Source organism: Cupriavidus sp. OTU4054 (genome assembly GCF_038440175.1).
Taxonomy (GTDB): domain Bacteria; phylum Pseudomonadota; class Gammaproteobacteria; order Burkholderiales; family Burkholderiaceae; genus Cupriavidus; species Cupriavidus pauculus_D.
On record NZ_JASATF010000002.1, the window covers coordinates 281,495 to 443,849 of the forward strand.

Here is a 162,355-nt window from a genome sequence, read left to right on the forward strand (position 1 = left end):
TCGCGGTCAATCTCGGCACGCCGCTGATGACGCGCCAGCAGTTGCGCTCCGCGCTGAGCGTGACCATGCAGATGCTCAATATCCTGACCGAGCAAAACGTACGGTCCTCGCTCGCCGCGATCGGGCCGAACGATATCCTGATCGAGCCCCTGCTCGGCGATTTCTCGGCCGCCGATTTCGATCACCTCGCGCGCACCATCCCTATCGGCGAGGCCGCGGCGCGCAAGGAGGCGGCGAAGCTCGAGGCGCTGTCGCTGCCGCCGGAGATGTACGCGGCGCTGCGCGCGCGCCAGCAGGCCGTGCCGCCGCCCGACCGGCGCGAAATCGACGAGATCCGCATCGCGCCGATGCAACGCGTGAACCCGGACTACATCGCCTCCAGCATCCAGACCAGGCCGGGCGCGCCGCTCGACGAGGCGCGCCTCAACGAGGACCTGAACCGCGTCTTCGGCACCAGCGACTTCGAGCACGTCGATTACCGGGTGCTCGAGGAACCGGGCAAGCGCATCCTCTCGGTGGACGCGGTCGAGAAATCGTACGGCCCCAACTATGTTCGCTTCGGCCTGGGCCTGAGCACCGATTTCCGCGGCGATTCGTTCTTCAGCGTGCTGGGCAGCTACCGGCGCACCTGGATCAACTCGCTGGGGGCGGAGTGGCGTACCGACGCGCAGGCCGGCCAGACCAGCCGGCTCATCAGCGAGTTCTATCAGCCGGTCAATCTTTCGCAGACGCTGTTTGTGGCACCGCGCATCCAGCTGGAACGGCGCCCGCTCTACGTCTTTCAGGACACGAGCCGCATTGCCACCTACGACTTGCGCAGCTACGACGCGGGATTCGATGTCGGCGCCCAGTTCACGCGCTATGCGGAGGCGCGGGCCGGCGTCCTGTTCGGCGAGCAGAAGATCTCGCTCAGCACGGGGCCCCAGGCGTTTGCGCCGCCGGTCACCAGCGCGCGCCGCGGGGCGTTCACCGCGCGGCTGCTCGTGGATCAGATCGACAGCACGGCGTTCCCGCGCAGCGGCTATGCCGGCACCCTGAATCTGTTCGCCTCGCGGCCCGAACTGGGCGCGGACCAGTCGTATACGAAGGGCGAGGCAACGGGCCTCTATGCGATGTCCACCGGTCCCCATACCGTGAATCTCGGGTTCCGTGCCGGCAGCAATCTCGGCGGCAACACACTGCCGACCTACGATCTCTTCCAGTGGGGCGGCTTCCTGCAGCAATCGGGCTACAGCACCGGCCAGTTGCTGGGCAGCAACCTGCAGTTCGTGCGCGCCGTCTACTACAACCGGCTGGCGCGCCAGTCGCTGCTGGAGGGCGTGTATGGCGGCTTCTCGCTGGAGCTGGGCCGCGTGGGCGCCCCGCTCGTCCCGGGCAACCCCACGGGCTGGCTCAAGTCCGGCTCGGTCTTCGTGGCGCTGGACACGCCGATCGGTCCGTTCTATCTGGCATATGGCCGGGCCTCCGCGGGCCATTACAGCTTCTACCTGTTCCTGGGCAAGCCGTGATCGCGGCGCGGCGGCATCAATCCTTGAGCATCGCCTTCTTCCAGCTGCCATCCGCCTGCTGGCAATACCAGCCCTTCCACCGTTCCGGCTGCCGTCCGCTCTGCCGGAATTCCGTGCGCACCTGGCGGCAGCGCTGGCCGCCCTCGGTACGGGTCTGGAGCGGGGTGATCGACCCTTCCGTGACCTTGCCGGCATTGTTGGGCGGCAGCTTGATCGGCTCGGTGGTGCCGTCCGCCGACTCGCTCATGACGCGATTGAAGGTAGTGGTCAGCTGCTCGGTGCCTGCCTTGCCGAGCGTGCCGACGATGGTGGCGTTCAGGAAATGATCGAAATATGCATGGACGGGCGCTGGGATCGCCATCGCTATCGCCATCGCCACCGTGGTGGCGGCCACGGCCCGTCCGTTCAGGGACGGCCTCATGTCGGACCTCATGTCGCACTCCTCGTTCATCTGGCCCGTCATTTCGCTGCGCCCGGTTCCACGGAGATGGCGATCGCCTCCGTATACACGGCCTGCACCCGGTCGCCGCGCTTGACGTCCTGCATCTGCGCGGGGTCGGACACATGCAGGTCCATGACCTGCCCGCGCGGGCCCTTCACCGTCACGATCTGCGCATCCTTGTTGACGGCCACCACCTGCGCCACCACTGTGACCTCGCGGCCCATGGTCCCGCCCGGCTTGGCGCCCGGCTGCGACCGCTCGGCGATCTCGCGCTCCTGCACGGTCGCTTCGCCCGCCCCCTTCTTCAGGCTGACGGTCAGCGCTTCCTGATAGGACACGGTCACCTTGTCGCCCACGCGCAGCTGCTCGAAGTTGCGGGCTTCCGGTCCGACGGTCATGTCCATGACACGCCCCTGCGGCGTCTTCAGCGTGATCCTCCGGTTCCGCGCATCGATCGCCGTGATGGTGGCCACGGCCGTCGCCGTCGCCGAGGCGGTCGCCTGTCCGGGCGTGCGCGTGACGCTGCTCTTGATATCGGGCTGCGCCACGGCCGCGGACCAGACCGCAGCCGCCAGCAGCGGCACCAGGAAGCGCAAGACGCTTCCGGATTCATGTTGTGTCGGCATGGGAACCTCCTTCTCGAAGACCTCAGACATCGCGGGCCGGCCGGCGTCGCCGGTCAGCGTATGGAATACCCGCGCCCTTCCATGCACGCGGAATAGGCCCGGTAATACGTATCCAGCGCCCCGGTGGACTGCGCCTGCGCGTTCGCCTCGGCATTGCGCTTGTTCTGGCGCGCCCGCGCGCCGCCCGCCATGGTGCCGACGGCCGCGCCGGCCGCCGCGCCCTTGCCCGCATCGCCAGCAATGCCGCCGATCACGGCGCCGCCCAGCGCACCGCGCGCCGCGCCACCGACGCGCTCGCCCCCGCCCACCGCCGGCCCCCCTTGCGGCGGCGGCGCGGTGTTGACCGCCGCGGGATCGATCCCCGTGTTCGACTTGGCCCACGCGTAGCACGCCCCGTCGTCCTTCTGTTGCTGCTGCGCACTCTGGCCCTTGGCCGGATACGCGATGGGACGCGACTGCGCCATGGCGGCGCCCCAGATGCCGGCCGTCACGCAAACGGCCAGCGCTCCTGCCATCGATCTGTCCATGATTCACTCCTTGACGGATACCGTGGTGGCCTCGAGTCCGGTCTGCGCGCCCGTGCCGGCAGGCCAGCCACCGCCGAGCGCCTTGTATAGCTGGATCAGTTGCCCGAACTCCGCGCCGCGCAGGCTCGACTGGTCGAGTTGCGCGGCAAACAGCGCGCGCTCGGAATCGAGCACCTCCAGATAGCTGGTGTAGCCGCCTTCATACCGATCGCGCGCCAGCAACGCGTAGCGGGACAACGCGTCCACCTGCTCGGTCTTCGCATCGAGTTGCCCCTGCGTGCGCTGCACGCTGACCAGCGCGTCGGCCACCTCGCGGAACGCGACCTGGATGGCCTGCCGATACCCGTGCAGCGCCTGCGCCTGCCTGGCCTCCGCCTGCTTTACGTCGCCCGCGATGGCGCCGCCTGTGAAGATTGGCACGCTGATCAGCCCGCCGTACGACCACATCTGCGCGGAACCGAGCCAGAGCCCCGACAGCGCGGTGCTCGCGGCACCGAACAGACCGGTCAGGGAGATGCTGGGGAAATACTGCGCGCGCGCCGCGCCGATGCGCGCATTGGCGGCCACGAGGTTCTGCTCGGCCTGCACGAGGTCGGGCCGCTGCGTGAGCAATGTCGAGGGCAGGCCCATCGGCACCGTCGGCAACTGCAACTCGCCGATCTCCTTGCCGCGCGGGATGTCGCGCGGATTGTCGCCGAGGAGCAAGGCCAGCAGGTTCTCCTGCAGCGATACCTGCTGCCGGAACTGTTCCACCGAGACCAGCGCGGACGCATATTCCGAGCGCGATTGCGAGAACTCGACCTCCGACACCACGCCACCCTGAAAGCGGTCGCGAAACACGTTGAGCGCGCCTTCTCGGCTGACCACCGTCTCCCGCGCGATGCGCAGCCGGTTGTCGAGATCGCGCAGCGTGATATACGCGCTGGCCACGGCCGCCACGACGCTGACCTCGGTCGCGCGCCGCCCCTGCTCGCTGGCCGCCCATTCCGCGCGGGCCGCTTCCGTCTGCCGGCGAATGCGCCCGAACAGATCGATCTCCCATGACGCGAACACGTCCGCCCGCACCTGATTGAACGGATTGTCGACGGGCACCACATTGCCGCCGCTGTTGCTGATGCGCTGCCGGCCGCCGCCGAACTCGGCCCCCACCTGCGGAAACAGCCCGGCACGCGCGGCCATCACGCGACCGTAGTATTCCTCCACCCGCGCCGTGGCGATCAACAGGTCCTGATTGCGGGCCAACGCGACGAGGATCAGTTCATCGAGCGTCGGATCGCCGATCTGCGACCACCAGTACTCGTCCGAGGCAACCGTCACGGGCGCCGCCGCCGGCGCGTCGGCAAAGCGGTAGGCCGCCGGCACGTCCACGGGCGGGCGTTCGTAATCGGGCCCAACCGCGCATCCGCCGAGGGCGATCACCGCGCCACAGCCCCATGCGATACCGTGCGGACGCGTGGTCATGCATTGCCTCCCGTGGGCGCCGCGGAATCGGTGCCCGCGGCTTCGGGCGGCCGTGCCGCCATCTTCTTGGCGGACGCCCGCTCGAGCCCCCAGAAGAACATCGGGATAAAGAACACGGCGATCACCGTGGCACCGAGCATGCCGCCAATCACGCCCGTCCCGAGCGACTGCCGGCTCGCCGCCGACGCCCCGCTTGCTATCGCGAGCGGAATACAGCCGAGAATGAATGCGAGCGAGGTCATGATGATCGGGCGCAGCCGCAGCTTGGCGGCCTTGACCGCGGCGTCGTACGGGCTCAATCCCTCCTTGACGCGCATCTCCACCGCGAACTCGAAGATCAGGATGGCGTTCTTCGCCGCGAGCGCGATCAGCACCGTCAGCCCGATCTGGAAGTAAACGTCGTTTTCCATGCCGCGCATCAGAATACCCAGCAGCGCGCCGAACAGCGCGAACGGCACGGCCATCAGCACGCCGAACGGCAACGACCACTTTTCGTACTGCGCGGCAAGAATCAGGAACACCATCAGCAACGCGAAGGCAAACACCAGCGCCGCCGTGGAACCGGCCTTCTTCTCCTCGTACGCTTGCCCGCTCCATGCATACGCATAGCCGGGCCCCAGCACCTGCGCCGCCACCTCCTCCATGGCCTGCAGCGCCTGCCCGGAGCTGTAGCCCTGCGCCGCATCCCCCGTGATCTTGGCCGCGGGAAAGTTGTTGAACCGCGTCACAAGGTCCGCGCCCGCGACGTAGCGCGCATTGGTCACTGCCTTGATCGGCACCATCTCGCCGCGCGCGTTGCGCACGTAGACGCGGTCGAGGTCTTCGGGCCGCGAGCGGTACTCGGGTTCCGCCTGCAGGATGACCTGGAACAGCCGGCTGTTCTTCGGGAACTGGCTGACGTACAGCGAGCCGAACATCGTTTGCAATGCCGAGTACACCTGCTCCACGGGCACGCCCTGCGTCTCCGCGCGCTCGCGGTCGAGGTCCACGAGCAGCTGCCGCGATTTCGTGTTGATGGTGGTGCTGATGCCGCGCAGTTCGGGCCGCTGCCGCGCCGCCGCGATGAATGCCCGCGTGCGTTCCTCCAGCTGCTGATAGGTGCCGTCGCCCGTGCTCTGCAGCCAGAACTCGAACCCGCCCGTGGTGCCCAGGCCCGGAATCGACGGCGGATTGACCGGTATCACGAGTCCTTCGCGGTAGGTGGAGAACTCCCGATTGGCGCGCGCGATCAGGTTGGCCGCGCTTTCTTCGGGCCCGCGTTCATGAAAGCCCTTGAGCGTGACGAACAGCGTGCCGGCATTGGCCTTGTTCTGCGAATCGATGAGGCTGTAGCCGTCGGGCGAGGCGACGGACTTCACGCCGGGCTGCTTCGCGAACCACTCTTCCGCGCGCTTCGACAGATCGCCCGTCCGGTCGAGACTGGCCGCGTCGGGCAGGATCACCGCGCCAAGCAGATAGCCCTGGTCCTCCACGGGCAGGAACGACGACGGAATGCGCGCGAACATCAGCACGCTCACCGCGACGAGCGCCGCCACGAGCGCCAGCGAGATGACCGCGCGCCGGATCAGCAGCTGCACCGCGCTGCCATAGCCTTCCACGATGCGGTCGAAGCTGCGGTTGAACCAGCGGAAGAAGCGATTCTTCTCGTGGCTGCCGGGCTTGAGCAGAATGGCCGCGAGCGCCGGCGACAGCGTCAGCGCCACCACGCCGGAGAGCAGGACCGACACCGCAAGCGTGATGGCGAACTGCTTGTAGAGCTGCCCGGTGATGCCGGACAGGAACGCCACGGGGATAAACACCGCCAGCAGCACCAGCACGATGGCGATCACGGGCCCGCCCACTTCGTCCATGGCCGCCTTGGCCGCCTCGCGCGGCGGCATATGAAACTCCATCATGTTGCGTTCGACGTTCTCGATCACGACGATGGCATCGTCCACGACGATCCCGATCGCCAGCACCATGCCGAACAACGTCAGCATATTCACCGAGAAGCCGAACGCCGACATCGCCATGAACGTGCCGATGATCGAGACCGGCACGGCAAGAATCGGCACGAGCGTGGCGCGGAAGCTCTGGAGGAACAGATACACCACGAGAATCACAAGGATGACCGCGTCGCGCAGCGTGTGCACCACCTCGTTGATCGACTCGTGCACGAACTCGGTCGTGTCGAGCGCGACCTCGTATTCCATGCCCGGCGGAAAGCTCTTGCGCGCCTCCGCCAGCGTGTTCCGCACCTGCTCGGCCACGGCCAGCGCGTTGGCGCCGGGTTGCTGGTACACGGCCAGCAGCGTGGCGGTCTTGCCCTTGAAGCGGCTGCGCAGCGAATAGTCCTTCGAGCCCAGTTCCGCGCGGCCGATGTCCTTGAGCCGGACCAGCGCGGCGTCGCCGGAAGCGGCGCGCAGGATGATGTTCTCGAACTCCTTGGGCTCCGTCATGCGGCCCTTGGTCGTGACCGGAAACGTCTGCTTGACCGGGCCCGCGGTCGGCGACTGCCCGATGCGCCCGGCGGAGAACTGCTCGTTCTGGTTCGAGACCGCGTTCTTGACGTCCTCGGCCGTGATACCGAGTTGTGCCATGCGGTCGGGCCGCAGCCAGAGGCGCATCGCATAGTCGGGCGTGCCGAAGATCGCCGACTGGTTCGCGCCCGGAATGCGCTTGAGCGCATCGAGGATGTAGATGCTCGTGTAGTTGTCGACGAACGTCTGCGGATAGCTGTTATCGGGCGAATAGACGGCAATGACCATCATGAAGGCCTGCGACCGCTTCTCCACGGTCACCCCCTGCCGCGTCACCGCATCGGGCAATGTCGGCAGCGCGAGGTTGACGCGGTTCTGCACATCGACCTGCGCCAGCGACGGATCCGTCCCGATCTCGAAGTACACCGTCAGCGTCATGTTGCCGGTGGAGGAACTCGTGGAGGACATGTACAGCATGTTGTCCGCGCCATTGACTTCCTGCTCGATTGGCGCGGCCACGTTCTGCGCGACCACTTCGGAGCTCGCGCCCGGATAGGTCGTCGAGACCGTGATGCTCGGCGGCGTGATATCGGGGAACTGCGCGATGGGCAGGTTGAAGACCGCCACGAGGCCGCCCACCACGATGATGATCGACAGCACCGACGCAAAGATCGGCCGGTCGATAAAGAAGTGCGACAGCTTCATGATGGTGGCCCTTTCCCGGCCACCGCGGCGGGAGCGGATGCGGGCGTCCCCGCGCCGTCGGCCGCGGTTGCGGCAGCGCGCGCATCCACGGGCTTGACCTTTGCGCCCGGTGCCAGCCGCACCGAACCGTCGACCACCACGGTGTCCCCCTCGCGCAGTCCGGCCCGCACGACCCAGTTGCCCTGTGTCCATTCCCCGACGTCGATGACGCGCGACTCGACCTTGTCGTCCTTGCCCACCGTCCACACGGACTGCCCGCGCGCGCCCTGCACCACGGCCTCCTGCGGCACCGTGATGGCGCGTGTGCGCGTGGCACCGAACACGTAGACGCGCACGAACTGCCCCGGCCGCAGCGTGCCCTCGGGGTTCGGCAGTTCGGCGCGAATCAGATAGGTGCCCGTTTCGGAACTGAACGAGGCATCGGCGAACGCGATATGGCCGCGCCGCTTGTACTTGGTGCCATCGGCCAGCACGATCTCCACCTCCATGCTGCCGCGATCGGGCATCTTCAGTTCGCCGGAAGCCTGCTGCGCCTGGTTCTTCAGCACCTCGTTCTCCGACAGGCTGAAGTTGACCCAGATCGGATCCAGCCTGGCCACGTACGTGAGCAGGCTGTTGCTCGCGTCGATATACGAGCCGACCTGCTTCTTGGCATAGCTCGACAGCCCCGCCACGGGCGAGGCTATGGTCGTATAGCCGAGGTTCAGCTTTGCATTCGTGACGTTCGCCCTGGCCTGCTCGACGGCCGCGGCGGCGGCCTGCTCGTTGCCGGTCGCGTCGTCGAGGTCCTTCTGGCTCAGGGCGTTGCGTGCCGCCAGGGGCCGCACCCGGGCGAGGTTGGCGCGCGCCGTGGTCAGCCGCGCCTGCTGCTGCGCGAGCTCGGCCTGCGCGGCATCCAGCGCGGCCTTGAACGGCTTCTGGTCCATCCGGAACAGCACCTGCCCGGCCTTGACCAGCGCCCCTTCGGTGTAGAGCCGCTCTTCGAGGAAGCCATTGACCCGCGCCCGGATCTCCACCTGCTGCGAACTCTGCGTTTCGCCTACGAATTCGTAGGTCAATGGCACGTCTTTCAGCGCGACACGGATCACGCCGACCTCGGTGACCGGCGCGGCCGGCGGCGCCTTGGCCTCCTGCTTCTGGCATGCCGCCAGCAGCATGGCGGCGCACACCATGACGGCCCACCCCATGCCGATGCGCGCACGGCCCGCCAGTCGGGAACCCGGTCGATTGTCCATCGTCTGCCCTTCGTTACTGGAACCGCTCCCGCAGGATCAGCGCGTTGATCTTGTGTCCATTCCAGAACACGCCGTGGATGCGCGGCTGCAGTTGATGCAAGGTGGCCAGCCGCATCGAAGCGTACGTCAGCATGACGGCCGGCCGGGTGCCGTCGCCCTCGTGCCGCTCGATCTCGTCATACGCGGGAAAGCCATAGCGCTGCAGGAACGCAAGCACGTCTTCGTCCGTGGTATCGGGATGAAGATTCGAAAGCATCATCAGCGGCATGGTCTGCTCCTTCCGTGCTGATATGAGTGTGCGCCCTGCCATCCATTTCGCAATTGGACCAAGGACCAAACCATGACGGCACGCGCTAGGCCAGCGCCTCGCGGACGAGTTCGATCAGCTGGCGGCCGTCGAACGGTTTGCGCAGGTAGCCGATGGCGCCCGAGGAGAGCGCCTTGTCGCGTGCTTCCGGCAGATCGTGGGCAGTGATGAAGATGACCGCGGGTGCGCGGTCCGAGAGGCGCTGCTGCACCTCCAGCCCGTCCATCTCGGGCATGCAGACGTCCAGGATCACGCACGCAGGCCGGTAGGCGGGCTGCGCCGCCATGCGTGCCAGCAGCGCGGTACCCGTCGTGAAGATGTCGACAGTGATGCTTGCGGAACGCAACAGGCGCGCGGTGGCCCGCGCGACCGATGCGTCATCGTCCACCACTACCGCGAAGCGACCGATTGGCCGACCGTCTGGCCCTAACATTCACAGGACGCCCATTAATCCAGTCAGATAACCTACAGGCTAAGTAACCGTGGCGCGCTGCGATATTGGCCCATGGTCCATCGATCAGCCGGAGCGCGATCGCTCCGTCTCCCGGTGCGACGCGCACAACCCCATCCTGTCCGCGATGCGCACCAGCGCCGGCAACGAGTCGACTTCGAGCTTCTGCATGACGTGCGCGCGATGGACCTTGATGGTCTTCTCCACTGTGCCCAGCTCGCTGGCGACCTGCTTGTTGCGGATGCCCGTCACGACCCACGTCAGCACCTCGCGCTCGCGGGGCGTAAGGCGCTGGATCTTCTGGCGCAGCGACTGCAACTCGCGCTGCAGCGCAAAGTGCTCGGCCGCACATGCGCAGCCCTTCTCCACGGCCGCCAGCAGATCGGTGTCCGACACGGGCTTCTCCAGAAACTCGATGGCGCCGGCCTGCATGGCCTGGACCGCGCGGGTCACATCGCCGTGGCCACTCAGGAAGATGACGGGTACCCTGCCCTGAAGGCCCTGCTGGAGCATCAGGCCATCCATGTCGGGCATCAGAAGGTCCAGCAATACGCAGGCCGGGCCGGCATCGAGATCGGCTTCATCGAGAAAGGCCTCCGCCGACGGGAACATCGCCACGGCGTAGCCATGCGCGGTCAGTACGCGCCCCAACGCACGCCGCACGCTGTCGTCGTCATCCACGATATGAACTGTAGCCCTCGCATGCATACTGTCACCTCCAGCGAAACACCGCGGCGCCGGTCGAACCCTGGCGAAGCGCCTCCGCTTCCCGCGGCAGGACACATTCGAACGTCATGCCGCCACCGCTGTTGCGAATAGCCTCGATATGGCCGCCGTTGCGCTCCATGAGCGCGCGGCTGAGCGACAGGCCGAGACCCATGCCCTTAGGCTTCGAGGAATAGAAAGGTCGAAAGATCTTTTCGAGGTCGTCGGCCGCGACGCCGGCGCCATTGTCCTGCACGGCAATACGGAGCGCGCGATCCGCCGCGCGCACCCGGACCGTGATGAAGCGGTCGTGGCTCGACCGCCCCGATGCCACGGCATCCAGCGCGTTGACCAGCAGGTTCAGCAGCACGAGGCGGATCTCCACCGGATCGCCCACCGCGCGCGGGAGCCCGTCCTCGATATCTCGCTTGACGACCACGCTGCGCGCGCTCGCATTGGCCCGCGCCAGGTCCAACGCCTGATCGACCACGTCCGCGACGCTGAATGGCACCATGCGCGGCGCTTCTCCCAGTATCAGCGCGCGCACGCCACGCACGATGTCGCTCGCGCGCGAGGCATCATCGACCATGTCGTCGACGATCTCCTTCAGCATTTCCTTGTTGAACGTGCTGGAAGCGAGAAACTCGCGCGCGGCATGCGCGTTGCTCGTGATTGCCGTCAGCGGCTGGTTGAGTTCGTGCGCGAGGGAGCCGGCAAGCTCCGCGATGCCGGATTGCGGCAAGGCGTGCGCCAGCGGGCCCCTCAGCGTCAGCCGCATGGGCTCCCGCGCGCCGCGAGGCGCGGCGCGCAGCCGTTGCATCGCGACCGCACAGCCGACACCCATGGCCGCCGCGATGCAGAGCACCCACGCCAGTGACCGTCGCATGGCCGAGTCCGGGTCAGATGTCCAGCTTCCCGATCTTGGTACCCTCTAGCGACAGGTTTGCCATCAGACCGGCGTTGGTGAGGACGAAGGCGATGATGGGCGCCTTTGCGGTATTCGTATCGAGTTGCCCGTTGGCGCCGATACCGATGACGGCGACCGAGCCGTCCACGCCGGCCGTCCACCCCTTGCTTTGCTGGAAGCTACGCAGGGAGTCTTCCGTCATGAACATCATGATGAGCGCCTTGGACTGCGCACCTGCAAGGAAGCCGAAGGAGGCCGTGGTCGTACGGTAGTACGCGGTGGTCGCATTGGCGACCCGCAAGGCGCCCTCGCCGTACTCGGCGCCGACGACGAAGCCGCCGGCAAGGATGCGCGGGAATACGAGTACGCCCCGGGCGTCGTTCGCCAGCGATCTGGATGCGGCCGCGGTGTTGAAGAGCCTGGTCAGCGTGCCATCCACCGCCGCGTCGATCTCCCGGCGCTTCGCGGCCGCGTCACTCGGCGTGGCCGGCGTGCCAGTGCATGCCGTCAGCGTGGGGCCGAGTGCCAGGGAAGAAGAGAGCAAGAACAGCCGTCGATCCATGATGCCTCCCGTGTGCAGTGATACTGCCTTTTTCGACAATAGCGGGGCTCATCCGCACGGGGGCGTCGACGACATCGGTACGGCACTACCCCTGAATGGCGACCAAGCCTACCTTCGTCTGTTTTCAATTGTTCTGATGTTTGTGACATACAAACTAGGTCGACCATTTAATCATTGCAATCTTTACTTTTTCTGACGCGCATTGCATTTCACGACGCTCATAAAAATTTCAATGCGCGCGATTCAGTACTTATTTTTTGTATTGAATCATTTAAACCAAGGCTTAAAAATAATTCTCAATCATTTTTTTCGTAATCCTGAAAGACTATGGCCGGGGGGCCGATGCCTGGGCGGATACCTCGCTCCATCGGCTATCGGGATCGAACGAATCGATCGCCGCGGCGCGTGCAGCCGTCTCTGGCCCCAGATCGCGCTCGTAGACCGTGCCGGCATGGCTGATCATGAAACTCTTGATGCCGGTTTCCCCATAACGCGCGGGCCACGCGAGGACGGCAAAGCCGCCGAAGAGCTGGCCATTGACGAGGTATGTGTACGCGCCGCCGGGCGCGGCCGAACCTTGCGAGGTCAACAGTTTGTAGCGGTAGCCGTGATAGCCGTCGTTACCCTTGTTTTGCGTCACGGCGTCGATAAAGGCGGGGCCGAGGGGGCTTTCCGCCTCGCCGGGGCGCGTCGGCCAGTAAAGGCCGTCCATCTTTCCGGGCGAGCTCACGAGCTTGCGCGCGTACACCGACATCCCGTTGGTGCCGTGGTTGGCATCGGCATACTCGCGCTGGGCGTCGCCGATCGCGAGCATCGTCTGTATCGTGTTCAGCTCGTTGCGGCCGATTCGCCTGAGGCGCATTTCCTCGAGGCCTGCACGGGTGTCGAAGTGCCATTTGCCGTGGGATTGCACCAGGGGGATCGGGAGGGTCCAGCCGTCATTGCCCACGGATATGCGTGCGCGGCCGGTGTTGTCCCTGACGATGCCATGCGCCTGGTTCCATGCGGCAAGAAATCGATATCGTAAATCCGCGCCTAGCGGTGGAATAACGTTGCGAGATATCGGACCTAGCAGACTCTGCACAGCAGAATCGTCGCTGGTAGCGATCGCATCGCCGAACGCGGTCATCGCGGATTCGGGTGTGTCGAAATTGCGTTGCGCATGGGCCGGTGAATCCGCCATGCATAGCATCGCGAATGCGAACCATGCGCAGGCAGCCCACCGCGTCGCGATGGGCTTGAGCGCGGTCAGTGCTGTCACCGGATGTTTTGGATGGTCCATGTCCGCGAACCATGCGCAGGCAGCCCACCGCGTCGCGATGGGCTTGAGCGCGGTCATTGCTGTCATCGGGTCTTTTGGATGGTCCATGGTGACGAGCCATGCACGGGCAGCCCGCCGCGTCTCGGTGGTCTTGAGCGCGGTCCTTGCTGTCACCGGATGTTTCAGATGGTCCATGGCGGCGAGCCATGCGCAGGCAGCCCGCCGCGTCGCGATGGGCTTGAGCGCGGTCCTTGCTGTCACCGGATGTTTCAGATGGTCCATGGCGGCGAGCCATGCGCGGGCGGCCCACCGCGTCGCGATAGCCTTGAGCGCGGTCATTGCTGTCGTCGGATGATTTGGATGGTCCATGGCGAGCCATGCGCGGGCGGTCCGCCGCGTGGCGATGGGCTTGAGCGCCTTCATTGCTGTCATCGGATGTCTTGGATGGTCCATGGCGAGCCATGCGCGGGCGGCCCGCCGCGTGGCGATGGGCTTGAGCGCGGTCATTGGGGTTGTCGGATGATTTGCATGGTCCATGGTGGTCGGGGGCTTGCGGTCAACGGCGACCGCCTCTTCCGCCACCGCCTCCGCCGCGGCCGCCTGCAAAGCCGCCGCCACCGCCACCGCGGCCGCCGGAGAAATTGCCGCCTCCGCCTCCGCCTCCGCCCGCGAAGCCGCCGCCTCCTCCGCCTCCGCCCCCGCCCGCGAAGCCGCCGCCTCCTCCGCCGCCGGCGCGCTGCGAGGCGTGCGCACTGCCGCCCGCGTTGCGCGTCGACGCCGTCGAGCTCGCCCTGCCGCGATCGAAATCGCGTTGCGCCGCATTGCCGCCGCCGACACCCTGAAACGCGTTGTTGCCGCGGTCGGCCTGACGATTGCCGGCGCGATCCGCACCGGCTGCCGTGCCGTCCCGTGCGTTGCGGCCATCGCGTGCGTCGCGACTAGCCTGGTCATCACGGCCACTCCGTGCGTCGCGACTGTCCTGGCCATCACGGCCATTCCGTGCGTCGCGACTGTCGCGGCCGTCACGAGCGGCGTCACGACTGTCGCGGCCATCACGCGCGGCGTCACGACTGTCGCGGCCATCACGCGCGGCATCACGACTGTTGCGGCCGTCACGCGCCTCACGACTGTCACGTCCGTCCCGCCCCCGAAACTCGCTCCTCCTGTCCGCCCCGCTGGCATTGCCGCCAAACTTCTCCCGCGTGGCCCCGTCGCGATACGCGACCCCCTTCCTGTGACTCGCATCATGCTTCCATCGATTGCCCCCTTCGACCTTGGTCCTGTCGAAGTTACGATCGATATTGGTCGCGCGATTCACGTCGATATTCACGTCGCCGCCGCCCCAGTTGCAGTCCGAAAATATGGCCCCGGCCGCCGCGAGCCCGACGCCCCAGGCAAAGCCCGTCATCAGCGCGCCGCCAGGGTAATAGGCGGGATATGGCGGCCAGTAGTACGGCGGATACGCGGGCGCGCTCCATCCCCCGTAGACGACCGTCGGGTTGTACGCGGGCACATAGATGACCTGCGGATTCGTCGGTTCGACCTTGATGATGGTCTGCGTCGCCGCGGCTTGCGTGCCACTGGCGGGCGGCGCGCTCTCGACGGTCACCTTCTGCTGCTCGTTCGACTTGAGGTTGCCGGCATCCTTCGCCTTCGCGCGCAGGCGCTGCACGGCCGCCAGTACATCCTTCTCTTGCGCGAGGAACGCGTCGCCGAGCTTCTGCGTCCAGTCCAGCTTGTCGTTCATCGGCTCCAGGACCTGCGGAAACGCGACCAGCGACTTGACGCTGACGTCCCACGGCTGATCCTGCACCGCCTTCACGGCGGCATCGCCCTTCATGTTGGGATTGGCCTTGAGCCAGCGGGCCGCCTGCACCACCTCGAGCGGATAGGTCGATGCCATCAGCGCCTGCGACAGAACGGAGTCCGGGTACAGGGCAATCGGCGCGACCAGCGCCTCCAGCTCCTCGGGCTTGAACGGGCGCGACGTGGTGTCGGCGCCCTGCGCATGCACGGTGCCGATGGCGGCGAGAAAACAGCCCAGCAGCCACTTCCCGAGCCACCGCACCACGCACGATGACCGAGTCGGCCGCGCGATGTGGAGCGTCATGGCGCCCGTTCCTCCGGAATATTGTTGAAGTTACATATAGGTGGCCCGCGCGCATTGGACAATGGAACCTTGGTCCAATGCGACAACGTCGCGCGTTTGTCTGCTTCCGCACAGAGGCATGGACGGCATGCCACTAACCTGACTCGCCAACGATTCCTGCCTTGGGGGCAAAGCCGATGCGCGACAAGCCACGCCGAATCACGCGTGATGAAGGAGTGTTCAACCGGCCGGAGGCGATGCCCATGCATCCGTGCCCCATCGAACCGGGTTGGATCCACAGCGGGACACCCGTGACCCGCAGCGGCGACCACTCGAGCGCGCGCGACGACTTCGCGTGGACCTCCGTATGGGACTGCACGCGCGGCACGTTCGAGTGGCACTTCGACATGGACGAAACCGTCTATATCCTCGAAGGCCAGGTCAGAGTCACCGACGCCAACGGCGACACCCATCTGCTGACCGCGGGGTCGATCGGCTATTTCCCCGCACACTCCACGTGGCGATGGGAAGTCGATCGCTACGTCCGCAAGATCGCGTTCCTGCGCCGGGAAGTCCCGCTCGGCCTGCGCCTGGCGACGCGCGTCCTGTCCAGACTCAACCTGGACGCGCGCCTGCGCGCCCCCCGAGATCCGGACGCCCCACGCATGCGCCGTTCGACGGCGGCACTGGTGCTGATGTCGCTCGCGCTGTAACTGGCCGGCCCCGACGCGTATCAGAGTTTCGAGCCGCCATCCACGTGCAGCGTTTCGCCCGTGACCCATCGCGCGCGGTCGGATGCCAGGAATTCGATCGCGGCGGCGATATCGTCGGGCTCCGCCAGGCGCTTGAGCGCCTGCATGCCGAGCGTGTAGGCCCTGCCCTCCTCGCTCTTCGCAAAGCTGGACATCTCGGTGGGCACGACACCCGGGGCTACCGCATTGACGCGGATGCCGCGCTCGCCCAGCGCCGACGCGAAGTGCTTCACCAGCGTGTCGATGGCGCCCTTGGTGGCCGAGTATGCCGACAGCGTTCCAACGGCCGCGCGCGCGGCGAGCGAAGACAGCAGAATCACACTGCTGCCCTTGCACATGACCGGCAGCAGCTGCTGGACGAGAAAGAACGGCGCACGCACGTTCACCGCGAACAGATCATCGAATTCCTCGACCGTGGTGTCCTCGATGTTTGCCGCCCGCGCGATCCCGGCGTTGGCCACGAGGATATCGAGCCGCCCGCCGATAATGGCGCGCGCCTGCCTTGCGAGCGCGTGCGGGCCATCGGCCGTGCGCAGATCGGCGGCGATTTTCTCCGCCTTGCCGCCGAGCGCGTGGATCTCCGCGACAACGGCGTCCGCGTCGCTCGCGCTGCTCCCGTAATGGACGAGTACCTGTGCGCCCGCGCGTGCCAGTGCCAGCGCACTTGCACGCCCGATGCCCCGCGATGCGCCCGTTACGAGCGCGGTCTTGCCGGTGAGTAGGGTCATGATCGTTGACTCCCTGATATCAGCCCGCGGTCTTTCCGCCATCGACGGTAAGAATCTGGCCCGTCACGAACGTCGCGCCGGCCGACGCGAGATAGACGACGGCCGCGGCGATGTCTTCGGGATTGCCGAGCCGCGCGAGCGGTACGCCGCTCGCCAGTGCCGCCTTCCGCTCCGGCGTGCCCGTAAAGCGATCGAGCATGCCGGTCTGCGTCGGCCCGGGTGCGACCGCATTGACACGAACGCCGAGCCCGGCCACCTCGAGCGCCGCGGACTTCGTGATGCCCTCCACCGCATGCTTGCTGCCCGCATAGACCGTGGCATACGCAGCGCCCTCGTGGCCGTAGGTCGATGAGATATTGATGACCACGCCGGCGCGTTGGGCCGTCATGACGCGAAGCTCGTGCTTGAGGCTCAACAGCGTGCCCAGCACGTTGGTGTCGAACGTCGCCGCGTAGCTCTCGGGCGTCTGCTCCGTGATCGGACCCGGCTGGCCCTCCGTCCCCGCATTGTTGACGGCAACGTCGAGCCTGCCGAAGCGGGACACCGTGCGCTCCACGAGCTCGCCGACCTCGCGGTCGCGGCGCACATCGGCCTGTACGAAGATGGCCTCGGCACCGAGGCCGCGCAGTTCGGCCTCGAGGGCCGTCCCTTCCGTGGCGCGGCGGCCGGAGACGACGAGCCTTGCGCCGGTGCGCGCAAAAGCGATGGCGGTGGCGCGGCCGATGCCGGTCAGCGCGCCAGTGATCAGAACGACGGGACTAGACATGGAAAACTCCTGTAAGGTATCGCTGTCACGCATGGGTCTCGATCTGAGGCTTGGCGGACGCGGTGGGTACAGGACGTAATCTAGGGGCCCTGGAAGCCGTTGAAAAAGACTTTGTAAGCCTGTGGGCATGCCTCGCAGGCATGAGATGGGCGGAGAACGGGCATGGAACTCAGACACCTCCGGTACTTCATCGCCGTGGCGGAAGCCGGCAGCCTCACGGACGCCGCCGCGAACCGGCTTCACACCTCCCAGCCGTCGCTGAGCCGGCAGATCCGCGACCTCGAGGAACGCGTGGGCGTGGCGCTTCTGACGCGCGGTGCGCACGGCGTGGCGTTGACGGACGCGGGCCGCGCCTTCCTCGACCATGCGCGCCTGGCCATGGCGCAGGTAGACGCCGGCGTGGAAGCCGCCCGCCGCGCGGCGCAGCCGTTGAAGCCGCGCTTCGCGCTGGGGTTTCTCACCGGCCAGGAGATCACCTGGCTGACGGACGCCATGCGCCTGCTGCGCGCGGAGTTGCCGAATATCGAGGTCAGCGTCTCGAGCGACTACTCGACGGAACTGGCCGCGGCAGTGGCGCACGGCAAGCTCGATGTCGCCTTTATGCGCGCCGAGCCCGGATACGGCCTCGAGTACCGCGTGGTGGCGCAGGAGCCCCTCGTGGTCCTGATGCCCAGCGATCACCCTCTGACCTCGCGCGACACGGTCAGCGCCGAGGACTTGCGTCATGCGCCGTTTATCGCCATGGGCGAGAAGGCCCGGGTGCTGCGGCAGGTCGTCGATGGCTATCTCGCGAGTGCGGGCATCGAGGTGGACATTGCGCAAAGCGTCGACAACCCGGCCATGGTGATGTCGCTGATCGCCTCGACGCGCGGCATGACGCTGATCCCCGCATATGTCGAGAACCTGATGCCGTGGTCCGTGGTCAGCCGCCCGCTCGCGGGCCAGGCGCCGACAATCGATCTCGCCGTCGGCTATCGCCCCGACAATACGGCGCCGACGCTTCAGCTGTTTCTGTCGCGCATTGAGGCACTGCGGTCGAGCATCGACGGCCCCGCCGTCCGCTAACCGGTCAGCGCCGCTTGCCCGCCGCGGGCTTTCCCAGCCCGAGCTTCTCCATCGACTCGTGCGCGTCGAGCACCATCATCGCCACTTCGGCCACGGTGATACGCAACTGCGTCGCGCGTTCGCGCATATATTCATAGGCCTGCGTCTCCGCCATCTGCTGGTGGTCGCCGAGGATGCGGATGGCCTTCTCGATCTGACGGCGCGAGCGGATCGTGGATTCGAGCTTGTCGATCTTGCCCTGCAAGCGGTGATAGAAGCTCTGGGACGAGCGCGCCAGCACCAGCGTGCTCAGAATGCCGGCGGAGCGGAACGGTTTCGTGATGACGCCGTGCGCGCGCGTGTCCAGCAGCAGCTTCAGCGTCGTGGGACTCTCGTAGTCGGACAACGCGACCAGCGCCGCGTCCACCGCGCCCGCATTCCATTCCGGGTTGCCTTCGAGGTCCTGCGAGACCTGGAAGAAGATCACATCCGAACCCGTGGGCGGGTCGGCCGGGTGCGGCCAGACGATCTTCAGCCGACAGCCGATCCTCTGGATCTGCTGGACGATGATGTCGCGATCTTCGCCCGGCGGGTACACGATCGTCACGCAGATGCTGCGCAGATCCTCATAGAGGCGACGAAGACTCGTACTCATGGGTTCACCTCAACCAGAATTCGGAGAACCCGAACGTAGACAGATAGGGGTCGGGCCGGATCGGTTCCTTTGCCTCCCAGACGATATCGAACTGCCCGTCGCTGCGGCACACGCCGATGCGCGGCGTGAGGCAGCAGTGGTTGTTGTCCGCATCGAGCACGACGCGCCCTTCCGGCGAGTCGAACTCCACCGCATGCGCGGCCTCCACGAGCTTGCGCCGGTCCATGCTGCCGCAGCGCTGCAACGCGCGCGCGAACAGATGCACCTGCGTATAGGCCATCTCCGACCACGTGCTCGTCGGCCGGTCTCCGAACCGCCGGCGCCACAGGTCGATAAAGCGCTGGTTGCTCGCGTTCGGCAGCGACCCGAAGTACGTCGCGGACGTGATATGCCCCGCGCAGAGTTCGGGCCCGATCAGCCGGATCTCCTCTTCGGCCATCGAGAGGCTCGCAATCGGAATACGCTTCGGATCGAGCCCAAAATCGCGATAACGCTGATAGAACTGCCGCGCGGACTCGCCGACGAGCGTGGAGAACACGACGTCCGGCTGCAACGCCTTGATATCCGCGAGCACCTCGTCGAGGTCGCCCTGTTCCGCCTCGATCGGCAGGTAAACCTCGTCCAGCACCTCGCCGCCCTGCTGCTCCACCATATCGCGCATGATCCGGTTGGACTCGCGCGGATAGATATAGTCGGCACCGACCAGAAAGAACCGCGTGGCCTTGTTCTGCATCAGGTACGCGGCAAGCTGGACGCTGTTCTGATTCGGCACGGCACCGGTGTAGATGACGTTCGGCGAGTATTCGAAGCCTTCGTAGAACGAGCAGTACCAGAGCAGCGCGTTGTTGCGCTCGATCACGGGCAGCACGGCCTTGCGGCTCGACGACCGCGAGCAGCCGAAGATCACGGTGACCTCGTCCTCGACGAGCAGCCGCGTGGCGAGCTTGCGGTACTCGGTGGCGTCGCCCTTCGGGTCGTAGGCCACGGGAATCAGCGGACGATCGAGGACGCCGCCGATCCCGTTGATCTCCTCGATGGCCAGCGCGGTGCCGTAGAAGTGCTCGGACTCCGTGACGCCCGTCGCCCCGGAGCGCGAGAACAATACGCCAACGCGCCAGCCATCGTCCTGCGCGGTGTCATCAGCCATGGTGCCTTCCTATCGGTCAAAGATCGCCTGCAATGCCGCCGCGTCGCGGGTTTCCTGCAGGGCGAGCATCAGCAGGATCCGCGCCTTCTGCGGGCTGAGGTTGTCCGCGAACACGGCGCCCGCGGCCTTCAGCGTCTGCCCGCCGCCCACGAACCCATAGGACGGCTGCACGCGCCCGTTGGGCACGCGCGTGGAGATCACCACGGGCACGCCGCCGGCAATCGCCTCGCGAATCGCTTCGTACATGGGTTCGTTCACATTGCCGAAGCCGAGCGCCTGAATGACGAGCCCCTTCGCACCGAGCCCCACGGCGGCACGAATCAGATCGCCCGTGGCCCCGCCGAACATCGGCAGGATCTCGACGCGCGGCAGCGGCAGGGAGCCGATCGCCAGCGTCTGCCGCCGCGTCGTTGCCCGCGAGATCACGATGCGGTCCGGGTCGATCACGCCAAGCAGGCCGAAATCCCCGGACTTGAACGTCTCGACGTCGGCCGTATGCGTCTTGGTGACCTCCCGCGCGGCATTGATCTGATTGTTCATCGCAATGACCGCGCCCAGCCCCCGCGTATTCGGCGCCGCGCAGATCCGCGCCGCGTTGAGCAGGTTGCGCGGCCCGTCGAAATCGGGCGAGGACGCATTGCGCTGGGCGCCGATCAGCACCAGCGGCTTGTCGCCGCGAATCGTCAGGTCGAGGAACCAGGCCGTCTCCTCGAGCGTATCGGTGCCATGCGATACGATCACGCCGGCCACTTCCGGCCGCGCGAGGGCGGCCTCGACGGCGCGTTGCAGCGACACCCAGCGTTCCGCATCCATATAGTCGGACGGCACGTTCGAGAGGTTGTTCACCTCGAGCCGCACGATCTCCGAGATGCCGGGCACGATCGCCACCAGATCGTCGCCCGACAGCGCCGGCACCGGCGCGTTCCGGACGGGATCGATCTTCATGGCGATAGTGCCGCCGGTGGAGATCAGTTGGCACAGCGGCAGGCTTGCGGAAGCTGGGGTCATGACGAATACCGGTAAGAAAGAGTGGAGGTCCGCCGCTATTCTGACGGTCAGACGCGCAGATGTGCAAATACCGCATCGACGGCACCGGCCGCCCGCGCTTCGCCCTGATCGACCACTTCCCCCTGCTTGAGAATCACGTACCGGTCCGCGACCCTGAGCGCAAACGGCACGTTCTGCTCGACGATCAGCAGCGTCGTCCCACGTTGCGCGCGCTCCTGGATCAGCGCATTGGCCAGCCGGTCGATCACCGATGGCTGCAGCCCTTCGGTAATCTCGTCCAGCACGATGACCGAGGGCCGCATCATCAGCGCGCGGGCCAGCAGCAGCATCTTCTGTTCGCCGCCCGAGAGCGTGCCCGCCGGCTGCGGCAGCCGGGTCTTGAACACCGGAAACAGCGGCTCGATTGCCTCAAACCGCTCCTGGAACAGCGACTCCCTCGGCAGCCCCAGCCGCAGGTTGTCGCGGATGCTCAGGTCGGCGAACAGCGCATGCTCCTGCGCCGCGTAGGCAATGCCCTGCCGCGCGATGCGATGCGGCGGCATGCGCGTGATGTCTTCGCCGTGCAGGTAGACGGCGCCGGCCTTCTTGGGCAGAAAGCCCATGATCGACTTGAGCAGCGTGCTCTTTCCCATGCCGTTCTTGCCCAGCAGGGCCACCGCTTCCCCGGGGTTCCCGTGCAGCGACAGATCGCGGAGGATCACCGCGCTGCGGTATCCGCTCGTGACGCCTTCCAGCTTCAATGCGGCGGCACTCATGTCGTCTCCTTCTGCACGGCGGCGCTACCCGAATAGATGGTCCTGACCAGCGGGGAATTGACCACCTCCTGAAAGCTCCCCTCCATCGCGATGGTGCCCTGATGCAACACGACGATGCGTGTCGCGATCTGCTCGACGAAGTCGAGATCGTGCTCGACCAGCAGGCAGCACAGCCCGTAACGATGGGCCAGCGACGACAGCACCTCGCCGATATGCGTGCGCTCCGTCTTCGTGAGGCCGGCCGTCGGCTCGTCCAGCAGCACCACGCGCGGTGCCAGCGCGAGGACCATCGCCAGCTCGAGCGCCTGCTGCTCGCCATGCGACAGATCGCGCGCCACACTGCCCAGCTTCTGGTCGAGCCCCGTCACGCGGACCACATGCAGTGCATAGGCGGGCAACCGCAGCGAACGATCCTGCCCCGTGAGCGACGGCCGCTCCAGCCGCGTGCCCGCGATGCGCAGGCATTCGGCCACCGTCAGCGACTCGAAGATATTGGCGTTCTGAAACTTGCGGCCAAGCCCGAAGTGGACGCAGGTTTCAGGCGGGAACTGCCGGATATCGTGCCCGCACAGCTCGACCGTGCCGCCGCTGCGCGCGGCGCCATCGCTCATGCAGCGCATGAGCGTGGTCTTGCCCGCGCCGTTGGGGCCGATCAACCCGACGAGCTCGCCCGGCCGCGCTTCGAAGTCGATACCCTGCAGCACCTTGAGCGCCCCAAAATGCTTCTCCACGCCCGTCATGCGGATCGCGGGGCCGGCGCCCACCTCGGCCACCTCGGCTGCCTCGGTCGCCTCGCTCGCCACCCCGGCGGTTCGCTCCTCGAGCACGGGCAGGCTCGCCGTCGGCCTGCCCAGCCCGAACGGCTTCAGCAACAGCGGCATCAGCCCCTGCGGCATCAGCACGATGACCACCACGAATGCGGCGCCCAGAATCAGCTGCCACGCAAACGGCATGCTCCCGCTGAGATAGGCGGTGGCGACGTTGATCAGCACCGCGCCCGTCAACGGGCCCCAGAGCGTGCCGCGCCCGCCGAGCGCCGCCCAGATGATGAACTCGGTGCCGAGCGCAAACCCCGCGAGTTCGGGCGCCACGACCCCGCTGAACGATCCGTACCCAAACCCGGCGATGCCGGCGACGGCACCCATGGCGACGAGCAGCACGATCTTCACCAGCGACGTATCGATGCCCAGATAGGTGCAGCGGGACTCGTTGTCGCGAATGGCAGCCAGAATGCGCCCCGCATCGCTGCGCACGAGCATCCAGCCCAGCAGGCCCGCCAGCAGCAGCGCGCCGCCCGCGATCCAGTACCAGGTCTCGATCGAGAAATCGAAGGTCTCGTAACCCGTGAGTCCGGAACTCGATCCGGTCCAGTCGCCGCCCGACAGCAGCAACTGCGTGAGGACGATCGGCAGCACCAGCGAGATCACGGTCGCAAAGAATGGCGAGGCGCCGCGGTAGAACGAGAGCCAGCCCACCAGCGCCGCCACGGCCGCGCTCACGGCGATGGTCAATCCCACACCGAGCAATACCATGCCCATGCTGAAACCGCCGTGCGTGAACACGAGCCCCGAGACATACGCTCCGATGCCGAAGAACGCGGACTGCCCGAACGTCAGGTAACCGGTGTAGCCCCAGAGGATATCCACCGTGATCACGACGATCGCAAAGAAGAACGCCTTGATCAGGATGTTCTGCAGGTACGTATCGAAGAGCCACGGGCCCGCCGCGAGCACGATCAATGCTATCGCGCCCAGGCCCGCCAGCCGCGACGCCGAGGGCCGCGACCGCGCCGCGCCCGCTTCCCGCCCCGAACCGGGCAACGTCATATCTCGGTCAGCCATGAGAGAACCCCTTCGGACGAATCCGCAACGTCACCGCGGCCAGCACCGCGATGGTCAGCCCGCCGAGCACGGGGTTGGCATAGGTGCTGACCAGCACCTGCGCGGCGCCGAAGACCACGCAGGTCAGCAGCAGGCTCGCCATGGAATGGCCGGACACCATCACCAGCATGAACGCGCTGATCAGCCACGGCAGGCCCATGTTCGGATCGACGCTCGAGAGCGGCGTGATCATGGCCCCGGCCAGCGTCCCCAACCCCGCACCCAGACAGAACGTGACAAAGCGCACGCGTCCCGAGTGGATGCCCAGGCTGCTGGCCAGATCCTCGTTCATGATCACGGCGCGCGTGTTGACGCCGAACCGCGTGCCCGTCAGCAGCGCCGTCAGCAACAGGCACAGCACCACGGCCACGGGCACCAGCACGAGCCGGTACGCGGAGTACTCGACGCCGAAGACCGACCACGTCCCCGCGAGCGGCGCATCCGCGAACTGGACCTCGCGGCCGAATGCCATCACGATGAGCTGCCCGATGACGATGCTGAGCCCCCACGTCGCGAGGATGGCATCCAGCGGGCGCTTGTAGAGGGGCCGGACGATCAGCCATTCCACGAGCATGCCCACCAGCACCCCCGCGACCATCGCGAGCGGCCAGCCGAGCCACGGGTCGATATGGAGGCGCGTCACCACGTAGCTGGCGTAGCCGCCCAGCGTCAGCAGCGCCCCATGCGCGAAGTTCACGATCTTCATGACCCCGAAGATCATCATGAGGCCTGCCGTCACGACGAACAGCATGCTCGCCGTGGTCAGCAGATCCAGCAATAGCACCATGGTGCCTCCTTACTTGATGTTCGGGCATTGCGCGCCCGGATCCACGTTCGCAAAGGTCTCGAGGATCTTGATCGTACCGTTCGCCTGCACCTGGCCCAGCCGCATCGAGAGCGGCGTATGCCGGCTCTTGTTCATCTGCACCGTGCCGCGCGGCCCCGTATACGACACCTCGCCGAGCGCCTTCGTGACCTTGGCCGGATCGATCGAACCCGCCTTCTCCGCCGCGGCCTTGTACAGATAGAACGCCTCGTACTGCGGTTCGGACAACTCGTTCGGCGTCTTCAGGTCCGCGCCGAACTTCTTCTGCATCGCGGCCATGAACTTCTTGTTCTCCGGCGTATCGATGCTCGTCAGGTACGACGCCGACATATACAGGCCGTCCGCCACATCGCCCATCGTCTTCGCCGTGCCCTCGTCGATCGCCAGGTTGCCATACGGCAGCGTCAGGCCCGCGCCCTTGATCTGCTTGGCCAGCGACACGTTCGGCGCGCCTCCCGCCGTGGCGCTGATCAGCGCGTCGGGCTTGGCCGCGCGGATCTTGGAGACGACGGTCGTCCAGTCGCTGCCGTCGATCGGAAGGTACTCCTCGCCGATCACCTTGCCACCCTGGCGCTCGATGTATTTCTTCGTGAAATCGAGCATGCCGCGGCCGAACGCATAGTCATTGCCGACCAGGAAGAACGTCTTGGCGTTCTTGTTCTTGCTGAAGTAGTCCACCACCGGCGCGACCTGCTGCTCGGGCACCCAGCCGTTCACGTACATCCAGTTGTTGCACGATCGCCCCTCGTAGAAGGACGTATAGATATAGGGCACCTTGCCCTTGCTGATCACCGGGAGTGCCGCATTGCGGGCCGCGCTTGTCTCCATGGCGATGACCGCATTGACCTTCTTCTGGAACACCAGCGTGTCGAACGCTTTCTGCGCGCCGACGGCGCCCGAGGCGTCGTCCACGATCTCCAGTTCGATCTTGCGGCCCAGAATGCCGCCGGCGGCGTTGATCTCCTCGACCGCCAGTTGCGACGACTGCACGACGGCGGGCGCCACCACGCTATTGGCGCCCGACAGGCCGACGGCGACCCCGATCCGGATGGGATCGGCCGCGTAAACGTGGGAGGCCACCAGTGCGGCAGCGGCGACGATGCCAGCGCGAACGGTAAACGGAAAGGCTTTCATAAGAGCTCCTGTGTCGATGGGGGGAACGGAAGGTCGGGTCAGTAAGGCGGCAACGGCGCGCCCGTACCTAGCATGGCGTCGTAAAGGTCCCGGCGCCGGTCGCGCAGGACATGATTGAAGGCGCTGATCTGCCGCGCGCGGCGCGCGACGTTCAGGTCCACGCGCGCATAAAGGATTTCTTCGCGATCGCGCGAGGCCGGGCCCGCCATGGGCCACCCATCGGCGCCCACGATCAGGCTCTGCCCGATAAACGGCTGGCCGCGCTCGACGCCCACCCGGTTCGCGCAGACGATGGTGAGCCCGTTGCTGTGCGCGCCGGCCATGGCCAGCGTATTGGCCATCGCGGGACGGTCCGCGGGCTGGTTGGGCATCGGCACCCAGTTCGTGGGCATGGCCACGATATCGGCGCCCTGCATCGCCAGCAGCCGGAACGTCTCCGGAAACCAGCCGTCGTAGCACACCACGATGCCGAGCCGTCCGAACTCGGTATGGAACACGGGCAGGCCCTTGTCGCCGGGCTCGAAGAACAGGTTTTCCTCGCCCCAGAGATGGAGCTTGCGATAGGTGCCGAGATGCCCCTCCGGGCTGACCAGCACCGCCGAGTTGTAGAGCCGGCCGCCCTCGCGTTCGGCAATGCCGGCGGCGATATGGATGCCGTGCCGGCGCGCGGCGTCGATCCACGCCTGCGTGGTGGGGCCGTCCGGCACCGGTTCGGCCAGCGCGAACGCTTCCGCGCGGCTGCTGAAGACGTAGCCCGAGTTGGCAAGTTCGGGCAGCACCACGAGCGTGGCCCCATGGGCGGCCGCTTCCCCGATCAACGCCAGGGACCGCGCCACGTTCTCTTCCTTGCTCCCCACGTGCGGCGCCATCTGGATGCTGGCGACGGTGATGCACGGAAATGGGGACGATTCGTTCTGCTCGGACATGCACGCTCCAAAAAGCAAAAAGCCCCTGACTGCGCACGACGCGCATGTCAGGGGCTTTCATAGCCGGTATGTGGTCAGCAATGTTGCTGAGGGTTGCCGAAGGGGCCTTGCCCGATCGACCGTCGCATTCTCGGCGCTCGGGAAATCGACCGTCAACTAGGTAGATACCCTAGCTCGCACCGCATTGCCCTAGAGCTCGATCTGCACATCGCCCTCGGGTGTCGCGCAGCACAGCAGCACGGTGCCATCGGGCGGTGGCGAGAGCGGCTGCGGGGAATACCGGACCTTGCCGTCGAGCAGGTTGGCCCGGCAGTTATGGCACACGCCCGTCCGGCACGACCATCTGACCGGTACCGCGCAGGCTTCGGCAAGGTCCAGCAGGCCCTTGTAGCGGTCGCTCCAGTTGACCCGGAGGCCGCTGCGGACGAAGGCGACGACCGGGCCGTCCCCGGCGGGCCCGTCGGGCAGATGCGGCGCGATGGCGGGAGTGCCGGACCCGGTGCCGAGCTCGACGCCGAAGACCTCTTCGTGGATCTGGCTGCCGGCCACGCCCCACGCGGTCAGCTGCGCGCGCATCTCGCGCAGGAACGGCTGCGGGCCGCACAGGTAGAAATCGGCGGTCGCCGGCACGCCGTCGGCCTGCATATGCGCGACCGACAGATGGCCTTCCAGATCGAACGCGCGCGCGGCCCGGTCCGCATCGCTCGGCCGGCTATAGGCGACGTGCATCGTCGTGCGGGGGCTGCGGGCGGCCAGCGCCTGCAACTCGTCGCGAAAGGCATGGTGCCGGCCATCGCGCGCGCCGTGGAACCACCAGACGTCGCGCGGAGCGTCCTTCTCTTCCGCGAGCGCGTACAGCATCGCGAGCATGGGCGTCACGCCGATGCCTGCGCTGACGAGCACGACGGGCGCGTCGCCGGGGGTCAGCCGGAACGTCCCGCGCGGGGCGCTCGCCTCGATCGTCGTGCCCGCTTCCGCATGGGCATGCAGATAGCGGCTGACCACGCCGTGGTCCTCCAGCTTGACGCTGATGCGGAACACGCCGAGCGACGGGTCGCCCGACAGCGAATACATGCGAATCTCGTCGGCGCCGCCTTCCATGCCAACCGCGCCCGCCCCGATCTTGACCGCGATATGCTGCCCGGCCAGCGAACGCGGCAGCGTCGCGCCATCCGCAGCCTTGAGCCAGAACGACTTCACGCCCTCGCATTCGGGTACCACGCGCGCGATGCGCATGTCGCGAAACCCCGCCCACGCCAGCGCGGGCTCGCTCGGATCGAGCCCCGCATTGCCGCCGGCACCCGTGCCCTGCGCGGCCAGCATGGACTCGAACGATTGCCGCCAGCCGGGGCTCAGCGCGCCGATCCGCAGCACCTTGCGCAGCGCGTCCTCGGGATGCCGCTCCGTATAGAGCAACTGATCGACCTCCGTCACGGACATCTGCCCGGGCCCCTTCGACAGGAGCACGATCTCGTCGCCCGCGCCGATCTCGCCCTCCTGGATCACGCGCATATAGAAACCGGGCCGTCCATGCGTGACTACGAGCGCGGGCAATTCGGGATGCGCCATGCGGATCCCGAGCCGATAGCAGGTCACGCGCGGCTGCGAGACCTCGAACTCGGCCGTGCCGATGCGATAGCGATCGCCGATGCAGACCTCGGCGTCTTCGAGCCCGTCCACCGTGAGGTTCTCGCCAAACTGCCCGTACTCGTACCGGTCACGCCCCAGAAACGCGTTCCAGAACCGGTACGACGACATCTGGTAGACCATGACCGCGCGCTGCTCCCCGCCGTGGCCCTGCAGATCCGTCTGCGCATCGCCATCGATATTCAGCCGTCGCACCATCAAGCGTCCGGCGACCGGCGATTTCCAGATCGACGTACGAACGGTCCGGCCCTGCCATGCGACCTCGCGGGTCTTGCCGACATTCACGGATAACAGCATGGCCATGGTGGACTCCGAAGATCAATCCTTGTGCCGCAGGGGCGGAATGGCAGGCACCACCGGCATATGCGGAATGTCCTGCGCGGACAGCCTGAACACGGCCGGATAGCGGTCGCGGTCGGTATTCTCCGCGGGCTCCGTCGAGCGCCATGTATACCGGCACGTGTTGCACCCGAATATCGTCCAGACGTCCGCCACCGCCGACTTGGCATGGGTCTCGATCGTGGACGCGCCGCAGCGCGGGCAGACTGCCGAGTCATCGTCTTGCATGACCATCCTCACTTGCGCAGCGCGTGGATCAGGGGCAGCAGCTTCTCGCGCCAGGCGTCGGTCTGCTGGGGCGTATCGAGGACCTCGCCATAGTCGCCGCGCCGGTCGGGCGCCTTCGGCGTGGTCGCATCGATGATCATCTTGTGCGCCATGCCATTGGGCTCGCCGGCCGGGTCGAGCAGGTTCTCCGCGAGGTTCGGGATGATCACCACATCCCCCGCCGGATTCGTGCGGACGGACATCGCCCACATGACCTGGTTCAGATTGAACGGATCGATGTCCTCATCGACCACGATCACGATCTTGGCGTAGCCGAGGCCATGCGGGGTCGTCAACACGCCCATGCCGACCGACTTGGCAAAGCCGCCGTACCGCACGCGCGTGGAGACGATCACGACCAGACCGTGCGTGTACAGCGCGTTGACGGCTACCACCTCGGGGAACATGCGGTTGAGCTGGATAAAGATCGGCGCGCTGGTCGTCATCGCCTGCAGAAAATCGATCTCGGTCCAGGGGCGGCCCACATACACGGATTCGAAGATCGGATCCTTGCGATGCGATACCCGGTCGATCTCGATAACGGGGTAAAGATGCCCGCCCGAGTAGTAGCCGGGAAACTCGCCGAACGGACCTTCGATCTCGCGCTGCCGCGCCACGATCCGGCCTTCGAGCACGTACTCCGAGCCCCACGGTACATCGAGCCCCTTCTCCGTCCGCACGACCTTGTACGGCTCGCCCTGCATCACCGCGGCCATCTTGTACTCGAGCTGGTCGTAGCGCAGCGGCGTGGCGCCCATCAACAGGATGATGGGCTCGTTGCCGATGCAGATGGCGATCGGCAGATCCTCGCCACGCGCCTCGGCATGCGAGAGATGGATCGCGATATCGTGCTGCGGCACGGGCTGGATGCCGATGCGGTTGGGGCCCTTCACCATGAGCCGGTAGACGCCCACGTTCTCCACGTCGTCGTTGTCCCAGTCGTCGGGGTCGCGCGACACGATGCAGGCCTTGTCGATATAGAACCCGCCGTCGCCGCGATTGAGCCGGAACAGTGGCAGCAGGTCGAACAGGTTGATATCGTGCGCGACGCTCACCTCCTGCCACGGCGCGCTATCGACACGCTGCATCTCCCCCGGAAACAGCTCGAAGCGGCGCACGAACTCGAAGAACTGCGCCTTCAGCGAGGCCGTCTTGTCCATGCCGAGCGCCAGCGCATGATTGGGCCACGAGCCGTGCGTGTTCAGCACGACCTGCGCGCCGGGACTGCCGGCGATATTGTCGAACAGGATGGCCGGCACCTCGTCGCCGATCTGGGCCAGCGCGCAGGCGGCCGCGGCCAGGTCGGGTTCGAATTGCACCGGATCTTTCATCCGGAGCAGTTGCCCCTGCTGTTCGAGCACGGTGAGAAACGCGCGAAAATCGGGATAGGCTTGCATGCGGACACTCCCGGTCACATCGTCAACGCCTGGAAAACGGCTCAGAATGCCGCGCGCAGGGCCTCGATCTGCCGCGTCCAGCGCGCCACGACCGGTTCTTGTTCGTACAGGAAAAAGGTGATGCCGCTGCTCACGCTCGCATACGGTGCGCGATGAAACCGCACGGACACCGGATCGGCCTCGAACAGCGCAAGCCCGGTCATTGCGGGCATATCGCCGAGCCGCCGGCTCGTCAGCCGGACTTCGCACATGCCACCCTCGCGCGAATACGTGACCGTGACGCGGGGGTCGCGATGGAGATTGGCGGCGGTGGTGGAGGCGGCGAAGACGGCGAACCGCAGCGCGCCCGCCGGCGTCGCCACCATATCGCCGGCGCTGAGCAGCGCGGCGTGGGGCCAGCCTTCTTCATCGACGGTCGAGATGCGCAGGGCCTGCATCTTCGACGGCAGGTCGCGCCCATCCAGATACGCGACAAGGTCCGCAGGCAGCGCGCTCGACGCTTCCGCCCGCGGGGGCGTGTAGGAGTGATCTGTTCTGTTCACGACGCCTCCGATCGGCCATTGGCGTCGACCAGTATATGTACTGCGCCAGCTTCCCGCGCACGCAAAATTGCGCGCATCGTCGATGCTGCCGGTGATCGGCATCAGCGCCTCGTCTTTACGAAAGATTGACACCCGCCGCCCGCATAAGCTCGAAGCAAACCACTATCGAGACCGCCATGGGCGCCACCGTCCTCTGGTACCGACTCCTGCTGGCCGGCATCGCCGTCGTCTGGCTGATCGTCCTGTTCCTGCTCCAATACCGCCTGACGGACGCCCTCGGCCGCCGGGAAAACGAAGCCCTCGCCCATCCCGACGAAGTCCGGGACCAGGATCTCAGCCGCCAGCGGGCTCGAAGTTCTGCACTGGAATGTCGCCATCGGGAAACGGCGCGACGAGCTTGAGTTCGCCGCCGAGGGCGCGGATGTACTGTCGCACTGTGCTGACTCTGGCCATCGCGTTGATCGAAGTCATGGGATAGCAACGGCCACATCGCCTTCTGGCGCCTAACATGGAACATGGTGGATGCCCTCTCGCTCGCGCGGGGCGTCCGGATGATCGATGGCCACAGGTGGCGCCAACTCAGGGCAGATGCATGGAACAACAGACTCCCGTAGCAGATTCGCAAACGCATACCCGGCTCGTTATCGGTGCCGTGACACTCTGGGCCGTGTCCATGGTGCTGGTGGCCACGTTCCTGTTCGATACGTGGCCGCACGAGTGGCTCGACGACGAGCAGCGGGAGCCGTGGTTTCATGCGATCGTCGTGGTCGTGCTGACCTTGCTGGCGTTCTTTTGCAGCAATCTGCATCACCATGTCGTGCACGAGCGCGAGCGGCGCGAGCATGCGCGGGAGGCTGGCGACGGCGGCGAGCCTGACGAGGGGTCGGCCGAGAAGGCAAACGACAGCGAAGGCTTTCTCTTCAGGATCTTTGGCTCCTGGTGGGGCATCGCCATCGTGTTCGTGATCCCGACCGCCGCCTATTTCGGCGCGCATACCCTGCATTCCCCGCTGCCCGAGCCCGCGATCTTCGTGATGGCCGTCGTGGCCATCTACGTCGCGGCCGAGCACTATGCCTCGCTGGACAAGCAGCGCGAGGACCTGCGATGGGTGACCGACGAGCTCGGCAAGCAGGTCACGAGCATGCAGAACGCGCTCGGTGCGCGCGACGGGCGCACGCGGATCTACGCGGCCTATTGCCAACCGCCCGCACCCGGCAGACATGGCGCCCCCATCCACGCGATCTACCGGTCGTTCGATATCGACGAGGCCTGGCTCGGCACCGGTGACTGGGCTGCCTATATGGCCTCGACGCAGACCACATCGCTCGTCGGCGCCCTGCAAAGCGGCGACCGCCGCATGGTGCGGATCGTCACGCCGCCCCCGGCGTCGGCCGTCCGCGACGCCATCGAGACCGCGGACCGGTTCCACAACCTCATCGGCCTGCTCTGGCACTGGCTGGCCCTCCATCGGTACCAGGCCGGAGGCGCGGGGTTCGACTTCCGCATCGCCATCGCCGACACCCCGCACTGGGTTCACGAAGTCGATGGCAAGGTCCTGCAGATCGCGGGCGAATATCCGCACGAACTGCGCGTCCGCGACATGACCTTCGATATGGGCGACATGGCTCCGCGATTCGCCGCATGGGTGCGCGAGGACATCGAGGCGCTGTGCGCGCGGGGCCAGAGCGCCGAATCGTTTCTCGGCGAAGCGCTGCAGCCGGGAGCATCCGACTCCGCCGCGCTGATGGACCGGCTGGGCTGGCCGCAATGGGCCATGCACGCGGGCACCCGCTACGGCATCCGGCAGCATCCGGACGCGCTCCGCCCACGATTCCAGCAACTGATCGAGCAGTTTCGCGCGGCCGGCGCTCAGCCCCGCGTCTGAAAGACCTTGCTGATCGTCCGCGCAAGGTCCTCGATGGAATACGGCTTGCTCAGCAGCACGACGCCTTCGTCGAGCCGCCCGTCATGGAAGATCTCGTCGCGTGTATAGCCCGACGTGAAGATGACGCGCGCATCATGGGGCGGCCCGGCCGCAATCCGGGCCAGTTCGCTGCTGCGCACCGTTCCCGGCATCACCACGTCGGTAAACAGCAGATCGACCCCATCGGCCTGCTGCAACAAGGCCAGCGCCGCATCGCCATCCTTGGCGGAGAGCACGCGATGCCCGAGCTGGGACAGCATGTCGATGGCCGAAAGCCTGACATCCGCGTTGTCCTCGACGACCAGCACCGTGAGTTCGCCCGCGGCATCGCATACGGCTGTGCCCTCGTCGTCCGGCGACAGGTCCTTGTGTGTCCGCGGAAAATAGAGCGACACCGTCGTGCCCTGCCCGGGCACGGTATGCAGGTCGATATGCCCCTGGCTCTGCTTCACAAACCCGAACACCATGCTCAGGCCGAGCCCGGTTCCATGCCCCTCGGGCTTGGTCGAAAAGAACGGCTCGAATGCGCGAGCCCGGATCTCTTCCGACATCCCGGTCCCTTCGTCGATCACCGCCACCCGCACATACTCGCCAGCCGGAAGATCGGGACCGCCCTCCGGCGGCGCATCATCCGGCCTGACGACGTTGCCCACCTCGATGCGAATCGTGCCCCCATCCCCCTGCGCATCGCGCGCGTTGTTGACGAGGTTCAGCAGCGCGCCCTCGAGCTGGATCGGATCCGCATAAAGATTCCAGGCATCGCCGGGGATCTCGACGACCAGTCGAAAGCGCTCCGGCACCGCGCGGCGGAGCAGCTCGGAAAGCGTTTCCGCCATCCGCGGCGGACTGACGACGGAAGGACTCAGTGGCTGCCGCCGCGCGAACGCGAGCAGTTGCTGCGCGAGCCTGGCCCCGCGCGCCACCGCCGCATTGGCCGCCAGGATCCTCGCCTGCAGGCGCTCATCGTCGCCAACCGCAAGCCGCAGCAATTGCAGATTCGACGAAATCACCTGCAGCACGTTGTTGAAATCGTGCGCCACGCCACCGGTCAACCCGCCCACGGCCTCGAGCTTCTGCACCTGCCGCAGGCGGTCTTCCGCGGCCGCCCGCGCCTTGACTTCGTGCCCGACGCGCGCCTCCAGGGTCTGGTTGAGCAGAGACAGCGCCTGCTCGGCCTCGCCGTGCGCCTTCTCGGCAAGCATCCGGGCAGTGGTTTCGAACACGATGGCGATGACGCCGGCGGGCACGCCCGCATCATCGACGACGGGGCTGTAGTGGAGGTCCATCCAGACGTCCTCGGGCCTGCCACTGCGATGGAGGACGAGCGACTTGTCGCGATACGACAGTACGGCCCCTGCGAGCACGGTGTCCACCACATGCCGGTTGAACGCCGCGATCTCGGGCCATCCTTCCTCGACCGGCTTGCCGAGCAGGGACGGATGTCGCCCGCCGGCGAACACCGCATAGGCGTCGTTGTAGATCATCGTGCCGGCCTGCCCCCAGAGCATGACGAGCGGAACCGGACATGCCAGCAACATCTGGATATTGGCATTGAGACTGCCGGACCAGCCATCCCTTCGGCCCAGTCCGGTGTCCTGCCAGTCGTACGCGGCAATGCGCCGGGCCATCTCTCCGTCCCAGCCCGGGGACGGATTATGGGATGACGGCCAGGCTGCGGTTACGGTCATGGTTTGGCGTCAGTGCATGGATCGTTGCACTATACCCACTCCACGCCTCGCAGCCTGTAGGCCAACCTCCGACATGGAGGGGGTCTCCGTCAACCGTTGCCGACCTTCTTGTCGAGATCGCGCGCCATCTGGAGATGCTGTTCCAGGGCCGGCAGTTGCTTGGTGGCGAACGCCTTCACGTCGGCGTCCTTCGCGTTCTGCGAGGCTTCGCGGAACATCTTGACCGTGTTTTCGTGCGCCGCCACGCCAATCCGGCTGCTGTACATCTTGTCGAACTTGCTCCCGTCGAGCACGCCGAGCGCCTTCAGCTCGCCCTTTTGCACGAGCGACGGTTCGGTCGGCGGGGTGTAGCCCTTCGACCTGGCCAGCGAGGTCAGCTCGTCGCCCACCTTCGTGTGGTCCTGAATCATGCGGGACGCAAACGCCTTGACGTCCGCGTTGGCGGACTTCTGATTCGCAAGCTTGCTGCCCTCTATCTCGGCATGGCCGCCCTGCGCGGCATTTTCGAGGAACGTGCGGTCGCCACGCGCGAGTTCGCTCCCCTGCGTCGCGCCAGCGGTCGGCATGGCGTTGGGGGACGCGGTCTTCGGCGCGGTGGTATTGGTGCCCTGCGCGCCTGCGGCCGCGGCGAACAGGAGGGCACTGGCGGCGACAGCCGCCCTGACGGTGTGGAGCGTTGCCATGAGGGGTCTCCTTCGGTCGATAGGACTTCGATATCCAGTCCTATGCAAAGGCTGTTCCCGCACCGGCGCGCGCCATTTACCGGCGCATCGACGCGACAAGGCGGCCCTGGGGCCAGTAAATATTGCACGGGCCCCGATGCGATCTACACGCCGGTGCCCAGCCGGGCGAGCACCTGCCGCACATCGTCGGGAATCGGCACGGACCGGCCCGAGTCCCGATCGACGTACACATGCACGAAGTGGCCCGCCGCGCAGACCGCTTCGTCACCCTCCCTGAACACGGCCACCTCGTAGCGCACGCTCGCATTCCCGAGCTTTGCCACGCGCACGCCGATCTCCAGCCGATCCGGAAACGCGATCGACCGGAAGTACGAGCAGCCCGTATCGACGACCAGGCCGACTACGCGCCCGGCATGGATGTCCAGCACGCCCTGTTCGATCAGGTATTGATTGACCGCCGTGTCGAAGTAGCTGTAGTAGGTCACGTTGTTCACGTGACCGTATACGTCGTTATCCATCCAGCGCGTCTGCACGCGGGCCAGATGCGGATAGTCGGCACGCCGGTCGTCGCCGCGCCCCTCACGCATACTGCGCGCCTCCCGCGGCATCGACGACCACGCCGCTCAGGTACGAAGCCCGTGCAGACGCCAGGTACACCACGAGGTCGGCCATCTCCGACGCCCTGGCCGCCCGTCCGAACGGCAGATGCTCGAGCATCTCCTGCCAGCGCGACTCGTCGCCGAACTTCTCTTTCGCGCGCGCCTTGTAGAGGGTCAGCAGGCGGTCCGTTTCGGTCGGGCCCGGATGCACGCCCACCACGCGCACCCCGCGCGTCGTCGAACGCGCGCCCACGGCCTTCGTAAACGTGGTCAGCGCGGCATTGCCCGTGGCCCCACACAGATAGTCGTAGCGCGGCATTTCGGCCGCGATGCCGATCACGTTGACGATCACGCCCGATCCGCGGTCCATCATCTTCGGCAGCGCCATGCGCGTCGTCTCGATATAACCGAAGACCTTCAGCTCCCACGCCTCGCGCCACTGCGCATCGCTCATCGCGGTCAGCCCGCCGCCGGGAATCGCGCCCGCATTGTTGACCAGCACGTCGAGCGTGCCGAAGCGCGCATCGAGCGAATGGCGGACATCGGGGGACGACAGGTCGCCGACGAAGGTATCGACCTTCGCCCCATGCTTGTCCGAGAGTTCACGCTGGGCGCGCGCCGTGGATTCCGCCGACGTGCCGGCAATCGTGACATCGGCGCCCTCCGCGGCGAACAGCGCCGCGCAGGCAAAGCCGATACCACGGCTGCCACCGGTGATCAGAACGGACTTTCCTTGCAGTTGCAGATCCATCGCGACGTCTCCTCATGCCGTGTTGTGAGCCGACATGATGCCTCGATCGTCCTCAAGCTGCTTGGCGCCCGTTCCGATGGCCGGTCAGGCCGGTTCCCGGACCGACGGCCGCGCGTCCACGCGCGCTTTCCACGCCAGCAGATGAACGCAGTCCTCGGGCACGGGAATCTGCGCGAAGCCCGCGAACAGCAGGCCCGCCCACACCGTGATATCGGCCATCGAGAACGCCTCGCCAGCGACATACGGCTGGCTGCTCAGGACGCCGTCGAAATAACGCATGCCGGCCTCCGCCCGCACGCGCTCACGGCGGCCCCATTCCTCGCGATCGGTCCATTCGGGACTCTTGTACGCGCGCAGCGCGTCCCCGAGGCCCGGCGTCGCGTGGTGGAAATAGATGCCCACGGCATCGATCAGTTGCGACTCCGCGCGCTTCTGCATCATGTGGATCACGCCCTTGTCGCGCGCGGTGCGGCCGGTCAGCACGGGGTTGCCGTCGAGGTTATCGAGGTATTCGGTGATGGCCGTGCATTCGGAGAGATAGGTGCCATCCTCGAGCTCGAGCACCGGCACCGTGCCCGTCGGATTGATGGCAAGGAAGTGCGGCTGCTTGTGTTCCGCCGCCGGCAGATCGACCTTGACGAACTCGACCTGCGCGGCCAGGCCTTTCTCGGCCAGGACGATCCGGATGCGGAGCGGGTTGGGAAAACCGGGGATATCGTAGAGCTTCATTCTGTTTTGCGCCTTATTCTTTACTTTCGGTGTGAAACTTACCTATCGATAAGTCGGTAAACAGCGTAAGAGAAAATTTGAGCGCAAGTCAAGCTTACTTAGCGCTAAGTCATTCGCTACAATGCCGCATGGCTACTAGCGATACGAAGCAACGCATCCTCTCGATCGCCCGCGGCATGGTCCAGGCGCACGGATACAACGCGCTCAGTTTTCGGGACATCGCGCAGGAAATCGGGATCAAGGGACCGGCGGTCCACCACCATTACCCGACCAAGGGCGACCTCGGCGCGGCGTTGGCACGCGCCTATACCGACGACGCCGTGGTGCTGCTGGAGGAGCTGCTGCTGACCTCGCATTCGCAGCGCGAGGTATTCGACCGCTATGTCGCGGTATTCCGCGCGGCGCTCGAGAATGACAACCGGATGTGCCTCTGCGGCATCATGTCGGCCGAGCTCGCGGACCTGCCCGAGGCGGTGCAGGTGGAGGTGAACCGGTTTACGGACGTCAATATCGCGTGGCTCACGCGACTGCTGGCGCTTGGCGGGGAACCCGCGCCGGAGAAGGCCCCCGAGGATGCCCGCCGGCGCCGCGCGCTGGCCATCTTCACGGCGATAGAAGGCGCACAGCTCGTGGCGCGCGGACACCGGGACGTTGCGATGTTCGACCGTGTGATCGCCGCCTACCGCGAGGCGGGGCTATGCCCGTGATGGTCCGAACCGTCAGACCGGGAATGCGAGGTCGGCCAGCGACTCGCTGACGGTCCACCACGCGCGCGCCGTGGCCGGATCGACCGCATGCGGCAGCACGCCGTGCAGCGAGTCCGACGTGGGGGGAATGAGCGGCGCGACATCGCAATCCTCGCAATACAGCCCGCCCAGCCCGTCGAGCCGCGCGCTGGTCGCACACCAGACCGTGGTGGACGCCCCCTGCTCCGCGGTCTTGTAGAGCGCCGCGAATCTGGGCGTCAGTTCGCCGTCCGGCGTCAGCGCGCCAATCTCGACGAGATCCTGCCGCGTCAGATGCACGCCGAGCCCGGTCTCGATCGCCCCGGGATGCACGGAGAACGCCCGCACGCCATGGGGCGCGCCCCGGCGGTCCAGTTCAAGCGCGAACAGCGACGCCGCCGACTTCGACTGCCCGTACGCCTGCCACTTGTCGTAGGGGCGCCCGCGGTAGTCCGGATCTTCCAGATCGACGCCGGCGAAGCGGTGCCCGCCCGAGCTCAATGCCACCACACGCGCGCCGCGCGCGGCCACGAGCGCCGGCCAGAGCCGCGCCGCAAGCCGAAAATGTCCAATGTGGTTGGTCGACAACTGCAATTCGTGCCCGCGCGCATCGCGCTGCAGCAGCGGCACGGCCATGATCGCGGCGTTGTTGATCAAGCCATGGAGTGGAACATCGCCGGCCAGCACATGCGACGCAAAGCCATCGACCGACGCCGCGTCGGTCAATTCCAGCGCGGCCACCTGGACGCGCGGCAGGCCGGCCACGGCCCGCGCCGCGCGTTCGGGGTCGCGGGCGCCGACCCATACCGTGGCGCCCGCGCCCGTCAGCGCGCGCGTGACTTCGAGGCCAAGGCCCGCATGGCCGCCGGTCACGACATAATGCCTGCCGTGCAAGTCCATGCCGGCGACGGCCTGCACGGCCGTGGTGCACCGATCGAACCCGCTGCCGAGCGGTTGCTGGAGATTTTTTTGCATTTGCATGGATGTATCGGCTTGGCGCCTTGACTTGAGTCACGAGAGGCGCCCAGTCTAGGCAGCATGCGGATCCGCGACCATAATCGCTCGTCCACGAACCTTACTCGATCGTCCACGGATGCTCGCCGACCCGCTCTCCCAATGGCTGCTGATGCTGGCCGCCCGCTGCACGCTCAGCGGATCGCTGCACGCGAGCGGCGAATGGGCGGTGGCTTTCGAGACCCATACGACCAAGATCAACGTCGTCACCGAGGGCGAGGCGTGGCTCGTCCATGACGCCCTCGAGGCGCCTATTCGCCTGCGCACGGGCGACGGTTTCATGCTCACGCGCGCGGGCACCTACGAGACTTGCAGCGATCCGTCATTGACGCCGCTGCCTGCCGCCGAAGTGTTCATCGACCATCGCGGCAGGATCGACGGCGTGAGCGGCACGACGCGCGGCTCGCAGTGCCATATCGTGGGCTGCGCGCTGATGCTCGATGCGCTCGATATCGAATTCCTGATGTCCACGCTGCCCACCGTGGTCGTCGTGCATGGGGCCGATCCGAGCGCGGCGTCCATGCGCTGGCTGATCATGCGGCTGCGCGACGAGCTCGCGGCACCGACGCCCGGTGCCGACGCGAGCCAGGCCTTGCTCGCGCAGATGCTGTGCGTGGAAATCATTCGCTACTGGTGCCGGCATGGCGCGGAGACGGGCCTGCTCGGCGCCTTGCGCGACGATCGCATCGCGGCCGCGCTGCGGGCCATGCATGGCGATGTCACACGGTCCTGGCGCGTCGAGGAACTCGCCTCGCAGGTGGCGATGTCGCGCTCCGCGTTTGCGGCACGGTTCAAGCAGCTGACGGGCGTCGCCCCGCTCGATTACCTGCTGCGCTGGCGCATGCGCGTGGCCGCCCACGCGCTGCACGGCCGCGAGGAGCCGATGCAGCGCATCGCGGCATCCGTCGGCTACCAGTCCGACAGTGCGTTCAGCCTGGCCTTCAAGCGCGTCTACGGCGTGCCCCCATCGGCCTACCGCCTTGCCGGCGGCAGTGCCGTTGCCCCCAACCCCGATCTCTCCCCGGAACTTTGACGGAGCCCCCCTGCATGACCGCATACCAGCTCGACCGCGCCACCCCCGCGGACGCCGACGCCATCGTCCGCATCGTCAACGGCGCCTATCGCGGACAGGACGGCCAGGCCGGATGGACCTCCGAGGCGGGCCTGATCGCCGGCCAGCGCATCGATGCCGCACAGGTGGCACGGCTCATCGGCGCGGACAACCCGACCGTACTCGTCATGCGAGCGACCGGCGGCCCCGTGGTCGCGACCGTCTGCGCGGACCGGCTGGACGCCGGGCGGACCGAGCTCGGCATGCTGTCCGTGGATGTGGCATTGCAGGGCGGCGGCGCGGGCAAGCGGCTGATCGCGCTGACCGAGGACTGGCTGCGTGCCCGTGGCGTGGCCGTGGCATGCATGACCGTCGTGCACGCGCGGACCGAGCTGATCGCATGGTACGGGCGGCAAGGGTATCTGCCCAATGGCGAGACCGTGCCGTTTCCGTACGACGATCCGAGCGTGGGCCTGCCGCTGCGCGACGACCTGCACTTCGTCGTACTGGAAAAGCCGCTGCGCTGATCGCCCGCATCCAGCTATTGTTCAGTTAGCTTAACAATGTGTGAAGCGTTCATGCATTGAATGCCCCTCGGCGCGCTCATACACTTGGCCCCATCCATAGAGAGGAGCCCAGTCATGAGCGTCACCGCCTTCACCGATAACCGCCAGGTCGGCCACTTCATCAACAACGAGCACGTGGCCGCGATGAGCGACCGATCGCAGCCGGTATTCAATCCGGCCACCGGCGAGGCCGCGCGTACCGTGGCGCTCGGTGGTAGCGCGGAAGTGGAAGCCGCCGTGGCAGCCGCGGCCGCCGCGTTCCCGGCCTGGGCCGATACCCCGCCGCTGCGCCGCGCCCGCGTGATGCAGCGCTTTCTGCAACTGATGAACGAGAACCGCGACCAGCTCGCCGCGATCATCACCGCCGAGCATGGCAAGGTGTTCTCGGACGCGCAGGGCGAAGTCACGCGCGGCATCGAGGTCGTCGAGTTTGCCTGCGGCATTCCGCAATTGCTCAAGGGCGACTACACCGATCAGGTCAGCACCGGCATCGACAACTGGACCATGCGCCAGCCGCTGGGCGTGGTGGCCGGCATCACCCCGTTCAATTTCCCCTGCATGGTGCCCTGCTGGATGTTCCCGGTGGCGATCGCCACGGGCAACACGTTCGTGCTGAAGCCCAGCGAGCGCGACCCGAGCGCCAGCCTCTTCATGGCGGACCTGCTCGCGCAGGCCGGCCTGCCCAAGGGCGTGTTCAACGTCGTGCAGGGCGACAAGCAGGCGGTCGATGCGCTGATCGATCATGACGACGTGCGCGCGGTGAGCTTCGTCGGTTCGACGCCGATCGCACAGTACATCAGCGAGCGTTCGGCCGCGCGCGGCAAGCGCGTGCAGGCGCTGGGCGGCGCGAAGAACCACCTCGTGGTCATGCCCGATGCCGACGTCGAGCGGACCGTCGATGCACTGATCGGCGCCGCCTACGGTTCGGCGGGCGAACGCTGCATGGCCGTGTCCGTGGCGGTACTGGTCGGCGATATCGCCGATCGCATCATGCCGGTGCTGGCGGAACGCACGCGCGGTCTCGTCATCGGCAACGGCATGGACGACAAGTCCGAGATGGGCCCGGTGGTCACGCAACAGGCGAAGGAACGCATCGAGGGCTATATCGGGCTGGGCGTGGAGGAAGGCGCGCAGCTGCTCGTCGATGGCCGCAACCTGCAAATTCCCGGCCATGCGGGCGGCTTCTTCGTGGGCGGCACGCTGTTCGACCACGTCACGCCGTCGATGCGCATCTACAACGAGGAAATCTTCGGGCCGGTGCTGGGCTGCGTCCGCGTGAAGGACCTCGGCGCGGCCATCGACCTGATCAACGCGCACGAGTTCGGTAACGGCGTGTCCTGCTACACGAGCGACGGCGGCGTGGCGCGCGAGTTCTCGCGCCGCATCCAGGTCGGGATGGTCGGGATCAACGTGCCCATTCCGGTGCCGATGGCATGGCATGGCTTCGGCGGCTGGAAGCGCAGCCTGTTCGGCGACATGCACGCCTATGGCGAGGAAGGCGTGCGGTTCTACACCAAGCAGAAGTCGATCATGCAGCGGTGGCCGCAGAGCATCGACAAGGGCGCCGAATTCGCGATGCCGACCTCGAAGTAATGCGTTGACGCACTGTTCGATGAAGCGAACAATGTGCGGATGGAAAACGATAACAAAGAGACGCGCTGGTCCAACGTCTATTCACTGGTGGTGCTCGGCGAGCTCGGCAGCTATACGGCTGCCGCGGCGCGCCTCGGGCTCAGCAAGAGCGCGCTGAGCCAGCGGATTGCCGAACTCGAACGGGCGGCCGGTGTGGCGCTCGTCCGGCGGACCACGCGCAGCATGCGATTGACGGAGGCGGGCCAGCAGCTCGCCGACGCCACGCGCGAGTCGTTCGACGAGATCGAGCGGAGCTTTGCCGGGGTGCGGGATCTCGTCGGCGAGCCGCGGGGGCTGGTGCGGGTGACCGCACCGGTCGCGCTGGGCCGCCAGCAGATCGTGCCGCGCATTCCGGCATTCCTGAAGACGCATCCAGACGTGCGGATCGAACTGGAGTTGTCGGACCGGCTGTCTTCGCTCGTGCAGGAAGGCTTCGATCTGGCGATTCGTCACACCGCGGCGGCGCCGGACACCCACGTGGCCTGGACGCTATGCCGCACGCACGCGGTGCTGGTCGCCTCCCGCGCGTATCTGGACCGCCATGGCACGCCGGCCACGCCGGAGGCGCTGGCGGATCACGTCTGCCTGCCCTACTTCCGGCGCGGCGAGTCCCCGGCATGGAGCTTCGAGCCCGTGCGCGGCAACGGCGCCCGGCGCAATGTCGCGATTCGCGGAAGCTTTGCGGCGAACAATAGCGAGGTGTTGCGCGAGGCGGCCTTGCAGGGGCTCGGCATTGCGCTGCTCCCCGATTTCTCGGCGCAGGACGAACTGCGCGCGGGCAGGCTCGTGCAGGTCCTGCCCAACTGGCGCTCGGCCGGCGCGTTCGGCAACCACCTGTTCGCCATCCGGCCCTATAGCCCGTATGTGCCGCTCGCGGTACGGGCATTCGTCGAGTATCTGCGGCAGGCGCTCAAGGACGGTTTCAAGACCTGAAAAATTTTTCCCACCGTCGATGGAATAGCCCGGCGCCACCGTTCGTCCTACTGGCAGACAGCGCATGACACGACTGTTTTCCCACACTCGAAAGGACTGAACATGAAACTCCAACGCTCGCTGGTGGCCGCGGTGGCCGCGATTTCCGCTTTTGGTGTTCTCGGCTTCTCGCAAGCCGCACACGCGCAGGAGAAGCCCGCGCCCGTCAAGAACGTGGTGCTCGTGCACGGCCTGTACGCCGACGGCTCCAGCTGGGAGAAGGTCATTCCAATCCTGCAGGCAAAGGGCCTGCACGTGACCGCCGTGCAGAACCCGACCACCTCGCTCGATGCCGACGTGGACGCCGTCAAGCGCGCCCTCGCGCTGCAGGACGGCCCGACCGTGCTGGTCGCGCATTCCTATGGCGGCATGGTCATCAGCGAGGCCGGCGTCGATCCCAAGGTGTCGTCGCTCGTCTATATCGCCGCCCGCGCGCCGGACGCCGGCGAAGACTACCCTGCCCTGACGAAGAAATTCCCGTCCGCCCCGGCCGGCGCCGGCCTGCAATGGTCGGGCGACTACGCCAAGCTGTCCGAACAGGCGTTCGTGAAGGACTTCGCCGGCGACCTGCCCGTCGAGCAGGCGCGCGCGTATTATGCGGTGCAGCAGCCGATGGGCCGCCCGCTCACGATGGCCAGGACCACGGTCGCCGCATGGCGCCAGAAGCCGTCGTACTACGCCGTATCCACCGAGGACCGCACGATCAACCCCGATCTGGAGCGCTTTATGGCCAAGCGCATGGGTGCCCATACGATCGAACTGCCGTCGAGCCATGTCTCGCTGCTCTCGCACCCGCAGGAAGTCGCGAACCTGATCCTCCAGGCCGCCGGCCAGTCGGGAAACTGATCGCCGATTGTGAAATGCCGTTGCTAAGTCTTTGAACCGGCTAACCACTTCCCAGCGGCGAAGCAGTCTCGTAGGATGCCGGGGGGCCGATTGTGGCCCCTCCCATCCCTGCACGAGACACGATGACCACCACACTAAAAATCAACGGTCAGGTCCATGAGGTGGACCTTTCACCGGATACGCCCCTGCTGTGGACGCTGCGCGATTCGCTCGGCTTCACGGGTACGAAGTTCGGCTGCGGCATGGCGCTCTGCGGTGCCTGCACCGTCCACGTCGATGGCCAGCCCACGCGTTCGTGCGTGACGCCGATCTCGACGGTCGCCAGCAAGTCGGTCAATACCATCGAGTCCGTCGAAAACGATCGCGTCGGCAAGGCCGTCCAGGACGCCTGGGTCGAGCTTGGCGTGGCGCAGTGCGGCTACTGCCAGGCCGGTCAGATCATGACCGCGACCGCGTTTCTGAAGTCCAACCCCCGTCCCACCGATGCCCAGATCGTGTCCGCGATGAGCGGCAATATCTGCCGCTGTGGCACCTATACGCGCATCAACGCAGCCGTGAAGCGCGCCGCCGCCACGCTGAATGGGAGGACCGCATGAGCTCGGTGACCGAACACAACCCGGCCGCCGACGCGTCCGCCCTCCCTTCGCGTCCTTCCCGCCGGCGCTTTCTGCAAGGCGGCGCCGCGCTCACGCTGGCGGTGCAGATGGGCGGCGTCGTGACGCTGGCCCAGGCGGCCGAGCCCAAGAAGTATGGCGGTGACGCGATGCCGGGCGGCGTGGTCGACAATCCGCTCGTCTTCGTGTCGATCGCCACCGACGGCACCGTGACCATCGTCGCGCACCGCGTGGAAATGGGCACCGGCGTACGCACCAGCCTCCCGATGGTCGTGGCCGACGAAATGGAAGCCGACTGGACCCGCGTGAAGATCGTGCAGGCCGACGCCAACGAAGCACGCTACGGCAGCCAGAACGTCGACGGCTCCCGCAGCATGCGCCATTTCCTCACGCCGATGCGCCGCGTGGGCGCCTCCGCGCGGCAGATGCTCGAAGCCGCCGCGGCCGCCCAGTGGGGCGTGCCCGTCAGCGAGGTGCAGGCACGCAACCACGAGGTCCTGCACACGGCCAGCGGCCGACGCCTCGGTTTCGGCGAACTCGCGGAAGCCGCGGCAAAGCAGCCCGTGCCGGCCGCGAACACGCTCGTGCTCAAGAAGCCCGAAGCGTTCCGCTATATCGGCAAGGGCAAGATCCTGCCGACCGACAGCCGCGATATCGCGCGCGGCCGGGCCACGTACGGCATCGACGTCCGCCTGCCGGGCATGGTGTACGCCGTGATCGCGCGCCCGCCGGTCTACGGCGGCAAGGTGAAAAGCTACGATGCCACCGAGGCGCTGAAGGTCCCGGGCGTGCAGCGCGTGGTCGAGATCAAGCCCTATGACGGCCCGCCGCTGTTCAACCCGGTGGGCGGCATCGCCGTGGTCGCGTCCAATACGTGGGCCGCGATGCAGGGCCGCGCCGCGCTGAAGATCGACTGGGATAACGCGGGGACGACGAACGCGGCGTACGATTCCGTCGCGTTCCGCGGCGCGCTGCAGACCGCCTCGAAGCAACCGGGCAAGGCCATGCGCAACGACGGCGACGCACTGTCGACGTTGTCCGCCGCGCCGGCCGCGCGCAAGATCTCGGCCGAGTACTACATTCCCCACCTCGCGCACGCGTCGATGGAATCGCCGGTGGCCACCGCGCGCTTCGTCGATGGCAAGTGCGAGATCTGGGCGCCGTCGCAGGCCCCGCAGGGCGCGCTGGAAAGCGTGGCCAAGCATGTCGGGCTCGACCCGAAGGACGTCACGGTCCATCTGACGCTGCTCGGCGGCGGCTTTGGCCGCAAGTCCATGGCCGACTTCATCTCCGAGGCCGCGCTGGTTTCCAAGGCCCTCGGCGGCACGCCGGTCAAGCTCCAGTGGACGCGCGACGACGATATTCGCCACGACTACTACCACACGGTGTCCGTGGAACGGCTCGAGGCCTCGCTCGACAATGGCGGCAAGCCGACCGCATGGCTGCATCGCTCGGCCGCGCCGACCATCGCCTCCACCTTCAAGGTGGGTGCCGAAGGCAAGGCCGACTTCGAAGCCGCGATGACCGCGATCAATATCCCTTACGGGATTCCCGCCATCCGGCTCGAGTCGGCGGACGTGCCCGCGCACGTACGCATCGGCTGGTTCCGCTCGGTCTCGAATATTCCGCATGCATTCGCGGTGCAGAGCTTCGTCAGCGAACTCGCCCACAAGGCGGGCCGCGACCCGAAGGACTATCTGCTGGACCTGATCGGCCCGCCGCGCCGCATCGACCCGACCACGCTGTCGGACAAGTGGAACTACAACGAGTCCCCCGAGGTATATCCGCTCGACACCGGCCGCATGCGCCGCGTCGTCGAAGAAGCCGCGCGCCGCGCGAACTGGGGCCGCAAGCTGCCGAAGGGCCACGGCCTCGGCATTGCCATGGCATACAGCTTCGTCACGTACGTGGCCACGGTGGTGGAAGTGGCCGTCGATGCCAAGGGCGAGATCACGATCCCGCGTGTCGATATGGCGATCGACTGCGGGCCGCAGGTCAATCCCGAGCGTATCCGTTCGCAGGTCGAAGGCGGTTGCGTGATGGGCGTGGGCCTGGCCATGCTCGGCGAGATCACGTTCAAGGATGGCAGCGTGCAGCAGAGCAACTTCCACGACTTCGAGGTGCTGCGCTCGCATATGGCTCCGCGCGCGATCCATACGTGGCTGGTCGGCGGGGACTTCGACGTGCCCGCCGGCGGTGTCGGCGAGCCGCCGGTGCCGCCCGTCGCGCCCGCGCTGTGCAACGCAATCTTCGCGGCAACGGGCAAGCGTATCCGCTCGCTGCCGATCCGCGATCAGCTCACGCGCGCCTGACGTTCCGCGCTCCGCGATCGACGCCGCAGCTCGCGCTGCGGCGTTTTTTTTTGCCTTTTTTGCAAAGTTGCGTGTCGTTCGGCCCGGCAGATACAAAGCGACACAGCCCGTGCGGCAACGCTGTCCATAATCGCCTCAACCCTGTCATCCATGAGGCAAACCATGAAGCGAACCCTGATTCTCGCCAGCATGATCCTGTCGGCCTTCACCGGCGAGCTGCGCGCCACCGCTGCCTGCCGCTGGGTGCCCGCCAAACCGGCAACGGTGCAACCACGCCGCGCAACCGGCAAGGAGTCCCATCATGCGTAACGCCATCCGCGTCGCCCTCGCCGCCGGCGTGGCCGCCCTCTATATCGTTGGCGCGGGCGCCAGCATCGGCACGCCCACCGTCGGCGACCAGGGCAAGGCGCCCGAGTTCGCCGGCATCGACAAGTGGCTCAACTCGCCCCCGCTGAAGATGGAACAGCTGCGCGGCAAGGTCGTGCTCGTCGATTTCTGGACGTACTCGTGCATCAACTGCGTGAACACGCTGCCCTACGTCAAGCAGTGGTACGAGAAGTACAAGGACAAGGGCCTCGTGGTCGTCGGTGTGCACACGCCCGAGTTTCCGTTCGAGAAATCGACGTCGAACGTGGAGGCCGCGATCAAGCGTTTCGGCATCACGTACCCGGTGGCGCAGGACAACAACTATGCGACGTGGTCCGCGTACAGCAACCAGTACTGGCCCGCGACGTACCTGATCGACGCCGACGGCAAGATCGTCTACAAGCACTATGGCGAAGGCGCCTACGCCGAGACCGAGTCCGTCATCCAGAAGCTGCTTGCCGAGCGCAAGCCCTGAGGGTTGAGGGTTACTCCCCGAGCGCGCCACCGGGCCGCATGGTGGCGCTCTCGAGCAGCTTCTCGTGGATAAACGCGTGGAGCAGGATGGCCTCGCGTTCGCCGCAGCCGTCGAACGCCACGCCCACGCCGTGGAACGGCGCCTCGACGGTGCCGTCGCCATCGTCGCGCGTAAAGCCCGTAATCGAGAACTTCGACTTGATGCCAGCCGCGCGCAGCGTGAACTCCAGCCGGACCTCGCGGCCCGGTTCGGACAGCGCATCGCTGGCCGTGTTGATCGATGCCCCGCCCAGGCTCAGGTCCGTCAGCAAGACCGTCTGGGGCGGCATGCTGCCATCGACGACCGTCAGCTTGGCGACCACGCGCACGGGCACGCGCACGCTGCCGCGCATCTCGCGGGTCTCCACGTTCTGGATATCGGCCAGCATCCAATAGGGAAACGGCGTGCGGGACGATGCATGGACGCGCGCGGAGAAGCTCAGGATGCTGGTGCCGGTAAAGCCGCGGAACAGGACCGTTTCGCCCTCGACGACATCGACCGCCTTGCCGGTCAGGTTCGGCCACGCGATAAAGGCCGCGCCTTCGGCAAAGCCGATCAGCCGGCTGACGGCCGCGCGACTCGCATCGCCGGGCCGCTTGACGTGCAGCAGCGTGCCCACCGGCAGGCCGTAGCGGTCGTGCCAGGGCGATCCGGGCTCGTCCGCGCCGAGCGGCGCCATGTCGTCCGCCCAGAAGCAGCGGCCGGCCTGAAGCACCATCCGGCGTTCCTCGTCGGTCTGGAAGACGGTGCCCTCGTCCGCTACCGGAAACCCGAGCTCGTCGACCAGCGCCGATTTCAGGGGCCTGCCCAGTTCGATGTCGTCCGCCTGAACCTCTTTTCGCATAAAAGGAATCCAATTGCGCCGCGAGCGCCTCATCCATAACTCTAGCAAACTCGGGCGGCAGTTTGGGCGCGTTCGAGTGGGGTGCGGGTCACCGCGCGGACATGCCGTCGAGCACTTTGGATGCCGCCAGGTGCTGCGGAATCGACAAGCCCTGCCTCGCGTTCTCGGGCGCGATCTGCACGCCCTGCGCGCTGCCGCGCGCGGCCAGGTCGTTGCCCTTGCCATAGACATCGCGCGTCACGCTGCCCACCTCGGTATCGGACAGGTCGGCACCGGCCAGCAGCACGGCGGCCGTGGCAACGGTGGGCACCGGCTGGTCCTGCTCCGAGTAGGCGCCCTTGACGATCGTGTACGGGAAGTATCCGCGTTGCGTGGCCACGAGCGCGTCGATTCCGGCCTTGTTCAGCGGCAGCAGCCGGATCTGGTCGTCGGCGAGCATGTCGCGCACGCTGTCCGCCGGCACCCCGATGATCTGCACCACCGCGTCGACCTCGTTCGCGCGCAGCGCGACGAGCGCATCGCCGATGGCCAACTCTTTCGCCACGACGTCCGATAGCGCCAGACCATGCGCCTGCAGGACCCGCACCGCCGTGGTGCGCGAGGCCGAACCGGGCGTGCCGATCGCCACGCGCCTGCCGCGCAGGTCGGCCATCGACCTGACGGGCCCACGCGCGCTCACCAGCACGTGCACGGCCTCCGGATACAGGCTGCCGATCGCGCGCAGCGCGCTATAGGGTCCGCTCTCCGCGAATGCACCCTTGCCTTCGTAGGCATCGAGCGCGGCATCGCCCTGCGCGAGCGCGAGCGACACGCGGCCATCGCGCAGCAGGCGCAGGTTTTCCTCGCCCCCATGCGTGACGAGCGGGACCGCGCGCACCTTCGAGGTCGCGGCCATGGCCTGCGCCAGCCGCAGATACTGGCCGTGCTCGGCGCCCGCCGCGATCGCATAGCCCGCGTCGAGACGCGCGCGCCGCGCCTGGATCGTCGCGTAGGCCGCCTGCAGTTCCTGCTGGACCACGGCCTGTTCCGCCGGAGAGGCCGACTGCTGCGCGGCATCGACGACCTTGCGCATGGCGTCGAGGATCGCGGTGGGTCCCTGCGTGGCGTTGGTCGCATAGGCCGGTGCCTCGGCGGGCCGGTAGCCGCCCGCGGACACGGCGACCCAGTCGTTGCCTTCGCGGCGATACAGCGCGGTGCCGTGCGCGCGAATGATGTCGCCGGCCTTGTTGCCGCCCGAGGTAATGCCGCTGATGCCCTTGGGTCCGGCACCGAGCGCCGAGACCAGCCCGGCCACACCGGGCGCATCCCACGCGCCGAAATCGAAGTCCCGCTTGAGCCGCAGTTCGGTATCGAAATAGACGACGCGCCGCGTCTCGCCGGACGGCGCCTTGATGTCGGCCTGCGAGCCGCGGCGCGCGAAGTCCGCCACCTCGATCGTGCCGGCGGGCAGTGCCTGCGCAAGACGCGCATCCACGCCATTGCGCAACGCGGCCACATCGGGGCCGCCGCCACAGGCGGAGAGCCACAGCGCGGCGGTGGCGACGATCAGGCTGCGAAACGCGGGCGCGCCCATGATCAGCCCCCCATGAACGGCAACGCGAGCATCACCGTGAGCACGAACGCGTTCATCAGATCGACGAAAAACGCGCCGGCCAGTGGCGCGATCAGGTAGCTGCTCGGCGCCGGCCCGTGGCGCGCGGTAATCGCGGCCATATTGGCCATGGCGGTCGCCGTCGAGCCCATGTTGAAGCCAATGAATGCGGCCGACGTGACGGCGGCTTCGTAATCGCGCCCCATGAAGCGGAAGCACACGAAGATTACGTACAGCACGATGAATACCACCTGCATGGCGATGATCAGCAGGAACGGCCCCGCCGAGCGCGCCACGTCGACGACGTCGAGCGCCATCATCGTCATGACGAGGAACAGCGACAGGCACGTGCTGGAGATCAGGTCGGCCGCGCGGTCGTCCCACTTCACGCCGACGAACGGCAGCAGGTTCCGCAGCGCGATGCCGGCCATCATGCACCAGAGGAACGACGGTATCGTGATGGCGCCGCCCGAGAGCCGTTCCGCGAGCCAGCGGCTGGCCACCACGGCCGCGAGAATGCCGGCCAGCGAACCGATGACGGCCACGGTGGAGATGGGCGAGGCGGCCTCGCGCTCGCTGGCCACCGCGGCGTCGTCGGCCGCCGAGCGCAGGTTGTACTTGCCGATCAGGTACTGCGCCACGGGGCCCGCGATGATGCCGCCGACGATCAGGCCGATGGTCGCCACCGTCATCGACAGTTCCATCACCTGCTGCAGGTTGTTGATCTCGGCGAAGCGTTCGGCGTAGGCGGCGCCCGTGCCATGCCCGCCGACTAGCGTGATGGAGCCGCCGACGAGCCCGAAGATCGGATGGAGGTCGAGCGCCTTCGCCATCGACACGCCGACGAGGTTCTGCACGAGGATGTACGGGAACAGGATGATCAGGAAGATCACCAGCGCGCGGCCGCCGCGTCGCAGCATGCGCAGGTCCGCGGTCAGGCCGACGCCGCCGAAGAACATCAGCAGCAGTGTCGGCTTGATGCTCTGCTCCATCGTGACCTGGAACCCGCTCGTGGCATAGGCCAGCGAGGCGAGCACCGCGAACAGCAGTCCGCCCGTGATCGGGTCGGGGATGTTGTAGCGGGATAGCACACCGACGCGCCGATTGATCAGCGCGCCGATGAGCAGCATGACAAGCGCAGCCAGCAGACTGGCGACGGGTTCGAGTTTCATTCGGGAAATCTCCCTTGTTCTTCGCTCTCGAACGACTCCCTATTGATGACCATAGGGCGCACCCGCCGTCATTGCAACCCGACTTTTCCTGACTGCGTCAGCTATCTCCGGCTCAGGCGAGCATCGGCACGCCGCGGGACACGGGCAACTGGAACGATGCCACGGTGCCGCGCAGCACGTCGGCCTGCTCCTCGAGCGCCTGCGCGGCGGCCGCGGCCTCTTCCACGAGCGCGGCGTTCTGCTGCGTCACCTGGTCCATCTGGTTGACGGCGTGGCTCACCTGCTCGATACCGGCCGATTGCTCGACGGACGCCGCGCTGATCTCGCCCATGATGTCCGTCACGCGGCGCACCGCCTGCACGACCTCGCCCATCGTGGTGCCGGCCTGATCGACCTGCCGCGTCCCCGCTTCCACGCGGCTCACGGTGTCGTGGATCAGCGTGACGATCTCTTTCGCCGCCGTGGCCGAACGCTGCGCGAGCGCGCGCACTTCGCCCGCGACCACCGCGAAACCGCGGCCCTGCTCGCCGGCACGCGCGGCTTCCACCGCGGCATTGAGCGCGAGGATATTGGTCTGGAACGCGATGCCCTCGATGACGCTCGTGATGTCGCCGATCTTCTTCGATGCGGCATCGATCTCGCTCATCGTGTCCACGACGCGGCGTACGGCCTCGCCACCGCGCGCCGCCGTGTCGGACGCATCGACGGCAAGCTGGTTGGCCTGCTTCGCGTTGTCCGCGTTCTGGCGCACGATCGACGTCAGTTCTTCCATGCTCGACGCGGTCTGCTGCAGCGCGCTGGCCTGCTCCTCGGTGCGTTGCGACAGGTCCTGGTTGCCCGCCGAGATCTGCCCGGTGGCGCTGGCAATCGCCTCGCTGCCGCCGCGCATGGTCTGGATCGTCGTGATCAACCCCTGCTGCATCTGATGCAGGCCGCGCATCAGACGGCCCATTTCGCAGTGCGTGGTCGCCTGGATGGGTTGCGTCAGGTTGCCGCGCGCGATTTCGTCGAAGCTGTCGAGCATGCGCACGAGCGGGACCGAGATCGCGCGCTGCAGGCCGATGGCGCAGCCGAGCGCGGCCAGCACGCCCACGGCAATGGCGCCGATCACGAGCCACAGGAAATGCTGGGTCCGATCGGTGGCCTGCGCGTAGAGCGCCTCCGCCTGCTTGCGCTGTTCGCGCTCGAGGTCTTCCATCGCGGCGGAGAGCCCCGCATTGCGCGGCGGCAGCATGGCCATGATGATGTTGTCGGCCGTGGCGGTATCGCGCGCGCGCAGCGCCGCGAACAGCGGATCGAGCCCGTCCTTGAAATACGCGGCGCGAATGCCGTCGACCTTCTCCGCGAGCGCCTCTTCCTGCGGCGACATCGGCAGCGCGAGGTAGGCCTTCCACGCTTCGTCGGCCTTGGCGCGGTAAGCCTGCGCCTTGTCCACGGTCGCCATCGCGTCGGGGGCCTCCGGATGCAGCATCACGCGGTCGAGCGTGGTGCGCACCACGGTCAGGTTCAGCTGGGAGCGCGCGACATGCGCCATCGCGGCCATCTCCTTGCCGTAGATTTCCTTGATATCGCGGTCGGCGGATTGCATTCCCACCGCGCCGATGACGCCGACAGCCGCGAGCAGCACGGCAAGCAGGACCAGTGCCGCATTGAGACGCAGCCGGATGGACAACCTGTTGAACATGATGGGCACCTGTTACGTGGACTTGCCTACGTAACGGCGTAAAACGGCAGCACTTTAGACCCAACGTCTGTAATGTATGGTCTCCGAGGCGAAAACATGCGCCTCGGAGTACGATGGCATCCATTTTCAGACCGCCCCCCGGATCATGAAGCGCCAATTCGACGATCTCCAGCTCGGCAGCATCGAACTGTTCAACCTCGCCGCGGAGCTCAGCAGCTTCTCCGCGGCGGCCGTCGCCGCCGGCGTGACGCCCGCGGCGGTCAGCCGCAGCGTGTCGCGGCTCGAGGAGCGGCTCGGCGTCCGGCTGTTCGTGCGGACCACGCGCCAGATCCGGCTGACCGAGGAAGGCCGCGCCTACTACGAGCAGGCGCGCGTCGCGCTGGCCCAGCTCGTCGATGCCGAGCGCATGGTCAGCGGCCAGCACGCCGCGCCGTCGGGCCGGCTGCGCATCAGCCTGCCGACGCCGTACGCGCACTACCGCGTGCTGCCGGCGCTGCCGGAATTCCGCAAGCGCTATCCCGACGTCGAGATGGACGTCCATATCAGCAACCGGAACGTGGACTTTGCCGACGACACGTTCGACCTGTCGGTCCGCGGCCGCGCGCCCGACGACTCGACGCTGATCGCGCGCAAGCTCGAGGATGCGGAGATGGTCGTGGTGGGCACCCCCGCCTATCTGAAGCACGCCGCGCCGCTCGAGACGCTCGACGATCTGCACGCCCACGAATGCATCGGCTTCGACATGCCCAGCAGCGGCCGGCGCCTGCCGTGGATCTTCCAGGTGGAGGGAGAAACCGTCGAGATCGCCACCACGGGCACCTATCGGACCGCCGAGGACGCGCTGGGCGGTGCCACGCTCGCGCGCGCCGGTGCCGGCCTGTTCCAGACCTACCGGTTCGTGGTCGAGCAGGACCTGCGCGACGGCACGCTGGTCGAGGTGCTCAAGGACTTCGGCGGCAGTTCGCGGCCGTTCGTGCTGCTCTATCCCCATGCGCGCCATCTGTCGAGCCGCGTGCGTGCGCTGGTCGATTTCCTCGTCGAGAAATTCTCGGACTGAACATCAGTTGATACATCGTGGAACAGGTTTCGGCCCGGTTCCGCCTTGACTTGTTCATCTCAATATACGAACATGATTTCGACATCGATCTGTTTTTAGGATCATCCGAACATCATGGATCTGGCCGAACTCGAGATATTCCGCACCGTCGCGCAGGAGCAGAGCGTGACGCGGGCCGCCGCGGCGCTCGACCGCGCGCAGTCCAACGTGACCACGCGCGTCAAGCAACTCGAGGAGTCGCTCGGCGTGTCGCTGTTCCGCCGCGACAGCAAGCGCATGGTGCTCACGCCCGAGGGCCAGCGGTTTCTCGGGTACGCCAACCGCCTGCTCGCGCTGGCCGAGGAGGCGCGGCAGTCGATGCAGCAGGCCGTGCCCACGGGGCGCCTGCGTGTCGGCTCGATGGAAGCGGCGGCCGCCAGCCGGCTCACGCATCCGCTCGCCCGGTTTCATCAGCAGTGGCCCGATGTCGAGCTCGAGCTCCAGACCGGCACGACGCAGTTCCTGACCGATGCCGTGGCGGGCCATCGGCTCGACTGCGCGCTCGTCGCGCATGCCGCGCCCGATACACGTTCCGACCTGCCGCCTGACTTCGGTCCCGGCATCGCGGGCAGCTATCTGTTCACCGAAGACCTCGTCCTCGTGGCACCGGCCAGTCACAAGCGCGTGCGCCGCCCGTCGGACCTCGCGCTCCGGACGCTGGCCGCCTTCGCGCGCGGCTGCACGTACCGGCAATGCGCGCTCGACTGGCTGGCCAGCGAAGGCGAAGGCGCGCCCGACATCAAGGTGCTCGAGATGTCCTCCTATCACGCGATGCTGGCCAGCGTCAGCGCCGGCGCCGCAGTAGCGATCGTACCGAAGTCGCTACTCGATCAACATCGGTATACGCTCGACGTACAGACCATCAGCCTGCGCAAGGTACCGACGTACCTGATTCGCCGCGAGGGCTACGACACGGTTGCGTACACGGCATTCCTCGAGGAGTTGCAACGTGTCTAGCCTCCACTCCACTGCCGCGCGCGCGGCACCGGCCGCCGCATCCCAGCTGGGCGCCACCATCGCGGCCATGCTCGCGTTGTCGGTCGCCATGGGCTTCGGGCGCTTTGCGTTCACGGGCATGTATCCGCTGATGGTGCGCGACCATCTGCTCTCCGTCGATGGGGGGTCGTGGGCGGCTTCCGGCAACTATGCGGGCTATCTGATCGGCGCGCTGCTGGCTTCGCGCCTGCCCACCGCGCGCGCTGCCGCGATCACGCGCGCGGCCCTCGTCGGGACCGTGCTCGCGCTGCTGGCGCTGGCCCTGCCCGTACCCGCAGGCGTGGTCATTGCGATCCGTTTCGTGGCGGGGGTGCTCAGCGCGTTCGGCCTCGTTGCCGCGGCGGTCTGGCTGTTTTCGCATGTCGGCAATCATCGCGGCGCGCCGCTGCTGTTCGCGGGCGTCGGGGTCGGTATCCTCGTTTCGGCAGAGATCATCGCGGGCGGCAACCTCGCGGGGTGGTCGAGCCCTGCCGTGTGGATTGCGCTGTCGGTCGCGGCCGCGGCATTCGTGCTGGTCGCGTGGCCCGCACTGGGCCGCGAGTATCGCAATACCGCGGATGCCGCCGCCCACGGCGCGCTGCCCGGGCTCGTCGGTCCCTGGCCGCTGATCGCCGCTTATGGGCTGGCCGGGTATGGCTATATCGTGACCGCGACCTATCTGCCGCTGTTTATCCACGATGCGCTCGGTCATGTGGATCCGATCCACGTCTGGGCGGCGTTCGGCCTTGGCGCGGCACCGTCGTGCTTCGTCTGGCATGCCGCGCACGAGCGCTTTGGCACGCGCCGTGCGCTGTCGGTCAACCTCATCCTGCAGGCGATCGGCGTATTGCTGCCCGTGCTCGTGCCGTCGGCCGCGGGCTATCTCGGCAGCGCGGTGCTGGTCGGCGCGACATTCGTCGGCACCACGACCATCGCGTTGTCCGCGGCGCGGCATGTCGCGCATCGCGTGAACTTCAATATCGTCGCGGTCCTGACCGCCGCCTACGGCATTGGCCAGATCGCCGGGCCACTGGCTTCCAGCGCGCTGATGGGCCATTCGCACAGCTTCACGCTGCCGCTGGTCAGTGCCGCTGGCGCGCTGGTGACCGCCACCGTGTTCTGCTTTCTCTGAGAGTTCATCATGACTAGTTCCCTGCTCGATCGTCTCGGCATCACGCTGCCCATCATCCAGGCGCCCATGGCGGGCGTCAGTACGCCGGCCATGGCGGCGGCGGTTTCCAATGCGGGCGGCCTCGGCTCGCTGGGCGTGGGCGCGACCAATGCGGCCGGCGCGCGCAAGGTCATTCGCGAGACGCGCGCGCTCACGGACAAGCCGTTCAATATCAATCTGTTCTGCCACCCGCCGGCGGTCGCGGACGCGGCGGTCGAGCGCGCATGGCTGGACTACCTGGCGCCCGAATTCGCCAAGTGGGGCGCGGAGCCGCCGACGCGGCTGGCCGAGATCTACAAGAGTTTTGTCGCGGACGAGGAAATGCTCGAGATGCTGCTCGAGGAGAAGCCTGCCGTGGTGAGCCTGCATTTCGGGCTGCCGCGCCGCGAATGGCTCGACCGCTTGCGCGCGGCGGGCATCTATCTGATGGCGAGCGCGACCAACCTTGCGGAAGCGCGACTGATCGAGGCGGCGGGCGTCGATGCGATCGTGGCGCAGGGGGTCGAGGCCGGTGGCCATCGCGGGATGTTCGACCTGAACGCGGTCGATGAAGGTCTCGGCACGATGGCGCTCGTGCGTGTGCTCGTGAAGAACACGAAGCTGCCGGTCGTGGCCGCGGGCGGGATCATGGACGGCGCCGGCATCGCGGCGGCGCTGGCGCTTGGCGCGCAGGCCGCGCAACTGGGTACGGCATTCGTGACGACCACCGAGTCGGCCGCGGATGCGGCGTATCGCAATGCGCTGCTATCGGGTGCGCCGTTCCGCACGGCGCTCACGCGCTCGATCTCCGGGCGCGCGGCGCGTGGCATCCATAACCGCCTGATGGCGCTGGGCGAGGCGCCCGGGCATCCGCGCGTGCCCGATTATCCGATTACCTATGACGCGGGCAAGTCGCTGCATGCGGCGGCCAAGGCGAAGGGGTCGGCCGACTATGCGGCGCAGTGGTCGGGCCAGGCGGGCTCGCTTGCACGGGCGATGTCGTCGGCCGAACTCGTTGCCACGCTGGCGAAGGAGTTGAACGAGACCGTCGCCGCCCTGCGCGGGTGATCTCCCGCACCGCTCAGCTACCGTGCATCACGGGCAGCACGTCCCGTGCAAGCTCCTCCATGACCTCCCGCGGCGGGCGTGGCGAGTCGGTGAGGTTGAAGGCGACATGGTGCGTGCCCGCGTCGCGCATTGCCTCCAGCAGGTCCACCAGCGCGCGGGCGCCCGTGCGGTAGCCAAGATGGATCGGCACCGGCGGTTCGTCACGCCGGTCGCAGAGTTCGAGCCGCGTCGCCACGCCAAACGCGCGAAACCGCCCGCCCGACCAGCGCTCGGCCGCATTGCGCCACATGCGATACCGATCGCGCTGCGCATCGGGGTCGCGGTGATACGTCATCCAGCCAATGGCATGCCGCGCGATCCAGTCCACGCTCTGCCCCCCCGAGCCGACCGCCATCATCGGCACCGGCCCCGGCAGCCGCGGCAACAGATAGAACTCGGGCGCGTCGTCCGCGCGCACATCGGGCACCACGCGCGACGGATGATCGAGCGCCGCCGCCACGGTTTCCCAGTGCGAACGGAACAGATCGCGCCGCGCCTCCGTGTCCTGTCCGAACGCCGCATACTCGGGCGGCCGGTCGCCCGACCCGAGCCCGAGGATAAAGCGGCCGCCCGACAGGTCGCTCACCGAGATCGCCCCCTTGGCAATATGCAGCGGATGCCGCAGCGTCAGCACCACGGCACCGCTGACCAGCGCAATGCGCCGCGTGCGCGCGGCCAGCGCGCCCAGCAGCACCCACGGATCGAGATGGCCGACCGGATCCGGATACGCATCGCTGTTCAGCGGCACGTCGCGGACCCACAGCGCACGGAAACCCAGCGCGTCCGCGTGTTCGGCCAGCGCCAGCTGCTGCCCGAAATCCGCGACGATCTCGCCCTTTCCCAGCAGCGGCAACACGAGCCCGACCGACAATCGGTCCGGCTCGAAGACACGTGCCTCGATGGGTACCGCATCGCGTTCGGCGTTCGACGACATGGCGCTTTCTCCTGACGGTGACTCATGGAAGCCTATACCACGAGATTGGCGCCGAGGTATTCCCATTCCGCGTTGCTGGCCGCATCGACGGGCGGCTCCGACAAGGCTCCCGGCACATCGGCCTTCAGCCGGAAGTACTCGATGGAGCCGGCCGTGGGATGCACGCGCACGAAGACCTCGCCCTTCTTCGCTTCACGCGTGTCGGCCTGCCACGCGCGAATCCGCGCGGTGGCCTCCGCGGCGGTCGGGAGTTCGCTCCCCAGATGCTCCCAGTACGCGTTGTCCCGCCCGCCGTTGGGGAAGTAGCCATACCGTCCCTGCTTGTCGAGCCCAATCAGCCGGAAGAACTCGACCCTGCGTGTGTATGGGTTCTCGTACACGTAGATGTCGCCCACCGTCCCCTGCCGGTCGTTGTCGCCCCAGCGCCCGGTACCGAGCACCTGCCGCGCGAGTTGCAACGCTTCCGCCCGCATGCCGTAACGCTGCAGCGTCGCATAGAGCCACGGCCAGTATTCGCTCTGGCGCGCGTGCAGCTGCGCGCCCAGCACCGTCCCCACGAGCCACTCGCGCTGCTCGCCATCCACCGCGAACAGGCCGCCGCCGCGATCGTGGTGACGTAGCGGCGAGGCAATGCCCGCCGCCGCATCGCTCGCCCGCCCCGCGGTCAGCAGGACCATCTCGTCGAGCTCGCGGTCTCCGCGCTGATGGGAGACGGCATCGCCCGAGCGCCGCTTCCGGTTCGGGTAGAACGCGCGCATGACCAGCGAGCCGAACAGTTGCTGCGGGCTGCTGCCATCGATGCGCTGCGGCTCGGCCAGCCGGTAGCCGGCCACCGACCGGTAAATCAGCGGGCGCCCCACGGCCGTGCTGTCGCCCGCGCGGGCATCGCGCAACAGATAGGCTGTCGCGCGGCGAGGCATCCTGAGGCCTTGATACGGCGCCCTTGCCGCCCTCGGCGCCCGCATCGCCGCCGCGCTGCCATACGCGACAAGCCGTGTGCCGTCGCTCATGTCGGCCGCGCCATCGACGAGCGCTATCCGCTCCTGCGCATAGCTTGGCACGGCGGCCATCCCTTTGACCGCCTTTCCCGCGAGCGGCTTGTCCAGCAGCATCACGGCAATGTCGCCGATCGGGCCGATGCGTCCCTGGTATCGCACGAGCCGGCCGCGCGCCGCGCCGCCATCGGTCAGGGCATAGGTGCGGCCGCGCGTCTGCCGGCCCGCGCAACTGCCTGCCGTGAGCATGACGCGCGGCGCGACAAGCGTGCCGGCGCAGTGCGGATGGTCCAGCGACCAGTGCACCATCTGCGCCGCCAGCCCCTGCCCTTGCGCGGGCCCTTGCCCCGCGCCGGGCGCGAGGCCCACATCGAGGGCCTGCGCGAATGCCGTGGTCGATGCGGCGAGGCCTGCCACGGCCATCAGCCATGCCAGGGAGGCGGGAATGGCAGGAAAGGGAATGCTGGGAAAGGCGATGCTGGGAAAGGGAATGCTGGGGAGGGAAACAGGGGAAAAAACAGAAGCGGAACGGATTCGAGGAACTACCATCGCAATATTCTCCCGGTTGGTTGAAGAAGTCGTTACCGTGGGGAATTGCGCTGTTCTCGTTCTGCCTGCGGAGCACAGTCTGGCACCTCGACGTTCGCGCGCGGATGACGCCGATCAAATCGGGCCGGTTACGCGCGCCCGACTTTCGTGGGGTATGCAGCTTATGCATGCAAATTCTGCGACGTGCAATGCGAGTGGTGCCGTGCATCCGTCAAACGGTCCGGTTACCGGGCCACGCTACAATACGGGCCCCTCATATCGATTCCCATACGCGATGCCGCTGTCGAATCCGGAGAGCTGGCGCGGCAAGGCGCTGCTCGGGGGCTACCACGATCAGCCAGAAAAGGAGCAGGCGGCGCTGCGAATCGCGCTCGGCGCGGTTGCGCTCGTGCTCTATATCGGCTACACGCTGATGCACCCGACTGCCGCCAATATCGCCACCGTCGCGATGGTCGCGCTCTACGTCCTGTTCGGCGTGCTCAGCTATATCGTGCTGCTGCTCCAGCCGCGGCGTTCCAAATGGCGGCTGGCGGTCACCACCTGCGTCGATCAGGGCATGGTCATCGCCGCACTGCTGATCGGCGGGCGCTCGGCGCTGCCGCTGCTGTTCGTGGTGTTCTGGTTCCTCGTCGGCGCCGGCTGCCGCTATGGCAAGGGTCCGCTGGCCCTCTCCTGCGCGGTCACGGTCTTCGGCATGTCCGCGCTGATGGGCGTGGAGCCGTGGTGGGTCGCCAACCGCCCCGCCGGCATCGGCCTCGTGCTCGGCGTGGCCGCGACCTCGCTCTATCTTTATGTGCTCGTGGACCGGCTCGAACGGCGCGCGGCAACCGATGCGCTGACGGGCCTGCAGAATCGCACCAGCCTCGACCGCGCGATCGAACGCGCGCAGGCCACGCTCAGGATGCAGGGCGGCCATGCGGCGCTGCTGCTGATCGACCTCGACGGCTTCAAGGAGGTCAACGACTCGTTCGGCCACGCGGTCGGCGACGAACTGCTGCTGCAATTCGCGCGCATGCTCGCGCGGGGCGCGCCGCGCGGCGACACCATCGCGCGCCTCGGCGGCGACGAGTTCGTCGTGCTCTCGACGACCGCGCAGACCCGCGGCCAGGCACGCGCGCTGGCCGGCACGATCCACGCCAGCCTCGACGGGATGCGGCAGGTGAGCGGCAATGCGGTGACGATCTCGGCGAGCATCGGTATCTGCATGCTCGACGGCGCCAACACGCGGGACGACAACGACGTCCGCAGCGTGATGAAGCAGGCCGATCGCGCGATGTACCTGGCCAAGGAACTCGGCAAGAAGCGCACGGCGTTCGCGGACGAGCTCGCCCAGAACGACGCGAATATGAACCAGCCCCCGCGCGCGCGCTCCGCCGTGCTCCGGCATCGCGGCTGACATGCCACGGGACGTCGCACCCGACGCCTTCGATGCCTCGCACGCCCTGTGCGCCGGGCCCGAAGGCGATATTCGCGAAGAGCGCGACCGCCTGCGCCGCGCGCTGGCCAACCAGTGCCAGCGCATTCGCCAGACGCTGCAGGCCATCGGCGAAGGCGTGATCGTCATCGATGCCGATGGCCGCATCGAATACCTCAATCCGATCGCCGAGCAGTTGACCGACTGGACGCTCGAGGACGCGCGCGGCCGCCCGAGCGAGGTCGTCTGCCGCCTCGTGGACGAACACAGCCGGCTCAGCCTGCGCCATGCGGTACGTGGCGCGCTGGCCGCGGGCACCGGCCGCAGTCCGCTGGGCCGCGCGATCCTGCAGAGCCGCCATTGCCTCGAGCACCGCGTGGAGGCGGCCGCGGCCGCCATCCAGGATATCGACGGCACGCGGGTCGGCGGCGTCCTGACCCTCCGCGACGTCTCCGAGCAATACCGGCTGGGCCGCGAGATGGAATATCGCGCCACGCACGACACGCTGACGGGCATCATCAACCGCGACGAGTTCGACCGGCGGCTCAATGCCACGCTCGCGGAGGCCCGCGCCTCGCACCTCCAGCATGCGCTGATGTTCATCGACCTCGACCAGTTCAAGCTGGTCAACGATGCCGTGGGCCATGCGGCCGGCGACGAACTGCTACGGCAGATCGTGCGCGTGATCAAGCGCTCGGTGCGCGCCACCGACGTGATCGCGCGCCTCGGGGGCGACGAATTCGGCGTGGTGTTCAGCCAGTGCTCGATCGAATCCGCGCAGGCCATCGCCAACAAGATCTGCCGCGATATCGACCAGTTCCGCTTCCAGTTCGCGGGCCAGCGCTTCCATGTCGGCGCCAGCGCCGGACTCGTGCCCGTCGACGAGCGCTGGACCACCTCGGCCGCCCTGCTGCAGGCGGCCGACAGCGCCTGCTACGCGGCCAAGGCCGAGGGGCGCAACCGCGTCCATACCTACCTGCCGGCCGACGAGGTCATCGAGGCGCACCGCGAGGAGATGCAGTGGGCGCGCCGGCTCGAGGCCGCGCTCGACCGCAACCAGTTCGTGCTGTACTGGCAGCGCGTCATGCCGCTGCAGATCGACAACTGCCTCGTCCATGCGGAGCTGCTGCTGCGCATGGTCGATGACAACGGCAACCTCGTGAATCCGGGCGCGTTCCTCGGCGTGGCCGAGCGCTTCCATCTGGCCACGCGGATCGACCGCTGGGTCGTGCGCACGGTATTTGCGTGGATGCATGCCCATCGCGCGCAACTCGAGCACGTCGGCACGGTAGCCATCAATCTCTCGGGGCTGTCGATCGGCGACCGCGACTTTCACCGCTTCGTCAACGCGCTGCTGGAAACGACGGCATTCGACCATCACAAGATCTGCTTCGAGATCACGGAAACCGCGGCGATCCTGAACCTGCCCGAGGCGTCGTCGTTCATCGAAGGCATGCGCGTGCACGGCGTGCGCTTCGCGCTCGACGACTTCGGCGCGGGCGCGGCGTCGTTCGGTTATCTGCGCAACCTCGATGTGGACTATCTGAAGATCGACGGCCAGTTCATCCGCGGCCTGTCGAGCGATCGCGTCAATCAGGCGACCGTCCGCTGCATCCGGGACGTCGCCAATATCACGGGACAGTTCACGGTGGCGGAATTCGTGGAGACCGAAGCCGTCGAATCGCTGCTGCGCGAGATCGGCATCGACTATGCACAGGGCTACCTGCGGCACCGCCCCGCGCCGCTGGCCGAGATCTTCTCGGTCAAGGCCTGACCGCGCCCAGCAGCCACGCGCGGAACAGCGCGAACGGCGCATACGCTTCCCGGTTGTTCGATACCACGAGGTAGTAGCCGTTGCCGCTCAGGTCCCCCTGTGCCGCGGGCATGGTGATCAGCGTCCCCGCCCGCAGTTCGTCCTCGACGAGCACCTTCGGCACGAGCCCGATGCCCATGCCCGCGGAGACCGCCTGGATCAGGTGCGAGGTCACGTCGAACTGGGGACCCAGCTTGAGCGCGTCGCCCGTGTAGCCATGCTTGGCGAACCAGTCCCGCCATGCCGTGGGTCGCGTCACGACCTGCAATAACGGATACCGCAGCAGGTCGTCCACGGTCCGGATCGGCTCCTGCCGCGCCACGCGCGGACCGATCACGGGCACCATTTCCTCGTCCACCAGATGATGGGCGCGCACGCCGGGCCATTTGCCGTCCCCGACGACGATCGCCGCATCCATGCCCGATTCCTCGAGGTCGAGGTAGGTGCGCGAGTGCACGTGCACGAGGACTTCGGGATGGCGCGCGTTGAATTCGGGGAGCCGGGGCATCAGCCACTTGCTGCCGAACGTGGGCAGCACGGCCAGATGCAGGGTCCCGCCGCCGGCCTGGAACGCGATGGCCTGGAGCGTGGCGCTGCGAATCCGTTCGAGTGGCCCCGCAAGCTCCCGCCGGTACATGCGGCCGACGTCGGTCAGCACCACGCGCCGGCCGATCCGCTGGAACAGCGGCACGCCAAGCAGGTCTTCAAGCGCCTGTACCTGGCGGCTGACCGCGCTCTGGGTCAGGGACAGCTGCTGCGCCGCCCGCGTGAAGCTCTCGGTGCGGGCCGAGGCCTCGAACGCCAGCAGCGAGGACATGGAGGGGGTGAGCCGTCGTGGATTCATTTCCGTGCGTTCATTCCAAAAACTCATCAACAGGCCAACAATTTGTCGCTTGTTGCGGGTCCTGCCCGACTCGCAAAATGCTTGCACAGTATAAGGCGCGCCTGTCGAGGTGCCCGGTAACGACCGAGACAATCCGATCTACCCCCGCTGTCCCATCCCCCGCCAAGAGGATCCCCCAGATGAATGCACCGCATGAAGCCTCCCTGTCGAGCGCCCTGGGCGCGTCGCGCCCGCCGTCCGACTTCGACCCCGTGGAGTGGCAGACCCGCGTCGATCTTGCCGCCTGCTACCGGCTGGTCGCGCTGTACGGCATGACGGACCTGCTCTACAACCACATCACCGCGCGCATTCCGGGCACGCCCGACCATATCCTGATCAATCCGTATGGCCTGATGTACGAGGAGATCACCGCCTCGAGCCTGCTGAAGATCGACCTCGAGGGCAATATCCTCGACGGTGGCAACGGCGCCTTTGGCGTCAATCAGGCCGGTTACGTGATCCACAGCGCCGTGCACGCGGCGCGCCACGATGTGCAGTGCGTCATCCACACCCATACGCGCGCCGGCTGCGCGGTGTCCGCGATGCAGTGCGGCCTGCTGCCGCTGACGCAGACGTCGATGCGCTTTGCCCATATCGCCTACCACGACTACGAAGGGGTGGCGCTGGACCTCGACGAGCGCGCGCGGATCGTGCAGGACCTTGGGCAGCTCGATGCCATGATCCTGCGCAACCATGGCCTGCTGACCGTGGGCGCGAGCGTGGCGCGGGCGTTCAATGCCATGTACTGGCTCGAGATGGCCTGCAAGATCCAGCTCGATGCGATGCATGGCACGAAGGACCTGATCATCCCGAGCGAGGCCGTGGTCGAGAAGACCTACAACCTCTATCAGCCGCATGTCCGGCGGCCGTTCGGCGAGTTCGAGTGGCCGGCGATGCTGCGGCAGCTCGATCGGCGCGACCCGTCTTACCGCACCTGAGGGCCGCGCGCATGACAAAAGCCTATCCCGAAACCGCCGACGCCCCGCGCTGCCTCGCGCCGCTGGGCAACGTCGCCCCACCGGCGTTCGAGATTCCGCCGTATGCGTGCGACACGCATGCGCATGTCGTCTCGGACGATCCCGATGCCTATCCCGTGGTGCCGTCGCGCAGCTATACGCCCGTGCCGAGCCCCGAGTCCGCCTACCTCGGCATGCTCGACGCCACGGGCATGACGCGCGGCGTGCTCGTGCAGATCAGCGTCTACGGCACCGATAACCGCTACATGCTCGAAGTCCTGGGCCGCCATCGGGACCGGCTTCGCGGCATTGCGGTCGCCGCGCCCGACGTGTCCGAGCGCGAGCTCGCGGCGATGCACGACGCCGGCGTGCGTGGGCTGCGGCTCAACGTGCTGTTCGGCGGCGGCGTGAGCCTCGATGCGATGGAGACGCTCGCGGCCAAGGTCGGCCCGATGGGCTGGCACCTGCAGTTGCTGCTGGACGCGCGCCAGTTGCCCGAACTGATGCCGCGCGTGCGCAAGCTGACGCTGCCCGTGGTCGTCGATCACATGGGCCATATGCCCGTCGCGCTCGGCATGTCGCACCCGGGGTTCCAGGCGCTGCGCCATCTGATGGCGGACCACGGCTGGTGGACCAAGCTTTCTGGCGCCTATCGCATCAGCGAGCAGCGCCCCGATTTCGACGATGTCACGCCGTGGGCACAGGCGCTGATCGAGGCCGCCCCCGATCGCGTGGTGTGGGGCAGCGACTGGCCGCACGTCGCCATTGCGCACATGCCGGACACCGGGCATCTGCGCAACCTGCTTGCACGGTGGGCGCCGGACGCGGCGATGCGGCATCGCATTCTCGTGACCAACCCGCAGCGGTTGTATGACTTTCCGGAGACGTAACACACGACACCTGCCGTACCCGTAGCGCACCCATAACGATAAGGAGCAGCACGTGGAGACAACCAAGCATGTGGAAACGACCGGCGCCGCGGCACCCGCGGCACCACCTTCGCAGTGGAACCTCGCCTGGTATCGCGGCCTGAACCTCGAAGGCAGGCGCGCATTCAACGCCGCGTTTGGCGGCTGGGCCATCGATGCCTTCGATTTCATGGTGTTCAGCTTCGTGATCTCGTCGCTGATCACGGTCTGGGGCATCGATCGCGGCACCGCCGGTCTGCTGGGCACCGTCACGCTGCTGTTCTCGTCGATCGGTGGCTGGATTGCCGGCATCCTGGCCGACCGTTACGGCCGCACACGCGTCCTGCAGGGGACCATCCTGTGGTTTTCCGCCTGCACGGTGGCCATCGGCTTTGCGCAAAGCTTCGAGCAGGTGTTCGTGCTACGCGCGCTGCAGGGCCTCGGCTTCGGCGGCGAGTGGGCCGTGGGCGCGGTGCTGATCGGCGAGATCATCTCGCCCAAGGATCGCGGCAAGGCCGTCGGCGTGGTGCAGAGCGGATGGGCAGTGGGCTGGGGCCTCGCGGCCATCGCCTATAGCATCGCATTCTCGCTGCTGCCGGAGCACCTCGCCTGGCGCTGCCTGTTCTGGGTCGGCGTGCTGCCCGCCTTCCTCGTGCTGTACGTGCGGCGCCATGTGAAGGAGCCCGAGATCTTCCTGCGCACCAAGGCCGCCGAGCGGACCGCCAACGCGGTCGGCGACGAGACGAAACGTTCGTCGGCATGGGCGATCTTCTCGCCATCGCTGCTGCGCACGACCATCGTGGCGTCGATCCTCTGCACCGGCATGCAGGGCGGCTACTACGCGATGTCGACATGGCTGCCGACCTACCTCAAGGTCGAGCGCCATCTGTCGGTGCTGAACACCAGCGGCTACCTGCTCGTCATCATTCTCGGCTCGTTCTGCGGCTATGTCGGCGGGGCCTATCTCACGGACTTCTGGGGCCGGCGCAAGAACTTCATCGTGTTCTCGGCGCTGTCGGTGGTCAGCATCTACCTGTACCTGCGGCTGCCCCTGACCAATACCCAGATGCTGTTCCTCGGCTTTCCGCTCGGCTTTTCGGCCTGCGGCGTGTTCAGCGGCGTCGGTGCGTACCTGACCGAGCTCTATCCGTCGGCCAACCGCGCGAACGGACAGAGCTTCACGTACAACTTCGGCCGTGGCATCGGCGCGCTGTTTCCGAGCCTCGTCGGCATGCTGAGCCAGACCACGAGCCTGGCCACGGCGATCGCGATCTTCGCGGGCACCGCCTATGGCGCGGTGCTGCTGATGACGCTGCTGCTGCCGGAGACGAAGGGACAGGCGCTCGAGTAGCGGGGCCCGTGACCCGGCTACAGCGCGCGCCGCAAGCGCGGGTCGGGTTCACGCGGCGAGCGCTTCCTCGCCCGCCTGCTCGCGAATGCGGGCCGCGAGGTATTCGGCGTCGCGGGCGATACCCGAGAAGCGGCCGGAGCCCCAGGTGTGAAGCCACGGCAGGCCCAGGAAGTACAGGCCCGGCACGGGCGTCACGCCGCGTTTGTGGCCCGGGTACCCCTTGCCGTTGAATACCGGCGCGTCGAGCCAGCCGAAGTCCGGGCGGAAGCCGATGCACCAGACGATCGCGCCGATATTCGCGCGCGACAGGTCCAGCGCCGTGCGCTCCTCGGCCGGCGTCCATACCGGCTCGTACACCGACGCGGGCGGCGCCTCGATATCGTGCCGGGCGATATGCTTGTCGATGCTGGCATTGATGCGGTTGTACGTGGCATCGGCGTCGTCGAGGTTCTCGCGCAGGTTCGGCGCGAACCGCAGCATCCCGTACTGGTAGTCTTCGAGCGCGCCGAACAGCTCCATGCCCTCGCTCGCGAACCGGCGCAGGTCGATATCGCGGCCGCCGTCGCGACCGGTCACATAATGGTTGGTGTTGTCGCGCACGCCTTCGCGCAGCGGATGTTCCTCAACGGCCATGTCGTAGTACTGCATGTCCGCGAGCCAGTCCACCACATCGCGCCCACGATAAAAGCGCGCGCAGCGCGGTGCCTGGCCGACGGCGAGATAGACCTTGCGCCCCGCCAGATGCAGGTCTTCCGCGATCTGCGCGCCGGACTGTCCCGAGCCCACCACCATCACCGCGCCTTCCGGCAGCGCCTGCGGGTTGCGGTAGTCGGCCGACTGGATCTGCTTGATGCTCGACGGCAGCCGCTCGGCCATGCGCGGCACGATGGGCGTGTGGTAGCCGCCCGATGCCACCACGACCTGGTCGGCCGTGAAGTCGCCACCGCTCGTGCTCACATGGAATCCGCCGCCCTCGCGGCGTGTCACGCGCTGCACGGCCGTATGTTCGCGCACGGGCGCGTTCACCATCCGCACGAAGCCGTCCAGGTACTCGACGATCTCGTCGCGCTTCATGAAGCCGTGCGGATCGTTTCCCGAGTACGGATGACCGGGCAGCGTGCACTGCCAGTTCGGCGTGACGAGGCAGAACGCATCCCAGCGCTGCTCGCGCCACGTATGCGTGACGGTCTTGGCCTCGATGACCAGATGGTCGATGCCGGCGCGTTGCAGGCAGTAGCTCATCGACAGACCGGCTTGCCCGCCGCCGACGATGATGACGCTGTAGTGATCGCTATCCTGACTCGGATTCGTTGCGGACATGTCTCGTCCTCCCATTGATTGTGTGTTAGCGGCCGAAGCCAAGGAATCGAACCCTTGCATCGGGCTGCGTGGCATACCGTTCGGCGGTCGCCTCGATCTGCGCAAGCTGGTCCATGGCCGACGAACATGCATAGCCATAGCGCTGGCGCACGCGCTCGGAGGCGGCGACCAGCGCGGCACGCGCGCGCGCCAGGAAATCGTCGAGCGGGTACTCGGCACCGGCTTCGAAATGCGACTCGACGACGGTCGAGGGCGAATAGCACGTGGCCTCGGTCTGGTCGGGCCACGCAATACGGAAATAGGTCACTGGCATAAGAGAATTCCTCAGGAAGCGGCCGGCGGCACGATGAATGCGTCGTCGGCAAAGTCCCATAGCAGCGAGCGATCGTCGCCCGCGTCGTGCACGGTCACGCGCGTGCCGTCGTCGATGGTCCCGATGTCCTCGCAGGCCAGTCCGCGCGCGCGGAAGCGTGCCGTCACGGCCTCGACATGCGAAGGCGAGACGGCCAGCAGAAAGCCGTAGCTCGGGAAGGCGGCCAGCCAGCGCGCCATGTCCACGCCGTCCGGCCGCGGGATGCGGGACAGATCGATGTCCGCGCCCACGCGCGAACATTCGAGCAGCATCAGCGCGGTGCCGAGCGTGCCGGCCATGCTGATGTCCTTGGCCGCCGCGCACAGACCCGCCTCGGCGATCTCGGGCAATAGCTCCAGATCGTCGCGCAGGCGCTCGGCCGGCGCGGTCGTGGACGCATTCCAGTACGGGTACGGCTCCTGGAACGCGCCGCGCAGGTCCACCGTCATCAGCAGCCGGTCGCCCGGGCGCGCGGCGAAGCTCGACAGCAGCCGCTGCGCGCGGCCGAGGATCGCCACGGCGAGCTGGCCCTGATCGCTGCGCGCATTGCTGTGGCCGCCGACGATCGGCACGCCGTACGCGGCCGACGCCGCCGCCATGCCGGCCAGCACATCCTTCGCGCCGTCGATGGTTTCGCTCCAGATCGCATCGACGACGGCGAGCGGACGCCCGCCCATCGCATAGACATCGCTGATATTGACCATGACCGCGCTGTAGCCCGCGAACCATGGCATCGTGCGAATGAAATCACTGACCATGCCTTCGATCGCGAACAGCAGGTATCCGCCGGCACCGTCGTCGATGGCCGCGCAATCGTCGCCGACCGCAACGGCCTGATCGAGATCCGTCACGCCACCGGGCAGTGCGCGGCCGAGCGACGAGAGCATGCCCGCGATATCGGCCTTGTGGCCGAATCCGCGGCTCGCGCGCAGCGTGGACACGATCTCGGGCACGTTCATGCCGCGCTCCGCCCCGGCGCGGTAAAGCCGACATGCGGCGTGGTGCACGGCGGATAATGGCCGAGGTCGGCTTCCATCCGATGATGCGGGCGGCCGAGCAGCGTCTCTTCCCCGAGCGATTGCCAGTGCAGGCGGCGGAACAGCGGTTCGTTCTGGCTCTGCACGTGGGCGAGGAAGCGGCGGCAGCCCAGCGCATGGGCACTGCTGACGGCAAGCCGGATCAGTGTCGCGCCGATCTTGCCGTGATTGCGGTGCGCGGCATCCACGGCAAGGCGCGAGCCCCACCAGACGCCCGGTTCGCTTTCGTGGATGCGCACGGTGCCCACCACCACGTCATCCTTGCCCGTCTCGCACTTCACCGCGACCAGCAGTTGCGCCATCTCGTCGATGTCGTCGCGATCGTCGCTGTCGAAGATGCCCTGCTCCGCGCAGAACACCGCGCGGCGCAGACGCATCGCCTCGTCCGCCTCCCACGCCGACGTGGCCCAGCGGATGCGGAAGACGGTTTCCACCGCGGCGACCGGAACCTCCACGCAAAGATCTTCCATCATGCTGCCATCTCCTCGTACGACGAAAGCGACGAGCAGGCGCCGCACTTGCCACAACCGGCCTTGATATCGGCCGCGCGCATGCCGCCACCGCGCACCATCGCGCCGAGCGGCTCCAGAATCGATCGCATGAACTCGGGCGTCGGTGCCGGATGATCTTCCAGCGGCGTGCCGCTGATGGGCACGAACGGCACCACGAACGGGTACACGCCGATCTCGACCAGTTCGCGCGAGATATCGAGAATTGCCTCGGCCGTGTCGCCGAGACCGGCGAGGATGTATGTGCTGACCTGACCGCGGCCGAACACCTTCACCGCCGCGCGAAACGCCTCCATATAGCGGCTGATGGGCACCGCGGCCTTGCCGGGCATGATGCGTTCGCGTACAGCGGGCGTGACCACCTCCAGATGCATGCCGAGCGTATCGACGCCGGCCGCCTTCATGCGGTCGAACCACACGTCGTCGTCGGGCGGCTCGCACTGGGCCTGGATCGGCAGATCCACGGCCGCCTTGATCGCGAATGCGCTCTCGCAGAGGATCGCGGCGCCGCGATCGGGCGTGGGCGGCGTGCCCGTGGTCAGCACCATATGCTTGACGCCATCGAGCAGCACCGCGGCGCGCGCCACTTCGGCCAGCTGCTGCGGCGTCTTGCGCGCGATGGTCCGGCCCGCGGCCAGCGACTGGCCGATCGCGCAGAACTTGCAAGTCTTGCGGCGGCTTTCGTAGCGGATGCAGGTCTGCAGCACCGTGGTTGCCAGCACGTCGGCGCCGTGCAGCGTCGCGATATGCGAGTACGGCACGCCATCGAGCGTCTGCAGGCGCGAGAACCGCGGCGCCTTCGGAAAACTGATATTGGCGATGGGAATCGTGCCGCGCATCAGCGCGGTCTTGCCGTCGGCATCGGGTGCCGCGGCGAGATACGGCGAGTTCCATGCGGTGCTCGTGTGCACGGGCACCATGATGGTCACGCCGTCGATCGTCACCGCCTTGTGGTCGGACGGCCCCGCCCCGCCGCGCCGGCTCGATGCACCGGCAGTCGGGTCCACGAGGCGCAGTCCCGACGACTGCAGTTCAGTCATCAACTGCCGGCTCGAGGCAGGCGTCATCTCGCTGATACTCATGTTGGGCGCTCCCGTGGAAGTTGGAGAATGCGGCGGACATCGGTGAAGCCGTGGTGGCGGGCCGGTCGTTGATCGCAAGGCTCAGCAGTTCCGGCCGCGCGTAGTGCCCGACCGAATCCATCATTCGCTTGCGCTTGGTGATCAGCGACATGTCGAGGTCGGCGATCACCATGCCCTCGCCTTCCTTGAGCGGCGCGGCAAGATGCTGCCCCTCGGGCGAGATGATCGCGGTGTTGCAGCCGCCGCGCAGCGCCTTCTGCAGCGCGGGATCCGTGGTCACCGAGGCGATCTGCGCATCGGTGAGCCAGCCCGTGGCGTTCACGACGAAGCAACCCGACTCCAGCGCGTGATGGCGGATGGTCACCTCGATCTGTTCCGCGAAGATCGGGCCGACCAGCGAGCCGGGGAACTGGCTGCAATGAATCTCTTCGTGCTGCGTCATCAGCGCGTAGCGGGCGAGCGGGTTGTAGTGCTCCCAGCACGCGAGCGCGCCGACGCGGCCGATCGCGGTCTCCGCGACCTTGAGGCCCGCGGCATCGCCCTGGCCCCAGATCATGCGTTCGTGGAACGTCGGCGTGATCTTGCGGCGCTTGAGCACCAGACGGCCGTCGGTGTCGAACATCAACTGCGTGTTGTACAGACTGCCGTGATCGCGCTCGTTGACGCCGAGCACGATCACCATGCCATGCCGGCGCGCGCGCTCGGCCATGGCATGGGTCACGGGACCGGGCACCACCACGGCCTGCTCGTACAGCCGCATGTGGTCCGCGCCGGACTGCACCGGCGGGCGGACGAACGAGAAATACGGGTAGTACGGCACGAACGTCTCCGGAAAGACGATCAGCTGCACCCCCTCGAGCGCCGCGCGGTCGATGGCCTCGCAGACCTTCGCCAGCGTGTTCTCGCCATTCTCGAGATCGGGCGAGATCTGCACCGCGGCCGCGCGCACTATGCGTTGTCGTGACATGGTGGTTCCTAGTCGTGCGATCGGATCGGTATCAAACGGTCCAGGTGTCGATGATCACGGCGTTGTCGCGCACGTGCAGCAGCTTCAGGTCCAGCACGTCGAGCGGATTGATCGCACGGATGCCTTCGATCAGCGACGGTTCGCCGTGGCCATACAGCGCCTGCAGTGCAAAGCGGCATGCGTACACCTTGCCGCCCTCGGCCATGAACTTGGTCAGCTGGTTGTTGAAGTTCAGATGGCCCGGAAACGCTTCGTCGCCGAGCGTCGGAAAGCCGCGCTGCACGCCGAGCGTGACGCCCGGGCCATACAGCAGGATGGAGGTCTCGAAACCCTTGCGTTGCAGGCGCGTCGCCTGAAGCATGTTCACGAAGCCGATCGAGCCTTCGAACGCGACCGTGTGGAACGTGACGAGCGCCTTCTGGCCCGGCTCTGCCTTCACGTCCTCGAAGACCTTCTCTTCGTAATCGACAAAGTAGTCGCCTTTCTTGTGAAGCGGGGCGCTGACTGCGGGCATGGTGCTCTCCTCTGATGGGTGGCGGATTAGGTCGGATAACGATCGGCTAGCGGTGCCGACGCCATGCCATTTCGCAACGCGCGTGCCATCTTCGAGTCCCGGACATGCGATCAAGAGCCGATCTTCCGCATCGCGCGGGATTGATCGCATCGGTGATTTTTCATGTGGCGGAATGGTGCCGACATGGTCCATACATCCCGGCACAAAACGGCCCGAAACCCGCGCGCACCAACGTGGACGCGGTGCGCAGGGACAGGGCATGCCGGACGCCGCGCGCAGCACGCGCGCACCATCATCGAGCCGATAAAGATGCGATCAATCGGCTTTGATCGGCCGATCGCTTGCGATAAATGCAGGCACGAAACCTGCACGCCCCGATCGCATTCATCCTGTTGCGGAGTGCATCGTGTCGAGTCTTGCCAATCACTGGCTCAAGCGTCTGGCGGAGAGCGAAAAGCCCGCCTATCTGATGATCCCGGACATGATCGAAGAGGATCTGGCCAGCGGTCGTCTGCGCGCGCGGGACCGGCTGCCCGCGCTGCGTGACCTGGCCGACGCGCTGCGGCTCAACTACACGACGGTGGCGCGCGGGTATGCCGAAGCGCGCAAGCGCGGGCTGATCGATGCCAAGGCCGGCAGCGGTACCTTCGTGCGCGGACGCGCGCCCGCGCTGCCGTTGCAGGCCGGCACGGGCGCGGAGATGAGCATGAACATGCCGCCCGAGCCGGCCAGCATGACCGCGCGCCTGCGCGAGGCGGCGGCGCGCATTCTCGGCGACGCCGATCCGTACACATTGCTCCGCTATCAGGACTTTGGCGGCACGCCCGCCGATCGGTCGATCGCGACGGCATGGCTGCGGCAGCGGCTGCCCGACTGCCGGCCGGACACGGTGCTGATCTGCCCGGGCATCCACAGCGCGCTGGTGGCGCTGGTTTCGCAACTGGCGCGTCCGGGACAGACCATCTGCCTCGATACGCTGGCCTATCCGGGCATCAAGGCCATTGCCGCGCAACTGGGCGTGCAGTTGCAGGCGCTGCCCTCGGACGAGGAAGGCCCGCTCGGCCCCGCATTCGAGGCACTGTGCCGCACGCAGCTGCCCAGCGCGTTCTATATCAATCCGACGCTGCAGAACCCGAGCACGCGCACGATGCCGCAGGGGCGGCGCGAGATCCTCGCCGATATCGCGCTGCGCTACAACGTGCCGATCATCGAGGACGATGCCTACGGCATGCTGCCGCGCGAGGCGCCGGACCCGATGGCGCGGCTCGCGCCCGAACTCACGTACTACGTCACGGGGATGTCGAAGACGTTCGGCGCAGGGCTGCGTATCGCGTTCCTGTCGGCGCCCACGCCGCGGCAGGCACAGCGGCTCGCGGGCACGCTGCGCGCGACGACGGTCATGGCCAGCCCGTTCAATACGCTGCTGACCACCTCATGGATTCAGGACGGAACGGCTTCGGACATGATCGCGGCGATTCGCGCGGAAAGCGTCGCGCGCCAGGCCGTGGCGCGCGATGTCCTGACGGCCGGGGCCGGGCATGCCTACGATGCGGACCCCGAAGGCTTCCACCTGTGGCTGCCGATTCCGGCGGCATCGGGCTGGCGCCCGTCGGAACTCGCCCTGCACCTGCGCTCGCGCGGCATCGGCGTGGTGTCGAGCGCGGCATTTTCCACGGACGGCAATCCGCCCGATGCGGTGCGTATCTGCCTGGGCGGTCCGAACGATCTCGAGGAAATGGAGGAGTGTCTGCAGATCGTCGTCGATACGCTCGACGATCCGCATCATCTCCATACGGCGATGCTGTAAAACCGCTCAGGCCACGATCGTCCGCGTGCGGATGACCGTGGGATCCTCCATCAGCGACTTTACCCATCCCGTCGGCGGCACGATATTGATATCGGTGATCGCATAGCCGATATCGCCTTCGGTCTGCAACTGCTGCGCGACGATATTGGCGCCGATATCGGCCACCGCCTGGTTGAAGTGCGATAGCGCGCCCGGGCGGTTGTAATGGATGTTCAGGATGCGCGCCGGCGCCTGCAACGGCGCGGGCTGGATCTGCGGCAGGTTCACCGCGCCGACCGTGGCACCCGTCTGCAGGAAACCGATGAGCTTGGTCGCCACCTCCACGCCGATATTCTCCTGCGCCTCTTCCGTGCTGCCGCCGACGTGCGGCGTCAGGATGACGTTCGGCTTGTCCTGCAGCGGCGACACGAACGCATCGGCATTGCTGCGCGGCTCTTCCGGAAACACGTCGATGGCCGCGCCGCCGATATGGCCTTCGTCCAGCGCGGCGGCCAGCGCCTCGATATCGACCACCGAACCGCGCGACGCATTGATCAGGATGCTGCCGCGGCGCATGCCCACGATGGCCGCGCGGTCGATCAGCAGCTTCGTCTGCGGCGTGGCCGGGACGTGCAGCGTCACGACGTCCGCCTGCGCGAGCGCGTCGGCCAGCGACGGCGCGGGCACGGCCGAGCCCAGCGACAAACGCGGACGGATGTCGTAGAACACGACGCGCATACCCATGGCTTCCGCCAGAATGCCCACCTGGGCGCCGATATTGCCGTAACCGATCACCGCGAGCGTCTTGCCGCGGATCTCGAACGAGCCCTTGGCGCTCTTCTGCCATTCGCCACGGTGGGCGGCACGGCTCTTCTCGGGAATCCGGCGCATCAGCATGATGGTCTGGCCGATCACGAGTTCCGCCACCGAGCGCGTGTTCGAGAACGGCGCGTTGAACACGGGGATGCCCGCATGCGCGGCGGCCGGCAGATCGACCTGCGACGTGCCGATGCAGAAACAGCCGACCGACAGCAGATGGCGCGCATGGGCGAACGTATCGGCGGTCAGGTGCGTCGCCGAGCGGATGCCCAGCAGCTCGTGCCGCTGCAGGGCGTCATGGAGCGCGTCGCCGGCCAGCGCCTTGGGCTGGGTGGCAACGGTGAGCTGGGCTTGTGCCAGCGCTTGTTGCGCGCTGGCATGGATGTTTTCGAGAAGCAGGGCGCTGGTCATGGTATTCCGGGAATCTATGTATCAGGAGAGGGGCGCCTGACAGAACATACCACCGACCGGTATCCGTGCTGGTGACAGGGGCATGGCAAACCCTTGTTTCACTGCCCCGCCCCCACATGCGCTCCGGGCCCCTCCGCGGCCATGATGTCCTGCGGATTCCGCAGCGGACACGCGCGCAGCGACAGGCATCCGCAGCCGATGCATCCGTCCAGTTGATCGCGCAGCATGGTCAGCGTCCGAATTCGCGCATCGAGGTCGTCCCGCCACGCGGCCGACAGCCGCCGCCAGTCCGCGACCGTCGGCGCCTTGTCCTTGGGCAACTGGTCAAGCGCCTGCGCGATGACGGCCAGCGGGACGCCCATGCGTTGGGCGACACGAATCACGGCCAGCCGGCGCAGTATCCCGCGCGCATACCGGCGCTGATTTCCGGCACTGCGCGTGCTGGCGATCAACCCCTTCGATTCGTAGAAATGCAGCGCGGACACGGCAATGCCGCTGCGCGTGGCGACCTCGCCCACGGTCAGCGGGTCGCGTGCGCGAAGCTTGCGCTCGGCAGTCTGGGTTTTCGGCTTTGGCGCCATGGCTATCCGCCCTCACGAAGACAAGGTCACGAAGACAAGGCCACTATCCTAGGCCATCACGCCGCTTGACCTCAAGTGCACTCGAGGTTCGATACTGCGGCGTCATCGTCAACGTCCGGTCGCTCCCGGAACCCGTCATGAACGCATTCACGCCGCTGCCCCCGGCCTTCATCGACTTTATCAATCCGCCCGAGCTGTACGATCCGCGCCCCAATGGCTACACGCACGTCGTGGTTACCCACACGCCCGCCCGCATCGTGCAGGTGGCGGGCCAGGGTGGCGAGGATACCGATGGCACCCTGTCGCTGGACTTCGCCACGCAGGTCGATCGGGCCCTCCGCAACCTGCGCCACGCGCTGCAAGCCGCGGACGCCGATATCGCCGACGTGACCAAGATCACGGTGCTGATCGTCGACCATTCGATGGCGCGCCTGCAGATCTTCAGCGCCGCCTGGCAGGCACTGCTCGGGGACTGGCCGGCGCCCGCCTGCACGCTGATACCGGTGCCGCGACTGGCACTCGACGGCATGCTTTTCGAGATCGAAGCCACCGCCGTGCTGCCAGTTTGAGGTTTTCCGGCACGATATGCTGGAAACAGGTAACGTCCCAGACTAAAGCGGCAGTTTCTGCCGGCCATGCTTGCCTAGAATCGTCTGCACGACCAATGCATTCGAAAACAGGAGACAGGCATGGGCCATGCCGACCAGTTCGGGCTGCTGAAGCTTGACGATATCGATCCGCAGGAAACCCGCGAGTGGACCGACGCGCTCAGCGGCGTCGTGGATCATGCCGGTCCGCAACGCGCGGACTATCTGCTGGAAAAGCTCGGCGAGCATGCGAGCCACCTCGGGCTCGGCAAGCGCCCGCACCCCTACTCCGCGTACCAGAACACCATCGCCGCCCACGCGCAGCCCCCGTATCCCGGCAACCGCGCGATCGAGGAGCGCCTGACCGCGATCCTGCGCTGGAACGCGCTGGCCATGGTCGTGCGCGCGAACAAGGCGTACGGCGAGCTCGGTGGCCATCTGGCCAGCTATGCGTCGGCGGCGGAGATCTTCGAAGTCGGCTTTCACCATTTCTTCCGCGCGGATAGCGCCGACCGCAAAGGCGACCTCGTGTTCTTCCAGCCGCATTCGGCGCCCGGCGTCTATGCGCGCGCGTTTCTCGAAGGCCGCCTGACCGAGGACCAGCTCGGCCGCTACCGGCAGGAGGTCGATGGCGGTGGCCTGTGCTCCTATCCGCATCCCTGGCTGATGCCGGAGTTCTGGCAGTTTCCGACGGGCTCGATGGGCATCGGCCCGATCAGCGCGATCTACCAGGCGCGCTTCCTGCGCTACCTCGAGCATCGCGGCCTCGCGCAGACCGCGGGCCGGCGCGTCTGGGGCGTGTTCGGCGACGGCGAGATGGACGAACCCGAGTCGCTGGCCGCGCTGTCGCTGGCCGCGCGCGAAAAGCTCGACAACCTCACGTTCGTCATCAACTGCAACCTGCAACGGCTCGATGGCCCCGTGCGCGGCAATGGCCAGGTCATCAACGAACTGGAGGCGTTCTTCTCGGGCGCCGGATGGAACGTCGTCAAGGTCATCTGGGGTTCCGAGTGGGACGCGCTGTTCGCGCGTGACAAGCATCACGCGTTGCTCAAGCGGTTCGCGGCGATGGTCGATGGCGAGTATCAGACGCTCGGTGCGAAGGATGGCGACTACAACCTGTCGCGCTTCTTCCATCAGGATCCCGAGCTCAAGGCCCTTGTCGCGGGCATGAGCGCGGCCGATATCGACGGCCTGCGCCGTGGCGGCCACGACTTCCGCAAGCTGCATGCCGCATTCCAGGCGGCCGCCGAGCATCCGGACCGGCCCACGGTCATCCTTGCCAAGACCAAGAAGGGGTATGGCATGGGCGATGCGGGCGAGTCCCGCATGACCGCGCACCAGCAGAAGAAGCTCGATATCGACGCGCTGCGCGCGTTCCGCCAGCGTTTCTCGCTGCCGATCGACGATGCCGCGCTGGAATCGATGTCGTTCTACAAGCCGGCCGAAGACAGCCCCGAGATGATCTATCTGCGCGAGCGCCGCGCCGCGCTGGGCGGGTATCTGCCGCGCCGCGCAACCACGGCGCCGAAGCTCGCGGTGCCGCCGCTCGAGCAGTATGGGCGCTTTGCGCTCGAACCCGACGATCGCGAGGTCTCGACGACGACCGGTGTGGTGCGGCTGTTCACGAACCTGATCAAGGACCGCACGGTGGGCCCGCGCGTGGTGCCGATCGTCGCCGACGAGGCGCGTACGTTCGGGATGGCCAACCTGTTCCGCCAGATCGGTATCTATTCGCCGCTGGGCCAGCTTTACGAGCCCGAGGACGCGGGTTCGATGCTGTATTACAAGGAATGCCGCGACGGCCAGTTGCTCGAGGAAGGCATTACCGAAGCCGGTGCCATGGCGTCATGGACCGCGGCTGCCACGTCCTATAGCGTGAACGGCGAGCCGATGCTGCCGTTCTACATCTATTACTCGATGTTCGGCTTCCAGCGCGTGGGCGACATGATCTGGGCGGCTGCCGACCAGCGCGCGCGCGGGTTCCTGATCGGCGCGACCGCGGGCCGGACCACGCTCTCCGGCGAGGGGCTCCAGCATCAGGATGGCACGAGCCAGCTGGTGGCGGCCACGGTGCCGAACTGCCGTGCCTACGATCCGGCCTTTATCAGCGAGGCGGCCGTGATCATCGATCATGGCGCACGGGCGATGCTCGACGAACAGCGCGACGAGTTCTACTACATCACGGTCAACAACGAAAACTATGCGCAGGCGCCGCTGCCCGCTTCGGCGCACGGCGACGTGATTCGCGGCATGTATCGCTTTGGCGAGCGCGGTACCGATACGGGCGACCGCGCGCGCGTGCGGCTGCTTGGGTCGGGCCCGATCCTGCGCGAGGTCATCGCCGCGGCGGAGTTGCTGGCCAGGGACTGGAACGTGCGCAGCGAGATCTGGAGTGTGACGAGCTTTCCCGAGCTTGCGCGCGATGCGCGCGAATGTGAGCGGCAGCAGCTGTTTGGGGGCAAGGCCGATGCGCGCAGCCATGTGGCGCAATGCCTCGACGGCGATGCACCGGTCGTGGCGGCCACGGACTATGTGCGGGCCTACGCGCAACTGATCGCGCCGTATGTGTCCGCGCGCTATATCGCGCTCGGCACGGACGGCTTTGGGCGCAGCGACACGCGCGGCGCGCTGCGGCGATTCTTCGGGATCGATCGCCACCATATCGTGGCGAGCGCATTGCAGTCGATCGACCCGGCACTGCATGCGCGCGCGCTCGAGCAATACGGGCTGCGCGCCGACATGGCCGCGGCATGGGAGCGCTGAGCGGGATCGGTCAAAACCGATCGAGCGCGTCGCGGATGACGGTCTTGCGCAGCTCCGCGGCCACGTCGAGATTCCGTGGCTGCAGCGACGCCATCAGGTCGGCATAGACCAGCACAGGCGGCGCAAGCCCCGGCCGTGCGGGATCCTCGATCGATGGATCCCAGAACGCTTCGAGGATCTCGATGGGCCCGTTCGGTTGCGGCTTGAGCCGATACCGCGACGCGAGCGTCTGGATCCCCTGCCCCATGCGCGCGGGCGCCATATAGATCGTCTGCGGCGCTCCGGCCAGATCGGCCGCGGCCCCCATGGCCAGCGCGGCCACCTCCCCGCCCCAGCACGCGTCCAGCGCCGCGAGCTCCTCCGGCCGCAGTGCCCGCCACCAGTCGTCCCCAGGCGCCGCAAAACGCCGCGGCTGCAGCCTCGGACGCAGGATGGTCGGATAATTGGCCACCCATTCGTCCAGCAGCCGGTCCGGCGCCGTCAGCCGGCGTTTCTCCTCGGTATGCGCCTCCGTACGCGCCTCCGTACGCGCCTCCGGGCGGGCCTCGGCCCCCTCCGGGTTCGCTTCCGTGCGCGTCTCTAGCAGCCACCCGCGCGCGGCCAGCCCGTTGAACACGGCCCCGACGGAACCGAGCGCAATCCCGCTCAGATGTGCAATCTCGCGATACGTCGCCTGCAGCAGCGCCGGCCGGCACAGCAACGCGAAGACCATGCGCTGGGAACTGGGATTCCCCGTGGTCCGTATCGGCGGGCGCACCAGACTGCCCGGCGGCGTCTGCCCGCAGACGAACACGAACATCCCGGCGGCATCGAGATACGCATTGCCAGCCGTATCGATGAACTGAAGCCCCATTTCCCGGCATTGCCCGGCGAGTGCCGGCGTCAGATAGGTGGTGATGAGCAGGCCGGCATCGTGGCCGGTGCCCGTACCCCGATGGCCCACGAGTTGCGCGTGCACGACCGACAGATCGGCCGACGTGCGCACTGCGCGCCGGCACACGACGGCCAGTCGAAGCGACACGTCGCCGTGCCGCAGCCCCACCGCGGCGGCCGAAGCAACCGACTCCGCACCCTCGCCGCGGCTCGCACGGCGAATCCGCCGGACACGGCCCTGGATGCCCGTCATCCGGTACAGCGCGGCCAGCGCCGCCTCCACCCAATCGATGTCGCCTGTGTTCTGCTCCATGGTTGCTCCAGCAGACTCTGTCGCCTGCCGGAAATCATGGCTCAAACCGTCTCAGTGTTCAACATTTACGCGTGTTCATGTTTCATGAACAACGAAAATTCCTGAACGAGTCGAGGCTGGGAGACATTTCCGGACCCGCCAGACCGGCGCTTACTCGTCGATTTCCGACGTACGCGGAATAATCACGGCCTGACCATGGACCTGACCGTCGGCATCGACCAATTGCCAGAGCGTGGCCTCCTCGATCATAAAGCGCTTGCCCGCCTTGGTAATCCGCACCCCCTTGTAGCCGGCCTCATACCCGAGCGCCTGCACGCGTTCGAGAAACCGCTGCCGCTCCTCGCGATTGGGCGCTTCGGCCGACAGCCGCGACGGCAGCCGGGTAAGCTCGTCCCAGTCGTAGCCGAAACGTTCCTGCGCGGCACGGTTGCCGTACAGGAAGACCGGATCGGGCGCCGTGTTGTGGGCCAGAATGCCAAACGGCGCCTCGGCATAGAGCCACGCCGCGGCTTCGGCCGCGTTCAGATGGACCGGCACCAGGGGCTTGCCCAGCAGGCGCGCGTAGCTTTCGGTCAGCAGACGGTGGAAATCGAGGTTCTGGTAAAGCGGAAGGGACGACGAAGACATGGGATAAGGCTCGCAACGGAAGCCCATACCATAACAAATCCGCGCAAGCGCGCCACACTGACGCCACTGTCAGACAAACGCCGATCCCAAGACCACCGTGCCTTGCCTAAAAATCCGTTATGGCCCCCAATGAGGCGGCCCCCAGAAGAAAGGAGCGGAACTATGGCCAGGAACTATCAGGTCGTCTTCAATGACGGCTACTGGGATTTGCGCGTGGACGGCGTGCCCCGGGCAATCAGCCGTCACAAATCGCGCGAGGAGGCCATTCGCGTCGGAACCGCCGCCGCCGAGCGCCTCAAGGTGGAACTCACCGTCGAAGCCGACGACGACGGCGCGGTGCCGGACCCGACGCTCGCGGCCGCATGACGAAACCGGGCGCACGCGCTCGCGTGATCGCCCCTGTTCCCCTTACGAATTGTTCTCCACCGGCGGCGCATCGGGATCCCGGCTTCCCGGATCCCGCAGGTCGCGCTCGCCGACACCGGGCGTTATCTCGCCCTTCGAACGGTTCTCCTTGATTTCGCCGTGCCCCTCCCGCTGCCGCTCGCTGGCCGCGCTCGAAGCGTTTGGCGATCCCTCCGCCGATCCGTTCTGAAGGTCATCGTGCGCGCGCCGTCGATCGCGATTGCGGCGCCTGCGGGTACCTGCGTATGCGAAAGGCATGACGTCTCCCTGATGGTTGGTGTTGTATCGATGGAGAAAGCACGACCCCATCCCGTGCCGAAGCCGGGAGGGATCGCAAGGCTCAGGTAGCCACTCGGGTCGCCACTCGGGTCGCCACTCAGGTCGCCGACTTTGTCGGGGTCGTCGTGCCCTGGTGGGGATCGGTACCGGCCGCAGGCTTGCCGCTGCTCGTGCCAGCCTCGACCCCGCCGCCATAGCTGCTGGCCGTCGTGCCCGTCGCGCTGCCCGAACTGCTGACACCGCTGACGCGGCTCTGGCCCTGCGGCTGCACCTGCCCGCGCTGACCGCCCTCTTCGCGCTGCACGCGCAACAGGTTCTGCACGTCCTTGACGCCGAACACATCGTCGGCGATATCCTCGATGCGGTACTTCTGGTTGCGGTCCGGCACGGTGCCCGTCAGCGTCACGACACCGCTCGAAACATTGACCTCCACGTCGTGGACGTCGAGGCGGCTGCTATGCGTGAGCCGTTCGCAGAGATCCTCGCGCACGCGTTCGTCGGAGCGTTGATAGCCCTTCGGTGGCACGCGCTGCGCACGCGCCACGGCCGAGCCACCAGCGCCTCCATAACCGCGATTCATTCCGCTGCGTTCGTTGGCGCCCGTGAACTGCTCGTAGGCGCGATCGTCGTCGCGGCCGTAATCGCCGCGGTAGCCGCCACTGTAGCCACCGCTGGTGCCGCCGCCCGAGCCACGGCCATAGGCGCTGCGCCGGCTTTCGCTGCCGTAGCCCTGCCCGTAGCCGCGTCCGTACCCCTGACCCGTGCGCTGCTGGCCGCGCTGTCCGCCCGTGCCCCACGTGCGGTCCTGCTCGAAACTGCTGCCATAGTCGCTACCATAGTCGCTACCGTAATCGCTGACACCGTACCCGCCACGATAGTGGGTGCGCATATCGGGCGACTCGCCACGGTTACGCTCCGGCCACTGACCCCCTTGCCCGCTTTCCCATCCGCCTTGCCGGCCTCGCTGGCCTTCCATGCCACGGCCACTCGTGCGCTGGCCGCCCTCATTCCACGCTTCGCGACCCTGACCCCATTCGTCCCGCAGGCTGCCGCGCTGGCTGCTCCATTCGCTGCCCTGGCCGCCGCTATGGCCCGACGAGCTCGCATAGCGCTGGCGCTGGTCTTCGCCCTGATGCCACTCGCCCCAACGCTGGCGCCCGTCTTCCCCACGCTCGCCGCGCTCACCGCGGCCCTGCGCTTCGTCGTACTGGCCGTAGCGGCCTTCGCCATAACCCTGCGTGCCGCGGCGATTCTGCTCCATGCGGCGCGCATCGCCGCCGTAGCCCGTGCGCTCGCCGTATGCATGTTCGAGCTCGTTGCCGTAACGTGCACCGGTATCCTCGCGCTGGCCCGTGTCCCAGTCAGACCCCGAGCCCTGCTGACGCGAACCGCCCTGCCAGTCGCTGCCGCTACCGGGCTGGCTCTGCGATAGCCATCCGCCGCTATCCTGCTGTTGCTGCCGTTGCCACGCGCTGCTGCCGCCTTGTTGGGGCGACTGTTGTTGGCGGCCCTCGCGCGACGATTCGTTGGTGTTGCGATCGTCATCGCGATCGCTGCCGTATCCACTACCGCGGTTGTTACCTTGGTTCATAAGAGTCTCCGGTGGTGACGTCGGTCGGAACATCCGTCCCGGTAGCGAACGCAAGTTCCATACCCCACGCCTCGGCGTTCCCCACGCGTCGTAGCGTCCTCAAACGCGCCCCCTTTTCCCTCCGCTGCCCCCCGCGTTTTTACATCTCCATATAAAACCTGCATGCCTTGCACGCCGCGCGCACACCTGTAGTCAGCGTCCTACATGCGTTTCAGGCATCGCCCTCGTGATCGCTCATGGGTGTGGCGCATATCGTGGAATCACTGCCAGCACGCATGTTCAACGAAATGAGGAGATCACCATGAAACGTACGCTCGCCACCACGGCTCTGGCCGTCAGCGCCCTGTTCTGCCTGCCGGCTCTTGCACAGCAGCAGCCCCCCTCGCGGACTTCCCCGATGCCGAGCAACCCGCCGGTGGAAGGGCCGGCCGCCAACCGCGGCACCAACGCCGGCATTCCGGGCAACCAGAACGACTCGACGAACATGACCATGCAGCAGCAACAGCGCGATACCCAAGGCAAGTCCAAAAATACGGGCGATCGCGCCAAGAAGCCTCGTCAGCAGGACGCACCGGCCTATTCCACCGCCGATGCGCCGTCGGGTCCCAAGGGCGATTCGCCCGATCCGGCACCGAAGAACAAGTAAGGACGAGCAAGCGACACCATCACCCCCGTAGCGTCGGCATCTTCATGTGCCGCTCCCTGGCCCGCCCCGCGCGGGCTTTTTTTCGTCTGGCATGTCTCGCCGCGGGCACACGGCACACGAATTGCTCCACACACATCGATGCCCACCCCATGGAGACGATATGAAGACAACCTGGGTCCTCGTCGCAGACGAGGCCATCGCACGCATCCTCGCGTACGGAAAGTCCAGAACGCTCGAACCGGTGGAAGAACTGACCGATCCCGATGCCCACGCCGATGGCGCCGAAATGCGCCGCGATGCGGTGGGACGACGTGCCGCGGGCGGGGGACAAGGCAGCGCGCCCGCCGGCGCCACGGCCTCCGCGAGCGACGACCAGATGCATCAGCACGCCGAAGTGTTCGCGCGGCGTGTGGCCGATGTTCTGGGCAAGGCACGGCAACAGGGACGCATGGATGCGCTGGTCATCGTCGCGCCGCCCCGCTTTCTGGGCCTGCTGCGCAAGGCATTGCCCAAGTCCGCCACCGACATCGTGCAGGCGGAGCTGGACAAGGACTTCGTGCACTTCACCAACGAAGACATTCGCTCTCGCCTTGGCGAATATCTGAAATAAATAAAAAGATCGTCTGCCGCGACAGGCAGGCGATCTTTGTCACCTACATTTAAAGTTCGCGAATCCGGAGACCCTCATGGACGCATTGAGTCACTCGCTGACGCGATTGAGCCGTCATGCACAGGCCTGCGCGGAGGCGCTCTCCGCGGCGGCGGCCGCGGCATCGGATCCGCAGGCGCGCGCCGTGCTCGCGCACCGCGCCAATATGCAGCGATGCGCGGCCGGAGAGCTCGCCACGCGTGCCTGCGCGTATCGCGACGCGACGCCCACGGAAGACGAGCCGTCGCCACGCCGACGCGATGTCGCGCTGACACCGCCCGCCGACAACAGCGAACTTGCGCGGCTACGTCATGCGGCCCAACAGGTAGGACGCGCGGCGGCCGCTTATGGCAGCGTGCTGCGCGAGCCGCTGCCCGACCCCGAGTTGCGATTGCTGCTGGCCCACTACTATCGCAGCGCAACGGAACTGCAGCGGCTGCTGGAGACGCGCGTGGCGGAGTTCAAAGCGGCACGTTCGTCAGGCCCTTCCACGGCTTCCACGGGTCAGTCTGGCAGCAACGCCCGTCGCGGCGCCCCGTCACCCGAACTTACGCACCGCTAGCCGTTCGCTACGGTCACGTTCGCTGCGGTCACGCCTGACGCTGGGCGGTCAGTTCCATCTGGGGCTGATACGGCCGGATGACGAGCGCCACGAAGTCTTCATCGGTGGGCGCGACCACGGCGTAGACGAGCCCCGACATCACCAGCGCCACGTCGGTGAGTTGCGCGGCGATGCGCGCCGCGATGAAATGCTGGAGCAGATCGGGATCCGCCGATTCGTCAACGGCACGCGCGGTCGTGGAAATCGTCTCCAGGCAATGCTCCACGGCCTGACACACCACGACGATCTCGTCGAGCGCATGACCGGTGTCCGCGGCGCGCACCAGCACCGATACGCCCCTGCTCGGCATCGCGCGATGCCAGCCCGCCTTCATCCGGAACTCGGGCAGATTGAGGCCCGCGCCATCCTTTTGCGCAATCGCGTTGAACTGCTGGACAAAGTCGCGTGGGCTGATCGACAGCGGCTGCTTCTCCACGGGCGTGGAGGACACCGCCACCGACGACGCGAGGCATAACGTGACGAAGATACTGGACAGATTCATCGCGCCGCTCCTTCGCCTCGTTCGCTTCGCCTGGTTCGATCCCTCGAATCGATCATAGGCCCCATTGCGCTTAAGTGGAAACCCTGATCGGCGTACCGCGGTCTATCTTGGATGAGGAAGACCCGCCATTCCGCGTGGCATGCAACTTGCCGCGTCGTCCTCAGATCCACGACAGCAGCGACAAAGGAGAGCGCCATGAGCAAGCATCGACGTCACGATCCCGCCACCGACGATACCGGAGCCAGCGATCCGGAAAGCATCCCGAGCACGCTCGACCCGCGCCTGGATACCGACGCGTTCGACCTCGAGGATGAACTCGACGAGATCGATCGCGAGAACCACGATCCCGTCGAGCAGGACAACCCCGAAGACGAGATCTTCGCGGACGTGCAGCGCGCCGCCGAGGCGATGCCCGCCGATACGCCGGCGGACCGCGCCGATCAGACCGACAAACGCATGGAGAGACCGCCGCGCCCCGACCTGGACCCCGACGACGAATAAACGCGCAAAGACAAAACGGCTCTCCGGTGAGGGCCGCCTGCGAACGACTGTACCAACGCCGTGTGTGGGGCAGCCCTATTCCGAGGCCAGCACACCATATGGCCGCACATGCAGCCGATTGACGACGTCCGACACGCCGAAGGTGTCATCGACGATGTCCTCGATCTCGTACTTCATGCGGCGGTCGGTGACGTGCCCCTCGAGCGTGACCACACCGGACTGGACCTCCACCGTGACCTCACTCACATCGAGGTGATCGCGGTGGGCGAGCCGTTCGCAAACGGCTTCGCGCAGGCGATCGTCGCTGCGCACGTAATTCTTGGGTCCCACACGCCGCATGCCCGCGCGACCCAGCGTGGGCCCCGCATACTGGCTGCGTGCCGCTTCCTCGTCCTCACATGTGTCGCGTGTGTCGCGTGTGTCGCGACGATAATCGGCGGGGCCTGCGTCCGCACGGCTTGCATACTGTCGCGACGCATAGCCGAGTTCCCACTCCTGGCGGCCGCCGCTGCCGGCGGCACCGGGCGCCGTACGACGCATGTCGCCCTGCGAGCGCGTGCCCGCGTGATAGCCGTCCTCGTAGCCGTTGCTGTAGGCACTGACATAGCCGCGCCCCTGCGGAGACTGTTGCCGCGGGTATTCGTCTTCGTGGCGTCCCGGGTAATACACCGTGCCCCCGCGACGCTGGGCAGTGGCTTCGTAACGCTGGCGTTCGCGATCGCCGACGCTGTCGAAGCTCTCGCGATGGTTACCGTATCGGTCACGGTTTGGGTTCGATCGGTTCATGGATCTGCTCCTCCTGTTAGCGGGATGAACAGTCATGAACGGCAAGTTTCGTACCGGCGCGCCACGCTATTCGCGGCGGCGCATGCGCCACCGGGACGCATGCAGTTTCTACACAGGTTGCGTGCAAACGCGTGACGCTACTTGCTTGCGGTCTGCACCGCGCCGCCCTCGCCCTCGTCCGTGATCAGCCGCAAACCGCTGGCGATCGCCGCAACGCCGGCAAAGCCCGCGCCCAGTGCCAGCGCGAGGGTCGGGCCATGATCGCCCGCGATACCGAACGACAGCGCCACGAGACCCGCGCCCGTCGCCTGGCCGAGCAGACGCGCGGTCGCGATCACGCCGCTGGCGCCACCCGCGCGCTCGCGCGGCGCGCTCGACATCAGCGCCTTGAGGTTCGGCGACTGGAAGAACCCGAAGCCGGCGCCGCAGATCGACATGCGAATGCCGATATCGAGCGCGCTGGCATCGGCCGGCATCATCGCCAGCGAGGCCATGCCCGCGCACATGACGGCCAGGCCCACGCCGCCGAGCAGCCCGGGCGGATATTTGTCGGACATGCGGCCCGCGATCGGCGCCATCAGCGCGACCACGGCCGACCACGGTGTCATCAGGAAGCCGGTTTCCACGGGGTTGCGGCCCAGTACATGCTCGAAGTAGAACGGCAGCGAGACGAACGCGAGACCCTGCGCCGCAAACGAGCAGATGGCCGTCAGCGTGGAGAGCGCGAACATGCGGCGCTTGAACAGATCGACGGGCAGCATCGGTGCCGGATGGCCGCGCTCGCGGCGCAGCATCAGCAACAGCGCCACCACGAACACCGCGGCCGCGATGGCCACGTGTTCCGTCGGCGCGCGCTGCACGCCCTCGCCAAGCGCGAAGATCAGCGAGGCGAACGTGATGACATTGAGAATGGCCGCGACCGGATCGAAGCCATGCGTGCTGCGCGGCGTCTGCGGCAGCGACTTCCAGGCGATGCTCATCGCGAGCAGGCCGATCGGCAGGTTGACCGCGAACAGCCATTGCCACGGGCCCATCGACAGAATGATGGACGCGACCGTCGGTCCGACCGCGAACGACACGCCTACCACCAGGGCATTGAGCCCAAGTCCGCGTCCCATGCGATGCGGCGGAAAAATGGCGCCGATCAGCGCCGCATTCACACTCATGACCGCCGCCGCGCCGATGCCCTGGAGCACGCGCGCCGCGGCAAGCGACGGCAGCGACCATGCCATCGCGCATACCACGGAGGAGAGGATGAACACCACGAGGCCGGCAAGATACACGCGCCGATGGCCGACCTTGCCGCCCAGCGCGGCGAACGGCAGCAGCGTCGCGACCATGGCGAGCTGGTAGGCGTTGATGATCCACACCGACGCCGCGGGCGTGGCATGGATATCGGCCGCAATCGCAGGCAGCGCGGTGTTGGCGATGGCGGTATCGAGCGTGGCCAGCGAGACCGCGATCATGATGGCCGCCATGCCGCGCTTCTCGCGCGCGGTCATCGGCTTGTCTTCGGGCGTGGGCGCGGGGGTGCTGGGGGGCGGGCTGGCGGTCGTCTGCACGATTTCAGGAGGCGTAGGCGGTGATGGGCACGGAAATCCGTTGTCGGGTCAACGATTCCCAAAACCGAACAATACGTGAAAAACCGCCGCCTTGCAGGGTGATCCCTACCCGTGACCCAAACCTCACGCTTTTTCCGCGAACTCCCGCGAAACCCAGTCCATAAACACCCGCACGCGCGGCGACAGCTGGCGGCTGCGCGGGTAGAGCAAGGAGACCGGCATCAGCGGCGGCGGGCACTGCGGCAGCAGCTCCACGAGTCCACCCTGCGCCAGTTCGGCCGCGACGCGATAGCGCGGCACCTGAATCATGCCGAGCCCAAGACGGCATGCGGCGGCAACGGTATCCGACCCGCTCATCGATACCGGCGCGGGCAGCATCAGCTCCCGCACCTGCCCGTTCTCCGTGAACTCGAGCGGCAGCACCCCGCCGGTCAGGCTCGACCGGAACCCGACCATGCGATGCGCCTCGAGCGCGTCGAGCGATGTCGGCAAGCCGAAGCGCGCCACGTAGTCGGGCGAGGCACATGTCACCTGCTCCAGCTGTGCCACGCGCCGCGCAATCATGTCGCTGTCCTGCGGCGTGCCCGCGCGCACCACGCAGTCGATCCCCTCGCGCACGAGATCGACGAGGCGGTCGCCCTCGCTCAGCTGCAGTTCGATGCCCGGAAAGCGTTCCAGAAAAGCCGGCAGACCCGGCAGCAGGAAATGCCGCGCGAGCTGGCCATGCACGTCCACACGGAGCACGCCCTTCGGCGTTGCGCCCGCGAAGCTGGACTCGGCCTCCTCGAAATCGGCAAGCAGGCGGCGGCAGCGCTGGAAATAGGCTTCGCCGTCGAGCGTGGCACTGACATGCCGCGTGGTCCGCTGCAGCAGGCGAACGCCGAGGCGCGCCTCCAGCTGCTTGATGGCATCGGTGACGGTCGACCGTGGCAGGTCGAGGTCCTGCGCGGCCGCGGTAAAGCTGCCGCGCTCGACGATGCGCACGAACACCCGCATGGTGTCGATTCGGTCCATGCCGTGTGAAGCCTTTCGATGCCTTACGCCACGGCGTGCATCAGTACCGCATCTGCACGTCGTCGACGCGGTTGGTGCGAATGTTGTAGAGGCAGGTGTAGCGGAACGACATGGCCTCGTCGCTCGCATCGGGCTCGAACGTGCCCTCGCCGTTGACGCCCGCCTGCGTGGCGGACTGCTGATAGATGCGCTCGCGGTCCGGCATCATCATCACGCTGCCCGGTTGCGGATAGCGTGTCTTGACGGCGCTGGCGACGACCTTCTCGCACGCGTTGCCGGCGGCCTCGAGCGTGGCGCGGCTCAGGCCGGCGCTGCCCGGCGGCGGCGTGATGGTGGTGGTCGATGGCGCAGGCAGCCGCTGCGGCTGCGCGGGCGCCGGGGTGTCGAAGAACGGCGTGGAGGTACAGGCGGCGAGCGTCGACAGCGTCAGCGTTGCGGCCAGGGTCCTCAGGCTTTGAGACTTAAGGTAGCGAGACATCTGGTCGTTCCAGGATCGTGGACGTAAGTCGCCCGACCCATCGACTCTATGCCAGAAATGCCTTTGGAGCAACCTGACGCCCGTTCGCAATGCGTTCAGGTGCCCGTCATATGCGTGGCCGCGGACGCAATGCGCGCGCGCGTGCGCTCGCTCGCGGCAGGGCCCGCCGCCACCACGTGACGGCCCATCTTGAGCTGCTCGCCACTCGCCGCATCGACGAGCACCGGATCGACGGCCTGCCCGGTCTCGCGATCCACGAGCTGCACACTCACGCCTTCGGGCGCGAAATACCGGTTACCCCATGCGAGCATCGCGAGCAGCACGGGACGGAAGTCGCGCCCGCATTGCGTCAGCACGTACTCGTAGCGCGGCGGACGCTCCGAGTATTGGCGCTTCTCGAGCAGCCCTTCTTCCACCAGCGCGTTGAGGCGGCGTGTGAGCATGTTCGGCGCGATATCGAGATTGCGCTGGAATTCGTCGAAGCGCGTCGTGCCGTAGAACGCGTCGCGCAGGATCAGAATGCTCCACCACTCGCCCACACGCTCGAGACTGCGGGCAATGGGACATTGCATATTTCGGAATGTCTTGCGTTGCATGATGTTTGCGCTCCCCTGCGCGTCACGAACGACGCGCGCCAATCGAAAAGTTATCCCCCGATGATACCTGCCTCGTCAATGCGCATCGGCGGATGGCATCTTCGGCGGTACGACTTTCTTCATGAACGGCACGACCAGCAGCGCCAGCGCGAAGCCGATCATGATCACGAAAAAGGCGTCGCTGAAGGTCTGCGTCAGCGCCTCGCGCAGCGTGAGCGCGGCCAGTTGCTTCCATGCCGCTGCCTGCGCGGCGACGGCATCGTAGCCCGCCGCGACGAAATTGCGCGCCACGCTATCCACCAGGCCCGTCATCGCCTCGTTGGTGCTGTTGAGGTGCTCGGCCAGCCGGAAATAATGGAGGTTCGTGCGGTCGTTGATGATCGTCGCGCAGGCCGCAATGCCGATGGCGCCACCGAGGTTACGCATCAGGTTGAACAGCCCCGACGCGAGCTTGAGCCGCTCCTGCGGCAGGCTGCCCAGCGTCAGGGTGACGATCGGTGCCACCGCGAACTGCTGCGCCGCGCCGCGCAGTGCCTGCGGCAGCAGCAACTCTTGCCAGCCCCAGTCATGCGTGATCGGCGTGAAGCACCACATCGACAGCCCGAACAGGCTCAGCCCCACCACGAGCAGGATGCGCAGATCGACGCGATTGCCCAGGTACGTGTACAGCGGAATGGACGCGACCTGGAACAGCCCCGTGGAAAACACCGCGAGGCCGATCTCCAGCGCGCTGAAGCCGCGCACACGGCCCAGGAACAGCGGCGTCAGATAGATCGTCGCGAAGATGCCGATGCCCGTGATGAACGACAGCAGACAGCCGATCGCGAACGTCCGCTCCTTCAATGCGCGCAGATCGACGACGGGGTTCGCATAGGACAGCGAGCGCCACAGGAAGGCCACCCCCGAGATACCGGCGATCCACGCCGTGGCGAGAATCGTGTCGTCGCCGAACCAGTCCCACCGTGGCCCCTCTTCCAGCGTGTATTCGAGGCAGCCGAGAAACGCGGCGAGCAGGATCATGCCGAGGTAGTCGGCGCCGCGCAGCAGCTTGAGGTCGGGCTTGTCGATCTTGACGAACATCGGCACCGCGACGGCCACGAAGATGCCGGGAATCAGGTTGATGAAGAACAGCCAGTGCCACGAGAAGTTGTCGGTGATCCAGCCCCCGACGGTCGGGCCCAGCGTAGGCGCGAGCGACGAGAGGCCGCCTACCGTGGCGGCCGCGATCACGCGCTGCGGCCCCGCGAAAAAGACGAACGCGGTGGTGAACACCATCGGGATCATCGAGCCGCCGAGAAAGCCCTGCAGCGCGCGGAACGCGATCATGCTCTGGATATTCCACGCAAGGCCGCACAGCATCGAAGCGACCGTGAAACCTGCCGCGGACGCGGCAAACAGCCACCGTGTCGACATCACGCGGGCGAGCCAGCCCGAGAGCGGGATGACGACGATCTCGGCAATCAGATAGGCGGTCTGCACCCAGACCGTTTCGTCGGTACCGGCCGAGAGTCCACCGCCGATATCGCGCAGCGATGCCGAGACGATCTGGATGTCCAGCAGCGCGATGAACATGCCCACGCACATCGTCGCGAACGCGAAGATCTTGGCGCCCGTGGAAAGCTCGCTGGCCGGGACGATCTGCCTGATCGGCGCCAGCGGGGGCTGCGGCTGGGCCGGCGGCTGCGCAACGACCGCGCTGCTCACGACTTCACCTTGGTATCGACCTCGGCCGTCACCGACAGGCCTGGACGGAGCAGGCCCAGTCGCGCATCGGCGTCATCGAGCAATACGCGCACGGGCACGCGCTGCACGATCTTCGTGAAGTTACCCGTGGCGTTCTCGGGCGGCAGCACGCTGAACTGCGCGCCCGTGGCGGGCGCCAGGCTGCCGAGATGTCCGTGGAAGACGCGGCCCGGCAATACGTCGGCGCGGATGGTCACGGGCATGCCCGGCTGCATATGCGCAAGCTGGCTTTCCTTGTAGTTGGCATCGATCCAGAGCCCCGCTGCCGGCACCACGGACATCAGTTGCGAACCGCTGGCCGCATACGCGCCGACGCGCGCGCGGCGGTTGCCGATGGTGCCGTCCACGGGGGCGCGCAGCTCGGTGTAGCCGACATTGAGGCGTGCGAGGTCGCGCTCCGCGATTGCCTGTGCGAGCGCGGCCTGCGCCTGCTGCTTCTGCGTGCCGATCACGTCGAGCTGGCGTTCCGCGGCGACCAGTGCCGCCTGCGCCTTCTGGCCGTTGGCCACCGATTGCTTGTAATCGGCGTCGGCCTTCTCCGAACTCTGCGTGGATACCGCCTGCTTGGCGACGAGGCTCGCGTAGCGGCGCTGATCGTCGCGTGCGCGCACGGTCTCCGCATCGGTGGCCGCAACGCCGGCACGGGCCTGGCCGATCACGGCCTGCTGCAGGCGCTGGTTGGCGTCGAGATTGGCCAGCAGCGCTTCCTGCGCGGCCACGGCGCCCTCTGCACGCGCAAGCACCGCGCGATAGTCGCGGTCGTCGATGCGCGCGAGCAGGTCGCCGGCGTGGACGGTCTGGTTGTCGGTCACCGCGACCTCGGTGATATAGCCGGCCACCTTGGTGCCGACGACCGTGACGTCGCCGCCGACATAGGCATCGTCGGTTTCCTCGATAAAGCGCCCCGCGGTCCACCAGTGCGCGCCGTAGGCGACGACGCCGGCACCGGCAATCGCGAGCGCGGCGATGGTCGCGAGGCGCTTGGCGCCGGGCCGGGCACGCGAGGCATTGGCGGAGTCCGAAGGGGCGCGCTCGGCGGCGGTGCTGGTCGTCATGGGTGGTGTCCTTCCTGCCGGATTGGGTGAAATGAAATTCGAGTTGCTATCAAGTCGAAAGTTAGTATAGAGTTGTTACTAGCACTATGCAAGTAACTAAATCGGATCGCCCATGAACCTGTCGTTGCATCCCGCCGCCATGTCCCTACGCGCCGCCTTGCTCGCCGCCGCGACGCTGTCGCTGGCCGGCTGCGCGGTCGGCCCCGACTATCGCAAGCCGGAGCTCGCCCCGTCCGCGGCCTACCCGCACGCCGACGTGCTCGCCGCGCGCGCCGCGGCCGCGCCCGCGCCGTCGCTCGACACGTGGTGGCTCGGCTTCGACGACCCCACGCTCACGCGTATCGTCCAGCGCGCGCTGAATCAGAACCTCGATCTGGCAGCCGCCGTCGCCCGCGTGGAACAGGCCCGCGCCGTGGCGCAGGAAGCCGGCGCGGCGCTGCTGCCGCAAGGCAGTTTCGACGCCAGCGTGGTCAAGCAGCGCCAGTCGCTGGTGAACCCGATCGGCAAGATCAGCAATGCCTTGCAGGGCGACCGCCGGAGCATCGCGCTCTATGACGTGGGCGCGGCCGCAAGCTGGGAGATCGACGTGGCCGGCGGCCTGCGGCGCGGTGCCGAAGCGGCCGGCGCGGAGGCCGAAGCCGCGGAAGCCGAGCACCTCGGCGTGCGCGTGACGGTGGCCGCCGAGGCCGCCGATGCCTATTTCCGCATTCGCGGCGCGCAACGACGCATTGCGATTGCCGAAGACCAGATCGCCACCAACGGACGGCTGCTCGAACTCGTCAGGCTGCGTCAACAGGACGGCCTGGCCGCGATACGCGAGGTCGCGCAGGCGGAAGCGCTGGTCGCACAGGCCCGCACCACGGTGCCCCCGTTGCGCATCGCGCTGCAGACCCAGCTGAACCGGCTCGATGTGCTGATGGGCGCCGAGCCCGGCACCTATGCACGCGAACTCGACTCGGACGGGTCGGTCGCGGCGACCACCGCGGTGGTGCCCGCCATTTCGGCCGCCGAGGGCCCCGTCGCGCTGCTGCGCCGCCGTCCCGACGTGATCGCCGCCGAGCGGCGCGTGGCCGCGGCCAACGCGCGAATCGGCGTGGCCACGGCCGAGTACTACCCAAAGGTGTCGATCTCCGGCTTGCTCGGGTTCGAAAGCCTGCAGGCCAACACGCTGTTTACGGCAAAGGCCTTTCAGCCGACCGCGGCCGCGGGCCTGCGCTGGCGGTTGTTCGATTTCGGGCGCGTGGACGCGGAGGTAAAGCAGGCAAAGGGCGCGAATGCCGAGGCACTGGCCAACTACCGCCAGTCGATGCTGCGCGCGACCGAAGACGTCGAGAACGCGATCGTCACGCTGACGCAACTGGAGAACCAGTCGAAGGAGCTTGGGACGGAAGTCGATGCGCACCTGCGGGCGCGCAATGCGTCGGAAGACGCGTACAAGGGGGGTGCGGTCAGCCTGTACGAGGTACTCGAGGAAGACCGGTTGCTATTGACGGCGCGCGACGAGCAGGCGCGGGTCGTGGCCGACAACGCTCGCGCGGCCGTCGCGACGTTCCGCGCGCTGGGCGGCGGTTGGTAATCGGGTACCGACTGGCCGGGAGCCACGCCCCCGGCCGAGGGCCTCGGCACCGATCAGGGCATGACCTTCCGCGCCTCGCCTGCCGCCTCCCGCGCGAGCACCGGCACCAACGCGGCTCCCGTATGGCTGGCCGCGTTGCGCGAGAGCGCCTCGGGGTCCGAGGCCCCCACGATCGTCCCGCCCCCCGCACCGCCCTCGGGCCCCAGATCGATGATCCAGTCCGCCTCGGCAATCACGTCGAGGTCGTGCTCGATCACCACCACGCTGTGGCCGCCATCGGTCAACCGGTGCAGCACGCGAATCAGCCGCGCCACGTCGGCCATATGGAGCCCCACCGTCGGTTCGTCGAGCACATACAGCGTATGCGGTGCCTTCTGCCCCCGGCGCGTGATGTCGTCCCGCACCTTCGACAGTTCGGTCACGAGCTTGATCCGCTGGGCCTCTCCGCCCGACAGCGTCGGTGAAGGCTGCCCCAGCGTCAGATAGCCGAGCCCCACGTCCTTCATCAGCTGCAGCGGATGCGAGATCTGCGTCAGCGCACCGAAGAACTCGACGGCCTCGTCGATTTCCATCGTAAGCACTTCGCCGATATTGCGGCCGCGCCAGGTCACGGCAAGCGTTTCCGGATTGAAGCGCTGGCCATGGCAGACGTCGCAAGGCACCTTCACATCGGGCAGGAAGCTCATGCCGATCGTGCGCACCCCCTGGCCCTCGCATGCCGGGCAACGTCCCTGCCCCGTATTGAACGAGAACCGCGAGGCCGTGTAGCCGCGCGCCTTGGCCTCGAGCGTTTCGGCAAACAGCTTGCGGATCGCGTCCCATACGCCGATATAGGTCGCGGGACACGAGCGCGGCGTCTTGCCGATCGGCGTCTGATCGACCTCGAGCACGCGATCGATCGACTCCCAGCCCGTAATGGCCTCGCAGCCATGCCAGGCATGCTCGACGCTCAGCGACCGCGTGGCCGTCGGCTTGCCCGCCTTCTCGGCCGCCGCGCGCGCCCGCCGCGTGGCCGGCGACGACATCACCGAACGCCCCACCGCATCGAGCAGGTTGGCCATCAGCACATCGCGCGCCAGCGTGGACTTGCCCGAGCCCGATACCCCGGTAATCGCCACGAGCCGCGACAGCGGAATCCGCGCCGTCACGTCCTTGAGGTTATGCAGATTCGCGCCCTGCACGGTCAGCCACTGTTCGGGCTCGGCCGGCTTGCCCGCGCGCGCCGGCCGTACGGTCCGCCGCGGCTGCAACGGATGCACGATCGGATGCGCGAGGAATTGCCCGGTCGTGGAATCGGGCGCCGCGGCCAGCGCCTCGGCACCACCCTGCGCGACCAGCGTGCCACCGCGCTTGCCCGCGCCCGGCCCGATATCGATGATGTGGTCGGCACGGCGGATCGTATCCTCGTCATGTTCGACCACCACGAGCGTATTGCCCTTGTCGCCGAGCTTGCGCAGCGCATCGAGCAGGATCTGGTTGTCGCGCGGATGCAGGCCGATGGTCGGCTCGTCCAGCACGTAGCAGACGCCCTGCAGATTGCTGCCCAGTTGCGCGGCCAGACGAATCCGCTGCGCCTCGCCGCCGGAAAGACTCGGCGCGGCGCGGTCGAGGCTCAGGTAGCCGAGGCCCACCTCTTCCAGGAACTGCAGCCGGCTGCCGATCTCGCTGACCACGTCGCGCGCGATTTCCGCATCGCGGCCCGTCAGGCGCAGGCCATCGACCCAGCGCCGCGTATCGGACACGGTCCATTGCGCCACGTCGGTAATCGGCTGCGTATCGAACGTGACCGCGCGCGATACCGGGTTCAGACGCGCGCCGCCGCAATCGGCGCACGGCGTATCGACCACGCCTTCGGGTTCCTGCTCCTCGGACGGCAGGCTCTGCTCGCGGCCGCGTTCGTCGCTGCTGCCCAGCACCGTGTCGTCATACACGGCACGCTGCTCGCGCGTCAGCGCCAGCCCCGTGCCGACGCACGTCGTGCACCAGCCATGCTTGCTGTTGTACGAGAACATGCGCGGATCGAGTTCGGGATAGCTCGTACCGCAGACCGGGCATGCGCGCCGCGTCGAGAACACCTTGGTATCGCCGACATGGCGCGTGCCCTTGCCGCCGTGCAGCGCATCGTGCAGCCCGTCGAGCGGCGCCAGCAGATGCATCACGCCCTTGCCGAGCTCCAGCGCCTGGCCCAGCAACGCGCGCAGCTGCGCCTCGTTGTCCGGCGAGATCACGAGGTCGCCCACGGGCAGCTCGATCGTATGTTCGCGGAACCGGTCCAGCCGGGGCCACGGGTCCACGGGCAGGAACTCTCCATCGACGCGCAGATGCGTGTTGCCACGCGCCTTCGCCCACTTGGCGAGGTCGGTATAGACGCCCTTGCGGTTGACCACGAGCGGCGCCAGCAGCCCCACATGCTGGCCGCGATGGTCGCGCAGCAGCTGCGCGGCGATCGACTCCGGGCTCTGCGACGTCACCGGCGCGCCGTCGTGCACGCAATGCTGGATGCCGAGCTTGACGTACAGCAGCCGCAGGAAGTGCCACACCTCGGACGTCGTCGCGACGGTACTCTTGCGCCCGCCGCGCGACAGCCGCTGCTCGATGGCCACGGTCGGCGGAATGCCGTACACCGCATCGACCTCGGGCCGGCCCGCCGGCTGCACGATGGACCGCGCATAGGCGTTGAGGGATTCCAGATAGCGCCGCTGTCCTTCATGGAACAGGATGTCGAACGCCAGCGTCGATTTGCCGGAGCCGGACACGCCGGTAATCACGTTGAACTTGCCGTGCGGAATATCGACGTTGAGCGCCTTGAGGTTGTGCTCGTGCGCATTGACGATGCGCACGACGTTCTCGCCCTCCACGGCGCGCCGCGCGCGGGCGGCCTGCAACGCCGTTTGCAACGGTTTGCCCTGCGCGTCCGCTGCCTCCGCGCGTTCCGCCGCGAGCGTTCCGGATTCGCCGAGCGCCGCGTCATAGTGGATCAGCGCCTGTCCCGTATGCGATGCCTCGCAGCGCTTGACGTCCTCGGGTGTCCCCACGCACACGACCTCGCCACCGGCATCGCCGCCCTCGGGACCGAGGTCGATCAGCCAGTCCGCCGCGCGAATCACGTCGAGGTTGTGCTCGATCACGATCAGCGAATGGCCGCCGTCGAGCAGCTCGCCGAACGCGCCCATCAGCTTGGCAATGTCCTCGAAATGCAAACCCGTGGTCGGCTCGTCGAACATGAACAGCCGCTTCGGCACCTTGGGCTGCTTCGTCACGCGCCCGCCACGGCCGGCCGGCGCCGCCTGCGCGGTTTCCGCGAGGAAGCCCGCGAGCTTGAGGCGCTGCGCCTCGCCGCCCGAGAGCGTCGGCACGGGCTGGCCCAGCTTGACGTACTCGAGGCCCACGTCGGCGATCGGTTTGAGCACGCGCAGGACGGCCGGATCTCCCGCGAACAGCGCGGTGGCCTCGCTCACGGTCAACTCCAGCACGTCGGCCACGCTCAGCGCGCGCGCGGGTTCGTTCCAGATGGCGCGGTTGATCTTGACCTCGAGGACCTCGGGGCGATACCGCGTGCCGTCGCAATCGGGGCAGCGCAGGTAAACGTCGCTCAGGAACTGCATTTCCACGTGCTCGAACCCTGAGCCGCCGCAGGTCGGGCAACGGCCGTCGCCCGAGTTGAAGCTGAACGTGCCCGCGGTGTACCCGCGCTGCAGCGCCAGCGGCGCCTTGGCGAACAGCTTGCGGATCTCGTCGAACGCGCCCACGTAGCTGGCCGGATTCGAGCGCGCGGTCTTGCCGATCGGCGACTGATCGACGAACACCACGTCATCGACCTGGTCCGCGCCGGTCAGCGCGCGGTGCGCGCCCGGCGACTCCGTGGCCTTGCCGAAATGGCGCGCCATCGCGGGATACAGCACGTCCTGCAGCAGCGTCGATTTGCCCGAGCCGGACACGCCCGTCACACAGACCAGCCGCTCCAGCGGGATCTCGACCGTGACGTCGCGCAGATTGTGTTCCGTCGCGCCTTCCAGCACGATGCGCGGCGTCTTGCCATCCACCGGACGCGGCTGCCAGCTCGAAGCGTCGGCCACGCGCCGGCGGCCGCCGAGGTAGTCGCCGGTCAGCGTGCGTTCCTTGCGGATGGCCTCGGGCGTGCCGTCGAAAATAATCGAGCCGCCGCGCTCGCCGGGTCCCGGCCCCATGTCGATCAGGCGATCGGCCGCGAGCATCACGGACGGATCGTGTTCGACCACCACGAGCGTATTGCCCGCGTCGCGGAGCCGGTGCATGGCCTCCACGATGCGGTTCAGATCGCGCGGATGCAGCCCGATGCTCGGCTCGTCGAGCACGAACAGCGTATTGACGAGCGAGGTGCCGAGCGCCGTGGTCAGGTTGATCCGCTGGACCTCGCCGCCGGACAGCGTGCGGCTCTGGCGATCGAGCGTCAGATAGCCGAGGCCGACGTCGCAGAGGTACTTGAGCCGCGTGCGGACTTCCGCCAGCAGCAGCTTGAGCGCGTCGTCGAGCAGCGTGCTCGGCAGCGTCAGGTCGTCGAAGAACCGGCGGATGCGCGCAATCGGCGTCAGCATCAGGTCGTGCACGGTCAGGCCCGGCAGCGACTCCAGCTGGCTGCGGTCCCAGTCCACGCCGCGCGGCAGAAAACGGTCGGCCGGCGGCAGCACGGCATCGGCATTGGTCTTCGAGCCCAGGCGCCAGAGCATCGACTCGGTCTTGAGCCGCGCGCCGCCGCAGGTCTCGCACGGCGTGTAGCTGCGGTACTTCGACAGCAGCACGCGAATATGCATCTTGTAGGCCTTCGACTCCAGATAGTCGAAGAACCGCATCACGCCGTACCACTGCTTGTTCCACTGGCCGTTCCAGTCCGGCGAGCCGTGGATGACCCAGTGCTTCTCGGCATCGGTCAGCTGGCTCCAGGCCACGTCGCGCGGAATGCCGGCCTTGGCCGCGTAGCGCATCAGGTCGTCCTGGCACTCCTTCCACGCGGGCGTCTGCATCGGCTTGATGGCGCCGTCGCGCAGCGACTTGCGCGCATCGGGAATGACCAGGCCCAGATCGACGCCGATCACGCGGCCGAAGCCGCGGCAGGTCTCGCACGCGCCGTAGGCCGAGTTGAACGAGAACAGCGCGGGCTGCGGGTCGGCGTAACGGATGTCGCTTTCGGGGCTATGCAGGCCGGTCGAGAACCGCCAGACCGGGCCGTCGCCATCGTCCGTGACCACCTGCACGCTCACGCGCCCGGCGCCGCGCTTGAGCGAGGCCTCGATGGCTTCCACCGCGCGTGCGCGGTCCACGTTGCCGATGCGGAACCGGTCCGCCACCACGTCGAGCATCTTGCGCGCGCCGGTCGGGGACGCGACGATGCGCTGGCCATGCACGCGGGTATAGCCGCTTACGGACAGCCACTGCTGGACTTCCTCTTCCGTGGCCGACTCGAGGAGTTCCACCGGGAACGTGACCACGAGCCGCGCGTCGTGGAACGGCTGGCCTTCGGCCGTGCGGGCCACCAGTTCCTCGTAAATCGTCTCCGGCGAGTCGTGGCGCACGGGCAGCGCCGTCTGGCGGTCGAACAGTTCCGACGCCCGCGCGTAGAGCAGCTTCAGGTGGTCGTTGAGCTCGGTCATCGTGCCGACCGTGGAGCGCGAACTGCGTACGGGGTTGGTCTGGTCGATCGCGATCGCCGGCGGGACGCCATCGACCTTGTCCACCTGCGGGCGGTCCATGCGGTCGAGGAACTGGCGCGCATAGGCGCTGAAGGTCTCCACGTAGCGGCGCTGGCCTTCGGCGTACAGCGTGTCGAACACGAGGCTCGACTTGCCCGAGCCCGACGGACCGGTTACCACGGTCATCTGGCCCGTGTGGAGGTCAAGATCGATGTTCTTGAGATTGTGCTGACGTGCGCCGCGGATGCGAATGGTACCGCCGAGGGGACCGCCGGTGTGATCGGATTCTGCCAATTTATCCACCAATTCAACTGGTTAAGATGAATTTCTGAAGTTATTTCTACGAATATTGCAAGGGCTTTCGGGTCGCGGGCGTGCCGGACGGGGCCGAAGGCATCCCGCCACTATACTGTATGTTCATACAGTTATCACAAGGCCGGTCGCGCCCGTACCCCGCGAGCCTTGAGTGCGCAACAATCCTGTTGCATCATCCGGTCGACCATGAAAATCCCGCCTCTGCTGCAGCGTCCTGCCACGTTATTCGCCCTGTTCGCCCTGCTGGTGGCGGGGCTTTGGTGGTGGCTGCTGCGGCCGACCGAAATCGTCGATACGGTTCCGGTCACGCGGGGCGACATCGAATCCAGCGTGACCGCGCTGGGGATCCTGCAGCCGCGCAGCTATGTCGATGTGGGCGCGCAGGCGTCCGGAGCGATCCGGCGCATCCACGTGCAGCCCGGCGACGCCGTGACCAGGGGGCAACTGCTCGTCGAGATCGATCCCTCCGTGCAGCAGGCGCGTGTGGATGCCACGCGCGCGACGCTGGCGAGCCTGCGGGCGCAGCTGGCCGAGCAGTATGCGCAGCGCGATCTTGCGCGCCAGCAGGCCGAGCGGCAGCGCAGCATGGCGCGTGATGGCTCTACCCGCGACGAGGATGTGCAGACGGCCGAGGCCGCATTGCGGGTGGCGCTGGCCCGGATCGACAATCTGCGCGCGCAGATCGACGGCGCGTCGTCGCAGCTCAAGGGCGACGAGGCGCAGCTGGGTTATACGCGGATCTTTGCGCCGATTGCCGGCACGGTCGTCACGCTCGATGCGCGGGAGGGGCAGACGCTCAATGCCACGTACCAGACGCCGACCATCCTGCGCATTGCGGACCTGTCCGCGATGACGGTCTGGACCGAAGTGTCGGAGGCCGATGTGCGGCGGGTGCGGCCCGGGATGAGCGTGTATTTCACGACGCTCGGGGTGCAGGATGGCGAGGGTGCCGCGCGGCGGTGGACGGGCAAGGTCCGGCAGATCCTGCCGGCGCCGCCGACGCCTGCGGGTCCGGCACCGGCTGCCGGCGCGGCAGCGGCGGCGTCTCCCGCGGGCAAGGTCGTGCTGTATACGGTGCTGTTCGACGTCGATAACGGGGACCGCGCGCTGATGCCGCAGATGAGCGCGCAGGTGTTCTTCGTCGCCGCGAGCGTGAGCAATGTGCTCGTGGCACCGTTGCCCGCGCTGCAGCCCGTGAACGGGCAGCCGGGGCGCTATACGGCGCGCGTGCTCGGCGCGGACGGCAGGATCGCCGACCGCCAGGTGGCCACAGGCGTGCGCGACCGGCTCAGCGCGGAGGTGGTGTCGGGACTGAAGGAAGGCGAAAGGCTCGTGACCGGCGTACGCTATGAGCGGATGGCGGATGGGAGATTCCGATGGTAGACGGGGTGGCGCGCGACTGGATGGACCCGCCCGGCGAGCGCCGGCGCGGCCCCACTCGCGCCGCCGAGACCGGCGGGACCGGCGGGGCCGGCGGGGCAAAACGCGGGCCGATCGCGTCGCCCGACGCGCTGGCCGAGCACGATGCCACGGTGGACACGGACACCGCGCGCGATGCGGTCGTGGGTGCGGATGCCGACAGATCAGCCGGCGCGGCGAACCGGAGCGACGCGCCCATCGCCGCGCCCCTGATCTCGCTCCGGAATGTCCGCCGCGCATACCCAGGCACCGACGCCGGCCCCGCCACCGACGTGCTGCGCGGCATCTCCCTCGATATCGCCGCCGGCGAGTTCGTCGCCATCGTCGGCGCCTCGGGCTCCGGCAAGTCCACGCTCATGCATATCCTCGGCTGCCTCGACCGGCCGACCGCCGGGCATTATCGCTTCGCGGGCCACGATATCGCCGACCTCGGCCCCGACGAACTCGCCTGGCTGCGGCGCGAGGCGTTCGGTTTTGTCTTCCAGGGCTACCACCTCGTCCGTTCCCTCGACGCCCAGCGCAATGTCGAAATGCCGGCCGTCTACGCCGGCGCGGGCCTCGCCGAACGCGAGCGCCGCGCCTCGGCCTTGCTCGCGCAACTCGGCCTCACAGACCGCGCCACATTCCGCCCCGGCCAGTTGTCCGGCGGCCAGCAGCAACGCGTCTCGATCGCGCGCGCCCTCATGAACGGCGGCCACGTCATCCTCGCCGACGAGCCGACCGGCGCGCTCGACAGCCGCAGCGGCGCCGAAGTCGTCGCGCTACTGCGCGAACTCGCCGACGCCGGCCATACCGTCATCCTGATCACGCACGACCGCGCCGTGGCCGCGCAGGCCCGCCGCATCGTCGAAATCCGCGACGGCCAGATCGTCTCCGACAGCGGTGCCCGCGGCCCGCGGGACAAGCCCGACCCCACCCCGCGCACGACAATGCCCGCCTCCCTCGACCCGCGCCGCTTCCGCGCGGCCATGGCGGCCGGCATCGCCCATACCGCGCGGCCCTGGACCGATATGCGCGAAGCCTTCGCGGCCGCATGGACCGTGATGTGGACCAACCGCTTCCGCACCGCCCTCACGCTGCTCGGCATCATCATCGGCGTGGCATCGGTCATCGTGATGCTGGCCATCGGCGCGGGCACGCAGGAAAAAGTCATCGCCAAGATCGCAAGCTTCGGCACCAACCGCCTGTACGTCGTGCCCGGCGGCGATGCCTCGCGCGGTCCCGGCGGCGTGCTGACCGAAGCCGATGTCCGCACCATCCGGCAACTGCCCCATGTGGCGAGCGCCACGCCGATCCTGCGCAACAAGGTCACGCTCAGGGCAGGCAATGTCGACTCGTTCGTCAACGCCATGGCCGTCACCACCGACGCACGGCGCGCGCTCAACTGGAACGTCTCGCGCGGGTTGTTCTTCACCGATCAGGACGAGCGCAACCTGGCCACGGTGATCCTGCTCGGCAAGAAGACGCGCGAGCGGATGTTCGGCGATGCCAGTCCGCTCGGCGCATATGTGCTCGTCAATAACGTGCCGTTCCAGGTGATCGGCGAACTCGAGGAGAAAGGCGCCACGTCGGGCGATGCCGACGATGACGACGTGGTGCTGATTCCGTATGCCACGGGGGCGCGCCGCGTACTGGGCACGATGAACCTGAACTGGATCACGGTGCTCGTGGACGATATCGACAACGCCGAAGGCGTGACCAAACAGATCGGCGATGCGCTCGAAGCCACGCATCGCGTGCGGGACTTCCGCGTCTACAACCGCGCCGCCTCGCTGCGGGCGCAGACCGAGACGCAGCAGACGATGACGATCATGCTGGGGCTCGTGGCCGCGATTTCGCTGGTGGTCGGTGGCATCGGCGTAATGAACATCATGCTCGTGACGGTCAAGGAGCGGACGCGCGAAATCGGCATACGCATGGCCGCCGGCGCCCGGCAGCGCGATATCCAGCGGCAGTTCCTGACCGAGGCCATCACCGTGACGCTCGTCGGCGGGCTGGCCGGCGTGCTGATTGGCGTGGTGATCGGGCTCACGCTGCTGCATTGGGAAGTGCCCGTGATCTTCTCCGCGCGCGCGATGCTCGGCGCGTTCGCATGCGCGCTGTTTACGGGGCTCGTATTCGGCTTTATGCCCGCGCGGCAGGCGGCACGGCTGGATCCGGTCACCGCACTGGCGAGCGATTGACGATGACCACCCCGATCGTCACCCCGGTCGTCACCCTGCTCGTTGCACTGCTCGCTGGCTGCGCCGCCGCTCCGGCCGGCGATGTGCCAGCCGTGCAAGTGCCCGCGGCATGGCGCAACGACACAGGCGTCGAGCCGGCCGCGCCGCTCGAAGCCGCATGGTGGCAACGCTTCCGCAGCACGGAGCTCACCACCCTCATCGCGCAAGCGCAGGCCAGCAGCTTCGACGTGGCCGCCGCCGCCGCGCGCGTGCGGCAAGCCCAGGCCCAGGCCCGCATCGCCGGCGCCGCGCTGTTGCCCGACGTCAGCCTCTCCGCCAACGCGCAACGGTTCAAGGAGCCACAGGAAACCGTCTCTGGCTTCTATACCGCCCAGCTGTTCGCGAGCTATGAAATCGACATCTGGGGCGGCAACGCGGCGCTGCGCGACTCGGCGCGCGCCGCCTGGCTCGCCACGACCTATGCGCGCGACGCCGTCACGCTGACCGTCGTGGCCACGGTGGCCAACACCTATCTGCAAACCGTGGCCCTGCGCGAACGCGTGACCATCGCCGAGCGCAACCTCGAGAATTCGCAGCGCATCCTCGCGCTCGTGGAATCGCGCGCGCGCGCCGGTGCCGCCACGCCGCTCGAACTCGCCCAGCAGCGCGGGCTCGTCGCCACGCAACGGCAGGAGCTGGCCCTCCGCACGCAGCAGGCGCGCGCCAGCCTGGCCGCGCTGGCCGTCGTACTGGGCAGGCCCGTCGAAGGCTTCGACATCGCCGCCACGACGCTCGACGATATCGCCGCGCCCACGGCGGCCACGGGCGTCCCGAGCGAACTGCTGGTCCGCCGCCCGGACCTCGCGCAGGCCGAACGCGCACTGGCCGCGGCCGACGCCGATATCACCGTCGCCCGCGCCGCGATGCTCCCCACGCTGACCCTGACCGCCGGCGCCGGCGTGGGAGCGGAACATGTGCGCAACCTGTTCGACACCTCGCTCTACAACCTCGCCGCAGGACTCGTCGTGCCGATCTTCAACGCCGGCCGCCTGTCCGCGGGACGCGATCTGGCCGTCGCGCGCAGGGAGGAACTGCTCGCCGCCTACCGTGGCGCGATCGTCAACGCCTTTGGCGACGTGGAAACCGCGCTGACCGCGGTCGACGGCGTGGCAAACCAGCGCATCGCGCAGGCCGAGGCGCTACGGCAGGCACGCGAGGCCGCCCGGCTATCCGAGTCGCGCTACCGCGCGGGCGCGGAAACGCTGCTGACCGTGCTCGATGCCCAGCGCACGCTGTACGCCGCGCAGGACCAGTCGGTCCAGCTGGGCCTCTCGCAACTGCAGGCCAGCGTCGGCCTGTACCGCGCCCTGGGCGGCGGCTGGTCGGCAACGCCGCGACAGACTTGAGCGCGAAATTTCAGGGAAAACCCGCAGGACTGGCACGCCACTTGCTCCATTTGTCATGCTTTACAAACATTTTGGAGTTCGTCTTACCATGGCATCGCAGTTCCCGATCGCGCGCACCTTGATGGCGCATACCCGCACCACTCTGAACCTCGTTCTCGCCGCGGCCGGCCTTGCCGGTGCACTTGCCGCTCCCGCCGCCCTCGCCGAATACCCGGAACGCCCGATCCAGCTCGTGCTGTCGTTCCCGCCCGCCGGTGCCACCGACGTGCTCGCCCGTGCCGTCGGCCAGCGCCTGTCGCAGGTCCTGCATCAGCCCGTCGTCGTCGAGAACCGCCCCGGTGCCGGCGGTGCGATCGGCCTCGGGTACGCGGCCAAGGCCGCTCCCGATGGCTACACGCTCTATATGGCCGCCGTGAGCAACGCCGCGATCGCCGCCGCGACGTATAGCAACCAGCCCGCGAACCTGGCCAAGGACTTCGTCCCCATCGCCGGTATCGGCACCGTGCCGCATATCCTCGTGGTGCCGGCCTCGCTCCCCGTCAAGACCGTGCCGGAACTGGTCAAGTACCTGAAGGCCGCTCCCGGCCAGTACAACTTCGCCTCGCAGGGCTCCGGCACGCTGTCGCACCTCGAGTCCGAACTGTTCCGCCTGCGCGCGGGCGTGGACGTGATTCACGTCCCGTACAAGGGCAGCTCGTTCGCGATGCCCGACCTGATGGCCGGCCGCGCCGCGATGATGTTCGACAGCATTCCGTCCGCGCTCCCGCACGTGAAGTCCGGCAAGCTGCGCCTGCTCGCCGTGGCCTCCGACAAGCGCGTGAAGTCGCTGCCCGAAGCCCCGACCATGATCGAAGCCGGCATCCAGGACTTCCGCGCCGACAACCTGTTCGGTCTGGTCGCGCCGAAGGGCACGCCGCCCGCCGTCATCGAGAAGCTCGCCGCCGCCACCAGGACCGTGCTGGCCATGCCCGACCTCGTCGACACCATGGACGCACAGGGCGTGCAAATCGCCTATACGCCGAGCGACAAGTTCGGCCGCATGATCAGCGAGGAAATGCGCGACTGGAGCAAGGTTGCACAGGCCGCGAAGGTCAAGGTCGACTGATACCGCCTGCAACGATCGCGTATGATCGTCCTTCGGCCTCTCCCCTTCGGGAGAGGCCACTGCATCGGCCCCGCCACGGGGCCGTCGCCCGTTCGTCTTCTCACCGCCACCGTTCATGACCACCTTCTGGGACTTCCCCTATCCGTCGCGCCGCGTTCCGGTGCTCGCCGACAACGTCGTTTCCACCTCGCAACCGCTGGCCGCAGCAGCCGGCCTGCGCATGCTGGCCAAGGGCGGCAACGCCGTGGACGCGGCGCTGGCCACCGCCATCGCGCTGACCGTCGTCGAACCCTGCATGAATGGCATCGGCGGCGACGCGTTCGCGCTGATCTGGGATGGCAAGCAGATGCACGGCCTCAACGCGTCGGGCCGCGCGCCGCGCGCGTGGACGCCCGAGTCGTTCTCGCGCTATAGCGCCATGCCACCCATCGGCTGGGATGCCGTGACCGTGCCCGGCGCCGTGTCGGGCTGGCGCACCACGTGGGAGCGCTTCGGCTCGCTGCCGTTCGAAGACCTCTTCGAACCGGCCATCGAATACGCGCGCAACGGTTATGTCGTCTCGCACACCGTGCACCGCCAGTGGCAGGCACAGGTGCCCGTGCTGGAAGGCCAGCCCGGTTACCGTGAAGCGTTCGCCCCGCGCGGCCGCGCGCCGCTGCCCGGCGAGCGCTTCGTGTGCCCCGGCCAGGCAGAAACGCTCGAGCGCATCGCGCGCAGCAAGGGCGACGATTTCTATCACGGCGAGCTCGCGAAGAAGATCGCCGACCATGCGCGCGCCACGGGCGGCCGCATCGACGAGGCCGATCTCGCCGCGCATCGTGCCGACTGGGTCGAGCCCATCAGCATGCGCTATCGCGACGTGACGCTGCACGAGATCGGGCCGAACGGCCAGGGCATCGGCGCGCTGATGGCGCTCGGCATGCTCGAACACTGGGACGTCGCCGCCGCGGGCCGCGATAGCGCGCGCACGATGCATCTGCAAATCGAGGCGATGAAGCTCGCGTTCGCGGACCTGCACGCGTACGTCGGTGACGTGGATGCGATGCGCGAGGCGGGCCGCGTCACGCCCGAAGCGCTGCTCGACCCCGCCTATCTGGCCGAACGCGCCAAGGCGATCGATCCCGACAAGGCGTCGTACCCGGGCCCGGGCAAGCCGCATACGGGCGGCACCGTGTACCTGACCGCCGCCGACCGCAACGGCATGATGGTCTCGTATATCCAGTCCAACTTCAAAGGCTTCGGTTCGGGCGTGGTGGTGCCGAACACGGGGATCGCGCTGCATAACCGCGGCTGGGGCTTCAATCTCACGCCGGGCCACGCGAACCAGGTGGCACCGGGCAAGCGCCCGTTCCATACGATCATCCCGGGCTTCCTGACGCGCAACGGCGCGCCGCTCGCGTCGTTCGGCGTCATGGGCGGGTCGATGCAGGCACAGGGCCACGTGCAGATGACGAGCCGTATCGCGGACTTCGACCAGAATCCGCAGGCGGCCAACGACGCCCCGCGCTGGCGCGTGCTCGACGACAACGTCGGCGTGTCCGTGGAAGCCCACACCCCGCGCGAGACGCTGGAAGGGCTGCGCGCGCGCGGGCATTCGGTGGAGACGGCCGCGCCGGACAGCCTCGACTTCGGCGGCGCGCAGATGGCGATGAAGATGGAACACGGCTACGCGGCCGCGTCCGACTATCGCAAGGACGGCTACCCGGTCGGCTTTTGATGGCTGGCTTCATCGTGCTGGCCTGAGCGTGCTGGCCTCACATATGCGTGTGAGGCCAGAACACCGCCATCACGATCCCAAGCATCAGCGCCCACTTTAGCGTGTAGTACACGTTGCGGTTCCACGCCTTCAGGCGCTTGCCGACCATCCGCACCGCATAGATGTACTTGAACGCGCGGTTCAGTCCGCCGGTCGCGTCTCCGCGCTCGTTGGGCGATGCGGCCGCGCGCATCAGCGTATCGCTGATCGCGCGATTGACGCGCTGCGCCCAGCCGAACCGCAACGGCCGCTCGATATCGCAGAACAGGATGATGCGATCGTGCGCGGTGCCGTTCTTCGCATGGTGCAGAAACGTCTCGTCGAACACCACATCCTGCCCATCGCGCCACGAATAGGTTTCGTTATCGACGGTGATCGAACACAGGTCGTCGTTCGGCGTGACCAGTCCCAGGTGATAGCGTAGCGAGCCCGCATAGGGATCCCGGTGCGGAAACAGCTTCGCGCCTGGCGGCAGCCGCGCGAACATCGCGGCCTTGACCGACGGCAGCGCGTTGAGAATCGCCAGCGTGCGCGGGCACGCGGCGATCGCCGACGGATGCGGCGTGTCGTACCACTTCAGGTAGAAGCGCTTCCACCCCTGCCGGAAAAACGAGTTGAAGCCGATATCGGTATAACCGGTGGCGGCCTGCAATCGTTCGTCTTCCGCTAGCGCGAGCGCCTCCGCGCGAATGGTCTGCCATTCGCGGCGAATGATGTCTAGCTCGGGAAAGTGTTCGCGGGCGATGAACGGGGTGCGCGGGACGCTCGAGAATGCGTACGCAAATCCATTCAATGGGGCCAGGAACGTGGAATGATCGAACAGCTGGCGGAAGAAGCCATGGCGCGCCTTGCCACGGAAGTGGGTGTAAAGGGCGCTGGCGATAAAAATGAGCAGGACAGCCCAACGCATGGTGCAACCTCGACGACGGGATCGACATTTCTTATGTGTCAGAAATCTTAATCCCGTGGACGACAGTGCATCCTTGAAGTGCGCAGTCAGTGTGCGACGTTAACCACAGAAGACGGCATTTGCGAAAGCGTTGATCGATTAATGAAAAGGTTACCCGAGCGGCAGCGCGGTGCTGTACAGCACTTGCTTGAGCGCGAAGCTCGACCGGATATTCGATACGCCTGGAATCTTCGTGATGTGGTCGATGATGAGCCGCTCCAGCGCTTCCACATCGGGCACGATCACCCGCAGCAGGTAGTCCGCGTCCCCGGACATCAGATAGCACTCCATGACCTGCGGCAGCGCGGCGATGCGCCGCTCGAATGCATCGAGCGTCTCCCGGCGCTGCTTGTCGAGCGAGATCTGGATAAAGACCACCACCTTGAGGCCGAGCCGCCGCGCATCGAGCAGCGTCACGCGGCGCGAGATCACGCCCTGCTTCTCCAGGTTCTTCACGCGCGCCAGGCATGGGGAGGGCGACAGATTCACGCGGCTCGCGAGTTCGACATTGGTCAGGCTACCGTCGCGCTGCAGTTCGCCCAGAATCCGGATGTCGGTGGCGTCGAGATCGATGTCCAGCATGTTGCGCTTCCGAAATGAGGTTGTCCGGCATTCTATGCTGGAATCGGATCACGATGCGGCCTATTGCGGTCAATGCTGCGGTGCAAGGCACCCTAGACTCTCGCTAAGGGATTTCCCTAGCCAATACATCGTTCCGGAGCCGCATCATGTCCGCCCACCCCACCGCCGCCTCCGCCGGCGCCGGTATCCGCAAGTTCCTGCCGCTGATCGGCGCCGTCGTCGTCTGGGGCGGCAACTGGCCCGTGATGAAGTTCGGCTTGTCGCATATCAGCCCGCTGTGGTTCGCCACCGCGCGCTTCGGTTCGGCGGCGCTGCTGAGCGTCGTGGTGCTGGCCCTGCTCGGCCGCCTGCGCTTTCCCACGCGCCAGGAATGGCCGCTCGTGCTCGGCGTGGGCCTGCTGCAGATGGCCGCCTTTACGGCGCTGGCGCTGTGGGCGTTGCAATACGTCGCGCCCGGCCGCGCGTCGGTGGTGGCCTATGCCACGGCCATCTGGGTCATTCCGCTGGCATCGCTCGTGCTCGGCGAGCGCCCGTCGCGCGTGCAGTGGATCGCCACGGCCATGAGCTACGCGGGCATCGCGGTCATCGTGTTGCCCGCCGTGACGCACTGGGAGTTGCACACCGTGGTCGGCCTCGCAATGCTGCTCGGCGCGTCGCTCGCGTGGGCCGTCAATATCATCCAGCTGCGCGCGAACCGCGGGGTCCGGCTCGGCGCCGACATGATTCCCTGGCAGACGGCCATTGCCACCGTACCGCTGCTGTTGCTGGCCCTGCTGCGCGACGGCGTGCCCGACGTGGGCGCCTTTGTCGATATCTGGCCCGCCATCGCCTATACCGGTCCGCTTGCGACGGCGCTGACCTTTATCCTCGTGCTCAATATCACGCAGACGCTGCCGCCGGCGGCGACATCGATCGCGATGCTCGGCGTGCCTGTGGTCGGCCTCGTGATCTCCGCGGCGGTCTGGCACGAGCGCATCTCGGGCGACCTGTCGATCGGGCTCGCACTGATCGCGCTTGGCGTGGTCACCACGGCGCTGGCGCCGCGGTTCGCACGCGCGGCGCGTGCGTAGTCCCTGCGCCCGCGATCATCGCGGCAAATCAGGGCCGCAAATCAGGGCCGGTTCGATACCACCACGCGCTTGTAGTCGCGCGCCACCACATACATCGGCACCTTGCCCGCAAGCTGCTGGTAGGTATCGGGCGACATGACGGCCAGGGCCGGCCCCGCGTCGCGCCACGCGGTCTCGAAGGCGGCGATCGACGGCATCCAGCGCGACGGCTCCACGCTCGTGCCGAAGCCGAGTTCGTCCGCCTCCGCCACCATCGTGAGCGGATGCCGAACGTAGAACGGCAGCGTATGGTCGAGCATGCGCACGCCATACAGCGGCATGCCCGGCGTCAGGTGTCGCGCGACCACGGGCGCGATATCGGCGCCCGATAACGGGCGGCCGACCGTATCGTAGCCAAGCAGGGCCACGGTAAACGCGACGTACATGCCCACGCCGTAGCTCGCCATGCTGCCCGTCAGCCTGCCGCGCGCGGCCAGCCACCATGCCAGGACCACGCCCGCCAGCATCAGCGCGAACGTCGCCGCGACCCAGATCGCATACGTGCGATAGAACAGGCTCGGAATATTGTTCGCGTTCAGCGAGCCGACGATCGGGCTTGCCATCAGGCATATCGCCGCGACGATCCCCGCGCCGATGAGCTGGCGCCGCCATGCGCGCAGGTCCAGACGGTCGAGCGCGACGGCCGCGAGGATCGCCAGTGCCGGCACTACGGGCACGATATAGCCCGGCAGCTTGGAACGCGAGAGGCTGAAGAAGACGAAAATGGCGATGGCCCACACGCCCACGAGCAGCAGCGGACGGAACGTGCCGCGCTGCGCGACCACGGTCTTCGACCGCATGGCCGTCCACATGCGCGGAAACAGGCCGGCCCACGGCAACATCCCGCCGACGATCAGCGGCACGAAGTACAGCAGCGGACCGGAGCGCGAATGCACATTGGAGGTATAGCGCTCCCAGTGCTCGTGGATAAAGAAGAAGTGCAGGAACTCCGGATTGCGCCGCGCGATGAGCCAGAACCACGGCACCGTCACCGCGAGCAGGATCGCCAGCCCGGCGACCCAGTGCATCCGGCGCCAGAGCGTGCCGTCACGCGCGACCAGCGAATAACAGACGAGCACGAGGCCCGGCAGCGCGATGCCGACCAGCCCCTTGGTCAGCACGGCCACGCCCATCGTGGCCCAGCAGAGCAGCATCCAGCGGCCGCGCGCGGCCACGCTGGCATCGGGATGCTGGGCCATCAGCATCGTCGCCAGCGTGCAGGCCATCGCGCCCGCGAGCGTCATGTCGAGCGTATTGAAGTGCGCGGCCGTGCTCCACATCGGCGCGCCCAGCAGCACGATGGCCGCGAGCCAGCCCGCGCGCGCGCCGAACCAGCGCCACGTGGCCAGCATCGTCATGCCGATGCCGAGCAAACCCGACAACGCGACGCACAGCCGCGCCTGCCACTCGCCCACGCCGAATACCGTGTAGGCAACCGCCGTCACCCACATATGGAACGGGGGTTTCTCGAAGTACTTGAGCGCGTTGTATCGAATCGTGACCCAGTCACCGGTGGCGAACATCTCGCGCGAGATCTCGGCATAGCGGCCTTCGTCGGGGCCGATCAGATGGCGCATGGCAAGCGTGCCGAACCAGACGGCGAGCACGGCGGCCACGGCCGCGCCGATCCACCATAGTGCGCGACGGTCCACGCCGCCCCAGCGTCCGGCGCCGGCCGGCGGCATTGCGGGGTGCGGCAGCAGTTCGGAAGTCCGTGTCGAGCCCGAATGTGACGGAGGATGCAACATGCGCGCGCCAAAGCAAGAGGAGGGAACGCGCAGCGTAGGAGTTGAACCTTAGTGGCACATTAAGCAGGATCAAACTGGTACGCTTTCGTCACCTGCCGTTGCACAATGTCGCAACACACGTAGCAAATCACCGAGAAATGAGAATTCTTATCGTCGAAGACGACGCCATGCTGGGCGATGGACTGCAGCGCGGACTGAAGCTGCTCGGGCACGTGGTCGACTGGTTCTCCACGGCCGCCGCGGCCGATCACGCGGTGGAGGTCATGGAATACGACGCCATCGTGCTGGACCTCGGGCTCGACGAAGATGACGGCGGCGAGTTGCTCGCGCGCTGGCGCACGCGGCGGCGGACCACGCCGGTCATCGTGCTGACCGCGCGCGACGCGGTGGAAAGCCGCATCAGCCTGCTCGACGCGGGCGCCGACGATTACCTCGTCAAGCCCGTCGCCATCGACGAACTGGCCGCGCGCCTGCGGGCCGTGACGCGGCGCGCGGCCGGCCAGGCGGAGCCCGTCTGGCGGCACGGCCCGCTCGAGTTCAACGCGGCCTCGCGGCAGGCCAGCTGGCAGGGTCAGTCCGTGGAACTGACCAGCCGTGAAGCGTTGCTGCTCGAACTGCTGCTCACGCATCCGAACCGCGTGCTGACCCGCGACTTCCTGCGCGACAAGCTCTACGCGTGGGACAAGTCCGCGGAGAGCAATACGCTCGAGGTCCATATCCACCATCTTCGGCGCAAGCTGCATCCGGGCATCGTGCGCACGCTGCGCGGTGCCGGCTATTCGCTCGGCACGCTCGAGGCGATCGGGGCCGACGCATGACGCTGCAGCGGCGGCTGATCCTTGCGGTCCTGTTTGCCGCGGCGCTCGCATGGACGCTGACGAGCGCGATCATCTACGTGAGCGCCCGCGAGGAGATCAACGAGCTCTACGACACCGACATGGTCCGCATGGCGCAGCAGATGCAGGCCGTGCTGCCCATCGTCGATATCGCCAGGCTGCCGCGGCCCGCGCCGCCGTCTTCCGAACCCGAGCCGGGCGACGAGGACCTCGGCGACCTCGGCAGCGCGGGGCTCGGCGAGCTCGCGATCGCGGCCTGGCGGCCCGGCGGCGAACCGTTGCATATCGATCCGGACGGCGACCGGCTGCCGCGCGCGCCCCATATCAAGGGGTTTACAGAGGCAACGATCGACGGCGTGCAATGGCGGCTTTACTACCTCAACGACAGCGCCGTCGGCTGGCGCGTATGCGTGGGCCAGGTGCTCGCGGAACGCGAGGAACTGATCTTCGCGTATCTGGAGGCACAGGTGCTGCCGTGGATCCTCGGGCTGCCCTTGCTGACACTGCTGCTGATCTGGGGCGTGCGGCGCGCATTGCGGCCCGTGTACACGCTGTCCACGCAGCTGGGCACGCGCGCGGCCGACGACCCCACGCCGCTCGACGTGGCATCGGTGCCAGGCGAACTGGTGCCGCTCGTCACCGCGATGAACCAGTTGCTGTCGCGCGTCTCGGCGGTGCTCGATCACGAGCGGCGCCTGACCGCCGATGCCGCCCACGAGCTGCGCACGCCGCTGGCCGCGCTCAAGGCGCAGTGGGAGGTCGCGAGCCGTTCGCAGGACGACGCGGAGCGCACGCGCGCGGGCGCGATGGTCGAAGCCGGCATCGATCGGCTGAGCCGGCTCGTGAACCAGTTGCTGACCCTGAGCCGGCTGGAGGAACATGTGGCGCCCCGCCATCCCGAGGCCGCCGACTGGCCCGAGATCGCCAACCATGCCTTGTCCGATTGCCTGCCGTTGTCCGCCAGCCGCGACGTGGACGTGGAACTCGTCTGGCCGGCCGAGCCCGAGGTGCCGCTGCCCGTGACCGGCGAGCCGGCGCTGCTCGGCACGATGCTGCGCAACCTGCTCGACAATGCGCTGCGCTACAGCCCGCCGCATACGCTCGTGACCGTCACCTTCCTCCCGGACCGCATCGAGGTGGCCGACTGCGGGCCCGGGGTGCCGGCGGAGATCCTGCCAAGGCTCGGCGACCGCTTTTTCCGCGAGGCCGGCCGGCGCGAGCATGGCACCGGGCTCGGCATCTCCATCGCGCGGCGCGTGGCGGCGCTGCACGGGCTGCGGATCGATCTTTCCAATCGACTGGCGGTTGAAGGCACAGGCCTCATCGCCACCATCCGCCGCGATGGTCCCGGTCACAATCCGGCCCGATAATTCCGCCCATGACGACCGACCGCACGCATATCCAGCCCGAAGCCGGTTCCCGCGACAACGACGGCGCGTGGGCCGTGTTCCTCGTCTTTCTGCGTCTGGGCCTGACGTCGTTCGGCGGACCTGTCGCGCACCTCGGCTATTTTCGCGACATGTTCGTGCATCGCCGCCGCTGGCTCAGCGAGCATGCCTACTCCGATATCGTCGCGCTGTGCCAGTTTCTCCCGGGGCCGGCCAGCAGCCAGGTCGGCATCGTGGTCGGCCTGTCGCGCGCCGGATATGCGGGCGCGCTGGCCGCATGGCTCGGCTTTACGCTGCCTTCCGCGGTCGCCCTCATCATGCTCGCGCTCGGCCTTGCCGAATACGGTGCGACGGTACCCGCGGGCCTGCTGCACGGCCTCAAGATCGCGGCCGTCGCCGTTGTGGCGCAGGCGGTCTGGGGCATGGGCAGCACGCTGTGCCGCGGCGTGCCGCGCATCACGCTGATGGGACTCACGGCGGTGGTCGCGCTACTGATGCCATCGCCATGGACGCAGATCGCGGCGATCGTGGCCACGGGGGCGATCGGCGCCATCTGGCTGCGCGATGCGCGCGTCGCGGACCACGAGCCGCTGCCTGTCGTCATCGGCCATCGCACGGGTGCAATCTTTCTGTCGCTGTTCGCCATCCTGCTCGTCGCCTTGCCATGGCTCGCGCATGCCGGTGGCCCGCTTGCGATGTTCGATGCGTTCTATCGCGCGGGCGCGCTCGTCTTCGGCGGCGGTCACGTCGTGCTGCCGCTGCTGCAGGCCGCCGTCGTGCCGTCGGGCTGGGTCGACAACGATGTGTTTCTCGCCGGCTATGGGGCCGCGCAAGCCGTGCCGGGCCCACTCTTCACGTTTGCCGCGTTCCTCGGTGCCTCCATGCGCATCGCGCCCACTGGCTGGTCTGGTGGCCTGCTCTGCGTCGTGGCAATCTTTCTGCCATCGTTCCTGCTCGTGTTCGGCGCGTTGCCGTTCTGGGAAGGACTGCGCCGCAGCGTCGGCGCGCGTGGCGCGCTGGCCGGCGTCAACGCGGGAGTGGTCGGGCTGCTCGTCGCCGCGCTGTACGACCCTGTGTGGACCAGCGCCGTGCACGCGCCGTCCGATGTCGCGTTCGTGCTGCTCGCATGGATGGCCGTGGCGATATGGCGATTGCCGCCGTGGTGCGTGGTGCTCGCGTGCGGGGCGGCCGGGTGGGGTCTGGCGTGGTACGCCTGACCAGACGGTTTCATGCCGTGGCGGCCATGGCGCTGGCCACCGGCATCGCGGGCTGCGCGGGCGCACCCGCCGCGGCACCGCAGGGTCCTGTGACGACGACGATCGATGTGGTGGAGCGCGACTGGCACACCGATATCTGCGTACGCACCGACGATGCCGGCCCCGATATCACGGTGTTCGCTGCCGGCTACGACGGCTCGCGTTTCCTGTGCTTCGGCTTCGGCGACCGTCGCTATGTCCTGTCGCGCGAGCGCGATACCTGGACAATGCTGTCCGCGCTGTTCCCCGGCGATGGCGCCGTCCTGCTGACCGTATTGCGCGACACGCCGGCCGCGGCGTTCGGCGCCGGCAATGTCGTGCGGCTCGGCATCGATCAGGCCGGCCTCGCGCGCCTGCGCGCGTTTCTGGTGAGATCCGTGCAGACGGATGGCGCGGGTGCGCCCGTGCATCTCGGCAAGGGCCCCTACGATGGCGGCCTGTTCCTCGGCGCGAAGGCCACGTACGCGGGCTTCTACACCTGCAATACGTGGACGGCGGAAGGATTACGCACGGCGGGCATACCGGTCAGCGGACCGGTGTTGTTCGCCAGCGGGGTCATGACGCAGGTGCGTGCGCTGGCGGAGACATCCGCGGCGGCATCGCGCTAGCAGGGGCCCGGACTGCAGACCGTGGTGCTGCTGCCCGGCGGGGGCGATACCACGGTCGTGCGCGCGGGCGGCTGCGGATCGCTGCTACTGAACGATACGCAGCCCGCGAGCGAAACAGGGACGATCAACAACAGCAAGAACCTGGACATGACGTCGCTCCCACATGATGTTTTGTAGAAAGTATAGGCAGGCGGATTTCGGTTTCGCCATCCGCCCTTCTCCTACAAACGCCACGCCACACGACGTGCCGGCTCAGTCCTGCAATTGCCCCGCACGGCGCTTCACGTCGCCGAGGTCTCCCTGTACCGCGGCCGTGATGCGTCGGCCATAGTCGGGATCCGCCCGATAGAAATGACTCAGCATGATCTGCCGGGTCTCCGTGTCGCGCACGGCACCGAGGTCGGCGGCAAGATTGCCGATCAGGTTTTCCCTCTCCTGAGCGGACAACGCGCGGTAGTACTCGCCGGCCTGCCGGAAATTCGCGGTCTTGCGAATACGCGCCTGCTGCGTCGTGCCTTCCAGCCTTGTCTGCACGGACTTGTAGCGCGCATCGTCCACGTAGGCCCCTGCCTTGCGCGAAGGCTGATAGTTGATATCGCCACGTGCCGCCACACGATGCATGCCAACGCCATCCGCGTTGTAGTTGCGCACGGGCGCGTGGGGCCGGTTCACCTTCATCGCCTGATAGTTGGCGCCGAGCCGGTAGATCTGCGTATCGACGTACGAGAAGAGCCGCCCCTGGAACATGCGGTCTTCGGACGCTTCGATGCCCGGTACCAGATTGGAGGGCGCGAACGCCGACAGCTCGGTGGTCTCGAAGAAGTTATCGGGCACCTTGTTCAGTGTCATGGTACCGAGCTTGCGCGCCGGGACGCCGGGCCACACCTTGGTGGCGTCCAATGGATCGAAGTCGAAGCCTTCGAGATCCGCGGGCGTCAGTATCTGCGCATACAGATCCCAGCGCGGAGGTTCGCCGCGCGCAATGGCTTCGTACAAGTCGCGCGTCAGGTTATTGAACTCCCGGCTCTGGATGCGCGCGGCCTCGGCACGCGTCAGATACTTCTCGCCCTGCTGGGGCCGCCACTGGAACTTGGCGTAGCGCACCTCGCCCGCGTCATTGACCAGCTTGAACGCATGCACGCCATTGCCCGGCATCATCCGGTATGACGCGGGGATGCCGAAATCCGAGTACAGCTGCGTCAGCATGTGCGTGCTCTCGGGCACATGGCTGAAGAAATCGAAATAGCGGTTCGGGTCCTGGAGGTTGGTGATGGGCGACGGTTTCAGCGAATGCACCATGTCGGGAAACTTGATGGCATCGCGGATGAAGAACACCGGCGTGTGGTTGCCCACCAGATCCCAGTTGCCCTCCTCCGTATAGAACTTGGTGGCAAACCCGCGCGGATCGCGCACCGTTTCCGGTGACCCGGCCGGATGCACGACCGTCGAGAATCGCACGACGACGGGCGTGATCTTGCCCGCCGCGGAGAGTAGCCGCGCGCGCGTCAGATCCGAGAAGTCGCCGGCCGACACGAACTCGCCTTCGGCCGCCGTGCCGCGCGCGTGCACCACGCGCTCGGGAATGCGCTCGCGGCTGAAACGCTGGAGCTTCTCGACGAGCTGCGAGTCCTGCAGCAAGGTCGGACCCGACGGTCCCGCGGTCTGGGAGTTCTGATTGTCGCCGACCGGAGCGCCGTTGTCGCGCGTCAGCGTCTGCGCGGACAACGATGGAGCAGAAACCAGCGCGCAGGCAATACCGGCACACGCGAAAGCGTGACGCCATTGCAATGAAATTGGCATGGGGACCTCAAAGGAATCGCCTTGCGGCGAAAGATGAGGGGGCGCGCCAACAGACTAAGTTCGTATCGCCCGCATGGCCATTTGCATTTGCCAATGCGGCCCATGTATGCCGCCAATCGCGTTCGTCAAACGACGACGGCCCCGGTGAAACGCCGTTCACTGGGGCCGTCGTGACGCAACGTCAGGTCAGAAGCGGTGACGCAGCCCCACCAGCACGCCAGTCTGGTTCGCGCCCGCCACGACCGTACCCGCGCCGGACAGGCCGAGGTTCGAACCATCCTTGTTCTTCGTGTAGCCGATGTTCAGGTACGCATCGGTACGCTTCGAGAACGCGTAGTCGGCCGACAGCACGAACATCCACGGATCGGCACCGCTGTTGTGGGTGTCGGTGTAGTACGCGGCGCCAGTCAGCTGCAGGGCCGGCGAAATACGATAGAGACCGCCCAGCCAGTACAGGTTGTTGCGGGTGGCCGTGGCCGTCGCGCTGCCCACGCCATCGTCACGCATCCAGCGGTAACCGGCGAACACCTTGGCCACCGTGAAATCGTACGAACCTCCGATGGCCAGGCGCTTGGCAGCCCGGTCGGAGAGCGCGGTCGTCGCGCCCTGGAACTGGTCGTAGGCCACGCCCACCGACACCGGACCCGTGGCGTACGACACGCCGGCGCCGAAGTTGCGCGCGGCCTTGTAGTCGCCCGGGATTTCGCCGTTGTTGTCGCGGCCCGTGCTGTAGAAGCCGGTCGCCGTCAGGCCGCCGAACTTGCCCGTGTACTTCAGTGCGTTGTCGGCGCGGCCATTGAACAGCGAGTCCACCGCGTTCAGCGAGTAACGCGGGCCGACGCCCATCGGGTCATAGGCACCGAACAGGTCGTACAGCGCGTTCTGCTGGCGGCCGAGGGTCACGGCACCGAACGAGCCTTGCAGGCCCACGAAGGCCTGACGGCCGAACAGGCGGCCGCCCTGGCCCGACAGGCCCGTGTCGATGTCGAAACCGGACTCGAGCTGGAAGATCGCCTTCAGGCCGCTGCCGAGATCTTCGGAGCCGCGCAGACCCCAGCGGGAGCCCGACATGTTGCCGGACGTCACGCGTGCGACGGTCTTGCCGTTGCCGCCCGGCACGTGCGTCGCGACTTCCACGCCTGCATCGGCGATGCCGTACAGCGTCACATTGGTGGCCGACTGCGCCATGGCGCCACCGGAAATGGCGCAGGTACCCGCTGCGGCCGTCAGAGCAAGGAGAGCTTTCTTCACTGTTTTCTCTTTCTGTTGATACGAGGAGGGTCCCGCCCCGGGTCCTGCGCGCGGGGCTCGCATCGGCGTGAGCCGGTGCCCGCGTGGGACTGCGTGTGTACGGAACGGGTCGAATTGTGCGGAGCGTTTATGAAGACGATGTGTCGATGACGCCTCCGCGTACCCCCGAAACGGGGTATATCCGGCACAAAGTGCTCACCGGCCGCGCATTCCCGACAATTCGTGACCTGCGATTTGGTAGGATGCGGGGTTTTCGTTTCGGCGAGCGTCATGCGCCTGGATCAGTTCAAGACCGTAGTCCTTCCCCGCTTTGCGTTCCTTCAGCGCCTGCGCCATCCGACCCGCCGCGGCATCCTGCTCGCGGCTGGCGCCGTGCCGGCTGCTTTTCTGCTCTATGTGCTGTTGCTCATCCCGTTCACGCCGGGCATCAGCGATATCCGCAAGGCGAAGTCCGAGCAGCCCGCGCGCGTGCTCTCGGAAGATGGCAAGGAAATCGCGGTCTATCGCTGGGCCAATCGCGACTGGGTCAAGCTGTCCGAGATCTCGCCCAATGTGGTCAACGCGCTGATCGCCACCGAGGACCATCGCTTCTACGACCATCACGGGCTGGACTGGCGGCGCACGGCATCGGCCGCGCTGCATACGTTCTCGGGCGATCGCCAGGGCGGTTCCACCATCACCCAGCAGCTCGCGCGCAACCGCTATCCCGACGAGATCGGCCGTGCGCCGACCATGACGCGCAAGCTCAAGGAAGCGATTACCGCGTTCAAGATCGAGGCGCTCTATTCGAAAGACGAGATCCTCGAGACGTACCTCAATACGGTGCCCTTCCTGTACAACGCGTTCGGCATCGAGATGGCCGCGCGCACGTACTTCGACAAGCCGGCGGGCAAGCTCGACGTGCTCGAAGCCGCCACGCTGATCGGCATGCTCAAGGGCAACAGCTATTACAACCCGGTGCTGAATCCCGAGCGCGCGCTCGACCGGCGCAATATCGTGCTGGCGCAGATGGTCAAGCGCGGGCGGCTCGATGCATCGAAGCTCGAGGCGCTCAAGCGGCGGCCGTTGCGGATCGACTTCGAGCGCCAGATCGAGGCGCCCGGCCCCGCGCCGCATTTTGCGCAGCAGTTACGCAAGTGGCTGATCGCGTGGGCCGATCGCCACGACTACAACCTCTATACCGACGGGCTCGTCGTCCATACGACGATCGACGCGCGGCTGCAGGCCCTGGCCACGCAGGCCGTGGCGCGCCAGGGTAACCAGCTCCAGTCGATTGCGAATGCCGCCTGGGGTCCGCGCGCGGGCTGGGGCGAGAATCGCGCGCTCGTGCAGGCGTTCGTGCGCGAGTCCGCCGAATATCGCAATGCCGTGGCGGCGGGTCAGCCCGAAGACACGGTCCTCAAGCGGCTGCTCGCGGACAGCGCCTTCATGCTCGCGCTACGGCAGCAGAAGACGCGCGTGCAGGCGGGCTTTCTCGCCATCGAACCGGCGACCGGCGCGATTCGCGCGTGGGTGGGCAGCCGCGACTTCACGGTCGATGCGTTCGATCACGTGCAGCAGGCGCGCCGGCAGCCGGGGTCCACGTTCAAGCCTTTCGTCTATGGCGCCGCGTTTGCCGCGGGCGAAACGCCCGACGACACGCTCGTCGATCAGCCAGTGGAGATCGCGCTCGCGGGCGGCGAGATCTGGAAGCCCACGGACGAGTCGCCGCCGACCGGGCGCCCGATGAGCCTGCGCGATGGGCTCGTGTACTCCAGGAACACGATTACCGCGCAGCTCGTGCAGCGCGTGGGACCCGATCGCGTCGCACGGCTGGCGCGGGCGATGGGCGTGCGGGACAGCCATCTGGATGCGGTGCCTTCGCTGGCGCTGGGCACGAGCCCGGTCACGCTCAAGGAGATGGTCAGCGCGTATGGAACCATCGCCAATGGCGGGCAGTATGTCGCGCCGACGATGGTGACGCGCATCGAGGACAGCGAGGGCAACGTCCTCGCGCAGTTCTCGGCGCCGCGGCCAGAACGCGCGCTATCCGCGCGCGCCACGGAGACGCTGGTGGATGTCATGCGCGACGTGATCGACCGGGGCACGGGAACGGCGATTCGCACGCGCTACGGCATTCGCGCCGATGTCGCGGGCAAGACCGGAACCACGCAGGACAATGCCGACGGATGGTTCATCCTGATGCATCCGCAACTGGTGGCGGGGGCATGGGTGGGCTTCAACGATAGCCGGGTGACGCTGCGCAGCGATTACTGGGGACAGGGGGCGCGCAGCGCGCTGCCGATCGTCGGCGACTTCTATCAGCGTGCGCTGCGCGCGCGGGCGATCGACGGGCGCGCACGGTTTGCGGAGGCCGACGAGTCGTCGTGGTTCTCGGCGATGACGGGACAGGTCAAGGGCTGGTTCCAGCGCCTGTTCGCGTCGCACTCGGGCGCGAAGGACGACACGCCTCCCGCGCCGCGCCCCAGCCCGCGCCGACCCGTGCTGCCCGATACCGAAGCGGACGCCATGCCGCCACCGGTGGCCGCTTCCAATGCGGCGGCGGATCAGAACGCGACGCCGGACACCGGCGAGGTCGTGGAGGCCGTGCCCGCGTCGGACGCACAAGCCGATACGCCCGCAGCCGCGCCGGCGGACGCGGCGTCGCAGCCCGACGGCGCGGCGAGCCTCTAGCCTGCCTGCGCGCGGAACGGTTCCGAGGGCGGCTCCGACACCGCCTCCCCCGGCAATACCGCAATCGGCCCCAGCCGCAGCGCCCGCAGCGATGCCTCGGACAGCGTCAGCGGCGGCGCGTCCGTAGGCCGGGCCAGCAGGTACCCCTGCGCGAGGTCGAAGCCGATATCGCGGCAGGCCAGCAGATCCGCCTCGTTTTCGATCCCCTCGGCAATCAATGCCGTATGGCTCAGCGTCGCGAGCCGTCGCAGCGCGCGCAACGCCTCGAGCTTGAATGGCGATTCGGCGGCGCCATCGACCACCTCGCGTGCCACCTTGATGTAATCGGGCCTCAGCGCGATCCATTGCCCGAGATTCGCATGTCCCGTACCGTAATCGTCCAGCGCGAACTGCACGCCGCGGCTGCGGATGCTGGCGATGGCGCTGGCCAGCGTATCGAGCGACCCCAGCGGGGCCTGCTCGGTCAGCTCCACGACGATGCGCGTGGAAGGCATGCCCTGCGCGTCGAGAAACGCCCTCACCTCGTGGCGGCTGGCGTCGATCTCGCGGATGGAATCCGCGCTGTAGTTGATGAACAGCTTGCCCGGCAACCGGGCCCGCATAAAGGCCGCGATCGCGATACGCGATGCCAGCCGCTCCAGCCGCACGAGGCAGCCGACGCGCGCCGCCTCGCGAAACAGCGCGAGCGGGCTTTCGAGGGGCGTGCCGGCCGGGCCACGAATCAACGCTTCATAGCCAAGCACCTCGCCAGTGGATAGCGAGCCAATCGGCTGAAATACGGGCCGCAGTCGTTGTTGTTCCAGACATTCCGCAATGCTGGGCATGAGGGCTCGCGAGAAGTCTTGCATCCGTACCGGATATGGATCGTGCTGTGGGCAAATGCCACTCCCACTGTAGGCTATCGGCCCTCCGCCCACCCGACTTGATATCCCACGGGCGTGGGGTAAGTCTGCATGACCCTGCATATCGCGCATAAACGCAGCATGAAGCTTGCACGATGCGAGCAACAAAGCCCCGCCGTCGCGCCGCGCCAGCCCTCAAACGCGCCCTCAAACGCGCCCTCGAACCGGCCCTCAAACCAACCCGATATCCCGCGGCGCGACGCCGGGAAACACCTGCCCCAGCCGCCGCGCATCCAGCCCGTACAGGCGCTGGAACACCCCGCCCAGCAACGCCCGATAGTCGTTGAGCACCGGCCAGTCGCGATCCTGGTTCAGCGTCTCGCGCGACACCGCGACCTGCTCGCCCGCCATGCGCCCGCCGCGCACGTTCCCGCCCGCCACCCAGTAGACGGTGCCATGCCCATGGTCCGTCCCCCGCGTTCCGTTCTCGCGAAATGTCCGCCCGAACTCGGAGATCACGATCACGGTCGTCTGGCCCCATATCGGCCCCATCTCCTCCGCAAAGCCCGATATCCCCCGTCCAAGGTTGTCGAGCAGCCCGGCCAGTTGCCCCTGCGCGCCCCCTTCGTTGACATGCGTGTCCCAGCCGCCGACGTCGATGAACCCCACGTTGAACCGGTCACGCATGAGCCCCGCCATGCGCCGCGCCTCCTGCTCGAAGCCGCGGGCCGACAACGAACGGCGGTTCGCGGCCTGCATCTCCTGCATGCGCGCGGCCATCATCCCGTCGGCCCCGCCCGGCTCCGCCCGCATGTCCGCCCGCATGGCCTCGTCCCGCCGCTTCTGCGCATCGGCCTGCTCGGCCACGGCCTGCCGGATATCGAACCCCTCGGCAATCACGGACTCGAACCGCGTGCCCGCATACATCGTGGCCAGCATGCGCGTCTGCCGCGCATCGAACGGCGTACGGCCCGTGCCCTTGAGCGAAACGTTGGGCACGTTCGCGCTGCCGGTCAGCACCATCGGCAGTCCATCGGTAAACGCCACGGGCGCGGCCTGCCCGCCCATCGACAGCGCCAGCCGGTTGAGAAACCCGCTGCCGCGCGGGGCCTGGCCGGCCGTGGCATGCGCCGGCGGCGCGCCCGCCTCGATGCCGTCCTGCGTCTCGAAATGGCTGCGCGAGAGGTCGTCGGTGCCGGCAAACGGCACGAAGGCCAGCTGCTTGCGCTGCCACAGCGGCAGCATCGTCGCCCCGAGCGCGGGATGCAGCGCCCACGCATCGGTGCCGAGCGCCAGCGCCGCGGCCGGATCGGCCCCGGCGCCATCGGCCACCGGCCGGCGGATCGCGATATTGGGCCGCGACGCATAGTAGAAGTCGCTGCCTGCGGGCACCAGCACGTTGGCGGCATCGTAGCCGCCGCGCAGGAATACCAGCAGAAAGCGCGCATCGGCCTGCGCGGGCAGCGCGTATGCGCGCGAGAACACGGCCGGCAGGGCCAGCGCACCGCAGGCCTTGATCCAGTCACGGCGATTCATGGCATCACCTCCAGGTACGTCGCGTTCATCGCTGCATCCACTCCGGCGAACTCAGCAACACCGTATTCCACTCCGCCTGCGACTCGGCCTGCCCCAGCGCCGCCCGCGTGGCCGCCCCCAGCGTGCCCTCGATCGTGTCGTAGAACATGCGGCTGTTCGCCACCGGAAACCCGCGCCGCGCGGTGGGCTTGCCATCGTCGCCCGCGAATAGCCCCGCCGGCCCGCTGCCGATCGCCCGCGCGATCTCGAACCGCCGCACCATCTGCCCCGAGCTCGCCCAAGCGCCCTCGGACACCGGATATCCGTCGGGCGCGACATGGCCGTACAGCGGTTCGCCAAGCTGGCTGAGCCAGTTGATCACGGGCCGCAGATTGGTGACCTGCCGTCCGTCATAGGCCAGCCGCATCGACGACACCACGAACACCATCGGGTCCTTGAACTTGCGCGCGGACGACGCCAGCACGCGATCGAGCTCCGGCGCCAGGAACATCGTCGTCAGTACCGCGCCGATATCGCCATCGGTGCGCGTAAACGTCGCCGCCATGCGATCGACGAGCGCGGACGGCGGGCTGTCCGCGACGAAGTATTCGGCCAGCTTGCGCGAGATAAAGCGCGCGGTTGCCGGGTCGCGGCTCAGGATCGCTACCGCCTGCTCCACTTCCGCAAAGCCCGCCGGCGCCCCGTTCGACGGAATGCGCACGCCAAGCAGCGTCTTCGCGCCAAAGTCATGCCGGTTGGGATTGAACTCGAACACGCCATCGGCGCGATACAAGGCGGCCCGCTGCGGATTGAGCTTCGGCGGCTCCCCACGCAGATTCAAGCCGACGCCAGTCAGCACGCGCGCGAGCTCCTGCACGTCCTGCTGCGTATAGCGCGACCCGCTGGGCCCGCCCGCGACACCGAGCGTATGGAGCTCCATCAATTCGCGCGCGTAGTTCTCGTTCACGCGATTGGCCGCGCTCTGCGCGTTGTCCAGATAGTCGAGCATCGCGGGCGATGTCACGGTCGCCATGACGAGGTCGCGGAACTTGCCGAACGCATGGGGCCGGATCGCGCGCTCCTCGTATTCGGGCAGCATCCAGCGCACCTGCCCCTTGTTGGCATAGACGTTGAAATGATTGAGCCAGAACCATGTCATCTGCTCGCGCAACTGCGCCGGCGAGTACAGCGCGCGCAGCAGATGCCGCCGGCTCGTGTCGAGCACGACCTCGCGTCCATCCTTGTTCAGCGCTTCGCGAGCCTGCTGTTTGTCGTCGCCATCGGGCAGCGCATTGACGCGCTGGCGCGCCGCGCGCAGGGCCTCGAACCGGGCTGGCGTGTCCTGCGCGGCAATCGGCAGCGCGGCGATCATGCCGGCCAGCTCGGGCGGATCGGCCACGGGCTGCTTCAACTGCTCCTCGAGGTAACGCTGGCGCCCGACCGCCTTCAGCCGCGCGATGCTGGCCTGATCCGCGCCGAAGCTCACGGTGTTGAGCCAGTGGAGATCCCGGACGGCCAAGGTCCCCTCGGGCGCGGCGGGCGCCTGCGCGCAGGCGGCCAGCGACGCCGCGGCAACCAGCGGAACCATCCGTCGAACCATCTCGTTCACCAAGCGCATGCGGGTTCTCCTCCTTGGGCCGGGTTTCTGCTTTGACGGATGGCCAGCGCATTGGTTGACGTGGCGCTCGGGCAGAGTGTTACGAAAGATTGGGTGCCGCACCGCACCAACGCCGCTCGAGCGAGGCTGAAAGCCGTCATCGCGTTGTCACATAAGGCCACCACAATGCGCGACAACCGGAAGGAACGGGCGCAAGTCTCCGCAGTGCAGCAGAGAAATACCTTGACGCCCGCTTTTTCGGGACTTGAATGAAAACGTTTTCATTCGATGTGATGCCAGCCAAGGAGCCGCCGTGAGCCCACGTCCCCCGTCGCCCCCCTCGACGCCCGAACCGGCGTCGTCGCGCACCGTCGGCGACAGCCATGGCGTGACGCTCGCCGACGTGGCCGATGCCGCGCGGGTCTCGCTGGCCACCGCCTCGCGCGTGTTCAGCCATCCGCAACTGGTGCGGGAATCCACCGCGCGCCGCGTGCACGAAGCCGCCGAGCGCCTCAGTTTTCGCCCCAACCTGCTCGGCGCCAAGCTGCGCTCGCAACAGACGCGCATTCTCGGCGTCATGCTGCCGACGCTCGAGAACGCGGTGTTCGCCGAATGCTGGCGCGGCATCGAGCAGGCGGCGATGGTCGAGGGCTATTCCCTGATGCTCGTGACCAGCGGCTACGAGGCCGCGCGCGAACGCGAGCGCGTGGAGTACCTGCTGCGCCATCGCGTCGATGGACTCGTCCTCACCGTGGCCGACGCCACGCGCAGCGCGGTGCTCGATCAGCTCGACGCCGAAGGCGTGCCCTATGTGCTCGCCTACAACCAGGCGGCCGAAAACGGCGCGCGGCACTCGGTCTCCGTCGATAACCGGACAAGCGCGTCCGAAGGCGTGCAGGCGCTGATCGCCGCGGGGCATCGCCGTATTGCCGTGGTGTCGGGCGCGTTCATGGCCTCCGATCGCGCGCGCCAGCGCTACGCGGGCTACGAGGATGCGATGCGCGCGCACGGCCTGCAGCCGCTGCCGCCCGTCAACCTGCCCTCGCATATCGCCGGCAATGCCACGCAAACGAGCGGGCAAATCGGCGAGCTCATGGGCACGCCCGATGCGCCCACCGCATTCTTCTGCACCAACGACCTGCTGGCGATCGGCGTGATTTCCGATCTCAAGCGCCTGGGCCTCCGTGTGCCGCGCGACGTCTCCGTACTCGGCTACGACGGCATCGCGCTTGGCACGCTCGTCGAGCCGCCGCTGGCCACCGTCGTGCAGCCCAACGCCGATATCGGCACGCAGGCCGTGCGGCAACTGCTCGCGCGCCTGCATGCCTCGGGCGATCGCGACGCTGCCCCCGTCACGCTGCTGCCGCACGGCCTGCGCGTGACGGGCACCGTCGCGGCGCCGCCACCGACTGCCACCCCCCTGCCGTAGTTATCCAAACCCAGTCCCACATCACACCCAACCGAGGGAGCTCCCCATGACATTCAAGTTCTCACGCCCGCTGCGCTGGCTCGCGATGGCCCTGACCGCCGCCGCGTTCAGCCAGGGCGTCGCCGCGCAGACCGCCATCTGCTACAACTGCCCGCCCGAATGGGCCGACTGGGCCGCTCAGATCCGCGCCATCAAGGAAAAGACCGGCGTCACCGTGCCGCTCGACAACAAGAACTCGGGCCAGGCGCTGGCCCAGCTCGTCGCCGAGAAGGCCAGCCCCGTGGCGGACGTCACGTACCTCGGCGTGACCTTCGGCATCCAGGCCAAGGCCGCCGGCGTGACCGCGCCGTACAAGCCCGCGCACTTCGACGACATTCCCGACGGCCTCAAGGATCCGCAGGGCAACTGGTTCGCGATCCATTCGGGCACGCTGGGCTTTATGGTCAACGTCGATGCGCTGCGCGGCAAACCCGTGCCGCAGTCGTGGGCCGACCTGCTCAAGCCCGAGTACAAGGGCCTGATCGGCTATCTCGATCCGGCCAGCGCGTTCGTCGGCTACGTCGGCGCCGTGGCTGTCAACCAGGCCATGGGCGGCTCGCTCGACAACTTTGGCCCCGCGTTCAAGTTCTTCAAGGACCTGCAGAAGAACCAGCCGATCGTCCCGAAGCAGACCGCGTATGCACGCGTGCTGTCGGGCGAGATTCCCATCCTGCTCGACTACGACTTCAACGCCTACCGCGCGCGCTACAAGGACAAGGCCAACGTCGCGTTCGTCATTCCGAAGGAAGGCACCGTGGTCGTGCCCTACGTGATGAGCCTCGTCAACAAGGCGCCGCATGAAGCCGAAGGCAAGAAGGTGCTGGACTTCGTGCTGTCTGACGCGGGCCAGGCGCTGTGGGCCAACGCCTATCTGCGCCCGGTGCGCGCCAGCGCCGCGGTGCCGAAGGATGTCGCCGCGCGCTTCCTGCCCGCCGCGGACTATGCCCGCGCCAGGCCGGTGGACTTCGGCAAGATGGCCGACGTGCAGAAGCCCTTCAGCGAGCAGTATCTGAAGGAAGTCCGCTAAGCATGATCCGCTCCCTCTCCTCCGGGCGAGGGAGCCCGACTCGGTCACTGCCATGACGAAGAGAAATCCCACGCTGTTCCTGTTCGCGCTGCCGGCCCTCGTGGTCTTCCTCGCGTTCTTCTGCCTGCCGATGGCCCGCCTGATCGAGGTGAGCCTGACGGGCCGCGACGGCGCGTCCGTCTACTGGACCGTACTGTCCAGCCCGCGCTACCTGCATAGCCTGATGGTGACCGTGCTGCTGTCCGCCTCGGTCACGCTCGTCACGCTGGCCATCGCCGGCGTCGCCGGTACCTTTCTGCAACGCCATACCGTGCCGGGCAAGGCCGTGATCGTCGCGATGCTGACGTTCCCGCTCGCGTTTCCGGGCGTCGTCATCGGCTTCATGGTCATCATGCTCGGCGGCCGCAACGGGCTGCTCGCCACCATTGGCGACGCGCTCGCCGGCGAGCGCTGGACCTTTGCCTATGGCCTGGCCGGGCTATTCGTCGGCTATCTGTATTTCTCGATTCCGCGGGTCATCCTCACCGTGATGGCCGCCGTGGAAAAACTCGACGCTTCGCTGGAAGAAGCCGCGCGCTCCCTCGGCGCGGGCCCGTGGCGCGTGGTGCGCGACGTGATGCTGCCCGCGCTGATGCCGGCCATGCTGTCGAGCGGCGCCATCTGCTTCGCGACCAGCATGGGCGCGTTCGGCACGGCCTTCACGCTGGCGACGCAGCTCGATGTGCTGCCGCTGACCATCTACAACGAATTCACCAACTACGCGAACTTCGGCATGGCCGCCGCGCTGTCGATCGTGCTGGGCGCGGTCACGTGGGCGCTGCTCGCCGTGGCGCGCTGGTTCTCGGGCGACGCGGTCGCCGCCACCGCGTAAGGAGCGATTCATGTCCACCGCCCGTCGCTCCACCCAATATTGGCTCCAGCTCGCGCTGACGCTGGCCCTGTGCGTGTTCATGGTGATTCCGGTCGTCCTCTCCGTGCTCGCCGGCCTGACCAACAACATCTTTGTCGGCGTCTCCAGCGGCCTGACCACGCGCTGGCTCGCCGAGGTCTGGTCGCTCTACCGCGGCACGATCTTCCTGTCGCTCGGCATCGCGCTGGCCTGCCTGGCCTGCACGCTCGTGCTCGGTGTGCCCGCCGCCTACTACATGGCCCTGCGCCGCAACCGCATCACGCGCATCATCGAGGAACTGCTGATGCTGCCGGTCGCGCTGCCGGGCCTCGCGACCGCGCTCGGGCTGATCCTGCTCTACGGCGGCTGGCAGTCGCTGCGCACGAGTTGGGTGTTCATCCTGATCGGCCACGTCCTGTTCACGCTGCCGTTCATGGTGCGCTCGGTGCTCGCGATCATGTCCGCCATCGATATCCGCACGCTCGAGGACGCTGCCGCGAGCCTCGGCGCCACCCGCCTGCAGCGCTTCTTCACCGTCGTGCTGCCGAACTGCCGCCAGGGCATTCTCGCCGGCGCGCTGATGGTGGTCACGCTGTCCGTCGGCGAATTCAACCTGACGTGGATGCTGCATACCCCGACCACGCAGACGCTGCCCGTGGGCCTGGCCGACAGCTATGCGTCGATGCGGCTCGAGATCGGCTCCGCCTACACGATCGTCTTTTTCATCATGATCATTCCGTTGCTTGTCGCCATGCAGGCCATGAGCGCCGCGGGTGCGCGCGCCCGCCGCCATGTCGCCGAACCCGCCACGCCAGCCGCCACGGTGACGACGCCGGCCGGCACCGCCCCCCAGAACAACGCGGAGACCCGCCATGCATGAACCCACGACCATCCGCCTGCGCCAGTGCGCCAAGACCTTTGCCGACGGCACGCGCGCGCTGCATCCGCTCGACCTCGACATCGGCGCCGCCGAGACCGTCGTGCTGCTCGGCCCGTCGGGCTGCGGCAAGACCACCACGCTGCGCATCATCGCCGGACTGGAGCAGCCCGACGCGGGCGGCGAGGTCTGGTTCGGCGACAACCTCGTCACCGAACTCCCGATCGAGCGCCGCGGCGTCGGCATGGTGTTCCAGAGCTACGCGCTGTTCCCGAACATGACCGTCGCCGAGAACATCGGCTATGGGCTCCGCGTGCGCAAGATCGACGCGCCCACGCGCAAACGCCGCATCGACGACATGCTCGCGATGATGCATCTGGGCCCGCTGGCCGACCGGCGCATCGACCAGCTTTCGGGCGGGCAGCGGCAACGTGTGGCGCTCGCGCGCGCGATTGCCGTGCAACCGCGCGTGCTGCTGCTCGACGAACCGCTGACCGCGCTCGACGCCAAGCTGCGCGATGCGCTGCGTGCCGATATCAACCAGCTGCTGCGCAGCCTCCATATCACCGCGGTATACGTCACGCACGACCAGGCCGAGGCGATGGCGCTCGGCGACCGCATCATCGTGATGGACAAGGGCTGCATCGCGCAGGCCGGTTCGCCGCAGGACATCTATCGCGCACCGGCCAACGCGTTCGTGGCCGACTTTATCGGTACGATGAACCATTTGTCCGCGTCGGCCGACGGCAACCTATGGCGTGTGCCTGGCGGCGCCGTGCCGATGTCGGCATCGGCCGCCAACACCGCCGCCGAGCTCATGTTTCGTCCGGAGGACATCGCCCTCGTGCATCCCGACGACGCGCATCTGCAGGGCAACGTGGTCACGGCGCTGTTCCTCGGCAACCACACGCGCCTGCTCGTGGACGTGGGCGCCAGCGCGCCGCTCATCGCCGATACGTCGCGCCGCGACGGCTGGGCGCCGGGCCAGCGGGTCGGCCTGCGCATCGATACCAGTCACCTGATTGCCCTGCCCAGGGCTGCCTGAACGTAGAAGAACGAGCATGTCCGCATCCGACACTCAAGCTGCCCCCTATCTGCTCGCGCAGATCACCGACCTCCATATCAAGGCCGGCGGCAAACTCTCCTACCGCATGGTCGATACGGCCGGCGCGCTCCACCGCTGCATCGACGCGCTGCTCGACGCCCCGCAACGCCCGGACGGCGTGGTCGTCACGGGCGACCTCGTCGACTTCGGCAGCGAGGACGAATACCGATTCCTCCGCGACATCCTCGCGCGCCTGACGATGCCGGTCTGGCTCATGCCCGGCAATCACGATCATCGCGCCACGCTGCGCCGCGAGTTCCCGGACCACACCTACCTGCGCATGCATGGCGACGGCGACGCGCCGATCCACTACACCGCCGATGCCGGCCCGTTGCGGCTCATCGCGTTCGACTGCACGGTTCCGTACAAGCCGCACGGCCGCGTGCCCGCGGACGGCGCGGCGTGGCTCGATCGCACGCTGGGCGAGCAGCCCGGCCGGCCCACCTTGGTGATGCTCCACCATCCCCCTTTCCATACGGGCATCGGACATATGGACGTGCAGGGGCTCGAGAACAGCGACGTGCTGGAAGGCGTGATCGCGCGCCATCCGCAGGTGGAACGCGTGATCTGCGGCCATCTGCACCGCCATATCGCGCGCCGCTTCGGCGGAACCATCGCGATGACCGCGCCCGGCCCCGCGCATCAGGTCGCGCTCGATCTCGACCCGAACGCCGCGTCGCGCTTCCGCATGGAGCCGCCCGGATACCTGCTGCACTGGTGGCATCCGCAACACGGGCTGGTCACGCATGCGGCCGCCAGCGGCGACTTCGGCGCGGCCCATCCGTTCTTCGATGCGGACGGCAAGCTGATCGACTGAGCGCGCGATTGAGATAACATCTCGGGCTTGTTCAGCCTCTCGATTACGGACCGCGATTCCGCATGACGGAACACGTGTCCTGGTATTTTTCATGGAACTCCTGCTTCTTAGCAATTCGACGAGCGACGATGGCTACCTCGTCCACGCCCTCGAGGCCATTCGCGAACTGGCCGACGGCCGTCAGGACGCGCTGTTCGTGCCCTTCGCGGGCGTGACGCGCGACTGGGACGACTACACGGCACAGGTGCGCGATGCGCTCGCGCCGATCGGTATCTCGGTACGCGGCCTGCACCGCGAGGCCGATGCGCGCGCGGCCGTCGGATCGGCCTCGCTGGTCATCGTTGGCGGCGGCAATACGTTCCGCCTGCTCAAATGCCTGCGGGAGCAGCAACTGCTCGCGCCGCTGGCCGAGCGCCTGCGCGCGGGCGGCGGCCCGGAGGGCCTCCGCTATGTGGGCTGGAGCGCGGGGTCGGTCATTACCTCGCCGACCATCCGCACGACCAACGACATGCCGATCGTCGATCCGGGCGGCCTGGACTCGCTGGGCCTGATGCCGTTCCAGTTCAACTGCCATTACTTCAACCTCGTGGTACCGGGCTTCCGCGGCGAGACGCGCGACCAGCGGCTGGCCGAGTTCACGGTCCTGTCGCCGGAGATGCCGGTGCTGGGACTGCCGGAAGGGGATTGGGTACGCGTGTCGGGCACGGGCTGGACCCTGCATGGCGAGCATGCCGCGCGGTGGTTCCTTGGCGAACGGACGACCGAGATCGCTGCGGGCGCGCTGGAAATGCCGCGTTAACCAGCAGTATTCAAAGGGAAGCGAATCGGAGAGAATGCGAGCGAAAGAGACCGAGCATCAAACGAACGCAAAACAACATGCTCGGCCAAAAAAATACCCACAGCCGGGTGGAGTGGGTATTTGAAGTGGTATGGACAAGTCGCGGAATTCGTCCACGGCCGCATCGTGACACTTTGGTAGATCATCGCCAATAATCTTTCCGGACTAGCCTCGACTTCTGCGGGAAGTTGCATGGACATTCCGGCGGGAATCGAGTCAAATCTGGTGTCAGCCTCTCTGCACTTCTCATGCCGCGCGCCTGCCTTCTGCTTATCGACGACCACACGCTGTTCCGCACGGGGCTGCGGCTGCTGCTTGCCGACAGTCCGCATGTCACGTCGATCCTAGAGTCCGGCTCGGTGATGGACGCGGTGCAGCAGCATGCCGACCAGGACGTCGATATCCTGCTGCTCGATGTGCAGATGCCCGGCCTCAACGGCATCGAAGGCATCAAGGTCCTGCGCCGGCATTTCGCGTCCGCGCGCATCCTCATCGTGTCCGGCACCTCGGGACTCGAAGCCATTCCGCAGGAAGTGCGCAAGGACATCGCGGGCTTTCTGCCCAAGTCCGCCGACGCGCGGGAGATCGAGGAGGCCATCGGCTGCTGCCTCTCCGGCGGCACGCATTTCCATCCGGCCGGCGGCTGCCCCGACACACAGCCCGCCACGTACAAGTGGAGCCCGCTCACCGCGCGCCAGCTCGAGGTCCTGAGCCAGCTCAACATGGGCCGCTCGAACAAGGTCATCGCGCATCATCTCGGCCTTTCCGAGAACACGGTGCGCGTACACGTGGCCGCCATCCTCGACCATCTCGGCGTGGTCAGCCGCGTCGAGGCCATCCTCGAAGCGCAGCGCCGCGGGTTGGTACAGGCGCAGCGCTAGCCGCGCTTCGCACCGCTGGCTACGTCGATGCCTACCCTGCGCTCCCTGCTTCCGTGCTTCGACGAGCCTCGGCTCCTGGCCGCGCAGATGGAGCTCATCGACCAGAGCTTCGGTATCGCAATGATCGGGTGTTCGCTGGCCGCGATCTTCCTGGCCAGCGGGCTCACGATCACGGGCGGCCATCCGGGCGCGCTGCCCTGGGCGGCCGTCGTGGTCCTGCTTTGCACCATCACCTACTTCGGCCGCTACGCGATACCGCACCGCCTCAGCGAGGGCAACGCGCGCAGCTATGCGCGCGCGCTCACCGCCATGGTCTGCGCCATCGGCATGCTGTGGGGCCTCGTGGCATGGCTATATCTCGACATGCATTCGCCCGCGGTGGTCATCTGCGTGCTGTCGCTGATCGCGGGCATGAGCGCGGCCGCGCTCGCGGTGTTCTCCGCGTGCCTGCCCGTCGCGATGGCGTTCTTCGTCCCCGCCATCCTGCCGGTCTGGATCGTGTTCCTGATGACCGGCGACGTGGCCTACCTGCCCATGTTCCTCGCCACGCCGCTCTACCTCGTGGTGCTGATCATCTTCGCGCGCAACTATGCGAGCGTGGCGCGCAATGCCATCGCGCTGCGCTTCGAGAACGTCGAACTGATCGCCCAGCTGCGCGAGCAGACCGCGCGCGCGGGCCAGTCCCAGCGCGAAGCCGAGCAAGCCAATCGCGCGAAGTCCGTGTTCCTCGCCTCGGCCAGCCACGATCTGCGCCAGCCGCTGCATGCGCTGGGGCTGTTCCTGATCTCGCTGGGACGCACGTCGCTCGACGAGCACCAGCGGCAGCTGCTCGCGCATATCGAGGCCTCGTCGGACGCGGCACGCGAGATGCTCAACACGCTGCTGGACTTCTCCAAGCTGGAGGCCGGCGTCATCACGCCACGGCCCCGTCCGTTCCGCCTCCAGCCGCTGCTGCACAAGCTCGAGAACGAGTTCGCGCCGCAGGCCGACGAACGCGGACTCGTCTATCGCACGCGCGATACGACGGCCACGGTCTTCGGCGATCCGACGCTCGTCGAACTGATCCTGCGCAACCTGATCGCCAATGCCATTCGCTACACGCGCGAAGGCGGCGTGCTCGTGGTCTGCCGCCCGCGCCGTTTCCATGCGTCGATCGAGATCTGGGACACGGGCATCGGCATCCCGGCCGCGCAGCACCGCGAGATCTTTCGGGAGTTCCATCAGCTCGGCAACCCGGAGCGCGACCAGCGCAAGGGCCTGGGCCTCGGGCTCGCCATCGTCGATGGGCTCGCGCGCACGATGCAGACGCGCGTGACCATGTCCTCGCGGACCCATCGCGGTTCGGTGTTCCGGCTGCGGCTGCCGCTCGCCTGGATCGCGCCCGAGGAAACGACGCTGCCGCATTCGGCCATGCGTCTGGACGGATTGCGCGTGCTCGTGATCGACGACGATGCGGCGATCCGCGAGGCCATGGCGGGTCTGCTCGGGGTCTGGCATTGCAAGTGCCATACGGCCGAGTCCGAGGAAGACGCGCTGGCCGCGCTCGACCACTTCACGCCGGACCTGATTCTCGCCGACTACCGGCTGCGCGGGCATCGGACCGGGCACGAAGCGCTCGAGGCCATCCGCATGCGGTTGGGCCAGTCCCTGCCCGCGATCATCATCACCGGCGATACGGCCGCCGATCGGCTGCGGCATGCCCACGCGGGCGGGACCGCCCTGCTTCACAAACCTGTGGTCCCTGGCGAGCTCCATGCGGCCATGAGCGCCCTGCTGAGGGAGTCTGAATGGATCGGAGCGGAACAATAAGCCACACGCCAATCCATACGACAAACTTATCAATCAATCATATCTATTAATTGGACTTAGGTCAGTCCCCTGCCCACACTCCTAGCCATAAGCGGGCCTACCCGCAAGGAGACTGACCATGGACTTGCCGACTCACGATCTGCTGATCGACGGCAACCGCCTGCCACCCGGCGGCGGCACCGGCGGCACCGGCGGCACCTATTCCACCGATATCAATCCCGCCGACGAAACGCCGATCGCGCGCGTGGCACAGGGCACCGCGGAGGACGTCGATCGCGCGGTACAGGCCGCGCGGCGCGCGCTCAAGGGCTGGAGCGGCATGCGTGCCGCCCAGCGCGGGCGCAATCTCTATCGTTTTGCGGACCTGCTCGAGGCACATGCCGACGAACTCGTCGCGCTGGAAAGCCTCGACGGCGGCAAGCCGCTGGCCGGCGTGCGGCGGCAGGATGTGCCCGCCGTCATCGACACCGTGCGCTACTACGCGGGCTGGTGCGACAAGATCAATGGCCAGGTCGTCCCCACGCGTCCCGATGCGCTGACCTACACCGTGCGCGAGCCCGTGGGCGTGGTCGCGGCCATCGTGCCGTGGAATTTTCCGTTGATGATCGGCATGTGGAAAATGGCCCCCGCGCTCGCCTGCGGGTGCACGCTGATCGTCAAACCGGCCGAGATCACGCCGCTGACCGCGTTACGGGTCGGGGAACTGGCGCTCGAGGCGGGCATCCCGCCGGGCGTGCTCAATATCGTGACCGGCAAGGGCAGCGTGGTGGGCAACGCGCTTGTCGCGCATCCGGGCATCGACAAGGTGACCTTTACCGGTTCGCCGGGCGTGGGGCGCGGAATCATGCAGGGCGCGGCGGCCAACTTCAAGCGCGTGACGCTCGAGCTCGGCGGCAAATCGGCCAACATCATCTTTGCCGATGCGGACGTGGAAGCGGCCGCGCGCGCGTCGGCATCGGGCATCTTCTTCAACGCGGGCCAGGTGTGCTCGGCCGGCTCGCGCATTCTCGCGCAGCGCCGGGTCTACGACGAAGTGGTCGAACGGCTGGCCGCGCGGGCCAATGCCATTCGCGTGGGCGACCCCGCGGCGCCCGGGACGACGATGGGTCCCGTGGTCTCCGCGGCGCAGATGAAGACCGTGCTCGACTATGTGGAGATCGGCAAGCGCGAGGGCGCCAGTGCGGTGGCGGGCGGCAAACGTATCGGCGAGCGGGGCTTCTATGTCGCGCCGACGGTATTCGCCAACGTCGGGCACGAGATGCGCATCTCGCAGGAAGAGATCTTCGGCCCGGTGGCGAGCGTGATTCCGTTCGAGGACGAGGAAGACGCGGTGCGCATCGCCAACGGCACGGCATTCAGCCTGGCCGCCGGCGTGTGGAGCCGCGACATCGGACGCGTGCACAAGGTCGCGGGCGAATTGCGCGCGGGCACGGTATGGATCAACACCTATGGCTATACGGACGTGCGGCTGCCGTGGGGCGGCGCTGGCGACTCGGGTCTGGGACGCGAGCATGGGGACGCCGCCATCGAGAACTTCACGGAACCGAAGGCGATATGGCTCTCGCTACGATCGTAGCGTGACAGGTGTTTGAAACAGGGCCGGCCCTTCCCGTGGCCGGCCTGTGTTCCGTTATCCGATCATTCGCATCGGCAACAGCGCGTAGACGATCGTCAACAGCCCCACGATAGCGGGCGAGCCGTACTTGAGCGCCGTGCTCTGCGCCTGCAGGCCCAGATAGGCGTACATGCACACCAGCACCATGGCACAGGCAAAGACGAGGCCGTCATAGACTTGCATGGATGTCTCCCAGAGTTCGTTCTAACGACTACTTCTGTGATGCAGCGGGCTTGTTGGGGATGCCCGTCTTACTGCCAACGCTATGTCTATGACTTCATGGTGGTCACTTCACGTGACCAAAGCAATCATGGAAATCCCTTCGTTTTAAGTGCGTGCTGAATGGTGCGGTGCGGGAGGGTTTATCGCTGCCCGAAATGCGCGTCCTTGAAAAGATCGCCAAGCCCCCGTGGCTGGGAGCGCCAGTATTGCTTTGGCGCACTGACCCTCGCCCCGAGCTTGGCCGCCGCATGCCACGGCCAGCGCGGGTCGTACAGCATCGCCCGCGCGATCGAGATCACGTCCGCCTCGTCGTTGGAGATGATCGCCTCCGCCTGCTCGGGCTCGGTGATCAGCCCCACCGCCATCGTCGGCAAACCCACCTCGGCCTTCACGCGCTGGGCATAAGGCACCTGATACCCGGGCCCGAGCTTGATCGCCTGCTGCGGCGACACGCCGCCCGTGCTCACATGCACCGCCGCGCATCCGCGTGCCTTCAACGCATGCGAGAACGCAATCGTGCCCTCGATATCCCAGCCATCGGGGACCCAATCCGTCGCCGACACCCGCACCCACACGGGCTTGTCAGCGGGAAACGCCCCACGCACGGCGTCGAACACCTCGAGCGGAAAGCGCATGCGATTCTCGAGCGACCCGCCGTATTCATCGGTGCGCTTGTTGGCAATCGGCGAAAGGAACTGATGCAGCAGATAGCCGTGCGCGGCATGAATCTCGATGCCGTCCACGCCGAGCCGCGCCGCGCGCTTTGCCGCCGCCACGAAGTCGTTGCGAATCTTGTCCAGCCCCGCGCGATCGAGCGCGATCGGCGCGGCTTCCCCTTCCGCATGCGGCACAGGCGAAGGCGCGAACGTCTGCCATCCGCGCGGCTGGTCCGGGCGAATCTGCGCCCCGCCCTCCCACGGTGCCTGGCTCGACGCCTTGCGTCCCGCGTGCGAGATCTGCACGGCGACCGCGATGGGCGAATACGCGCGAATCGCCTTCAGCACGCGATCCAGCGCGGCCTCGTTGTCGTCGTTGTAGAGGCCGAGGTCGTCCGGCGAGATACGCCCTTCCGGCGACACCGCGGTGGCTTCGATGATCATGAGACCCGCGCCGGAGAGCGCCAGATGTCCCAGATGGATCATGTGCCAGTCGGTAGCGTTGCCTTCATTGGCCGAGTACTGGCACATTGGCGCAATCGCTATGCGATTGGCGAGTTCGAGATTGCCGATCGCGTAGGTATCGAAGAGATGGCTCATGAGGTGAATTCCTTCAGATTTCCTCCCGGGCGCCCATGCGCACCGGGTCTCATCGCGGATTGTAGTGATGCACGGAAATCTCTGCAGGAGACACCTCAGGCGCTGGCCGGCTGGGGAGCCGGCTCCCGCACGAGGAAGTCCACCGCAAACGCGACGGCCATCGCCACCGCGCCGCAGGCAAAGATCAGTGCATAGTTCTCGTGCGTATGCGAAAACAGATACGAGTACCCATAACCCGCGACGGCCTGGAACAACGCGAATGCCGTCGTCGTCCGGCTCCAGGCAATGCGCTGCGCATGCGCGTCGTGCGGCATCATCGATTGAATGCGGCCGAGGACCACGGGCACGATGCCGGGCGTGAACAGCCCCAGCACGACCGTCGATATCACGAGCGCCACCGTATGGCCCGACACCGCGAGCAACGCCACGGCAAGTCCCTGCACCACCATCGACACGCGGTACCCGTTGCGATAGCCGATACGCTGCGCGATCGACGTGCTCACGAGCGGTCCGGCGATGGCCGCCACGCCGTACAGCACCCAGAAATTCGCGCCCACTGCGGTCCCTTGCCCGAGTCCACGCGCCACGTAGTCGACGAGCAGCACCATGGCCGGCACCAGACCCAGCGCATTCGCTGCGTATTGCACGGCGAGCACGCGCAGCGGCTGGCGGTAGGTCTTCAGCGTCTCCAGATGCGAGACGTGTCCGGCCGCACTGGCGGCGTGGGGCGCCCCATGCGGGACATCGGTCGCGGGCCAGCCGAACCAGCTGAAAGCGGTGAGCGCCAGCGACAACGCGCCGAGGCCGAACCATGTCTGCACGAGCCCGAACTTGAGCAACTGTGGCACGACGGTGCCCGATGCCGCGATACCGAGCCCAAGCCCGAGAAAGATCATCCCGCTCACGAGGCTGCGGCGTTCCGGCACGACGTGCGGCAGCACGGCCGTGGCCACGAGCACCATGATCGCGCCACCCGAAAGCCCCGACAGAAAGCGCCAGACGAAGAACCAGCTGACGGAGAGCGGGTACGCGCAGGCGAAGAAGGCCACCGTGGCGACCAGCATCAACAGCCGCAGTGACAGACGATTGCCGAGCTTCGACGCAATGGCGCGCCCGTAGATCGCACCGGCCAGATAGCCGGCGAAGTTCGCCGCGCCGAGCGCGACGGTGGCCGACGACGAGAACCAGTGTTCGTGAATCAGCGTGGGGATCAGCGGCGTGTACGCAAAACGCGCGAGGCCGATGGCGACGAGACTTGCGCATAGACCGGCCATCGCCGCGTACAGCGTGCGGGCATCGAGCGGGAACCGGCTCGGGCGCGCCATTGCAGTGGCATCTTGTGACATGGGAGGACTCCTGAGGATGCAGGCCGCCACGCCCGGGCAGTGAGCCGTGGGCGACCGTAATGCGTTCGTGGGTGTCTTAGGGGGGCGCTAGCGCGTCATGAGTCGGGCAACGCCAGCCCGAGCATCGCGAGTGCGGGTTTCATCGTTGCGCGCAGCAATGCGGGGTCGGGCATCACGCGCGCCAGCACGCGCATGCCGCAGTGGGTGGCGAGCAACTGCGCGGAAGCATCCTCGGGCGCCAGCGCGGTCACGACTTCGCCGGAGGCGATGCCCGCCTGAATGCACCGCTCGAAGAACGCTCGCAGCTGGTCGAGCTCGGTGGCGATCAGCGACTTGAACTCGGGATCGTCCTCGGACGCTTCCAGCGCGACGTTGATCAGCATGCAGCCGCGATGCCGGGGATCCGCGAGCGACAGCGCAATGCTTTCGGCGATATAGGCGACCAGCGCTCGCCCCGGCGGCAACGCGCCCTCATGCCGCCGAATCCGCTCGCGCATGGTGCGGTTGAGGTAGTCGTCGAGCGCGAGCAGGAACAGCGACCGCTTGTCCCCGAAGGCGTTGTACAGGCTCGGCTGCGTCAGCCCCATGGTCTGGGTCAACTCCCGCGTGGAAGTCGCCTGATAGCCTTTGGCCCAGAACAGGTCCTGTGCGGCCATCAAGGCGGCTTGCTCATCGAATTGTCGAGGTCTGGCCATTGCGTTCGCCGTTTTGTAGCGCTTGATACGTAACGAAGGCTCGATTATAGATCGAGTGCTACAAAACGCAAGCCCGCCGGAATCGGCACATCTCGAAGACCGGCCCACGGGTGTTCCTGTCGAAGGCGCTCAGTGCAGGATGGGCACCTCCTGGTTCGCCGCCCGTTCCCATTCGGGCAATTCCAGCGGCGACGCGATGCAATACTGCCTGATCTCGCGAATCGCGCGCTGAAGCTGGTTTTGCGTCTGCACGATGGCCTGCCGGTGCCCCGCGTCCTTCATCCCGCCGAGATACTGCGGCAGCCGCCGCGTCGTGAGCGTGTGATGCGCGGTCTGCGCCTCGCGCCGCGCCTCGGTGCATCGCGGCTCCTCTTCGCAGGACGCCGCGTCGGCACCACGCGCGGCCAGCGCCCGCAGCGAACGGTCAAGCGCGCCCAGCATCGCATTCGGATTCTCCGTCCTGCCCATCAGCTCGTCCTCGATGGATTGAGCATGGCTCGGCGCCTGACTCTGCGAGGGCCACGCCGGGATCGCGCGCGGCACGGACGCCGTTGCCCGGGCCGGCGTGATCCACGAGAAGATCCAGCGCACGAACCGTAGCCACATCGTTTGCCAGGGAGTGGCCGTTGGTTCGGAACCAGCGGTCGAGTCGGAACCTGCGGCCGACCCGGATCCAGCGACCGGGACTGGCCGGCGGAACGGATTCGACGTATCGACGGGCCGCTCGGGCATCGGCGGCTCGGCGATCGATGTCAGGCGATGCGCCGCGTCATACGTGTATCGCAGGTGATAGTCGTTGGGACCCCGAACATCGGTCAGGAAACCGGCCGGGTCGTACTCGTACGCGAGTGCGCGCCCATCGACCGTGAAGCGCGCCATCCTGCCGCGCGCGTCGAACTCATATCCCAGCTTTTCGCCATCGAGCGAGACGCCCTCGACAAGCCTTCCGGCGGCGTCGTACCGCGTCGCGCGCGCAACGCGGCCAGCCATGTCGGTAATGGTCTGCAGACGCCCTGTCTCGTCGTAGGTGTAGGTCCACCGGCCGGTCAACACCCCATCGACGTGCACGGTCGTTACCGACCGCTGGCCGTCGGTACCGTAGGTCCATTCCGTGCTCGTCACCGGGCCGGCCGGCGTGACGGCCGTGCCCATGCCACCGGCGACATCGCCGGTCGCATACCTTGCATGGCCGACAGGCCGGCCGAGCCTGTCGTAACGGTAGGACGAGAATCGACCCGGCTCGGCAATCTTCACCGGCACACCGAACGCCGGATGCCACTCGGTGGTCGTGGTCATGGCTTGGGCCGTGCCGTACTGCGCGATGCGCCGCGTCTCCCGCCCAAGCCCGTCATAGCTGTAGTGGGTCTCGTTGCCCGAGAAGTCCACCTTGCTCCCGACACGCCCCGTGCTTTCGTAGGTGACCGCCTTTACGAGCGGCCCGCAGGCGGGGCACGCCGCGGTCACGCCCGTGATGCGCATGGCTCTGCCCTGCCTCTCGGAGATAAAGGTCCGCGTACGCCCATCCGCGGTCGTGACGGATGTCCGTCCGCTGGCAGGAAAATCGAGCTGGAACTTGTCGACGCCGCCCGCATGCTCCGTACTGATGACACGTCCATTCGCGTCATAGTCATAGGTGGCAAACCGCGTGTTCTTTTCGTCGGTAATGCCAGTCAACGCCCAGGGGAGTTCAAAGATCTCGTAGTGGTACTTGCGCTCGGCGCCGTCGGGAAAGGTCACGCTGGTCAGCATGCGTTTCGTGCTGTAGCCATACTTCAGCGTCATCCCGTCCGGCAGCAGGACCTCCTTGAGCAGACCGCTCCAGGAATACGAGAACCGCATCGACTGGCCCGCGTCGTTGCGGATCTCGGTGAGCAGCGCCGCATGCGGGGCCACGTCCTTCGACGTATCGCGATCGCTATAGCTGAGCGCCACCCACGCGCTGCCGTCTTTCACATGGACGAGATTCCCGAGTGTGTCGTAGTCTTCCGTGCGCGTCCCGTGCCGATCGGCAAGACGGAATCTGTCTTTCGCGCCGCCCACACCGGCGACGGCCGTCACCGTCGCGCCGGAGCCATCGGTGGCCGTCCATTTGCCATCGTCGAACGCAAACGCGACCGTCGTGCCGTTCCCGCGCACCCAGGTCAGCGCTGGCGTTTTCGCATGGTATTGCGTGAGATCGAGCCGTCTTTGCCATTCGTGCATCCAGCCGGGCCCCAACGTGCCGAGCTGCGGTGCGAGATAGCTGGAACGATAGGTGCGCCGCAGCGTCAAGGCAGACGGCAGGTCCGGGGCCGCGTAGTCGGTCTCCTCCTGGACCTTTGTCCCCGATGCGACCGCACAGGTATTCCCGACCTTGCAACTGACATCCTCGCTCTCCGCCGGCGGCGCCAGTATGCTGATTTCATCGATCCAGACGTGGACCCTGAATTCTTTTCCGATCCATATGCGGTCGCAGGTATAGCTCAATTGCCGCCAGGAATAATTCGATTCCGGCGGCCGGGCAATCTCCACCGAGGGCGGCGTGACGATGTAGTAAGCGGGATAGATTCTGTTGATGATGCCACCCCGCCCGTTGCCCCGCGGCAGGTTGAACGTGCCGCGGACCGTCGCGCCGGGCCGCAGATCGCCGCAGCTGGGATTGCCGTCGTTATCGAGCGCGCTCGCGCTCCCCATCGACAGGAATGCAAACACCGGGGCTATCGACAGGCTCGCGAGAAGATGCCATCGCCTGCGGCGGCGGTTAGAACCGGGATCAGCATGAGGATCGCGTTGCGCAAGCGCGGGCAGGCATGCGTGCAAGGGCTTCAATCGGATGGGCATAGGTCGCTCCTTTGACGTCCGCCCGGACTATGCGCGCCCCGCCCCTCGCGTTCAATCGCACTCTGCTGAAATGAATCCCCTTGCAGGCCATATGAACGATACTGTATATTTATACAGTATCTACTTATCGCTCAGTTCCGCTCTTTCCCTTTCTCTCTTTCTCTTTCCCCTTCTTCTCTCTAACGTCGAAAGGCAACCATGTTCGTGGATCGCACCGAAATCATCAACGCTGCCAAGGCACTGCGCGCCAGCCAGGAAGAATCCCGATACAGCAAGCTCGTCGCGCTCGCGAACAAGCAGCTCAAGGCGATGCAGACGGCGATCCAGCGGGGCAAGGAAGAGTTCGAGACCAAGCTCGTGCTCGAGATCAACGACGACAATCCGCAGGCCATGCTGGAACCGCGCGCCCAGCGACTGGCCGAGGACCTCAGGGCGCAGGGCTACACCGCCACGGTGACTGCCTTTGCCGAGGTCAGCCCCGATCGCAAGAACTGGACGCCGAATATCACGATCGATATCGGCCTTGGCGACCTCCTCACCGACGCCGGCAACGCGAGCGCGGCAACCGATACGACGCCTGTCGTGCTGGCGGACGAAGCCGAGCGGGAACTGGCCGAGCATTGAGCCGGGTCTGCCGCGGGGCTCAGTCCAGCGGCAGTGCTATCCCCACCTCCGCGAACACGTCTCGCACCACGGCGAGTCCATTGAGCGCCGCCGGAAACCCCGCATAAACCGCCATCTGCATCACGACTTCCACCACCTCCCCCGGCGTGCAGCCCACATGCAATGCGGCATGGACATGCACACGTAGCTGCGGTGCCGCATTGCCGAGCGCGCAAAGCGCCGCGACCGTGGCCAGCTCGCGTTCCCGCAAGCCCAGCCCTTCCCGCGCGTAGATATCGCCAAACGGAAACTCGACGATATAGCGCGCAAAGTCCGGAAAGGTCTTGGCGAGCGTATCGACGACCGCGATACCCGTCTCGCCATCGACGGCCCCCAGCATGCGTAATCCGCGCTCATAACGTTCGGTGCTCATGACGATCTCCACAAGTGTTGGTGCGACAACTGTACGGCCCGCCCAAACGATGCGGAATGACCGATCTCGTGATACCTTTTTGGTATGTCAGAGCGCCTCGATTCCCGATCCCTTTCGCTGTTTCTCGCCGTCGCGGAAACACTGAGCTTTCGCCAGGCGGCGGAGCGGCTCCATCTTTCTCAGCCGCCGCTGAGCCGCGCGATCCGGGAGCTCGAGGAGCGGTTGGGCGCGCGGCTCTTCGACCGCAATACGAAGGGTGTCACGCTTGCCGCTGCCGGCGAGAAGCTCCTCCCTTACGCGCGCAATGTCGCGAAACTCCTTCGCGAGGCCGAAGCCGCGCTCGCGGCCGAAGGCTTGCCGGCCAGGCTGCGGCTCGGTTTCACCAGCGCCGTGGAGCCCGCCTGGTTTCGTGGACTGGCCCAGCGCGTGCAAGCCGGCCACCCGGAAACGGTCGTATCGACGTTCTCCGATACCTCGCCACGGCTGATCCGCCAGTTGCGTGCCGGCAAGCTTGACGCCGCGTTTATCGCATTGCCGACGGACGCGCATGGGCTGGACGTCCGTGAGCTCGATCGACTGCCGATGATCGTCGCCATCCCTTCGGCCCATCCTCTGGCGAAGCGCAGGACCGTCGCCCTTGCGGATCTGCAACGGGAAAAGGTCTTCTGGTTCGAGCGCGCGCGGCAACCGGCCTTCTACGATCATTGCCAGGCCGTGTTCTCGCGCCACGGGTTCGCGCCGCCGATGCTCAGGGAGCCAGCGGACCAGCACGTCCTGCTTGGGGAGGTTGCGAATGGACGCGGCATCGCGCTGCTGCCGAAATCGTTTACCGCGCTGAGGCGGGTGGGCGTCGTCTACCGGACGCTGGCCGAGGGCGAGGCGCTCTCGGTGGGCATCGGGCTCGCTTCGCCCGAGGATCGGCCCGACATCCGCGATGTCCTGACAGCCGCGATGTCCGCGGCAGGCATCGATCGTTGACAAGCCCGATCAATCATTCTAGTTTACGGGATATTGCATCTACTATTCTGGAAGATGGATATCAACGCAGTCATCGCGCGCCGCGTCAAAGCACTTCGCGATGCGCAAGGCTGGTCGCTCGACGCGCTGGCCGAGCGCAGCAACGTCAGCCGCTCCGCCATCTCCCTGATCGAGCGCGGCCAGAGCAGCCCGACCGCCTCCGTCCTCGACAAGCTTTCCGCCGCGCTGAACGTCACGCTTGCCTCGCTATTCGAGCAGTCGCCCTCCGAAGCCGCGGAACCGTCTCCGATGTCGCGTGCCGGCGAGCAGGTCGTCTGGATCGATCCCGCGTCGGGATACGTCCGGCGCAATCTGTCGTCCGCCGCGCCGTCCCCCATGCAGCTGGTCGAAGTCAGCTTTCCCGCCGGCCAGCGCGTCACGTACGAGACCGGCGCGCGCGAAACGGAGGTGCATCAGCAGGTCTGGATTATCGAGGGCACCATGGAAATGACCATTGGCGACGACCGCTGGCGGCTCGAAACCGGCGATTGCCTGACCATGCGCCTGGACGCGCCGATCACGTTCTGCAATCCAACCAGAAAGCCCGCGCGTTATCTCGTCGCGCTCGCGAACATGCACAACAACCTCAGGGGAAACGGATGATCGGCAAGGTGACCGTACGGCGCGTCGGTGCGGACGACGCGGAGGCCTGCGTGGACGGGCTCGCGGATGTCCTCATCGACTGCGTCGAAGGAGGTGCGTCGGTCAGCTTCATGCTGCCCATCGGACGCGACAAGGCCACCGCGTTCTGGCGCCACGTCGCCGCCGATGTCGCACAAGGCGGGCGCATATTGCTCGTTGCGGAGGACGAGGCCGGGCAGATCGCGGGCACGGTGCAGGTCGTCACCGCACAACCGGAAAACCAGCCGCATCGCGCCGATATCGCCAAGATGCTCGTTCACCGGCGCGCCCGCCGAAAGGGGGTGGCCCGGCAACTGATGATCGCCGCGGAAGCGGCCGCGCGCGAGGCAGGCAAGACGGTGCTCGTCCTCGATACCGTGACCGGTGGCGATGCCGAACGGTTGTATCGGGGCGTGGGCTGGCAGCGCGTCGGCGATGTGCCGAACTACGCGTTGATGCCGACCGGCGAGTTCTGCGGGACGACGTTCTACTGCAAGCAGATCTGATCGGGTTTTGGGCTGGTATCGAACACCTCCAGCCTCGGAATCTCTTCACGCAAGTAAGCGATCAGCGCCCGCGTCGCCATCGACGGATGCAGGTTCGGTGTCGTGATGATGTACAGATGATGCCCGAGCCCCTCGGGCTCCCAGTCGGGTAACACGGGCACCAGCGCGCCCGATTTCACGTCCTCCCATCCCGCATAAGCAGGCAGCAACCCGACCCCATGCCCCGCCTGCGCGGCGCGCAGCAGAAAGCGAAAGTGTTCGGACTGAAGATGCGGCGAGATATCGACGGTCACGCGTTCGCCCGCGCGTTCGACAACGAGCCGGAAGCGGCGCGATGCATAGGGCGGACAAAGAAAATGGCAATGCGCGAGATCGGCCGGCGTCTCGATGGGTGGAATGCGCGCAAGGTAGTCGGGCGACGCCAGTAATCGCCACGGCGTTGCGCACACCTCGCGCGCCACCACATCCAGCGGCGGGTTCGAGGTCACCCGCAGTGCCACGTCGATCTCGTCCGCGATCAGGTTCGTCACGCGGTTGGCGAAGAACACGCGTAACGAGATACCCGGGTGCCGCGCCGCGAAGTCCAGCAGCAGCGGCGCGATATAGGCATCGCCGAGGCCCGTCGGCACGCTGACGCGCACATGGCCGCGCAGCGTCTTGCCAAGGCTGTCGATCTCGGCCTGCGCCGCCACGGCTTCCTGGAGCATGCGCACGCCATGCGCGTACAGCGTCTGCCCGGCCTCGGTCGTCTCCAGCCGCCGCGTGGTTCGCCGCAGCAATTGCGCGCCCGCCTGCGCCTCCAGTTGCGCCAGCTGGCGGCTGATCTGCGAGCGTGTGACCCCGCGCCTGCGCCCCGCTTCCGCGAGCGTGCCGGCATCGACGATCTCTACGAAGGACTGGATCAGGTGGAGGTCCATGGAACGAACGGGGCATTGTCACGTAATACGCAACATTGTGGTGCGCGGCCGCCCCATTGTCGATGCGGGATTGCCCCCGCTACATTTCCCTATCGCCGGCGTCAGACCGGCATAACGGAGACATGCGGATGCCCGCAGACCTATGGTTCGAATCGCTGCATCGCCCAGGCCATGACATCGCCGCGCGCGGCGAACGGCTCGCCGGCGGATGGCGCCGGCTGGGACTGGCGGAGGGCGACGTCGTGGCGCTCCTGCTACGCAACGATCCCGTGTTCACCGACGTGATCGCCGCGTGCCGCACCGCCGGCGTCTACTACTGCCCGATCAACTGGCACTTCACCACGGCCGAGGTGAAGTTCATCCTCGAAGACAGCGGCGCGCGCGTGCTGCTCGTGCATGCGGATCTGCTGGAAGGCGTCCGCGCCGCGGTGCCGGCGCACGTCGCGGTCTTTGCCGTGGGCGGCACCGACCCCGATGCCGTCGAGTACGAGCCATGGCTTGCCGCACAGCTGCCCTACGATGGCCCGCGTGTGGCGCCGCGCGGCCATCTCGCATATACCTCGGGCACCACGGGCCGGCCCAAGGGCGTGCTGCGCAACCCCGTGCCGCTCGATGACGCCGACCGTCAGCTTGCGAATATGCGTTCCGTGGTCGCCCAGTCCATCGGCATCGTGCCCGGCTGCCGCGCGCTGATGTCCGCCCCGCTCTATCACAGCGCGCCGGGTGTGTTTATCCAGCAGGCGCTGCAGATGGCCGAACGGCTGGTGCTTACCGCGCGCTTCGATGCAGAGCAGGTGCTCGCGCTCGTCGAGCAGCATCGGATCGACGTGCTCTACCTCGTGCCGATCATGTATGTGCGCCTGCTCAAGCTGCCGCCCGATGTGCGCGCGCGATACGACCTCTCGTCGATCCGATTCGTCGCATCCACGGGCTCGCCGTGCGCGCCCGAGGTCAAGCGCGCGATGCTCGACTGGCTCGGCCCCGTGATCCACGAAACGTACGCCTCGAGCGAGGCCGGCATGGTGACCGTGGCCACGCCCGCCGATGCCGCGGCAAGACCCGGCACCGCGGGACGTCCCGTCGATGCCGCGCAGCTCCGCATCCTCGACGTGGATGGCAATGCCTGCGCGCCGGGCGAAGTCGGCCTCGTCTACGTGCGACAGCCCGCGTATCCGGACTTCACGTATCTGAACAACGACGCCGCACGCCGCGCGATCGACCGCGATGGACTGATCTCGCTCGGCGACATGGGCTACGTCGATGCCGATGGCTATCTGTTCATCTGCGATCGCGCGTCCGACATGGTGATCTCGGGCGGCGTGAATATCTATCCGGCCGAGATCGAGCACCAGCTCGTCCGCTATCCGGGCGTCGCCGATTGCGCGGTCTTCGGCGTGCCCGACAACGAATATGGCGAGCGATTGCACGGCGTGATCGAGCCGATGCCCGATACGCGGATCGATCCCGCGGCCGTCACCGAATGGCTGCGCGCGCGGCTCTCCGGCTTCAAGGTGCCGCGCACGATCGAGATTGCCAGCCTGCCGCGCGACGAAACCGGCAAGCTCGCCAAACGCAGACTGCGCGACCAACACTGGGCCGGACGGACCCGCCGCGTTTAAAAAACAAGAAAGAGGAGACAACATGTCACGAACCCTGTTCCGCAGCACCGCGGCGGATGCGTTGCGCGCATGCGCGATCATCGCCGCCACCTTCACGATGATGCCGGCCCATGCCGGGCCCTTCCCCGACCGCCCGATCAAGCTGGTGGTGCCCTACACGCCCGGCGGTTCGACCGACCAGTTCGGCCGCGCACTCGCGGAAGGCATGTCGCGCGATCTCAGGCAGACCGTGGTCGTGGAGAACCGCCCCGGTGCCAATACGATGGTGGGCACGCAGAGCGTGGCACGCGCGCAGGCGGACGGCTACACGATGATCATGGCGTCGAGCGCGAGCATGGTGCTCAACCCGATGCTCTACAAGCGCACGGGCTACGATCCCAAGGACTTCAAGGTCTTTCTGATCGGCACCGAGGTGCCGCTCGTCATCGTGACCAACAACCAGGTGCCGGCGTCCACCACGCGCGACTTCGCCAGCTACGCCAAGGCGGCCGGCGGCAAGCTCAACTACTCGTCGGTGGGGCTGGGCAATCCGCTGCAACTGGCCACGGAGATGCTCAAGACCGAGCTCGGCATCGACATGACGCACGTGCCCTACAACGGCAGCGCGCCCGCACTGTCCGCGCTGCTGGCCAACGACGTGCAGCTGATGGTCGATGTCGTCAGCACTTCGCTGCCGCATATCCGCGCGGGCAAGCTCAAGGCGCTTGCCGTGACCTCGCGTACGCGGCTCGAGGTATTGCCCAATGTGCCGACCATGGCGGAGAGCGGCTATCCCGACTTCCATGCGGCCACGTGGTTCGGACTGGCGGTGCCCGCGCAGACGCCACCCGACGTCGTGACGCGTCTGCAAACGGCCGCCACGCAGGTACTCGGCGACGCCCAGTTCCGCGCCACGTTCGCCGCGCTCGGGCTGGTCGTCCAGCCGCCGCGCACGCAGGCGGAAGTGGAACGCTATGTGGCGACCGATCGCGAGACATGGGGCAAGGTCATCCGCGCCAACCATATCTCGCTCGATTGACGGGCGCGCGCTAGTCCATCGACTGCGCGAACGTCTTCAGGTACTTCATGCCGGTATCGCACATGATCGTGACGACGGTGGCATCGGGGCCGAGCCGCTCCGCCAGACGGATCGCCCCGGTGACGTTCGCGCCGGTGGACGTTCCGCAGAACAGGCCCTCCTCCGCCGCCAGGCGGAACGCCATGGCCCGCGCCTCCTCGGTGGAGACCGGCTCCAGCCTGTCGGCGATGCCGTCATGCCAGAGCGGCACCACATAGCCGGCACCGATGCCGTCGATCTTGTGCGCACCGGTGGGACCGCCCGACAGCACCGCCGACTCGGCCGGTTCCACGCCAACGATACAAATCCGCGCATCGCGCTCGCGCAGCCGCGCCGATATTCCGCGGAGCGACGCGCCCGTGCCGACACTGCCGACGAATCCATCGACGCGGCCGCCCGTCTGCTCCCAGATCTCGTCGGCCATCGCCGTGTAGGCCGCGAGCTGATCCGTATTCTCCATCTGCGCGGTGATATACGCGCCCATCTCGCCCGCAATGCGGTGGCCCTCGCGAATCATGGCCCTGGTCAGCGCCTCGGTCTGCCTGCCGTTCTCGCTCGGGATAATCGTGAGCCGCGCGCCGAGCAGGCGCATATGGTCGAGCTTCTCCTTCGAGAACGCGTCGGACGATACGAGATGAAGCGGATGGCCCTTGACGGCGCACACGAGCGCCAGCGACACGCCGGTGCTTCCCCCCGTGTACTCGACGACCGCGCCGCCGGGCTTGAGGCGGCCATCGCGCGTCGGTGCGTCGATCATCGCCATCGCAATGCGGTCCTTCATGCTGCCGGTGGGATTCTGGCTTTCGAGCTTGACGAGAATGCGCGCGCCATCGCGCGGTGCGACGTTGCGCAATGGCAGGACTGGCGTATTGCCGATGGCATCGAGAATGGTGCGGTGTGCGGCGGTCATGATGTCGCTGTTGTCCTTGTCAGACGTTGAATGGCTTCGCAGTCTAGACGTCGGGACGCCGCCGAAGCTATAGTCGGAAATGACATTAATCGAATCATTTACGACACCCGGATACTGACAATGAAAGTGGTCGTTCTCGCGCTCGACGACGTGTTCGATTCCGGCATGACCGTGTTGCTCGACACGCTGGCCGCGGCGAACGAACTCGCTGCATTGCACGGATTCGCCAACGTGCCGTTCGACGTCACGCTCGCGGGATTGCGCAAACGCATTCGTACCGCGCTGGGATTCAGCGCGACCGTCGCGCGCCTCGATGCCGTGCGAAATCCGGACTGGATCGTGGTGTCCGCGCTCAATGCCAAGCAGGCGGATGCACTTGCCGCCCGCCTGCAGGCGCGAGATATTCGGGAAGCGGGTGCGCAGCTGCGGCAGCGCCACGCGGCCGGCGTCCATGTCGCGGGCGCCTGCATCGGGACCTTCGTGCTGGCGGAAGCGGGGCTGCTGGACGACCGCGAGGCGACCACGACCTGGTCGCTCGCGCCGTTTTTCCGGCAGCGCTATCCCGGCGTCGCGCTGGACGACTCGCGCATGGTGGTCGAGTCCGGGCAGGTCGTGACCGCGGGCGCGGCCATGGGGCACCTCGACCTCGCACTCTGGCTGGTTCGCCGCGTATCGCCCGAACTGGCTGACCTCGTGGCCCGCTTCATGTTGATCGATCAGCGCGCATCGCAGGCGCACTACATCATTCCCGACCATCTGGCGCACACCGATCCGCTGATATCGAAGTTCGAACGCTGGACGCGCGAGAACCTGCCCCATGGTTTCTCGCTCGATGCGGCCGCAGAGGCATTGGCTGTCCACCCGAGGACCTTGCAGCGGCGAACCGAGGCGATTCTGGGCAAGTCGCCGCTCGCGTTCGTTCAGGACCTGCGCATCGAGCGTGCGCGCCATTTGATCTCGGCTGGGCAGCCGCTGGAAGCCGTCGCTTCCGAAGTCGGGTATGCCGACGCGGCAACGCTCCGTACGTTGCTGCGCCGGAAGCTGGGTCAGGGCGTCAGGGCGATGCGCGCGGCGAAGCGCTGACGGGCCCGGACATCACCTTACGCGGGCAGCAGCCCCGCTGCCCGGTAGTTGTCGATCAACGTATCGAACAGCTTGATATCGGCGCGGCCGCGCGCCATCAGCTGCGCGCCCGCGACGGCCGCGAAGATCGCGTGAGCGCGCTTCTTCGCATCCTTCGCGCCGACGATGCCCGCGTCCGCCAGTGTCCTGGCAAGCCACGCGACGTTGACGTCGGTAAACGCCTGGACCTCCTTCTTCACGACGTCGGGCAGGTCGTCGTACTCCGCCGTCATGAAGCTGCACAGGCAGATGCGATTGTCGTTCTCGAGCGATTTGCGGAACAGGCTCGGATACTTGCGCAGGCGGTCCGCCATGTCCGGCGTCTTGGCCGACAGCTCATCGAGCGCCACCGCCGTGTCTTCCCAGTAGCGCTTGGCGACCGCGGCGGCGAGGTCGGCCTTGCTCGGGAAATGGTGATAGAGGCTGGCGGCCTTGATGCCGACGGCTTCGGCAAGGGCCCGAAGGTTCAGACCGCCATAGCCATGAGCCTGTGCGATCTGCGTGGCGACAGCCAGGATCCTGTCGCTGGAATGTGTGCTGGCCTGGTTTTGCACGATCTACCTCGAAGATTTTTTTGATTGCCGGACCCGATTCGGGTGTTGACGAGGCGAAGTATAACGCCTAATCTTCGACCCTAACAAACGTTCGGTAGACTCTGGCCAAGCGACTGAAGTTTGTTGAACTCCATAACCCTGCAAGAGCAAGCCATGAGCAACGAACTTATCTTCCAAGACGCCACGCAACTCGCCGCACGCATCCGCAGCAAGGAGATCTCGCCGGTGGAGGTCGTCCAGGCGCATCTCGACCGCATCCGCGCAGTGGACCCCCAGATCAATGCGATCGTCACGCTCGCGGATGGCGCGATGGAAGCCGCGAGGGCCGCCGAGGCCGCGGTCCTGAAGGGCGACAAACTCGGGCCGTTGCACGGCGTGCCCTTCACGGTCAAGGACGCGATCGACACGGCCGGCGTGCTGACGCAACGCGGCTCGCCGATCTTCAAGGGACGCATTCCCGATACCGACGCAACCACCGTCGCGCGCATGAAGCAGGCGGGCGGCATCCTGATCGCCAAAACCAATCTTCCCGAGTTTTCCTACTGGATCGAGACCGACAACCTGCTGTCGGGACGCACGCTCAACCCGTGGAACCTGGACCGCACGCCGGGCGGGTCCAGCGGTGGAGAGTCCGCGGCGATCGCCGCCGGCATGGCGCCGATCGGCCTGTCCACCGATGTCGCGATCTCCATTCGCGGCCCGGCCGCGCTGACGGGCGTCATGGGATTCAAGGCCACGCAGGGGCGTATTCCGATGACGGGCATCTGGCCGCGTGAGCCTCGCCGCTTCTGGCATGTGGGGCCGATGGCGCGCTCCATTCGCGATATCGCGCTTGCGTACACACTGCTGGCCGGCCCCGATGGCGAGGACGGCTATTCGACCAGCCCGCTTGCGCTGGATGCCGGACGCATGCCGACGCCCGGCCGTCCGCTTCGCGTGGGCTGGCTCGTGGAGCCCGGGTTCGGTCCGATCGACGCCGACGTCGCGGCAACCGTTCGCGCGGCGGCGGAGGCGTTGCAGGGGAATGGCGTGATCGTCGAGCCCGTGCGGATTCCGGTACTCGAGGAGATCAACGCGCTCGACCTGCTCTGGAAGATCCAGGCGATGGAAACGAAGCCCGCGTTCCGCAAGGCAACGGCCGGACACGAGGACAAGATCTTCAAGCATGCGCAGGCGGTGTTCGACACGCCCGATACGTCCATCGAGGACTTCGTGCTGGCCGAGCAGCAGATCGAGCGGATGCGCGACGGCTTCAGCCGGTACTTCCAGCGCTACGACGCGCTGCTCTGCCCCGTGACGCCCGTGCCGGCGCACACGCACGACGCCGCGGAGTTCGTCATCGGCGGTGAAACCGTATCGTCGCTACACGTCATGGATGCGACCGCGCCGCTCAGCGTCACGGGCCTGCCCGGACTGTCGATGCGATTCGGCACCAGCCGTGACGGGCTGCCCGTGGGCGTGCAACTGGTGGGACCGTGGCTCGGCGAATCCACGCTGCTGCATCTGGGTGCTCGGCTTGAGAGCGTGAGCCCGGTTCGCGAGGCGCGTCCCGACCTGTCGGCCATCGCCAAACGTCGCTGATCCGCGGAGGCATCCAGACATGTCGAATCTCTTCGATTCACTCCGCCGCCGCCTGCTCTACCGATCGTCGGCGCTGGCCGGACTCACGCTTTTCGAGCTGGCCGGGATCGACCGCGCCGCCGCGGCAACGCTGGCCGCTTCGGGCAAGGCTCGCGCGCAGCGATCGCGCACCACCGATACGCTCGGGCCGATCCGGCAGATCGATGCCGGTACGCTCAACGTGGGCTATGCGGAACTGGGGCCGTCCAACGGACCGGTCGCCATCCTGCTGCACGGCTGGCCGCACGACATTCATAGCTACGCCGATGTGGCACCCATGCTCGCGGCCGCGGGCTATCGCGTCATCGTGCCGTATCTGCGCGGCTATGGCTCGACGCGGTTTCTGTCGCCGGACACGCCACGCAACGGCCAGCAGTCCATCTTCGCGGTGGATGTCATTGCGTTGATGGATGCGCTGAAGATCGACAAGGCCGTGATCGCCGGCTTCGACTGGGGCGGGCGCGCCGCCAATATCGTCGCCGCGGCATGGCCCGAGCGTTGCCTGGGTCTGGTATCGGTCAGCGGCTACCTCATCGGCAGCCAGGAAGCCAGCCGCAAGCCGCTGCCGCCGCAAGCGGAATGGCTGGCGTGGTTCCAGTTCTACTTTGCCACCGAGCGCGGCGCGCAAGGGTATGCGGCGCAGCGCGACGCGTTCAACAAGCTGATCTGGCGCAACGCGTCGCCGCGATTCGCGTTCGACGACGCCACGTTCGAGCGCACCGCGCAGGCCTTCGACAACCCGGACCATGTGGCCATCGTCATCCACAACTACCGCTGGCGGCTGGGACTCGTGCAAGGCGAAGCCCAGTACGACGAACTGGAAGAACGGCTGGCGCAGGCACCGAAGATCGCCGTGCCCACCATCACGCTCGAAGGCGACGCCAACGGTGCCCCGCACCAGCCATCCGCCGCGTATGCGAAGCAGTTCACCGGCAGGTACCGGCATCGCGACGTTGCGGGCGGCATCGGCCACAACCTGCCGCAGGAAGCGCCGCGCGCGTTCGCCGACGCGGTGTTGCAGGTCGTCAAGCTATAGCTGGCCCGCGGTCTTCGTCGATTCGGCGGCTGCCCACAGGTCGTCGACCGCCCGGATGCCCAGCAGGTAGCCGCCCGCGCCGGCACCGCAGATCACCGCGGTGGCGGCGACGGAGATCGACGAATGACGGTACTCCTCGCTGCGCCGGTGGATATTGCTGATATGGACCTCGACGACCGGCCGGCGGATCAGCTTCACTGCATCGAGCACCGGTATCCGCCCGAACGAGAAGCCCGCCGGATTGATGATGAGCGCGGCGTCCTCGAAGTACGCCTCCTGGATCCAGCCGATCAGCTCGCTCTCGCTATTGGTCTGCCGGAATACACAGTCGAACCGGAACGTCTCGGCCATGGCAAGACAGCTCGATTCGATATCGCGCAGCGTCGTGGTGCCGTAGATATGCGGCTCGCGAACACCGAGCATGTTCAGGTTCGAACCGTTGAGGATGTAGAGTTTTCGTTTCATGTCGGAGGATTCAGTGGCTGCCTTCGAGGCGGGTGCCCTTGGTTTCGCGGGAGATGAAGATCATGAGGAACGACAGCAGATTCAGCGATCCGCACACGACGACGATGGCCCATGGCGAGCCATGGAATGCCTGCAGCAGCGCCACGGCGACGATCGGCATCGGACCGCCCGTCAACAGGTTCGCGCCCGAATAGGACAGCGCCGATCCCGTGTAGCGCGCTTCGGTCGGAAACGACTCGGCAAACCAGACGGGCTGGATGCCGCTCTGAAACTGCGTGAAGCCGAGGAACGCGCCCATCACGGCCATCGTCATGCCGAGCGAACCCTGGTTCAGCACGGGGAAATAGATCAGGCAGCAGACCAGCGTGCACAACGAGCCCAGAAGCAGCGCGCGCCGCCGCCCGATACGATCGCTGAGATAACCGCCGGCAAGCGCGCCCGCGATGGCGCATGCGTTGGCCACCATCAGCAGCATGAATCCGGTCTGCTTGGGCACGCCGAGGTTACGCGTCAGATAGCTGAGCGAAAACACCACGATCAGGTAGAACAGGGCCGCCGGGCCGCAGAAGAACAGCGTGAGGCGCAGCGCGGTCTTCCAGTGATACCGCAGGACCGTGCCGAGCGGGTTGGCGCCGCGCACGCGGCGGGCCTGCTGCGCGCCTTGTGCGCTTTGTCGTTTGAGCGCCTCGAAGGCAGGCGTCTCGCTGACCTTCATGCGGATATAGATGCCGAGCAGCACGAGCACGAAGCTCGCGAGGAACGGGATGCGCCAGCCGAAGGATTCGAAGTCTTCCGCCGACAACGTGCCGGCCAGCGCGAACAGCGTCATGTTCGCGAGGATCTGGCTCAGTGGCGAGCAGATGCCCAGCAGGCCCGAATAGATCCCGCGGCGCTCCGGCGCCGCATGTTCCACGGCCATCAGCTGCGCCCCCGTCGACTCGCCACCCAGTGCGAAGCCCTGCACGATGCGCAGGGTCACGAGCAGCACGGGCGCCAGGATCCCCACTTGCTGGTAGGTCGGCAGCAGGCCCATGAGGAACGACGAGACCCCCATCACGGAGACCGTGATCAGCATCAGGTTGCGCCGCCCCCAGCGATCGCCGAGGATGCCGCAGATGATCGCGCCGAGCGGACGCGCGGCCAGGCCGGCCCAGAAGCTGGCCAGCGAGGCCAGCAACGATGCGGTGGGATCGAGCGACGGAAAGAACAGCTTCGGAAAGATGGTCGCCGCCACCACCCCGTATAGCGCGAAATCGAACCACTCCAGCGCGGTGCCGATCGTGGCGCCGGCGATGGCCCTCCGTGCCATGGACTGCTGCGCGCGGCCGGTGTCGGCCCCGGCAATATTGGACTCCGTGATCACTGCCATGTTGTCTCCCCCGTTATGGTTATCGCTGCCGATTGCGACGGCTTGCGTGTACTGGTATTGTTCGCGCCGTCGGAACCGCCCCATTCCATACCGGAATTCCATTCCGCATTGTGAGATATGTCACTGAAGACGGGACTGAAGATCCTCGATTTCCTGGCGTCGCAAGGTGAAGGCGCCGGCCTGTCGGTCATCGCCGACGCGCTCGACTTGCCGCGCAGTACCTGCCACCGCGTGCTGGGCGAACTCATCGAAGGCGGCTACGTCCGGCATCTGGAGGACCACGGCCGCTACATCCTCTCGATGCGCATGACATCGAATGGGCTCGAGTTCCTGAGCCTGACGGGCATCGCCGATATCGCCCAGCCCATCATCGAACGCATCGCCGCGGAGACCGGCGAACTCGCACGCCTGTCCCTCGTGGACGGCGACGCCATCATCTGGGTCGCGAAAGCCGATGGGCAGCGCACGGGCTTCCGCTACGACCCGGACATGGGCCTCGCGGCGCGGCTTTCGTGCACCTCGACGGGCCATGCGTGGCTGATGACCATGTCCGACGAAGACGCGGTGGCGCTGGTCATGAAGCAGGGCTTCGGCCAACCGAACGAGTACGGCCCGAATGCGCCGACCTCCCTGAAGGCCTTGCTCGGCTTCCTGCATGCGGCGCGCGTGCGCGGATACGCGATGATCGACGAGGTCTTCGCGGCGCGCATGGCCGCGGTCGCCGTGCCGGTCAGGCGCGGCAACCGCTGCGTCGGCGTCATCAGCCTGGCCGGCCCGAAGACACGGCTGACGGCGGCGCGAATTCACACGCTGTCCGCCCTGCTGTGCGAAGCCGCCAACGAGCTCGGCCAGCTGTGCAATATGGCCGGCTACCTGTCTCGCCCGCCACTCGGAAAAGCCTGACCGCGGGCAGCCTTCAGCGCGCCGCCGACAGGTCTCGCGCGATCGCCGCCAGCGCCTCGGCCATGGGACCGAGCGTGCGGTCGCCACGGCGCAGCAGCCCGATCGGCTCTTCGGTGCCGTGCGTATCCACGGGCAGCAGCACCAGTTCCCCTTCCGCCACGGCGCGTCGCGTGGCGGACAGCGGTGCGGCCCATACGTGTTCGCCCTGCGCCGTCATCAGCCGGCCCAGATAGGCGTCCGCGGTCTCCAGGCATCCCTGCGGCAGCGACAAGCCCTGCCGCGAGAGCAGGCTCTCGAGGCTATGGCGCGGGATGGAGCCCTGTGCCGGCACCACAAGCGGCCACGCGAGCAGGTCCATCATGGCCGGCCGATCCCCCATGGCGAGCGCGTGGCCGCGCTGCACCGCGAAGACGAGCGGCTCCGGTCCCAGTGACTCGAACCACAACCCGGCCATGGCGGTCGGGTCGTCCATCCGGGCAATGGCGAGGTCGATCTGGTCGGCCTTCAGCGCCTCGATCAGCTCGCGGTTCATGCCGGTCTGCACGACGACGGGCACTTCGGGATGCGCGCGGCGGAATTGCGTCACGGTATCGAGGAGCAGCGCGGGCACGATGCTGGGCAACGCGCCGAGCCGGATGCGCTCCACCGCGGCAATCGCTACCCCGGCAAGGCTGTCGGCGGCGGCATCGACGCTCTCCAGCACGCGCATCGCCAGCCCGAGAAAGTGCACGCCAGCCGTCGTGAGCTGGGTGCCCGACCGCTGACGGACCAGCAACTGCGTGCCCGCCAGTTCCTCGAGCTCGTTCAGTGTTTTCGAGATCGCGGGCTGCGTCAGGCCCAGTTGCTCGGCGGCGCGCCCCAGCCGGCGGGCCTGCGCCACCGCGACAAAGCAGTGCAGATGGCGCAGGCGCACGCGCGAGCGGAACGCTTCCGACGCAGTCCCCAGCCGCTGCCCCGTGCCTTCCTCACCCTTTGTCATAATTAAAATTCATGTTTTATCGACAAGAACTCAATTTACATGAAATTTTAGCGCGCTTAAAGTCTCCAACGTCCCAGACCACACAACACGGAGACCACGCGATGTCTCGCCTTGCCCAATATCGCCGCCCCTGGTGGAACACCCAACCCGACTATCGGTTCGACCCCTACGGTTCGACGCAACTGCGCGCGCCCCAGCAACCGCTCGTCGCGATCCCGCAATCGTTGTCGGAGGTCACCGGCCCGACCTTCGGCCCCGAATTCGTGCGCCAGGGCGACAACGACCTGACCGTCGGCAACGGCGGCGACCCGATCGGCGAGCGCATCCTCGTCTCGGGCCGCGTGCTCGACGAGAACGGCCGGCCCGTGCCCAATGCGCTGATCGAGATCTGGCAGGCCAACGCCGCGGGACGCTATACGCATGCGCGGGACCAGCACGATGCGCCGCTGGATCCGCACTTCTCGGGCGAAGGCCGCACCATCAGCGACGCGCAGGGCCGCTACCAGTTCAAGACGATCAAGCCCGGTGCCTACCCCTGGCGGAACCACCACAACGCCTGGCGCCCGCAGCATATTCACCTCTCGCTGTTCGGCAATGCCTATGCAACGCGGCTCGTGACGCAGCTGTATTTCCCGGGAGACCCCCTGCTCGCCTTCGATCCGATCTACCAGTGCGTGCCCGACGAAAAAGCGCGTCAGCGCCTGATCGCCACGTTCGACTGGGAAACCACGCAGCCGGAGTACGCACTCGGCTATCGCTTCGACATCGTTTTGCGTGGGCGCGACGCCACGCCCATGGAGTAACCGATCATGCTCTACGCCACCGCATCGCAAACCGTCGGTCCGTATCTCCACATCGGCCTTGCCGGCCTGGACCGCGCGGACCTGACCACCGACGCGCCCGAGCTCGCGGGCCAGCGCATCGTCATCGAAGGGGGCCGCCGCCCCGGGCCCGGCCGCCCCCCCAGGTGGGGGGGGCGGCG

At 67.0% G+C, this 162,355-nt stretch carries 148 protein-coding genes (1 of these 148 only partly in view); 66 read left to right on the forward strand and 82 right to left on the reverse strand.

Annotated features, from left to right (window positions below):
• Nucleotides 1-1,508, forward strand: the 3' portion of a protein-coding gene (locus AAHB16_RS04130) for a patatin-like phospholipase family protein (protein WP_446718061.1). The gene continues 808 nt to the left of window position 1, outside the view; the window shows 1,508 of its 2,316 coding nt (coding positions 809-2,316); its start codon lies beyond the left edge, outside the window; the stop codon is at nt 1,506-1,508.
• A gap of 16 nt (nt 1,509-1,524) precedes the next feature.
• Here AAHB16_RS04130 and AAHB16_RS04135 read toward each other — a convergent pair whose 3' ends face one another.
• The 13 genes from AAHB16_RS04135 to AAHB16_RS04195 all read right to left on the reverse strand — a co-directional run bounded on the left by AAHB16_RS04135 (nt 1,525) and on the right by AAHB16_RS04195 (nt 15,266).
• Nucleotides 1,525-1,929 carry an RT0821/Lpp0805 family surface protein gene (locus AAHB16_RS04135; RefSeq protein ID WP_342050177.1) on the reverse strand — a complete coding sequence of 135 codons (405 nt, stop codon included), beginning with the start codon at nt 1,927-1,929 and terminating at the stop codon, nt 1,525-1,527.
• Between the two features lie 38 nt (nt 1,930-1,967).
• Nucleotides 1,968-2,576, reverse strand: a complete 609-nt coding sequence (locus AAHB16_RS04140; protein WP_342050178.1) for a hypothetical protein — start codon at nt 2,574-2,576, stop codon at nt 1,968-1,970.
• A 53-nt stretch (nt 2,577-2,629) separates the two neighbouring features.
• Nucleotides 2,630-3,040: a glycine zipper domain-containing protein gene (locus AAHB16_RS04145; protein WP_411859893.1), complete on the reverse strand. Its 411-nt coding sequence runs from the start codon at nt 3,038-3,040 to the stop codon at nt 2,630-2,632.
• A 66-nt stretch (nt 3,041-3,106) separates the two neighbouring features.
• Complete coding sequence (locus tag AAHB16_RS04150; RefSeq protein WP_342050179.1) at nt 3,107-4,564, reverse strand: efflux transporter outer membrane subunit; 1,458 nt, start codon at nt 4,562-4,564, stop codon at nt 3,107-3,109.
• Nucleotides 4,561-7,728, reverse strand: a complete 3,168-nt coding sequence (locus tag AAHB16_RS04155; RefSeq protein ID WP_223851718.1) for an efflux RND transporter permease subunit — start codon at nt 7,726-7,728, stop codon at nt 4,561-4,563. Before AAHB16_RS04155 ends, AAHB16_RS04150 begins: the two co-directional genes overlap by 4 nt.
• Complete coding sequence (locus tag AAHB16_RS04160) at nt 7,725-8,963, reverse strand: efflux RND transporter periplasmic adaptor subunit (protein WP_411859867.1); 1,239 nt, start codon at nt 8,961-8,963, stop codon at nt 7,725-7,727. The genes AAHB16_RS04155 and AAHB16_RS04160 overlap by 4 nt, the downstream gene beginning before the upstream one ends.
• 13 nt (nt 8,964-8,976) lie before the next feature.
• Entirely contained in the window at nt 8,977-9,231 is a 255-nt protein-coding gene (locus AAHB16_RS04165) for an RNA-binding protein (protein WP_150374516.1), read from the reverse strand.
• Nucleotides 9,232-9,316: 85 nt separating this feature from the next.
• Nucleotides 9,317-9,658 (reverse strand): response regulator transcription factor, encoded by a 342-nt coding sequence (locus AAHB16_RS04170; RefSeq protein WP_317889557.1) that lies wholly within the window; start codon nt 9,656-9,658, stop codon nt 9,317-9,319.
• Between the two features lie 129 nt (nt 9,659-9,787).
• Complete coding sequence (locus AAHB16_RS04175; RefSeq protein ID WP_317889558.1) at nt 9,788-10,402, reverse strand: response regulator transcription factor; 615 nt, start codon at nt 10,400-10,402, stop codon at nt 9,788-9,790.
• A gap of 31 nt (nt 10,403-10,433) precedes the next feature.
• Nucleotides 10,434-11,312 carry a sensor histidine kinase gene (locus tag AAHB16_RS04180; RefSeq protein WP_342050180.1) on the reverse strand — a complete coding sequence of 293 codons (879 nt, stop codon included), beginning with the start codon at nt 11,310-11,312 and terminating at the stop codon, nt 10,434-10,436.
• Nucleotides 11,313-11,325: 13 nt separating this feature from the next.
• Complete coding sequence (locus AAHB16_RS04185; protein ID WP_342050181.1) at nt 11,326-11,895, reverse strand: BPSL1445 family SYLF domain-containing lipoprotein; 570 nt, start codon at nt 11,893-11,895, stop codon at nt 11,326-11,328.
• Between the two features lie 325 nt (nt 11,896-12,220).
• Entirely contained in the window at nt 12,221-13,087 is an 867-nt protein-coding gene (locus tag AAHB16_RS04190; RefSeq protein ID WP_342050266.1) for a DUF2950 domain-containing protein, read from the reverse strand.
• A 625-nt stretch (nt 13,088-13,712) separates the two neighbouring features.
• Nucleotides 13,713-15,266, reverse strand: a complete 1,554-nt coding sequence (locus AAHB16_RS04195) for a DUF3300 domain-containing protein (protein ID WP_342050182.1) — start codon at nt 15,264-15,266, stop codon at nt 13,713-13,715.
• 242 nt (nt 15,267-15,508) lie between these two features.
• Between AAHB16_RS04195 and AAHB16_RS04200 the strand changes: the two genes are divergently transcribed.
• On the forward strand, nt 15,509-15,958 hold the full coding sequence (locus AAHB16_RS04200) for a cupin domain-containing protein (protein WP_342050183.1): 450 nt from the start codon (nt 15,509-15,511) through the stop codon (nt 15,956-15,958).
• 20 nt (nt 15,959-15,978) lie between these two features.
• Here the strand turns inward: AAHB16_RS04200 and AAHB16_RS04205 are convergent, their stop codons facing one another.
• Nucleotides 15,979-16,725 carry an SDR family NAD(P)-dependent oxidoreductase gene (locus AAHB16_RS04205; protein ID WP_342050184.1) on the reverse strand — a complete coding sequence of 249 codons (747 nt, stop codon included), beginning with the start codon at nt 16,723-16,725 and terminating at the stop codon, nt 15,979-15,981.
• Nucleotides 16,726-16,744: 19 nt separating this feature from the next.
• Nucleotides 16,745-17,491, reverse strand: a complete 747-nt coding sequence (locus AAHB16_RS04210) for an SDR family NAD(P)-dependent oxidoreductase (protein WP_342050185.1) — start codon at nt 17,489-17,491, stop codon at nt 16,745-16,747.
• 162 nt (nt 17,492-17,653) lie between these two features.
• Between AAHB16_RS04210 and AAHB16_RS04215 the strand changes: the two genes are divergently transcribed.
• Complete coding sequence (locus AAHB16_RS04215) at nt 17,654-18,556, forward strand: LysR family transcriptional regulator (protein WP_342050186.1); 903 nt, start codon at nt 17,654-17,656, stop codon at nt 18,554-18,556.
• A gap of 4 nt (nt 18,557-18,560) precedes the next feature.
• Here AAHB16_RS04215 and AAHB16_RS04220 read toward each other — a convergent pair whose 3' ends face one another.
• The 12 genes from AAHB16_RS04220 to AAHB16_RS04275 form a co-directional block, all read right to left on the reverse strand.
• On the reverse strand, nt 18,561-19,190 hold the full coding sequence (locus AAHB16_RS04220; protein WP_191002358.1) for an ANTAR domain-containing response regulator: 630 nt from the start codon (nt 19,188-19,190) through the stop codon (nt 18,561-18,563).
• Nucleotides 19,191-19,194: 4 nt separating this feature from the next.
• On the reverse strand, nt 19,195-20,337 hold the full coding sequence (locus AAHB16_RS04225) for a transporter substrate-binding domain-containing protein (RefSeq protein WP_150374526.1): 1,143 nt from the start codon (nt 20,335-20,337) through the stop codon (nt 19,195-19,197).
• Nucleotides 20,338-20,346: 9 nt separating this feature from the next.
• The gene (locus AAHB16_RS04230) at nt 20,347-21,345 is read right to left on the reverse strand and encodes an asparaginase (protein WP_150374527.1); all 999 of its coding nucleotides are present in this window, start codon (nt 21,343-21,345) and stop codon (nt 20,347-20,349) included.
• Between the two features lie 47 nt (nt 21,346-21,392).
• On the reverse strand, nt 21,393-22,100 hold the full coding sequence (locus AAHB16_RS04235) for a branched-chain amino acid ABC transporter ATP-binding protein (RefSeq protein WP_342050187.1): 708 nt from the start codon (nt 22,098-22,100) through the stop codon (nt 21,393-21,395).
• Nucleotides 22,097-23,941 (reverse strand): branched-chain amino acid ABC transporter ATP-binding protein/permease, encoded by a 1,845-nt coding sequence (locus tag AAHB16_RS04240; RefSeq protein WP_342050188.1) that lies wholly within the window; start codon nt 23,939-23,941, stop codon nt 22,097-22,099. The genes AAHB16_RS04235 and AAHB16_RS04240 overlap by 4 nt, the downstream gene beginning before the upstream one ends.
• Entirely contained in the window at nt 23,934-24,767 is an 834-nt protein-coding gene (locus AAHB16_RS04245) for a branched-chain amino acid ABC transporter permease (RefSeq protein ID WP_150374530.1), read from the reverse strand. Before AAHB16_RS04245 ends, AAHB16_RS04240 begins: the two co-directional genes overlap by 8 nt.
• 9 nt (nt 24,768-24,776) lie before the next feature.
• On the reverse strand, nt 24,777-25,940 hold the full coding sequence (locus AAHB16_RS04250; protein WP_150374531.1) for a substrate-binding protein: 1,164 nt from the start codon (nt 25,938-25,940) through the stop codon (nt 24,777-24,779).
• A gap of 38 nt (nt 25,941-25,978) precedes the next feature.
• Nucleotides 25,979-26,866 carry a nitrilase family protein gene (locus tag AAHB16_RS04255; protein ID WP_150374532.1) on the reverse strand — a complete coding sequence of 296 codons (888 nt, stop codon included), beginning with the start codon at nt 26,864-26,866 and terminating at the stop codon, nt 25,979-25,981.
• Nucleotides 26,867-27,055: 189 nt separating this feature from the next.
• A complete protein-coding gene (locus AAHB16_RS04260) occupies nt 27,056-28,816 on the reverse strand; it encodes an MOSC and FAD-binding oxidoreductase domain-containing protein (protein WP_342050189.1) in 1,761 nt (586 codons plus the stop codon).
• Nucleotides 28,817-28,831: 15 nt separating this feature from the next.
• On the reverse strand, nt 28,832-29,080 hold the full coding sequence (locus tag AAHB16_RS04265) for a non-oxidative hydroxyarylic acid decarboxylases subunit D (RefSeq protein ID WP_150374534.1): 249 nt from the start codon (nt 29,078-29,080) through the stop codon (nt 28,832-28,834).
• An 8-nt stretch (nt 29,081-29,088) separates the two neighbouring features.
• Nucleotides 29,089-30,516 carry a non-oxidative hydroxyarylic acid decarboxylases subunit C gene (locus AAHB16_RS04270; RefSeq protein ID WP_150374535.1) on the reverse strand — a complete coding sequence of 476 codons (1,428 nt, stop codon included), beginning with the start codon at nt 30,514-30,516 and terminating at the stop codon, nt 29,089-29,091.
• Nucleotides 30,517-30,557: 41 nt separating this feature from the next.
• Nucleotides 30,558-31,058, reverse strand: coding sequence for a pyridoxamine 5'-phosphate oxidase family protein (locus AAHB16_RS04275; RefSeq protein WP_191002359.1), 501 nt, complete (start codon nt 31,056-31,058; stop codon nt 30,558-30,560).
• A gap of 176 nt (nt 31,059-31,234) precedes the next feature.
• Here AAHB16_RS04275 and AAHB16_RS04280 point away from each other — a divergent pair, with 176 nt between their 5' ends.
• Nucleotides 31,235-31,459, forward strand: a complete 225-nt coding sequence (locus tag AAHB16_RS04280) for a hypothetical protein (protein WP_342050190.1) — start codon at nt 31,235-31,237, stop codon at nt 31,457-31,459.
• 191 nt (nt 31,460-31,650) lie between these two features.
• The gene (locus AAHB16_RS04285) at nt 31,651-32,943 is read left to right on the forward strand and encodes a hypothetical protein (protein WP_342050191.1); all 1,293 of its coding nucleotides are present in this window, start codon (nt 31,651-31,653) and stop codon (nt 32,941-32,943) included.
• Here AAHB16_RS04285 and AAHB16_RS04290 read toward each other — a convergent pair.
• The 5 genes from AAHB16_RS04290 to AAHB16_RS04310 form a co-directional block, all read right to left on the reverse strand.
• Entirely contained in the window at nt 32,928-34,670 is a 1,743-nt protein-coding gene (locus AAHB16_RS04290; RefSeq protein ID WP_342050192.1) for an ATP-binding protein, read from the reverse strand. The two genes, AAHB16_RS04285 and AAHB16_RS04290, sit on opposite strands and share 16 nt — an antisense overlap.
• An 89-nt stretch (nt 34,671-34,759) precedes the next feature.
• A complete protein-coding gene (locus tag AAHB16_RS04295; protein WP_150374539.1) occupies nt 34,760-35,353 on the reverse strand; it encodes a DUF4142 domain-containing protein in 594 nt (197 codons plus the stop codon).
• Nucleotides 35,354-35,496: 143 nt separating this feature from the next.
• The gene (locus AAHB16_RS04300; RefSeq protein WP_150374540.1) at nt 35,497-35,940 is read right to left on the reverse strand and encodes an acyl-CoA thioesterase; all 444 of its coding nucleotides are present in this window, start codon (nt 35,938-35,940) and stop codon (nt 35,497-35,499) included.
• A complete protein-coding gene (locus tag AAHB16_RS04305) occupies nt 35,933-36,703 on the reverse strand; it encodes a short-chain dehydrogenase/reductase (protein WP_150374541.1) in 771 nt (256 codons plus the stop codon). The genes AAHB16_RS04300 and AAHB16_RS04305 overlap by 8 nt, the downstream gene beginning before the upstream one ends.
• An 84-nt stretch (nt 36,704-36,787) precedes the next feature.
• On the reverse strand, nt 36,788-37,432 hold the full coding sequence (locus AAHB16_RS04310) for a glutathione S-transferase (protein WP_150374542.1): 645 nt from the start codon (nt 37,430-37,432) through the stop codon (nt 36,788-36,790).
• 128 nt (nt 37,433-37,560) lie between these two features.
• Here AAHB16_RS04310 and AAHB16_RS04315 point away from each other — a divergent pair, with 128 nt between their 5' ends.
• Nucleotides 37,561-38,139, forward strand: coding sequence for a TetR/AcrR family transcriptional regulator (locus AAHB16_RS04315; protein WP_150374543.1), 579 nt, complete (start codon nt 37,561-37,563; stop codon nt 38,137-38,139).
• 12 nt (nt 38,140-38,151) lie between these two features.
• Here the strand turns inward: AAHB16_RS04315 and AAHB16_RS04320 are convergent, their stop codons facing one another.
• Nucleotides 38,152-39,138: an SDR family NAD(P)-dependent oxidoreductase gene (locus AAHB16_RS04320; RefSeq protein ID WP_342050193.1), complete on the reverse strand. Its 987-nt coding sequence runs from the start codon at nt 39,136-39,138 to the stop codon at nt 38,152-38,154.
• Between the two features lie 112 nt (nt 39,139-39,250).
• Between AAHB16_RS04320 and AAHB16_RS04325 the strand changes: the two genes are divergently transcribed.
• The 9 genes from AAHB16_RS04325 (at nt 39,251) to AAHB16_RS04365 (ending at nt 48,005) form a co-directional block, all read left to right on the forward strand.
• Nucleotides 39,251-40,204: an AraC family transcriptional regulator gene (locus AAHB16_RS04325; RefSeq protein WP_150374544.1), complete on the forward strand. Its 954-nt coding sequence runs from the start codon at nt 39,251-39,253 to the stop codon at nt 40,202-40,204.
• A 14-nt stretch (nt 40,205-40,218) separates the two neighbouring features.
• Nucleotides 40,219-40,749 (forward strand): GNAT family N-acetyltransferase, encoded by a 531-nt coding sequence (locus tag AAHB16_RS04330; protein WP_342050194.1) that lies wholly within the window; start codon nt 40,219-40,221, stop codon nt 40,747-40,749.
• A gap of 114 nt (nt 40,750-40,863) precedes the next feature.
• Nucleotides 40,864-42,381 (forward strand): CoA-acylating methylmalonate-semialdehyde dehydrogenase, encoded by a 1,518-nt coding sequence (locus AAHB16_RS04335; protein WP_150374546.1) that lies wholly within the window; start codon nt 40,864-40,866, stop codon nt 42,379-42,381.
• Between the two features lie 39 nt (nt 42,382-42,420).
• The gene (locus tag AAHB16_RS04340) at nt 42,421-43,353 is read left to right on the forward strand and encodes a LysR family transcriptional regulator (protein ID WP_150374547.1); all 933 of its coding nucleotides are present in this window, start codon (nt 42,421-42,423) and stop codon (nt 43,351-43,353) included.
• A 102-nt stretch (nt 43,354-43,455) separates the two neighbouring features.
• Complete coding sequence (locus tag AAHB16_RS04345) at nt 43,456-44,238, forward strand: alpha/beta hydrolase (protein WP_342050195.1); 783 nt, start codon at nt 43,456-43,458, stop codon at nt 44,236-44,238.
• 122 nt (nt 44,239-44,360) lie between these two features.
• Entirely contained in the window at nt 44,361-44,834 is a 474-nt protein-coding gene (locus tag AAHB16_RS04350) for a (2Fe-2S)-binding protein (protein ID WP_150374549.1), read from the forward strand.
• A complete protein-coding gene (locus AAHB16_RS04355; protein ID WP_342050196.1) occupies nt 44,831-47,164 on the forward strand; it encodes a xanthine dehydrogenase family protein molybdopterin-binding subunit in 2,334 nt (777 codons plus the stop codon). The genes AAHB16_RS04350 and AAHB16_RS04355 overlap by 4 nt, the downstream gene beginning before the upstream one ends.
• A gap of 162 nt (nt 47,165-47,326) precedes the next feature.
• Nucleotides 47,327-47,473, forward strand: a complete 147-nt coding sequence (locus AAHB16_RS04360; protein ID WP_191002361.1) for a hypothetical protein — start codon at nt 47,327-47,329, stop codon at nt 47,471-47,473.
• A complete protein-coding gene (locus tag AAHB16_RS04365; protein ID WP_342050197.1) occupies nt 47,466-48,005 on the forward strand; it encodes a thioredoxin family protein in 540 nt (179 codons plus the stop codon). The genes AAHB16_RS04360 and AAHB16_RS04365 overlap by 8 nt, the downstream gene beginning before the upstream one ends.
• A gap of 10 nt (nt 48,006-48,015) precedes the next feature.
• Here the strand turns inward: AAHB16_RS04365 and AAHB16_RS04370 are convergent, their stop codons facing one another.
• The 4 genes from AAHB16_RS04370 to AAHB16_RS04385 form a co-directional block, all read right to left on the reverse strand.
• On the reverse strand, nt 48,016-48,888 hold the full coding sequence (locus AAHB16_RS04370) for a flagellar brake protein (RefSeq protein WP_150374552.1): 873 nt from the start codon (nt 48,886-48,888) through the stop codon (nt 48,016-48,018).
• An 88-nt stretch (nt 48,889-48,976) separates the two neighbouring features.
• Complete coding sequence (locus tag AAHB16_RS04375) at nt 48,977-50,461, reverse strand: TAXI family TRAP transporter solute-binding subunit (RefSeq protein WP_342050198.1); 1,485 nt, start codon at nt 50,459-50,461, stop codon at nt 48,977-48,979.
• A gap of 2 nt (nt 50,462-50,463) precedes the next feature.
• Nucleotides 50,464-51,651, reverse strand: coding sequence for a sodium/glutamate symporter (gene gltS, locus AAHB16_RS04380; RefSeq protein WP_342050199.1), 1,188 nt, complete (start codon nt 51,649-51,651; stop codon nt 50,464-50,466).
• Nucleotides 51,652-51,763: 112 nt separating this feature from the next.
• A complete protein-coding gene (locus tag AAHB16_RS04385; RefSeq protein ID WP_342050200.1) occupies nt 51,764-53,335 on the reverse strand; it encodes a methyl-accepting chemotaxis protein in 1,572 nt (523 codons plus the stop codon).
• 145 nt (nt 53,336-53,480) lie between these two features.
• Here AAHB16_RS04385 and AAHB16_RS04390 point away from each other — a divergent pair, with 145 nt between their 5' ends.
• The 4 genes from AAHB16_RS04390 to AAHB16_RS04405 all read left to right on the forward strand — a co-directional run bounded on the left by AAHB16_RS04390 (nt 53,481) and on the right by AAHB16_RS04405 (nt 57,624).
• Nucleotides 53,481-54,392, forward strand: a complete 912-nt coding sequence (locus AAHB16_RS04390) for a LysR family transcriptional regulator (RefSeq protein ID WP_150374556.1) — start codon at nt 53,481-53,483, stop codon at nt 54,390-54,392.
• Between the two features lie 114 nt (nt 54,393-54,506).
• The gene (locus AAHB16_RS04395) at nt 54,507-55,388 is read left to right on the forward strand and encodes a LysR family transcriptional regulator (protein ID WP_150374557.1); all 882 of its coding nucleotides are present in this window, start codon (nt 54,507-54,509) and stop codon (nt 55,386-55,388) included.
• On the forward strand, nt 55,381-56,538 hold the full coding sequence (locus tag AAHB16_RS04400) for a YbfB/YjiJ family MFS transporter (protein WP_223851722.1): 1,158 nt from the start codon (nt 55,381-55,383) through the stop codon (nt 56,536-56,538). Before AAHB16_RS04395 ends, AAHB16_RS04400 begins: the two co-directional genes overlap by 8 nt.
• 9 nt (nt 56,539-56,547) lie before the next feature.
• A complete protein-coding gene (locus tag AAHB16_RS04405; protein WP_342050201.1) occupies nt 56,548-57,624 on the forward strand; it encodes an NAD(P)H-dependent flavin oxidoreductase in 1,077 nt (358 codons plus the stop codon).
• Between the two features lie 13 nt (nt 57,625-57,637).
• On the opposite strand, the gene AAHB16_RS04410 is transcribed toward AAHB16_RS04405, so the two are convergent.
• A complete protein-coding gene (locus AAHB16_RS04410; protein ID WP_342050202.1) occupies nt 57,638-58,597 on the reverse strand; it encodes an LLM class oxidoreductase in 960 nt (319 codons plus the stop codon).
• A 32-nt stretch (nt 58,598-58,629) separates the two neighbouring features.
• Nucleotides 58,630-60,015: a hypothetical protein gene (locus tag AAHB16_RS04415; protein ID WP_342050203.1), complete on the reverse strand. Its 1,386-nt coding sequence runs from the start codon at nt 60,013-60,015 to the stop codon at nt 58,630-58,632.
• 400 nt (nt 60,016-60,415) lie between these two features.
• On the opposite strand from AAHB16_RS04415, the gene AAHB16_RS04420 reads away from it, so the two are divergent.
• On the forward strand, nt 60,416-61,537 hold the full coding sequence (locus tag AAHB16_RS04420; RefSeq protein WP_150374561.1) for a GGDEF domain-containing protein: 1,122 nt from the start codon (nt 60,416-60,418) through the stop codon (nt 61,535-61,537).
• Nucleotide 61,538: 1 nt separating this feature from the next.
• The gene (locus AAHB16_RS04425; RefSeq protein ID WP_150374562.1) at nt 61,539-63,329 is read left to right on the forward strand and encodes an EAL domain-containing protein; all 1,791 of its coding nucleotides are present in this window, start codon (nt 61,539-61,541) and stop codon (nt 63,327-63,329) included.
• Here AAHB16_RS04425 and AAHB16_RS04430 read toward each other — a convergent pair.
• A complete protein-coding gene (locus tag AAHB16_RS04430; RefSeq protein ID WP_150374563.1) occupies nt 63,319-64,212 on the reverse strand; it encodes a LysR substrate-binding domain-containing protein in 894 nt (297 codons plus the stop codon). The genes AAHB16_RS04425 and AAHB16_RS04430 overlap by 11 nt on opposite strands.
• 179 nt (nt 64,213-64,391) lie before the next feature.
• Between AAHB16_RS04430 and AAHB16_RS04435 the strand changes: the two genes are divergently transcribed.
• The 3 genes from AAHB16_RS04435 to AAHB16_RS04445 all read left to right on the forward strand — a co-directional run bounded on the left by AAHB16_RS04435 (nt 64,392) and on the right by AAHB16_RS04445 (nt 67,466).
• Nucleotides 64,392-65,189 (forward strand): class II aldolase/adducin family protein, encoded by a 798-nt coding sequence (locus AAHB16_RS04435; RefSeq protein ID WP_342050204.1) that lies wholly within the window; start codon nt 64,392-64,394, stop codon nt 65,187-65,189.
• 11 nt (nt 65,190-65,200) lie between these two features.
• Nucleotides 65,201-66,097 (forward strand): amidohydrolase family protein, encoded by an 897-nt coding sequence (locus tag AAHB16_RS04440; protein ID WP_342050205.1) that lies wholly within the window; start codon nt 65,201-65,203, stop codon nt 66,095-66,097.
• A gap of 70 nt (nt 66,098-66,167) precedes the next feature.
• On the forward strand, nt 66,168-67,466 hold the full coding sequence (locus AAHB16_RS04445; RefSeq protein ID WP_446718065.1) for an MFS transporter: 1,299 nt from the start codon (nt 66,168-66,170) through the stop codon (nt 67,464-67,466).
• Between the two features lie 48 nt (nt 67,467-67,514).
• Here the strand turns inward: AAHB16_RS04445 and AAHB16_RS04450 are convergent, their stop codons facing one another.
• From AAHB16_RS04450 to AAHB16_RS04480, 7 genes are read right to left on the reverse strand one after another with little or no spacing between them, the layout of a single operon-like run.
• A complete protein-coding gene (locus tag AAHB16_RS04450; RefSeq protein WP_150374566.1) occupies nt 67,515-68,801 on the reverse strand; it encodes an MSMEG_0569 family flavin-dependent oxidoreductase in 1,287 nt (428 codons plus the stop codon).
• A 10-nt stretch (nt 68,802-68,811) separates the two neighbouring features.
• Nucleotides 68,812-69,099 (reverse strand): MSMEG_0570 family nitrogen starvation response protein, encoded by a 288-nt coding sequence (locus AAHB16_RS04455; RefSeq protein WP_342050206.1) that lies wholly within the window; start codon nt 69,097-69,099, stop codon nt 68,812-68,814.
• 11 nt (nt 69,100-69,110) lie between these two features.
• Nucleotides 69,111-70,097, reverse strand: coding sequence for a sll0787 family AIR synthase-like protein (locus AAHB16_RS04460; RefSeq protein WP_342050207.1), 987 nt, complete (start codon nt 70,095-70,097; stop codon nt 69,111-69,113).
• Nucleotides 70,094-70,648, reverse strand: a complete 555-nt coding sequence (locus AAHB16_RS04465) for an MSMEG_0567/Sll0786 family nitrogen starvation N-acetyltransferase (protein ID WP_150374569.1) — start codon at nt 70,646-70,648, stop codon at nt 70,094-70,096. The genes AAHB16_RS04460 and AAHB16_RS04465 overlap by 4 nt, the downstream gene beginning before the upstream one ends.
• A complete protein-coding gene (locus AAHB16_RS04470) occupies nt 70,645-71,766 on the reverse strand; it encodes an MSMEG_0568 family radical SAM protein (protein WP_342050208.1) in 1,122 nt (373 codons plus the stop codon). Before AAHB16_RS04470 ends, AAHB16_RS04465 begins: the two co-directional genes overlap by 4 nt.
• A complete protein-coding gene (locus AAHB16_RS04475; RefSeq protein WP_150374570.1) occupies nt 71,717-72,733 on the reverse strand; it encodes a Nit6803 family nitrilase in 1,017 nt (338 codons plus the stop codon). Before AAHB16_RS04475 ends, AAHB16_RS04470 begins: the two co-directional genes overlap by 50 nt.
• Nucleotides 72,734-72,764: 31 nt before the next feature.
• Entirely contained in the window at nt 72,765-73,247 is a 483-nt protein-coding gene (locus AAHB16_RS04480) for an MSMEG_0572/Sll0783 family nitrogen starvation response protein (RefSeq protein WP_109584112.1), read from the reverse strand.
• A gap of 406 nt (nt 73,248-73,653) precedes the next feature.
• On the opposite strand from AAHB16_RS04480, the gene AAHB16_RS04485 reads away from it, so the two are divergent.
• Entirely contained in the window at nt 73,654-75,054 is a 1,401-nt protein-coding gene (locus tag AAHB16_RS04485; protein WP_342050209.1) for an aminotransferase-like domain-containing protein, read from the forward strand.
• 6 nt (nt 75,055-75,060) lie between these two features.
• Here the strand turns inward: AAHB16_RS04485 and serA are convergent, their stop codons facing one another.
• Complete coding sequence (serA, locus tag AAHB16_RS04490) at nt 75,061-76,263, reverse strand: phosphoglycerate dehydrogenase (protein WP_342050210.1); 1,203 nt, start codon at nt 76,261-76,263, stop codon at nt 75,061-75,063.
• A gap of 98 nt (nt 76,264-76,361) precedes the next feature.
• Nucleotides 76,362-76,844, reverse strand: coding sequence for a redox-sensitive transcriptional activator SoxR (soxR, locus tag AAHB16_RS04495; RefSeq protein WP_150374573.1), 483 nt, complete (start codon nt 76,842-76,844; stop codon nt 76,362-76,364).
• Between the two features lie 137 nt (nt 76,845-76,981).
• Here soxR and AAHB16_RS04500 point away from each other — a divergent pair, with 137 nt between their 5' ends.
• Together AAHB16_RS04500 and mdeB are read left to right on the forward strand one after the other, a co-directional pair.
• Entirely contained in the window at nt 76,982-77,413 is a 432-nt protein-coding gene (locus AAHB16_RS04500; protein WP_342050211.1) for a RidA family protein, read from the forward strand.
• A gap of 120 nt (nt 77,414-77,533) precedes the next feature.
• Nucleotides 77,534-80,197 (forward strand): alpha-ketoglutarate dehydrogenase, encoded by a 2,664-nt coding sequence (gene mdeB, locus AAHB16_RS04505; protein WP_342050212.1) that lies wholly within the window; start codon nt 77,534-77,536, stop codon nt 80,195-80,197.
• Nucleotides 80,198-80,207: 10 nt separating this feature from the next.
• Here the strand turns inward: mdeB and AAHB16_RS04510 are convergent, their stop codons facing one another.
• Together AAHB16_RS04510 and AAHB16_RS04515 are read right to left on the reverse strand one after the other, a co-directional pair.
• Nucleotides 80,208-81,383, reverse strand: a complete 1,176-nt coding sequence (locus AAHB16_RS04510; protein ID WP_342050213.1) for a type IV toxin-antitoxin system AbiEi family antitoxin — start codon at nt 81,381-81,383, stop codon at nt 80,208-80,210.
• 150 nt (nt 81,384-81,533) lie between these two features.
• A complete protein-coding gene (locus AAHB16_RS04515; protein ID WP_150374577.1) occupies nt 81,534-82,010 on the reverse strand; it encodes an MEKHLA domain-containing protein in 477 nt (158 codons plus the stop codon).
• A 162-nt stretch (nt 82,011-82,172) separates the two neighbouring features.
• On the opposite strand from AAHB16_RS04515, the gene AAHB16_RS04520 reads away from it, so the two are divergent.
• A complete protein-coding gene (locus tag AAHB16_RS04520; RefSeq protein ID WP_191002364.1) occupies nt 82,173-82,376 on the forward strand; it encodes a DUF2188 domain-containing protein in 204 nt (67 codons plus the stop codon).
• A 42-nt stretch (nt 82,377-82,418) separates the two neighbouring features.
• Here the strand turns inward: AAHB16_RS04520 and AAHB16_RS04525 are convergent, their stop codons facing one another.
• Nucleotides 82,419-82,673 (reverse strand): hypothetical protein, encoded by a 255-nt coding sequence (locus AAHB16_RS04525; RefSeq protein WP_150374579.1) that lies wholly within the window; start codon nt 82,671-82,673, stop codon nt 82,419-82,421.
• Nucleotides 82,674-82,791: 118 nt separating this feature from the next.
• Complete coding sequence (locus AAHB16_RS04530) at nt 82,792-84,285, reverse strand: BON domain-containing protein (RefSeq protein WP_342050214.1); 1,494 nt, start codon at nt 84,283-84,285, stop codon at nt 82,792-82,794.
• Nucleotides 84,286-84,586: 301 nt separating this feature from the next.
• Here AAHB16_RS04530 and AAHB16_RS04535 point away from each other — a divergent pair, with 301 nt between their 5' ends.
• From AAHB16_RS04535 to AAHB16_RS04545, 3 genes are all read left to right on the forward strand, one after another.
• Nucleotides 84,587-84,931, forward strand: coding sequence for a hypothetical protein (locus tag AAHB16_RS04535; protein ID WP_342050215.1), 345 nt, complete (start codon nt 84,587-84,589; stop codon nt 84,929-84,931).
• 160 nt (nt 84,932-85,091) lie between these two features.
• Nucleotides 85,092-85,541, forward strand: a complete 450-nt coding sequence (locus tag AAHB16_RS04540) for a host attachment protein (protein WP_342050216.1) — start codon at nt 85,092-85,094, stop codon at nt 85,539-85,541.
• A 76-nt stretch (nt 85,542-85,617) separates the two neighbouring features.
• Nucleotides 85,618-86,142: a hypothetical protein gene (locus tag AAHB16_RS04545; RefSeq protein WP_342050217.1), complete on the forward strand. Its 525-nt coding sequence runs from the start codon at nt 85,618-85,620 to the stop codon at nt 86,140-86,142.
• 28 nt (nt 86,143-86,170) lie between these two features.
• Here the strand turns inward: AAHB16_RS04545 and AAHB16_RS04550 are convergent, their stop codons facing one another.
• The gene (locus AAHB16_RS04550) at nt 86,171-86,683 is read right to left on the reverse strand and encodes a malto-oligosyltrehalose synthase (RefSeq protein ID WP_342050218.1); all 513 of its coding nucleotides are present in this window, start codon (nt 86,681-86,683) and stop codon (nt 86,171-86,173) included.
• A gap of 195 nt (nt 86,684-86,878) precedes the next feature.
• On the opposite strand from AAHB16_RS04550, the gene AAHB16_RS04555 reads away from it, so the two are divergent.
• Nucleotides 86,879-87,184, forward strand: a complete 306-nt coding sequence (locus AAHB16_RS04555) for a hypothetical protein (RefSeq protein ID WP_150374583.1) — start codon at nt 86,879-86,881, stop codon at nt 87,182-87,184.
• A gap of 75 nt (nt 87,185-87,259) precedes the next feature.
• Here the strand turns inward: AAHB16_RS04555 and AAHB16_RS04560 are convergent, their stop codons facing one another.
• The 7 genes from AAHB16_RS04560 to AAHB16_RS04590 form a co-directional block, all read right to left on the reverse strand.
• Nucleotides 87,260-87,970 carry a BON domain-containing protein gene (locus AAHB16_RS04560; protein WP_342050219.1) on the reverse strand — a complete coding sequence of 237 codons (711 nt, stop codon included), beginning with the start codon at nt 87,968-87,970 and terminating at the stop codon, nt 87,260-87,262.
• Nucleotides 87,971-88,107: 137 nt separating this feature from the next.
• Nucleotides 88,108-89,472, reverse strand: coding sequence for an MFS transporter (locus AAHB16_RS04565; RefSeq protein ID WP_150374584.1), 1,365 nt, complete (start codon nt 89,470-89,472; stop codon nt 88,108-88,110).
• 183 nt (nt 89,473-89,655) lie between these two features.
• Nucleotides 89,656-90,546, reverse strand: coding sequence for a LysR family transcriptional regulator (locus tag AAHB16_RS04570; RefSeq protein ID WP_342050220.1), 891 nt, complete (start codon nt 90,544-90,546; stop codon nt 89,656-89,658).
• Nucleotides 90,547-90,586: 40 nt separating this feature from the next.
• Nucleotides 90,587-91,024: a short-chain fatty acid transporter gene (locus tag AAHB16_RS04575; RefSeq protein ID WP_150374586.1), complete on the reverse strand. Its 438-nt coding sequence runs from the start codon at nt 91,022-91,024 to the stop codon at nt 90,587-90,589.
• A gap of 95 nt (nt 91,025-91,119) precedes the next feature.
• Nucleotides 91,120-91,596 carry a winged helix-turn-helix transcriptional regulator gene (locus AAHB16_RS04580; RefSeq protein ID WP_446718062.1) on the reverse strand — a complete coding sequence of 159 codons (477 nt, stop codon included), beginning with the start codon at nt 91,594-91,596 and terminating at the stop codon, nt 91,120-91,122.
• A 99-nt stretch (nt 91,597-91,695) separates the two neighbouring features.
• The gene (locus AAHB16_RS04585; RefSeq protein ID WP_411859894.1) at nt 91,696-93,204 is read right to left on the reverse strand and encodes a DHA2 family efflux MFS transporter permease subunit; all 1,509 of its coding nucleotides are present in this window, start codon (nt 93,202-93,204) and stop codon (nt 91,696-91,698) included.
• A 116-nt stretch (nt 93,205-93,320) separates the two neighbouring features.
• Entirely contained in the window at nt 93,321-94,418 is a 1,098-nt protein-coding gene (locus AAHB16_RS04590) for an HlyD family secretion protein (RefSeq protein WP_150374589.1), read from the reverse strand.
• Between the two features lie 112 nt (nt 94,419-94,530).
• Here AAHB16_RS04590 and AAHB16_RS04595 point away from each other — a divergent pair, with 112 nt between their 5' ends.
• Complete coding sequence (locus tag AAHB16_RS04595) at nt 94,531-95,994, forward strand: efflux transporter outer membrane subunit (RefSeq protein WP_342050221.1); 1,464 nt, start codon at nt 94,531-94,533, stop codon at nt 95,992-95,994.
• Nucleotides 95,995-96,047: 53 nt separating this feature from the next.
• Here AAHB16_RS04595 and uvrA read toward each other — a convergent pair whose 3' ends face one another.
• Nucleotides 96,048-101,954, reverse strand: coding sequence for an excinuclease ABC subunit UvrA (gene uvrA, locus AAHB16_RS04600; RefSeq protein WP_342050222.1), 5,907 nt, complete (start codon nt 101,952-101,954; stop codon nt 96,048-96,050).
• 207 nt (nt 101,955-102,161) lie between these two features.
• Between uvrA and AAHB16_RS04605 the strand changes: the two genes are divergently transcribed.
• From AAHB16_RS04605 to AAHB16_RS04625, 5 genes are all read left to right on the forward strand, one after another.
• The gene (locus AAHB16_RS04605; protein WP_150374591.1) at nt 102,162-103,358 is read left to right on the forward strand and encodes an efflux RND transporter periplasmic adaptor subunit; all 1,197 of its coding nucleotides are present in this window, start codon (nt 102,162-102,164) and stop codon (nt 103,356-103,358) included.
• Nucleotides 103,352-105,577, forward strand: a complete 2,226-nt coding sequence (locus tag AAHB16_RS04610; protein WP_342050223.1) for a MacB family efflux pump subunit — start codon at nt 103,352-103,354, stop codon at nt 105,575-105,577. Before AAHB16_RS04605 ends, AAHB16_RS04610 begins: the two co-directional genes overlap by 7 nt.
• Before the next feature lie 2 nt (nt 105,578-105,579).
• Nucleotides 105,580-106,962, forward strand: coding sequence for an efflux transporter outer membrane subunit (locus AAHB16_RS04615; protein WP_342050224.1), 1,383 nt, complete (start codon nt 105,580-105,582; stop codon nt 106,960-106,962).
• An 88-nt stretch (nt 106,963-107,050) separates the two neighbouring features.
• Nucleotides 107,051-108,067 carry a Bug family tripartite tricarboxylate transporter substrate binding protein gene (locus AAHB16_RS04620; protein ID WP_342050225.1) on the forward strand — a complete coding sequence of 339 codons (1,017 nt, stop codon included), beginning with the start codon at nt 107,051-107,053 and terminating at the stop codon, nt 108,065-108,067.
• A gap of 115 nt (nt 108,068-108,182) precedes the next feature.
• Entirely contained in the window at nt 108,183-109,784 is a 1,602-nt protein-coding gene (locus tag AAHB16_RS04625; protein ID WP_342050226.1) for a gamma-glutamyltransferase family protein, read from the forward strand.
• A gap of 37 nt (nt 109,785-109,821) precedes the next feature.
• Here the strand turns inward: AAHB16_RS04625 and AAHB16_RS04630 are convergent, their stop codons facing one another.
• Nucleotides 109,822-110,733 (reverse strand): aspartyl/asparaginyl beta-hydroxylase domain-containing protein, encoded by a 912-nt coding sequence (locus AAHB16_RS04630; RefSeq protein WP_342050227.1) that lies wholly within the window; start codon nt 110,731-110,733, stop codon nt 109,822-109,824.
• Nucleotides 110,734-110,883: 150 nt separating this feature from the next.
• Complete coding sequence (locus AAHB16_RS04635) at nt 110,884-111,354, reverse strand: Lrp/AsnC family transcriptional regulator (protein WP_109584085.1); 471 nt, start codon at nt 111,352-111,354, stop codon at nt 110,884-110,886.
• 146 nt (nt 111,355-111,500) lie between these two features.
• On the opposite strand from AAHB16_RS04635, the gene AAHB16_RS04640 reads away from it, so the two are divergent.
• Nucleotides 111,501-112,424 (forward strand): DMT family transporter, encoded by a 924-nt coding sequence (locus AAHB16_RS04640; protein ID WP_342050228.1) that lies wholly within the window; start codon nt 111,501-111,503, stop codon nt 112,422-112,424.
• 41 nt (nt 112,425-112,465) lie between these two features.
• Here AAHB16_RS04640 and AAHB16_RS04645 read toward each other — a convergent pair whose 3' ends face one another.
• A complete protein-coding gene (locus tag AAHB16_RS04645) occupies nt 112,466-114,211 on the reverse strand; it encodes a glycosyltransferase family 39 protein (RefSeq protein ID WP_342050229.1) in 1,746 nt (581 codons plus the stop codon).
• Between the two features lie 137 nt (nt 114,212-114,348).
• Here AAHB16_RS04645 and AAHB16_RS04650 point away from each other — a divergent pair, with 137 nt between their 5' ends.
• Genes AAHB16_RS04650 through AAHB16_RS04670 form a run of 5 tightly spaced genes read left to right on the forward strand, consistent with a single transcriptional unit; the run spans nt 114,349 to nt 118,476 of the window.
• On the forward strand, nt 114,349-115,029 hold the full coding sequence (locus AAHB16_RS04650; RefSeq protein ID WP_150374596.1) for a response regulator: 681 nt from the start codon (nt 114,349-114,351) through the stop codon (nt 115,027-115,029).
• Nucleotides 115,026-116,417, forward strand: coding sequence for an ATP-binding protein (locus tag AAHB16_RS04655; protein WP_342050230.1), 1,392 nt, complete (start codon nt 115,026-115,028; stop codon nt 116,415-116,417). Before AAHB16_RS04650 ends, AAHB16_RS04655 begins: the two co-directional genes overlap by 4 nt.
• A gap of 8 nt (nt 116,418-116,425) precedes the next feature.
• Complete coding sequence (chrA, locus tag AAHB16_RS04660; RefSeq protein WP_342050231.1) at nt 116,426-117,652, forward strand: chromate efflux transporter; 1,227 nt, start codon at nt 116,426-116,428, stop codon at nt 117,650-117,652.
• The gene (locus tag AAHB16_RS04665) at nt 117,640-118,299 is read left to right on the forward strand and encodes a DUF2459 domain-containing protein (RefSeq protein WP_342050232.1); all 660 of its coding nucleotides are present in this window, start codon (nt 117,640-117,642) and stop codon (nt 118,297-118,299) included. The genes chrA and AAHB16_RS04665 overlap by 13 nt, the downstream gene beginning before the upstream one ends.
• A gap of 21 nt (nt 118,300-118,320) precedes the next feature.
• Nucleotides 118,321-118,476 (forward strand): hypothetical protein, encoded by a 156-nt coding sequence (locus AAHB16_RS04670; protein WP_342050233.1) that lies wholly within the window; start codon nt 118,321-118,323, stop codon nt 118,474-118,476.
• A 75-nt stretch (nt 118,477-118,551) separates the two neighbouring features.
• Here the strand turns inward: AAHB16_RS04670 and AAHB16_RS04675 are convergent, their stop codons facing one another.
• Both AAHB16_RS04675 and AAHB16_RS04680 read right to left on the reverse strand, forming a co-directional pair.
• Nucleotides 118,552-120,099, reverse strand: coding sequence for a catalase (locus AAHB16_RS04675; protein ID WP_150374600.1), 1,548 nt, complete (start codon nt 120,097-120,099; stop codon nt 118,552-118,554).
• Nucleotides 120,100-120,285: 186 nt separating this feature from the next.
• Nucleotides 120,286-121,350, reverse strand: a complete 1,065-nt coding sequence (locus AAHB16_RS04680; protein WP_342050234.1) for a porin — start codon at nt 121,348-121,350, stop codon at nt 120,286-120,288.
• 270 nt (nt 121,351-121,620) lie between these two features.
• On the opposite strand from AAHB16_RS04680, the gene AAHB16_RS04685 reads away from it, so the two are divergent.
• The gene (locus AAHB16_RS04685; RefSeq protein ID WP_150374602.1) at nt 121,621-124,023 is read left to right on the forward strand and encodes a penicillin-binding protein 1A; all 2,403 of its coding nucleotides are present in this window, start codon (nt 121,621-121,623) and stop codon (nt 124,021-124,023) included.
• Here AAHB16_RS04685 and AAHB16_RS04690 read toward each other — a convergent pair.
• The 3 genes from AAHB16_RS04690 to AAHB16_RS04700 all read right to left on the reverse strand — a co-directional run bounded on the left by AAHB16_RS04690 (nt 124,020) and on the right by AAHB16_RS04700 (nt 127,998).
• Nucleotides 124,020-124,847, reverse strand: a complete 828-nt coding sequence (locus AAHB16_RS04690; RefSeq protein WP_223851729.1) for an EAL domain-containing protein — start codon at nt 124,845-124,847, stop codon at nt 124,020-124,022. The two genes, AAHB16_RS04685 and AAHB16_RS04690, sit on opposite strands and share 4 nt — an antisense overlap.
• A gap of 249 nt (nt 124,848-125,096) precedes the next feature.
• Complete coding sequence (locus tag AAHB16_RS04695; protein WP_150374604.1) at nt 125,097-126,401, reverse strand: DUF1501 domain-containing protein; 1,305 nt, start codon at nt 126,399-126,401, stop codon at nt 125,097-125,099.
• A 25-nt stretch (nt 126,402-126,426) separates the two neighbouring features.
• Complete coding sequence (locus AAHB16_RS04700; protein WP_150374605.1) at nt 126,427-127,998, reverse strand: DUF1800 domain-containing protein; 1,572 nt, start codon at nt 127,996-127,998, stop codon at nt 126,427-126,429.
• 367 nt (nt 127,999-128,365) lie between these two features.
• Between AAHB16_RS04700 and AAHB16_RS04705 the strand changes: the two genes are divergently transcribed.
• The 10 genes from AAHB16_RS04705 to AAHB16_RS04750 all read left to right on the forward strand — a co-directional run bounded on the left by AAHB16_RS04705 (nt 128,366) and on the right by AAHB16_RS04750 (nt 139,264).
• Complete coding sequence (locus tag AAHB16_RS04705; RefSeq protein WP_223851846.1) at nt 128,366-129,406, forward strand: substrate-binding domain-containing protein; 1,041 nt, start codon at nt 128,366-128,368, stop codon at nt 129,404-129,406.
• Between the two features lie 46 nt (nt 129,407-129,452).
• Complete coding sequence (locus tag AAHB16_RS04710) at nt 129,453-130,472, forward strand: ABC transporter substrate-binding protein (protein WP_150374607.1); 1,020 nt, start codon at nt 129,453-129,455, stop codon at nt 130,470-130,472.
• Nucleotides 130,473-130,524: 52 nt separating this feature from the next.
• Nucleotides 130,525-131,343, forward strand: coding sequence for an ABC transporter permease (locus tag AAHB16_RS04715; protein WP_150374608.1), 819 nt, complete (start codon nt 130,525-130,527; stop codon nt 131,341-131,343).
• A 10-nt stretch (nt 131,344-131,353) separates the two neighbouring features.
• A complete protein-coding gene (locus AAHB16_RS04720) occupies nt 131,354-132,241 on the forward strand; it encodes an ABC transporter permease (RefSeq protein WP_342050235.1) in 888 nt (295 codons plus the stop codon).
• Nucleotides 132,234-133,283 carry an ABC transporter ATP-binding protein gene (locus AAHB16_RS04725; RefSeq protein ID WP_342050236.1) on the forward strand — a complete coding sequence of 350 codons (1,050 nt, stop codon included), beginning with the start codon at nt 132,234-132,236 and terminating at the stop codon, nt 133,281-133,283. The genes AAHB16_RS04720 and AAHB16_RS04725 overlap by 8 nt, the downstream gene beginning before the upstream one ends.
• Nucleotides 133,284-133,299: 16 nt before the next feature.
• Nucleotides 133,300-134,160, forward strand: a complete 861-nt coding sequence (locus tag AAHB16_RS04730; protein WP_342050237.1) for a phosphodiesterase — start codon at nt 133,300-133,302, stop codon at nt 134,158-134,160.
• Between the two features lie 91 nt (nt 134,161-134,251).
• A complete protein-coding gene (pepE, locus tag AAHB16_RS04735) occupies nt 134,252-134,959 on the forward strand; it encodes a dipeptidase PepE (protein ID WP_342050238.1) in 708 nt (235 codons plus the stop codon).
• A gap of 287 nt (nt 134,960-135,246) precedes the next feature.
• Nucleotides 135,247-135,879 carry a response regulator gene (locus AAHB16_RS04740; RefSeq protein ID WP_150374613.1) on the forward strand — a complete coding sequence of 211 codons (633 nt, stop codon included), beginning with the start codon at nt 135,247-135,249 and terminating at the stop codon, nt 135,877-135,879.
• 27 nt (nt 135,880-135,906) lie between these two features.
• Nucleotides 135,907-137,688, forward strand: coding sequence for an ATP-binding response regulator (locus tag AAHB16_RS04745; RefSeq protein WP_342050239.1), 1,782 nt, complete (start codon nt 135,907-135,909; stop codon nt 137,686-137,688).
• Nucleotides 137,689-137,806: 118 nt separating this feature from the next.
• Complete coding sequence (locus tag AAHB16_RS04750; RefSeq protein ID WP_342050240.1) at nt 137,807-139,264, forward strand: aldehyde dehydrogenase family protein; 1,458 nt, start codon at nt 137,807-137,809, stop codon at nt 139,262-139,264.
• Between the two features lie 54 nt (nt 139,265-139,318).
• On the opposite strand, the gene AAHB16_RS04755 is transcribed toward AAHB16_RS04750, so the two are convergent.
• From AAHB16_RS04755 to AAHB16_RS04775, 5 genes are all read right to left on the reverse strand, one after another.
• Nucleotides 139,319-139,486 carry a hypothetical protein gene (locus AAHB16_RS04755; RefSeq protein ID WP_342050241.1) on the reverse strand — a complete coding sequence of 56 codons (168 nt, stop codon included), beginning with the start codon at nt 139,484-139,486 and terminating at the stop codon, nt 139,319-139,321.
• A 179-nt stretch (nt 139,487-139,665) separates the two neighbouring features.
• Nucleotides 139,666-140,781, reverse strand: coding sequence for an NADH:flavin oxidoreductase/NADH oxidase (locus AAHB16_RS04760; RefSeq protein WP_150374616.1), 1,116 nt, complete (start codon nt 140,779-140,781; stop codon nt 139,666-139,668).
• Nucleotides 140,782-140,876: 95 nt separating this feature from the next.
• A complete protein-coding gene (locus AAHB16_RS04765; protein WP_342050242.1) occupies nt 140,877-142,127 on the reverse strand; it encodes a YbfB/YjiJ family MFS transporter in 1,251 nt (416 codons plus the stop codon).
• Between the two features lie 95 nt (nt 142,128-142,222).
• Nucleotides 142,223-142,822, reverse strand: a complete 600-nt coding sequence (locus tag AAHB16_RS04770) for a TetR/AcrR family transcriptional regulator (protein ID WP_342050243.1) — start codon at nt 142,820-142,822, stop codon at nt 142,223-142,225.
• Between the two features lie 129 nt (nt 142,823-142,951).
• Nucleotides 142,952-145,513: a DUF6531 domain-containing protein gene (locus AAHB16_RS04775; RefSeq protein WP_342050244.1), complete on the reverse strand. Its 2,562-nt coding sequence runs from the start codon at nt 145,511-145,513 to the stop codon at nt 142,952-142,954.
• Nucleotides 145,514-145,840: 327 nt separating this feature from the next.
• Between AAHB16_RS04775 and AAHB16_RS04780 the strand changes: the two genes are divergently transcribed.
• Entirely contained in the window at nt 145,841-146,266 is a 426-nt protein-coding gene (locus tag AAHB16_RS04780) for a hypothetical protein (RefSeq protein WP_342050245.1), read from the forward strand.
• A 19-nt stretch (nt 146,267-146,285) separates the two neighbouring features.
• Here the strand turns inward: AAHB16_RS04780 and AAHB16_RS04785 are convergent, their stop codons facing one another.
• Nucleotides 146,286-146,678: a carboxymuconolactone decarboxylase family protein gene (locus AAHB16_RS04785; RefSeq protein ID WP_150374621.1), complete on the reverse strand. Its 393-nt coding sequence runs from the start codon at nt 146,676-146,678 to the stop codon at nt 146,286-146,288.
• 84 nt (nt 146,679-146,762) lie between these two features.
• Between AAHB16_RS04785 and AAHB16_RS04790 the strand changes: the two genes are divergently transcribed.
• The 3 genes from AAHB16_RS04790 to AAHB16_RS04800 are packed head-to-tail and all read left to right on the forward strand — an operon-like array spanning nt 146,763 to nt 148,822.
• Nucleotides 146,763-147,656, forward strand: a complete 894-nt coding sequence (locus AAHB16_RS04790) for a LysR family transcriptional regulator (RefSeq protein ID WP_150374622.1) — start codon at nt 146,763-146,765, stop codon at nt 147,654-147,656.
• A 54-nt stretch (nt 147,657-147,710) separates the two neighbouring features.
• Entirely contained in the window at nt 147,711-148,298 is a 588-nt protein-coding gene (locus AAHB16_RS04795) for a helix-turn-helix domain-containing protein (RefSeq protein ID WP_342050246.1), read from the forward strand.
• The gene (locus AAHB16_RS04800; RefSeq protein WP_150374624.1) at nt 148,295-148,822 is read left to right on the forward strand and encodes a GNAT family N-acetyltransferase; all 528 of its coding nucleotides are present in this window, start codon (nt 148,295-148,297) and stop codon (nt 148,820-148,822) included. Before AAHB16_RS04795 ends, AAHB16_RS04800 begins: the two co-directional genes overlap by 4 nt.
• Here AAHB16_RS04800 and AAHB16_RS04805 read toward each other — a convergent pair.
• A complete protein-coding gene (locus tag AAHB16_RS04805) occupies nt 148,804-149,739 on the reverse strand; it encodes a LysR family transcriptional regulator (protein ID WP_342050247.1) in 936 nt (311 codons plus the stop codon). The two genes, AAHB16_RS04800 and AAHB16_RS04805, sit on opposite strands and share 19 nt — an antisense overlap.
• A gap of 128 nt (nt 149,740-149,867) precedes the next feature.
• On the opposite strand from AAHB16_RS04805, the gene AAHB16_RS04810 reads away from it, so the two are divergent.
• A complete protein-coding gene (locus AAHB16_RS04810; RefSeq protein ID WP_150374626.1) occupies nt 149,868-151,358 on the forward strand; it encodes an acyl-CoA synthetase in 1,491 nt (496 codons plus the stop codon).
• 97 nt (nt 151,359-151,455) lie between these two features.
• Nucleotides 151,456-152,376 carry a Bug family tripartite tricarboxylate transporter substrate binding protein gene (locus AAHB16_RS04815; RefSeq protein WP_223851848.1) on the forward strand — a complete coding sequence of 307 codons (921 nt, stop codon included), beginning with the start codon at nt 151,456-151,458 and terminating at the stop codon, nt 152,374-152,376.
• A 10-nt stretch (nt 152,377-152,386) separates the two neighbouring features.
• On the opposite strand, the gene AAHB16_RS04820 is transcribed toward AAHB16_RS04815, so the two are convergent.
• Nucleotides 152,387-153,325 (reverse strand): PLP-dependent cysteine synthase family protein, encoded by a 939-nt coding sequence (locus tag AAHB16_RS04820; RefSeq protein WP_342050248.1) that lies wholly within the window; start codon nt 153,323-153,325, stop codon nt 152,387-152,389.
• Nucleotides 153,326-153,445: 120 nt separating this feature from the next.
• Between AAHB16_RS04820 and AAHB16_RS04825 the strand changes: the two genes are divergently transcribed.
• On the forward strand, nt 153,446-154,408 hold the full coding sequence (locus tag AAHB16_RS04825; protein WP_150374629.1) for a GlxA family transcriptional regulator: 963 nt from the start codon (nt 153,446-153,448) through the stop codon (nt 154,406-154,408).
• A 17-nt stretch (nt 154,409-154,425) separates the two neighbouring features.
• Here the strand turns inward: AAHB16_RS04825 and AAHB16_RS04830 are convergent, their stop codons facing one another.
• Nucleotides 154,426-155,001, reverse strand: a complete 576-nt coding sequence (locus tag AAHB16_RS04830) for a TetR/AcrR family transcriptional regulator (protein WP_342050249.1) — start codon at nt 154,999-155,001, stop codon at nt 154,426-154,428.
• Nucleotides 155,002-155,154: 153 nt separating this feature from the next.
• Between AAHB16_RS04830 and AAHB16_RS04835 the strand changes: the two genes are divergently transcribed.
• Both AAHB16_RS04835 and AAHB16_RS04840 read left to right on the forward strand, forming a co-directional pair.
• Complete coding sequence (locus AAHB16_RS04835; RefSeq protein ID WP_342050250.1) at nt 155,155-156,582, forward strand: amidase; 1,428 nt, start codon at nt 155,155-155,157, stop codon at nt 156,580-156,582.
• A gap of 19 nt (nt 156,583-156,601) precedes the next feature.
• Entirely contained in the window at nt 156,602-157,657 is a 1,056-nt protein-coding gene (locus tag AAHB16_RS04840) for an alpha/beta fold hydrolase (protein WP_342050251.1), read from the forward strand.
• Here the strand turns inward: AAHB16_RS04840 and AAHB16_RS04845 are convergent.
• Nucleotides 157,652-158,122, reverse strand: a complete 471-nt coding sequence (locus tag AAHB16_RS04845; RefSeq protein ID WP_342050252.1) for a type II 3-dehydroquinate dehydratase — start codon at nt 158,120-158,122, stop codon at nt 157,652-157,654. The two genes, AAHB16_RS04840 and AAHB16_RS04845, sit on opposite strands and share 6 nt — an antisense overlap.
• Before the next feature lie 10 nt (nt 158,123-158,132).
• Nucleotides 158,133-159,431 (reverse strand): MFS transporter, encoded by a 1,299-nt coding sequence (locus AAHB16_RS04850; RefSeq protein ID WP_150377303.1) that lies wholly within the window; start codon nt 159,429-159,431, stop codon nt 158,133-158,135.
• Nucleotides 159,432-159,608: 177 nt separating this feature from the next.
• Between AAHB16_RS04850 and AAHB16_RS04855 the strand changes: the two genes are divergently transcribed.
• Entirely contained in the window at nt 159,609-160,394 is a 786-nt protein-coding gene (locus AAHB16_RS04855) for an IclR family transcriptional regulator (protein ID WP_342050253.1), read from the forward strand.
• 13 nt (nt 160,395-160,407) lie between these two features.
• On the opposite strand, the gene AAHB16_RS04860 is transcribed toward AAHB16_RS04855, so the two are convergent.
• On the reverse strand, nt 160,408-161,373 hold the full coding sequence (locus tag AAHB16_RS04860; RefSeq protein ID WP_342050254.1) for a LysR substrate-binding domain-containing protein: 966 nt from the start codon (nt 161,371-161,373) through the stop codon (nt 160,408-160,410).
• Between the two features lie 101 nt (nt 161,374-161,474).
• On the opposite strand from AAHB16_RS04860, the gene pcaH reads away from it, so the two are divergent.
• The gene (gene pcaH / locus AAHB16_RS04865) at nt 161,475-162,176 is read left to right on the forward strand and encodes a protocatechuate 3,4-dioxygenase subunit beta (RefSeq protein WP_150374636.1); all 702 of its coding nucleotides are present in this window, start codon (nt 161,475-161,477) and stop codon (nt 162,174-162,176) included.
• The last annotated feature ends 179 nt before the right edge of the window (nt 162,177-162,355 follow it).

Bases quoted from the DNA above. Each gene is read 5' to 3' on its own strand.
- AAHB16_RS04845 (WP_342050252.1), bottom strand. From the start codon at position 158,122: ATGAAACGAAAACTCTACATCCTCAACGGTTCGAACCTGAACATGCTC.
- AAHB16_RS04135 (WP_342050177.1), bottom strand. From the start codon at position 1,929: ATGAGGCCGTCCCTGAACGGACGGGCCGTGGCCGCCACCACGGTGGCG.
- AAHB16_RS04590 (WP_150374589.1), bottom strand. From the start codon at position 94,418: ATGACGACCAGCACCGCCGCCGAGCGCGCCCCTTCGGACTCCGCCAAT.
- AAHB16_RS04320 (WP_342050193.1), bottom strand. From the start codon at position 39,138: ATGCAAATGCAAAAAAATCTCCAGCAACCGCTCGGCAGCGGGTTCGAT.
- AAHB16_RS04305 (WP_150374541.1), bottom strand. From the start codon at position 36,703: ATGGATCTGCAACTGCAAGGAAAGTCCGTTCTGATCACCGGTGGCAGC.
- AAHB16_RS04270 (WP_150374535.1), bottom strand. From the start codon at position 30,516: ATGCAAGCCTATCCCGATTTTCGCGCGTTTCTCACCGTGCTCGAACAG.
- AAHB16_RS04755 (WP_342050241.1), bottom strand. From the start codon at position 139,486: ATGCAAGTCTATGACGGCCTCGTCTTTGCCTGTGCCATGGTGCTGGTG.
- AAHB16_RS04790 (WP_150374622.1), top strand. From the start codon at position 146,763: ATGTCAGAGCGCCTCGATTCCCGATCCCTTTCGCTGTTTCTCGCCGTC.
- AAHB16_RS04265 (WP_150374534.1), bottom strand. From the start codon at position 29,080: ATGCAAGACGATGACTCGGCAGTCTGCCCGCGCTGCGGCGCGTCCACG.
- AAHB16_RS04360 (WP_191002361.1), top strand. From the start codon at position 47,327: ATGAAGCGAACCCTGATTCTCGCCAGCATGATCCTGTCGGCCTTCACC.
- AAHB16_RS04205 (WP_342050184.1), bottom strand. From the start codon at position 16,725: ATGACCCTACTCACCGGCAAGACCGCGCTCGTAACGGGCGCATCGCGG.
- AAHB16_RS04420 (WP_150374561.1), top strand. From the start codon at position 60,416: ATGCCGCTGTCGAATCCGGAGAGCTGGCGCGGCAAGGCGCTGCTCGGG.
- AAHB16_RS04470 (WP_342050208.1), bottom strand. From the start codon at position 71,766: ATGAGTATCAGCGAGATGACGCCTGCCTCGAGCCGGCAGTTGATGACT.
- AAHB16_RS04335 (WP_150374546.1), top strand. From the start codon at position 40,864: ATGAGCGTCACCGCCTTCACCGATAACCGCCAGGTCGGCCACTTCATC.
- AAHB16_RS04300 (WP_150374540.1), bottom strand. From the start codon at position 35,940: ATGCGTGAGGGGCGCGGCGACGACCGGCGTGCCGACTATCCGCATCTG.
- AAHB16_RS04440 (WP_342050205.1), top strand. From the start codon at position 65,201: ATGACAAAAGCCTATCCCGAAACCGCCGACGCCCCGCGCTGCCTCGCG.
- AAHB16_RS04630 (WP_342050227.1), bottom strand. From the start codon at position 110,733: ATGCGTTGGGCTGTCCTGCTCATTTTTATCGCCAGCGCCCTTTACACC.
- AAHB16_RS04355 (WP_342050196.1), top strand. From the start codon at position 44,831: ATGAGCTCGGTGACCGAACACAACCCGGCCGCCGACGCGTCCGCCCTC.
- AAHB16_RS04350 (WP_150374549.1), top strand. From the start codon at position 44,361: ATGACCACCACACTAAAAATCAACGGTCAGGTCCATGAGGTGGACCTT.
- AAHB16_RS04510 (WP_342050213.1), bottom strand. From the start codon at position 81,383: ATGGAGCAGAACACAGGCGACATCGATTGGGTGGAGGCGGCGCTGGCC.
- AAHB16_RS04835 (WP_342050250.1), top strand. From the start codon at position 155,155: ATGAGCAACGAACTTATCTTCCAAGACGCCACGCAACTCGCCGCACGC.
- AAHB16_RS04475 (WP_150374570.1), bottom strand. From the start codon at position 72,733: ATGTCACGACAACGCATAGTGCGCGCGGCCGCGGTGCAGATCTCGCCC.
- AAHB16_RS04635 (WP_109584085.1), bottom strand. From the start codon at position 111,354: ATGCTGGACATCGATCTCGACGCCACCGACATCCGGATTCTGGGCGAA.
- AAHB16_RS04255 (WP_150374532.1), bottom strand. From the start codon at position 26,866: ATGTCCGAGCAGAACGAATCGTCCCCATTTCCGTGCATCACCGTCGCC.
- AAHB16_RS04840 (WP_342050251.1), top strand. From the start codon at position 156,602: ATGTCGAATCTCTTCGATTCACTCCGCCGCCGCCTGCTCTACCGATCG.
- AAHB16_RS04595 (WP_342050221.1), top strand. From the start codon at position 94,531: ATGAACCTGTCGTTGCATCCCGCCGCCATGTCCCTACGCGCCGCCTTG.
- AAHB16_RS04480 (WP_109584112.1), bottom strand. From the start codon at position 73,247: ATGCCCGCAGTCAGCGCCCCGCTTCACAAGAAAGGCGACTACTTTGTC.
- AAHB16_RS04150 (WP_342050179.1), bottom strand. From the start codon at position 4,564: ATGACCACGCGTCCGCACGGTATCGCATGGGGCTGTGGCGCGGTGATC.
- AAHB16_RS04145 (WP_411859893.1), bottom strand. From the start codon at position 3,040: ATGGCGCAGTCGCGTCCCATCGCGTATCCGGCCAAGGGCCAGAGTGCG.
- AAHB16_RS04860 (WP_342050254.1), bottom strand. From the start codon at position 161,373: ATGACAAAGGGTGAGGAAGGCACGGGGCAGCGGCTGGGGACTGCGTCG.
- AAHB16_RS04180 (WP_342050180.1), bottom strand. From the start codon at position 11,312: ATGCGACGGTCACTGGCGTGGGTGCTCTGCATCGCGGCGGCCATGGGT.
- pepE (WP_342050238.1), top strand. From the start codon at position 134,252: ATGGAACTCCTGCTTCTTAGCAATTCGACGAGCGACGATGGCTACCTC.
- AAHB16_RS04140 (WP_342050178.1), bottom strand. From the start codon at position 2,576: ATGCCGACACAACATGAATCCGGAAGCGTCTTGCGCTTCCTGGTGCCG.
- AAHB16_RS04795 (WP_342050246.1), top strand. From the start codon at position 147,711: ATGGATATCAACGCAGTCATCGCGCGCCGCGTCAAAGCACTTCGCGAT.
- AAHB16_RS04375 (WP_342050198.1), bottom strand. From the start codon at position 50,461: ATGGGCGCGCCCGCGTTTCGCAGCCTGATCGTCGCCACCGCCGCGCTG.
- AAHB16_RS04560 (WP_342050219.1), bottom strand. From the start codon at position 87,970: ATGAACCGATCGAACCCAAACCGTGACCGATACGGTAACCATCGCGAG.
- AAHB16_RS04565 (WP_150374584.1), bottom strand. From the start codon at position 89,472: ATGACCGCGCGCGAGAAGCGCGGCATGGCGGCCATCATGATCGCGGTC.
- AAHB16_RS04465 (WP_150374569.1), bottom strand. From the start codon at position 70,648: ATGATGGAAGATCTTTGCGTGGAGGTTCCGGTCGCCGCGGTGGAAACC.
- AAHB16_RS04430 (WP_150374563.1), bottom strand. From the start codon at position 64,212: ATGAATCCACGACGGCTCACCCCCTCCATGTCCTCGCTGCTGGCGTTC.
- AAHB16_RS04820 (WP_342050248.1), bottom strand. From the start codon at position 153,325: ATGACCGCCGCACACCGCACCATTCTCGATGCCATCGGCAATACGCCA.
- AAHB16_RS04340 (WP_150374547.1), top strand. From the start codon at position 42,421: ATGGAAAACGATAACAAAGAGACGCGCTGGTCCAACGTCTATTCACTG.
- AAHB16_RS04675 (WP_150374600.1), bottom strand. From the start codon at position 120,099: ATGCCAATTTCATTGCAATGGCGTCACGCTTTCGCGTGTGCCGGTATT.
- AAHB16_RS04435 (WP_342050204.1), top strand. From the start codon at position 64,392: ATGAATGCACCGCATGAAGCCTCCCTGTCGAGCGCCCTGGGCGCGTCG.
- AAHB16_RS04250 (WP_150374531.1), bottom strand. From the start codon at position 25,940: ATGAAAGCCTTTCCGTTTACCGTTCGCGCTGGCATCGTCGCCGCTGCC.
- AAHB16_RS04695 (WP_150374604.1), bottom strand. From the start codon at position 126,401: ATGAATCGCCGTGACTGGATCAAGGCCTGCGGTGCGCTGGCCCTGCCG.
- AAHB16_RS04730 (WP_342050237.1), top strand. From the start codon at position 133,300: ATGTCCGCATCCGACACTCAAGCTGCCCCCTATCTGCTCGCGCAGATC.
- AAHB16_RS04700 (WP_150374605.1), bottom strand. From the start codon at position 127,998: ATGCGCTTGGTGAACGAGATGGTTCGACGGATGGTTCCGCTGGTTGCC.
- AAHB16_RS04570 (WP_342050220.1), bottom strand. From the start codon at position 90,546: ATGGACCGAATCGACACCATGCGGGTGTTCGTGCGCATCGTCGAGCGC.
- AAHB16_RS04450 (WP_150374566.1), bottom strand. From the start codon at position 68,801: ATGGGAGGACGAGACATGTCCGCAACGAATCCGAGTCAGGATAGCGAT.
- AAHB16_RS04165 (WP_150374516.1), bottom strand. From the start codon at position 9,231: ATGCCGCTGATGATGCTTTCGAATCTTCATCCCGATACCACGGACGAA.
- AAHB16_RS04365 (WP_342050197.1), top strand. From the start codon at position 47,466: ATGCGTAACGCCATCCGCGTCGCCCTCGCCGCCGGCGTGGCCGCCCTC.
- AAHB16_RS04535 (WP_342050215.1), top strand. From the start codon at position 84,587: ATGAAACGTACGCTCGCCACCACGGCTCTGGCCGTCAGCGCCCTGTTC.
- AAHB16_RS04690 (WP_223851729.1), bottom strand. From the start codon at position 124,847: ATGCCCAGCATTGCGGAATGTCTGGAACAACAACGACTGCGGCCCGTA.
- AAHB16_RS04425 (WP_150374562.1), top strand. From the start codon at position 61,539: ATGCCACGGGACGTCGCACCCGACGCCTTCGATGCCTCGCACGCCCTG.
- AAHB16_RS04370 (WP_150374552.1), bottom strand. From the start codon at position 48,888: ATGCGAAAAGAGGTTCAGGCGGACGACATCGAACTGGGCAGGCCCCTG.
- AAHB16_RS04310 (WP_150374542.1), bottom strand. From the start codon at position 37,432: ATGAAGCTCTACGATATCCCCGGTTTTCCCAACCCGCTCCGCATCCGG.
- AAHB16_RS04385 (WP_342050200.1), bottom strand. From the start codon at position 53,335: ATGTTCAACAGGTTGTCCATCCGGCTGCGTCTCAATGCGGCACTGGTC.
- AAHB16_RS04715 (WP_150374608.1), top strand. From the start codon at position 130,525: ATGACGAAGAGAAATCCCACGCTGTTCCTGTTCGCGCTGCCGGCCCTC.
- AAHB16_RS04240 (WP_342050188.1), bottom strand. From the start codon at position 23,941: ATGGCTGACCGAGATATGACGTTGCCCGGTTCGGGGCGGGAAGCGGGC.
- AAHB16_RS04280 (WP_342050190.1), top strand. From the start codon at position 31,235: ATGGGCGCCACCGTCCTCTGGTACCGACTCCTGCTGGCCGGCATCGCC.
- AAHB16_RS04155 (WP_223851718.1), bottom strand. From the start codon at position 7,728: ATGAAGCTGTCGCACTTCTTTATCGACCGGCCGATCTTTGCGTCGGTG.
- AAHB16_RS04295 (WP_150374539.1), bottom strand. From the start codon at position 35,353: ATGGCAACGCTCCACACCGTCAGGGCGGCTGTCGCCGCCAGTGCCCTC.
- AAHB16_RS04195 (WP_342050182.1), bottom strand. From the start codon at position 15,266: ATGACGCTCCACATCGCGCGGCCGACTCGGTCATCGTGCGTGGTGCGG.
- soxR (WP_150374573.1), bottom strand. From the start codon at position 76,844: ATGGCGCCAAAGCCGAAAACCCAGACTGCCGAGCGCAAGCTTCGCGCA.
- AAHB16_RS04815 (WP_223851848.1), top strand. From the start codon at position 151,456: ATGATGCCGGCCCATGCCGGGCCCTTCCCCGACCGCCCGATCAAGCTG.
- AAHB16_RS04710 (WP_150374607.1), top strand. From the start codon at position 129,453: ATGACATTCAAGTTCTCACGCCCGCTGCGCTGGCTCGCGATGGCCCTG.
- AAHB16_RS04615 (WP_342050224.1), top strand. From the start codon at position 105,580: ATGACCACCCCGATCGTCACCCCGGTCGTCACCCTGCTCGTTGCACTG.
- AAHB16_RS04740 (WP_150374613.1), top strand. From the start codon at position 135,247: ATGCCGCGCGCCTGCCTTCTGCTTATCGACGACCACACGCTGTTCCGC.
- AAHB16_RS04610 (WP_342050223.1), top strand. From the start codon at position 103,352: ATGGTAGACGGGGTGGCGCGCGACTGGATGGACCCGCCCGGCGAGCGC.
- AAHB16_RS04230 (WP_150374527.1), bottom strand. From the start codon at position 21,345: ATGACCCCAGCTTCCGCAAGCCTGCCGCTGTGCCAACTGATCTCCACC.
- AAHB16_RS04220 (WP_191002358.1), bottom strand. From the start codon at position 19,190: ATGAGTACGAGTCTTCGTCGCCTCTATGAGGATCTGCGCAGCATCTGC.
- AAHB16_RS04585 (WP_411859894.1), bottom strand. From the start codon at position 93,204: ATGTGCGTGGGCATGTTCATCGCGCTGCTGGACATCCAGATCGTCTCG.
- AAHB16_RS04290 (WP_342050192.1), bottom strand. From the start codon at position 34,670: ATGACCGTAACCGCAGCCTGGCCGTCATCCCATAATCCGTCCCCGGGC.
- AAHB16_RS04720 (WP_342050235.1), top strand. From the start codon at position 131,354: ATGTCCACCGCCCGTCGCTCCACCCAATATTGGCTCCAGCTCGCGCTG.
- AAHB16_RS04770 (WP_342050243.1), bottom strand. From the start codon at position 142,822: ATGGCCAGACCTCGACAATTCGATGAGCAAGCCGCCTTGATGGCCGCA.
- AAHB16_RS04315 (WP_150374543.1), top strand. From the start codon at position 37,561: ATGGCTACTAGCGATACGAAGCAACGCATCCTCTCGATCGCCCGCGGC.
- AAHB16_RS04850 (WP_150377303.1), bottom strand. From the start codon at position 159,431: ATGGCACGGAGGGCCATCGCCGGCGCCACGATCGGCACCGCGCTGGAG.
- AAHB16_RS04640 (WP_342050228.1), top strand. From the start codon at position 111,501: ATGTCCGCCCACCCCACCGCCGCCTCCGCCGGCGCCGGTATCCGCAAG.
- AAHB16_RS04605 (WP_150374591.1), top strand. From the start codon at position 102,162: ATGAAAATCCCGCCTCTGCTGCAGCGTCCTGCCACGTTATTCGCCCTG.
- AAHB16_RS04235 (WP_342050187.1), bottom strand. From the start codon at position 22,100: ATGAGTGCCGCCGCATTGAAGCTGGAAGGCGTCACGAGCGGATACCGC.
- AAHB16_RS04390 (WP_150374556.1), top strand. From the start codon at position 53,481: ATGAAGCGCCAATTCGACGATCTCCAGCTCGGCAGCATCGAACTGTTC.
- AAHB16_RS04545 (WP_342050217.1), top strand. From the start codon at position 85,618: ATGGACGCATTGAGTCACTCGCTGACGCGATTGAGCCGTCATGCACAG.
- AAHB16_RS04625 (WP_342050226.1), top strand. From the start codon at position 108,183: ATGACCACCTTCTGGGACTTCCCCTATCCGTCGCGCCGCGTTCCGGTG.
- AAHB16_RS04500 (WP_342050211.1), top strand. From the start codon at position 76,982: ATGAACGCATTCACGCCGCTGCCCCCGGCCTTCATCGACTTTATCAAT.
- AAHB16_RS04160 (WP_411859867.1), bottom strand. From the start codon at position 8,963: ATGGACAATCGACCGGGTTCCCGACTGGCGGGCCGTGCGCGCATCGGC.
- AAHB16_RS04415 (WP_342050203.1), bottom strand. From the start codon at position 60,015: ATGGCCGTGGCAGGCCTCGCCGCATCGACCACGGCATTCGCGCAGGCC.
- AAHB16_RS04725 (WP_342050236.1), top strand. From the start codon at position 132,234: ATGCATGAACCCACGACCATCCGCCTGCGCCAGTGCGCCAAGACCTTT.
- mdeB (WP_342050212.1), top strand. From the start codon at position 77,534: ATGGGCCATGCCGACCAGTTCGGGCTGCTGAAGCTTGACGATATCGAT.
- AAHB16_RS04245 (WP_150374530.1), bottom strand. From the start codon at position 24,767: ATGGTGCTATTGCTGGATCTGCTGACCACGGCGAGCATGCTGTTCGTC.
- pcaH (WP_150374636.1), top strand. From the start codon at position 161,475: ATGTCTCGCCTTGCCCAATATCGCCGCCCCTGGTGGAACACCCAACCC.
- AAHB16_RS04620 (WP_342050225.1), top strand. From the start codon at position 107,051: ATGGCATCGCAGTTCCCGATCGCGCGCACCTTGATGGCGCATACCCGC.
- AAHB16_RS04785 (WP_150374621.1), bottom strand. From the start codon at position 146,678: ATGAGCACCGAACGTTATGAGCGCGGATTACGCATGCTGGGGGCCGTC.
- AAHB16_RS04330 (WP_342050194.1), top strand. From the start codon at position 40,219: ATGACCGCATACCAGCTCGACCGCGCCACCCCCGCGGACGCCGACGCC.
- AAHB16_RS04515 (WP_150374577.1), bottom strand. From the start codon at position 82,010: ATGTCTTCGTCGTCCCTTCCGCTTTACCAGAACCTCGATTTCCACCGT.
- AAHB16_RS04765 (WP_342050242.1), bottom strand. From the start codon at position 142,127: ATGTCACAAGATGCCACTGCAATGGCGCGCCCGAGCCGGTTCCCGCTC.
- AAHB16_RS04760 (WP_150374616.1), bottom strand. From the start codon at position 140,781: ATGAGCCATCTCTTCGATACCTACGCGATCGGCAATCTCGAACTCGCC.
- AAHB16_RS04685 (WP_150374602.1), top strand. From the start codon at position 121,621: ATGCGCCTGGATCAGTTCAAGACCGTAGTCCTTCCCCGCTTTGCGTTC.
- AAHB16_RS04410 (WP_342050202.1), bottom strand. From the start codon at position 58,597: ATGTCGTCGAACGCCGAACGCGATGCGGTACCCATCGAGGCACGTGTC.
- AAHB16_RS04325 (WP_150374544.1), top strand. From the start codon at position 39,251: ATGCTCGCCGACCCGCTCTCCCAATGGCTGCTGATGCTGGCCGCCCGC.
- AAHB16_RS04520 (WP_191002364.1), top strand. From the start codon at position 82,173: ATGGCCAGGAACTATCAGGTCGTCTTCAATGACGGCTACTGGGATTTG.
- AAHB16_RS04455 (WP_342050206.1), bottom strand. From the start codon at position 69,099: ATGCCAGTGACCTATTTCCGTATTGCGTGGCCCGACCAGACCGAGGCC.
- AAHB16_RS04200 (WP_342050183.1), top strand. From the start codon at position 15,509: ATGCATCCGTGCCCCATCGAACCGGGTTGGATCCACAGCGGGACACCC.
- chrA (WP_342050231.1), top strand. From the start codon at position 116,426: ATGACGACCGACCGCACGCATATCCAGCCCGAAGCCGGTTCCCGCGAC.
- AAHB16_RS04530 (WP_342050214.1), bottom strand. From the start codon at position 84,285: ATGAACCAAGGTAACAACCGCGGTAGTGGATACGGCAGCGATCGCGAT.
- AAHB16_RS04395 (WP_150374557.1), top strand. From the start codon at position 54,507: ATGGATCTGGCCGAACTCGAGATATTCCGCACCGTCGCGCAGGAGCAG.
- AAHB16_RS04645 (WP_342050229.1), bottom strand. From the start codon at position 114,211: ATGTTGCATCCTCCGTCACATTCGGGCTCGACACGGACTTCCGAACTG.
- AAHB16_RS04405 (WP_342050201.1), top strand. From the start codon at position 56,548: ATGACTAGTTCCCTGCTCGATCGTCTCGGCATCACGCTGCCCATCATC.
- AAHB16_RS04750 (WP_342050240.1), top strand. From the start codon at position 137,807: ATGGACTTGCCGACTCACGATCTGCTGATCGACGGCAACCGCCTGCCA.
- AAHB16_RS04650 (WP_150374596.1), top strand. From the start codon at position 114,349: ATGAGAATTCTTATCGTCGAAGACGACGCCATGCTGGGCGATGGACTG.
- AAHB16_RS04225 (WP_150374526.1), bottom strand. From the start codon at position 20,337: ATGGCTGATGACACCGCGCAGGACGATGGCTGGCGCGTTGGCGTATTG.
- AAHB16_RS04260 (WP_342050189.1), bottom strand. From the start codon at position 28,816: ATGGCCATGCTGTTATCCGTGAATGTCGGCAAGACCCGCGAGGTCGCA.
- AAHB16_RS04190 (WP_342050266.1), bottom strand. From the start codon at position 13,087: ATGCTATGCATGGCGGATTCACCGGCCCATGCGCAACGCAATTTCGAC.
- AAHB16_RS04345 (WP_342050195.1), top strand. From the start codon at position 43,456: ATGAAACTCCAACGCTCGCTGGTGGCCGCGGTGGCCGCGATTTCCGCT.
- AAHB16_RS04185 (WP_342050181.1), bottom strand. From the start codon at position 11,895: ATGGATCGACGGCTGTTCTTGCTCTCTTCTTCCCTGGCACTCGGCCCC.
- AAHB16_RS04525 (WP_150374579.1), bottom strand. From the start codon at position 82,673: ATGCCTTTCGCATACGCAGGTACCCGCAGGCGCCGCAATCGCGATCGA.
- AAHB16_RS04800 (WP_150374624.1), top strand. From the start codon at position 148,295: ATGATCGGCAAGGTGACCGTACGGCGCGTCGGTGCGGACGACGCGGAG.
- AAHB16_RS04555 (WP_150374583.1), top strand. From the start codon at position 86,879: ATGAGCAAGCATCGACGTCACGATCCCGCCACCGACGATACCGGAGCC.
- AAHB16_RS04655 (WP_342050230.1), top strand. From the start codon at position 115,026: ATGACGCTGCAGCGGCGGCTGATCCTTGCGGTCCTGTTTGCCGCGGCG.
- AAHB16_RS04810 (WP_150374626.1), top strand. From the start codon at position 149,868: ATGCCCGCAGACCTATGGTTCGAATCGCTGCATCGCCCAGGCCATGAC.
- gltS (WP_342050199.1), bottom strand. From the start codon at position 51,651: ATGAAACTCGAACCCGTCGCCAGTCTGCTGGCTGCGCTTGTCATGCTG.
- AAHB16_RS04575 (WP_150374586.1), bottom strand. From the start codon at position 91,024: ATGTCTCGCTACCTTAAGTCTCAAAGCCTGAGGACCCTGGCCGCAACG.
- AAHB16_RS04805 (WP_342050247.1), bottom strand. From the start codon at position 149,739: ATGGACCTCCACCTGATCCAGTCCTTCGTAGAGATCGTCGATGCCGGC.
- AAHB16_RS04285 (WP_342050191.1), top strand. From the start codon at position 31,651: ATGGAACAACAGACTCCCGTAGCAGATTCGCAAACGCATACCCGGCTC.
- AAHB16_RS04215 (WP_342050186.1), top strand. From the start codon at position 17,654: ATGGAACTCAGACACCTCCGGTACTTCATCGCCGTGGCGGAAGCCGGC.
- AAHB16_RS04745 (WP_342050239.1), top strand. From the start codon at position 135,907: ATGCCTACCCTGCGCTCCCTGCTTCCGTGCTTCGACGAGCCTCGGCTC.
- AAHB16_RS04210 (WP_342050185.1), bottom strand. From the start codon at position 17,491: ATGTCTAGTCCCGTCGTTCTGATCACTGGCGCGCTGACCGGCATCGGC.
- AAHB16_RS04780 (WP_342050245.1), top strand. From the start codon at position 145,841: ATGTTCGTGGATCGCACCGAAATCATCAACGCTGCCAAGGCACTGCGC.
- AAHB16_RS04580 (WP_446718062.1), bottom strand. From the start codon at position 91,596: ATGCAATGTCCCATTGCCCGCAGTCTCGAGCGTGTGGGCGAGTGGTGG.
- AAHB16_RS04855 (WP_342050253.1), top strand. From the start codon at position 159,609: ATGTCACTGAAGACGGGACTGAAGATCCTCGATTTCCTGGCGTCGCAA.
- serA (WP_342050210.1), bottom strand. From the start codon at position 76,263: ATGACCAGCGCCCTGCTTCTCGAAAACATCCATGCCAGCGCGCAACAA.
- AAHB16_RS04540 (WP_342050216.1), top strand. From the start codon at position 85,092: ATGAAGACAACCTGGGTCCTCGTCGCAGACGAGGCCATCGCACGCATC.
- AAHB16_RS04825 (WP_150374629.1), top strand. From the start codon at position 153,446: ATGAAAGTGGTCGTTCTCGCGCTCGACGACGTGTTCGATTCCGGCATG.
- AAHB16_RS04550 (WP_342050218.1), bottom strand. From the start codon at position 86,683: ATGAATCTGTCCAGTATCTTCGTCACGTTATGCCTCGCGTCGTCGGTG.
- AAHB16_RS04460 (WP_342050207.1), bottom strand. From the start codon at position 70,097: ATGAACGTGCCCGAGATCGTGTCCACGCTGCGCGCGAGCCGCGGATTC.